The organism is Bacteroidota bacterium, assembly GCA_018266835.1.
Taxonomy (GTDB): domain Bacteria; phylum Bacteroidota; class Ignavibacteria; order Tepidaquicellales; family Tepidaquicellaceae; genus JAFDZO01.
On record JAFDZP010000002.1, the window covers coordinates 599,789 to 830,474 of the forward strand.

191 protein-coding genes and 3 tRNA genes are annotated in these 230,686 nt (G+C 34.7%); 50 read left to right on the forward strand and 144 right to left on the reverse strand.

The annotated features are described in order from the left end of the window. Positions 1-18: 18 nt before the first annotated feature. Together JST55_04450 and JST55_04455 are read right to left on the reverse strand one after the other, a co-directional pair. Complete coding sequence (locus tag JST55_04450) at positions 19-1,005, reverse strand: hypothetical protein (GenBank protein MBS1492732.1); 987 nt, start codon at positions 1,003-1,005, stop codon at positions 19-21. Positions 1,006-1,042: 37 nt separating this feature from the next. Continuing rightward, entirely contained in the window at positions 1,043-2,470 is a 1,428-nt protein-coding gene (locus tag JST55_04455) for a DUF2779 domain-containing protein (protein MBS1492733.1), read from the reverse strand. Positions 2,471-2,705: 235 nt separating this feature from the next. On the opposite strand from JST55_04455, the gene JST55_04460 reads away from it, so the two are divergent. Both JST55_04460 and JST55_04465 read left to right on the forward strand, forming a co-directional pair. Next, entirely contained in the window at positions 2,706-3,245 is a 540-nt protein-coding gene (locus tag JST55_04460) for a hypothetical protein (protein ID MBS1492734.1), read from the forward strand. A 45-nt stretch (positions 3,246-3,290) separates the two neighbouring features. Continuing rightward, a complete protein-coding gene (locus JST55_04465; GenBank protein MBS1492735.1) occupies positions 3,291-6,191 on the forward strand; it encodes a hypothetical protein in 2,901 nt (966 codons plus the stop codon). 94 nt (positions 6,192-6,285) lie between these two features. Here the strand turns inward: JST55_04465 and JST55_04470 are convergent, their stop codons facing one another. From JST55_04470 to JST55_04505, 8 genes are all read right to left on the reverse strand, one after another. Beyond that, positions 6,286-9,333 carry a type I restriction endonuclease subunit R gene (locus JST55_04470; GenBank protein ID MBS1492736.1) on the reverse strand — a complete coding sequence of 1,016 codons (3,048 nt, stop codon included), beginning with the start codon at positions 9,331-9,333 and terminating at the stop codon, positions 6,286-6,288. A gap of 1 nt (position 9,334) precedes the next feature. Beyond that, positions 9,335-10,522, reverse strand: a complete 1,188-nt coding sequence (locus JST55_04475; GenBank protein ID MBS1492737.1) for a hypothetical protein — start codon at positions 10,520-10,522, stop codon at positions 9,335-9,337. Positions 10,523-10,535: 13 nt separating this feature from the next. Then, positions 10,536-11,759 (reverse strand): restriction endonuclease subunit S, encoded by a 1,224-nt coding sequence (locus tag JST55_04480; protein ID MBS1492738.1) that lies wholly within the window; start codon positions 11,757-11,759, stop codon positions 10,536-10,538. Next, positions 11,756-13,996: an SAM-dependent DNA methyltransferase gene (locus JST55_04485; GenBank protein ID MBS1492739.1), complete on the reverse strand. Its 2,241-nt coding sequence runs from the start codon at positions 13,994-13,996 to the stop codon at positions 11,756-11,758. The genes JST55_04480 and JST55_04485 overlap by 4 nt, the downstream gene beginning before the upstream one ends. Before the next feature lie 152 nt (positions 13,997-14,148). Further along, complete coding sequence (locus JST55_04490) at positions 14,149-14,466, reverse strand: DUF2958 domain-containing protein (GenBank protein MBS1492740.1); 318 nt, start codon at positions 14,464-14,466, stop codon at positions 14,149-14,151. 72 nt (positions 14,467-14,538) lie between these two features. Beyond that, a complete protein-coding gene (locus tag JST55_04495; GenBank protein MBS1492741.1) occupies positions 14,539-14,997 on the reverse strand; it encodes a hypothetical protein in 459 nt (152 codons plus the stop codon). A gap of 24 nt (positions 14,998-15,021) precedes the next feature. Beyond that, positions 15,022-15,684, reverse strand: a complete 663-nt coding sequence (locus JST55_04500) for a host-nuclease inhibitor Gam family protein (protein MBS1492742.1) — start codon at positions 15,682-15,684, stop codon at positions 15,022-15,024. 364 nt (positions 15,685-16,048) lie between these two features. Next, on the reverse strand, positions 16,049-16,525 hold the full coding sequence (locus tag JST55_04505) for a hypothetical protein (protein MBS1492743.1): 477 nt from the start codon (positions 16,523-16,525) through the stop codon (positions 16,049-16,051). 737 nt (positions 16,526-17,262) lie between these two features. Here JST55_04505 and JST55_04510 point away from each other — a divergent pair. The 4 genes from JST55_04510 to JST55_04525 all read left to right on the forward strand — a co-directional run bounded on the left by JST55_04510 (position 17,263) and on the right by JST55_04525 (position 21,936). Then, positions 17,263-17,336, forward strand: a tRNA-Pro gene (locus JST55_04510). Between the two features lie 37 nt (positions 17,337-17,373). Continuing rightward, entirely contained in the window at positions 17,374-18,081 is a 708-nt protein-coding gene (gene radC, locus JST55_04515; GenBank protein MBS1492744.1) for a DNA repair protein RadC, read from the forward strand. 125 nt (positions 18,082-18,206) lie between these two features. Then, on the forward strand, positions 18,207-21,425 hold the full coding sequence (locus tag JST55_04520; GenBank protein ID MBS1492745.1) for a PD40 domain-containing protein: 3,219 nt from the start codon (positions 18,207-18,209) through the stop codon (positions 21,423-21,425). A 73-nt stretch (positions 21,426-21,498) separates the two neighbouring features. Then, positions 21,499-21,936 (forward strand): hypothetical protein, encoded by a 438-nt coding sequence (locus tag JST55_04525; GenBank protein ID MBS1492746.1) that lies wholly within the window; start codon positions 21,499-21,501, stop codon positions 21,934-21,936. A gap of 53 nt (positions 21,937-21,989) precedes the next feature. On the opposite strand, the gene JST55_04530 is transcribed toward JST55_04525, so the two are convergent. The 3 genes from JST55_04530 to JST55_04540 all read right to left on the reverse strand — a co-directional run bounded on the left by JST55_04530 (position 21,990) and on the right by JST55_04540 (position 26,486). Beyond that, the gene (locus tag JST55_04530) at positions 21,990-23,039 is read right to left on the reverse strand and encodes a 2-oxoacid:ferredoxin oxidoreductase subunit beta (protein MBS1492747.1); all 1,050 of its coding nucleotides are present in this window, start codon (positions 23,037-23,039) and stop codon (positions 21,990-21,992) included. Between the two features lie 2 nt (positions 23,040-23,041). Further along, a complete protein-coding gene (locus JST55_04535) occupies positions 23,042-24,907 on the reverse strand; it encodes a 2-oxoacid:acceptor oxidoreductase subunit alpha (protein ID MBS1492748.1) in 1,866 nt (621 codons plus the stop codon). A 238-nt stretch (positions 24,908-25,145) separates the two neighbouring features. Further along, positions 25,146-26,486 carry a DNA polymerase IV gene (locus JST55_04540; GenBank protein MBS1492749.1) on the reverse strand — a complete coding sequence of 447 codons (1,341 nt, stop codon included), beginning with the start codon at positions 26,484-26,486 and terminating at the stop codon, positions 25,146-25,148. 61 nt (positions 26,487-26,547) lie between these two features. On the opposite strand from JST55_04540, the gene JST55_04545 reads away from it, so the two are divergent. Together JST55_04545 and JST55_04550 are read left to right on the forward strand one after the other, a co-directional pair. Next, complete coding sequence (locus JST55_04545) at positions 26,548-26,811, forward strand: hypothetical protein (protein MBS1492750.1); 264 nt, start codon at positions 26,548-26,550, stop codon at positions 26,809-26,811. A 58-nt stretch (positions 26,812-26,869) separates the two neighbouring features. Continuing rightward, positions 26,870-27,106, forward strand: a complete 237-nt coding sequence (locus JST55_04550) for a hypothetical protein (GenBank protein MBS1492751.1) — start codon at positions 26,870-26,872, stop codon at positions 27,104-27,106. A gap of 168 nt (positions 27,107-27,274) precedes the next feature. Here the strand turns inward: JST55_04550 and JST55_04555 are convergent, their stop codons facing one another. The 9 genes from JST55_04555 to JST55_04595 form a co-directional block, all read right to left on the reverse strand. Then, on the reverse strand, positions 27,275-27,805 hold the full coding sequence (locus JST55_04555; protein MBS1492752.1) for a 50S ribosomal protein L9: 531 nt from the start codon (positions 27,803-27,805) through the stop codon (positions 27,275-27,277). Positions 27,806-27,883: 78 nt separating this feature from the next. Next, the gene (gene ssb / locus JST55_04560; GenBank protein ID MBS1492753.1) at positions 27,884-28,327 is read right to left on the reverse strand and encodes a single-stranded DNA-binding protein; all 444 of its coding nucleotides are present in this window, start codon (positions 28,325-28,327) and stop codon (positions 27,884-27,886) included. Between the two features lie 51 nt (positions 28,328-28,378). Then, complete coding sequence (gene rpsF, locus JST55_04565) at positions 28,379-28,813, reverse strand: 30S ribosomal protein S6 (GenBank protein MBS1492754.1); 435 nt, start codon at positions 28,811-28,813, stop codon at positions 28,379-28,381. Positions 28,814-29,036: 223 nt separating this feature from the next. Next, complete coding sequence (locus JST55_04570; protein ID MBS1492755.1) at positions 29,037-29,615, reverse strand: YdeI/OmpD-associated family protein; 579 nt, start codon at positions 29,613-29,615, stop codon at positions 29,037-29,039. A gap of 47 nt (positions 29,616-29,662) precedes the next feature. Then, positions 29,663-29,745: transfer RNA gene (locus JST55_04575), tRNA-Leu, on the reverse strand. A 750-nt stretch (positions 29,746-30,495) separates the two neighbouring features. After that, a complete protein-coding gene (locus JST55_04580) occupies positions 30,496-31,587 on the reverse strand; it encodes a calcium:proton antiporter (GenBank protein MBS1492756.1) in 1,092 nt (363 codons plus the stop codon). A gap of 92 nt (positions 31,588-31,679) precedes the next feature. Continuing rightward, positions 31,680-32,633 (reverse strand): J domain-containing protein, encoded by a 954-nt coding sequence (locus tag JST55_04585; protein ID MBS1492757.1) that lies wholly within the window; start codon positions 32,631-32,633, stop codon positions 31,680-31,682. A gap of 185 nt (positions 32,634-32,818) precedes the next feature. Next, the gene (locus tag JST55_04590; protein ID MBS1492758.1) at positions 32,819-35,527 is read right to left on the reverse strand and encodes a T9SS type A sorting domain-containing protein; all 2,709 of its coding nucleotides are present in this window, start codon (positions 35,525-35,527) and stop codon (positions 32,819-32,821) included. Between the two features lie 76 nt (positions 35,528-35,603). Further along, the gene (locus tag JST55_04595) at positions 35,604-36,473 is read right to left on the reverse strand and encodes a TrmB family transcriptional regulator (protein ID MBS1492759.1); all 870 of its coding nucleotides are present in this window, start codon (positions 36,471-36,473) and stop codon (positions 35,604-35,606) included. Positions 36,474-36,703: 230 nt separating this feature from the next. Between JST55_04595 and JST55_04600 the strand changes: the two genes are divergently transcribed. From JST55_04600 to JST55_04615, 4 genes are all read left to right on the forward strand, one after another. Continuing rightward, positions 36,704-37,381, forward strand: a complete 678-nt coding sequence (locus JST55_04600) for a twin-arginine translocation signal domain-containing protein (GenBank protein ID MBS1492760.1) — start codon at positions 36,704-36,706, stop codon at positions 37,379-37,381. Positions 37,382-37,583: 202 nt separating this feature from the next. Beyond that, on the forward strand, positions 37,584-38,285 hold the full coding sequence (locus JST55_04605) for a hypothetical protein (GenBank protein MBS1492761.1): 702 nt from the start codon (positions 37,584-37,586) through the stop codon (positions 38,283-38,285). A 119-nt stretch (positions 38,286-38,404) separates the two neighbouring features. Then, positions 38,405-40,981, forward strand: coding sequence for a PAS domain S-box protein (locus JST55_04610; protein MBS1492762.1), 2,577 nt, complete (start codon positions 38,405-38,407; stop codon positions 40,979-40,981). A gap of 35 nt (positions 40,982-41,016) precedes the next feature. Then, a complete protein-coding gene (locus JST55_04615) occupies positions 41,017-41,280 on the forward strand; it encodes a hypothetical protein (protein MBS1492763.1) in 264 nt (87 codons plus the stop codon). A gap of 1 nt (position 41,281) precedes the next feature. On the opposite strand, the gene JST55_04620 is transcribed toward JST55_04615, so the two are convergent. Together JST55_04620 and JST55_04625 are read right to left on the reverse strand one after the other, a co-directional pair. Beyond that, entirely contained in the window at positions 41,282-42,025 is a 744-nt protein-coding gene (locus JST55_04620; protein MBS1492764.1) for a response regulator transcription factor, read from the reverse strand. Continuing rightward, complete coding sequence (locus JST55_04625; protein MBS1492765.1) at positions 42,025-43,074, reverse strand: sensor histidine kinase; 1,050 nt, start codon at positions 43,072-43,074, stop codon at positions 42,025-42,027. The genes JST55_04620 and JST55_04625 overlap by 1 nt, the downstream gene beginning before the upstream one ends. A 157-nt stretch (positions 43,075-43,231) precedes the next feature. Between JST55_04625 and JST55_04630 the strand changes: the two genes are divergently transcribed. The 3 genes from JST55_04630 to JST55_04640 are packed head-to-tail and all read left to right on the forward strand — an operon-like array spanning position 43,232 to position 44,420. Then, entirely contained in the window at positions 43,232-43,597 is a 366-nt protein-coding gene (locus JST55_04630; GenBank protein MBS1492766.1) for a VOC family protein, read from the forward strand. A gap of 5 nt (positions 43,598-43,602) precedes the next feature. Next, positions 43,603-44,013 (forward strand): DUF1761 domain-containing protein, encoded by a 411-nt coding sequence (locus tag JST55_04635; GenBank protein ID MBS1492767.1) that lies wholly within the window; start codon positions 43,603-43,605, stop codon positions 44,011-44,013. A 50-nt stretch (positions 44,014-44,063) separates the two neighbouring features. Further along, the gene (locus JST55_04640) at positions 44,064-44,420 is read left to right on the forward strand and encodes a hypothetical protein (protein MBS1492768.1); all 357 of its coding nucleotides are present in this window, start codon (positions 44,064-44,066) and stop codon (positions 44,418-44,420) included. 17 nt (positions 44,421-44,437) lie between these two features. On the opposite strand, the gene JST55_04645 is transcribed toward JST55_04640, so the two are convergent. The 6 genes from JST55_04645 to JST55_04670 form a co-directional block, all read right to left on the reverse strand. Further along, on the reverse strand, positions 44,438-46,585 hold the full coding sequence (locus JST55_04645; protein MBS1492769.1) for a T9SS type A sorting domain-containing protein: 2,148 nt from the start codon (positions 46,583-46,585) through the stop codon (positions 44,438-44,440). 8 nt (positions 46,586-46,593) lie between these two features. Next, positions 46,594-48,135, reverse strand: coding sequence for a tetratricopeptide repeat protein (locus tag JST55_04650; GenBank protein MBS1492770.1), 1,542 nt, complete (start codon positions 48,133-48,135; stop codon positions 46,594-46,596). Between the two features lie 87 nt (positions 48,136-48,222). Beyond that, the gene (locus JST55_04655; GenBank protein MBS1492771.1) at positions 48,223-48,657 is read right to left on the reverse strand and encodes a universal stress protein; all 435 of its coding nucleotides are present in this window, start codon (positions 48,655-48,657) and stop codon (positions 48,223-48,225) included. 8 nt (positions 48,658-48,665) lie between these two features. Continuing rightward, positions 48,666-49,040 carry a fluoride efflux transporter CrcB gene (gene crcB, locus JST55_04660; GenBank protein MBS1492772.1) on the reverse strand — a complete coding sequence of 125 codons (375 nt, stop codon included), beginning with the start codon at positions 49,038-49,040 and terminating at the stop codon, positions 48,666-48,668. Positions 49,041-49,044: 4 nt separating this feature from the next. Next, complete coding sequence (locus tag JST55_04665; GenBank protein MBS1492773.1) at positions 49,045-51,069, reverse strand: tetratricopeptide repeat protein; 2,025 nt, start codon at positions 51,067-51,069, stop codon at positions 49,045-49,047. A gap of 6 nt (positions 51,070-51,075) precedes the next feature. Continuing rightward, complete coding sequence (locus tag JST55_04670) at positions 51,076-51,666, reverse strand: MarC family protein (GenBank protein ID MBS1492774.1); 591 nt, start codon at positions 51,664-51,666, stop codon at positions 51,076-51,078. Between the two features lie 76 nt (positions 51,667-51,742). Here JST55_04670 and JST55_04675 point away from each other — a divergent pair, with 76 nt between their 5' ends. Further along, positions 51,743-52,597, forward strand: coding sequence for a C40 family peptidase (locus tag JST55_04675; GenBank protein ID MBS1492775.1), 855 nt, complete (start codon positions 51,743-51,745; stop codon positions 52,595-52,597). Positions 52,598-52,604: 7 nt separating this feature from the next. On the opposite strand, the gene JST55_04680 is transcribed toward JST55_04675, so the two are convergent. Next, positions 52,605-53,450 (reverse strand): GNAT family N-acetyltransferase, encoded by an 846-nt coding sequence (locus JST55_04680; protein MBS1492776.1) that lies wholly within the window; start codon positions 53,448-53,450, stop codon positions 52,605-52,607. A 62-nt stretch (positions 53,451-53,512) separates the two neighbouring features. Here JST55_04680 and JST55_04685 point away from each other — a divergent pair, with 62 nt between their 5' ends. Next, a complete protein-coding gene (locus tag JST55_04685; protein ID MBS1492777.1) occupies positions 53,513-55,306 on the forward strand; it encodes an ABC transporter ATP-binding protein in 1,794 nt (597 codons plus the stop codon). 61 nt (positions 55,307-55,367) lie between these two features. Here the strand turns inward: JST55_04685 and JST55_04690 are convergent, their stop codons facing one another. Together JST55_04690 and JST55_04695 are read right to left on the reverse strand one after the other, a co-directional pair. Next, on the reverse strand, positions 55,368-55,961 hold the full coding sequence (locus JST55_04690; GenBank protein MBS1492778.1) for a thioredoxin family protein: 594 nt from the start codon (positions 55,959-55,961) through the stop codon (positions 55,368-55,370). Next, complete coding sequence (locus JST55_04695) at positions 55,958-57,673, reverse strand: multicopper oxidase domain-containing protein (protein MBS1492779.1); 1,716 nt, start codon at positions 57,671-57,673, stop codon at positions 55,958-55,960. Before JST55_04695 ends, JST55_04690 begins: the two co-directional genes overlap by 4 nt. 171 nt (positions 57,674-57,844) lie before the next feature. On the opposite strand from JST55_04695, the gene JST55_04700 reads away from it, so the two are divergent. From JST55_04700 to JST55_04720, 5 genes are all read left to right on the forward strand, one after another. Next, positions 57,845-58,330 carry a hypothetical protein gene (locus tag JST55_04700; protein ID MBS1492780.1) on the forward strand — a complete coding sequence of 162 codons (486 nt, stop codon included), beginning with the start codon at positions 57,845-57,847 and terminating at the stop codon, positions 58,328-58,330. A 15-nt stretch (positions 58,331-58,345) separates the two neighbouring features. Next, positions 58,346-58,846: a DnaJ domain-containing protein gene (locus JST55_04705; GenBank protein MBS1492781.1), complete on the forward strand. Its 501-nt coding sequence runs from the start codon at positions 58,346-58,348 to the stop codon at positions 58,844-58,846. A gap of 9 nt (positions 58,847-58,855) precedes the next feature. Next, positions 58,856-59,230 carry a DoxX family protein gene (locus JST55_04710; protein MBS1492782.1) on the forward strand — a complete coding sequence of 125 codons (375 nt, stop codon included), beginning with the start codon at positions 58,856-58,858 and terminating at the stop codon, positions 59,228-59,230. An 82-nt stretch (positions 59,231-59,312) separates the two neighbouring features. After that, entirely contained in the window at positions 59,313-60,836 is a 1,524-nt protein-coding gene (locus JST55_04715; protein MBS1492783.1) for a T9SS type A sorting domain-containing protein, read from the forward strand. A gap of 152 nt (positions 60,837-60,988) precedes the next feature. After that, complete coding sequence (locus JST55_04720) at positions 60,989-61,159, forward strand: hypothetical protein (protein MBS1492784.1); 171 nt, start codon at positions 60,989-60,991, stop codon at positions 61,157-61,159. A 112-nt stretch (positions 61,160-61,271) separates the two neighbouring features. Here JST55_04720 and JST55_04725 read toward each other — a convergent pair whose 3' ends face one another. The 4 genes from JST55_04725 to JST55_04740 all read right to left on the reverse strand — a co-directional run bounded on the left by JST55_04725 (position 61,272) and on the right by JST55_04740 (position 64,847). Beyond that, positions 61,272-61,796, reverse strand: a complete 525-nt coding sequence (locus JST55_04725; protein ID MBS1492785.1) for a putative metal-dependent hydrolase — start codon at positions 61,794-61,796, stop codon at positions 61,272-61,274. 169 nt (positions 61,797-61,965) lie between these two features. Further along, a complete protein-coding gene (locus JST55_04730; GenBank protein ID MBS1492786.1) occupies positions 61,966-63,336 on the reverse strand; it encodes an Nramp family divalent metal transporter in 1,371 nt (456 codons plus the stop codon). 24 nt (positions 63,337-63,360) lie between these two features. Further along, complete coding sequence (locus tag JST55_04735) at positions 63,361-64,182, reverse strand: transporter (protein MBS1492787.1); 822 nt, start codon at positions 64,180-64,182, stop codon at positions 63,361-63,363. Positions 64,183-64,196: 14 nt separating this feature from the next. After that, positions 64,197-64,847, reverse strand: coding sequence for a metal-dependent transcriptional regulator (locus tag JST55_04740; GenBank protein MBS1492788.1), 651 nt, complete (start codon positions 64,845-64,847; stop codon positions 64,197-64,199). A 162-nt stretch (positions 64,848-65,009) separates the two neighbouring features. Here JST55_04740 and JST55_04745 point away from each other — a divergent pair, with 162 nt between their 5' ends. After that, the gene (locus tag JST55_04745; protein MBS1492789.1) at positions 65,010-67,136 is read left to right on the forward strand and encodes a T9SS type A sorting domain-containing protein; all 2,127 of its coding nucleotides are present in this window, start codon (positions 65,010-65,012) and stop codon (positions 67,134-67,136) included. A gap of 104 nt (positions 67,137-67,240) precedes the next feature. After that, on the forward strand, positions 67,241-67,615 hold the full coding sequence (locus JST55_04750; GenBank protein ID MBS1492790.1) for a response regulator: 375 nt from the start codon (positions 67,241-67,243) through the stop codon (positions 67,613-67,615). 2 nt (positions 67,616-67,617) lie between these two features. Here JST55_04750 and JST55_04755 read toward each other — a convergent pair whose 3' ends face one another. The 9 genes from JST55_04755 to JST55_04795 form a co-directional block, all read right to left on the reverse strand. Continuing rightward, positions 67,618-68,106, reverse strand: coding sequence for a glutathione peroxidase (locus JST55_04755; GenBank protein ID MBS1492791.1), 489 nt, complete (start codon positions 68,104-68,106; stop codon positions 67,618-67,620). Between the two features lie 193 nt (positions 68,107-68,299). Further along, the gene (locus tag JST55_04760) at positions 68,300-69,799 is read right to left on the reverse strand and encodes a dicarboxylate/amino acid:cation symporter (GenBank protein MBS1492792.1); all 1,500 of its coding nucleotides are present in this window, start codon (positions 69,797-69,799) and stop codon (positions 68,300-68,302) included. Between the two features lie 6 nt (positions 69,800-69,805). Further along, on the reverse strand, positions 69,806-71,317 hold the full coding sequence (locus tag JST55_04765; GenBank protein MBS1492793.1) for a dicarboxylate/amino acid:cation symporter: 1,512 nt from the start codon (positions 71,315-71,317) through the stop codon (positions 69,806-69,808). 4 nt (positions 71,318-71,321) lie between these two features. Beyond that, entirely contained in the window at positions 71,322-73,760 is a 2,439-nt protein-coding gene (locus JST55_04770) for an HAD-IC family P-type ATPase (protein ID MBS1492794.1), read from the reverse strand. A gap of 29 nt (positions 73,761-73,789) precedes the next feature. Beyond that, on the reverse strand, positions 73,790-75,403 hold the full coding sequence (locus JST55_04775) for a CTP synthase (protein ID MBS1492795.1): 1,614 nt from the start codon (positions 75,401-75,403) through the stop codon (positions 73,790-73,792). Between the two features lie 7 nt (positions 75,404-75,410). Beyond that, positions 75,411-76,145, reverse strand: a complete 735-nt coding sequence (gene kdsB / locus JST55_04780) for a 3-deoxy-manno-octulosonate cytidylyltransferase (GenBank protein ID MBS1492796.1) — start codon at positions 76,143-76,145, stop codon at positions 75,411-75,413. Beyond that, on the reverse strand, positions 76,146-76,436 hold the full coding sequence (gene gatC, locus JST55_04785; protein MBS1492797.1) for an Asp-tRNA(Asn)/Glu-tRNA(Gln) amidotransferase subunit GatC: 291 nt from the start codon (positions 76,434-76,436) through the stop codon (positions 76,146-76,148). Between the two features lie 2 nt (positions 76,437-76,438). After that, positions 76,439-77,122, reverse strand: coding sequence for a 1-acyl-sn-glycerol-3-phosphate acyltransferase (locus JST55_04790; protein ID MBS1492798.1), 684 nt, complete (start codon positions 77,120-77,122; stop codon positions 76,439-76,441). 96 nt (positions 77,123-77,218) lie between these two features. Beyond that, a complete protein-coding gene (locus JST55_04795; protein MBS1492799.1) occupies positions 77,219-79,630 on the reverse strand; it encodes a T9SS type A sorting domain-containing protein in 2,412 nt (803 codons plus the stop codon). A 133-nt stretch (positions 79,631-79,763) separates the two neighbouring features. On the opposite strand from JST55_04795, the gene recG reads away from it, so the two are divergent. The 3 genes from recG (at position 79,764) to JST55_04810 (ending at position 82,764) form a co-directional block, all read left to right on the forward strand. Beyond that, positions 79,764-81,899 carry an ATP-dependent DNA helicase RecG gene (gene recG / locus JST55_04800; GenBank protein MBS1492800.1) on the forward strand — a complete coding sequence of 712 codons (2,136 nt, stop codon included), beginning with the start codon at positions 79,764-79,766 and terminating at the stop codon, positions 81,897-81,899. A gap of 106 nt (positions 81,900-82,005) precedes the next feature. After that, positions 82,006-82,386 carry a hypothetical protein gene (locus tag JST55_04805; protein MBS1492801.1) on the forward strand — a complete coding sequence of 127 codons (381 nt, stop codon included), beginning with the start codon at positions 82,006-82,008 and terminating at the stop codon, positions 82,384-82,386. A 24-nt stretch (positions 82,387-82,410) separates the two neighbouring features. Next, the gene (locus JST55_04810; GenBank protein MBS1492802.1) at positions 82,411-82,764 is read left to right on the forward strand and encodes a VOC family protein; all 354 of its coding nucleotides are present in this window, start codon (positions 82,411-82,413) and stop codon (positions 82,762-82,764) included. A gap of 100 nt (positions 82,765-82,864) precedes the next feature. Here the strand turns inward: JST55_04810 and mdh are convergent, their stop codons facing one another. The 46 genes from mdh to JST55_05040 form a co-directional block, all read right to left on the reverse strand. Then, positions 82,865-83,800, reverse strand: coding sequence for a malate dehydrogenase (mdh, locus tag JST55_04815; protein ID MBS1492803.1), 936 nt, complete (start codon positions 83,798-83,800; stop codon positions 82,865-82,867). Positions 83,801-83,908: 108 nt separating this feature from the next. Then, the gene (rpmA, locus tag JST55_04820) at positions 83,909-84,172 is read right to left on the reverse strand and encodes a 50S ribosomal protein L27 (protein MBS1492804.1); all 264 of its coding nucleotides are present in this window, start codon (positions 84,170-84,172) and stop codon (positions 83,909-83,911) included. A gap of 45 nt (positions 84,173-84,217) precedes the next feature. After that, complete coding sequence (gene rplU, locus JST55_04825) at positions 84,218-84,526, reverse strand: 50S ribosomal protein L21 (GenBank protein ID MBS1492805.1); 309 nt, start codon at positions 84,524-84,526, stop codon at positions 84,218-84,220. A 675-nt stretch (positions 84,527-85,201) separates the two neighbouring features. Further along, positions 85,202-86,296, reverse strand: coding sequence for a UDP-N-acetylglucosamine 2-epimerase (non-hydrolyzing) (gene wecB / locus JST55_04830; protein MBS1492806.1), 1,095 nt, complete (start codon positions 86,294-86,296; stop codon positions 85,202-85,204). Positions 86,297-86,383: 87 nt separating this feature from the next. Beyond that, the gene (locus tag JST55_04835) at positions 86,384-88,066 is read right to left on the reverse strand and encodes a hypothetical protein (protein ID MBS1492807.1); all 1,683 of its coding nucleotides are present in this window, start codon (positions 88,064-88,066) and stop codon (positions 86,384-86,386) included. A gap of 44 nt (positions 88,067-88,110) precedes the next feature. Beyond that, positions 88,111-89,220, reverse strand: a complete 1,110-nt coding sequence (locus tag JST55_04840) for a sugar transferase (protein ID MBS1492808.1) — start codon at positions 89,218-89,220, stop codon at positions 88,111-88,113. Between the two features lie 219 nt (positions 89,221-89,439). After that, positions 89,440-90,537 carry a DUF354 domain-containing protein gene (locus tag JST55_04845; GenBank protein MBS1492809.1) on the reverse strand — a complete coding sequence of 366 codons (1,098 nt, stop codon included), beginning with the start codon at positions 90,535-90,537 and terminating at the stop codon, positions 89,440-89,442. Positions 90,538-90,541: 4 nt separating this feature from the next. After that, positions 90,542-92,587 (reverse strand): hypothetical protein, encoded by a 2,046-nt coding sequence (locus JST55_04850; GenBank protein MBS1492810.1) that lies wholly within the window; start codon positions 92,585-92,587, stop codon positions 90,542-90,544. Positions 92,588-92,593: 6 nt separating this feature from the next. Next, complete coding sequence (locus tag JST55_04855) at positions 92,594-93,784, reverse strand: hypothetical protein (protein MBS1492811.1); 1,191 nt, start codon at positions 93,782-93,784, stop codon at positions 92,594-92,596. A gap of 30 nt (positions 93,785-93,814) precedes the next feature. After that, positions 93,815-94,723, reverse strand: coding sequence for a hypothetical protein (locus tag JST55_04860; protein MBS1492812.1), 909 nt, complete (start codon positions 94,721-94,723; stop codon positions 93,815-93,817). 1 nt (position 94,724) lies between these two features. Continuing rightward, complete coding sequence (locus JST55_04865) at positions 94,725-96,152, reverse strand: MBOAT family protein (GenBank protein MBS1492813.1); 1,428 nt, start codon at positions 96,150-96,152, stop codon at positions 94,725-94,727. A 56-nt stretch (positions 96,153-96,208) separates the two neighbouring features. Beyond that, complete coding sequence (locus JST55_04870; protein MBS1492814.1) at positions 96,209-98,332, reverse strand: bi-domain-containing oxidoreductase; 2,124 nt, start codon at positions 98,330-98,332, stop codon at positions 96,209-96,211. A gap of 15 nt (positions 98,333-98,347) precedes the next feature. Further along, the gene (gene asnB, locus JST55_04875) at positions 98,348-100,270 is read right to left on the reverse strand and encodes an asparagine synthase (glutamine-hydrolyzing) (protein ID MBS1492815.1); all 1,923 of its coding nucleotides are present in this window, start codon (positions 100,268-100,270) and stop codon (positions 98,348-98,350) included. 38 nt (positions 100,271-100,308) lie between these two features. Then, positions 100,309-102,546, reverse strand: coding sequence for a glycosyltransferase family 4 protein (locus JST55_04880; protein ID MBS1492816.1), 2,238 nt, complete (start codon positions 102,544-102,546; stop codon positions 100,309-100,311). Continuing rightward, positions 102,539-104,410 carry an asparagine synthase (glutamine-hydrolyzing) gene (asnB, locus tag JST55_04885; GenBank protein ID MBS1492817.1) on the reverse strand — a complete coding sequence of 624 codons (1,872 nt, stop codon included), beginning with the start codon at positions 104,408-104,410 and terminating at the stop codon, positions 102,539-102,541. Before asnB (JST55_04885) ends, JST55_04880 begins: the two co-directional genes overlap by 8 nt. Beyond that, positions 104,410-105,009, reverse strand: a complete 600-nt coding sequence (locus JST55_04890; GenBank protein ID MBS1492818.1) for an acyltransferase — start codon at positions 105,007-105,009, stop codon at positions 104,410-104,412. Before JST55_04890 ends, asnB (JST55_04885) begins: the two co-directional genes overlap by 1 nt. A gap of 6 nt (positions 105,010-105,015) precedes the next feature. Beyond that, positions 105,016-106,164 (reverse strand): UDP-N-acetylglucosamine 2-epimerase (non-hydrolyzing), encoded by a 1,149-nt coding sequence (gene wecB / locus JST55_04895; GenBank protein MBS1492819.1) that lies wholly within the window; start codon positions 106,162-106,164, stop codon positions 105,016-105,018. Positions 106,165-106,173: 9 nt separating this feature from the next. Then, complete coding sequence (locus JST55_04900) at positions 106,174-107,292, reverse strand: NAD-dependent epimerase/dehydratase family protein (GenBank protein MBS1492820.1); 1,119 nt, start codon at positions 107,290-107,292, stop codon at positions 106,174-106,176. Between the two features lie 78 nt (positions 107,293-107,370). Then, positions 107,371-108,552, reverse strand: coding sequence for a glycosyltransferase (locus JST55_04905; protein ID MBS1492821.1), 1,182 nt, complete (start codon positions 108,550-108,552; stop codon positions 107,371-107,373). Positions 108,553-108,570: 18 nt separating this feature from the next. Further along, on the reverse strand, positions 108,571-109,851 hold the full coding sequence (locus JST55_04910) for a hypothetical protein (protein MBS1492822.1): 1,281 nt from the start codon (positions 109,849-109,851) through the stop codon (positions 108,571-108,573). Then, positions 109,841-111,124: an O-antigen ligase family protein gene (locus JST55_04915; GenBank protein ID MBS1492823.1), complete on the reverse strand. Its 1,284-nt coding sequence runs from the start codon at positions 111,122-111,124 to the stop codon at positions 109,841-109,843. The genes JST55_04910 and JST55_04915 overlap by 11 nt, the downstream gene beginning before the upstream one ends. Positions 111,125-111,131: 7 nt before the next feature. Then, the gene (locus tag JST55_04920) at positions 111,132-112,451 is read right to left on the reverse strand and encodes a hypothetical protein (GenBank protein ID MBS1492824.1); all 1,320 of its coding nucleotides are present in this window, start codon (positions 112,449-112,451) and stop codon (positions 111,132-111,134) included. Then, a complete protein-coding gene (locus JST55_04925; protein MBS1492825.1) occupies positions 112,441-113,751 on the reverse strand; it encodes an oligosaccharide flippase family protein in 1,311 nt (436 codons plus the stop codon). The genes JST55_04920 and JST55_04925 overlap by 11 nt, the downstream gene beginning before the upstream one ends. Before the next feature lie 25 nt (positions 113,752-113,776). Then, on the reverse strand, positions 113,777-114,850 hold the full coding sequence (locus JST55_04930; protein ID MBS1492826.1) for a CBS domain-containing protein: 1,074 nt from the start codon (positions 114,848-114,850) through the stop codon (positions 113,777-113,779). A gap of 8 nt (positions 114,851-114,858) precedes the next feature. Next, entirely contained in the window at positions 114,859-116,013 is a 1,155-nt protein-coding gene (neuC, locus tag JST55_04935) for a UDP-N-acetylglucosamine 2-epimerase (hydrolyzing) (GenBank protein MBS1492827.1), read from the reverse strand. Then, on the reverse strand, positions 116,010-117,014 hold the full coding sequence (gene neuB / locus JST55_04940; GenBank protein ID MBS1492828.1) for an N-acetylneuraminate synthase: 1,005 nt from the start codon (positions 117,012-117,014) through the stop codon (positions 116,010-116,012). The genes neuC and neuB overlap by 4 nt, the downstream gene beginning before the upstream one ends. After that, positions 117,011-117,646: an HAD family hydrolase gene (locus JST55_04945; protein ID MBS1492829.1), complete on the reverse strand. Its 636-nt coding sequence runs from the start codon at positions 117,644-117,646 to the stop codon at positions 117,011-117,013. Before JST55_04945 ends, neuB begins: the two co-directional genes overlap by 4 nt. Beyond that, complete coding sequence (locus JST55_04950) at positions 117,643-118,629, reverse strand: ATP-grasp domain-containing protein (GenBank protein MBS1492830.1); 987 nt, start codon at positions 118,627-118,629, stop codon at positions 117,643-117,645. Before JST55_04950 ends, JST55_04945 begins: the two co-directional genes overlap by 4 nt. A 7-nt stretch (positions 118,630-118,636) precedes the next feature. Next, positions 118,637-119,866, reverse strand: a complete 1,230-nt coding sequence (locus JST55_04955) for an N-acetyl sugar amidotransferase (protein ID MBS1492831.1) — start codon at positions 119,864-119,866, stop codon at positions 118,637-118,639. An 11-nt stretch (positions 119,867-119,877) separates the two neighbouring features. Further along, positions 119,878-120,558 carry an imidazole glycerol phosphate synthase subunit HisH gene (gene hisH, locus JST55_04960; protein MBS1492832.1) on the reverse strand — a complete coding sequence of 227 codons (681 nt, stop codon included), beginning with the start codon at positions 120,556-120,558 and terminating at the stop codon, positions 119,878-119,880. After that, entirely contained in the window at positions 120,555-121,406 is an 852-nt protein-coding gene (gene hisF / locus JST55_04965) for an imidazole glycerol phosphate synthase subunit HisF (GenBank protein MBS1492833.1), read from the reverse strand. Before hisF ends, hisH begins: the two co-directional genes overlap by 4 nt. Positions 121,407-121,412: 6 nt before the next feature. Beyond that, entirely contained in the window at positions 121,413-122,117 is a 705-nt protein-coding gene (locus tag JST55_04970; protein ID MBS1492834.1) for an acylneuraminate cytidylyltransferase family protein, read from the reverse strand. A gap of 31 nt (positions 122,118-122,148) precedes the next feature. Then, positions 122,149-123,303, reverse strand: a complete 1,155-nt coding sequence (locus JST55_04975) for a LegC family aminotransferase (protein MBS1492835.1) — start codon at positions 123,301-123,303, stop codon at positions 122,149-122,151. A 33-nt stretch (positions 123,304-123,336) separates the two neighbouring features. Then, a complete protein-coding gene (locus JST55_04980; protein MBS1492836.1) occupies positions 123,337-124,308 on the reverse strand; it encodes an NAD(P)-dependent oxidoreductase in 972 nt (323 codons plus the stop codon). Further along, the gene (locus tag JST55_04985; GenBank protein MBS1492837.1) at positions 124,308-126,551 is read right to left on the reverse strand and encodes a polysaccharide biosynthesis tyrosine autokinase; all 2,244 of its coding nucleotides are present in this window, start codon (positions 126,549-126,551) and stop codon (positions 124,308-124,310) included. Before JST55_04985 ends, JST55_04980 begins: the two co-directional genes overlap by 1 nt. Positions 126,552-126,869: 318 nt before the next feature. Then, entirely contained in the window at positions 126,870-127,403 is a 534-nt protein-coding gene (locus JST55_04990; GenBank protein ID MBS1492838.1) for an SLBB domain-containing protein, read from the reverse strand. Between the two features lie 114 nt (positions 127,404-127,517). Beyond that, positions 127,518-128,714 (reverse strand): L-2-hydroxyglutarate oxidase, encoded by a 1,197-nt coding sequence (gene lhgO / locus JST55_04995; GenBank protein ID MBS1492839.1) that lies wholly within the window; start codon positions 128,712-128,714, stop codon positions 127,518-127,520. A 3-nt stretch (positions 128,715-128,717) separates the two neighbouring features. Then, the gene (locus JST55_05000; GenBank protein MBS1492840.1) at positions 128,718-129,746 is read right to left on the reverse strand and encodes a Gfo/Idh/MocA family oxidoreductase; all 1,029 of its coding nucleotides are present in this window, start codon (positions 129,744-129,746) and stop codon (positions 128,718-128,720) included. Positions 129,747-129,754: 8 nt separating this feature from the next. Next, positions 129,755-131,062 carry a nucleotide sugar dehydrogenase gene (locus JST55_05005; protein ID MBS1492841.1) on the reverse strand — a complete coding sequence of 436 codons (1,308 nt, stop codon included), beginning with the start codon at positions 131,060-131,062 and terminating at the stop codon, positions 129,755-129,757. A 28-nt stretch (positions 131,063-131,090) separates the two neighbouring features. Further along, a complete protein-coding gene (locus tag JST55_05010; GenBank protein ID MBS1492842.1) occupies positions 131,091-132,014 on the reverse strand; it encodes an SDR family oxidoreductase in 924 nt (307 codons plus the stop codon). 137 nt (positions 132,015-132,151) lie between these two features. Further along, complete coding sequence (locus JST55_05015; protein MBS1492843.1) at positions 132,152-132,733, reverse strand: N-acetyltransferase; 582 nt, start codon at positions 132,731-132,733, stop codon at positions 132,152-132,154. Between the two features lie 22 nt (positions 132,734-132,755). Continuing rightward, complete coding sequence (locus JST55_05020; GenBank protein ID MBS1492844.1) at positions 132,756-133,922, reverse strand: DegT/DnrJ/EryC1/StrS family aminotransferase; 1,167 nt, start codon at positions 133,920-133,922, stop codon at positions 132,756-132,758. Continuing rightward, the gene (locus JST55_05025) at positions 133,922-134,446 is read right to left on the reverse strand and encodes a UpxY family transcription antiterminator (protein MBS1492845.1); all 525 of its coding nucleotides are present in this window, start codon (positions 134,444-134,446) and stop codon (positions 133,922-133,924) included. The genes JST55_05020 and JST55_05025 overlap by 1 nt, the downstream gene beginning before the upstream one ends. A 459-nt stretch (positions 134,447-134,905) precedes the next feature. Beyond that, positions 134,906-136,564, reverse strand: coding sequence for a T9SS type A sorting domain-containing protein (locus JST55_05030; protein ID MBS1492846.1), 1,659 nt, complete (start codon positions 136,562-136,564; stop codon positions 134,906-134,908). 87 nt (positions 136,565-136,651) lie between these two features. Further along, positions 136,652-139,420: a TonB-dependent receptor gene (locus JST55_05035; protein MBS1492847.1), complete on the reverse strand. Its 2,769-nt coding sequence runs from the start codon at positions 139,418-139,420 to the stop codon at positions 136,652-136,654. A 191-nt stretch (positions 139,421-139,611) separates the two neighbouring features. Next, positions 139,612-140,925 (reverse strand): hypothetical protein, encoded by a 1,314-nt coding sequence (locus JST55_05040; GenBank protein ID MBS1492848.1) that lies wholly within the window; start codon positions 140,923-140,925, stop codon positions 139,612-139,614. A gap of 363 nt (positions 140,926-141,288) precedes the next feature. Here JST55_05040 and JST55_05045 point away from each other — a divergent pair, with 363 nt between their 5' ends. Then, positions 141,289-142,746: a hypothetical protein gene (locus JST55_05045; protein MBS1492849.1), complete on the forward strand. Its 1,458-nt coding sequence runs from the start codon at positions 141,289-141,291 to the stop codon at positions 142,744-142,746. A 111-nt stretch (positions 142,747-142,857) separates the two neighbouring features. Here the strand turns inward: JST55_05045 and JST55_05050 are convergent, their stop codons facing one another. Continuing rightward, positions 142,858-145,671 carry a T9SS type A sorting domain-containing protein gene (locus JST55_05050; GenBank protein MBS1492850.1) on the reverse strand — a complete coding sequence of 938 codons (2,814 nt, stop codon included), beginning with the start codon at positions 145,669-145,671 and terminating at the stop codon, positions 142,858-142,860. Positions 145,672-145,675: 4 nt separating this feature from the next. Next, a complete protein-coding gene (locus JST55_05055) occupies positions 145,676-145,879 on the reverse strand; it encodes a hypothetical protein (protein ID MBS1492851.1) in 204 nt (67 codons plus the stop codon). A gap of 205 nt (positions 145,880-146,084) precedes the next feature. On the opposite strand from JST55_05055, the gene JST55_05060 reads away from it, so the two are divergent. Both JST55_05060 and JST55_05065 read left to right on the forward strand, forming a co-directional pair. Then, on the forward strand, positions 146,085-147,551 hold the full coding sequence (locus JST55_05060) for a hypothetical protein (protein MBS1492852.1): 1,467 nt from the start codon (positions 146,085-146,087) through the stop codon (positions 147,549-147,551). A gap of 86 nt (positions 147,552-147,637) precedes the next feature. After that, positions 147,638-148,708 (forward strand): beta-lactamase family protein, encoded by a 1,071-nt coding sequence (locus tag JST55_05065; protein MBS1492853.1) that lies wholly within the window; start codon positions 147,638-147,640, stop codon positions 148,706-148,708. A 52-nt stretch (positions 148,709-148,760) separates the two neighbouring features. On the opposite strand, the gene JST55_05070 is transcribed toward JST55_05065, so the two are convergent. The 17 genes from JST55_05070 to JST55_05150 form a co-directional block, all read right to left on the reverse strand. After that, the gene (locus tag JST55_05070; GenBank protein MBS1492854.1) at positions 148,761-149,204 is read right to left on the reverse strand and encodes a DUF1572 family protein; all 444 of its coding nucleotides are present in this window, start codon (positions 149,202-149,204) and stop codon (positions 148,761-148,763) included. Positions 149,205-149,288: 84 nt separating this feature from the next. Further along, positions 149,289-150,530 (reverse strand): T9SS type A sorting domain-containing protein, encoded by a 1,242-nt coding sequence (locus JST55_05075; protein ID MBS1492855.1) that lies wholly within the window; start codon positions 150,528-150,530, stop codon positions 149,289-149,291. Between the two features lie 171 nt (positions 150,531-150,701). Continuing rightward, entirely contained in the window at positions 150,702-151,865 is a 1,164-nt protein-coding gene (gene dnaJ / locus JST55_05080; protein ID MBS1492856.1) for a molecular chaperone DnaJ, read from the reverse strand. Between the two features lie 89 nt (positions 151,866-151,954). Then, the gene (locus tag JST55_05085; protein MBS1492857.1) at positions 151,955-152,503 is read right to left on the reverse strand and encodes a nucleotide exchange factor GrpE; all 549 of its coding nucleotides are present in this window, start codon (positions 152,501-152,503) and stop codon (positions 151,955-151,957) included. Between the two features lie 43 nt (positions 152,504-152,546). Next, on the reverse strand, positions 152,547-153,584 hold the full coding sequence (hrcA, locus tag JST55_05090) for a heat-inducible transcription repressor HrcA (protein ID MBS1492858.1): 1,038 nt from the start codon (positions 153,582-153,584) through the stop codon (positions 152,547-152,549). A gap of 128 nt (positions 153,585-153,712) precedes the next feature. Next, positions 153,713-154,552 carry an acyltransferase gene (locus tag JST55_05095; GenBank protein ID MBS1492859.1) on the reverse strand — a complete coding sequence of 280 codons (840 nt, stop codon included), beginning with the start codon at positions 154,550-154,552 and terminating at the stop codon, positions 153,713-153,715. Positions 154,553-154,559: 7 nt separating this feature from the next. Next, positions 154,560-155,420: a glycosyltransferase family 2 protein gene (locus tag JST55_05100; GenBank protein ID MBS1492860.1), complete on the reverse strand. Its 861-nt coding sequence runs from the start codon at positions 155,418-155,420 to the stop codon at positions 154,560-154,562. Continuing rightward, positions 155,404-156,357, reverse strand: coding sequence for a hypothetical protein (locus JST55_05105; GenBank protein ID MBS1492861.1), 954 nt, complete (start codon positions 156,355-156,357; stop codon positions 155,404-155,406). Before JST55_05105 ends, JST55_05100 begins: the two co-directional genes overlap by 17 nt. Then, positions 156,358-158,799 (reverse strand): M1 family metallopeptidase, encoded by a 2,442-nt coding sequence (locus JST55_05110; protein ID MBS1492862.1) that lies wholly within the window; start codon positions 158,797-158,799, stop codon positions 156,358-156,360. It lies immediately after the preceding gene. Between the two features lie 34 nt (positions 158,800-158,833). Next, on the reverse strand, positions 158,834-159,331 hold the full coding sequence (locus tag JST55_05115; protein MBS1492863.1) for a DsrE family protein: 498 nt from the start codon (positions 159,329-159,331) through the stop codon (positions 158,834-158,836). A 1-nt stretch (position 159,332) separates the two neighbouring features. After that, positions 159,333-160,967 carry an L-aspartate oxidase gene (nadB, locus tag JST55_05120; GenBank protein MBS1492864.1) on the reverse strand — a complete coding sequence of 545 codons (1,635 nt, stop codon included), beginning with the start codon at positions 160,965-160,967 and terminating at the stop codon, positions 159,333-159,335. Positions 160,968-161,217: 250 nt separating this feature from the next. Beyond that, entirely contained in the window at positions 161,218-161,652 is a 435-nt protein-coding gene (locus JST55_05125; GenBank protein ID MBS1492865.1) for a hypothetical protein, read from the reverse strand. Positions 161,653-161,693: 41 nt separating this feature from the next. Continuing rightward, a complete protein-coding gene (locus tag JST55_05130; protein ID MBS1492866.1) occupies positions 161,694-162,854 on the reverse strand; it encodes a pyridoxal phosphate-dependent aminotransferase in 1,161 nt (386 codons plus the stop codon). 41 nt (positions 162,855-162,895) lie between these two features. Further along, positions 162,896-163,234, reverse strand: coding sequence for a four helix bundle protein (locus JST55_05135; protein MBS1492867.1), 339 nt, complete (start codon positions 163,232-163,234; stop codon positions 162,896-162,898). A gap of 68 nt (positions 163,235-163,302) precedes the next feature. Further along, entirely contained in the window at positions 163,303-164,010 is a 708-nt protein-coding gene (locus JST55_05140; protein ID MBS1492868.1) for an ABC transporter ATP-binding protein, read from the reverse strand. Continuing rightward, on the reverse strand, positions 164,003-164,743 hold the full coding sequence (locus JST55_05145) for an ABC transporter ATP-binding protein (GenBank protein ID MBS1492869.1): 741 nt from the start codon (positions 164,741-164,743) through the stop codon (positions 164,003-164,005). Before JST55_05145 ends, JST55_05140 begins: the two co-directional genes overlap by 8 nt. Positions 164,744-164,932: 189 nt before the next feature. Further along, the gene (locus JST55_05150; GenBank protein MBS1492870.1) at positions 164,933-165,958 is read right to left on the reverse strand and encodes a branched-chain amino acid ABC transporter permease; all 1,026 of its coding nucleotides are present in this window, start codon (positions 165,956-165,958) and stop codon (positions 164,933-164,935) included. Positions 165,959-166,106: 148 nt separating this feature from the next. Here JST55_05150 and JST55_05155 point away from each other — a divergent pair, with 148 nt between their 5' ends. Continuing rightward, entirely contained in the window at positions 166,107-167,144 is a 1,038-nt protein-coding gene (locus tag JST55_05155) for a pesticidal protein Cry7Aa (GenBank protein ID MBS1492871.1), read from the forward strand. 15 nt (positions 167,145-167,159) lie between these two features. Here the strand turns inward: JST55_05155 and JST55_05160 are convergent, their stop codons facing one another. Further along, the gene (locus JST55_05160) at positions 167,160-168,674 is read right to left on the reverse strand and encodes a hypothetical protein (protein ID MBS1492872.1); all 1,515 of its coding nucleotides are present in this window, start codon (positions 168,672-168,674) and stop codon (positions 167,160-167,162) included. 220 nt (positions 168,675-168,894) lie between these two features. Here JST55_05160 and JST55_05165 point away from each other — a divergent pair, with 220 nt between their 5' ends. Next, complete coding sequence (locus JST55_05165) at positions 168,895-170,223, forward strand: hypothetical protein (protein MBS1492873.1); 1,329 nt, start codon at positions 168,895-168,897, stop codon at positions 170,221-170,223. A gap of 39 nt (positions 170,224-170,262) precedes the next feature. On the opposite strand, the gene JST55_05170 is transcribed toward JST55_05165, so the two are convergent. Further along, positions 170,263-170,339: transfer RNA gene (locus tag JST55_05170), tRNA-Val, on the reverse strand. A gap of 270 nt (positions 170,340-170,609) precedes the next feature. Between JST55_05170 and JST55_05175 the strand changes: the two genes are divergently transcribed. Beyond that, positions 170,610-171,155: a DinB family protein gene (locus tag JST55_05175; GenBank protein ID MBS1492874.1), complete on the forward strand. Its 546-nt coding sequence runs from the start codon at positions 170,610-170,612 to the stop codon at positions 171,153-171,155. Between the two features lie 753 nt (positions 171,156-171,908). Here the strand turns inward: JST55_05175 and JST55_05180 are convergent. Both JST55_05180 and JST55_05185 read right to left on the reverse strand, forming a co-directional pair. Then, on the reverse strand, positions 171,909-173,408 hold the full coding sequence (locus JST55_05180) for a hypothetical protein (protein ID MBS1492875.1): 1,500 nt from the start codon (positions 173,406-173,408) through the stop codon (positions 171,909-171,911). Beyond that, complete coding sequence (locus JST55_05185) at positions 173,395-174,813, reverse strand: toll/interleukin-1 receptor domain-containing protein (GenBank protein ID MBS1492876.1); 1,419 nt, start codon at positions 174,811-174,813, stop codon at positions 173,395-173,397. The genes JST55_05180 and JST55_05185 overlap by 14 nt, the downstream gene beginning before the upstream one ends. Positions 174,814-175,443: 630 nt before the next feature. Here JST55_05185 and JST55_05190 point away from each other — a divergent pair. Beyond that, the gene (locus JST55_05190) at positions 175,444-176,304 is read left to right on the forward strand and encodes a hypothetical protein (GenBank protein ID MBS1492877.1); all 861 of its coding nucleotides are present in this window, start codon (positions 175,444-175,446) and stop codon (positions 176,302-176,304) included. Positions 176,305-176,337: 33 nt separating this feature from the next. On the opposite strand, the gene JST55_05195 is transcribed toward JST55_05190, so the two are convergent. Beyond that, complete coding sequence (locus JST55_05195; protein ID MBS1492878.1) at positions 176,338-177,609, reverse strand: hypothetical protein; 1,272 nt, start codon at positions 177,607-177,609, stop codon at positions 176,338-176,340. 404 nt (positions 177,610-178,013) lie between these two features. Between JST55_05195 and JST55_05200 the strand changes: the two genes are divergently transcribed. After that, the gene (locus JST55_05200) at positions 178,014-178,214 is read left to right on the forward strand and encodes a hypothetical protein (GenBank protein ID MBS1492879.1); all 201 of its coding nucleotides are present in this window, start codon (positions 178,014-178,016) and stop codon (positions 178,212-178,214) included. Between the two features lie 112 nt (positions 178,215-178,326). Here the strand turns inward: JST55_05200 and JST55_05205 are convergent, their stop codons facing one another. Continuing rightward, positions 178,327-179,376: a TdeIII family type II restriction endonuclease gene (locus JST55_05205; GenBank protein MBS1492880.1), complete on the reverse strand. Its 1,050-nt coding sequence runs from the start codon at positions 179,374-179,376 to the stop codon at positions 178,327-178,329. 1 nt (position 179,377) lies between these two features. Next, on the reverse strand, positions 179,378-180,952 hold the full coding sequence (locus JST55_05210) for a site-specific DNA-methyltransferase (GenBank protein ID MBS1492881.1): 1,575 nt from the start codon (positions 180,950-180,952) through the stop codon (positions 179,378-179,380). A gap of 436 nt (positions 180,953-181,388) precedes the next feature. Here JST55_05210 and JST55_05215 point away from each other — a divergent pair, with 436 nt between their 5' ends. The 4 genes from JST55_05215 (at position 181,389) to JST55_05230 (ending at position 186,519) form a co-directional block, all read left to right on the forward strand. Further along, positions 181,389-182,417 carry a hypothetical protein gene (locus JST55_05215; protein MBS1492882.1) on the forward strand — a complete coding sequence of 343 codons (1,029 nt, stop codon included), beginning with the start codon at positions 181,389-181,391 and terminating at the stop codon, positions 182,415-182,417. A gap of 110 nt (positions 182,418-182,527) precedes the next feature. After that, on the forward strand, positions 182,528-183,172 hold the full coding sequence (upp, locus tag JST55_05220; GenBank protein MBS1492883.1) for a uracil phosphoribosyltransferase: 645 nt from the start codon (positions 182,528-182,530) through the stop codon (positions 183,170-183,172). 37 nt (positions 183,173-183,209) lie between these two features. Beyond that, on the forward strand, positions 183,210-185,426 hold the full coding sequence (locus JST55_05225; GenBank protein MBS1492884.1) for a bifunctional (p)ppGpp synthetase/guanosine-3',5'-bis(diphosphate) 3'-pyrophosphohydrolase: 2,217 nt from the start codon (positions 183,210-183,212) through the stop codon (positions 185,424-185,426). A 25-nt stretch (positions 185,427-185,451) separates the two neighbouring features. Beyond that, complete coding sequence (locus tag JST55_05230) at positions 185,452-186,519, forward strand: PD40 domain-containing protein (GenBank protein ID MBS1492885.1); 1,068 nt, start codon at positions 185,452-185,454, stop codon at positions 186,517-186,519. A 1-nt stretch (position 186,520) separates the two neighbouring features. Here JST55_05230 and acpS read toward each other — a convergent pair whose 3' ends face one another. From acpS to JST55_05250, 4 genes are read right to left on the reverse strand one after another with little or no spacing between them, the layout of a single operon-like run. Beyond that, on the reverse strand, positions 186,521-186,886 hold the full coding sequence (acpS, locus tag JST55_05235; protein ID MBS1492886.1) for a holo-ACP synthase: 366 nt from the start codon (positions 186,884-186,886) through the stop codon (positions 186,521-186,523). After that, complete coding sequence (locus JST55_05240) at positions 186,883-187,569, reverse strand: TIGR02253 family HAD-type hydrolase (GenBank protein ID MBS1492887.1); 687 nt, start codon at positions 187,567-187,569, stop codon at positions 186,883-186,885. The genes acpS and JST55_05240 overlap by 4 nt, the downstream gene beginning before the upstream one ends. 18 nt (positions 187,570-187,587) lie before the next feature. After that, complete coding sequence (locus JST55_05245; GenBank protein MBS1492888.1) at positions 187,588-188,031, reverse strand: transcriptional repressor; 444 nt, start codon at positions 188,029-188,031, stop codon at positions 187,588-187,590. 5 nt (positions 188,032-188,036) lie between these two features. After that, positions 188,037-188,906, reverse strand: a complete 870-nt coding sequence (locus JST55_05250; GenBank protein MBS1492889.1) for a 3-hydroxybutyryl-CoA dehydrogenase — start codon at positions 188,904-188,906, stop codon at positions 188,037-188,039. Positions 188,907-188,999: 93 nt separating this feature from the next. Here JST55_05250 and JST55_05255 point away from each other — a divergent pair, with 93 nt between their 5' ends. Next, positions 189,000-189,506: a hypothetical protein gene (locus JST55_05255; protein MBS1492890.1), complete on the forward strand. Its 507-nt coding sequence runs from the start codon at positions 189,000-189,002 to the stop codon at positions 189,504-189,506. Here JST55_05255 and JST55_05260 read toward each other — a convergent pair. Next, positions 189,497-190,774, reverse strand: a complete 1,278-nt coding sequence (locus JST55_05260; protein ID MBS1492891.1) for a bifunctional folylpolyglutamate synthase/dihydrofolate synthase — start codon at positions 190,772-190,774, stop codon at positions 189,497-189,499. The genes JST55_05255 and JST55_05260 overlap by 10 nt on opposite strands. 108 nt (positions 190,775-190,882) lie before the next feature. Here JST55_05260 and JST55_05265 point away from each other — a divergent pair, with 108 nt between their 5' ends. From JST55_05265 to JST55_05275, 3 genes are all read left to right on the forward strand, one after another. Further along, a complete protein-coding gene (locus JST55_05265; GenBank protein ID MBS1492892.1) occupies positions 190,883-191,605 on the forward strand; it encodes an endonuclease III in 723 nt (240 codons plus the stop codon). A gap of 3 nt (positions 191,606-191,608) precedes the next feature. Beyond that, complete coding sequence (locus JST55_05270) at positions 191,609-192,673, forward strand: glycosyltransferase family 9 protein (protein ID MBS1492893.1); 1,065 nt, start codon at positions 191,609-191,611, stop codon at positions 192,671-192,673. 72 nt (positions 192,674-192,745) lie between these two features. Beyond that, the gene (locus JST55_05275; protein ID MBS1492894.1) at positions 192,746-194,116 is read left to right on the forward strand and encodes a POT family MFS transporter; all 1,371 of its coding nucleotides are present in this window, start codon (positions 192,746-192,748) and stop codon (positions 194,114-194,116) included. A gap of 85 nt (positions 194,117-194,201) precedes the next feature. Here the strand turns inward: JST55_05275 and JST55_05280 are convergent, their stop codons facing one another. Next, the gene (locus JST55_05280) at positions 194,202-195,515 is read right to left on the reverse strand and encodes a T9SS type A sorting domain-containing protein (protein ID MBS1492895.1); all 1,314 of its coding nucleotides are present in this window, start codon (positions 195,513-195,515) and stop codon (positions 194,202-194,204) included. A 196-nt stretch (positions 195,516-195,711) separates the two neighbouring features. Here JST55_05280 and JST55_05285 point away from each other — a divergent pair, with 196 nt between their 5' ends. Both JST55_05285 and JST55_05290 read left to right on the forward strand, forming a co-directional pair. Continuing rightward, positions 195,712-196,647: a ribose-phosphate pyrophosphokinase gene (locus tag JST55_05285; GenBank protein ID MBS1492896.1), complete on the forward strand. Its 936-nt coding sequence runs from the start codon at positions 195,712-195,714 to the stop codon at positions 196,645-196,647. A gap of 201 nt (positions 196,648-196,848) precedes the next feature. After that, positions 196,849-198,192, forward strand: coding sequence for a 2-oxo acid dehydrogenase subunit E2 (locus tag JST55_05290; GenBank protein MBS1492897.1), 1,344 nt, complete (start codon positions 196,849-196,851; stop codon positions 198,190-198,192). Positions 198,193-198,259: 67 nt separating this feature from the next. Here JST55_05290 and JST55_05295 read toward each other — a convergent pair whose 3' ends face one another. The 3 genes from JST55_05295 to JST55_05305 form a co-directional block, all read right to left on the reverse strand. Continuing rightward, on the reverse strand, positions 198,260-198,961 hold the full coding sequence (locus tag JST55_05295) for a hypothetical protein (GenBank protein MBS1492898.1): 702 nt from the start codon (positions 198,959-198,961) through the stop codon (positions 198,260-198,262). A gap of 178 nt (positions 198,962-199,139) precedes the next feature. After that, on the reverse strand, positions 199,140-199,655 hold the full coding sequence (locus JST55_05300; protein ID MBS1492899.1) for a hypothetical protein: 516 nt from the start codon (positions 199,653-199,655) through the stop codon (positions 199,140-199,142). Continuing rightward, positions 199,652-200,104: a GNAT family N-acetyltransferase gene (locus JST55_05305; protein ID MBS1492900.1), complete on the reverse strand. Its 453-nt coding sequence runs from the start codon at positions 200,102-200,104 to the stop codon at positions 199,652-199,654. Before JST55_05305 ends, JST55_05300 begins: the two co-directional genes overlap by 4 nt. 640 nt (positions 200,105-200,744) lie before the next feature. Between JST55_05305 and JST55_05310 the strand changes: the two genes are divergently transcribed. Next, a complete protein-coding gene (locus tag JST55_05310; protein MBS1492901.1) occupies positions 200,745-202,520 on the forward strand; it encodes a S8 family serine peptidase in 1,776 nt (591 codons plus the stop codon). Positions 202,521-202,524: 4 nt separating this feature from the next. On the opposite strand, the gene JST55_05315 is transcribed toward JST55_05310, so the two are convergent. From JST55_05315 to rplM, 7 genes are all read right to left on the reverse strand, one after another. After that, the gene (locus tag JST55_05315) at positions 202,525-203,799 is read right to left on the reverse strand and encodes a hypothetical protein (protein MBS1492902.1); all 1,275 of its coding nucleotides are present in this window, start codon (positions 203,797-203,799) and stop codon (positions 202,525-202,527) included. A gap of 125 nt (positions 203,800-203,924) precedes the next feature. Further along, complete coding sequence (gene frr, locus JST55_05320; protein MBS1492903.1) at positions 203,925-204,482, reverse strand: ribosome recycling factor; 558 nt, start codon at positions 204,480-204,482, stop codon at positions 203,925-203,927. Between the two features lie 39 nt (positions 204,483-204,521). Beyond that, positions 204,522-205,181: a UMP kinase gene (locus JST55_05325; GenBank protein ID MBS1492904.1), complete on the reverse strand. Its 660-nt coding sequence runs from the start codon at positions 205,179-205,181 to the stop codon at positions 204,522-204,524. Between the two features lie 277 nt (positions 205,182-205,458). Next, positions 205,459-206,313: a translation elongation factor Ts gene (gene tsf, locus JST55_05330; protein ID MBS1492905.1), complete on the reverse strand. Its 855-nt coding sequence runs from the start codon at positions 206,311-206,313 to the stop codon at positions 205,459-205,461. Positions 206,314-206,350: 37 nt separating this feature from the next. Further along, positions 206,351-207,088 (reverse strand): 30S ribosomal protein S2, encoded by a 738-nt coding sequence (gene rpsB, locus JST55_05335; GenBank protein ID MBS1492906.1) that lies wholly within the window; start codon positions 207,086-207,088, stop codon positions 206,351-206,353. A 266-nt stretch (positions 207,089-207,354) separates the two neighbouring features. Then, on the reverse strand, positions 207,355-207,747 hold the full coding sequence (gene rpsI / locus JST55_05340; GenBank protein ID MBS1492907.1) for a 30S ribosomal protein S9: 393 nt from the start codon (positions 207,745-207,747) through the stop codon (positions 207,355-207,357). 19 nt (positions 207,748-207,766) lie between these two features. Next, positions 207,767-208,222: a 50S ribosomal protein L13 gene (gene rplM / locus JST55_05345; protein ID MBS1492908.1), complete on the reverse strand. Its 456-nt coding sequence runs from the start codon at positions 208,220-208,222 to the stop codon at positions 207,767-207,769. 344 nt (positions 208,223-208,566) lie between these two features. Here rplM and JST55_05350 point away from each other — a divergent pair, with 344 nt between their 5' ends. Further along, positions 208,567-210,180, forward strand: coding sequence for a PAS domain-containing protein (locus JST55_05350; protein MBS1492909.1), 1,614 nt, complete (start codon positions 208,567-208,569; stop codon positions 210,178-210,180). A 126-nt stretch (positions 210,181-210,306) separates the two neighbouring features. Here the strand turns inward: JST55_05350 and JST55_05355 are convergent, their stop codons facing one another. The 4 genes from JST55_05355 to JST55_05370 all read right to left on the reverse strand — a co-directional run bounded on the left by JST55_05355 (position 210,307) and on the right by JST55_05370 (position 215,677). Next, positions 210,307-212,721, reverse strand: a complete 2,415-nt coding sequence (locus tag JST55_05355; GenBank protein ID MBS1492910.1) for a hypothetical protein — start codon at positions 212,719-212,721, stop codon at positions 210,307-210,309. Between the two features lie 222 nt (positions 212,722-212,943). Then, positions 212,944-213,303 carry a hypothetical protein gene (locus JST55_05360; GenBank protein MBS1492911.1) on the reverse strand — a complete coding sequence of 120 codons (360 nt, stop codon included), beginning with the start codon at positions 213,301-213,303 and terminating at the stop codon, positions 212,944-212,946. Further along, a complete protein-coding gene (mnmE, locus tag JST55_05365) occupies positions 213,300-214,673 on the reverse strand; it encodes a tRNA uridine-5-carboxymethylaminomethyl(34) synthesis GTPase MnmE (protein ID MBS1492912.1) in 1,374 nt (457 codons plus the stop codon). Before mnmE ends, JST55_05360 begins: the two co-directional genes overlap by 4 nt. A gap of 8 nt (positions 214,674-214,681) precedes the next feature. Further along, complete coding sequence (locus tag JST55_05370) at positions 214,682-215,677, reverse strand: iron ABC transporter permease (protein ID MBS1492913.1); 996 nt, start codon at positions 215,675-215,677, stop codon at positions 214,682-214,684. Between the two features lie 83 nt (positions 215,678-215,760). On the opposite strand from JST55_05370, the gene JST55_05375 reads away from it, so the two are divergent. Beyond that, positions 215,761-216,966, forward strand: a complete 1,206-nt coding sequence (locus JST55_05375) for a HAMP domain-containing histidine kinase (GenBank protein MBS1492914.1) — start codon at positions 215,761-215,763, stop codon at positions 216,964-216,966. 113 nt (positions 216,967-217,079) lie between these two features. Continuing rightward, a complete protein-coding gene (locus JST55_05380; GenBank protein MBS1492915.1) occupies positions 217,080-219,320 on the forward strand; it encodes a glycosyltransferase family 39 protein in 2,241 nt (746 codons plus the stop codon). Between the two features lie 6 nt (positions 219,321-219,326). Here the strand turns inward: JST55_05380 and JST55_05385 are convergent, their stop codons facing one another. The 4 genes from JST55_05385 to JST55_05400 form a co-directional block, all read right to left on the reverse strand. Then, on the reverse strand, positions 219,327-221,024 hold the full coding sequence (locus JST55_05385) for a T9SS type A sorting domain-containing protein (GenBank protein MBS1492916.1): 1,698 nt from the start codon (positions 221,022-221,024) through the stop codon (positions 219,327-219,329). Positions 221,025-221,030: 6 nt separating this feature from the next. Beyond that, positions 221,031-222,692 carry a T9SS type A sorting domain-containing protein gene (locus JST55_05390; protein ID MBS1492917.1) on the reverse strand — a complete coding sequence of 554 codons (1,662 nt, stop codon included), beginning with the start codon at positions 222,690-222,692 and terminating at the stop codon, positions 221,031-221,033. A 318-nt stretch (positions 222,693-223,010) separates the two neighbouring features. Further along, entirely contained in the window at positions 223,011-225,557 is a 2,547-nt protein-coding gene (locus tag JST55_05395; GenBank protein MBS1492918.1) for a T9SS type A sorting domain-containing protein, read from the reverse strand. A gap of 11 nt (positions 225,558-225,568) precedes the next feature. Continuing rightward, a complete protein-coding gene (locus JST55_05400; protein MBS1492919.1) occupies positions 225,569-225,742 on the reverse strand; it encodes a T9SS type A sorting domain-containing protein in 174 nt (57 codons plus the stop codon). A 236-nt stretch (positions 225,743-225,978) separates the two neighbouring features. Here JST55_05400 and JST55_05405 point away from each other — a divergent pair, with 236 nt between their 5' ends. Beyond that, positions 225,979-227,397, forward strand: a complete 1,419-nt coding sequence (locus tag JST55_05405) for a hypothetical protein (protein MBS1492920.1) — start codon at positions 225,979-225,981, stop codon at positions 227,395-227,397. A 38-nt stretch (positions 227,398-227,435) separates the two neighbouring features. Here JST55_05405 and JST55_05410 read toward each other — a convergent pair whose 3' ends face one another. Further along, positions 227,436-230,108 (reverse strand): leucine--tRNA ligase, encoded by a 2,673-nt coding sequence (locus tag JST55_05410; GenBank protein MBS1492921.1) that lies wholly within the window; start codon positions 230,106-230,108, stop codon positions 227,436-227,438. 28 nt (positions 230,109-230,136) lie between these two features. Continuing rightward, entirely contained in the window at positions 230,137-230,589 is a 453-nt protein-coding gene (locus JST55_05415) for an HIT family protein (protein MBS1492922.1), read from the reverse strand. Positions 230,590-230,686: the final 97 nt, after the last annotated feature.

Here is a 230,686-nt window from a genome sequence, read left to right on the forward strand (position 1 = left end):
GATTACTTTGAAGGATTTTTAAGAAGATTGGATATCCAAAATTTGACACAATTTAGAGGAGAAATTAATAAACCACCTCTTTCTTTTATTTGAAGCATTTCTACCTGATGCATCACCAATTTGTTTGTTAGTCATTTCTTTTTTATATTTATCTACGAAATGTTCTGCAACCAGAACGTAATACCCATTATCATCGTTAAATTCAATTTTTTTCTCATTACGTAACGTATCAAAAAAAAGAGCCAGACTATTAAAGTTATGGTTCCACACCAGAGGTGCAACACTGGATCTATCCATATTTAAATTTTCAACGGAAGCTTTTATTTTACTATCTTTAACAAAAAAGTGTTGAAGTAATTGCTCATCGTCATCATAAAGAACATAATTTATTTTCCTGAATTCATTAAACAGTTTTATTAGCAATTCTATTGTATCACTCCAAACAATCTTAGGTGTTAATATTTCAGGTAAAAATTCAAATGGATTTTTGCTTTTGCCAGAATCATTTGTTGGTGTGTTTTTTACATCATGCTTTAATTCAATTTCATCGGGGTCTCCCCATCCTAATTCAATATTATGTTTAACATAATAATTATTAGATATTCTGTGACCTACTAATTTATCTATACTGTCATTTAATAAATCTAATATTGAAAAATAATATTGTTCAAATTTATCAATTGGGTATTCTTTTATATTATAGCGAAGAATGAAGTTGTAATATTCTTCATGATGAGAACTTATCAGCTCGAAGTTTATCTTTTTCGGTTCAATTTTAAAAATAAACTTTAGATAGTCCGGGCATAATTTTTTTAACTCTGAAATGTTTATCGGTTTTATTTTTTCAAGTCTGGAAGCTGACTTGGGAGATTTTTTGTCGTACAAATATTTTAACTCATTGAGTAATACAATTTTTTTAAAAGCATTGTATTCTGACACAGGAATTTTAATTCCCGCATGAGTCTTTAACTCGGTTATGTTCTTCAGTGGTTTCCTTAATGCCATGAATGATACTTTTATGATTTATTGCTTAACCTTAATCTCAGGTCGTTAAGTTTGCTTTATCAAATTCTTCATACAAAACTTCTAAAATTTTTACCATAGCAAAAGTATCAAGCTTACAATATTCCAATAGGTTTTTCCTAAATTCAATATATTGTTCAGTAGGTAAACCATCTTTGATAAATTTTAGAAAAGAATTACTTGCAGCGGTGCCATTATTTACTGCAAGATTTTGATAACTCATGGTAGGCACCATTGCCGGTAAAACATCTTTGATAGAGTATGAACCCTTCATAGCGGGTTTATAGAAATGCTTACCTCTGAAAGGAATAACCAAATCTACAAGTCTTGATATTAAGCCATCTATATTTTGTTTGAATGAAGGGAAATCTTTGGCTATTTCATTTAATCGAGTTTTTTCAAAAGCCAGATTGTAAACGACAATACTCCCGGATGTTCCTAATTCTAGAATCAATTTTGTTATAAAATCTTCTCGGGGGTCATTTCTATGTTCGCTTAAGAATTCAGAATGTTGTGTTTCTGAATTCTTAGAGCTTTGTATATGTAAAGAATATTGAAAAGTAATTTGCTGGTGTGGTTTGGTTTTATCGAACAATGGAATTGCAGACTTTATTGACTCGAAATCTAAAAAGTATAATGGGTAAACCAAACCACTTAAAAAACTTCTTATCTCTTCTTTGTTAATATAATCACGATTTAATTTTGCTGAGTTAACATGTATTTTTTGTGTCGCAGTTAATCCGTCTTCAGGGACATCTTTTGCTTTTATAATTCCTCTCGAGTAAAAACTAATTTTTTTCTCTTCAGTTAATCTTGAAATATCGAAAACTGAATCTTCAGGGATGCCCGACCAGCAATGAGATTTGTAATCACATTTATGTGGCTCCTCACAATGTCTTCCAATTGTTCGTGTTGGACAAGTTGTTGAATTAAGAGAATTTTTAAACTTTATAATTTCTGATGCGACGAAATCCTGTTGTCCACATATGTCTGCTAATGCTGATTCAGCTACGAATAATTCTCTTAAATCAATTTCACCATTCCTAGAATATTGGTTATTCAAGCGAATCATTGAAAAGTCATTTAATTTCAGACCTGACTTCATAATTACATAATATTGATATGATGCATCAACTTTGTGTTCGTCTTTTATTTTTGTTGTACTTTTAACTTCGTATGCATTCCACCCATTTTCTGTATAATCAAGAATGTCAATAACAGTTAAGCACTCATCATAAAGAAATGCAGCTTCAAAGATTGTTTTCCTTTCTGAAATTAATCTTTGAGTAACCAGAATTCCTTGCTCAATATTCCCATGATTAAAATTTGTATGTACTCCGTCCGGAAAAAGCCTTTGTGCATATTCACCAACAATTTTCCCTGTTTCAAACAATTCCTTTGTAGCTTCACTAATTGGAGCTTTCAATTCAGGATTGTTCTTATCCAAGTAAAGCATCTTGACACAATGCGACCCTCTTGTAAAACTTGTTTTGCTTAAGATGTAATCAGAATTTGGCATGAGTTCACAATAGAAAAATAAGTTAATGATTTCAATTCAAATTTATCCTACTTCTAAGTTGAATTAACAGAGCATATTATTTAAATTATAAATTAATAATCAATTTCTTAGAAAATAGTAATGTAGTTAGATGAATCATTGGAAAGAGCCGTATCCCGATAAAATGGAAAATTTAATCTTGGATTGTGAATCTGTATTAGAATCACTACTGTTAAAAATAAATCATAAAGATTGCAAAACTTTAGGAGAGTTATTTATTAAAGATAAAAACAGCAACAAAATACTTATAAGAAAAGATGAGATAAAAAGACTTGGTTATACTTTTAATAATCGATTAACTAAATCAGATAAAAATCTTAATGAAATTAAAGGAATTTATATGTTCGGTAGTATTGACGAAGTTGATAAAATTGAGCCTATTTACATAGGCATTTCAGGTACAATTTTGAGAAGAATTAGACAACACTGTTGGGGTAAGTATCACTCCGAAGCAACTTTAGCATATTTGATGACTTCAAGTGATTTAAACCATCAAGGTAGAAGAGACCAACTTTCATATAGTGAATTGGAATTACGACAAGTAGTTATAAGAAACTTTAAAGTTGCTTTTTTTCCTTTACAAGATGATTATTCGTTGTATTTTATGGAAGTTTACATTGCTGGAAGGCTTAAAATTAAATGGAATAGTTTTAGAACACATTGAAGTAAAAGATAAATTCAAAATATTTATTAAAACATACTAAATAGAATGTTAGATTATACCAATTATAATAGAGGTTCGGAATGGAGAAAGTGGGACTTACATTTACACACTCCAGGAACAAATAAAAATGATCAATTTGAAGGTGAAACTTTGGATGAAAAGTGGAAACTATTTATTCAGACTATCAATACATCTCCAATAGAAATTGCTGTAGTTGGTATTACGGATTATTTTAGTGTTTCAAATTATTTTAAATTTAAAGAATATTTACTAAATGGAGCTATAACTAAAAAGATTGAGTTAATTTTACCTAACATTGAATTAAGAGTACTACCAGTTACAGGATCCTCTACCCCTATAAACCTTCATTGTATTTTTAATTCTGAAATTGATAAGGAAATTGAAACAAGATTTTTAGCAAAATTAAAGTTTACTAACGGAAGTAGTAGTTATTCAGCAACCGAATCAGAATTGGAACGATTGGGTCGTGACCATGAAAACAACACAGGACTTGATAAAATTTCTGCATACAAAAAGGGAGTTGAGCAATATGTGATTACTATGGAAACTCTTTTTGATGTATTTAAAAATGATAAAATGCTTCGTGATAACACAATCATTGTTGTTTCTAATAAAAGTAATGATGGTGCATCAGGTATTATTAAGCATGAAGATTTTTTTATAAATGTAAATGCATCTCAATTAGACGCAACACGCCGAAGTTTGTATCAAGCTTCCGATGCTATATTTTCTTCAAATGAAAATGATAGGATTTATTTTTTAGGAAAAGGAGTTGATGATGTTAGTACTGTAATTAGGAAATGTGGTACATTAAAGCCGTGTTTTCATGGATGTGATGCGCATTCGAACGACAAAGTATTTCAACCTGATTTTAATAGGTTTTGTTGGATAAAAGCTGATCCAACCTTTGAAGGACTTAAACAGACACTTTATGAACCTGGAGATAGGGTTAGAATTCAGTCAATGCAACCAGATTCAAAAATGGATAGGTTTGTTATTTCCCAACTTGAATTTCTTGACAGTGGGAATTTATTTGGGAATCAAAAGATTTTTCTAAATGAAAATCTTAATGCAATTATTGGAGGTAAATCATCCGGAAAATCTCTACTATTATTTTCTACTGCAAAAAGTATTGATCCAGATCAAGTAGAAAAAACATCAAAAAGGTTAAATTTTGATGGGTATACTTTCAATTCTAATTTTAATTTCAAGGTTATATGGAAAAATGGTGATACTGATTTATTGAATGATTTAAAAGGAGCCAAAGAACACAAAATAATATACATTCCACAACTTTACATTAATTATTTAGTTGAAAAAAACAACAAGAAAGAGTTAAATGATTTGGTTCAAAATATTCTTCAACAAGACCCAACGTTTAAGAAATTTTATGATCAATCAACTCTATTGATTAGGAATATTACTTCACAAATAGATTTACTTTTAAATGAATACTTGGCTATGAGAAATAATGGGAAAGAACTCGTTTTGAAAATAAAGGAATCAGGTAAATCTGAAACTATAAGAAATGGGATTGCAAAACTTGAATCTGATATTTCAGACGGACAGAAAGCTGCTAAGCTTAGTTCAGAAGATATAATTGATTACAATAAATTATTAGCAGAAAAAAATACTAATGATTCAAATTTAAAAAAATTATATTTAGAACAGAATGTTGCAAACAGATTATTAGAAGAGTTAATTTCTACTAGGATTAATTTACTTGGAGATAGTACTCAGAATGACAAGATTAAATTGAAAGGAAAACTTAATAAAACTTTAGATGATTTAATAGAAATACCTGATTACATGTTAAAATTAAAAGCGAACATTGAAATTGATTACGATAAAATGATTGATAACTTAAGAAATGAAATTTTAAAATTACGGTTTGATGAAAAAATACTAATAGTCGAGGAAAAGATTAAAGTTAATTTAAGAAATCTGGAACCTTACTTTAGAAAAATTGAAGACCAAAAAGAATTAGTAAAGCTTACTAATAAATTGGAAGCTGAAAAAAAGAAACTCGATGATATTGTTATATTAGAAAACCTTTACCAAAAATTACTTATAGAATATGCACAAATGAGGAGTAAAATTACAGAATTATTGATTAATAGATTTAGTGAGTACAAGAGAATAGTGGAAAAAATTAATGATACCAAAAGTAATATAGGTTCCGATATTGAGTTAAGTTGTGAGCTAATTTATAAATTAGAAAAATTCAATTTTTATGAACAAGTTAATAAAACTACAATTGGAAGCGAACACTTATTAAATGATTTTATAAACGGTGAGTATGTAAAATATGATTCAATAATTGACTTATTTAGTAAACCACTTAGATTTAATAACTCAATGCTAAGCGATAATAATGAAGTAAATATTACAATGAAAGTTAATGTTACTTTTGAAGATATATTGAAAGGATTAGTAAAAGATAATTTTGAAATTGAATATTCCGTAAAGTACCAAGGCGATAATTTGTTGCACATGTCTCCAGGTAAAAAAGGAACAGTTTTGTTAATCCTTTTTTTACAAATGAGTTCTTCTGAATATCCAATATTGATTGATCAACCAGAAGATAATTTAGATAACAGAACTATTTATGATTTGCTTTGCAAAATGATTAAGGACAAGAAAAAGGATAGGCAAATAATAATTGTTTCTCATAATGCAAATTTGGTTGTAGCTACAGATGCAGAAAATATTATTGTGGCGAATCAAGAAGGACAAGAATCGATGTTAGAACAAGGTAAATACCGATTTGAATATGTAAATGGTGCCTTAGAACATTCGTTTAAAGTAACAAATGATACTATACCTCTTCTATTTAAGCAAGGAATACGGGAGCACGTATGTGATATACTTGAAGGTGGGAATGAAGCATTTAAACAAAGGGAAAAAAAATACTCTATAAAATAAAATTGCTTAAAGAATTTTTTATACATGACTTGCCGATGAACAATTACTCAGAATTGAGTTTAGTCGTGTTAAGATGAGTGCCTATTTAAATTCATCATATTCTTTTTACTCTTGATAAGTCTTTCATTAATAAATTAAACATCTGTCCTGCAAGGAATGATTTAAACTCTGGGTTGTCATTGTATTCTTTGAACACCTCAAAGTTACTGTCAATGTGATTCATCATTTTCTCTTTTAATATCTCTGTAAATGTGATTTCAGCATTTTGCAAGTCATTCCTTTCTAAGGATGCATGAATATTTTCCATAGCAGATTTATCTTCTTTAACATCCTGCATAAGTTCCACTGTCATTTTCCGTACTTTGTCTTCGTTTGTAAAGTTCGTACCAAATCTATCATTGAATTCTTTGACAATTTTGGAAAGGTAGTCAAGTTCAGGCTCTGCAACACCACCTTTCATTTCTGAAGAAGGCATAAGTTCTTTTCCTGGATCAAGTGGAATAAAAGATGTTCCATGATTTATGTATTTCAAACTATCTAAATCAATTGTATCTGTAATTCCTTTTGTTAAATCTTCACCTTCCTGTCTCGGTATTTTATTTTGTAAATGATTAAGAAAAATATATAATCGCTCCAGATAAGGATTTGTAAATGGAACAATTTGCGCTAGAAAAACATACAGGCGGACATATGATTTGCATTTTGTTCTGAAATCTTCTTGAGTTTTTTCGTCTAATGTGGTGAAAAAAATATTTGCAACAGCATCTAAAATAATATGTAGTTGGTCAATAGCAACGCCCTTAATTATCTTATCTGAAAATTCTTGCACTTGTGAAACAGTATAAATTTGAAAATTATCTAAAGCATTCTGCAAATCAAATAATTTATTAGGATCAGTTGCTTCACCTAAGACTGTTGTTTCGTAGTATGGTTCAAACGCTTGCTTTATTTCATCAGTTGTATTAGCAAAATCTAAAACAAATGTTTCAGACTTCCCTTGTATAGTTCTGTTAAGTCTTGATAGTGTTTGAACTGCACTAACCCCGCCTAATTTCTTATCAACATACATTGTATGCAAAAGCGGTTGATCAAAACCAGTTTGGTATTTATTTGCTACTATTAAAAATCGGTTTTCATTTTTTTTGAACTCTTCAGGTATGTGTGCACTCGAAAAACCATTCATGCTTTGTTCTGTTTGTCCATCAATTTCACCTGAGAAAGCTACAATAGCTTTAAACGGTAAGCCATTATCGTTTAAGAATTCATCAAAAGCTTTTTTGTATTTTATAGCATTTCTTCTACTACTTGATACAACCATTGCTTTCGCTAGTCCATTAATTTTATGTTGTGAAATAACTGAATCTAAAAAGTGAGTAATCATTATTGCAGATTTTTTTGCAATATTTAGTTCGTGACTTTCTACATACACTCTTAATTTCTTTTGTGCTTTTTTCTTATCATACTTTGGGTCTTGCTCAATTTTCTTTAATAGTGAAAAATGACTGCTGTAAGTTGTATAATATTTCAACACATCTAAAATAAACACTTCTTCTATAGCTTGCTTCATCGAATATAAATGGAAAGCTCTGAATTTATCTTTACCATCAGCGTGATATTTCGTTCCGAATAACTCCAGTGTTTTCGATTTTGGAGTTGCTGTAAAAGCAAAGTAACTTGCATTACTTAACATCTTACGGCTCTTTAATATTTCAACAATCATATCTTCAGTGGTAAATTCATCGTGATTATCTTTTTCAACTACTTCAAATTCATCTTTATCGACTTCAATTTTTTCAAACTCTTTAGATAGCGTTGCATTTAGTTTTCCCGCAGTGTTGCCACTTTGACTGCTATGCGCTTCATCTATAATTATTGCAAAATTAGTTCCGGGTAATTCTCCAATTTCATTAACTACATAAGGAAATTTTTGAATTGTTGTGATAATGATTTTCTTTCCGTTTTCAAGAGCTTCCTTTAAATGTTTTGAACCTTTATCTATTGGTTCAACTATACCGGATACCTGTTCAAACTGTTTTATATTGCGTTGTATTTGAGTATCAAGAACAATTCGGTCAGTAACCACAATAACGGAATCGAAAATTATTTTCTTGTTGGATTTATCATATAAACTGACTAGCTGATGTGATAACCAGCTTATTGAATTACTCTTTCCTGAACCTGCTGAATGTTGAATTAGATAACGCTTACCTGCCCCATGTTCTTTAGCATCTGATAATAAATTTCGAACTGCATCTAGTTGATGATATCGAGGGAATATCAATTTCTTTTTTTTCCCTTTCTTAATTTTTCCATCTGCTAAAACCTTCTCTGATTCTTCTTCAATTAGCTGAACATAGTTTTGTATAATGTTGGTGATACTATCCTTAGTTAATATTTCTTTCCAAAGATAATCTGTCTTTATTCCTGAATCATTAGCTGGATTTCCCGCACCATTTCTGTTACCTTTGTTGAATGGGAGAAAGTAAGAATCATTTCCTCTTAAATGTGTGCACATCCAAACTTGTTCTGTATCGACTGCAAAGTGAACCAAACATCTTGCCAGCCTGAATAATTCTTCTTTGGGGTCTCGGGTAGTCTTATATTGGATTATTGCATGCTTAACGTTTTGCTTAGTCAGTTCATTTTTAAGTTCAAATGTAATTACAGGTAAACCATTTATGAACACAATTAAATCCAATGACTTTTCATTTTTTGAACTATAATGAACTTGGCGTGTTACTGAGAAAATATTTTTTGAGTATAATTCAGTATCTTTTTTGTTAAGTGCTGATACAGGTTTATCATAAAACAATATTAACTTGATACCCGTTTTACCATCAGTTATCTCTGTTCGAAGTAAGTTCACTATTCCGCCAAGACATTTATCATTAACAACAGTTTCGTCTTTTATTTTACGATTAATAAGTCTCTTAATATTTTGTTCATAATTTTCCTTATGTTCAAGTTTCAGTTTTTCAACTTCTCTTGGTTGAGTATTTTCTAAAAACTTAAAAAACAATTCTTCATCAATACAGTCTACTCGGTTGTATTGTTCGAAGTGCCGTTCTATAAATCCATTCACCAAACACAAATGTTGTGTGATATGAGATTCCAAACCTTTTTCCGACGTATCTGTTGGCATATTAAAAAATTATTAAGTTTGTGTTAGATAAAGATGGAATAGTAAATTCTATTGGTTCTCGTTCCGGCAAGTTGAAAGTGAAATTTGCAGGGATATCATTTTGTATGTTAATTATACTATTACCTTTTCCATTAAAAAATGCATGCACTTTTTTTAATAATTTAACTTTCCAATCAAAAGTATTTCCAGTTAAGTTGTTTTCGCCATAGATCTTCCTGAAATTATTATCTCTTTCTTTTTCTAAAAGATTATAATATTCGTTAAATCGTGAAATTATAGCTTCGGAAAATCGTTCGCGATTTAACAGTTCTATTGGGTTAACTTTAAGATATTCACCTAATGTTAATGTTATCTCATCATTCAAAGAGTTGGAATTAAATGTATCAACATACTGATTTCTGAAATAAGAAAATTTTACCAACATAATTTCATAAAGAATATTTTCAAACTCATTTTCTCCGTTTAACTCAAAAACTTCTGAGGCAATTTCTCTTTTATTTTCGTCAACATAACATGTTCTAAATTTATGAACTTTTCCATCATATAAATTTACGTTCGCTATTGAAGCTTCGCTATCCATTTTAGTTATTGTTAAAAAAGTTGTAATGAATAGTAATGGTTCTTCAAGTTCATCAAACTTTTTTAAATCTGTTATTCTAGGAAATGCGTACATCACCGATTTATCAGATATTCCCCTTCTTACAAGCTCATCAGATAATTTTTTCAATGCTTCATGTTGATCATGGTCTGAATTATCATTAAACTTAAATTCTATATTGGGATTTGGAATTTTTTTAGAATTATAAAACTTACTACCTGTTATTGTATTCCAATCACTATGTTTACCACTTTTGAATTGAATAAATATTGCTCTACTCTCGTTTCTTCTTACAGGAATTGAAATTTTTGTGTCCCACCCGCCTCCAAGATTTTCTTCAGTAGGTGTAAGACGATACAGCTTAGTTTTTCTTCCTCTGAATAAATTTATATTTAATTTTGGTAAATCGAAAATCAGTGACAATCTATTTGGATACCAAAAACTGAAAGCCGAATTAAACATAGTGGCAATTTCACTTGCAATATTTGTTTCAAGCGTTGATTCATTCAGACTTACCGGTTCTGTTCTTACTCGTTTTATTTTAACTCTTTTTTTAGCTTTTGTTTTAGTAATTTTTTTAACTTGTGCCATTAGGTTTCCACATTTAAATTATTTTTCCTGTTACTACCTCATTTATTATTGCTTCACGATATTCTTCCATAAGTTCAACTTCTCTTTCGGCTTTATCTATCGCAATATTCAAAGTATGAGTTTCAGATTTGATTTGCTTAACAATTTCTTGCTGTTCTTGTAGAGGTGGGAATGGGAGTTTTAATATTTTAATATTTTCGACTGATAATCCAGGTTGGGCCGCAGCCATTGAATATTGATTTAGATTCATTGTTCTAAGTGTTTCCCCAAGCCAAAAAAAATCTAATTCAACTTTTGGATAAACTACAACAGCATGTTCAGAAGCCCAAAATTTATTATAAGCGTAATTAATGTTACCACATAATGCACCTTGCCTTCCTATCAAAACAAAATCGCCATCATTTGTAAATTTATTCGTATAGCCTCTTAATCCATTTCCACCATATACAGGAAAATCCCCAGTTTCATTTATTAATTCTGCTGTTATGGTTTCACCACTTTTCAAATTTACAATTGTTTTTAATCTTCTAATTTCCCAATGTTCAGGAATATCACCTAACCATGAAACTCCCGAAGATTTCAGTTTTACATTCTTATCAATCCCTTTGGTTACTGCATTTGTAGTTATATTTTGTCTTTGCTCTTTTAGTAGTTCAATGAAGCGTTGTTTAGTTTCGATAAAATGCTGAATTTTTGCCGAATTTTCTTTTATGTATTTCACAATTTTATCCTGCTCATCTTTAGGTGGAACAAAAGAAAAAATTCTGAAAAAATCGTCAGAGTACAATCTTAAGCGACTATCAATAATTCCCGTTGAACTTTTTTTAAATTCTCCTTTAAAAAGAGCAGTCGAAAATAAATAACCGAAATATTCAGGATTATAATTTTCTTTTAGTCTGAATACACAATAAGCAGGGCTAGTAATACCTTTGAAACGTGAAACACCTAAACTTCCATTCCAAGCGAGCATTATATTTATGACTAAATCTCCAACATCTACAATTTTATAACCAACCAATGTTCTTGCATTGGTAATCTCTACATCATCATCAAATCCTTCTTTTCTTAATGTTACACCTGTGTAATGGGAAACAGACAATAAATCTTCTCTTCCGGTCATACTTCTCTCATCTACTTCATAAAAAAGGTTTTTTATCCGAATTACTTTCCAATGGTTTGGAATTTCAGGCATCCAATCAATAGTTGGAGAATTATATTTAGCTTCTTTTACTTTCATCCTACAATTTCTTTGAGGAGATTTTCAGTTTCATGTTCTATAGCAAGCAAATCAGCTGCAATTTCTTCTTTACTTCTTTGTGGAATAAATTTAAAAAAGTATTTATTAAAATTTATTTCGTAACCTATTTTAGTTTCGCTATTATTCCACCAGGCATCACTTGCAAATGGAAGAACTTCCTGTTCAAAGAATTTTTGGATATCTTCATTAAGGGGAATGTTTTCATAATCTTTCAATTCAGGGTCACTTTCATATTCAATACTCCCATCTTTATTTATTTTCTTAATAACAGCTTCGGCATTTGCATCTCTCCACGATACTGCATTAAGAATATCTTTTACATCTTTACCAGCTAGCTTTATATTTTTTCTTTTTATTTCTTTGTTAAAAAGTTCACTAAAGAGATTAAAGTCTTTGTAAATATTATCACCGAAAATTCCCTGAAGTTTTTTTGATTGATTTAAAAGATTAAAATCTCGGTGCCAAGAAGATATATCCAGAAGTTGATTTGCTATCTTCATTTTCTTTTTAGGTAATGAAGAAATAGAAATTTCTGTTTCACTCTCCTCTTGCTTTTCTTCTTCATTGTCCTGAATGAAATAATTTAAAAGCCATTGTTCAATTTTACTCGTAAACTTTTTATCATAAACATCATCACCAAATTCTTTGTATAATTCTTCACGTAGTACGGAGTTATTAGAAACAAACCTGAGAGGAGCTAAATTTTTCAATGTAAACTGAACATTTAAACGTAGTGGTCTGTGTACAATAATTTTAGAATAACCAAACTCGTTGTTATCAAATATTTTGCTGTACTCAGTTTCTTTAAACTCCAAATAAAGTCTGGTGATATCGTTAATGTTTTTTTCAGTCAGTTCATTACGTTTACTTCCTAATGGTTTTTTCATTTTCCCGAAAAAATCTTTCCCGTTTGCATTAATAAGTTGTATCTTTCCTTTGCGTTGCTTTGGTTTTCGGTTTGTGATAATAAATATGTAAGTAGGAATACCCGTATTGTAAAAAATATCGTTCGGTAAACTAATAATTGCTTCTAATAAATCGTTCTCAATAATGTGTCTTCTTATTTCACTTTCTCCCTGCCCAGCATCTCCGGTAAATAATGCAGAGCCATTATGAATTGATGCAATACGACTTCCTTGCTCTGTATTTTTCATTTTACTAAGCATGTGCATAACGAACATTAACTGCCCATCATTTATTCTTGTTGTAACTGGTGTCGCGATATTATTTTTTTTAATCTGAAAACGTGAATCAATTACTTTACCTTTATCACCAACACCAAGTGCCTTTTTATCATCTGCCCAGCTAGTTCCGTAAGGTGGATTAGTTAGCATAAAATCAAACCGTAATTCATTAGGGAAACCATACTGGCTTAGTGTACTCCCATATACAATCTTATCAGGGTCTTCATTTTTAAGCAACATATCAGATTTTGAAATAGCATAAATGGTGGGAGTATTTTCTTGACCATAAACATGTATTGTGGCTTTTGATTTTATTTCCCCTTCTTCATCAGTGATGTATTTCTTGGATTCGGTTAGCATAGCTCCCGAACCTGCACACGGATCGTAAATTAGGAATGTTCCTTTTTTGATCTGTTCTTTAATTGGTAAGAATAAAACATGAGTCATCAATTCAATTATTTCACGAGGTGTAAAGTGACGCCCGGCTTCTGCATTTGTTGCTTCATTGAATCTTCGCAATAAATCTTCAAAAACATAACCCATAGCTAGAGGCGGAAGATGTTGAGGACGTAAATCAATTTTAGGTGATACAAATTTTTCTATTACAGAAAATAATTTATTGGCATCAGCTAAAGTTTCAATTTCTGTACGGAACTTAAACTTAGAAATGATATCCTGCACATTAAAAGAAAACCCATTAAGATAATTTTCAAAATTACTTTTAAGATTCTTAGGGTCATCTAATAACGACTTCAAAGTATAAGATGAAGTATTGTAAAAAGCATGTCCGGTACCATTTTTATTGTTTGTTAATAAAGCCGAAAGGTCTTCTAATTTATCTTTATACTTTTCATATGTGTTTAAAACTTTTTCTTTGGTTGGTTCTAATACAGCATCTAAACGCCTTATAACAGTCATAGGAAGGATTACATCTTTATATTTACTCGGTTCATATGTGTTAATTAAAACCTGATCTGCGACTGAATATATAAAATTGATTAAAGGTTGAAGCGATTGTGTATTTAAACTCATCTAAAAGATATTCTTGAATTCGAAAATTTTTGCCTGTCCGCAAATATAATAATACAATCGCTTAAAATATTTGTATAAATTTGTCAACATATTTCGAGGTAGTTGAATTTTCAAATCCGAGAAAGAATTTCTGGTTACAAAAAAAGCAATGATTACTCATCGCTTTTTAATTTAGACCACAATACTTTCGCATTCACTTCTTCAAAATGTAAATCTCTTTCAATTCCTAATCCGAACTTTCCTTTATAGTCCGCCAAATCGGATTTTGAAAAACTTCCTATTTCCCATTCAAAGATATGACAAATGCCCCAGCAATAATTTGTGTCTTCCGGGTCTTGATTTAATAAATACCATGTTCCTGCTCCTGTAGGATTAAAGAACTTTGCAACAACAATTTGTGATTCGAGATCATTTCCTTTCGGGTATTGTTCTTGTGCTTTCGCTTCTATTTCTTTAGTAAACAGTTTCATTAAATTTGGTTTGAATGAAAAGAGAGAATCATCCGAAAACAATTCTCTCTTTGTAAATAATTTAATTTATTTTTAAGCTCTGACTCTTCTTAAAAACAGAGTAACTCCAAGCTTATTGATATCGATATCCACTCCGAGTTCTTCTCTTAATTTAACCGCATCTGACATAGCTTGTAGCATCACAGGGTAGTCAGTGCTCATTGTCTCATTATCATTGTAAGGATTCTCTGAGTGTGGAGCTTGTTGTTTTGTCTCTGGCTTCAGTATGCTTATTTCGTAATCCACAATGTTTGCCTTACCGCTCTTTGTAATCTTTTTTGTAATTGTGATTTCATCCTGCTGTCCGACATGATTTTGTTTAAAATGATCTACAACTTTCTCAGGTGCAAAGAATGAATATTCAGTGCCACCCGATATAACATTGTACAACCACCATGCACCATAAGAACTTTGCCCTGTGGCAGGGTCTGTCTGAAGCAGTTTAAATGTGCGTGGAATGTTAATGTCTAATTCAAATTTTGGTTTACTCATTTTTTTTGTTTAAAGTTTTTAAAATTAGTTTTGTTCTGAAAGCTTGTAATAGAACTTTGGCTCCTGGCTTTTGACGATGACACCTTTAGGAATTTCATTTGATTTGTTAATGAAGTTCTTAATTGCTTGTATGTCAGGTTCATAACTTTCAGGATGATGTTTTAAGAAATCCGGATTAGCATCTCTGAAGAATAATTCTTCATCTGTGATTTCCAATTTCTTAGGAAGCTTGCGAAGTCCTATAACTCCGTTTGGAAGTGAAAGAGATTTGAGGTTATTTGACTTCAGATAATATTTTAAGCGGTTGCTTAAATATGAAACAGATGAACTAATATTCCTTTCCCTGCCTTCAAGCCATTTTTCAGTTCTTGTAATAGTCTCTGTGGCTATTTGCTGGTACTTTAAAAGCTCTTCCTCTTTCTTCCTGATAACATAAAGATATGTATCAAGTTGAACTTCAGGGGAAGCTTCCTTTAGGTTATCAGTTAAAAAGCTTTCATCCAGATTCATGCTGTTTATAATTTCTTCCAGTGTTTCTTTATCGGATAAAGACTTAATTAATGAATTAGCTTCTTCAATTGAATGAATATTCGATTCATCGAAGGAAGTTAAAACTTCCGCTGAACTATCTTTTCCTGACATAAGGTCTCCATTTAAATTTGGCGAGCTTTGTGAAAAGTGATTCAATGCATTCACGACAAACAACTTTTGCTACGTGTTTAATAAGGATTAGATAATAATTCATTTGAATTCTCCTTTTAGGTTTATTATTGTTTTTGATTACAATAATATTATACCAGTAAAAGTAGAATGAATATGAATTGTTAGATTGACGAGTTTATTTGGAAGGTGCGACTTTTGAGATGTGCTCTCTTAAAATAATATCGACAACCTTAGTCATGGGTTGTTTTTTGCTTTGTGCTATAACGTATAGAATAGGAATTAAATCCTCTGAAATTTTTGGTGAGTACAAAGTCCTCCTTTTAAATTGTTCAGAATTATTTTCTTATTCATATTATACCACAAAGCAAATTGAAGAATTATTGATTTCTTAGAATGAGGCAATTTCACCCTTTGTTTCCATTTTCCAATCTCCATATTTATCTTCCCAAAAATAGTATACAGAATTAACTGAGAACTTTTTATCACCCATTCTTGCCTTTGGTGATGAAGGTAAATTAGCATATCTATAAGTTCCAACGGTTCCTTTAACGTTGATAATCATGCGTACTTCTTTAACTTCTCCTTCCGGTTTTTTGGCTTCCTTTTTTTCTACTATACTTATCTCTTCTATATTTGCTTTGCTCTCTACATAATCAGAAAGCCCTGTTCCTATGTAAGGTTGGTCTGTTGTTTTATCCATAAGAAAAGATTCCGCTCCCTGACTTGCCCATACTTTTCTAACTAACTCTTCAACTTTGTCTTTTGGTGGACTTCCTCCACAACCATAAAAAACCAAAGTGAAGATAAACAATAAAAGTAAAACTGATGAAGATCTGAATTTAATTTTTGTAAGGTTTTTTTTCATAATGAGTTTAGGTTTTATATTAGCAAAAAGGACGCAACTTTAATACATCCCTCCGCAAGGTACTGGTATACCTATAAGCAAGAATAGTAAAAAAGTGCGTCCTTTATGGACGCAGCTGTTTTTACCATGCTCCTGCTTATTTTACATCTACCAGTTTTTGCGGAAGAACATAGTTTTAGCTACGTAAAAATATTATATGTGATTTATTACTTAATCTATAAACTAAATTTTTTTGTTTCGGAAAAAATAATGAAAAATTTTATTAAATATACAACATTTAAAAATGAACATTCACTCAATATATTGTCACATCTTATCAACTACTTATTCACGATTAGCTTATATAATATACCAATCCATCCCATTCTACACACCCTCCTACCCCCCCCTCATATATCCATGTTATCCATGTTATCCATTAGTAAGTCGTTATCTGCTCGAAGCAATGAAAGTAGTTAGCATTTCCTGCTTTCAATCATTACATTACATGTGCTTTTCAAAATTTTTCTTGTCGATTTATTTTCATCTAGGGAAAATACTTCTTTCAATAAAATTATACCACAATTCATTCATCCAAAATGATTTATTATTCTATTGAAATATCGGATTTCGATAAGTAGTTTTGATGAATTCTATTTAGATAATTTGGTACTCCATTTGGTACCAAATCGTTTTTTTGGAAGCAATTTTAGAAAATTAGGGCAAAAAAAACCTTAATTTTAGCTCAGAATTCAATTCGGGATGTAGATCAGTTGGCTAGATCGCATGCATGGGGTGCATGAGGCCGGTGGTTCGAGTCCACTCATCCCGACAAAATTCCCTCACCCTCGGGCAAATAACCTAAGCCTATGTCCCATACTAATTTTACAGTTAAAGATTTACCACCGGATGACAGACCCCGCGAACGTCTTGAACGCGAAGGTAAAGATAAACTCTCTGATATTGAACTCTTTGCGCTTATTCTCGGCAGTGGATTTAAAGGTACTTCTGTAATGGAAACTGCTAAGGAAATTAAGAAAAGATTTCATTCACTTGCTGATTTTAAAGAAGCTTCACTTCAGGATTTCAAAGCTATCAAAGGTCTCGGAAAAGCAAAGGCATCGCAGTTAGTTGCCTGTGCTGAAATATCCCGCCGAATTGCACGAGATGAAGCAAAGAAACGGACAGAAATAAAAAATCAGACTGCTGTAACCAATTCCTCAATAGCAGCAGAAATTGTAAGGAATCAGATTGAAGATTTTAATATTGAAAACTTCCTCATACTATCTTTCAATTCCAGAAATAAGTTAACAGGTGCTGAAATTTCAACAATAGGTACTCTAACCTCGTCACTAGTACATCCAAGGGAAACCTTCAAAGCTGCAATAAGAAATCACGCAGCAAAAATTATCATCGCTCACAATCATCCTTCGGGAGAAATTGACCCCTCAGATGATGACTTAAAAATTACTAAAAGACTGGTTGAAGCAGGCAAGCTTCTGGGTATAGAAGTGCTGGACCACCTGATTGTAACGCAGGATGATTTCTTCAGTTTTAAAGACGAAGGTTTATTATAAAAAATACGTCTAAGTAGTAGAACTAAAATACACTTGAAATTGTTGGAGTTATTGAATTAATTTAACAAAAATAAAGGAGCAGGTATTGGTTTTACTTACTAGTTTATAATTTCTAAATTCACCATATGAAGAAGCTTAATTTAATTTTTGTAATTTCCTCCCTCTTTTTCCTAACCTTCATTTCCAGCGCTTATTCTCAGTTCGGACAGAATAAAGTTCAGTATAAAGAGTTTAAATGGAGTTATATCCAGACGAAACACTTCGATGTTTATTTTTCGCAGGGAGGAAAATATATAGGAGAGTTTGCTGCAGTTGTTGCAGAATCCTCACTTGCCTCATTAACCAAAAACCTTGATTATCATATCTCTAACAGAGTACCTCTTGTGATATTCAATTCTCACAATGAATTCCAGCAGAATAATATTCTCGATGAATACCTTCCTGAAGGTGTCGGTGGTGTTACGGAATTATTCAAGAACAGAGCCTTAATTCCTTTTGAAGGCGACTATGAAAAATTCAGACACGTTATTCACCATGAATTGCTCCACGCATTTATGAATGATATGTTCTACGGGGGCTCAATTCAAAATATAATCTCAAGAAACATCACACTTAATTTTCCTTTATGGTTTAACGAAGGAATGGCTGAAGTTCAGAGTCTCTATGGCTTAGATAAAAAAACAGATATGTACATGCGGGATGCTGTAATAAATAATTACGTTCCCCCATTAGAACAAATAGGTGGATATTTTTCATATAGAGGCGGCCAAAGCTTTTTTGCATTCCTGGCTGATGTATACGGTGAAGAAAAAATAGGCGAGCTGATGAACAACATAAAAACGTTCGGTGATGTTGATGCGGGCTTTCATGAAACATATAAATTAGGCATTCCGGAATTATCTGATAAATGGCTTAAGTATCTTAAAAAAATGTACTGGCCGGATATTGATACAAGAGAAGAAACTGATGACTTTGCAAAAAGAATAACAGACCACAGAAAATCTGGCGGATTTTATAATGTATCACCTGTACTTTCTCCGCAGGGAGATAAGTTTGCTTTCATTTCAAACCGGGATGATAACTTTGATATTTTTATAGCTGATGCAGAAACAGGAAGAATAATCGATAAAGTGGTTAAGGGTGAAACTTCAGTAAATTTTGAAGAGCTTCACATTCTTACACCCGGATTAACATGGTCTCCTGACGGAAGAAAAATTGCAGTCAGCGTAAAAGCCGGTTCCAAGGATGCAATTTTTATTATAGATGTTAATAGCGGCGATAAAGATGAATTACCTATTCAGCTTGATGGTATATTTTATGTAAACTGGTCACCGGTAAACAAAGACCTCATTGCATTTATTGGAAACAACAGCAAGCAGTCAGATATTTATTTGTACAATCTGAAAACAAATCAGATGACTGCATTGACTAATGATGTTTTCAGCGACGGAACACCTACGTGGAGCAAAGACGGACAGGAAATTTATTTTAACTCCGATAGAGGAAGCTATATTGATGCTGCAACCATTCCCGCTGATTTCAAAATGTCTAATTACGATTTTGACAGAAGTGATTTATATAAAATAAATATCAACTCAAAAGAAATTACAAGAGAATCTGATTCAAAAGATTATACTGAAAGTTACGTAATGTTCAGCCCCGATGGCAAAAGAAAATTATTTGTATCCGATAAAAACGGAATAAGTAATCTTTACATTCAGGAAGCTGATTCATCAGGTAATATGATTGACAGGCCGATAACGAATTCATTAAATCCAATCGACCAGATTTCGCTTTCAAGAGACGGCAAAAAACTATTGTTTGTAGCTTTAAATCAGGGCGGATATGATATATTCTCAATTGATAATCCTCTTGAAAAATCTTTAAGCGTAAAAGAACTTCCGCTCACAGATTACATGATTAAAAGAAAAGAATGGAGAGCTAAGTTTGGTAATGACTTCACCGATAACAATGTAAACTATCAGACAAAAACTGCAGATAGTAATCTTGCCCAGAAAAAAGATACAATCGTAATAGATAACAAAGGTGATCTTGAATTAAGAGCTGACACATTAAAATTGTACGGAGATGATATAAGTTTAAATCTCGTATCGAAAAAAGATTCAACTTACAGAAATACACAAGCAGCGATGGATTCTGTTTACAGATTCAATAAAAACTTCAATGTAGCTGATAACGTGAATGAAGACGGCTCTTATAAAATTAAAAATTATAAGATTAACTTTACTCCTGACTTAGTTTACGGTAATGCGAACTATTCAAGCTTCTACGGAGTGCAAGGCGTCGCAACCATAGCATTGAGTGACATGATGGGTAATCACAGAATTTATATACAGACATCGATGGTAGTTGATTTAAAAAACAGTGACTACGCAGTAGCATATTATTATCTCCCCAAAAGAATTGATTACGGAGTAGAGCTTTTCCATACTGCCAGATTTATTCTGTATACATTTAATACTAACGCCGGATACACTATTGATTCACTTTTCAGATACAGAACATTCGGCGGAGATGTCAGCGCTTCTTATCCGTTTAATAAATTCAAACGCATCCAGGGAAGTCTGACTGTCATGGGTGTATCAAGAGAAAATCTTGATAACGACAATGCGTTTTCTCAAAGCAAAACTCTGATCATTCCATCGGTAAGTTTTGTTCACGATAATACAACTTTCGGATACACAGCTCCGATTAAGGGAACAAGATATAATTTAACTGCAATGGCTTCTCCCAAGCTTGGTAATGATGGATTAGGCTTTACTTCGTTGGTTGGTGATTTCAGGACCTATTATAAGCTTGCAGATGAATATACATTTGTAATGAGATTTGCCGGAGGTTACAGTATGGGTCCGAATCCTCAGAGATTTTATATCGGCGGAACGGATAACTGGTTAAACCGAGAATTTGAAAACAATACAATACCTATTAACACAATAGAAGAGTATGCATTCTCAACACCGGGCTTGCCGCTAAGAGGTTTCAACTATGATGCAAAGGCCGGCTCTAAATATGCTCTTGCAAATCTTGAGTTAAGATTTCCACTGCTTAGATATTTTATTCTCGGTGCATTACCAATAGGTTTTGCTAATATTGAAGGTGCAATGTTTGTTGATGCCGGAACTGCTTGGAGCGATAATAACGCTTTACAATTATTCGAGAAAGTTGACGGCACTACTGTCATGAAAGATTTATTAATGGGTACAGGTGTCGGCGCAAGAGCAATTATGTTTGGTATTCCACTTAAATTTGATGTGGCGTGGAGTTATAATTTAAGAAAATTTTCACCGCCTAAATATTATCTCTCACTCGGAGTAGATTTCTAAAATGGACATTTTATTCCGTCCCGATAAATTATCACGATACTTGTGATAATTTATCGGGACGGATTTTTTATTTATGGTATTAATAATAAATCTTGCAGTTACAGCTCTTCTGGCCGGTTTAACCTGGTATATACAAATTGTACATTACCCGCTTTTTATCTTCTTAGATAGAAAATCTTTTCTTGAGTATCATATCTACCATCTTAAAAAAAATACCTATATGGTTTTTGTTCCTATGCTTGTAGAAGGTACTTTCGCTATTCTCTTTACGTTTGATTATCCTCTTCCTGTTAACGGGTTAATTCCGTTTCTTTGCCTTTGTATTTCAACTGCAATTTGGCTTGTAACTTTTGCTAAGCTTGTTCCGCTTCAGGATTCGTTAACTATTGATGGCTGGAATGAAGAAGTAATTGAACAACTGGTAAAGATAAATTGGGTAAGAACTATCGGATGGAGTGTTAAAACTTTGCTCTTAATGTATTGCATCGCAAAGCTGGTTTTTCTGGCTTAATAGAATAAAACAAAACGGGCATAATGAATTATCATTACACCCGCACAAAAAAATTAATATCCTCCCTTAATTTCCCAGGTAGAATTTCCCTTTAGCAAATCATTAATATCTCCGTGACCGCTTTTTTCGTAAACATGTTTAAATTGTTCTTCAATTGTTTCTTCATAAGTGCTGCGTGACATTTCAAGGAACACACCTACAGGCATCGGAAGCTCAGGATGCTCTGCAAAACTACTTAATATAAAAGCAAGCTCTCTGGATGTTTCATCGTGAACAAGTAAATCATTCACTGAGTGAACTCCGTCATTTAAATCTACTACAACAGGTTTAAAGCCGTCAAGCTTAATTCCCTTATCTTTATTCTTTCCATATATCAACGGCTTTCCATGCTGAAGATATACAACGTTATCTTCTTTCGTTTCTTTTTCAGTGTAAAGGAAGAAAGCACCGTCATTATAAATATTACAGTTCTGTAAAATTTCTAAAAATGAAGTACCGTGATGCTTAGCCGCTCTTGCGATCATTTCCTGTAAGTGTTTCGGATCTCTATCCATTGAGCGCGCTATGAAAGTACCATTTGCTCCGAGTGCTAAGTTAGTCGGATTGAACGGATATTCAGGCGATCCAACCGGACTGGATTTTGTGATTTTATTTCTTTCTGATGTCGGTGAGTATTGTCCTTTTGTTAATCCGTAAATTCTGTTGTTGAACATCAAAAGATTCACATCGATATTCCTTCTGAGTAAATGCATAAAATGATTTCCCCCAATGCTCATAAGGTCACCATCCCCTGCTGTTATCCATACGGATAAATCAGGATTGGAAATTTTCACCCCTGATGCAATTGCAGTTGCTCTTCCATGAATTGTATGAAATCCGTAAGTGTTCATATAATATGGAAATCTGCTTGAGCATCCTATACCCGCGATGAATACAAGTTTTTCTTTTGTTATTCCCAGTGAAGGAAGTGTTCTCTGCACCTGCGCAAGAATGGAGTAATCTCCGCATCCCGGACACCATCTTATATCCTGGTCAGATGCGAAATCTTTTGCAGTATAAATTATTTTGTCGGTAAGATCTGTATTTGCCTGTGTAGTTTCCATTTTTAGTCTTTTAAAATTTCTTCAATCTTGGCTTCAATTTCTTTTGCTTTGAAAGGAGAGCCTTTTACTTTATTTAAACCGATCGCATCGATCAAAAATTCACTTCTTATAATTTTTGAAAGCTGTCCTAAATTCATTTCAGGAATGAGAACTTTATCAAATGATTTCAAAACTTCCTCTGTATTCTTTGGCATTGGATTTAAATATCTCAGATGCGCATGTGATACATTGTTTCCTTTCGCTTTCTGATTTTCTATCGCTGCTGTAATAGAACCGTATGTGCTTCCCCATCCTAATACTAAAAGCTTTCCTGATTTCTCGCCTTCAACTTCAAGCAGCGGAATATCGTTCTCAATATTTTTTACTTTCTGAGCTCTGAGCTTTACCATCAGTTCATGATTCTCAGGCTCGTAGTTTACGTTACCTGTAATGTTCTGTTTTTCAAGTCCGCCGATTCTATGCTCAAGTCCCGGAGTTCCCGGTTTTACCCATGGGCGCGCAAGATTTTCATCTCGGGAGTAAGGCGCAAATCCTTCTGGATCAGTTGTGAACTTCACATCAATATTCTTAAGGTCTTCATATTTTTTAATAAGCCACGGCTCGGAACCATTTGCAAGATATCCGTCTGATAAAACGATAATCGGAGTCATAAATTTAATTGCAAGTCTCACTGCTTCATAAGCAATATCAAAACAATCTGCCGGAGTGCATGCAGCGATAACAGGTATAGGGCACTCTCCGTTTCTTCCGTAAACTGCCTGCAATAAATCTGCCTGCTCTGTTTTTGTAGGAAGACCTGTTGATGGTCCGCCTCTTTGAATATCAATTATAACCAATGGAAGTTCAGTCATAACTGCAAGTCCCATTGCTTCAGTCTTCAGTGCCATTCCGGGACCGCTGGTAGTAGTAACACCAATGGAGCCTGCAAATGATGCGCCTATTGCAGATGTGATAGCTGCAATTTCATCTTCAGCCTGGAATGTTATTATTCCGTATTTTTTATGTTTTGCTAAGTTATGTAAAATATCAGATGCTGGTGTAATAGGATAACTTCCTAAGAATAATTTTAATCCTGTATTATGCGATGCACATATAAGACCCATTGAAAGCGCTTCATTACCCATGATATTTCTGTAAAGTCCCTGTGTAAAGTGATGCGCAGGTTTTACAACGTATCTTTCACCGAACATTTCCGCAGTCTCACCGAAGTTATATCCTGCGTTCAGTGCGCGGGTGTTTGCTTCAACAAGGTCAGGACTCTTTGCAAATTTTTCTTTTATCCATTTCAGTGTTATATCCATCGGCCTGTCATATAACCAGTACATCAAACCAAGCGCATAAAAGTTTTTACATTTGTTTGCAGTCTTGGTGCCTAATGGTAAGTCTTTTAAAATTTCTAATGTGGATTTTGTAATGTTGACTTTATAAACATAATAACCATCAAGTGAATCATCTTCCAATGGATTTGATGCATACCCTGCAAGATCAAGATTCTTCTTTTCAAATGAATCAAGATTAACTATAATCATTCCGCCTTTTTTTAAATCCTTAAGATTTACTTTTAAAGCGGCAGGGTTCATTGCAATCAATACATCTGCTTCATCGCCCGGTGTGAAAATATCTTTATTGGAGAATTGTAACTGGAATCCGCTGACTCCATATGTTGTTCCGATTGGCGCGCGGATTTCTGCGGGGAAATCCGGCAGAGTGCCTAAGTCATTTCCGAAAATTGCAGTTGTATCGGTGAACTGACTACCCGTTATCTGCATCCCGTCACCTGAATCGCCTGCAAATCTTACTGTTACTGAATCAACTTCTTTTCTTGTCTTGGCAGCCCTGTGTGTTTGCTCTAATATTTCTTCTGACATCTGAATACCTTATAATTTTTAGTGTACCTTAAAAGTAAAGATAATATTTCAAAATTATAATGCAATAGTGAAGTGTAATTTGAATATTACGAGCATTAAAAGTATATGAATCAGTCTGCTCATTGTACCATTATTGTCACATTTTCATCATTGGAAATTTTTAAGTCTTGTTTTTACAATAGTGCGATTTTTATTTTTTTAAATTTGATGGGTTTTTGATGGATTTCTGCAAAATAATTTAGCTCAAACCAAGTCTAATAATTTTTTCTCCATATTTCATTTTCAAAATATCCATTTCTTTAAACGGTAAATTTTTTTCTTGACTAAACAAATTTAGATTTCTTTCTCCCGTATCTTTGTGTAAATCGGTACAATTAACACCCGTCATTTTAAGTTTTAAAAATCGACCCGGAGCAAATTGAAAATTTTTCAGTATTTCAAATGAAGCCAAGAATATTTCTTCATCATCATTTGTGTAAAATGGTAATTTATATTCTCCAGCACCTGACATAGGTAATTTATATTCTTCAGCAAATGACATTAGATTTTCATATCTCATATAAAGAAAAATACGACCTGTAACTAAATTTTTATATCTTAATTTTCTTGCAACATATTCACACATTGACCTTAATTCTTTTAAAATTTCAGCTTTGTCATTGATACCTTTGTGTAATGTATTATGATGCCCTATCATTTTTTCACTATTTTCAGGTTTTACAAATATCCCACTTGTATCTAAACCTTTAGCACATTTTTGCAAAACAATTCCATTTATACCAAACTCTTTTCTGATCCTATGTGAATTACAATTTGCTAAGTCTCCTAATGTAATAATGTTCATTCCTAAAAATCTCCTATACATTCTATGGGCAATTCCCCAAAGCTTATCACAGGGCAAGGGATAAATTAATTTTTCTTTATCCGAAGGTCTAACGACTGATAAGCCGTTCGGCTTATTGAATTTGGTAGCCATTTTTGCATATGACTTGTTATAGGATAAACCGATTGAAACAGTTAATTTTTGTCTTTTATATATTTCTTCCTTCAGTTTTATCGCAAATTTTTCAGCTTCATTAATATCTCTAAAAATTTGTGAACCATCCCAAAAACATTCATCAATACTATATTGCTCCATACAGTCTTCTGGAAAGTACTTTTTAACAACATCTTGAATATCAAAAATTATCGATTCATATTTAACTCCATCGCACGGAAGTGAAATTAATTTTGGACAAATCATTTTTGCTTGAACAACGCTCATACCTGTATCGACACCTCGTTTTCTTGCTTCATAATTGCAGGTCATAACAATTCCACCAGCTCCCTCTCCCCAACCTCCTACAGAAATAGGCTGGCCTTTAAATTTTGGATTATCTCTTTCTTCAACTTGTGCGAAGAAACAATCTATGTCCATGTGAAAAAATATTTTTCGAGTATTGTCTCTTAAGTTTAAATCTAAGTCTTTGATGTGAGGCATAGAATAAAGAGGCATTAATCTTACTCTACGAAATGTTTGTAAAAACTTATCAGAATTTCTGTCTATCCAAAATTGTGAACTTGCTAATCTTAATCCCATTTTATATTTTTACCTTAAATTATAATGGCAGTATAAAATAAGCAATATTAAAGATTTGGGATTGACAGAAAAATACAATACTCCATTTGAAAAAGTAGAGGTAATAAACCACATGGCAAATGGAAAGATTAATATAAAGAGAATTAAATGGAAAAATACAGTGTACAAAGTTACAGAAGTTATATCAGAATTCTTGATAAGAGAGGGAGATAATCCTTCAATGAATTATACATTAAAAACAGACCAAGATGTAATTTTACAATTAAAATTTGATAAAATAAATATGACTTGGGAGTTAATAAAATGGGATTATGACTCAACTTAGACATATTAAAAAATATTTTTTTTATATAAGTTTCTTCAATTTATTTGCTTAAATTTTTATGGAAAAATTACCTATAAAATTTAAAAGTTTGTTCTGGGATGTTAATTTTGATGATATAAATTGGGAGAATCATTCTGTTTACATTGCGGTTCGGATTCTTAATTTAGGTGATTGGGACGATGTACTTTGGTTGCGAGAAAGAATGTCTAAAGATGAAATCGTTGAATTATGTAATACAAACCCGGAAATAAATAGAAAAACAAAAAATTATTGGAATACAAGACTTGGTGATTAACATCACAACGAAATTAAAGTAATCAAAGTAAATTTAATTGTAAATTGTATTTAATAAATTAACCCTACTAATAGGGAAAAACATTTTTACCTCTTGACACAAACGAAAAAAGTCCTGCTCAAATTAATGAACAGGACTTTCTTTTATAAAGAAATCTAAATTTAAATCTTATGCTGTTGCTTCTTCTGTTGTTTCAGCAGGAGCTTCAGTGTTTGTTTCTTCAGCTTTTACTTCTTCAACTTCATCATCTCCGCCTTCTTTGCCAACGTGAACTTTTACTTTAGCGATAACATCTTTCATTAATCTGATATCAACTTCATGGTCGCCCAGTGTTTTGATAGGCTCAGTTAAATGAATTTTTCTTCTGTCAAGTTCAGCAAAGCCTAACTTTGTAAGTTCGTCAGCAATCATCTGTGATGTTACTGAACCGAATACTTTGTTATCTTCACCTGTTCTTACAGTGATATTAATTTTATGCTTTTCAATTTCACCTGCAAGTGTTTTTGCATCGTTGATGAGCTTAAGCATTTTTCTGCTTTGCTGTCTTTTTGTTTCATCATAATGTTTAATATTTGATGAAGTAGCAGCAGTAGCAATTCCGTTCGGAATAAGGAAGTTTCTGGCATAACCATCTTTCACTTCCATCACCTGACCTGCATCGCCAAGTAAATCGTAATCTTTTTTAAGTATGATTTTCATATCGAAACCTTAACTATTATAAATTGAAAAAGGGTGAAGAAAAAATTTCACCCTTTTTAATATTGTTTGAATAAAATTTTAGTGCTTAAGTAAGTCTGAATCTTCAGGTGAAAGTAAAGAGTCGAATGATTCATCTGTGAAAGTTGAGATTTCTTCTCCGCCTTCAGCAGCATTTCCTTTTTTGTTAAGGAACTGAATTCTTCTTGCTTTAATTTCAACGATGGTTCTGTTTGAACCGTCTTCAGTCTTGAAAGTTCTGCTTTGTAATTCACCGTCAACCAACACAGCATTTCCTTTTTTGAGTCTGTCTCTGCAGCTCTCTGCTAATCTATTCCAAGCAACAATACCAACGTAGCACACATCTTCTTTCCACTCATCGCTCTTGTCTCTGAATCTTCTATTGCTGGCAATAGAGAAATTTACGACAGGAGTACCTGTAGTGGTTTGTCTGAAAATAGGATCTTTTGTTAAGTTTCCTGCAATTACAACGGAATTTAATTCGGGCATCTTGAAATCAGCCATAGTTTACCTCTAATTTAATTTTGATTATTAAATGATTTTTTAAAAAAAATTTTATGCGGTTTGCTCTTCTGCAACTTCAGTTCCCTGAGCTTCAGCTTCGGCTAATTTCTTAGCTTCTTCTTCTTTTGCTGATTCAAGCGCTGCCTGATGAATAGCTCTCTTTTTCAAGTAGTCAGCTTTTTCAGATAATGTTTTCTTATCTAACGTTACAGTCAGATATCTCATTATGTTGTCATCCAGCTTATAAGCTCTTTCCAACTTTGCAATTACTGTCGGGTCTGCTGCAAATTCAAAGCAAATGTAATAACCGTTCAATTTGCCTTTTATTGCATATGCAAGCTTTCTTCTGCCGATCTTATCGGTCAGTTTTATTTCCGCTTCATTTTTTTTAAGGAGGGCATCGTATTTAGCGATGATTTCCTCGATTGCTGCATCTTCAAAATTTCCGTCAACAATGATGTAGGTTTCGTAGTGTTTTTTGCTCAACTGTGCTTTTTTCTAATGGTTAAATTTTCGTAAAAATTACAAAAATACAAATATATATTTGTGTCGTTTTAAAATCAAGTTAAAAGGTTCCACACTTTTGGGTTATACTCCTAAATGAGGAACTATACTTCCCTCTCGTTCCAATGCTCCGGCGTCGGAATGATTTATGATACCGCCCCCTCAGTCACCCTCCTTGTAAAGGAGGGGGAAGCAGTTTTTCCTTCTAATGTATCTTTTTATTGTCTTTCATCATTTCCAGCAGTATTTTCATCCGTTTTTCTCTCGTTTCGGGCTTTTTTGCTGTCTGAAGCCGCCAGCCGATTGCATACAGATTTACTCTGTTGAGAGTCTTAAAAAAATCATATGCCTTTTTGTCTTTCTTCAGCTCTTTTAAGAAATCATCCGGGACTTCCATGTTCTTCGGCGAATCGTATGCATGTTCCCATCTACCTTCTTTTTTTGCCTTCTCAACTTCTTTCAATCCTTGCGGCTGCATGCGCTTTTCTTTTATCAGTCTTGCAACATGCTCTTTATTTCTTGCAGACCACATGCTTTTTGCGCGCCTTGGAGTGAATTTCTGAATCCATGACTTATCGTCATAAGTTTTTTTCAGACCGTCAATCCAGCCGAAGCAAAGCGCTTCATCAAGAGCTTCAGCGTATGTAACCGTTTTTTTATTTGAGTCTTTTTTATAGATCAGGAGCCAGATGCCCTGCGGCGAAGCATGATTTTTTAAAAGCCAATCATGCCACTTCTGAGCAGATGAAAATGATTTTATGGGAGCAGGTTTTACATTATCCATTGGAATCCGTTCAAATATTCAAATAACTCAGGCTCTAAACAACTGTGTGCGGGAAGGGGGATTTGAACCCCCACGGAGAACCTCCGCCACCCCCTCAAGATGGTGCGTCTACCAATTTCGCCATTCCCGCTTGGTGGAATATGAAAGTTAGCCATTTTATCAATCGTTTTCAATCCGAAATTATGTGCTTTCATCTTGATTATTTTACCACTAAAACACAAAAGCTCAAAATAACACCAAATCCAAATCTGTTAATTATTAATTGATAATTTTTAACTGATAAAAAGTCGGGAAAAAGTCGGAAAATAGTCGGGTTTCGAATTTGGACCTGACAGGTTTTTAATCCTGTCAGGTCTGCAAGACTCTTAGGTAAATTCAACTTCAAACCACCCCCTCAGTCCCCCCTCCTTGTAAAAGGGGGGGAAGTCGAGCGCAATAAAGTCGGATTTAGTCGGATTCTCATTTTAATTACGAGTTTCAAATTACAAATTACGAGTAATTATCACTATTTCACAACTTCTCCATTTCACTATTTGAAAAAAGTCGGGAAAAAGTCGGGTTTTATTCTGTAGCCCAAAATTACATTATACTTTCTACTTGCTGCTTTTTACTAATTAAAAAAGTCGGGAAATAGTCGGGTTTTCAAAAATCAGTATTGTAAAAACAATCTCGCCAATTTTATTTTTCAAATTTTGACGGGTTTTTGACGAATTTCTGCAAAATAAGAAAAACTTTATTTCACCTTACAAACCTTACAAACCTTACAAACCTTACAAACCTTTGACACCACTCAAATATAAATAGAATAAAATTTTATCCAAAGCTATTCTTCCCTATTAGTAGGTATAAGAAGAAATTGTGGAAATAAAACGTGGAAATTCTATATAAAAATCAAAACAAGATACGTCACAAATAGTACGAAGTGTACAAATCCCTGTAAGGCATTTGTCTCTCCTGTTTTTGTTGTTATCATGCTTACAAAAATTGAAGTGACTATTAGTGCGGATTGTGTTGTAGTAAGTCCGAGAATCATTTCCCTGTGAGTGAGCATGCACACAATTAAAATCGCAGGAATGGTAAGAGCAATTGTGGAAATAGTGGAGCCGAGAGAAATGTTTATCGTCCGCTGCATGTCGTTTTTAAGAGCTGCACGGATAGCGGTTAAACCTTCCGGAGATACAATTACGACTGCAATTATAATAGCACCAAACTCAGACGGCAGATGATTTATATCAGATAGATTATCAACTGCTATGGAAAGATAATGGGCAAGTACGGATACAAGTGTAATAGTAGAAACTAAAAGAAGGATGTGATACTTTTTACTGCGGAGCTGTTTTTTAAATTCATGCCCGGGATTTATAAGCTTGTCATCGGAAGTATATGAAAAAAAGTAACTGTGCTCTTTAGTCTGAAGCCTCAAGAAGAAAAAATATACAATAAGAAATGTTGAAACTATAAAAATAAAATAATGCTGCATGTGCTCAGGTTTGATCAGATTGGGGAAGAAAAAACCCAGGCTGAACATCATTATTATAAGTGTTACATATGAATTTGTACTTTTGAAATTATATTTCTGCTCACGGAATTTCAATCCTCCGAGGAATAAAGAAATGCCTACGAGTCCATTTACAAGAATCATCAGAGTGGAAAAAACCGTATCACGCGCAAGAGTGGGGTCAGGGTCTCCGTGGAATATCATAGCTAGAACCATGATGATTTCAACCGCTACTGCAGAGAGAGTGAGAATAAGAGTTCCGTACGGTTCACCGAACAAATGCGCCAGTGCTTCAGCATGATGCACCACTCCTATAGCAGCATAAAGAATAACTGAAATTACTAAGAGGAAAAAAATTATAGAGGCAGGTATTGAATTTAAAACACCCGCTTCAAAATCCACAAATATAAAAATCACAAGCAACGCAACTAATGCTACTACAGTGGATAACTCGTTCTTAATAAAATTCAGCAAATTATTATTGTTATTTTTATTTATTCAGGATTTATTCGTCAATTCTTAACCTACTTTCTACTCAATACCCAATACTCACTACTCATTACTCACTACTTTCTCAATCCTGCAAGCTCTTTAAAAAGCTTGGTTTCTTTTTCTGTAAGATTTTTTAACACCTGTAAATTTACTTTAACATATAAATCGCCGTGCTGATTTTCTTTTCCGTAAATCGGCATTCCCATCCCGGGTAATCTTAATGATTTTCCATTATCTGTTTCAGGAGCAATATTTACTTTAATCGTTCCTTTAAAAGTTTTCACTTCAGCTTTTCCGCCAAGCTCTGCAGTTATTATATCTACAGGCAAATCGGTGTATAAGTCAGCGCCTTTTCTTTCGTATCTTTTATCAGGCTCAACAACTATCGAGAGCAGCAAGTCACCATGCGCTCCGCCGCCGGAACCAGCATAACCTTTTCCTGTAAGTTTTAGTAAATGCCCGTCAGGCACTCCCGGTTTTATTTTTAATTTTATTGATTGACCGTCTATTGTAAATAATTTTTCAACTCCGTGATATGCTTCTTCTAACGTGATGGATAAAGATGCGCGCATATCTTCTCCGCGCATTGCAGATGTTCTCCTTCCTCTTCTGGCTCCGCCGCCTTGTGAGAATCCCCCCCCGCCAAACATTGTTTCAAAGAAGTCTGAAAAACCGCCGCCGCCAGCACCGCCGAAATCAAATCCGCCGAAGTCCTGATTGCTGTATGTCCGCTGACCTCCGCCGCCCTGATTCTGATAACGCGCCCAGTCAAAATCCTGCGCCTGACCTCCTGACTGCTGATAGTATTTCCAGTTCTCTCCAAGCTCATCGTATTTTTTTCTTTTAGCTGCGTCGCCTAATACTTCGTTCGCTTCATTTATCTCTTTGAATTTTTCTTCAGCCTGTTTATTGCCTGCGTTTTTATCGGGATGAAATTTTACAGCAAGCTTTCTGTATGCTTTTTTTATCTCGTCCTGTGTTGCAGTCTTTTCTACTCCAAGGACTTTATAATAATCTTTATACTCCATGTATTATAAAAAATCGTTTATATATTAATATATTTATAAAAATACAAAAATATTACATCTGTTTTTAAGATATAAAAATTCTCCAAAAAAATAAAAACGGCAGGCTCTCTCAACGAACCTGCCGCTTTTTATCAAAGAAGGAAAAAGAAAAACATTATTTTACAAATTTCTTATTTCACTATTTTTTATTTCAATAACATCAGCTTCTTTGTATCTCTGAACTCACCGGCTTCCAGAGTATAGAAATAAACTCCGCTCGATAAGGCCGATGCATTGAAGTCCATATTATAATTTCCTGCATTCTGAAAACTATTCTGAAGGACAGCCATTAAACGTCCGGTGATATCGTAAATGTTCAGTTTAACGAGACTGCCCTTCGGAATTGAGTAAGATATTTTTGTTGCCGGGTTAAAAGGATTAGGATAATTTTGCTTCAGTTCAAATCCCATCGGAACTGCTCCTCCGTTATTTGATATTGCTGAAACAAATGGAAGCATTAAAATATTTAATGAGTCCGACGTACCTCCATTATAAACATACTGGAATGTTCTGTTCTGATATCCTAATCTGCTTGCATGAATTTCATACGTTCCGTTAATAATATTTTTCATATCATAATCACCGTTAGAAATAGAAGATGAAAAACTCTTGAACACTCCGCCTAGCTTTGCATACACTACTGCATAATCCACAACACTTGTATCAGCAACTACGCTTCGGAAAACACCTCCGGCAATTAATCCCGTTGTTGCTCCATTGTTTATGCGGAATACATTTATATTGATATTATTTACCGAGCCGTTCGGCACAACCGTAATTGCATTTTCCCAGTCAATTGTCGATGGATAATAAGTCGGAACGAAATCAAGATTAGAATTCGGATACGCTGCTATGTAACATGTATCGGGCGGAAGATTTGCAATGTCATATTGTCCGTTCGCCTGAATAAATCCTGAGCCGAGAACAATAACTTCATTAGTTGCTCTGTTAAGCTTCAATGCCATCACTCTTCCGTTTGCAACTAATTGCTGATTATCAGTGTACTTCACTGTTCCGCTTAAGAACGTTCCTGAGTTGTCAGTATGTAATATCATTCCATTATCACCGACTGCAAAAGCAGAGCTTGGTGTCGGGAAGTATAAATCATAAATATTTGAAGATGTGCTTGATGGTATCTGGAACCAGCTTAATCCTGCATCTGTAGTTTTTATAATTCTGCCTGTAACTCCCGTTGCAAATCCAATTGCCGGGCTTAATAATCTAACGCTCGTCAGCCCTAAATTAGAGCCCGGAAAAACTTCAGACCAGGTTTCTCCCATATCAGTTGAACGTATTGTTGTTCCGAAATTTTCCGTCACTGCAATTGCAAGATTACCATTGATAGCAATTCCGCTGAAGTTTCCTGTTACAGGATTTGTTTTCTGCACCCAGTTCGTTCCGCCGTTTGTTGTCTTCATTAAAGTACCCTGTAAACCGACTGCAAATCCGGTAGCAGCATTTACAAATTCAATATCTCTGAAGTCCCATGTTGTTCCCGTCGGCTGACCAACCCATGTTGTTCCCTGGTCAGTAGTTTTTGAAATTTTCCCCTGCGCACCTGCTGCATAACCTGTATTGGCATCTATAAAATAAAACTCATGATAAAGTGAGAATAATGTTGGCTGTGTAGAAATCCAGTTTACTCCGCCGTTTGTTGTCTTCCAGATGTTATTTGATTCTCCGCCTATGAATCCTGTATTTCCGTTTATAAAAAATACACCTTCGGATTGATTTGAAGGAGCAGGATGAGTAAGATTAACCCAGTTGATTCCGCCGTTTGTAGTTTTTACTACTGTTCCGTATCCAACAGCATAACCTGTATTTGCATCAGGGAAATGAACTGAGTTAAGCATCGTTGCTGTAGCTGAGTTTTTTAATGTGTTCCAGTTAGTTCCGCCGTTTGTTGTTCTGAACATTTCTCCGTTTAATCCTGCTGCGAAACCAACATTCGCGTTACCATTTGGAAAATTTATACAATATAAATAAGTGTCGAGCATAAATAACTGTTTCAGCCATGTTGTACCAGCATCAGTTGTTTTATAAATGAAAGCTTTATCGTAACTGAAGTCATCTCCTGCAGCAAGATAGCCAGTGGTGGAATTTACAAACTGAATATTTTCTATATGCGGATAATTTGTTGAATCAATCTGGCTTGTAATCCATGAGGCACCGCCGTCAATTGTTTTTGAAACACCATTAAGATGATTCGCTGCAAATCCTGTTGTTGCATTTATAAAATACATGTCAAGTATTGCATAACCACCGGGAATTTCTGTAGATGTCCAGGTTGTGCCGCCATCAGTTGTCTTTACAACTTTTGCAAGATTACCACCTGCATAGCCTGTGTTTTCATTTATAAAATGCATTGCAAATAAAAAAACAGGTGTAGTAGTGTTTTGCGGAGTCCATGTTACTCCTGCGTCAGTTGTTTTTATCATAGTGCCGCTCTCACCGCTTGCATATCCTGTATTAGTATTTAAGAATTGCACATTATATAACCATGAAGTACCTGCCCCTGTTGAAAGCGCCTGCCAGCTGCTTCCGCCATCGATAGTTTTAATTATTACTCCGTTTTTGCCTGAAGCGTATCCGATGTTAGCATCAACAAAGTCGAGAGAATATAATAATGTTGTGATACCTGTGTTTAATGTTATCCACGATGCCCCATTGTTCGTGGTTTTGATAATAGTACCGGCGTTTCCGCAGGCAAAACCTGTATTTGCATTTACCATCTTTAAGGAAGTGAGGGTGTTTCCGTTAATAGATGGATTTTGCCATGACCAGCCCGTTTGAGCAAAAGAACTCTTCATCAATATCAGGAGGATAAGAGGAAGTAAAGATAGAGTTTTTTTCATTGTGAACATTGTTGTTTAAAATCTTTTAGTTTAAAAATTTTTTTATCGTTTCGGGGATTTGGTGAATTAATTTCTTCTATTTGCTTTTAGAAGTTTTGCCTGAAATTTCTTTTTTAAAATCTTTTATAGTAAGTGAAGTATTCCAGTATGATTCAAATACCTGCACCATGTTAAGAGCGTAATCTTTATTCTTAACAATTATATCTGCTTCATTGTGTTTCGGAATTGTCTTATCGTTTATATTCATAAAAACTGTTTCGCGGTCGAATATCGTCATATTCGGAACGCGCAGCTTACTCAGCTTTACCTGCTCTCCATACGATTCGTATGCAGAGGTAACTTTTATCAAATCTTCCATCGTGCCTGTAGTCCATGTCTCGCCTTTTTTAACTTTAAATTCAGAGTCAGTTTCATAAATGGATTTTATTACACCGCCTTTTGCAAAGAACTCTTTTGCAGTATCGTCAAGCTCATCTGATACCTGAAGTTCAAGCTTAATCATGAAAAGTATTTCATGCTTTGCCTGCTTGAAGAGCTCCATAAATTTTGATACTCTGTGCTGATTGTAACCGCGGATAAGCTCAATATTAACTATTTTGCTTTTTTCACTTTCCAGGGTTTTGTGAAGCGGTTTTAGTTTGGCGAAGGTGTCTTTAAGATTATCAATTTCTTCCTGTTTCGTCTTGATAATCTTTCGCTCAAGTTTGTCCATGATGATATCGGGGTCTATCATCTCGTATTTCAAAACAGAATTTGTCTCGATTTCGTTGCAGTATCCTTTTTCAACAAATGATTTAAGGAACGCATAAACTTCAGTTCTTCTTACTCCGGCTTCATCTGCAACTTCAGATGCGCTCATAAGATTCCCCTTTAGCAGTGCAATAAAAACCTTTGATTCATACTCTGTAAATCCCAGCTTTTTGAGCTGCTGAATTATTTCATTCATTTTGTAAAAATTTTGTATTAGGTATCACCTACTACGAAATTATCAAGTTTGAATATTAAAGTCAAGTCGATTTTTTAAAAAAATTAACTTTTATAGATTAACTGCAATTATAACCGGGTTTTCACATAATTTCTTCATTATTTGTAAATCAGACGTATCAGCTTTTATTTGCAATTAAAATTCATTCTCCTTACCTTGCAGATATTTCAAATTATTTTGGGGGAAATATCATGGCACAAAACAATTCTACAGCCAACAGGCGTCAATTTTTAGGAACACTGGCTGCATCAGCAGCAGCGCTTGGAGTGGCTTCAATTTCAAATCCACTAAATGCACTCGCAAACTCTTCAAGTAGATCAGGATTACAGGATGTTGATGCGTGGCTCGATAAAATAAAGGGTTCGCATAAACAGGTTTTTGATGCGCCTGAACCCCGCAACGGACTGCCGTTTGCATGGGCGAAAGTTTTTATGATGACAAACAATCAGACAGGAACTCCCGATAGCGATTTAACCGCCGTCGTTGTTTTACGTCATGACGCTATTCCGCTTGCAATGGAAGATAAGCTCTGGACTAAATATAATTTCGGAGAATTTTTTGATGTAAAAGATTTCGAAGGAAAAAATATACTGACAAGAAACATGTTCTGGAAACCAAAAGAGGGAGAACTTCCTCTTCCCGGAATGTCTATAGATGAGCTTCAGAAAAGCGGAGCATTATTTTGTGTATGTGATATGGCTTTGACGGTGAACAGTATGAGGATAGGAGGAAAAATGAATATGAATCCCGAAGATATAAAAAAGGAATGGGTTGCAGGACTTCTGCCCGATATTCAGGTAGTTCCTTCAGGTGTATGGGCAGTGAACAGAGCGCAGGAGCGCGGATGTTCATACTGCTTTGCAGGATAAATGACTTTTTCATCCGGCAGTAAATCTGAAATGAGAACTGCCGGAAATTTTTAATTTTAATAAAACCTTCTCTTCTTACACCACTGAATTTTAAAAAAATCCATCTCATTTTTTAAATAAAAAATCATCGCACAACCCCTGATATCTTTATTTGCAATTAAGCGTGAATCTTATTAATTTCCCAAAATTTAAAAAACAACTTATGAAAAATATATTTTATTACACATTATTTTTATTTGTTTTCAGTTCAGGGATTTTTGCGCAGATGCAGCCAATCAATATGCCTGAAGTTTATGATAACTCCATATCACTGCCGGGAAGCGCAGAGCAAGGATTTAATATGTTCACTGATAATACATTCACGACTTTAAAATCCCCTTATCAGGAAAAAATTACTTTTGTAAAAGATTACGAGAAAAAAATAGATGATTATATGAAACAGACTACTGAAGAAGGCAGAGGTTTGGTAGCAAGTAATGATCCGCTTATGAGAGATACGAGTCAGGAATATCTGAACAGACAGATTGTAAATCTCAATCTGGAAATGCTTGATATAGTAACAAAAGAGCTTAATGATATAGGGTTGGCGCAAATTGAATTCAACGAACAAATAGCACCTCTAACCGACAATAAAGAAAAACTAAAACGACTTAATACATACATATCCGGAAAGTATGCAGATATAACTAATAAATACGCCGGTTTACTAAGAGAAAAACTTGTTCAGATATACGCATTGTATCAGGAGATAAATTTTGGGTCTGGAATCAGAAATCCGCTTACAAGATTAACAACAATATCTTCCCTGTTTGCTACGGTTGATGTATATGTGAACCGCAGAAACGAAGCCGCGCGACTTACTGCAGAGCGTCTTGCGAAAGATTATATTGCTTATAAAAACTGAAAACAGGGGGTTTTTAAGCTTTTTAGTAAATTTATAAAAGGCATATAATTTGCATATTATTTAAACGGGCATGGTATATATAATTATTTCTAAAAGACAAATTAACCATTTTTTATTTAGTGAATGTAAAAGATACACAGGAAAGCATTGTAAAAGCCCCCATCCGCTCAACTTCTTCGGGATTTTATGATCATGTCGAATTTCAGAAACAAGCCAATGAACAGATTGAAGCGCTTAAAAAAAGCGAGGCAAAGTTCAGAGGCATTGTAGAGCTTGCCAAAGAAGGTATAATCGAACTCGATTTTATCTGCAATATTCTTTACTGCAATTCAAGCTTCTGTTCAATGACTCAGTACACTGAAAGTGAATTGTGCAGAAAAAATCTCAATGATATTATAATTCTTGATGACGGTGAAAAATTCAAAGAATATTTTCTAAAATACAAAACAACCGACCCCAAAAAATCCGATATAAAATTAAGGACGAAGTCCGGAACACTGATATGGGTCTCTTATGATGTCAGCATAATTAGAGATGATTCAAATGAAATAAAGGGAGCCTATGTAATCTTCACTGACATCTCTCAGAGGAAGGAAAACGAATTTGAATTAATCCGCACTAAAGAATTTTACGAAAACATTCTCAACAGCATTCCTTCCGATATAGTAGCTTTCGATAAAGACCAGAATTATAAATTTATAAATCCTGTAGCCGTAAAAAATGCAGAGACGAGGAACTGGCTCATAGATAAAAATGATTATGACTACGCCAGATATAAAAACATGAGCACAAAAAATGCTGATGCCCGAAGAAAACTATTCAATGATGTAGTAAGCGGTAAAAAAGAACTGGCATTCGAGGAAAACCTGAGCAAACCGGGAAAAGATGAATGGGTATTAAGAAGAATGACTCCGATATTCGATGAAGAGGGGAATTTAAAAATGGTTATCGGCTACGGACTGGATATAACGAATATAAAGAAAGCCCAGATGCAGCTGCTGCAGAATGAAGTTCTGCTGAAAGGTGTAAATGATACTTCTCACATAATGCTTTCACAGGAGAATTATGAAAACGCAATTGATAACGTGCTGAAAGTATTAATGGAAGCAACCGGCGCAGACAGAATAAACATTTGGGAGAACGGTGTAACAGACTACGGCTGGATATGCATGAGTCAGAGATATTCAAGATTTAAAGATGTTGAAGATATGATAGTGAATGACCCGGAGCTCCAGAATTTAGCTTATCAAAAAGTCGGTTTTGAAAGATGGTATGAAGAACTCTGTGAAGGAAGAGTCTTGAAAGGATGTATTAATAATTTCCCTGAGAATGAAAGAGCGGTGCTTGAACAATTTAAAATTAAATCAACGCTGATTGTTCCGATATTTTCCGAAAATCAGTTATGGGGAATGATTGGATTCGATGACTGCACAAACGGACGCGAGTGGACTAAGTACGAAGAAAATATTTTAAGCAACGTTGCAATTTCTATTGGCAGTTACATAACTAAAAAAAGAATTGAGCAGGATTTAATAGAAGCAAAACAAAACGCCGAAGATGCGACTTTAGCAAAGAGCAGATTCCTTTCAACGATGAGCCATGAAATAAGAACACCTATGAATGCAGTAATAGGATATACTTATCTTCTGATGCAGGAAAATCCGAAGCAGTATCAGCTGGATTATCTTAAGCCTCTGCAGTTCTCAGCTAACCATCTGCTTGCATTGATTAACGATATTCTTGACTTCTCAAAAATTGAAGCAGGAAAAATTGAGTTTGAATTTATTGAGTTTGATCTGCGCGAGACGATTGACGGTATAATGAAAATTTTCGCATTGAAGGCAGCAGAGAAAAAAATAAATCTTGATTTGATTTTACCGAATAATCTACCGGATATAATAATCGGAGACATTGTTCGTGTAAATCAGATACTCACAAATCTTGTAAGCAATGCTGTGAAATTTACTGAGCAGGGAGGAGTAACCATTGAACTTGAGAACAGAAATGAAACGAAGGATAAAATTGAGATTTTATTCAAAGTAAAAGATACAGGTATCGGAATACCCGAAGATAAACTCAATCATATTTTTGACAGCTTTACTCAGGCAAATTCTTCTACAACGAGAAAATACGGCGGAACAGGTTTAGGATTAGCCATATCAAAAAAATTAATAGAACTCTTAGGAGGAGATATTGAAGTAAAAAGTGTTTCAGGTGAAGGAACTACATTCAGTTTTAAAATAGAGTTCGGAAAAAGCAAGAGCCTTAAGATTAAAAAATATTACGGAGACAGTAAAGATGAGATATTTGAATCGATGAAGGGAGTAAAGATTTTAATTGTAGAAGATAATCCGGTGAATGCAGTCCTTGCGGAAAAATTCTTAAAGAAATGGAATATTGAAACTGAAACTGCAGAGAACGGAATGGTTGCAGTGGAAAGAGTTCAGGAGAAAGAATTTGATTTAATACTACTGGACCTGCAGATGCCGGAAATGAACGGTTATGAAGCAGCGTTGACTATTAGAAGTCTCAATGGAAGTTATTATAAGAATGTTCCTATTGTAGCTCTATCCGCTGAAGTGACTGCTGAAGTAAAAAAGGAAGTTCATTTGTACGGAATGAACGATTCATTAACAAAACCGTTCAATCCGTCGGAGTTGTATCATTCAATAAAAAACCTGTTAAAAAAATTTTAAATTACGTATTTTAGAACTAAACCAATTATCCCCATATGAGCGGTGCATTTTACGTAATAATGACATTGGCCGTTGCAATCATCGGCATAATAGGATTTGTCATTGTTCAGTCCAATCACAAAAAACAGCAAAAATTTTTGTTCGACCAGATAAAGGTCCGTCTTCTTGAAGTAAGAACACGGGAAGAATTTGAAGACCTGTATTTTCAGATGGTGAACAAAGAAATAAAAGAGCTTACCAAAGAACAGCACGATGAACTTTATGAAATAAAAAAAGTTCTCGATAAAAATTTAATTTAATTTATCCTTTAAACCACTTCCTGAAATCAGAAGCATTTTCTTTGCTGACTATTACTTCATCCTTCGCAGGATTGATGGTTAAAACTATTTTGCCCGAATCGGATTTAAATTTCTCAATGAAATTCCGGTTAACAATATATTGACGGTTTGCTCTGAAAAATAATTCGGGATTTAAGTCCGGTATTATTTCTGATAAATTATTATCAACAATATATTTATTGTTCATTGAATCACGGATGAAAGTAATTTTGAATTCAGTATAAAAACATGAAACAGATTCAGTTTTAAGAGCTATGTAGTCAGTTCCTTTTTTTACTATAAATCTTTTTTTATATTCTTTTTCCTCTTTTGATTGATTGAATGAGTTAATTCTTCTCTGAAGAAAAACATATTCCATATCCTTAACCTTTTGCAGCGCTTTTTTAAGTCTTTCCTTTGTATAAGGTTTTAGCAAGTAATCTATAGAGTTATATTCAAAGGATTTCAGAACGTAGTCATCATAAGCAGTTGTAAATATTACGGGAAAGTCAGGCTGAATTATTTTAAATAATTCAAACGAACTTTCATCGGAGAGCTGTACATCCACAAAAGCAAGTTCAGGTGATTTGTTTTCAGCAAACCATCTGACACTTTCCTTTACGCTTTTTAATTTTGCTAAAATTTTAATATCAGAATTTATTTCCAGCAGCATGCTTTCAAGTTTATCCGCTGCAGGAGATTCATCTTCAATTATAATTGTTTTCATTAATAATTTAATTTTAACATAGGGAGAAGAAGGACAAAGTTTCCGTTATCTGAATTATAATTTATCTCTCTTCCGGTAATAATCTTATATCTCTCTGCAAGATTTTTTAGACCGATTTTCGAAGACTCTCTCACCGATTTTTTCATAATAATTTTATTGGAAATTACCAGGTTGTCATTATTTAATTCAATATCAAGTTGAAGAGGATTTTCCTCCGATACTTCATTATGCTTAACTGCATTTTCTACAGCTATCATAATAGATACAGGAGGAATAAGATATTGAGAGTAATCACTTTCAGTAAGTTTTATTCCAAGATTAAGATTCGCAGAATATCTTAAGCTCAGCAAAGAAAAATATCTGTTCAGGAATAGTATTTCATCTTCAAGGAGAACAAGTTTGTTATCTTTATTTCTCAGTATGTATCTGTAAACATCGGCAAGATTTTCAACATACTGCTTGGCAATAGGCGGAGATACATCAATAAGATGCGTTAAGTTGTTCAAAGAATTGAACATAAAATGCGGGTCAATCTGGTTCTTCAATGCCTCTAGTTCAGCCTGTATCTTTGAACGCTCAAGCTGCTCTTCTTTAAGCATGCCTGTCTCACGCGCTTTAATGAGAAAAAATGTTTCGTAAATATGAGTAATAAAAAAAACACAAATAACACATATAAGAATATTAAAATGTATTTTTTGCCATACTATACTTTCCCCCAGTATTAATGCATACCAGACTGAAATAAATAAAATTAAAACTGCAGATGTATATATAATATTCGATGTAACCAGATAAAACACTTTTTTAAAAGGATTGTTCAGCCAGTCAACTTTATCCTGTAGGAATATTAATATCCATCTGTTACCAAACCATATAAAAAAAGCCGAGGCAATAAAATACAGGTAAGAGAAAATCAAAAATGAAATATCAGAAGTTGAGTTTTGTATAAGCCCGGTTGCATTTGGTATAACAGCTCCAAAAAATATGGAACCAACAGACATAATAAATCCGTCTTTTATAATAATTTTTTCTGAAAATTTTCCGGTCATGAACAAAGATAAAGAGAAAATCGGATTAAGAGAATAGATTTATTCCGTTTCAGTATGTTTTTTTTCCGCTTGAGTAAAAATGTGATAACTTTAAAAACTGTTAAGCGTATTTTTAAACAATTAATAAAATTCTTTTTTTAAATTTAATAAGTATAAAATGGCAAGAGTATTACATTTTGAAATTCCCTCAGACAATCCTGAAAAATTAATTAATTTTTATTCAGACGTTTTTGGATGGAAATTTAACCGCTGGGGAGAGGAACAATACTGGCTGGCAGAAACAGGTCCTGCCGATGCTCCGGGAATAAACGGTGCAATAATAAAAAAGAATGGTCCTGATCACCCTCTTGTAAATACGCTTGGAGTGGATAACATAGACGAAACTATAAAAGCCGTGCAGGATTTTGGATGCGAAATTGTTGTCCCTAAAATGGCCGTTCCCGGAGTAGGATATTTAATGTATTTCAAAGATCCGGATAATAACATAACCGGTGCAATGCAGATGGACTCAAACGCAAAATAAAAAGAATGGAAAATTCATTTCAATCACTTAACTGGCTTGCAGTTATTGCTGTTACATTACTATCGTTTCTTATTGGAAGCATTTGGTATTCTCCGGTTCTTTTTGGGAAACTCTGGCAAAGAGAAGCGGATATAACTGACGAAAAAATGAAAACCGGAAATATGGGAATCATTTTTGGAGGAGCATTCGTTTTAATATTTATATCAATGTTCAATCTTGCTATGTTTCTTGGTCCGAAATCCGATTTGTCATTCGGAATGATTGCAGGATTTCTTACAGGATTTGGCTGGATTGCTACTTCTATAGGAGTTCTGTATTTATTTGAACGCAGATCTGTAAAACTTTTTTTTATTAATGCAGGATATCATATTATTTGCTTTACCGCATCGGGAGCAATATTAGGAGCCTGGAAATAAAATATTTTAAAATGAAAAGAATACTACTATTTCTAATTTTTTTAATTTGTATGTCAAATTTACAAGCGCAAGACACTGATAAAAAAGAAATAAAAGACGGAGAGATGAAAAAATATTATTTCGTTTTTCTTAAGTCTGGTCCCAATAAAGATAACAGCGACACTGCAAAGATGAGTAAGTATCAGGAAGGACATATGAACAACATAAGAAGGATGGCTGATATGGGTAAGCTCCATATAGCAGGTCCGTTCTTAGATAACACCGAACTTCGCGGGATTTTTATAATGGATGTAAAAGATGAAAATGAAATAAAAGAATTACTGGCTAACGATGTTTATATTCAGGAAGGATATTTAGTTGCGGAAATTCATCCATGGTATTCCATGAAAGGCGCAAGCTTGAAGTGAAATTAAAGGTGATTGTATTATTTTACAATCACCATTTTTATAGTTTCAAATTCCGTTTCAGTTTTTATCTGACAGAAATAAACTCCGCTTGGCAGATTTTTCTCAGAAAAATTTACTTCGTGTTCTCCGTAAGTTTCCACTTTATTTACTAATTTTGAAATTTCTTTCCCCGTAATATCATAAACAATTAATTCAATATACTGTGTTTTGTTTAGTGTATAAACAATTTTAGTTGACGGGTTAAACGGATTAGGATAATTTTGTTGTAACTTTATTGACGAAGGAACCTTGGTGCTTAATCCGCTTACGGATACTGTTCCGTCATAATTATTTGTTTTTAGAATCACACCTGAATTTAAAGCCAGCCATCCTGTTGCTCCTACAAACGACATCCTGCCTACACTATAAGAATACGAAGGTGATTTTGTCCAATTAATACCACCGTTAGTAGTTTTGTAATAGTATGCATAAATATCAATTGCCATTCCGTTTAATGAATCCAGAAAATTCATTGTAACAAAATATCTTCCATTGAGTTCATCAAAGTAATATTTATTCCATGTGTTTCCGCCATCTGTGGTTTTTAAAACTCTTATTTTATTAAAAACACCTGAATCTCCACCTACCCAACCGGTTTTTTCATTAAGAAAAAACATTGAACCGCTTTTTATACCTGTTGCAGTATATTGTGTTGCCCAGGTAACTCCATTATCGGAAGAATAATGAATTTTAGTTGTTGATCCTGAAGATTCTCCGGTTTCAAGTATCCAACCTTTATTACCCTTAAAAATAATTCTATAAAGTGATTGTCCGAAAACAGGAGAATTAATACTATCCCAGGTATTGCCTGCATTAGTAGTCCTTAAACAAATACTTGACATATTTCCGACTCCAACCGCCCAACTTGTGTTATCATTTTGAAAACAAAAATCGCTTACAGTTGTATATTTGGGACCGTCAAATACATGTTGCCAGCTGAATCCATCATCCGTGGATTTCAGAATAATTGTTTTAGGAGTAAGTCCTAATATAAAATCACGCATACCTCCCTGCAAGATATAATTCGAACCTTTATACATAGCATCATAATAATTCAATGTATCTCTTGCTCTGATATTCCAGTTGTTTCCACCGTTCGTTGTTGTTAATATAAAACCTCTGGCGCCAATAGCACCAGAATTAACATTGTAAAAACTCACGGGACCCAAATAGTATGAAAATCCACTTTTAACATTATTCCAGTTACTACCTGAGTTAGTTGTATATAAAACATTTCCTGAATCCCCTGCAATAACACCTCTGGTCAAATCTAAAAATTGACCTGAAGTTAATCCTGCTTCTGTATAGTAAATTCTTGTCCAGTTTACTGCGCCATTGGAAGTCCGATATACTCCGCGTAAATCAGAAGAATTGCTTATTGCGTAACCTGTAAGGTCGTTTACAAAACTTAGTGAAACAAACGAGTATGGGTTTGATGAAGCTAATGTCCAACTATCGCCGGAATTTGTAGTAGTAAATGTGTTCCCAAGATTATCTGAACAATATCCTGTAGCGGCGCTTCCAAAATTGAATGAAGTGATGTTTCCCGTTGTAGCAGCAGTAAAGAGTGTCCAGTTAGTTCCGCTGTTTGTTGTTTTAAAAATTTTACCGGCCCTTCCATAGCACCAGCCTGTACTACTGTTTATAAATCTGAATCCTTCCATAACATCAAAAGAATTTAATAAGCCCCAATTAGTACCGCCATTAGTGGTCTTGTAAACACCTGCAAAGTTTCCAGATATAAATCCTGTTAAGGAATTAATAAAGTGAACTGATTTCAGATTTAATGTTGTGCCGGAAGAAAATTGAGTCCAATTATTTCCTCCATTGGAAGATTTGGCGAGAAAGCCTCCGTTTCCGCAGGCATAAAAATTGTTATTATCAGAAAATTGAATTTTTTGAAAGGAAGTTCCGCCTAAAACAAAATTTATTAAACTCCAATTTACTCCGCCGTTAGTACTTTTTAAAACACCATTTCCATCTCCGACAGCATAAATAGTATTATTATCAAGTGCAGATACATGATTTATTTTAAATCCAAACGGCTGCGGATTTTGCCACATCCACTGAGCAAAAATATTATTACAACAAATTAATAATACGGCGATAACAATTTTTGATTTCATAAAAAAATTTACTGGTTATAAATGTTATCAATCACCGGCTGAAGTGAATTCTGATAAGCCGGATTCGTTCTTATTGCTTCCTGAAAATCACTTATTGCATCTTCTCTTCTTCCCATATCAAGATATGTGAATCCCCTGTTCTGAAATGCGAAAGCGTAGTTAGGGTCTATCGATACAGCTCTTGTAAAATCTTTAATTGCTTTTTTAAATTCTCCCTGCGAGCGATATGCCATTCCTCTGTTGTTTAATGCATATGCATAGTCCGGAATAATTTCCATAGCTCTGTTGTAATCATCAATAGCTAAATCATATTTCTGCATATCATTGAATACTACTCCTCTCTGAACAAATAAAGCAGCATTTTTCGGGTCCATATTCAAAGCTGTTGTATAATCGTTTAAGGCGTTATCATATTCTCTGGTTGAATAATATAAGTTTGCTCTGTTAACATAAAAATCTTTTAATGTAGAGTTGAGCTCTATTGCTTTATTAAAATTATTCAGAGCCTCAGTATTGTTCCCTGCTTTTGCATCAACTAAACCAAGTCCGTTATATGCTTGGGCGTAGCTTCCGTTCATATCTTTTGCCTTGGCAAAATCCTGTCTGGCGTTATCATAATTTCCTGCATCATAATAAGCAATTCCTCTTCCGTAATAAGCATCATAAAGAGAAGTGTTTAACTCCAGAGCTTTTGTAAAATCTGCAATAGCTTTATCTGAATTCTTAAAATAGTTGTTTACATTTCCGCTTTTTAAAAATGCCTGAGCGCTGTAAGGTCCAAGTGATTTTGCATTATCATAATCAGTCCATGCATTGCCGAAATCGCCGACTGAAACGTGCGCATCACCCAGCGCCATTCTGTAATCGAAGTTCGTAGGGTTTAACTCCACTGCTTTGATTAAGTCTCCTATTTCTTTATCGTACTCTTTGTTGTAATGATAAATTTTACTGCGATTATAATATGCATCGAAGTTGTTGGGGTCAAAATAAATCGCTTTGAAAAAATTACCCAATGCTAAATCATTATTTCCCTCACCGTAATATAATTTACCGAGAGAATTATATGCATATGAGTTATTTGGCTGAATTGATATTGAGTTTTCATAAGCAGCAATTGCTCCTGCTCTGTCGCCCATCGCCTCATAAGTAATTCCTTTATTAAAGAATGCATAATCATAACCGGGATTATACTGAGTTGCGAGATTAAAATTATCAAGCGCTGCCTGATAGTTTTTTGTATCGTACAAAACCATACCCTTTGTATTGTAAGCTTCGGGTAAAGTAGGGTCAATTCTCAGTGCATTATCAGCATCAAGCAAAGCTTGTGTTTTATTATTCAGAAGATAATAAGTATATGCGCGCAGATTTAAAGCGCTGGCATAACTTGGCTGCTGAGCTAATGCCTGATTGAAATAATCGAGAGCAGTTGAATATGAACCGCTGTACAAAGCAGTTTTTCCGTAATCATATAAATCATTTGCCGTCTGGCTTTGTGCAAGGTTTATGAAAATTCCCCATAGAAATAAAATCTTTACAATATTTTTGAGCATAACTCTTTTTAGTTTATATTTCACAACAAAATTATGGAAAATAAGTTTAAAAATAAGTGGAGAAAAATGAGAGATGGATGGTGAATATTAAGCTAATGGCACAACCATAACAGGAATTTTAGAATGTCGGATAATTTCTTCCGAAATACTTCCGATAATAAGTCTCTTCCAGCCCGCAGTTCTGTGAGTTCCTGTTACAATTAAGTCAGCTCCCCAGCGTTCTGCTGTTTTAATAATTTCTTTAACAGGCTTGCCAACGGGAGTAAATTGTTTTATGCTTAAATCGTGAAAATATAAATCACGGAAGCCTTGCATAAATTTATCGGACTCTTTTTCAAGAATAATTAATGCATCGGCAGGAGAAATTCCTGCATCTATGTTGCCCACAGTCTGAGATTCATCAATCACATGTATCAAACCAATTTCAGCGTTATTAATTCTTGCGAGCTCAACACCTTTTTTAACAGCTTCTATTGAATAAGCGCTGTCATCTACTGAAATTAAAATTTTATTGAAACCCATGATATTTTTTAAATCTTTTTTATTAAATACATTCCGAAGAATGTTGCTGCAAGACCTAATGCAAAACTTAAGATTGTATAACTCACAAAATACATATAATCGCCTTCTTTTATCAGAGCATAATTTTCATAGGAGAAAGTAGAGAATGTTGTAAATCCTCCGCATATACCTGTTGCAAGGAACAATCTGTATTCTAATGTAAACCAGTCAAACTTCTCAGGCAGTGTTAAAAAAATTCCAATAAGAAAGCAGCCGACAACATTTACAACAAAAGTTGAGTAAGGAAAAGGATTATGAATCCAGCCCGTAAAAGATTTACTTACTAAATACCTAAGCGCGCTGCCGATACCTCCGCCCAGGAAAACAAGTAACAGTTCCTTCATTAAATTAATTTTTCATTAGAGAATCTATCTTAGCTTTTGCAAACTGATTATCAGGGTATAATCTCAGAATCTGCTGATACATTTCCAATGCTTTCGCCTTCTCACCGGTTTTCAGATAAATTTCAGAGGCTCCGCTGAGAGCATTTACATTATTGGGGTCGCTTTTAATTGCTTCATTAAAATACTGAAGTGCTTTTTTATCATCTTTTAGTTCTACATAACACATTCCTATATTATTCTGATATCCTGATTTAAGGGAGGGATTTAATTCAATCAACTCCTCTAGATCCTTTATAGATTCTTTATATTTTTTAGAAGAATAATTATCAAAGGAGCTCTTTTCTTTCAACTGTACTATCTGCATCACTTTCTGATTTGGCGTTTGCATGCCGGGTACATTTGGATTTTGTCCAGGTGTGTTGTTCTGGATTTCATTGGGATTCATTTTTAACGCTATAAGCATAGACTGCGATTGTTTATAATCTGGAATAATTTTTTGGAGTCTTTCCAGCATGTTTATCGCATCGTTCTTCTGATTTTTCATCTGATAAATCTGCGCAAGCTGGAAGTAACCATCCGGAGCAAGTGAATCTATGGAAATGCCTTTTTTAATTTCTATCTCTGCAGAATCCAGATTATTGTGTAACATATGTATTAATCCAAGATTATGGTGGGCAAGAAGTGAGTTATCTCTTATCTGTATAGCGCGTCTGTATCTCATCGCAGCTTCATCGTAGTTTTTATTGTTGGCATAAATATTTCCTGCATTTACAAGAAGAACGTTTCCGTCAATACCATCAGCTGTTGAATACAATATATCATTTGTTTTCCACTCGGCATTTCTTTTTATGGTAAGATATGAATATGGAAGTATGATTAATAAACAAACCACTGCTATTGCTGATTTGTTCTTATCATTCATATATTTTATTAAAATTACTCCGATAAGTAAAGACAAACAAAATGAAGTCATATATAAAAATCTTTCTGCCATAAAATTCATAGTGGGAATGAGATTCATAACAGGCAGAAGAGTTACCAGAAAAAATAATATTACAAACGAAACTTTACTCTCCCTTTTATATAATAAGAAAGCTCCGGCAAGCATACCTAGTATGAATACTAAAGAAAGCAGTGCCTTTAAATCCAACGTAGTTGAATCCGGCAGAAATCCGTTATAATGATACAATAGATTTACGGGATAAAGTAGAAGTTTAAAATATAACGGTATTGTTTTTATCATAGTAAAAAATACTGTTGCAGTATCTTTACCTATGAAATACATATAGTTTGGTCTATCCGGAGTATCTTTCAGTGCCAGATATCTTATAATAAAATAAAAAATCGTAACACCGGCAAAAATTAAATATGTTCTTAAATTTGTTTTGAGATATTGTAACGGTTTTTTCAGATATACAAAATCATAAAGCAAAATTATAACAGGCATGGTGACAATCATTTCTTTGGAAAGCAATCCCAGAAAATAAAACACAACAGAAAGAATCAGAAACTTTGAAGTCTTATTCTCTGAATTTGAAAACTTGATGTAATACAAAAATGAAGCGAAGAAAAACAGAGTTACTATGGAATCCGTTCTGCCGCTTACCCAGCTAACCGCTTCTGTATGAATAGGATGAACTGCAAAGATTAGAGTTATTACCAGAGCAATAAAATTACCATACTTCGATTTTGCAAATAAAATTGTAAAAATTTTAAACAACAGCAGACAGGCAATTAAGTGTATTATTACATTTGTTATATGAAATCCTTTAGGAGATAAGCCATACAAAGCATAATCAATTGCATAGGTTGCGGAAACTATTGGACGGTAATACTTTCCTATTACTTTTGCAAAGCCATCTTCACCCGTGAGGTATTTAGGAATACTGGAAAGACTGGTGATGGACTGGTTATTCTGCACAACACTTTCATCATCAAAGACAAAATCGTTCTGAAATGTATTATAAAAAACAATGAGTGTAACTATTGCAATAATAATGTAACCAAGTGAAGTTTTTATATTAAACATTGAGTTTTATTTTTTTAAAATTATTTCCATTAATCCTACCCTTATCATCATTATAGCTATGGCAGCTAAAAATAATGACGCAACTTTAGCAAATGCTTTTGAACCTGCCTGTCCCAGAACTCTGGTAGTAGTGTCAGCATAATATAATGCCATAAAAGTAATAAGTATATTTACAATTAATGAAGTAATGGTATAATAAAATCCATAGGAATTATTGCTAATCATTATAGTTGTCAGTACTCCGGGACCGGCGATAAGCGGCACTCCCAGTGGAACTATACCAACATCTGACGGTTTAATATCACGTACACGCGATGAATAGAATAATAAATCGTTTATTGAAATAATAAGGAGAATAAGTCCTCCGGCTATTCTGAAATCATTAACTGTTATACCAAGAAAATTAAAAATTGCGTTACCTATAAATAAAAATGCCAGGCAAATAATGAGAGCAGCTAAACTTGCCTGAAGAGTGAGTTTCTTTTTTTCTTCTGTGTTAATTTTATCGGTCAGTCCCAGATACATCGGAATAATTCCAAGCGCATCAAATGCAACGAACATCGGGATAAACGAAAGAAGAAAGGTATCGAAAGTCATTTTATTTTTCAGATAACTTTATCAATTTACGATTAAAAGAAATATTTAACAATTTAAAACAACAATAAGATAATTTATGAGATATTTAAAAAGCCTGATTTTAATTTTTTTATTATGTGTTTCCCTCAATTTATTTGCTCAGAATAAATATGCCGTCTCAATAAATTATACTCCTGTTTTAAATACTTCAGATTTTGAATCCGTTTTCGGCGGAAAATCCGGCAAAAAAGTTAAGCTCGATAATCAGGGACTGATAAGAGAAATGGAATTTGTAGCAATGCCTAATACGGTATTTGAAATTACAGAAACAATCCCCAAAACAGATTATAATATTTTCAAAGTGTATACTAATGATTACCAGTATAAAGGTGATTTTTATATCGATAGCAGATTTGTTAGAGTAATGGATTCAAGGCAGGAAGACAGATGGAAAATTATTCCCACCAAAGAAGAGATTATAAAAAATATGAATGCCCTTGAAGGATATCCTTACATGTGGGGAGGAAATGCTGCAGACGGAGTCTCTGAAATGCTGACTTACTATAAGCCTGCAGGAGAAATAGATGACGCGACTAAGACTAACTGGATAATGAAAGGCGTTGACTGCTCGGGATTGATATATCAGTCTACGGGAGGCGCAACACCGCGCAATACTTCAACACTTTGCACTTATGGCAAAGGAATTGAAATTGAAAATTTATCTGCTGAAGAAATCGCAAAAAAATTACAGCCATTAGATATAATTGTATGGAGCGGTCACGTTGTAATAGTTCTGGACGATAAAACAACAATAGAAAGCACACCGGCTGCCGGCGTGCATAAGTCTGATTTAGTATCCAGAATAAAATCAGTTATGAATGAAAGAACTCCCGTAAACGACTGGACTTCCACATCAGGTAAAAGATTTGTTGTAAGGAGATGGGCAGAGTAGACTAATCTTACCCCAGCTCAAAACTTGTAACTCCGAATACTTTCTCAATAGGAATTCCCGGATTTCCGTTCATGTACATTCTTGCAGTTTCAAAGACATACTTCATGTTGTATTTTTCCTGAATTGCCATTCCTTCTTTATTGGTTTCGGGGATATCAAGATACACTTCCTTGCCGTCTGCAAATTCTATTAAAGATAAAAATAATTTTTCTGCAATGAATTTTTCTTCAGCAAAGATGGGGCCGATTTTATATCCCTTAAAACACTTTCTTATCACTCCGTAACCTGAAACTAAACTGTTATTAGTTATTGCTAAACCGTATGATTCAGGCATAACTACCCACTCTTTTAAAAATGCGCTTCTATCTGCCTTAAAAATATTTTTATCAAAGTGAACTAAGTCATACATAGAAATATTTTTCAGCTCCATGCATTCCGTCTGCAGTTTTCCTTTCATACCAATACCTTCGTATCTCATCTGGTTGTGAGCAAAAACAAATCCTGCTTTTTTATAATTTTCCTGCTGCGCCACCACTCCGTCAATTCCTAAGCAAAGTCCGTTCACGTATTCAATAACGTGATTATACATCTTTATTCCATAGTCCTGCTTTCTGTATTCTTCTTTTACAATATAAAATCCGCCGAATGCAAACTTATCTTCATATTTTACTCCCGAAACGCATGCAATCGGTTCACCGTTTAATTCTCCTATAAAATAACCGTTAGGGTCTGCAGCAAAAAATGGTTTTTTGTCATGTAATCCCGGATTCCAGCCCTCTTTTTGGGCTAAACCTATCATAAAATCTAAACCATTTTCATCTGCATTACGTATTATGTAATTATTGTTGGTCATTCTTTAAATTTTTATTTATTTATATTTGTTCACTAAAGAAAGCATTCTCATCCACTAATTCAATGAAAATTTTATATTCTTATTTAAAAAATTACAGAGGTATTGTATTACTTGCGCTATTTCTTGCAGCAGTTAATCAGGTCTTCTCACTTCTTGACCCGTATATATTCAGATTAATCATCGACGGTTATGCAACAAAGTTTGAGCAGTATGATTTAGAGCATTTTATAAAAGGTGTTTCATGGCTGTTGTTCCTTGCAATTACAGTTGCCTTTATTTCAAGAGTCGCTAAAAACTTTCAGGATTATTATATAAATAATATCACTCAAAGACTTGGGGCAAAGATTTATTCCGATGGACTAAGACACTCGCTTGAACTTCCCTATCAGGTTTTTGAAGACCAGCGAAGCGGTGAAACTCTCGGCATACTTCAGAAAGTGAGGCTCGATACTGAAAAACTTATCAGCGCAGGAATAAATATTTTATTCACGTCACTTGTAGGATTGGTATTTGTTATTGTTTACTCACTATCTGTACACTGGATAATCGTTCCCCTTTATGCACTGCTTGGACCATTAATCGGAATTGTAAGCTCACGTCTAAGCAAAAAAATTAAAGTCGTTCAAAAAGATATTGTAGCGCAAACAACTGCACTTGCAGGTTCAACTACTGAATCTTTGAGAAATATTGAGCTTGTAAAAAGTCTTGGTCTTGCCAATCAGGAAATAACCAGACTGAACAACACCACTGATCAGATTTTACAGTTAGAATTAAAAAAAGTAAAGTATATCCGCAAAATCAGTTTCTTACAGGGAACAATGGTAAATCTGTTGAGAAATATGATTCTGATAATTATGCTTTATCTTATTTTTGACAGACAGATTACTTTCGGACAATTCTTCTCATTATTCATTTATTCGTTCTTTATTTTCGGACCGCTGCAAATGATGGGTGACGTAATTAATATTTACAGGGAAGCAGAGGTATCGCTGAATAATTTTGAAAAAATTATGAACATGCCTATTGAAGAAAAACCGAAGAGTCCCGTAGTTATCGATAGCATTAAAACGCTTGAGTTTGAAAATGTTACATTTAAACATCTGACAGCTAAGGGTAATGCGATTTCTGATATTTCGTTCAAGACTGAGCTTGGCAAAACAATTGCCTTCGTAGGACCTTCAGGCGCAGGTAAAACCACTCTGGTAAAACTTCTTGTGGGACTTTATAAACCGCAGGTTGGAAGAATTTTATATAACGGGGAACCTGAAAGTGTAGTTGATTTAGACAATTTAAGAAATCAAATCGGATTCGTTACACAGGATACACAATTATTCTCTGGTACAATTAAAGAGAATCTTTTATTCGTAAATCCCAATGCTACCGACGAAATGATTTACGATGTGTTAAAGAAAGCCGCATGCGACAACTTACTTGCAAGAGCGGATAACGGCATTGATACAGTCATCGGCGAAGGCGGTGTGAAAGTTTCGGGCGGTGAAAAACAAAGACTTTCCATTGCAAGAGCTTTATTAAGAAGACCGACAGTGATGGTGTTCGATGAAGCAACTTCAGCTCTTGACTCATTAACAGAGGAAGAAATCAGCAGGACAATAAGAGATATTTCTTCGAGCGACAAGCATTTAACTATAATGATTGCGCACAGATTATCAACTGTGCTGCACGCCGATACAATTTATGTTCTTGAAAAAGGACAGATTGTCGAATCAGGCAAGCACGCAGATTTGATTGAAGAAAAAGGATTGTATTACGCCATGTGGAGACAGCAAATCGGTGAAAGAAAAAGAGATAACGATGGTGTGAACTTATTGAAGCCTAAAGAAGAAGTTAAAAATTAAAACAAAAATTAATTTAAAGTTAGAACCTGATCCCGCTATAGCGGGATCAGGTTTTTTGCTTTTAATTTTTATAAATAATCGAACATCCGATTGATTTCGTTTCCTTCACTTTCACTTCCTCACCTTTTAATAATTCATCGACAGCGTTTTCAACAAATTTATTTTTTACTTCTTCCGGATGAGCTGCGTTGTCATCAATCGCTCCGTTATATTTTATTATCCATTCATTGTTTTCTTTCCAGATAACAAATGCATGCGGAGTTTTCTTAGCGCCGAAATTTCTGGCTGCTATCTGATCTGCGTCCGATAAATAAGAAAAATTGTAATTACCCTCTTTTGCAGTCTTCACCATTTCCATAAAGCTGTTCTCTTCAAACTGCAAGGTGTCTGAGGAATTGATTGCAATAAGCGGAACATTTAACGGCCTATATTTCAAATTCATTTCATTCATTCTCTGGGGATATAGCTTTGCAAATGGACAGCCATTGCTTGTGAATACAACTATAAATCCTTTTGAATCCGGAAAATCTTTAAGTGATAGCATCTTGCCATCAACGTTTTTCAGAGTAAAATCACCAATGCTCGTTCCTGTATCACCTGAGAAACCCGTCAGAAATAGAAAGCAAATGCATAGAACTGTTAAAACGATTTTCATTTTTTTATAAATCTTAATGTTTGTGTTTCAAAAGTTTTATCCAATGTAACCTGCGCAAAATAAATTCCGACAGGCAGTCCGCTTATATCAATTCCGTTTTGAATATCAGGTCTGGGCAGCATATACATAGTTTTACCTAGAGTGTTTGTAATTCGAACGTAATAAACTCCTGAACTCGCTCCTGTATTATTCAGAAATAATTTATTGAATGCTGGATTTGGATATACACTGAATAACGGATGCTGCTGAACAGTAGTTGTTCCTTCAACTATTCCTACAGAAGAGTTCTTTACAACAAACTGCCCCATCATTCCGTCATCTTCATGTAATGCTATATGACAGTGGTACATAAACGGATGGAGTGAGTCGGCATAATCTTCAAACTTTGCTATGAACCTTATCGTCTCATTTGATTTTACCAAAAGGACATCTTTCCATCCGCCCTCGGCAGCCGGAGGAGCAACACCATTTCTTGTGAGAATATGAAATTCAACATCATGAATATGAAATGGATGAGCAAAACCTGAAGTGCTTGTTATCTGCCATATCTCAGTGTTATTCAGCGGCACGTTGTAGTTATTATAGTTTATATCGAAAAGCTTATGATTTATTACGAATCCTACACCCGGAACTCCTGCTATAGTTGTATCAGATATTGTAAGAGCACGAGTAATATTGGCAGAGCCTTCATTCGGAAAAACATTCGTTGTTAATGTTGTTGGAATTGAAGTTATTGGATTTGAAGTCTGAGCAACCACATTCAATCTCAAAATATTAAAATCTTTCCTTGCAAGAAAATTATAGAAAGGTGTACCCGGAGGGAACACATCTCCACCCGGAATATTTTGCGCTAGCACAGAATTATAAGCCATCAAATTTACATTTTGTCCGGATTGTCCTGTGAAATCTACAAGTATTTCTATTCTCTCTCCTGCAGAAAGCAGATATCTGTTAAGTGCAACAGGAGCATTGAGTAATCCACCGTCGCTTGTTATCACATAAAAATTTCTATTATCACTAAAACCAAGATTGTATGAACGCTCCGTTGCTCCGTTTAAAATACGGAATCTCACTACCTGTGCAGGAGCATTGGTTTGCGGTCTTATTGTTCCGTTCACAATCATTGTATCTCCATAGGGAGCAACTTCAATCTGATTAGATGAAGTAAATCTTCTGTCAGTTAAAACTAATGGGATATCATCAATTCCGTATTTTCTTGGAAGAGGTAAAGCGCTTTCAATATTATCGCGTACAATTATAAGTCCCCCAAGTCCGCTGCTTATTTGTTCTTCAGTTGTCATGTGCAGATGCGGATGGTACCAGAAAAGTCCCGCATTATTCGTTACCTGCCAGTAAGGCTGCCATATCGTTGAGGGAGGAATAACCTGATGCGGTCCTCCGTCCATAACCGCAGGCAGGTGCATTCCGTGCCAGTGCATTGTAGTAGAATCCTGAAGTTTATTAGTCAAGTTTATATGCACAACATCACCTTTATTCCAAATCATTGTAGGTCCCCACCAGTTACCGTTTATACCCGCAGTTACAGTCTGGTTGCCGGGAATCATCTGCTTTATTGTATCCTTTGCAACGAGATTAAATGTTGTACCGCTTAAAGTATCAGGAATGAAAAGAGTGTTGTATTGCGCATTTGCTCCTGTAGAAAATGCGAGAAGAAGCATTGAAAAAAATGCAATGCGGGGGATTTTAGACATAATTGTGATTTTTTTTGTTCAATGAAATATTAGACGCCTATTTTTGATAAAACTTGCGTTCACCTTGTTTTTATTCAGTACTTTTATTCAGTACATTAAAGGATTGATGAAGACTTGAAAAATTACCTGCTTCTTAGTAAGTTTTAATGAAAATAAAATTATAATATTAAATTGATTAAAAATTATTTTGATGCAGAGAAATTCGAAAGTTTATTTTTCGTTGCAGTAGGTATTATTGCAGTTTTAATTTCCATATGGTTTTGGATTAAATTAAAAGATTCTTTTTATTCAGGAATGGCAATTCCTCTGGTGCTTTTAGCACTAATTCAAATTACTGTTGGGATGAATGTTTATTTCAGGTCACCTAAAGATATAGTCCGCGTAGAAAGTTATCTGACAAATGATAAAAGTAAAATTACTGATACGGAAATTCCCCGCATGAACACTGTAATGAAAAACTTTGTTATATACAGATATATTGAAATACTATTATTAATAGCAGGGCTGGTATTATTTTTTATGTTTAGTCAAAATATTTTTATAAAAGGAATCGGAGCAGGATTGGCAGTTCAGTCATCTTTAATGCTTATGCTGGATTTTTTTGCTGAGAAAAGAGGTGCTGAATATCTTTCGTATCTTAATAATCTAAAACTTTAATTTGTTTTACTTGATTTGCTGAACTACTATCAAATATTAGAAATACCTCAAACAGCTTCAGTTACTGAAATTAAAGCTGCGTTCAGAAGGTTATCTTTTAAATATCATCCAGATTTAAATAATGATACGGATGCTGAAGAAAATTTTAAGAGAGTAAATGAAGCAAATCAGATCTTAACAGACCCCCTGCTGAGAAAAGTATATGATGAACGGTTAAAAATTTCAGGGATGAATTATACTTATCATATTCCAACATATAAAAATAAATCATACCAGAAACGAAAAAGTCCTCTACGAAGTGTAAGTTATGTTTTATTGTTATGCGTAACGGTATTTCTCATTATTCAGGCAGCATCTTCTTTATCTTCAGTAAATACTCTCAATGAATACAAATCAAACCTTTCAAAAAAAGCAAATGAGTATTATTTAAACTCGCAGGAAAAAAACAAGCAGATAGAAATTATTGTCCGCCGTACAAACAGCTTAGTGGATATGTTCAGAAACATTCCGAAATAATTTCTATCTATGAAAAAATTCTTTATATACTTAATGGCAGTATTTTATATCTGCGCAGGAATAAACCATTTCTGGCATCCGGCAGATTATATAAAAATAATGCCACCGTATTTATCTTATCAGTCAGAGTTAGTTTTTATAAGCGGAGTGTTTGAAATCCTATGTGGCATACTTTTAATTCTACCCAAAACAAGAAGAATAGGAGCATGGCTTACAATTCTACTTCTTATTGCAGTCTTCCCTGCAAATATTCAGATGACAATTAATTATTATAATGAACACAATCCTGACTTATGGATTTCAATAATCCGTTTACCCATTCAGTTAATTCTTTTATGGTGGGCATGGCTATATACAAAAACTCCTTTGTCTAAAGTGTCATAAACGACTAAGTAAATGAAACGAATCTCAGATTTTTTTTCCGTATTTTTAAATTCACCAAAAATTAATTAAACAGAGAAACACTATGAGAAAGTTTTTTCCCTTATTCATTTTAATTTTTATGTTTGCTGCTTTGGCAAAAGCGCAGACACCGCAGGTAGAGGCACCGATTCCGACTGGATTGGCTTCAGCTATGCACCCTGATTTTGCAGGTGACGTACTTGTTGCAAATGTAAATCCAATAGGACCGATGTCAGGAGTAAGAGCAGCAGACGGAAATTTATATGCAGCCATCAATGATACATTGCTTACATCCAATCTTGGATTAATCCTAATGAAATCTACAAACAACGGAAGCAACTGGTCTTTATTCGGTTCAGGAATTACTGCAAGAGCAAAATATACACAGGTAAAACTTGTGAGAGCGGGAGATTCATTGTATTGCTTTTTCAGTTTATCAGGAACCATTGCAAGATGGAATCCGATGAACGGACTCGTAACAGTTCTTTCACTTGCACCATTAAAGAATTTTGATGTCGCAGTTTCATCTACAAACAGCATGTACGTTTTTTATCAAACAAACGGCGATACTTTAAGAAGAATTGCAACGATTGACGGAGGTTACTCATGGACAGGTGCAGGGCTTATCTCTAACTCTGGAGGCTCACCGCAAATGACGTTTTCAACTTTAGGCGATACTTTAATTTTCAATTATCGCGGACCGGTAAGAGCGGATTTTCCTGAGAAATCAATATGGCGTTCTGGTCTTTACAGACAAAGCGGACCGGGAACTCTTGGCTTTATATCTTTATCGTTTACAGACATCATTCTTGATACTACGGTAGCTCACAATGAATTGAAAACAGTAAAACGCGGATTAAATGTCTGGACTGTTTTCACTGAAGGCAGTGCGGGAAATATAAATTTAAAATGTCTCACCAGTACAAACGGCGGCACAATTTACGGCTCGGCATTTTCTGTAGCTTCAAGTCCGACCAGAGATGAGTATTGGTTTGATCTTGCTGCATCTACCGGAATAACTTTCCCGGGTGTTGACTTGATTTATTATTCAGATAGTCTGCAGGCAGGAGTTCCTACAAATACATCAGATAAAATGTTTTATTCTTATTCAGGCAGTGATAATCCTTCATCTTTTTCAGCAGCACTGCAGTTTAATGATGTCCCACCAATTTCTTCTGCAAGTAACAGCAAACCATCGTTGGTTGAGCTTCCTGCAGGTGATTTTGGCGCTTTATTTTTAGGATATACTCCTGGTGGGAATAAAGTTTACTGGGATAGATTTTCTGCAATTACAAATGTTACAAATAACGGAAATTCAATTGCAGATAAATTTGAACTGAAGCAAAATTATCCTAATCCGTTTAACCCAACAACAAAGATTTCATTTAGTATTCCTAAGAGTTCATTTGTAAGCTTAAAAGTATATGATATAATGGGAAAAGAAGTTGCAAAACTTGTATCAGGAAATGTTGAAAGCGGAAATTATTCAGTTCAGTTTGACGGTAAGAACTTATCAAGCGGAGTTTATTTTTATAAACTTGAAACAGAGAATTTCAGTGAAGTAAAAAAGATGAGTCTTATAAAGTAATTATAAATTTTTCACAGTAAATTTGTAATAGGTGCAACCCGTTTTCTTTTTGAAGAGAACGGGTTTTTTATTTATAGGTCATTCTTATTGCTTAGTTCGGTAACATTGAATAACGTATTCTATAGATTAACCAAATTATAAAGCCTGCCCAAATGGATTCTAAAATGAAATGCCCTAAATGCGAAAGAGACGAGATCTTCAAGCATGATGTCAACGAGTCGGATTCAATATTTTATTGCCAATACCAGAAATGCAAATACATCTGGAAAAATTTTAAGTCAACCTTGCAGCAAGGTGAGTACAGAGTAAATTCTTCGCTTTAATAGAATTCTCGTTCCTGAGCCCCAGCTTGGGAATGTTCTTAGTTCAAAAACAAAACCCGTTTTCTTTTTAAAGAGAACGGGTTTTTTGTTTTGCAAACTTATAAATAAAAAATCAAAAACTATTTTTTGCCTGCTTAATATGAGCCAGATGATGTTTGCCATGCCATGAGTACATATGCAAAGCTTCTTTAAGCGAGAAAACCTTTTTATATTCTGAATGAATGTAACTTCTCTCAAAATCTTTTTTATCCAATGCCTTTAATAATAATGACCACCTTTTATGAACTGCCTCTACTAATGTGAGAGATATCTCCGGCGGAAGTTTTGCATCCGGAAGCTCTGCCCATCTGTCTTCATAATATGGCTTAATTGTTGGTTTATCCTCTGTTAAAGTCAGTTTAAATCTTATAAAAGCATTCATATGGCTATCAGGAATATGATGCACTACCTGCCTTATAGTCCAGCCGTCAGGACGGTACGGAGTTTCAAGCTGAGCATCAGTCAATCCTTCGACTTCCTTTCTTAAAAGAGAAGGAAGGCTTTCAATATCTTCAATGTAAGTGCTTATTTGTTCGAGGGAATAACTTGTGAGGGGTGAAAATTCCCCAATTGGGAATTTTAGCTTTTGTATATCCAATTTTGTTTGATTTTAGTTCAGAATCGCAAAAGTTTCGCGAAAATTTTTTATGCGAATATAAATTTTTATTTAATCATTTATTTATTTCTATATTATGTAAAGTTGATTTTATCTCTATATAAAATCAATAATATATTTGAACGAAATCTCAATCTTTTTCAACAAAATTTTAACTCATCCATTCTATCATGGTTTCATATAAAAGATACACATTAAGACTCAAAATTATTACGCTTATTAGCCATGCTATTATTTTCACGTAAGGCTTGTTTACAAACGGTCCCATTTTCTTTTTATCACCTGTGAACATTACCAGCGGCACGACTGCAAAACTCAGCTGCATAGATAAAATCACCTGACTTAATATCAGCAGACTTGTAGTCCCCTTCTCTCCATATAATATCGTAACAATAAGCGCCGGCACAATTGCTATCAACCTTGTTATCAGCCTTCTCAGCCATGGCTTCAATCTTATATTTAAAAAACCTTCCATTACTATCTGTCCTGCAAGAGTTCCTGTTATAGTTGAGTTCTGTCCTGAAGCAAGCAGAGCTATTGCGAAGAACGTACTCGCAAGTCCTGCACCGAGCAGCGGAGTTAATAACTGATACGCATCGGTAATATCTGCTACATCATGATGTCCCGTTGTATGAAAGCTCGCAGCCGATACAATTAAAATTGCAGCGTTTATAAAAAACGCAAGCAGCAATGAAACAGTCGAATCAATCGTCGCAAACTTCACAGCCATTTTTTTCCCGGGAACATTTTTTTCAAAATTTCTTGTCTGAACTATACTTGAGTGCAGATACAAATTATGCGGCATTACCGTTGCCCCTAAAATTCCGATTGCTATATAAAGCATATCCGGATTGAAAACAATTTTTGTAGTCGGAAGCAAACCCGCAAGCATGGGGAAAATATCAGGCTTTGATACAATTATTTCATACCCGAAACAAAAAAGTATAATTATTATTAATGCGCCTACAATACTTTCAATGTAACGGAATCCTTTATACTGAAAGAATAAAATCAGAAGAACATCGGCTGCAGTGAGCATAACTCCGATTGTAAGAGGAATTCCAAAAAGCAAATTCAAAGCAATTGCCGAGCCTATAACTTCCGCAAGGTCACATGCAGCAATTGCAACTTCACACAGTATCCATAGAACAAATGCAGCAGGTTTTGAATAATGGTCTCTGCATGCCTGAGCTAAGTCCCTGCCTGTTACAATACCCAGCTTCAAAGCAAGGTGCTGCAAAAAAATTGCAAAAAGATTTGATATTAAAATTACGGAAAGAAGAGTGTAGCCAAACTGCGCGCCGCCTGCAATATCAGTTGCCCAGTTGCCGGGATCCATATAGCCGACGGCTACCATTAATCCGGGACCTGCAAACGCAAGCAGCTTTTTCCAGAACGAACCTTTTCCGGGAACGCTAATAGTCCCGAATACTTCAGGAAGAGAATGGGTTATCCTCTCTCTTCTCCATCCGGTTTCTTTACGAACCTCTAATGTATTTTCAATATCTACGTCCTTGCCCATTTACAAAATTGTTTATTTATTTTTTTAATTTAATACGATTGATATTCCTGAACCAATAAAGAAGTTATTTGATTCTTCAGATAATCCCAATCCTCCGTAAACATCAATCACAATATTTTTTTTCACTAAATATGTAAGTCCTGCATCTAAATTTTGGTCAGAGACACCGCCGGACTTGGGAATGTTTCCAAAAATCTCCGCAAATGAACCAAGCTTAGGTGTAATTGAATAACCTAAAGATGCAGAATATGAGAAATCTTTATCTTCAAGGTCATCGCTCCACGCAACTCCGAGATTATATCCAACACTTAATTTATTATTTATTTCATTTGTAAATGCCAGAGTAAGCTCAGGAACAAAATATTTAACCTGTTTATCCTCATCTCCGATTTTAGGCAGTTTGACAGTTCCAATCACTCCAAAATCCGGGATGATTCCTTCTCCTTTTGATATAAATACTTTGGCTCCAATAGTTGGTGGGTTTAGGCTTAATGAACCGCTATTTCCGAATTCTACATTATTATCGCTGCTAAGAGTCTGGCGGTCAAAATCAAAACCCAATCTTAATTCGACATTTTTCAAAAGCCCATATCTAAAAAGAGTTGTAGGAGCGGTAAGAGTTTTAATTCTTAAATTTAAATTGTAGGAAGTATCTAAACCATAAACAGAAATATTATCAAATTTATGTAAAGAATATTCTATACCCGTCTCAATTTGAAATTTACCTTTATCTAAAGTATTCGGTGAATCCGTTTTATCAGGTCTGTCAGATTCTATATCCTGCGCAAATAAAATTACAGGTGTTAAAAAAAACAATGCTAAGAATAATAATTTTATTGGGGTCATTTATTTTTTAATGTTTATTGTGATACAAAAATACAATTAGAAAGTTTTTCACTAAGAAAAAGTTTTAAAGTTTTATTCTGAATCTGAATTGAGTTATCGAAGTTTATTTTTTCAAGGACTTTTATTTTATCGTTAAGCTTAAGTCCTATCTTAGATAAGTAAGCAAGTATTTCAGAATTTTCATCTGAAACTCTTTTCACAGTATAAGATATACCCGGCTCTGCCTTTGATAACTGAAAATCATTACATACATCTATGTTTCCGTTTATATCGGGTATAGGTTCTCCATGAGGATCGAACTTAGGAAAATTCATAAACTGCTCAAGGTTTTTTATGAGCTCATCAGAGGAAGAATGTTCAAGCCGTTCGGCTTCCGCATGGACTTTATCCCACGGGTATTTTAAATGTTTTACTAAAAAAACTTCCCAAAGCCTGTGTTTGCGGATCAAGTTAACGGCAATTTTTTCACCTTTGCCCGTAAGTTCAAACCCCTTATATGGTGTATTAGAAATATAACCTGATTTTGAAAGCTTTGATATCATTTCACTTACTGCCGCTGAGCTGATATTCAGTTTTTCTGCAAGCAGCGAAGTTGTAACTTTGCCCGTAACAGCTTTGATTGAATAAATATTTTTTAAATAATCCTCTATGCTTTTATTTTCCATTATTTAAATAATCTTACAAATAAAATTAAGCATACCTAACTTTAAATTCAAGGATAATTTATTTTGAGAAAAGTATGTCACATTTATAACAAAAAATCAAATCTTCTGACTGATTTTTAGTTCGATTTTTGATAGTTTTGTGACTATCTTATTTAATATCGTATGGTGAGAACATTTTTATTATTAATCAGCATTTTATGTGCTGTTGGCGATGCATATTCTCAGTACAAGATTAAAGAAACTTTCGAAACGGCAGTTTATCCCCCTACAGGATGGACAGAAAATGATGCAAGTGATATCATTTCAAGAAGCACGAGCGCAAGCGGATTTGGTTTTGGTACGGGAAGCATCAAAGCGGATTTTTTTAACGTTACAAGCGGCACTTCTACTCTAACTACTCAAAGCTTCAGTAACTTATCAGGCAACGACACTCTGGTGTTCGATTACGCCTATGCACCTTACACAGGCTATAGCCCGGATTCTTTATATATCAGAATTTCAACTGATAACGGCGCAACTTTCAATGTTACCTTAGGTGCGTATTTATTAAGTAATATTGCAACAGCCACTGCAACGGATTTTGAATTTACTCCGGGTGCGGGCCAATGGGCGACCATTAAATTAAAACTGGATGCAGCTGTTACAGGCAATACATCGCTGGTTCAATTCGGTTTTGTATCTAATTACGGCAATTCATTATTTATAGATAATATTACTTTAGGCAATACTCCTACTGTGGATATTCAGGCGCTCTCAATTGAAAACAGAGGCACTCAATATTTTACATCAAGCAATATTTCTCCTTACGGAAAATACAGAAACAACGGAACTACACTTGCAACAGTAAATGTAACGCGGACAATTTCACCCGGCGGATATTCCAGCACTTTATCAATGACTCATGTTACACCGGGAGAAATAAGAACCGGAATATTTGACCCGTTCTCTTTCAGTCCCGGAAATACTTACACTGTAAGAGATTCAGTTTATTTTAGCGGAGACGGCGATGCATCAAATGATACTTTATCAGGAACATTCATTCCAAAAGTTGCTAACACAGTTTTATTGTACTGGAATGATGCGGCAAGTAAAGATTCGCTTGTAACACATCTCAATGCAGGAGGATATTCAGGGGTTTATGATGTTATTTCAATGAGCGAATATGCAGGTTCATTACTCGCATGGAGGTCAGTGTTTGCATTATTCGGAACAGGCACAAGCTGGAACGATGCGATAAGGGATTCACTTAAATCATTCCTTGATAATTCAGTAGCTGAAAGCCAGAAGACACTTGCAGTATTCGGCAATGATTTGGCATTGGTAAATGACCCGATTTACAACAACTCGGCAAGCATATCAGATACAACATTCTTAAGACAATATTTACATGCTCAGTATATAGGTGATAACTGGCTGACCTCTGTTCCATTGGCAGCATCAGTTTTAAAAGGAACCGGCAGTTTACTTCCGATTGCATCTTCAGTTATAACTGATGCTTCACCTGATTTCGTTAAACCCGTAAATAACGGCGTGGCTGGATTAGTACCATTCACTGAAGACGGCAACGGCGATACGGCAACAACTGTTATTTACGACGGCACTACATATAACTCTTTGTTCTGTACAAATCTTTATTCTAAATTTTCTACGAATACCAATATGGTATTCACAACAATATCACAATGGGTATTCGATAGCAGCGGAGTCCTTCCGGTAGAACTTGCAAATTTCTCCTATGATGTTGAGCAGAACAATGTTAATCTAAAATGGATGACGGTCTCTGAAAATAATAACTCAGGTTTTGATATTGAAAGAAAACTTGGGAATAGCTCATGGCAGAGAATCAGCTTTGTAAGAGGTAATTCAACTTCTAATACTCAGCATTCTTATTCCTATACGGACAATATTACCAATGCAGGTGTTTATAATTACAGACTGAAGCAGATAGATTTTAACGGAAATTATAAATATTACAATCTGAATTCAGAAGTAAATATAGGTGCTCCGAAAAAATTTACTTTGAAGCAGAATTATCCGAATCCTTTTAATCCTTCGACGAATATTGAATACGAACTTCCCGATAATGCAAAAGTAATGATAAATATTTATGATGTAACAGGAAGACTTGCAGGTACGCTTGTAAATGATGTACAAAACGCGGGATATTACAAAGTACAGTTTGATGCAGGCAAAATGAATCTTGCAAGCGGACTTTATATTTATCAGATAGTAACAGAAAGCCCGGGCGCAAGAAATGTTAAAAGCTTAAAAATGCTGCTTATAAAATAATAGGGTAATATTCATAAATTATATAATTGTTCTTAAAAATTAAAAGCCTTAGTTTTCGTGACTAAGGCTTTTTTTATTTATTTCAATATCCCGAAAAACAAATTTTGAAAATTTTATTAGTAGAAGATCAGTTCATTAACCAGAAGTTAATGAAAAATGTTTTAGAAAAGGGCGGCTACGAAGTAACTGCAGCAAGCGACGGCGAAACTGCTTTAAAATTATTAGGCGAAACTAAATTCGATATTATTTTGATGGATATTCAGATGCCCGAGCTTAACGGATATGAAGTAGCAAAACGTTTCAGGGAAATGGAAAAAGAAAGCGGCACTCACACACCTATTTTAGCAATGACTGCAAATTCATTGGCAGGCGACAGGGAGAAATCTCTGGATTCCGGAATGGATGATTATATAGCAAAGCCCCTGAACATGGTTGAAATCAACGCACGAATAGAGGCTTTGATCAAAGGTAATAAATAAAATTATTTAGCAAGCTCAGTATTAATAGCCGAAACCAACTCTTCAGAATCCGGCGTTACTTTACTTTTATATCTTCCTACAATATTTCCGTTTTTATCAATTAAAAATTTCTCGAAATTCCATGCAACATCACCTGAAAAAGGAGCGTTGTTTATTAATCTGTTATACAAAGGATTTCTGTCGTCTCCAAGAACTTTTATCTTATCAAAAAGAGGAAATGTAACATTAAACTTTGAAGAACAAAATTGCCTTATCTCCTCATTGGTACCCGGTTCCTGCTCACCGAAATCATTGCACGGAAATCCTAAAATTACAAAGCCCTTATCTTTATTTGTTTCGTAGAGCTTTTCAAGTGCATCGTATTGTTTTGTATAGCCGCAGTGAGATGCAACGTTGACAATTAAGAGAACCTTGCCCTGATAATCAGAAAGCTTCACGTCCTTGCCGTCCATATCTTTTACAGAAATATCGTAGATGTTTTTGTTTTCCATTTTTGCTTGATTTACAGATTGAGATGATTGTGTTGTTGTCTGAGTTGATTTTGTTTTGTCATTGCCTGCGCTGTTTGTCTGCGCCTTGCAAGAGCAAAATACAATTAAGACTGATAATAAAAAAGAAAATTTCATAGTAAGATTTTAATTGGATGAATTATATTTTAAAACATATCGGATTTTTAAAAGTTCATTAATTTTCCTTGAGCAGCTTGGGGATTCCCTTAAACTCTCCTTCCGACTTCGCTACAACAACGCAGCAAACGGAATCGGCAACAACGTTAGTAACTGCGCGCGACATATTAAGCAGCCGGTCTATTCCTAAAATTAATGCAACTCCTTCTATCGGAAGCCCTGCTGCTTTAAGCACAACAACCAGCATTATAAGTCCCGCGCCTGCTACCGGAGCAGTAGCCGCTCCCGTAATAAGCGAAGCAACAAATATCGTAAGCATCATAGGTATTGATAGCTCAAAACCATACACCTGCGCAATGAAGATTGCTGATATTGCCTGGTAAAGCGCAGTGCCGTCTTTGTTTATTGTTGTTCCAAGAGGAAGAATGAAGGATACAATTTTGTTAGGGATTTTCAAAACGTTCTCGCACACATCAAGATTTATCGGCATCGTAGCCGATGAAGAGCTTGTTGTAAAAGCAACTGCCATAACCTGTCTCTGAGTTTTGAAGAAATCAATTACGTTCGCTCCGGAAAATAATTTTAACAGAACAGGATAAATTACAAAAGTTGAAATCAACAGCGCAACTATTACTGTAAAGAAATAATAAATGAGTGTTTGTAGAATTGAAAATCCGAACTCAGATACTGTGGAAGATATCAAAGCAAAGACTGCAATCGGAGCAAATTTTATAACTGCCTCAACCATTTTTATCATTGCCTGAGAAATGCCGTCGAAAAAATCAATTACCTTTTTTGATTTATCTTTTGGTATGAATGACAGAAATAATCCTGTAAGAATTGCAAATAAAACTATTTGAAGAAAATCTCCTTCTACTAATCCCTTGAAAGGATTTTTCGGAACAATCTCAACAAAAAAATTTATTAAATCAAACTTGTAATTAGTTGTGCTCACCGCTTCATCTTTGAATGCATCAAGCAGCCTTGCTTTTGCATCGGGAGTTATGTGCGAACCAGGATTTACCAATACTGCCAAAACCATTGATGAAGTTATCGTTAGAACAGCTGTCAGCAAATAAAATCCTAACGTCTTCCCTCCTATGGATAGCACATTTTTCAAATCATGAAGTGAAGCCGCGCCGACAATCAATGATGCAAGTACAAGCGGTACTGCAATCATATTTAGCAAGCGGATAAAAATCTCTCCGATTGGTTTTATATCGGACGCAATTGAGGATTCCCTCTCTAATGATTTTATATTTTCAAAAAAAGCAGAGTTATTATCGGGATATGTTATCTTTAATTTTAACTGTGTAAGTTTTTCAGATTTTTTGTAGGTATCAAAAAATCTTATTATAGATAGCTGCGATTGCCCATTGAAAGATTTCAATACAGAATCTTTCTGCAAAAAAGAAACATCACTCCAGTCTTTAATAGTGTTTACACCCGTCAGAGAAATTATTTTTAATTCATTGGTTTTAACTCCGAATAAATATCCGAAGATAATTCCAAGTATTAATCCTATTAAAATCTGTATGTGAAGTTTAGGCAGCTTCATTAATTATTATGCTTCCTTAAGATTAAGCTTTCCAAGCTCGCCTTCGCTGCTTGCAATTACAACGCATGCAAGAGAGTCAGCTAAAACATTCGGAATAGTTCTGCACATATCAAGCAATCTATCTACACCAATAATCAGAGCAATTCCTTCTTCAGGAATTCCGACTGAACGCAGAACAATAATAAGCATAATAAGTCCCACTCCCGGAACAGGTGCAGTACCAACTGCCGCTAAAGAAGCAGTCAACACTATTGTAAGCTGCTGGGAGAGATTCAAATCAAAACCATATACTTGCGCAATGAACATTGCCGCAACTGCCTGATAAAGAGCAGTGCCGTCCATGTTTACAGTTGTTCCAAGCGGTAAAACAAAACTCGCAATTCTGTTCGGCACACCAAGCCGTTTCTCACAGACATCCATTGTAACGGGAAGTGTTGCAGCAGAAGAGCTTGTTGAAAATGCAACTGCAAGCACCTGCTTCTGCACAACAAAAAAATCTTTTATTTTTATCTTTGTAAATATTTTCAGGAGTAACGGATACTCAACAAATGTAAGTACTGCAAGTCCTGCAATCACTGTAAGTGAATACCACAACAAAGTTTTTATTATACTGAAACCAAACTCAGCTACAGTTGCAGCTATCAAAGTAAACACAGCGTAAGGAGCGAGGTACATAACTTTTTCAACAAGCAAAATCATAGCTTCACTTATTCCTTCAAAGAAGGAAATCACCGCTGTTGATCTGTCTTTTGGTATCTGTGTTAAAAATATTCCTGTAAGAATTGCGAAGAAAACTATCTGTAAAAAATCGCCATCAGCTATTGCCTTGAAAGGATTTTTAGGAACAATGTTCACTAAAAAATCTACAATATTAAGCGAGATGTTCTGTTCTATTTTTGTTTTTGCATCATCCTGATACGTATCAAGCAGCCGCTGCTTAGCATCGGGCGACATCATATGTCCCGGCTGAATTATATTGGCAAAAGTTAATCCTATTGCAATAGCCATAACTGCAGTCAGCGCATAAAAGCCTAATGTCTTCCCGCCGATTTTTGCAATGTGTTTTATATCAGAAAGCGATGCAGCACCGACAATCAATGATGCCAATACAAGAGGAACTGCAATCATGTTCAGGAGCCGGATAAAAATATCTCCGGCAGGCTTGAGCATTACCCCAATAGTTCTTACTTTACTTAGCTCAGTAATTGCTTCAAAAATTTGAGAATCTGTTTCGGACTTAACTACTTTGATTTTTAAATCTTTTTTAAGCGAAGGGTCTTTAATGCCATTGTAGAATTTCAGAATGACAAGCTGGTCATCATTATCGAAGGATTTTATTACGGAATCTTTTTTTAGGAACTGAAAGGATGTCCAGTCATTAACTTCAGTAGTTCCTGATTTGGATTTTATCTCAACCCGCTTCTGATCGATGTGAAAATACGAACCGAATAAAACTCCGAGGATTAAGCCGATTACTATCTGAGTATGCAGCTTAATTTTGAATTTCCGTTTTGCCATGAAACTATTTTTTGATTCCGAAAATAATATACTTTCTTATTTTTTGCAGAAGGAACAATAGTACAGAACTTACAAGACCTATTATTAAAATCGGAGGTAAATATTTCAGCTCAAGAAATTTTATTTCATAAAAATCGGTGATTGTTTTTATAACGACATTATCAAACTGGACAAATGAAAAGAACATAAAGAGCGCAATTAGTACAGCTCCATACATTATATAAAGAAATCTATTAGGTTCATCGCGAGTAAGTACAATACAAAGAAAATTTGTAATAGCAGTAATAATAATTATTACAATCATAACCATTTTAATCTGCTCATCATCTTCAAGTCCGTACAGATTTTGCATTATAAATTTACCCAGATATCCAACGCATACAATAACCAGTGAAGAAAGGATTACGAATGAAAATAAATCCGTTAAAAAGAATTTAGTTTTTTCAGTATTTACGTTTTTAAGTGTTATAAGAAATGAAGGAAGACCAATTGCAAAAATATTTAACAGAGCAATCCGTCTTGGTGTAATCGGGAATGAAAGCCCGAATACAAGGGACAAAAGAACTAAAAATATTACAAGCATATTCTTGGTGAGGAATAGCTTTGCAACTGAGCTTACGGAGTTTACAATTTTATTACCTTCAAGGAAAATATCAGGGAGCAAAGAAAATTTATTTTTAAGAAGAACTATATCGGCAATCTCTTTTGTAATTTTACTTCCCTCTTCCATTGCAATACCCATGTCTGATTCTTTAATAGCGGGCAGGTCGTTTACTCCGTCACCTATCATTGCAGTATAGATTTTCTTTTTCTTCAGCGCTTTGATGATATGTAATTTGTGCTCGGGTTTAAGTCTTGCAAAGATAGCTTTCTCCAGGACAATTTTGGTAAACTCTTCTTCGTCTGTATATTTCTCAAGCTCAGCACCTGTTATTAATTTATCGTCAGATATATCCCATCCTATTTCACGCGCAACTGCCTGCACTGATTCTGGTGCATCGCCTGAAAGAATTTTGAAAGTAATGCCATTCTTGAGGAACAAATTAATTGCATCCATTACATCGGTTCTTATCTGATCAGATATAGAAACAATTGCGTAAGGAGTAATTTCAATAATGTTTAAATCTGATTTTATCTCATCGAGATTCTTTATGTTATGAATTTCTCCGAACAAAAGATTGCGGTATATCTTTAAATTTTTCTCGGCAAAAGCATCACTAAAGAATTTCTTATTATCTGTACTTAGTTTCTCGCTGAGAATATCAAAACCACCGAGTACAAAAACTCTGTTGTTTCCGTTTAGTTCTACTTCAAGAAAACTTTTTTTTGTTTCCGAGCTAAAAGGAATTTCATCAACAAACTTTGCTTCGGGATAGCTGAAGAAAACATCGATAGCTCTAAGCGTAGCGTTTTTATCGGATGAATGTAAAGCGTAAGTCCCAAGTAATTTTTTAATCTCTTCTTCGTCTGAACCTTCAGCAAGTGTAATTCTGTTCACGGAAAGTTTATTCTGTGTGAGCGTTCCTGTTTTATCCATGCAGACAATCTGCACATTGGAGAACGATTCAATTGCATTAAGCTTTTGAATGATTGCGCCTATTTTACTAATGCGGTAAACTCCGAGAGCAAACGAAACAGATGCGAGAAGGACAAGTCCCTGCGGAACGAGCGACATTACAATTGTAGAAATTCTTCTTATGAAATCAATATCTTCAGAGACCATTCTATCCCAATGAATAGATAACTCAATTGCGACTAGCACCAATGCAATTGCGAATAAAACCTGAACTATTATATTTATTTGTTTTTGAAGAGGAGTAAGTACAAACTTAAACTTCTTAGCCATTCCGGTTATACTCATTGCATAACTTTCATCACCGACTTTTTCAGCTCTGTAAATTCCGTTACCTGCTATACAAAAGCTGCCTGATAAGACTTCATCGTCTTCTTTTTTGTTAATAGGAAGGGATTCTCCTGTGAGAAGTGATTCATCTATTTCGATGTGATTTGATTCAACCATCTTACCGTCAACAATTACCTGGTCACCACGTTCCATTAATATCAAATCATCTTTTACAACGTTTTCCTGCTGAATAACTTCATTCTTTCCGTCACGAATTACCGTAACATCTTTTACAAGAAGAAGATTTACTTTATCAAGAGCACGCTTTGCTTTTATTTCCTGAATGATTGCGATGAGAAGATTAAGAATTGCGGCAGTAGAAACGCCGACAGTATCTTTTATAAGTTCGATGTTTCCGGTACGTATATAATAGATAAACAGAAAAACCACTACGGAAAATATAATTAAATTGAAAACCGAAAAAATGTTTTCAATAAATATTTCACTTACGGTTTTAGTTTTTTGTCTGGAGGATTTATTGACAAGACCTTTTGTTATTCTATCCTGAACTTCTGCATTCGTTAATCCGGTATAATTCAAATTTCCAGGGTTTAGTTAATTCAATGATTTCATTTATGATTTATGCATGCTTTTACAAACTCTCTGAATATTGGATGAGGAATAACAACACGTGATTTTAATTCAGGGTGAAACTGGCATCCGATAAAAAACGGATGTACTTTATGAGATAGCTCAATCATCTCGACAAGCTTGCCGTCAGGGGAAACACCGGAGAAAATCAATCCTTTCTCAGCCAGGACACTTTTAAATTCATTGTTAACTTCATATCTGTGTCTATGTCTTTCGTTGATGAATTCTTTACCGTAAACTTTATTTGCAAGTGTGTTTTTTTCAATGATACACGGATAAGAACCTAAACGCATAGAGCCGCCTTTTTGAGTAACGGTCTTTTGGTTTTCCATGATATCAATAACGTTGTATTTCACTTTTTTGAACTCAGCCGAGTTAGCATTTTTCAATCCTGCAACATTGCGTGCAAACTCAACAACTGCGCATTGAAGTCCCAGACAAATTCCGAAAAAAGGAATTTTATTCTCACGTACATATTGAATCGTTTTTATCTTTCCTTCAATTCCCCTGTCACCGAAGCCCGGGCACACAAGCAGACCTTTAACTCCATCAAAAATATTTTTTGTATTCTTCGGATTTTTTTCAATCTCCTCTGCATCTATCCATTTCAGGTTTACTTTTACTTCATTGTAAGCGCCTGCATGAATGAATGATTCAAGAATACTTTTGTATGCATCAGGCACCTGATTATATTTTCCGCAGATACCAATAGTGACTTCTTTCTGGGGAGTAATAATTTTATCGACAACTTTTTTCCATTCAGTAAGATTCGGCTTTCCGCATTTCAGTTTTAATTTTTTAATTACAACTTCATCAAGTTTTTCACCTTTTAAATTTAACGGAACTTCATAAATTGATTTTGCATCCAATGCCTGTAAAACCGAATCTGTATCAATGTTACAGAATAATCCAATCTTTGCTTTTACTTCTTTAGATATTGCCTGCTCGCTGCGGCACAGAAGAATATCAGGCTGTACTCCGATTTCAAGTAAAGTTTTTACCGAGTGCTGAGTAGGTTTTGTTTTTATTTCCCCCGCTGAACGGATGTAAGGAATCAATGTAAGATGAATACACAGCGAATTATTTTTCCCGCGCTCATGCATGAACTGACGCATAGCTTCGAGGAATGGCAATGATTCAATATCACCAACAGTGCCACCGATTTCAGTAATAACTACATCATACTCACCTGACTTCGAAGTTAATGCAAATCTTCTTTTAATTTCATCCGTTATGTGGGGAATAACCTGAACTGTCGCGCCAAGATAATCGCCTCGTCTTTCCTTTGTAATTACTTCATTATAAACCTGCCCTGTTGTAGTGTTATTTGTCTTGTGCATATTTTCATCCAGGAATCTTTCATAGTGGCCGAGATCTAAATCAGTTTCTGCGCCGTCTTCGGTAACAAAAACTTCTCCGTGCTGTAACGGAGACATAGTGCCGGGGTCAACATTTATATATGGATCAAATTTTTGAATCGTAACTCTTAGTCCGCGTGACTTTAATAAAAGTCCGAGTGATGCTGATGCAATGCCTTTGCCGAGTGACGATACAACTCCGCCTGTGAGGAATATATATTTTGGTTGTTTCAAATGATTATTAATTTGTGTAACTATTTATAAAATTTTGTAAATCCGAGGGAGTATCGATAGAGAGCGATTCTCTATCGGTAATTACTACTTTTATTTTTTCACCGTTATCCAGAAATCTTAGCTGTTCAAGCTTCTCAAGTTTTTCAAGCTTAGACGGCTTTAGATTCTTAAGATTCATCAGAAATTTTCTTGTGTAAACATATAAGCCGATGTGTTTATAAAAATCGTATATCTTTACGTTGTTGATGTGGTCCCTGTCAAACGGAATATTATTCCTTGAGAAATACAATGCGAATTTATTTTTATCGAAGACTACTTTTACTTTGTTCTCATCCTTTAAATCATAGCCGTTCTCAATTCTTATTGCCAGTGTTGAAATATTTATCTTCTTATCTTTTAATAACGGTTTAATTGCTTTATCGATATCTTTTGGATTTATTCCGGGCTCGTCACCCTGCACGTTTACAACTATATCACAGTTTATTTTTTTTACAGCTTCGCAAATCCTGTCAGTCCCTGATTCATGCTCCTTTGAAGTCATCACAACTTTTCCGCCGAAGTTCTTCACCGCATTAAAAATCCTCTCGTCATCTGTTGCTACCAAAACCTTATAAACTAATTTAGATTCCATAACCCGCTCATAAACGTGCTGAATCATCGGCTTGCCATGGATATTTACTAGCGGCTTACCGGGGAATCGTGTTGAATCATATCTTGCAGGAATGACTGCGAGAATCTTCATTTATTTTTCTATAACTTTCGGGACTTTGAAAAATTTCTGTGTCTTTGCAGGAGCATTTTTTAGTGCTTCTTCAGTTGTAAGCCATACTTTTACTTCATCTTCACGCATCACGTTCTCAGTCTCGTTAATATTTTCAAGCGGTTCAACATCATTTAAATCAAGTTCGTTCAGCTGTTCTATATAACCAAGTACCTGATTCATATCTTTCTGAAGCTTTACTTTCTCTTCATCTGAAAATTTCAGCTTTGCAAGCTGTGCTATCTTTTCTACTTCCGGAATTGTAACTGACATAATTATTGGTTTGGTAAATTGCTTTGTATTGTTGCTTTTATTTCCTGTAAAAATCCTTTGTCTTTTTTGTATTCAATCGGCTTATTGAAAATTACTTTTACATTTCCGCCGTTGATGTGAAGCTTTCCTTTCGATAAGATCTTATATGAATCTATTATTGTCCCTGTAATAATTTTCGCATCTGAACCTTCTGCAAGAATAAACGTTCCTCTTTTAAACTCGCCGAGCTCCCCGTCCTCGCTTCTTGTTCCTTCGGGAAAAATTACTAAACATATTCCATGTGCTAATCTTCTTGCTGCTTCTTTTAAAGTTCTCATTGCAGCTCTCGGATCATCTCTGTCAATCGGAATATAACCTGATAAATACATAGCCCATCCGAAAATCGGAACCTGCGTTAAAGATTTTTTATATATAAATCTTATATTTGCAGGAGCTGCCTGCATCAGAATAGGAATATCAAACATACTCTGATGGTTTGTAATAAAAATATAGCTTTCCTTCTTATCAATGAACTCTTTTCCTACAACTGTTAATTTTACCCCGGCAATTGCCAATGTAATTTTTGAAAAAGCGCGGGTCAGCACATAAGTAATTTTCCCTCTGTAATCAAAAGGATAAGAAACAATTGTTAAAGCGGCAATAGTAAGGCCGAAAAATGCAATAAGGAAAACTTTTAAGTAGGACATTTTGTAAAAATACCTAATAAGTGAAAAACTTAAAAGAGAAAAGGCGGCTTCGAAAGATTCAAAACCGCCTTTTCAAAAGAACTATTTAACTCATAATTATTTTATTAACAGCATTTTCTTTGTCTCTGCAAATCCTTCAGATTCAATCTTATAATAATAAACTCCCGATGCTAAAGAAGCTGCATTGAAGCTTACTTCATATGAACCTACTGTCTGATTATTATTTACCAGATCAGCTACAACTTTACCTGTCATATCATAAACTTTCAGACTTACAAATCCACTCTTCGCAATCGCATACTGAATTTTTGTTGATGGATTGAAAGGGTTCGGATAATTTTGTTTCAGATTATATTTTGCAGCAACTTCACTTATTTGGTTTACACCAACAAGTGTGCTGTAATTTGTAAGTTTAATATCATCAACATACCATCCGTCTGCAACAGTTCCTCCGTCAGCTGTCAATCTGAATCTGATTTTCAGATTAGAAGACCCGCCTGCATAAGCTGTTATATCCAATGAAACCTGTGTCCATGTAGATAACGTTCCGTTATATGAAGCAGCAGTCTGCCAGGTTGTTCCGTTATCACTGGAAACTTCAACATTACAATAATCATAACCTGCTTCGGTGGCATATCTGTGCCAGAAGTTTAAGAACACCACAGGATATGATGCAATATTAATTGAAGTAGCCAAGGTCATGGAATTATCAGCATTGTTCTGATAATTACCTGTCGGACTATCTGTAAACGAATGCGTTGGTGTATGTGATTGCAATGTTGTCTGCGCCCATGTTCCGTTTGTAGTCCATTTTGAAAATGTCTGCTCAGCGCTATCTGCAAATGTTACGGTACCTGTACCAAGGTTCACAAATACATTTTTTGAATATACTGTAGTATCATTTTGTTTAATTTTAACTGTTGTAGGAATAGCGTAATTGTTCGGCGCTCCCGCTGAAACTGTAAAATTAAATGTAACACTATCTGCAGTGAAAGATGGTATCGAAGCTCGGGTAATAGATGTAGTAGGAATAGTTATATAGCTGCTTGGCGAAGTAAATTCAACCTTCACATTGCTTGCTGCAGCAAGACCTTTATTCTTGAAATTTATCTTTATATTTCCGGCTTCGCCTTGTGTATATGGAGTACTTTTATTTAATGTTGTTGAGTTTGCTAAAACATAAGCACCGGCAATTAAGGACATGTATTTATCTGATTCCAGCATACCTTGAGCTAAAGGAATGATTTCTGCCTGTGTAGGCCAGAAACCTGTTAGTCCTGTTTCAGGAGTGACTGCTATAACAGGCGCATTAGCATGAGCTGAATCATTATAGTACCAGTCATCTGCTCCTCCTCTTACCTTATATCCTACTGTCTGAGAAGCAAAACCTGTTGTGTAATTATTTGTTGCCTTCATATCGGCAAGATACTCATTGAATTTAGCATCGTCAGGTGTCGGTGAAGGGTCACTCCATGCCCATGGTTTAATTAGATAATTTCCGTAAGTGTGCGCTCCGAAAACAGTTTTGAAATTTCTTGAATTAAAGAACGCAAGAACATTTTGTGTTTCTTTTTCCGAGAACGGATACTTACCTCTGTAAGTACCGCTTCCACCGTTACATGAATCGGTGCTTGAACCGGCATTTGTTGAATTCCAGTATTGATATATTCCGTAATTTCTGTTCGGGTCAACCGGTCCGCAATTTCCGGATGAAACGTGTCTGTTAGCTCTCCACATTCCTCCGCCGTTCGGATTAGTTGTCTGATTATAAACATAGCCATCAACATTATATATCGGTAAGAAATAAAGTTCTCTGGTATTTAATATGTATGTAGCAATAGGGTCTATATTATAATTTTCAAGGAGCCAGTACATATAGTAAATCAAGTGCTGCATACTTTCCGGTTCACGCGCATGAATTACTGCATGATAAAATACTTCCGGTTTGCCCTGAACAACATTTGGATTGTTGGACATTCTTACTACCCATTGATTTCTGTTTTCATAGGTAGTACCAATTGAGAACTTTGCGGAAATTAAATTTGGATACTGAATTCTCATCGAATCCAGTTTGTTTACCATTTCATTGTAATTCAAAAATCCACCAAACGTACCATAAATTGAATGACTTACAGCAAAGTCCCTTTCGGATTGCACTAATGAAGCCTGAATCTGTGATTCAGTCATCTTAGGTTGATTATTGTAATATTCCATCCAGTCAGGAACTAATATTTCATAGGAGACTCCGGATAATTTCAACATATTTATTTCAGTTGCTGATAACCAGGCATCCCTATATTCTCCAACTTTACCTGTTGAGTGATCTAAAAACAGACCTGCATTTTGCATTCTATCGAAGTCAGCCGGTGTTCGGGCAAAAATTCTAATGTGAGAATATTTTTCCTGAACTTCAATCTGGTTTTCCGAAAATACTTTCGTTGATGCAAAGTAAGATAAAGCAAGTACTATAATAACTAGTAAATTTATAAAAAAATTTTTGCTTTTCATTTTAATTTTAGAAGGATTGTAAGTTTTTTATTTTGGTGAAGAATTAAGTTAGCGAATGTGTTATTTTTAATCAATCTATATATTTCATACAAATCTGACGTATAATTGCAGATTTTAACAACATTTATATCTTGTGGATATTAAATTTTTAAAAGGTGTCGGCGAAAAAAGAGCGGAAGCTTTTGAGAAGATCGGGATAACTAAAATCGAAGATTTCTTAAGCTTTATTCCGCGCGACTATATTGAAAAGATTGATATAAAAGATGTCTTCAAACACACAGGTAAAACTGTTCTGGTGAGCGGAGAAATTATTGATGTAAGACTTCCAAGAAAAAGCAGCCAGCCATTAACTGTACATTTAAAAGATATGACTGGCGCAACGGAAATCCCTATTTTCGGAGCTAGTGAATTCAGAAATAAGCAGTTCAGAATGAATGACAGATTCGTATTTGTTGGCAAAGTAAGTGATAAGTTTTTCTTCGGCAATAATAAGCTTGAGTACCGTGACCATCTGAAATTTGACCCGTATGATAAATACTTTAACGATTTTCTGAAGTTCAGATATATACCTGTTTACGAACTTTCAGGAGTGCTGAAGAAAACATTTATAAAACCTCTGCTTCTCTCTAAAATTGTTTTTAATGCTTTCAGAGAATTACTCAATCAGAATTTTAATTTAGTGGATGAAACGCTTCCGCCTGATATCTTAAAAGAGAATAATCTTGTATCCAAAAAAGATGCAATTCTCAGAATTAACTTCCCGCATAATATTGAGCAGGTTGAAATCGCAAGACAGAGGTTAGCATTTGAAGAAATATTTTTCCTTGAAATAGTTCTCGCTTTAAGAAAGAATAACCTTCACAACACAACAAAGGGAATAAAATTTGAAAAAGATTTTCATCCGGTTATTGAAGAGGTGAAAAAAGTATTAAGCTTCGAACTTACAGGCGCGCAGAAGAGAGTAATAAATGAGATTTACAAAGATATGAACTCAGAAAGAGTGATGAACAGACTTTTACAGGGAGACGTGGGCAGCGGAAAAACAATCGTGGCATTAATTGCGATAATGATTGCCGTCGATAACGGATTTCAGACAGCATTTATGTGCCCGACTGAAATATTGGCTGAACAGCATTATAAAACCATAACTGATTTTCTTACAAAAATTAACGAAGCACGCGAAGGAACAGATAAAGAAAAAATAAATGTCTCTATTTTAATCGGCGGACAAAAGAAAAAACTCAGAGGAGAAATTTTAGAGGATATTAAATCAGGAAAATCAAACATTGTTATAGGAACTCATGCGTTGTTCCAAGATAAAGTGGAGTTTAAAAATCTTGGATTTGTAGTAATTGATGAACAGCATAAGTTCGGAGTTATTCAGCGGGCAAGACTGAAACAAAAAGGAGAAAATCCCGATACACTCGTTATGACGGCGACACCAATTCCGAGAACTCTATCATTAACTTATTATGGGGATTTAGATGTTTCCGTAATTGATGAGTTACCTAAAGGAAGAATTCCTATTAAGACTGCCATCCGGTATGATGACGATAAACTGAAAGTTTTTGAATTTGTAAAAGAACAGATAAAAGAAGGAAGGCAGATCTATATAATTTATCCTATTATAGATGAATCTGAAAAGCTTGATTTAAAATCGGCAGAGGAAAATTTTAAGCTGCTGAAGGAAAGATATTTTACAGAGTACAGAGTAGATATGATTCACGGCAGAATGTTATGGTATGAAAAAGAAGAAGTAATGGAAAGATTTAAGAATAAGCAGAGCGATATACTGGTAGCTACGACTGTAATCGAAGTCGGTATAGATATTCCTAATGCATCGGTTATGATAATCGAAGAAGCGCAGAGGTTCGGATTATCGCAATTGCATCAATTGAGAGGAAGAGTAGGCAGAGGCGGGGAGCAATCTTATTGCATTCTGATTGCCCGTACAGAAAACAACAGTGATAACGAAGATTATATTAAGCGATTAAAAATAATGGAAGAGACAACGGACGGATTTAAAATCGCCGAAGCTGATATGGAAATCCGCGGACCTGGAGAGTTTTTCGGAATAAGACAGTCAGGGGTTTTAAACTTCTCATCTATGGATTTAAACAAAGATAAAGATATAGTCGTAAAAGCAAAGGACATTGCATTCAAAATTATAGAAGAAGACCCGCAGCTAAGAAAACCGGAACATGAAGTGATAAGAAATGCATTTGTAAACAACTACGAAGACGCTATTTATTTAATGAGTGTAGCATAATCAATTAACAATCCGCCATGGCGGAATAACAATTAGCGGTAGTAATGCGCAACTCATAATTCATAACTCATAACTCATAATTCATAATTCATAATTCATAACTAAAATGAAGAATTATCTTAAGGACGCTATTCCTACTCTCCCCTGCAAAAATATAAAAGATACAATTGAATATTATGAAAGCAAGTTGGGATTTGAAAAAAGCTGGTCACACGAAGATTTATACGGAGCAACATTCAATGGAAATGTGGAGATTCATTTACTCAAAAGAGACAAAGAATGGACTTCATCATATATTTATTTACCCGCTTCAAACGTTGATGAGTTATATGAGTTTTTGAAAGAGAATAATGTTGAAGTAATCACACCTCCGGTTGACAGATTTTACGGATTAAGAGAGTGCATTATAAAAGATCTTAATGGTCACTATTTAACTTTCTCCCATGAAATTATAGGCAGAGAGCCGAATGTTCCTAAAGAAAATTAGTTCTATAAACCTAACTCAATAATCATGAAAGATTATCTTAAAGGCGCAGCGCCTGCAATGCCCTGCAAAGACGTTACCGCTACAATTGAATTTTACAAAGAGAAATTAGGATTTGACAAAACATGGATACATCAGGATTTTTACGGTGGAGCATACAACGGCTCAGTTGAATTCCACTTCTTCAAAGCCCAGGGAGAATTTACTCCTTCCTACGTTTATACATTTGCAGATAACGTAGATGAGATATATGAATTCCTTAAAGGCAACGGCGTAGATATTCCAAATCCTCCTGCTGACCAGCCTTACAATATGCGTGACTTTATGGCAAAAGATAACAACGGCAACATGATTTCATTCGGGCAGGAGATTAAGAAGTAGTTTAAAGCAAAAGGCGCAGTCACCTGCGCCTTTCTTTTTTATTATTGGATTTTATATCTTCATTTCTCAATACTCAATACACACTACTCTATACTATCAATTACTTCTTTTCCATATTATCCAATACATCCATTACTTCTTTCACTGACTTCGCAGAGTCATGAAGTAATTTCATTTCAGCATCGTTCAGTTTCAGTTCAATGATTTTCTCAATACCGTTTGAACCAAGAATTGTAGGTACGCCTAAATAAATATCTTTCAATCCGTACTCGCCTGTTAACCATGCGCAAACAGGGAAAACTCTTCTTTGATTTCTAACGATTGCTTCAGCCATCTGTGCTGCTGCAGCACCGGGAGCATACCATGCAGATGTGCCGAGTAATTTTACTATTTCGCCGCCGCCGACCTTTGTTCTTTCAAGAATAGCATTAAGTTTATCTTCAGCAATAAGTTCTGTTACAGGAATACCGCTTACAGTTGTATATCTTGGAAGAGGAACCATTGTATCGCCGTGTCCTCCCATTAACATACCTTGTATGTCTTTAGGATTAACATTCAGTTCAGTTGCTAAGAAAGCTTTGTATCTTGCTGTATCTAAAATTCCTGCCATACCAAAAACTTTTGTTGATGGTAAGTTTGCATTTAAGTATGTGCAGTATGTCATTACGTCCAAAGGATTTGCAACAACTATAATCGATGTGTTCGGTGAATATTTTACAACGTTCTGTGTAACTGATTTTACTATATTAGCATTGGTAGCAATCAAATCATCTCTGCTCATTCCGGGTTTACGCGGAAGTCCTGATGTAATAACAACTACATCTGAGTTTGCAGTTCTTTCATAATCGTTGGTTACGCCTGTAATTCTTGTATCGTAATTATTTACAGGAGCAGTCTGCCACATATCTAATGCCTTGCCCTCGGCAAAATTTTCTTTAATATCGAGAAGGATAACTTCGTTGCATAGCTCTCTGTGAGCGATAACATCTGCGCATGTTGCGCCAACGTTTCCGGCGCCGATAACAGAAATTTTCATACTATATATAGGTTAAATTATTTGATTAATGTGATTGGTATAAAGCAAAAAAGGTTACTCTGCAAGACAGAATAACCTTTTGTAAAAATATAATCTTAGTAATAAATATTACTTTGCAGCTTCTGCCGGAATAACGTGAATGGTTTTCTTGCCTTTCTTGTCTGTGAATTTAACAAGACCGTCTTTCATAGCAAAAATTGTATAATCTCTGCCTAAGCCTGTGTTAAGTCCGGGAAGGAATTTTGTTCCTCTTTGTCTTATTAATATATTACCTGCAACGACTACTTCGCTGCCAAACTTTTTTACGCCTAATCTCTGGGCGTTTGAGTCTCTACCGTTCTTAGAACTTCCGAGTCCTTTTTTGTGAGCCATTACTTATTCTCCTGTAAAAAATTAGATTAAAAATTCAGCTTTATATTAAGCTATTTTGTCGATCGAAATCTGTGTGTACTGCTGTCTGTGTCCTCTTAAAACTTTGTAACCTTTTCTTCTTTTCTTTTTGAAGACGATTACTTTTTCATCTTTAACGTGAGCAAGAACTGTAGCTTCAACTGATTTGTTAAGCTTCGGTGCTCCGATATCAAATGTGCTGTCATCTGCTGAGAACATTATTACGTTATCAAGCGTTACTTTTGCGCCGATTTCATCATTGAAACGCGGGACATACAATTTTTGCCCTTCAGAAACTCTGTACTGGCTGCCTTTAATATTTACTATTGCGAACATAATTAATGATTTTATGAGAATTGTAAAGATAGCAATTTTAGAGGATAAATAAAAGAGATTTTTCAATTCTGAATTCAGAATTACGAATGATGAATTTAAAAAGTCGTATTATTGTCGCATTCTGCAATTTCGGTTCATTTTTGAACAATTTTATCTTCCTCTCGTTTGAGGCGGAACTTGTCCCGCCAAAGGAGGGAGCTTCGCAACGTAAAAAGTCGCATTATTGTCGCATTCTGCAATTTTAGCCTATTTACGTATAATCAGCTTTAAGTAAATTTTTTGAAATGACGGATTTTTGACGGATTTTCCCAATTTCAGATTTTATATGTAAGATTTCAGATTTGTAAAAGTCTATAATCCCCTCTTTGTGATGCTTTAGCTTCGCTACGTAAAGTTACATTATTGTTGCATTTTTTGTTTTTAACAGGATTTCTGAGCGAAGCTCAGTCCTGTCTTTAGCGGGATTGACGGATTCTTTGATTCCAGTCTATTTTTATCATTTCATTAATACTCATGGATTTTCTAAAAGTAACATTATTGTCACATTTTTATTTTAAAAATCAAAAGACCTGATTCCGCATAAGCGTTACCAGGTCTGCTTTATAAATATACTAAATTATTATTTTATTTAAAAATTTCTCCCACCTATTAGCAGGCAGAATCCCCCGCGGCGGATTATTTATTCTTATATATAGTGAGCAATTGCTTGACAATCCTCGGCGATGTTTTTCCGTCCCAGAATTTTGGAATTCCGCCCTTCTTCCATTTACCGGAAAACAGCTTTTGAAAATAAGGTTTGAATTTATACGTATCAATTCCTGCAAGAATGTTCGTGCCTTCAGTTACTGTTTCGGGACGTTCTGTATTTTTTCTCAGAGTAACGCAGGGGATTTTCATAACTGTTGTCTCTTCCTGTATTCCGCCTGAATCTGTTATCACTGCAAAAGAATTTTTCACAAGATAAATAAACTCTAGATAGCTGAGCGGATCGGTAATAATAAACTTATCAGATAACTTTATCTGCTTAAGATTTTTCTGTGTTCTCGGATGAACAGGGAAAACTATCTTGTAGTCTTTGGAAGTTTCTTCAAGAGTCTTCAAAAGCATCTTTAAATTATCTGCATCGTCAACATTAGAAGGTCTGTGCAAAGTCACGACTAAATATTTCTTTGGCTTTAATTTATACTCGTCAAAAAAAACAGGCTTCTTTAATTTGCTTAAATTTGCTTTAAGAGTATCTATCATCGTATTGCCGACAAAGAATAATTTCTTATCGCTGTGTCCTTCTTTTCTTAAATTTTTATTGGCAAGCTCAGATGTTGTAAAAAAATAATCTGCAATTGAATCCGTTACCAGTCTGTTTATTTCTTCAGGCATTTCCATATCACGTGAGCGTATTCCGCCTTCTACGTGAGCAACATCTATATTTAATTTTTTTGCGGAGATACTGCATGCCATTGTGGAATTTACATCACCAACAACCAGCACTATATCAGGTCTGTTTGCCATCAGTTCTTTTTCAAACTTCACCATAATATTCGCCGTCTGCTCTGCGTGGGAGCCGGACCCGACTCCTAAATTAACGTCGGGCTCGGGAATATTAAGCTGTTTAAAAAAACTGTGTGATAGTTTCTCGTCGTAATGCTGTCCTGTATGAACTAAACGGAATGTAATTTTTTTGCCAAGCTTTTGAATTCTTTTAATCTCGTGAATAATCGGAGCTATCTTCATGAAGTTCGGGCGGGCTCCTGCTACTAAAGTTACTTTCAAATTTTAATTAGTAATAAGTTAGAAAATTATAAGTGTGTACCTTATCCGGGAATTTAATTTTAATACAATGTTAAAATCTTCAGTTGATTAATAATCAAATCTGAAGGTTGCAAAGAAATAATTATTGCTGTACTTCTTAGTCTGAAAAATATTATCTATATCGTTGTAAACATATTTGAATTCAAAAAAGAACTGCTTCAGCGGTTCAATTTTTAAATTAGCAGTTAAAATATTTCTGTTAATTCTGTTGCCGTCAAGAAATCTTGTTGAGTTAGGATAATTATCCCCTATACCGTTATTAATATTTCCGCCATAGTTAATCACAACTGTCCCCGTGGAATCATAAACAATTCCTTCACCCGAGCGCTGGAACTGGTATTGCAAATCAACCTTAACTCTTTGAGAAACATTGTAAGCCAGCTTCAATGCTACTTCATCTGAGTTAGGTCCCAGCTTTGCGCCGAGAGGCATAGCCCAGTTAGTGTAAGTTGTTTTGAGTGAGCGGTGTGTGTAAACAAACGGGTCAAGATGCGTGTACTCAAGTGCGCCGGTTAAGTTAGGAATATTAAAAGCGTTGTTCCATATCGTGCCAAGCTGCCATCCGAATTTTGTATCGGCAGGAATATATCCCCCGGGATTTGTAATTGCGCCAAGGCTTAACTCATCCACAAGTAATGTTCCCTGAACTGCAACATTCTTTGCAGGTTGAACTTCCATATCAATTCCAAACATATTATTGTTAGGATTTGAATTCACGACATCATTGTAATCAACAGAAATTAAAAAGCTTACAGGATTTAAATTTGAAAAACTGAATGACTGCGATGCCGTTACAAGCGCTTCCCAGAATCCTATTCTGAACTTAGGAGAAAAATTTACATCAAGTCTGTGAGTAGCAATATTTTTATTTTGTATATCATGACCAAGTGAATCGCCCTTCAAACCTCCATAGGTAAATGAGTAACGCAAAGCTTTATACTGAAGCTTAAGATTTATGAAATCAAACGGAACAGTATTATTTGATAAATATAATTTATCGATGTAGCCGAACCCCTGATACATTGCTTCACGTCCTATTGTTAAAGATAACCAGTTGCTTTGTGTCTGATAACGCAAGTATCCCTCGAATGAATCGAAGTAACCTTCAGTCGGGAATTTTCTGCTTGCTGCAAGGCGCGGGTCAGTAAGTTTTCCGAAGGCAACGGCTCTGTCGTCTCCTGACATCTTGCTGCCGTTTGAAGCACGTAAATAAAATCCTACTGAGTTAAAAAGTGTTCCGCGAAATCTGAGACCAAGCTCACCAAGACTTAAAGAATTACTTCCGATTGTATCTCCCGATGAACGTCTGTAAGAGTAGCTCCACATTCCATCGACAAAAAACGAAGCATTGGAATCCAGATATTTATACAAATATTTCTGTTTATCATTTGAAAACATTTTCTTGCTATCCAAGCCTTCCAGAAATTCAGATGTCTTTACATTATTTACTTTTCCTAAATCATATTCAAACTCATTTAAATATTCGGCAAGAATTTTTTTATCTACTGATGTTAAAGAACTTTTATTGTCATTTATAGTAACAAGAAATTTTCCGATCTCACCGCGTGATATGGGAATAACAGAGGAGTTATAATCAATTACCTGGGCTATCTGCATTCTCTTTAAAAAATCATAAACCGGATGAGAAGGTGAAACCATTTCTACCTGTGAAAATAATGCTGCGGGCAATAAAAAAATTATTGCAATAAAAAAATGTAATCTAAATTTCATTGGAAAAAGTTTGGTTGGGAGTTGGGTATATATTAAAAGTGAGGTTATGCGCTTCTGGCTCTTTTAAATATTATGTTGTGAAAAGCTTTAAAGAAATATTTAATATCAGTTAATATAGGAGACTTCTCATAGGAATCCAGATATCTTTTTTCAGATTCGATAATCTCATCAAGTGTATGCGGCATATCTGCATAGTATGGCGGAACGAGTCCCGGTTTGTAGCGCCCTCTTTTTTCTTTTAGCTCTTCATCGTATAAATTAAAATAGTGAAGACTCAAAGGTCTTACACCAACAAGCTTAAGTTCGCCTTTAAGCATGTTGTAAATCATAGGAAATTCATCCAGCCATATTTTTCTGAACAGTCTGCCTGCAGTTGTGATTCGGAAATCATTTTCAAACTTACCGCCCTTTTTCAGTTTGTGTTTATTATAAATATATTCCTGAAGATACTCAGCATAAGGATGCATTGTGCGGAACTTATAAACACGGATAATTTTTCCGTTCTTACCTACTCTTCTCATTTTAATAAGCGGGCCGTAGCTTGGCTTCATATCATAAGAAGGGTCTTTCACTTTTCTTGTTACAAAGAAAAGATGATTGTTTATTTCTTTATACTCGATAATTTCAAAACCGCACGATACAAGTCTGCCCAGAGTTTCTGCAACAGAAAGCACTCTGTTTCTTCCCTTAGTAAGCGCAAAATAAATTCTCTTTGTTACTGACCATTTAGGAAAAACTCTTTTTAATATGTAATCGCAAGTATAGTATGGATACGAAATTATTTTAGGAAATTTTTTGAGAATTCTATGTTTACGTTCATAAGCAGTTTCAACAAAACTGATAAATTTTCCGCCCGGTTCAAGTTTTTCGTTTACCTTTTCAAAAAATTTATTCAGATGCCTTACATCATTTATTCTCTGAAGATTTACAATATATGGCTGTGACGGAGAAAGATATTCAAGCTGAGTTCTTTCCTTTGCTGTATGGATATTAGAGACATCGAATCTTGAAATGTGCTTATTAATATATTTCAGAACATCTCTATCAGGCTTGTATGTGATTTCCGGTTTGACATGCTTTACGAATTGCAGGTCAGTTGATTCAATGGTGGGAGCCGCCGTAAGTTCGATATCTGACTTAGAAATATTTAACATTTAAGGGGCGATTAATAAAAAATTTTGTATCATGAACAAAATTCACGATTAAATCGAATTCAATATACTTTAAAATTTAGTAAAAAACAAATAAAAGAAAGCCTGTTTGTTTACACAAAAATTTAGATTTTTAGGTAGTTTTATCTCGTAAATTTTAAAAAAATAGTGCTTTAAAATCTAAAAAAATGTTTAATTTTCCGCTTTTGTATCTTCGTTTTTCTAAAACTTTTTAATTATTTCCTTATCTGATTTCCATTTTTCGGCGCTTTCCGGGAATTTTTCATATAACCATAACTGCAAAGCTGTCAGGTCAACAGTCTTATCCAGCATGTTTTTTCTTCTCTCCTGCCATTCCTTTTTCAAATCAGGAATACTCATCAGTTCTTCAACTTTTGTAAACAATTTTTCCCTGTCTTGCGTTTTTATTCCGAATCCAAGCTTATAGTTAAGTTCCATATCGTTCAGATAACCAATTTTTCCGACGAAATCATTAAAGCGGATATATGGAACACCGAGCATTCCGGCTTCGCAGGACATTGTCTGCGAGTCGCCAATAAACAAACTTGCTCCGGATAGTATATGTGTAATTTCAACGGGATTAATTTTCAGTCTGTACTTTTCAAACTCTTCAAGTACGGGGCGCTCAGAGTTTATAATTACTCTCCCTTTTTTCTCAAGTATTGAAATCAGTCTGCGGCAGTCATCGTTAGTAATTCCGGTTTTGCCTACATCATGCGTTGCAGTCAAAGATACAAGACGTATTATAAAATAAGTCTCGTTTTCTAATCCGTATTTTTTAAGTATCTCTGTGTTTGGTTTGAACTGATTGGGATGCAGATAAGCAGAAGCCTTGAATCCTTCAAATCCTATTTTCTTGTAATTATATTTTTCAAAATCTGTAATGGCAGGAGCTAAAATATATGAGCACGCTTTTGCCAGGATAAACGATTCCGGCACTGCACTAAGGTCATCATCCTGAAATAAAATGGAAGGCACACCTTTTATTCTTCCGACTATTGCAAGCAAGTCGTCAGTAACAAATAAATCGTATTTTTTGCCTCGTGTAATTTTTAAAAGACGAAGAATTGTGCGTATGAGATTTATTCCTGCTCCCATGTAAGTTGGTAGATTTTTCATCTTCCTTCCTTGCGGGAAAATGTTCGTGTACTTCCACCCTTCTTTTTTTACAAGGTCTTCCAGAACATCTTTTGTGGTAATCGCAATTTCAACATCGTGTCCGTGCTTAATGAGTTCATTTACAGTGTTTCTGTACAGATGATACTTAGAAGGATGAACAAAAAAGAAAAGAAATCTCAAGGGGTTATACTAAATTTTTATACAGCTTTGGAATTTTATTAACAGTCTTAATCGTATTTTCAAAATCAACATTTACAATATCAAAGTACCACTTCATTGTATCGTAACGGGGGAAGTTTTCTGTTTCAATTAATCTCATGCCTTCTTCACGTGAAATCATTCCTTCACGTATCTGATTGCTTCTGAATGTATCGAACTCCGAAAATCCTGCCACAGTGTAATAAACATAATTATAAAACGCGGCTGTTCCGTCACCTATTCTCCATGAAGATTTCGTGTCAGTTGCAAGCTCCCAGTCATATTCATTTATCAAAGTATCTTCGATAAGTTTTTCATTCCATTGAGTGTAATCAAATAAATGATAATAATCTTTTTTCGGAGCAATGTATCTGACAAAGAATGAACCGAAAGTATCCGGGATAGAAGAATTTAAATAAGAAGGATTAGTTACAAAATTTTTTCCGATGTGAGTAAACAATTTTAATCCATTCAGAATACTTAAAGAATAAATTCTCTTTTTTTCAAAATCGAAATCAATGCCGCTGAAGCCGACTTTAAAATCAGTGTTCTCCAGAGCATTAATTCCCCAGATATTTAAATCAATTCCGGTGTGTTTTTTTACCTCATTGCAGTGATAGAAAAAATATTTATCACCTGCCATAAAGAGCGGGATCATTCCAAGGTCAGGCTGCTTTAGCCATGCTTCAATATTTTTTCTTATGTTATCACGCTTAACTTTTATATCTGCGGAGACAAGAATATTTTCTACTCCAAGCTGACCGCATATTCTTGCAATGTTCCTGCGCGCTAAATCGGTTACCATTCCCCAGTCATAAGTGAATGCAATCGGATTTAAACCAAGCTCTTTTTTAATAACATGCAACGCATACGATGAATCTCTTCCTCCGCTGAACGGAACAATGCAATCCTGCTTTCCGTCTTTTCTTCTGTAAGGAGCGACTAAATTTTCAAGAGCGCTTAACGGCTTCGGTTGATTTACCGGCTTATAATTATTGCAAATATTACAGACACCGTTTGAATCATATTTTATAAATGGAAACGTTTCAGGCAGTAAACACTTAGTACATCTTTTTAATTTTTTAATCGAATCTAAATTGAACTCAAGCAGCGCTTTAAGCTTCGCTTCTTCCGATGCGCTTATATTAGGAGCAATGTATGGCTTAGTTCCTTCCGGCTTGTAATCTATTTTAAAATTTTTCTTAACATCAAAGTTTATATTTTTGCTTTCATACGGCTCATGAGTTTTTATATATTCGCATTCGAGAGTCTTTATATTATAAAGCTGACCTGTAAACGGCTGCACCTGTTTTATAGTATGATCACCAAGTGTAGTTCTAATATAGTTTATTTGCATCAGTTCCTGAAGAAAATATTCTTCCGAAGCAAAAACCATAATATCATTTCGTGCATTATTAATTACATAAAGCGAACCGCAGTTAGTTACTAACGATAAACAATTTTTATCATTGAATAAAAATGCGATTGATGCAGCGCCTTTAATTAAATTAAAAGTCTGTACAAATGAATCAGCAAGTGTATGTCCATCGCTAATAAATTTTCTGAGTAAAGAAAGCAGAACTTCAGTATCAACTTCAAACTCTCTGTTTAAATCAGTGAACGTTTCCCATAAATCCTCAACGTTTGTTATTATTCCGTTATGAATACCGACTATACCGTCTTTAATTACAGGCTGGTTATTAAAATCGAGAAGCTGCGTTCCGTTTGTGACTAATCGCGAGTGACCGATTAATGCGAAAGGATTTTTTACAAGAGAGCTTAAACCTTTTTCATTTACTCCTGTTGACTCATAAAAAAACTTGTCGAACTTTCCGTCATCAATTAATTTAGAAACAGTCTCTGCACCCTTTATAACTGAAATTTTTTCTGCTTCCGAATTATAAATAGAAAATCCCGCAGATTCTTTTCCGCGAGATTCAGAAAAAAGTGCAAGCTCTTCAGTTAACTTTTTTACAAACTTATAATCGTAATCAGAATTTTCTTTTACAATTAATCCGAATATTCCGCACATATTTTATTAAGAATAAATATTTTTATTTTCGTACTGTAATCTTGTTAAGGCAAGAAACATCCATGCCTGCGACCACCTCATGTATGGTATTTTTATTGAGTAATTTTTCAGCTTCCTGTAGTAAAATCTTCCGTCATTTTTATCCTGCATGTTTTCTATTGTCCACTCTGCAATTTTATTTGCAAAGGGCAGATACTCACTATCGTAATCTTTCAGCATAGAGAAAGTAATTATTCCCTGTGACTGATTGTGTATTTCTACCGGATAAACTTTCGGAAGTCTCCAGAGTGACTGGCCGTTCTCAAAGAATTGCTCCTTTTTATAATACTCTAATCCTTTAGCAATTGAATTTTTATATTCATCGTTTTCCAATCCGGCGTATTTACAAATTTCAGAAATACATTCCACATTATATCCCTGATGAAAATCCGTCTGAGGAAGTTCTTTCCCTGTCTTTAAATCAAGCTCGTAATTCCAGAGTCCGTTCGGGAGCTGATAGCTTACAACAAAATCTACAATTCGTTTTGCTTTATTTTTTAATTCTTCGTTTCCGTCGAGATGATAAATCTTTGATAACACTTCTCCCCCGAGCAAAGTTGCATTGTAACATGCATCCTTCATGACAGGAGTATAACTTATGCAGAATCCTCTTTCGTTTTCTATTGAAGGCAGATCTTTTAAAAGAAAATCAGTGATGCCTATTAAAACTTCTTTTGCCTTTTCATTCTTGGTAGTAAGGTAATACTGAAAAATCCCTTTGGCTACAAAAGATGTTGCAACGATGTTCGGTACATACGGCTTTACATATTTAACAGGATTTGCCCACCCAAAATTATATCCCCAGCAATAACCTGAGTATCCTTTTGAATAATTTTCAATTAACCACTTAAATAGCATCTCCATCGTCTCTCTAGCTTTTTCATCCTTAGTAATTTCATATTGCAATGAGTAAGCATACAATAGAAGTCCGTGGCTTTTAGGATTAATACCTTTTTTAATACCAAGCAGCGGACGGATATTAACGGGATTTCTTTTCTGAACCTGTATTGCAATTGCAGGAATCCACTTTCCCATTTTATCCATAGGAATAAATGAGTTCAGCGTATCATAAGGATCGTAACCTTTAAAATTTTCTTTCTCTATAAAAGAACGGACTTTATCTACTGAGTTATCTATTGTATCGTTACTAAAATTCAAAGACGCAAATTAAAATAGTAAATATCATTTTCAGTTGATAACAGTTTTCACTCTGTTTGCCAGCATTTGCGTAAACATTTCCGAACCCTGCGCATTTAAATGAATATGATCTTTGAATAATTCTTTTTTATGGAAGTAATTTTCATCAGAGGAATAATCCCAGAACTCAACGTTCATTTCACCTGCAATTCTTGATGCAATTTTAATTGTCTCAGAGGAGCTTTTTTGGTAATAAGGAGAAACTACCACTACTAATTTTACAGAAGAAGACTTCAGTGTTGAAATAAAATTTTTATATGCGTTGACCTTAATAGAATCTATATTCTCCTGCTGAACGATTGTTACTTCAATATCATTCGGCATTGAACCGATAAGAGGAACATATCCCTTATTTTGCGTAGAAGGATTACTTTTATTTCCTAAAATCATGCTTATAAATTTTGAATTATAAGGATATGTTTTGGAAACCAATTTTATTTTTTCATATGGAGAAATAAGGTCTATTGTGCTTTCAAGCTCTTGTTTGTGTTCGGCATAGTAAGGTAATAAAACACTAAGCTTTTCATAGCTGCTCTGGGAATAAATGAAATCGCGGTCAGTTATATCCAGTATAATACATTTGGGAGTATATCTTTTTAAAACACATTTCAAAACAGCATCATTAAATAAAATACCCTGTCCGTCTGCTCCTGTATTGAAGGCAGTTTTACCCAAAGTTTTTTCCATTATAGATGGAACATAGTGATGACTGCATCTTGAAGAGCCCATCATTAACACTTCATCTTTTGAGCTATTAATAGTATAAGTTATGCTGTAATCCGGTCCTGAAGTTTCTGAAAAATAAAAATGATTCATTACCTTGCCTATCAGAAAATCGATTGCAAGGAAAATCAATATCAGTGCTATAAGCCGTGTAAAAAAAAGTAAATACTTATTCATTTTAAAATTGGAAGTAAATGAATTGGCCGCCATCAAACACGCCGAAAATTATAATTAAAAATATAAGCATTAAATAAATACTGTATCTGACTACAACGTTTTCGTTGTTCATAAATTTAAACTTCGCTCCGGAATATTCCTGTCTGAATTCAATAATAAGCAGTATCAATATACCCATTAATGAATATGTTATATTTGTAGCGTCAATAAATAGCGGTCCGTGTAATTTAAGAATACTGGAAAGAATGTAGAATCCGTCATGAACATTGTTTGCTCTGAAGAAAATCCAGGAGATAGATACAAAGGCAAATGTAATTAATATGCTTAATAAATTTCTTAGAGAATGAAATTTATTTCCGAAAATAGCATTGGCAATTTTTGTTCTGATGTTTTTAGTAGCGAGTAAGAACACGAGGTAAAGCCCGTTAAGACCGCCCCAGATTAAATATGTCCAGTTTGCTCCGTGCCACAATCCGCTGATAAGAAATACGATAAACAAATTAAAGTATAATCTTGGAATAGCTACCCTGTTGCCGCCTAACGGAATATAGAAATAATCTTTAAACCATGTCGATAATGAAATATGCCACCTTCCCCAGAACTCATGAATCGAACGGGAGAAATATGGTCTGTTAAAATTTGTCATCAGATCAAATCCCATCACACGCGCTGAACCAATTGCAATATCTGAGTAACCTGAGAAGTCGCAATAAATCTGAAACGCAAAGAATATTGTTGCTAATATAAAAGTTAATCCTGAATGATTTTCAACATTAGTATAAACTGCATTTACATATATAGAGAGTCTATCGGCAATAACAATTTTTTTGAAGAATCCCCAAAGCATTAACCTTAATCCGCTGACAACTCTTTTAATTTCAAACTCATGCTTTTCATAGAATTGATGCAGAAGGTTTTGCGGTCTTTCAATAGGTCCTGCAACTAACTGAGGATAGAACATAACATACAAAGCATAAATCCCAAAGTGACGTTCCGCTTTTTGTTTGCCTCTGTAAACCTCAATTGTATAACTCATTGCCTGGAACGTATGAAATGAAAGTCCTATAGGAAGTAAAATTGTTAAGAATGGCAGACTGTTTTTTAAATGGACCGTCCCCATAGCAATCGTGAGGTTCTCATTTAAAAAATTATAATATTTAAAAAATGCAAGGACACCTATATTGGCAATAAGACTATAAATCAAATACAGTTTTTTCTTCGGACGCGGTGTTTTTTCCAGATATATACCCGCAAAATAATCTATGACTATGGTGAACGCCAGAATAAGAATATAAACGGGATAAAAGAACATATAGAAATAACAGCTTGCTGCCAGCAATAAGAACCACCTGAACTTATGCGGCAATATAAAGTAAGCTGCAGTTACTATTATAAAGAAAAAAACAAACGGAAATGAATTAAAAATCATTCTTAGATATTATTCAATAAGAGAAAGTCGATCAAAAAAGTTGACCGGATTAAAAGTTAGATTATGCTTTTTTTAGTTTTAATGGAATCTATTACATCAAAAGTTGCTTTTGTTGAATCATAAATTTCCTCGAATGAAATAGGAGTCGGTTTTCCTTTTTCTACGGCTTCTATAAATTCTTTTATTTCCTGTGCGTGTCCTTTATCCTGCTTGCCGGATTTATTGCTCTTAACTTCTTTACCGTACGTTTTCACTTCTCTGAAATCATCAACAATCATAACTTTGTTTGCATAAAATACTTCAATGTTTTCTTTTGGTAACGAATTCGCTCCATTCGAGAAATAACATATAGAGCCAATTGAGCCGTTCAAAAATCCCATATTAATTGTAAGCGTATCCATTAAGTAAGGATTGTTTTCCATACTTATTGCATTTATAAAATTTATTTTAGAACCCGAAAGATACATCACCAAATCTATAAAGTGGCAAACCTCACCGATAATTCTTCCGCCGCCGATTTCTTTATCCTGCACCCAATGGTCTTTCGGCATATTGCCTGCATTGATTCGGTAATTAATTGCCTTCGGAATTCCTTTATCCATCGTGCTCATTATTTTCTGAATAGCAGGTGAAAATCTTCTGTTATATCCAACCATCAGATGAAGATTATTTTTTGCTTTATATAACTCAGCTATTCTTTCCAGCTCTTCACGGTTCATGCATAACGGTTTTTCAACAAAAACATTCTTATTATTTTTTAATCCGTCTACTACATTTGCTGCATGTAAATTGTGACGTGTCGCTATAAATATTGTATTAATCTTATCATCTGAAAATATTTTATCAGCTTCGCCTGTAGAGTATTGAAAGCCATATTTATCTGCAATACCTTTTGCTGTATTGCCGCGCGCTGTTGCAACTCCAACCATATCAGCATGTAACTTTACATTCGGAAGAAGGTAATTCTGCGCAAAAGAACCAGCGCCTACAAATCCGATTTTTGTTTTCGTTCCTTTATGTTCTCCTTTGCTTTGTTTGGTTTCACTTCCGTTAATTACTTCATCTTCATACTTTAAAAGAATTCCTACAAACGGTTCACTCTTTGAAAGAATCATATCATAAGCTTTCTTGGCGTCTTCAAATTCAAATACATGTGTGATAAGAGGTTCAAGCACTAATTTTTTTCTATCTACGAGTTCTATATAAGATTCCATATTACGGTTCTCCGTCCATCTCACGTATTCATAAGGGTAATCAATTCCTTTTTCTTCATAAGCTCTGTCATACCTTCCGGGACCATAAGAGCATGACATTCTTAAATCCAGCTCTTTCTTAAAATAATTTACTCTGTCAAAACCTGTCGGGACTGCGCCGACAATTATAATTTTTGCTTTCCTTCTGGCGACTGCACCGGCAAACTCCACGGGGTCAAGTGAACTTGTACCTGCCGTTATAATGACACCATCTGCACCGAACCCTTTTGTTGATTCTTTTATTATTCCTTCAAGGTCATCGCGATTACGCAGGTATGATTTACCAATACCGATTTTATTTGCAAGGTCAACCTGGCTTTGACTTATATCTACACCTAAAGCTTTTATTCCCGATGCTTCCAGTATCTGCATCGTCAACTGCCCTATTAATCCCAAACCAATTACAACTGCTGTCTCACCGAAAGTAAGTTCTGCCTGTCTTATTCCCTGAATTGCAATTGAAGCTATCGTTGTAATCGCACCGAATTTTAAATCTACTGTCTTAGGTATTTTTACACAAAGATTTTTATATACAGAAACTATATCAGCGTGATAGGCGCCTTCACCTCCGCATGCAACATAATCCCCCACTTTAAAATCATATACATCATCTGCTACTGCAAGTACTTCTCCAGCGCAGCTGTATCCTAACGGTGAAGGAGCTTCAAGTTTACTCATTACAACATTGTATGTTTCGCTGAAGCCGCTGGATTTAATCATTTCAATTACCTGCTGTACTTCTTTTTTTCTTGATTTTGCTTTGGCAATTAATCCCATGCGCGCATCTGAAACCGTTTTGCCCTCAGTGCCTGCGCTTATCAATGAATAGTGATTTCTGACTAATATCTGTCCGCTTCCCAGTGCAGGAACCGGAACATCCATTACTTCCATATGCCCTGATTTCAATTGTTGTGTAAGTTGCTCCATGTAATAATTATAGTCCTATTTTATTTTAAAATTTTGTTGAGTGTTATCGAAAAAAGTCCTAAACCAGATTTCATTAGTCAATAATCTCCATATCAGCTGCGAGTTATCCTGAATACCTTTTTTATTATTTTCTATTAATTGAGAAACATATTTGGGATTATAAATCCCGCGCTTCTTCATAGATTCCTCTGATAAAATATCTCCTACCATTTCTGCAAGAGGACCTTTCAGCCATGCTCTCATTGGCGCGCTGAACGGGGCTTTAGGTCTGTGAATAATTTCGTTCGTAAGATAATTTTCGGAAACTTTTTTCAATAAATATTTCTGAATATTTTTTTGTATCCTCATTTCAGGAGGAAGAGTAAACATAAACTCAATTATTCTGTGGTCTGTAAGCGGAGGTCTTCCTTCCACACTGGCTGCCATTGCAGCTTTATCCGAGTAAGTCAAATTGTGGTCAGGTAAATAAACACGGGTATCATTCAGGCACATCTTTGTAAGATATGACATGTCGTTATCATTAAATAATTCTTTTTCTCTCTTATAAAAAAATGTATCGGGTAGATTATAAGGACAATTGGTAAAATATTCATTGAAATTTTTATCTGTAAGCGCAACATTCCCCGATGAAATATACCTATCCAATCTTGACATATTAGAATAATTAAAAAATTCCTTAGCCCATCTTATATATTTAAAATTTTTCTTTGCCGAAGATTGAGGAATTTTAGAAACTGTATATCTAAACATGGAATCTACAAAACCTGGGACATATTTTTGATAATGGTCTAAAGCCAGGCAAGCAAGATACGAACGATAACCTCCAAAAATTTCATCGCCGCCCATTCCATTTAATAATACAACTATACCGTGATCACGCGCTGCTTGTGAAATAAGATATGTATTGATTGCAGAAGGGTCCGCAATTGGTTCATCAAGATGCCATATCATTTTAGGCAATAAATCAATTACATCGGGCTCGATTAAAATTTCAATATGTTCAAACTTTAATTTTTTTGCTACCTGCTGTGCGTAGTAACTGTCATCAACATTTCCCTGAAGTTTTAAATCATCCTGATTAAATTTTATTGTAAAAGATTTTATTTCTTTTCTTGTATTCTTCACCATCAAGGCGGCTATTATAGAGGAGTCAAGTCCGCCGCTCAATAACAATCCTACGGGTACATCTGCAACCATCTGATATTCGGTGGCGCTGAGCAATAATTCTTCCAGCTGCTCTGCAGCATGTTCTTCTTTTATTGAATTATTTTCCGACGGATTAATTTTCCAGTACTCCTGAATATCAAGCTTTCCGTACTGAAAAGTAAAACAATGTCCGGGTAATAACTTGGAAACATTTTTAAACCCTGTTTTGGGTGATATCTGAAAGTGTATTGGAGTATAAATTGCATCGTAATCTACTTCCACCGGTAAAAAACCTGAAGCAAGAATAGATTTTATTTCAGAGCCGAAGATAAACGCATCACCCGAGTGAGAATAATAGAATGGTTTTATGCCTGCTCTATCCCGGGCGCCAAATAACTTTTTACTGACGGAATCATAGATTGTAAAAGCAAACATTCCGTTTAACTTATCGAGAGATTTAACTCCCCACTCTTCATATGCTTTGAGAATTACTTCAGTATCCGAATGGGATTTAAATCTGTATCCAAGAGAAGCAAGTTCATTTCGGATTTCTTTATAGTTATAAATTTCCCCGTTAAAAGTTATCCATAGCGTTCCGTTATCGTTTGCCATTGGCTGATGACCTGCGGGACTTAAATCAATTATAGATAATCTTCTATGACCGAATCCTGTATTGGAATCCTGAAACCATTTCATTCCGGAATCGTCGGGGCCGCGATGCTCAATTATAGATGTAATTTTCTGTAAGACAATTTCATCTCCCCAGTTTATTATTCCGGTTATTCCGCACATATTACAAAAATATTTTTATTAATCTTCTTAATTAAAATTTAATTTACTACCGATGTAAATATTTTTTCAATTCTTCTTGCTACATTTGAAGATAGGAAATGATTTCTTGAATACTCGTAGTTATTTAATGCAATTTTTTTCATTAGTTCAGTATCAGAAAATAAATTATCTGCAAACTGATAGAAACATTTCGGATCTTTGCTGTCGGTAAAATAACCGTTTTCACCGTTTACAAAAAAGTCTTTCAATCCGCCCACCTCTCTTGTAATGACTGGAAGCCCGAAAGCCATAGCTTCGCAGACTGTAACAGGCATACCCTCAGTATATGATGGAAGGAAAAAAATGTGTGATGTTACAAACTCATGTATCTTTTCATTCCCGGTCAAATGTCCTGTAATATTTATATTTTTTATCTTATGGTCATCTATATATTTGATAACTTTAGCTTCTTCGAGTCCGTCTCCTGCGATTGTAAGTTTTATATTTCTGTATTTCTTCTGGAGCAGTACAAATGTATCTATTGTTTCATAAATACCCTTTGCTACCTCTATTCTTGAAAGAAATAATATTTTTGGTGTTACAATATTTGAAAATTTTTGTTCAATATTTGTTGTATTGAAATTTTTAACTAATTCTGAATCTACTAAAGTCGTTTCAATATATACTGGCTTATCGTATCCCCATTCTATTAATTTATCTTTGAACTCCGAAGATAATACTATGGAGCATTTAGCTTTGAAAAAGATTTTCTTAAAAGTCTCTATGAAAGTATTCTCAAGTTTATTCTGAAATGTCTTTTTCCAGCCTCTGTAAAAAACAACTACATCGATTTTATAAAATGAGGCTGCAAGAATAAAGAGGCAGTCTCTTATTACTGAAATATCATCAAGCGAAGTAGAGGTTTGAATCAATGAGTACTTTCTCTTTCTTATAATTCTTATGAAATTAAAAATATCTAAAACCGATTGTCCTAAATCTTTAAAGTAAGGCTGCCTGTAAGGATAATTTCTAGCTCCTCTTACAAAATAATCTACAGGCATTTGAAACTCTTTTTTTATAGAATAATAGTAGTTTGAAATTCCGCCTCTTGCATTTTCTCCCGGGACCAGGATAAGAATTTTCTTTTGGTCTTTAAATTCTGCAGTTTCCGGTACGCCGTGTTTCTTATTATTTTTTTCTAATACTTCATCAAAAATTTTTTCTATTCTTAAAGCTACTTTATCCGATAGGAATTTTTCTGCTGCATAATTAAAATTATTTTGTGAGATTTTTCTGAGTAAAGCTTTATCTTTTAACAATTTTTCAATGAATCCCGCAAATACTTCCGGATCTTTGCTGTTAGTAAAATATCCGTTCACATCATTCTCAAAAAAATCTACCAGCCCGCCAACTTTTCTGGTGACAACGGGCAAGCCAAATGCCATAGCTTCAAGTACCGTATTCGGCATACCCTCAGAGTATGAAGGGAAAAGATAAATATGGCTGTTTTTAAAACACCGAATTTTTTCTTCTCCTGAAACATGTCCCAAAAGACTTACACCTTTTATTCCCTGCGACTTAATGTAATTTCCAACGTTATCAGTTTCTCTGCCGTCTCCTGCAATTGTTAATTTTGCGTTTGGATAGCTTTCTTTTAAAAGAGAGTACGCATCAAGGGTTTCATATATCCCCTTAGCAGCTTCAATCCGTGCAAGGAATAAAATATTAATATTCTCCGCTCCGTTATATTTAGATTCAATTTCATCTTTATTTAAATCCTTTACTAACTCCTTATTTACTAAAGTAGTCTCTAAATAAATTTTCTTTTTATATCCCCATTGAATTAGTTTTTTCCTGAAGTCAGATGATAGTTCAATAATTGCATCAGCTTTAAAATAAACAATTTTAAATAATCCTAAATATTTTTTCTCAAGTTTTTGAGCAAAGCTCTGGTCCCATCCTCTGAAAAACACAATAACTTTCATTTTATAGCGCTTAGCAAGAACTATAAACATAAAATCCCGGATTAACGATACGTCATCAAATGCAGTTGTAGTCTGCAATAAAGAAAATTCTTTTTTTCTTATTTTTTTATAAAATCTCCATAAATCTTTAAATGGCTGAATAGCATCTTTTAAAATAGATTCTCTGAAGGGATATGTTCGGGAACCTCTTAAAAAATACTCAACTTCATGCTTAAACTCTTTTTTAATTGAGTAATAATAGTTAGTGATGCCTCCTCTTGCATTTTCACCCGGAACAAGTATTAATATTTTATCTTTGCTACTTTCAGTCATTCTTTCTGTTACAAATCTCCTGCAAAACAATCAGCATCCAAATTATATTACTATTATCTTTTTTACCAAGGGAATTCTCTGTTATGAAATTTTTAATTGCGGATTCATTCAGACCGAAATCATTCTTGTACAATTTTTCCAATCTCTCTTTCATTTCAGGTTCTTTGAACCATTCAACTAGGGGTACTCTGAATCCTTTCTTCGAAGCTTTCAATAAAGATGGAGGCAGCAGCTTTTTCCCGATTGTATTTCTTAATATACTTTTTCTCTCAAGTCTTTCCATCTTAACACTTTTATCTATTCCAACCGAAAATTCAACAAGCCTGTGATCTATAAAAGGAACACGTGCTTCAAGTGAGTGCGCCATAGACATTCTGTCTACTTTTACAAGATAATCTTCAGGAAGAAAAAGTTTAAAATTTAAAAACATTAATTTATAAAAATCTCCTTTATAGCTGCAGTGTGAAAGCAAATCGTTTGTATAGTCCTCAATAGAATAAATATCGTTTCTGTTTTTGAATAAATTTTTTACCGAACTGATTTCATTAGTGGGCATACGCTCTATCATACTTGAAGCAAAATCAAGGTTTGCAGTCCTGAATAATCTTTCATATCTGTTTATTCTGTACCGCATTGTCCCTCTGGTAGATTTCGAAACCAAACCTAAAGCACCCGGTACAACTTCTCGGACGAAACCCGGTACTTTTTTATAATAAGAGGAAAGCTTAACTCCCTGAAAAGAAGGGTAACCTGAAAGTACTTCATCACCTCCGTCACCGGTAAGAACCATCTTGACATATTTTCGTGCAAACTGCGATACAATTCCTGTCGGGATTGCAGAAGAATCTCCGAACGGTTCATCATAATGATACAAAACCTTATTTAAAGATTCATCAAATGATTCCGGAATTACGTTATAAACATGATGATTAGTATTAAATTTATCCGCGACATCCTGTGCGAGATCTTTTTCATCAAATGCAGATTGTTCGTATCCTATCGTAAATGTTTCTACCGGATATTTTGAAATTTCTGACATCATTGCAACGATACTGGCGGAATCAAGTCCCCCGCTGAGCAGCGCTCCGAAAGGAACATCACTTCTCATTCTTATATCAATGGAATTTTTCAGCAGTGATTCAAACTCTTCATAAATGGCTGGTTTGTTTTTAGCCATGCTCCTTTCATCAATTTCAGGCAGGTCCCAGTATTTATGTTCCTTTACGTCATTATCTTTTATTATAAGATAATGTCCCGGCATTAACTTTTTAATATTTTTAAAAAATGTAAACGGGGCAGGAATGAATTTCAGGAAGAAATATAACTCAACTAACGATAAATCTTTTTCATCCGGAACTCCAAAAGCAAACAGGCTTTTTATTTCAGAACCAAATATAAATGTATTATTAAAGACGGAATAGTGTATAGGTTTTTCACCTAATCTATCCCTTGAAACAAATAAATATTTTTCTTTGTCATCCCATATGGCAAACCCCCAGCAGCCGTTTAATTTCGATTGGCAGGCTGTTCCCCATTGCTGATAGGCATGAATTATTACCTCAGTATCGGAAGTTGTCCGGAATTTATGTCCTAAAGATCTTAATTCTTCTTTTAGTTCTATATAATTATAAATCTCTCCGTTAAAAACTAAAGCAATAGTCTTATCATCACTGAACATCGGCTGGTCACCGGTGGATAAATCTATTATAGATAGTCTTCTGTGACCCAGCGCTAAATTTTTATCAATAAAAAATCCTTCTCCGTCAGGTCCGCGATGAGCAATAACATCAGTCATTCTCTTTGCAATTTCCTTTGAAGCAAATTTTTCTTTATCAAAATTTATATATCCTGCTATTCCGCACATTATATCTTCATACCGATTTCGTTATACAACTTTTCTATTTCTTCAAAAGTGTATTTTGAGTTTACCAGTTTCAAATGTTCCTTTAATTCTTCCCGTGAGAATCTGCATTTTATTGTTTTCGAAGGACTGCCGACATTTATAGAATAAGGAGGAACGGATTTTGTTACCATTGAACCTGCCCCGATAACTGAACCCTCACACGCTTTCACACCTTTTAAAATCATTGCTCTTGCTCCAACCCAAACATCATTTTCAAAAATCACCGGAATATTTTTCCCTCCGGTATGAACAAATCTCATTGGTTTACCCACAACACTTATATTATGATCACCTCCCATTACCATTACTTCAGGACCAAACATCACATTGTCACCAATTTTTACAGGAACAATTGCTGCAATCACAGACTTATCCCCTATAAATACATTATCACCGACTTCAATTTTGCGATGGTCTGAAAATGTACAGTTAGAACCAAACTTAAAATTTTTCCCATGACTTTTAAGTGAATACCGTGTTAAATAAAATTTTAACGGCCATAAGAAATTTGGTATCGCTCTGAGTACCCAGCTTAATTTTGTAGGATTAATATTAATCAAAATAATTTAAATAATATTTTTTTTCCAAACGGTTGTATTTATGTAATCAGTATATGAAATAATAATACGCACAACTTTATCGGAAACGTTATCCATTGAATAATCTTTCACATGATGGAATTTAGTTTTTTGATTTTCTTCGTACTCAAGCTGCTTCAACCCGTTTATTACCAAGTCCGGATTCATTCCCACCATCATTACAGCTGACTCTTCCATACCTTCCGGTCTTTCATGCGCTTCTCTGATATTCAAAGCAGGAAATTTAAGTATTGATGACTCTTCCGTTATTGTTCCGCTGTCTGAAAGTACTGCTTTTGAATTCTTCTGAAGCTTAACATAATCAGTAAACGAAAACGGCTTAAGAAATTGTATAAGAGGATTAAATTCAAGCTTACCTTCTTCAATTCTTTTTCTTGTTCTCGGATGTGTGGATAAAATTACAGGCATCTTATATAATTCAGCAATCTCATTTAAAATTTTAACAAGATTTGAAAAATTTCTGTCTGAGCTTATATTTTCTTCCCGGTGAGAAGAAACTACAAAATAATTTTTTGGTGTTAGTGAAAGATGTTTTAATATTTCGGAGTTTTCAATTTTGTCTGAAAAATAATTCAGCACCTCATACATAGGACTTCCTGTTTTTATTATTCTATCGGCAGGCAATCCTTCCCTCAACAAATATTCTCTTGCAATATCGCTGTATGTCAAATTTATATCGCTGATGTGGTCAACAATTTTCCTGTTTGTTTCTTCAGGCACTCTCTGGTCGAAACACCTGTTGCCGGCTTCCATATGAAAAATAGGAATTTTTCTTTTCTTAGCATTAAGACAGCAAAGACAGCTGTTAGTATCTCCCAGAACCAGAAAGGCATCGGGTTTTTCTTTTTCTAAAACTTCATCTATGTTAACTATAGTGTTGCCAATTGTCGTTGAAGCATTATTGCTCGACGCATTAAGAAAATGGTCAGGCTTTCTAAGCTCCATATCATCGAAAAAAATCTGGTTGAGCTCATAATCATAATTTTGCCCCGTATGGACGAGTATATGCTCAATCGCAGGAGAACTATCCAGCTTGTTTAAAACTCTTGCCAGCCTTATAATTTCAGGTCTGGTACCTACAACTGTCATTACTTTTAATTTTTTATGCTCAGACATTATAATTTATTAAACGTTTTCAAAATAAGTGTCGGGATTTGCTTCGTCATAAAATTCATTTATCCAGAAGACAGTAAAAAGCTCATCACTCCCTACATTTTTAATATTATGCGTGTACCATATAGGCATATCTACATACGAAGGTTCATCTCCGTTCAGATGAAAAGTATAAACTTTATCGGTATTAATTTTTCTGAATTCAATTACAGCTTTACCTTTTATAACTGCAAATCTTTCGACTTTTCTTGTATGAAAATGATTTCCTCTTACTATATCTGGTTTAGTAGTTGAAAAAGAAATCTGTCCGCCTGAGTGTAATTTCACAAGTTCAATAAATACACCTCTATTGTCTTCGTTTCTTTTTAGTTTATACGGGAAAAAACTCTCAGGATTTATATAGCTTCTGAAAGTATTGAACAGGTCAATGGAAAACTTATCATCTAAAGCAGGTATAATACCTTTATCGCAATACAAGCTTTGAAAGTTCATAAGCTTGGCAAGTATTTCAGTCACAAGAAAACTATCAGTAGCTTTTATAACATGCTTTGGCTCATTTGTTTTATTAATTATACAATCTATGATTTCCTTGCAAAGGTCATCAACATAAATCAGATTAAGTTTTTTATCAACAAGAATCTCCGGCATTCCCCCGCTGCAAAGCAGATCAGAAAAAGTTGCAACTACGGAATTGTATTTTGGCTTTCCGAACGGACCGAACACATTTGATATAATCAGTCCGGAAAAAACAGAACCTGTTTCTTTAGACCAATCGGTAAATAATTCCCGGGCTTTTCTTTTTGAGTTACCGTAAGCATTATCTTCTTCCTCCTGAGTAGAAGAAGCAAAAATAAGATGCGTAGGATTTTTTTTATTCCTTAGAGCTGTAATTAAATCAGTTGCAAGCCTTAGATTTGTTTCTAAAATCTCATTCGGATTCGAGCTTCTGTTCAACCCTGCTAAGTGAACTACTACGTCACACTCAGCAACCCATTTATTTAAAGCATCCGGCTCATCGAAAAATTCTTTTTCAAACGGAATTAATTGAAATCTATCTTTTGACAGACTAATTCTGTTATATAAATTGGAGCCGATAAATCCGTTTTGCCCGGTGATACCGATTTTTACCATATTAGTAATTTGTTATTAAAAAATTTCAGCAGGAATTTTTCCGCTTTGATAAAAAACCTTTAATTATTATTTGCTCTTCTAATTAACAGCATTTGCAGTGAGAAACTTCAGGAGTTTTGCAGATTGAACTTTATAGTTAAATACATTTTTAGCAGCCTTCTTTCCATTCATGCCCATTTCTTTATATCTATCGTAATCAGAAAGAATCTTCTCAATTGCAGATGCTAAAGCAGCACTGTCATCAGGAGGAATAATCAACGCCTCTTTTTCGTTTTCTAAAACTTTACTCACATCACTAATATCTGTAACAACAACCGGAGTACCGCTTGCCAGATATTCTCCCAATTTTGTCGGAAATCCAAAATCAGCTTGAGGTGATGAAGGCCTTGCAAGAACTGCCATAACTGAGTTTTGAAGAAAAGTTACAATCTCATCTCCGCTAAGATAACTCGTGACTTCAATTTTTGATTCAAGCTTATGTTCAGAAATCAGTTTATCCATCTCTGTTTTATAATCTGAAAAATATGAACCTGCTAACTTTAATCTGATACCAGGATAATTTTTTGAAACAACGGAAAGTGCATTTATTAAATCAGAGACTCCGTCTTTATGCTGATTTATAGAACCACAGTATGCAATGTAACCGTTAGTTATATTCTTGTTGATTTCATTATCAAATGTTGAAAACCGTTCGTAATCAACAGTCATACTAATAATTTCTACGTTTTTATTGAACTGACTTACATATGAAAACAATGCTGAAGAGATAACGTAGCACATATCATATTTTGCTATGTGCTTTTCATAAATTTTTACTTCCAGAGGATCATTTGTATAAACTTTGACATCTTCAGTCAACTCCAGCACAGTAGTATACTTTTTTATTTTGGATATCAACAGAACAATATTATCAACAAACCAGAATTTTCTTTTTGACTGATAATTTATAACAATATCATTTTTTCCGGCAAAAAGAGTTAACCATAAAATCAAATTTATTGTACCTATGTAAAGCGCTGCTATGTTATTGAATTTTCCTTCACGTTGAGACTTAACTGTAAAAAAACTAAGATTTGAATATTCCAAATATTCTGTCTTTAGTTTCAGAGACTTGCTTGGAACCAGACCCCATATTTTTACATGTTTTGTAATTAATCCCAGACCTTTAGCTAACGAGCTTAACCTGTTTACACCTGCATCAGCTTTTAAGTTAAAATCCTGTAATGTTATAAATATTATTTTTCGATCGGAAAGGCTCATTAATCTTTAACTATTGAATCAAGCTTGCTCAAGATTTTCAACAAGCTTACCTTGCGATCTTAATAAAGGAACTCGTCTTCGGATTGGTTCTTTAGCCCAGAAAGTATGATTATCAAATCTTACCAAGAACATAAAGCATAAAGCCATAAAGAACGGTTTTTGGAAAAGACCTTGAGAGTAGCCAAGTACCAGCATTCCCGCTAATATAGCAAATGGAAAGAGTGTATTAAATTTATGTTTTCTGCAGTAAGCTCTGTACGATAAAAACATCATCAAAAAATAATATGAAAATCCGACTAATCCAAACTCAGCCAATAACAGTGTCGTTCCGTTATTACCTGTATTTTCTTCATCACTAACCTGAAAAAATCTTCCTATACCAAAAATTGGAGAAGAAAAAAAGTTGTTCAGATTAATTTGACCACTGACAATCCTGGAGTAAACTTTCTCCGTACCGGCTTTTTTGGAATCCGAATACATTTTATTTACCTTTTCCTCCATGAAATCCAGTCTTGAATATAGATTAAGGAAGATAAAAATAAGTAACGGCATTAGTATAAAAGAATAAATGCTTCTATATGAAATAAGAATGTAGATACAAATAAAAATAAAGAAAGCAAGGTAAGCGGTAGTAGATTGAGTTGTCAGAATAGCAATAAGGAAAATAATATTTTTCTTATTGAAGAATTTTTTATTTCTTACAATGTTAAAAGTCAGAGCGATGAATAAAAAAACAGAGAATCCGCCCGGTTCCCAAAATGGTCCCGAATTTCTCGGTATCTCAACCTTCCATCCAAGCTCCATAGTATAGATAATAAAATGCTGACGATTAGGTTGAAAAATTGTAATTTTATCAAACCAGGGAGTAATGTTTGCAAAAATATAATCTGCTAAGCCGGGATTTGCAAAAATCAATCCTGTTACAATTAAGCTGATAACCGAGAAGAAATATATTTGATTTACAATGTACCTGTCGATCTGGCTTCCTATAATTTTTACAGTGAAATAAGCAAAATAAATTCGCATGAAATATGCGACAATGATGCTCAATATAAATTTATCATAGGCCAGAACATGAAGCCCGAATAAAGCAAGGAAGACAAGATTGTAAGAAACGATAACACGATCAAATCTTTTCCCCTTCCCAATGAAAATTAACATTGATAAGAAAAAGCCGACAATTAAATACTCATTACCGAACAATATGGGCATGGAAGACACACCCATTAAAAGATATAACAGAAAATGGTTTAAAAAAGAATTCTCAGTTTTTTTCTGTAGTAAGAGATTATTCTGCATCTAGAGCTAAACTTGTTTTTGATTTCAAAATATTATTTCTCATTCTTGAATTACTATTCAGAATATTTTTGTATTCAAAGTTTAAATGAGGTTTAAAATTAATCAAGTACATGAATGAAAGTCCGATAAAAAAAGGTTTTTGGAAAATTCCTTGGGAATAGCCAAGTATTAAAATAGAAATAATTATTACAAAAGGATACTTATTGTTAAAATTCAAAGCCTTACAGTAATTTTTGTAAGAAGCATACATGCAAATCATATAATAACTGAATCCCACAATTCCAAACTCTGCAAGAAGCAGAGTTGTTCCGTTGTTCCCGGTGTTTTCTTCATCTTCAATTTGAAAGAACCTGCCGATACCAAATATAGGAGAGGAAAGGAAATTACTGAAATTAATATTTCCGCTTACAATTCGTGAGTTTACTCTTTCTTTATAAGCAATTTGTGATTCAGAGTACATTTTTTCTACTTTACCTTCCATAAAATCCAGTTTTGAGTAGAGGTTAAAAAACACAATAACTAAAATTGGAAGTACTACTGCAGAATATATTAACTTGTAGCGAATAACAATAAATAAAATTACAAATACGAATAAAGCCAGATATGCTGAAGTTGACTGCGTTGTAATAATTGACAGAAAAAAAATAATATTCTTTAAATTTACAATTTTCTTGTGGCGCGCTATATTAAAAAAAAGTGCTACAAAAAGAAAAATCGCAAACCCTCCCGGTTCCCAGAAGGGTCCGGAGTTTCGTGGTATATCCAGCTTCCAACCCAACTCCATTGTATAAATTATAAAATGCTGTCTATTAGGATGGAAATAAGTAAGTCTATCAAAAAAAGGAGTGATTTCCGAATTTACAAAATCAATTAACTGAGGGAATAAATAAAATAAAAAAGTAATGATGAGACTTATAATAGCAAAAAAATAAATCTGATTTATAATGTATCTGTCTGAATTTTTCCCGACAATTTTTATTATAAAATATGCCAGAAATATCCTCAGGAAATACGCTATAAAAATTGAATATATAAACTGATTATAAACAAATATGTGTACGAAGAACAAACCAAGGAAGGCCAAAGAATAACTTATAATAAACGAGTCTATCTTTAAACCCTTCAGAAAAAAAATTACGAGAGCTAAAAAAAAACTTATAATTAAAAAAGGATTCCCGATCAAAATAGGAATTGAAGAAATTCCCATCAGCAAGAAAATCATGAAGTGATTTAGAAATGCTGATTCCCTGGGAGCAGAATATAAATTGAACATTTATTTACTAAGGCAATTTAATATTCTCAAGTTTTTTAGCTGTCCCGCTCTGTATAAGATTATCCATCATTTCAGCACCGGGTAAATCTATCACAAAAATTTCACAGTTAAAATACAATGCCTCTATAAGCGCAGTAGTATAAACGCCAATTACTTTTTTCCCGTCTGAGAGATGGGAATAAAGATTTTCATTTATACCTATAGTAGTAAAATTTTTAAACCCGGAAAGTTCTTCATATTTTTTAATACCTGATATAAATGTGTATTCATTCGGATGAGGCTTATAAAAAAAATTATACTTTGGATTATCTTTTACTAAACCAAAAATATTGTCTAAAATTCGTTCTGTCAATGTATCCTGTGAAAGTATTAAAACTTTATTAGGAATTTTAGCAACACCCTTGTATTTTTCCGCTTCTGTTTTCAGAGTATAATTTTCAATATACTCGATGTTATCTGAAGAAAGCGGCAGCTTGCATCCGCCCAGCCATGACTCCGACCACGCTAAAAATTTATCCGGAAAATAATCTAATTTATTTTCCGGTGAAGCCGGATAATGATAAATGATATCTTTCGAAGAAACAAATCCGTGCTGAATATCAATCACCTGAATTTTTCTTTTCTTACATTCACTTATAAGCGCAGCTTTATCACAGAAGTTAACAATGTAAATTTGTTTCGGTTTTTTTATTTCAAGCAGCTGCGAATAAAAACCGGACAGTATAAAAAAATTAATTAACTGGTTTTTGATAAGGCTTAACAAATTTAAAGTCAGGTTTAAATTAGTTTTAAGCTCTTTCCCCAGTTTATTAATTGAATCAAGTTCTTCCTGTGTAAATTCTAATTTAAAAGATTTTGATTTATAACCGACTGTAAGAAAAAAATAATCTAAATGTTTTGTGTTTTTAGTTTTTACTGAAAGTCTGTCAAAAAAATATGAAGACTGATAAACTGTATATTCTGAATTAGATTTTTTAAGCTGTAGTTTAATCGAGGCAGTGAAAGGGTCTATATACTCATTATTTATTTTTTGCTTTCGTGAACTTTCAAAAAGCAGTGTATCTATCTGCTGCTTATCTTTTAACGGATTATAAAAAAAAAAATTCTTCAGCCTCGAAGCTTTATTCAAAATTTTACTGAATAAACCGCTATTTAGAACAGAACCCTTTCCTTTCTGCTCAATATTTGAATTTATTGCGTTAATGTATATCAGATATCTTACAACCTGATAAATTTTTACTCCCTTTAGCTCCCAGTTGAGAAGATCGTGCTTAGCTTCAAGCTCAAGCATTTTATCTGTAATCTTTCCAATGGTATCAAATTTCATTTTTCTTTTTTAAAGAAAGTAATTTCTTTTTGAAATCAAAACCCTTTGTTACTTTATAGCAGACTGCTAAAGAAAAAATCAGATATAGAAACTGGGCAATTACCAAACCAACCGAAACTCCATCAATAGGAGACATTATTGAAGCAAAAAATTGCATCAAAAACCAGAATGCAGCAAGCTTAAAAATTAAAAGTATGGTAAGCCACTTAAACTCTTTTAAAGTGTTAAGAACATTTATACCAACACCTGCAGAATCTAAAACTCCGGCAATCAATGCCATCTGACATGCAAAAATCCCGGGAATATAATTCTGAAAATATTTTTCTATAAAAAACGGGATAGTGAACCAGCCTATTAACACTGCAGGAAAACCTATTAATAGCATTGCAAAGGCAGACTTCCATACCCACTTCCATAACTTTTTTGCATCGTTAAACTTTCCAAGATTGTATGACATCTGCGGATAAATGTACTGCCCTATAGCTGCAGGCAGCATTGCTATGCCGGATAAAATTGCAATAGCAGGCGAATAATATCCTACCACAACAACTCCGCCGATAGTCAGTAAAATTGTTCTGTTGAATGTTTTTGACAGGTCATCAAAATATCCAACGATATAAATTGGCAGTCCTGTTTTTATTAATTCTTTAAAAGAAGATTTAATAAATTTAGGTTTCACCCTGATAGGTCTGACAGCGTAAACAAAAACAGTGGTAAAAATACTTATAAGAACGGTTCTTAAAACTAATCCGTAATAATTCCAAAAATACGGAAGCACAATTGTTACAATTGTAAACCCGCTTATATACAACTGAATCTTAGAAAGTTTTACAAACTCATGATTAGCGCGGTAAGTAACATTCAGATATGTATTATAAAAAGCTGACGCAGTAATTAATCCTATAGAGAGGATACCAAATAAAAGTTTTATATCATTAGATACAAAAAAATAAACATATGCTGATGCAAGCACACATACGGCAAGCAAAATATAATTTAAGTATGTGATAAAAGCATTTGCAGTCTGCGCCAGCTTAACTATGTATTCATTATCACCTTTGCCTATGAAAAACGGAAGTTCCCTGTTCAATCCGCTTAACGCTCCAAGCTGTAAAATTGCAGCATATGACTGAATGAGAGACACGGAATTCCACATGCCAACATCCTCGGGAATAACCCACTTAATAATTATTATTCCGCTTATCAGCTTTACAACACTGAGTATTACCGAAGATGAAGAAAATAACAGCGCAGCTTTATTATTAAAAGTGGCTATTAGTTTTTTAGAACGTTCAATCAAGAGGGAGTAGGCAATAAAAGTTCATTTATGAGATGTGCAGTCTTTCAACAGCTTTTTTGTATTCAGTCCATTCGCCGGTATCTATCCAGGAATTTTCGCTGATAGGATAAACACCAACCTTACCTCCGTTATTTTTAATTGCCTCAATAAAATCTGTCATATCAAAATATTTATCTTCAGGTATAAAATTTATTGTGTCAGGATTAATAACATACATTCCTGTATTTACAAGATAATCATATTCGGGCTTCTCATTAATTTTAGTTAGCTCACCGCCATTTTCAATCTCGCAGATACCGTATGGAATTTTATATTTTTTAAATGATGCAGCAATAGTTAGATCAAATCCTTTGTTCTTATGAAATTCAACAAAGCTTGCATAGTCACAGTCAATTATTATATCACAGTTAGTTATAAATATAGGTTCTGAGAATTTTTTATTTAATAGTTTCATACTCCCTGCCGTTCCCAGCGGTTTATCTTCAACAACATACTCAACATTATACTCAGGAGCTAATTCCTCAAAATAAGATTTAATAATTTTAGCTTTATGATTAAGCGTCAAGTAAAAATTCCTTATATCGTTTTCAATAAAAAATTTATCTATGATAATTTCAATTACTGCTTTTTCTCCTATGGGAATTAACGGTTTCGGAAGAATTCTGGTAAACGGATCTAAACGGGAACCCTTCCCCCCCGCCATAATAACTACAGAATTAGTTAACTTTGTTTTGAAAGATTTATGTTCATGAAGGTCAAATATATTATTCCAGAAAAGTATATCAATTATTCTTTTATCTTTATCAAGTACCGGTATAGCTGATATTCTTAAATCTAATATTACCTTTTTTATTTCTTCTATATCATAATTTTCATATGCAAATGTCGGATTTTTAAAGCACACTTTTTCTGCAGTTAAATCCATATTCCCTTCCGATAGAATCCATCTTCTGATGTCACCGTCAGAAATTGAACCATATAAGCTTTCATTGTCATCGACTACAAATAAAATTCTTTCTCCTGCTTTATCAAGCATTGAGATAGCATCTTTTATTAAAACGTTTCTGTGTATTATAAATTTCTTATTTTCTTCTCTCAAATTCATATTCAAACATTAATATCATAAAACTTCTTTTTAGAAGAAATATTGTTTATATTTTTTTTAATTATTGTCAGCATTTGTTTTGCCGCAGTTCCGTTGCCGTACGGACTTTTATTTGCTGATGAATTTCTTTTTATACTTATTGCTTTTTTTATTCCTGAAACTATATCCGCTGTTCCACACTTAACGCTTATAATACTTTCACTCATTATTCTGCCTTTCTGTCTATCGCCAATATTAATAGTCGGAATTCCCATAAAAGGAACTTCAACAATTCCGCTTGAAGAATTTCCAATGACTAAATCAACATTCTTTAAAGTTGAAAGATATCTTTTCTGTCCGAGATTCGTGAATGCGTAAGCATTATTTCTCTTTGCGACAAATTTATTAACCATCTCAATTATTTCTCTGCCGCCTGTATCGGAATTCGGCATTGTAAAGATTAATTTCATTTGAGGAAATTTTTCTAAAGCTGATAGTACCTTTTCAAATTGTTTCTTTGGAGACTCTTTATCCAATGTAACAGGATGAAATGTTACTAAAGCAGTTTTGCTGTCAAATGTAAGATTTAAATCTTTTTCTAAATCCTTTTTTGAAATTAATTTCAGATTTTTAATATTGTCTAATCCTAAAGCTCCGACATTGTAAACCGATTTTGGATTTTCCCCCAGCTGAATAATTCTTTTTTTATAAATTTCAGTGGCAGCAAAGTGAAGCGACGACATTTTTGTTATTGAGTGTCTGATACCTTCATCAAACGCACCCTCAGTTGTTTCTCCACCTGCAATGTGTGCAATCGGAATATTCATTAAGTATGCACTTGTAGCAAGCGCCATCATTTCGTATCTATCTCCGAGAATAACAAGTAAATCGGGCTTTAATCTGTTAAAAACATCCGATGCCGATATCATTGCAAGTCCCATTGCTTTTACAATTGCAGTATCTGTATCTGCTGAAAGCAGCATTTCAATTTTTTCAGTAACTTTGAATCCGTCTTTTTCAATTTCATTCACAGTCATTCCAAACTCAGGAGATAAGTGCATAGCAGTAGCAATAATCTGCAGTTCAAGATTTTTATCTTTTTTAATAAGAGTCATTAACGGATTTAATAATCCGTACTCTGCTCTTGTACCCGTAGCTATGCAGATTTTGTTTTTCACAATTCTATAAATTCATCTTTAGAAAATTTTCTCTTCGCTTTTTTGCCAACAACTTCATTCCATCTCATAGGATTAATTCCGGAACCCGGTCTCTTCACAATCAAATTCTCATCAGTAAAAACTTCTCCCTCTTCTATATCATGCGCAGCTAAAATACTTTTGCGGGCTATTACTATATTTTTTTCTTCAGATGCTGCAATTTGTTTATCGCCGTCTCCCATTGCTAAATCAACATTACGGATGCATCGAACCATTTCTGCCAGCTCATAGGGTTCTAACGAAGCAAGATGGTCGGGACCTTCCATAGTTTTATCTAGTGTAAAATGTTTTTCCACGACAGTTGCTCCAATAGCCGCTGCAGCAATTGAAACTTCAATCCCTTTTGTATGGTCAGAATATCCGACATTAACATTAAATGTATCTTTCAATGTAAGCATAGCTTTTAAATTAACATCTTCAAGCGGTGTAGGATATTCAGTTGTGCAATGAAGCAGTGTGATTTTTTCTTTATCAGTTCCTGATGCAACAATTAAATTCAAACACTCTTCAACATCATTTAGAGTAGACATGCCTGTTGAAATTATAACATTCATATTCTGTTCGCCGATTCTTTTCAGATATGGATAATTTGTAATTTCTCCGGAAGGAATTTTCATATAAGGCATATTAAAGCTAAGCAAAAGCTCTAAGGATTTCATATCGAACGGAGTGGATAAAAACATAATATTGTTTTTTTCACAGTACTCTTTAAGCTCTTTGTATGCTTCCAGCGGTAAATGAATTTTTTTCGCCATCGCTATCTGCGAACCTGCTTCACCTGTATTGGTAATCTGATATTCTGCCTTCGTTGCATATTCAGTCATAACAAGTTCAGGAACTGCTGTCTGAAATTTCACTGCATCTGCCCCTGCTTTAACTGCTTCATTAATTAGTTTGTAAGCAAGCTTAATATTCCCGTTGTGATTTACTCCTGCCTCTGCTATTATAAAGGTTCTCTTCATTGTTCTGCTATATCAAGGATTTCGTATAATTTTTTGTACTCTGTATTAAATAAAAACTTGATCCCAAGTTTTTCACAAACTCCGTCTTTTTCAATCGAATCACCTATATAAATCATTTCTTCCGGCTTTATGTTGAAATCATTCAGTACCGTTTCAAATATCTTTAAATCAGGCTTTCTCATCGGGGGATTGAACTCATCAGAAATATAAATCTTATCGACTACAGATAAAAGATTCAAAACCTGAATTTTGTTTTTCTGGATTGTAACTCCTCCATTTGTAATCAGAATAATTTTGTAACCTTTGTTTCTGATTTTTTGCAGAACAGGTTTTACCCACTCAAAAGTCTTCAGGGTAAAATCAGGCTTATGATTTCTGTAAAAAGGAAGAATCTTATCTTTTACAAAATCATCCCATGTATTTGGTAGTTCATATCCGCTGTTAACTACTGCCTTATCAAACAATCTGTCAAAATCTTTTACATCAAATAGCTTCTGCATTTCTGCAAAAACTTTTTCTTTATCAAATCCGAATTTATATTCTACCGATTTTGCAATCGATTCAAAAAGAATTTTTTCATAATCCCATTGAGAATATAAAGTGTCATCTAAATCAAACCCTATAACTTTCAAATCAGATCCAGTAATTTATCAGTGTAAACTGCATTATCGTACCTTAAAACGTAAAAACCGGTTTTATATCTTATGCCGTTTATCTTTTCAAATGGAGTATTTTCAACATAATTTTTTATATGCTGAATCATATTTGCCCCTGCAGTATGTGATAAAGGATATCCGCCGCCGAATCGTGGATTTATTTCTCCGAGGTAAACCTTATCCTTTTCAATCATAACCTGTATATTTACCATTCCCTCAATTTTCAATTCACTTACAACTTTCTTGATCACATCTGCAACTTCGGGAATATTTACTGTCACTCCTTTTTCAACTTCTCCGCCTCTCGTACTGATTCTTTTTCTCTGACAATACTCTACTACATTTCCCTGACCGTCACCATAAACATCAACTGTAATTTCTTCAGAAAAATTTATATACTGCTGAACAATATATGAATCCGAATCTAATTTTTTAGTATCAGCTATGGATTTTACCTCATCAGGCGAAGCAAAATAAATTCCTTTAGAAGCAGAACCTGCCGAAGGCTTAAGAATTAATTTTTCGTGATTAGTGTCAGCAGCTTTTAAAAGATAATCTTTCAACAGCCATGTTTCGGGCTGTAATATATCTGTGTCTCTGAATCTTAAAAAGGTTTGATACTTATCGTTGGATAACTTAACAACTTCGTAGTCAGGTACACAGACATGAACTCCAATCTCATTAAATTTTTTCTTGTGTTTTGCAAACAATGGAAGCTCGGGATCAATTAACGGAAGTACAATCTGAGGCTTCTCTTTTTTACAAATTTCTAAAACATCATCTAAATATTTTTCATCTATTTTAAGCGGCACTTCATGAACTCTATCCAGAATATAGGCTGCCGGAGAAGTTTTAAATGCATCTGCGCCGATGAATTCATAACCTGAAAATTCTTTTTTAAAAAAACTTATCAGTTCAAATCTTCTTCCGGGAGATGTAAATAAAATTTTCTTTGTCAAAACTTTATTAATCGTCTAAACCTGTTTTGTTAACAGTGTGTCTTAGTTTCCAGTTACCGTCAGAATCTTTTCCCCATAAATGCGGTGAGCGGAATTTATCTGCAAGTTCAAAAAATCTTTCTTCAGTCATTCCAATATGCTCCATAATTTCTTTGAAATATCTGTCCGGGAACTCACCGTCAAATTTTCTTACCAGAGCAAGACCTTCTTCTCTTGTTAGATGCTTGTTTCTGATTTCCTGCGATGCATCATAGGTAGTTCTGCCTATTCCGAATTTAATAAACGTTGTATAATAATGTAAATCGTCAATCTTATCATCTATGCTGTTATATTTTGAATATGTTCCTTGTGTTCTGAAAGGGCGCGCTTTAAATCCTGTATGCTCTACTGCATGATAATAAACTTCCTGTGGCACCCATTTCAGATAGTATCCAAGATAATGAACTTCTATTTTTGATTTTTCAAGCTGGTCATGATCTGCCGGTAAAAACGTCATAAGGTCTGCAAGCTTCACATCATATTTTTCCATTAACTCTTCAATCGATACTCCTGCAAGATACATATCTTTTAAATGAGTCATGCTGAAGTAAGATTTATCTCTTAAAGATGTTGCATCGTCGGCAATAGGGTTTCCGTACTCAGCTTCATTCTCACCGTAAAAAATAAGAGGTATATCATAATTGATTGCAATTTTAGGTGCGAGATTTTTTTGTCCTAATATAAACGTCTGAAAAGGATGGAATAAATTTTCTATTGATAACCTTGTAAGCAGTTTCATAATCCTTCCGTTCTGCTTGAACATAAGATTATCAAAACCGCCAACCTCTACCCAATTTTTCCAGTTCTGATATCCGTAATCTGTATATAAAATCGGAGGCCATGTTATAGTTAAAGGATTCATTCCGTATTTATACTTTAGCATCCATGATTGATACGCACTGTCTTTTCCTCCGCTGCCGGGAACAATACAATCATACTTTCCGTCATTTCTTCTGTGCTTATCAAGAAGCTTTAATAATTCCTGTTCTCTTTTTTCCCAATCTATAGTTTCCTTACCTTCATTAACTTTGCAAGCATCGCATATTCCGTCTTCGCCAATATTCAAAGTTGTTTTCTTACTTTGTATTGTGTGCTTAAATTCAGGAGTTGAAGCCGGACGCTGATTTGACATAACGCACTTCTTACAGAACTTCACTTCTTCAGGTAATCCATAATAAGCTTCTAATTTCTTACTCATTAAATTATAATTTAAATTTTTTCTTTATGATTCTTAATTTCAGAACTCCAGTTCTGATAAATTTTTATTCCTTCCGTTCCGCTTTTTTCAGGATGAAACTGAAACGCGGTGATGTTTCCTTTTTTCACTCCGGAGCAATATTCAATTCCTTCGTAATTAGTCAGTGTCAGAATATCCTTTTCATTTTTTGGTTTCACGTAATAGGAATGAACAAAATACATAAACTCTTTTGATGAAGTGTCTTTCAGAATAGAATCACTCCAATGATTTTCATTTTTAGGTTCATATATGTGGTTCCATCCAATCTGAGGAACCTTCATAGTTTTTCCATCAGAAGTTGTATTTGGAAACTTTACAACATTTCCTTCAACTAAATCTAATCCTTTATAATATCCAAACTCTTCGCTTTCCGTAAATAATAACTGTAATCCTAGACATATACCAAGGAATGGTTTTCCTGACGAAACAAAATCTTTTATTGGTGAAACTAAATCGAGCCTGTTTAAATTATCCATACAATTACCAAAGGCACCGACACCGGGTAATATTGCAGCATCGGAATTCATTATAACATTTTTATCTTTTGTAATAATTGAATTCAAACCAACATACTTGCATGCATGGTCAACACTGAACATGTTCCCCATTTCATAATCTATAATTGCTACCTGAAATTTTTTATCTTCACTCATTGTGTGTACCTGCAGTCTATTCCGTTATCACTTAGATATTTTTTTATATCCTGAATTTCTGCTTTGTCAATTTTTCCGAATGTCTTACCGCTGTTTATAAATGTTACATTTCCTTCGGCGGAAAATTCATTAACTGATTTATTTTTGGCAGCATAATTATAATGAAGCATTGATGCAACTGAAACTGCATCTGCATGTCCTTCTTGAATTACTTCTTTGAAATGTTCTAATTTCCCGGGACCGCCGTGAGCAATCACAGGGATTTTCACATTATCAGAAATTTTTCTGGTTAGCTCCACATCAAATCCTTCGCCCGTACCTTCTTTGTCGACAGATGTAACTATCAATTCGCCCGCACCAAGTTCTTCTGCTCGCTGCGCCCATTCAAACGCATCAACCCCTGTGTATTCACGTGCGTTATCAGTGTAGCACAAATATTTTCCGTCGTTCTGTTTTATTGCTTCTATTGCAATAACAATTGTAGAAGAACCGAACGCTTCGGATGCCTGCTTTATTATTTCAGGATTTTTTATTGCAGCTGTATTCAACGAAACTTTATCTGCGCCGTATCTTAATACTTCAGTTATATCTTCTATGGTTCTTAATCCGCCGCCGACTGTTAAAGGAATAAATATTTCCTTCGCTGTTCTTGTAATAATATCTTTCAGGCTATTCCTGTCATACAAACTTGCAACAACATCCATATACAATAATTCATCTGCGCCGCTTTCGTTATAATATGATGCAAAATCTTCAGGTTTACCCATAACTCGCAAACCTTCAAGGTGAATTCCTTTTACTAAGTTCGGACCTTTTATATCAAGTCTTGCTATTATTCTATGGTTCACTTAAGGCTAAACTAATTTTTGTTTATAATATAACTCGGCAATTTTCAAATCTACAGGTTCATCAATATCAACGGAAGAATAGTAAGGCATGATGTAACTTAAAGTCTTAGGAGTCTGAAAGGTTTTATATTTCTCAAAATTTTTTATATCAATTAAATATATAGCGCCGTTTATAAAGTATGTAATAGGTATATCCTGTCTTCTTTTCTCACTCTTCACATCAAATAGATTTTCAATAAATCCCTTTTGATTAATCTTTCTGGATAAATATGGACTTTTAATGTTTTCTGTTACAGATATTAATGAAAGAGCTTCCTTGTTTGCTACAAACTTTTTGATTGAATTATCAATCTGTTCTGATTTTCTGAATGGTGATGTGGGCTGCAGAAGTAGCAAAGTATTATAATCATTGCCGCTCTTTTTCAGATAATCTATAAAATGCAGAATTACATCTGTGCTTGTAGCTTTATCTGATGCTAAATTTTTGGGTCTTTTAAAAGGGACTTCAACAGGAAATTTCTTGACTGAATTTATTATCTCGTCTGAATCTGTTGATAAGAAAATTTTATCAATATATTTTGATTTCAGCGCGCTCTCAACCGTCCAGTGTATTAATGGCTTTCCGCAGAAATTTATAATATTCTTTCTCGGAATACCTTTTGAGCCTCCGCGGGCAGTTATTAACGCAGCTATTTTTTTGTTTTTGTACAGAGAGTACGGAAATGAATTCTATGAAGATGAACTATTTATTCTTTAGTGCTTGTATTACTGTATCGATGTTTTCGTCAGTCAGATTTACGCTGCAAGGGATATTAAGAGTTTCTTCCAGCATTTTGTAAGCATGTTCTATTTTATAAGAATAATTATTCTTGTAAGGTTTTTGTTCGTGATTTAAGAACCAAACGGGACGTGTCTGAATTTTCTGTTGCCCTAATTTTTCCATCAATTGTTCTCTGTCCATTCCATATACATTTTTGTCAATTCGCATTGCGTACATCCACAAATTATTATCAGCATGCGAAGGTGTGCAGTTAATTTTTAATCCTTCAATTTTGTCAATTTCGGATTTATACTTATTATAGTTTTTCTTTTTTATTTTTAAATATTCGGGAAGAACTTCCATCTGAGCAACTCCGATTGCAGCCAATACATTTGGTAATCTGTAATTATATCCTACTTCATGATGTACATACCTTACTTCATCATCTTTTGCCTGAGTTGTAAGATATTTCGCTTTCTCAGCTTTCTGTGAATCATTAGTAACTATCATTCCACCGCCGCCCGTTGTAATAATCTTATTTCCGTTGAAAGAAAAACAGCCCATTTCACCGATGGTTCCTGTGAATTTATTTTTATTCTTTCCTTCTAAGTAATATGTCCCTAAACTTTCGGTTGCATCTTCGATAACTGCAATATTTCTTTCTTTGCATAACAAAACCAATTCATCCAGCATAATTGCGCTTCCGAAAACATGGACGGGAATAATTGCAGAAATTCTTTTACCTGAAATATTATTGTATGTGTATCCGTTTTTATAGCTTGTCTGAGTTTTTATAAATTCAATTGTCTTCTCAATATCAATGTTGTAGAAATCATCACTGTCCATAAAAACCGGCTCGGCAAAAGCATACCTCACTGCATTTATGGGAGCTATGAAAGTTAATGTCGGCACAATTACTTCATCTCCCGGTTCAACACCACAAAGTAAGAGTGAAATGTGAATCGCTTCAGTACCGTTAACACATGCTATTGCAAATTCTGATTTCGTGAAGTCCCTTACCGTCTCTTCAAAAAGATTTACATATTTTCCTGCTGTTGAAACCCATTCGGTATCAAGACATTCTTTTACGTACTTCCATTCATTGCCTTTAATGGAAGGAACTGATAATGGTATCATTAATAGATTAGATTGATTGAGTTAATTTGTGTATCAGGTGTTCTGGTAAGCTTTTGAATACGGGTCTGCTAAAACTTTATTTTTTATTATAGAATTAACTTCTATGACTCCGTCTTTAAGGTGTTTTGTTATTTGAAATCCGAGTGTATTTTTTATCTTTGAAAAATCCACTCTGTAGTCTCTAGGGTCTTCATCTTTCTGAACGTATTTTACAATTGTTTCAGGAATAACATTTATTATTTCATCGGCAATCATTTTCTTCTGATAGTTTTCATCTGTATCGCCTACTCCGAAAACATTCTGATTTACAAGTGAAGCATCACTTTCAATTACGAGTATCACTGCTCTTGCAAGATCTTCAACATGGCAGTACGGTCTCCAGAATTGTTCTCCGAAAATTACTAACTCTTTTCCTGATGCAGCATCGCGTGTAAATTCATTCACTGTCAAATCAAATCTCATTCTTGTTGATAATCCGTAAACAGTAGCAAACCTTAACGCCGTTGCCACGAATCCGTCACGCAATTTAGATTCAAGAAGATATTTTTCAAATTTCACTTTCAATTCAGCATACAATGAAACAGGATTCAATGCTGACTCTTCAGTTACAAAACTGTCACCTTCCATCTTTCCGTAATTACTGCAAGTCGACGCAAAAACAAATCTTTTAACATTGCTGAGAGTATTGCATTTATCAAACAGAAGCTTTGAACCTTCCCAGTTAATAGAGCGTGCCTCATCTGCATACTTAGAGCATGCAGGATCACCCACGATTGCAGCTAAATGAGCTACAGCATCTGCTTCTTTTAATACTTCATCAAGTATTTTCTCATCACGTATATCGCCGTGAACAAAATTGAATTTTTTATTATTATAGAATGAAAGCATGGAGTCTCCTCCAAAGCTTAAATTGTCAAGCCCAATTACGTCATACCCCTTATCTAATAAGAGTCTTGTTAGTGTAGAACCTATGTATCCGGCGCAGCCGGTAACTAATATTTTCATTATGCTTTAGGGTCCTGTTTTTGGTAATAGTAATAATAATTATAATAATAACCGTAGGCTGTCTTGAAGTTAAAGTTATTCAGAACTGCTCCAAGTAAATTATGCGGATTTATAGAGCTCAATCTTACATAACTCTTCACAAATGCTTCAAACGGAGTTTTATCTGCCTGGGCAACAAGTATTGTTCCATCAGTCATATTAAATAAAATTTCTGCATCAGTAACCGTAATAAACGGCGGCGAGTCAAGGACAATTATATCAAATTTTTCTTTCATCAATGCTAAGAAATTTTTCATCTGCACAGAACCTAAAAGTTCTGAAGGATTCGGAGGAATTGTTCCGCTTGTAATGAAAGACATATTGTCTAACTGAGTCTTTCTTACTATTTCTTCGAAAGCAACATTTTTAAACAAGTAATCACTTAAGCCGGGGTATCTATCTACACCTAATGCAGAGTGAACTCTCGGTTTTCTTAAGTCACAGTCAACAAGTAATACTTTTTTACCTGCCTGAGCAAATGTACCGGCTAAGTTAAGAGCTACAATTGTTTTACCCTCTGAAGGAATGGAGCTGGTTATTAAAATTGTTTTAATGGGTTCAGATTCCAGCTTGGAAAATTCTACACGCGTTCTCAGTGCTTTGAATGATTCCGCTATCGGAGATTTCGGTTTTATAGCTACAATAAATTCCGAGCCGGCAATTGACTTATCTGTCATTCCTTCAATGTTCGGAATCCATGAAAGCACACTCATGCCTTTGTTTTCAATCTGTTCAGGAGTCTTGATTGTTTTATCTAAGAAGTTTCTTGTGAACGCAAAAGCTAAACCAAGTGCTAAACCAACAATAACACCTGATAAAAGTATTATTCCTTTTTTTGGTTTTACAGGACCGAAATCATCAACACCAGGATCAAGAAGGAATGCATTCGCAATTCTTGCTCTTTCGTTAATTGTTGCTTCCTGATATTTTTCTTCCAGTATTAAATATAATTTTTCAGCGGAAGTTGCTTCTCTTTCAAGTTTTGCAAGTTCAATGCTTTCTGAAGGAAGTTTAGCAAAGTCACCTTCATATTTACTTAAGAAAATTTTCAAAGAAGCAGCTTTTGATCTTAGAGCCTGATTCTGAATAGCTGCATCTAAAAGTTTGGATGATAGTTCTTTCTTTTCTTCAGGAGTATTTGCCAGAACACCGGCTGAAAGCTGTTTAACTTTATCGTTTAAATTCTTTCTAAGCTCTGCAATCTTTATATTAGCTTCGTTTGTCAGTTTTTCCTTTACAGCAGGATCTTTAATTGTAGAATTTTCCAGATCGCGCTTTACTTCATACTCTGCAATTTGTCTTTGAAATTCTTCAACATATGATTTTGAAACCACACCTTGCACGTAATCATACATGGTAGGGTCTATTTTGCTATACTCATTTTTCAATGTAGCAAGTCCGTTATCGGAAGCTTTTAATTCTATTTCCGCAGCATTTTTCTGTGCATCATATTGTGATATTGTAGCTACTAAATTCTGAGCCTGAGCATCTAATATCAATAAGCCGGTTCTTTTTTGGAAATCTTCAAGCTTCGCTTCTGCAGAATTTAAATCATTGAACTTTTTTTCCTTTTCCTGTGCAAGAAACTGTTTTACCGCAGTAATATCTTGTCTGGAAAGATCTTTCAGATAGCTTACATAAATATCAGTATAAGTCAAGGTTATCAGCTGGGCTTCCCTGAAAGAAGGACTTTCAACACTTAGCTCTACAGCATCCAAACCTTTCTTTTGAGAGATGCTTACTAATCCTATCAAAGACTTTCTTAATCCTTCCGGAGAAATGTAAGAAATTTTTCCGTCTTTAGATTTACTTACCAGGAACGCAAAATCTTTATAGTCCGTATTGTTTTTGAGCGAATCAATTATTGCAGTCGCCGCAACATCTCTGATATAAAAACTTTTCAGTACTTCAATCTGATTTAAAATATACCTTTCAGTTCTGTAATCGCCAAGCTCCGCAAAAGGGTCAGCAAGAATACTTCCCTTGGGGTTATCAATTTTTAAGACTGTAGTAGAGCGATAAATATTTTTTGCGAAATACAGATAGGTAAAAGTACAGGCAAGCGCAACAATGAATATGATTAAGATAGGAAGGAAGTTCGCTCTGATTACATTAATATAGAACTTGAAATCAGCTCCTTGCTCATTAGAAATAGAATCTAATAGTTCCCTATTAATTTCAGAGTTAGTGTTTTTTTTGTCCATAAACAGATATTACATTAAAAATACAAAATAAAATAAATTAAATAAAATTTTCTAAATAATAATAGACCAGCACAATTGTGAGTCCCATTATTACTATATAAAACAATAAGGTTCTAAACCAATGTTTGGCTAATTTATAGGTGAAATACTTTCCGCGCCATTGACAAATTCTACAGAAATATGTGCGGAAGAAAAATATTTTCGCTAATTTATCAGCAAAGCCTCTTGAGCGATACTTTTTTAATGACCCTACTTCTCCGCAATTTTTACATCTGGCAAATTCCGGGTTACTCCGACTTAATACTTTAAAATTCATTCTTAATTATTTCTTGAAATTGTTAAAACTAAAATCCCAAGTGAAATTAGTACAGAGGCAATCGACAGAATAAATGAAAGATTGTCTCTGAAAAAATATCTTGGCCCCCCGGGCACTAATACAATATCGCCTGAAGTTAAAACTGGATTTGGTTTAGACTGTGTAGAAATCTGTTCACCCCAAAGATAATCATTATAGTTTAAATTAATAATCTGATCACTGCTTATTCGTAATGTATCATTTTTAGGTCTTATAATTCTAACATTTTCAAGTTTAGAATCCGGGATAGGTCCTCCCCCTAAAGTTAATAAATCTAAAAAAGTCGTGCCTTTCGGTATCAGGTATTTACCGGGATTTTTTACATATCCCCAGAGATTTACTTCTATATTAACTTTTTCTTTATCTGCGTAGTTATAATAATTTGCGCCCGATATTCTCAACTCTTCGGAACCAATTTTTTCTTTGCCATCCTGAGCCAATAAATTGCCCGAAATGCATAGGAATAGAAACGATAATAAGTAAAATTTTAATTTCATTGAATTATAATTTGGGAAATATCCTGCTAAGATACAAAAAATAGAAAAACAGGAATTTAAAGGATTTCGAATTTAAAAGAAATATAAAAAACTTAATTAATACTATTGAATTCTTTAAAAATGTTGTATTACTCTATCTTTAATATAATCACCTATTGATAACGAAGATGTTGCTGCCGGTGAAGGCGCATTACAAACATTAAGCATCCGTTCGTTTTCTATAATCAAAAAATCGTCAATCAATTTTCCATCTTTGCTGCATGCCTGGGCTCGCACACCTGCTCCGCCTGCCTCTAAATCATCTTCTGTAATTTCCGGTATCAGCTGCTGAAGAGCGTGAGTAAAAGCTGATTTTGAAAACGAACGGTACATCTCACCCATTCCAGTTCTCCAGTATTTTACTGCAACTTTTAAAAATCCGGGATAAGTTAATGAAGAGAAAAGCTCTCCTAAATTTATTTGTGACTTTGTGTAGCCCTCTTTTGCAAATGCGAAAACTGCATTAGGACCTGCTTCAATTCCGCCTTCAATCATTCTGGTAAAGTGAACTCCTAAAAATGGGAATGCAGGATCGGGCACCGGGTAGATAAGATTCTTAACAAGATACTGTTTCTCTTTTTTAATCTTGTAATACTCACCTCTGAAAGGAATTATTTTAAAATTTGTCTCTGAGGAAGCAAATGAAGCAAGCTTATCGGAATACAATCCTCCGCACGATACAACATAGTTTGATTCATATTCATGTTTATCAGTTGTTACAATATTCTTAGCGTTTACTTTTTTTATATTCACAACTTTTTCGTTAAACTTTGCATCGCCGCCTTTAGCTTTTATCAGTTCCAGTAGTTTTTTCGATACCTGCTTATAATCTACAATTCCGGTTTGCGGTACTTGTATTCCTTTAATGCAGGTTACGTGAGGCTCTATCTCGTTTACTTCTTCTTTTGTTAAATACTTTAAATTTTTAAGTCCGTTCTCATTTCCCCGTATAAAAATATTATCAAGCGCCGGCAGTTCTTTTTCATTTAATGCTACAATTACCTTTCCGCAAAGTTCATACTTTATTCCGTTAGCATCACAAAACTTTAATAGCTGGTTATATCCGTTAATACAATTAGATGCTTTTAAGCTTCCCGGCTTATAATAAATACCTGAGTGAATTACTCCGCTATTATTTCCGGTCTGATGCATTGCAACATCATTTTCTTTTTCAAGAATCAGAAGCTTAATATTTGGCTTAGCTAAAAGAATTTTATACGCTGATGCAAGTCCTACTATCCCTGCACCTATAACTATTACATCGTAGTTCAAAAGTTATTCATTTTTATCTTTCAGAGAATAAATTCTTTCAATAATATCAACCACTTTTAATCCTTCAAGTGCATTTGTTGTTATTGTATTCCTTCCTTTTATAACATCTATTACATTTTCGAAAATATAATGATGATTAGCTGCAGAACCTTTATAGTCTCCGTAATCATTTGCAGGATTTACAGGACCTAACTTCGGCAATGTATAATTTTTAATATTACAATACTCGACTTCATTCATATACTGTCCTCCAATCTTCACACCTCCGTTACTTCCGATTACAGTAATACTGCTTTCCATATTGGTGTTCCAAACTGAAGTTGAATAATTAATGCATCCCATTCCTCCATTAATAAAATCAAAACTTACCATACCAGAGTCTTCGAAATCTGTCAGACCTGCGTGATTAAAATTATTGAATTTTGCCTGAATATTTTTTATATCTCCGAACAACCAGTACATAATATCTATGAAGTGAGAAAACTGGGTAAACAAAGTACCACCGTCAAGCTCTTTAGTACCTTTCCAGTTTCCTTTTTTGTAGTAACGTTCGTCTCTGTTCCAGTAACAATTTAACTGAACCATATAAGTATCACCAAGAATTTTGTTTTCAACTACTTCTTTTATCCATTGTGAAGGAGGAGAATATCTATTTTGCATTACGCAAAATACATGTCTTGATGCCTGTAAAGCCTTGAAAATAATTTTCTCGCAGTCAGCAACAGTCAGAGCCATTGGCTTTTCGCAAACAACGTGCTTTCCGCTTTCCAATGCTTTAAGTGAATGCTCTGCGTGCAGCCCGTTAGGAGTTGCAACGCAAAGCACGTCAAACTTTATATTGGAATTCAGCATATCATCAATTGAAGAAAAGAATGGAACGTTGTAATTTTCAAGCCCCAGTTTTTCCTTCGGAAGAATATCGCACATTGCAGCAAGCTCGGACTCATCATTTCTGTTTATCATTTCAGCATGTCTCTTGCCTATATGGCCCGAACCGACTACTGCAAATTTTACCTTCTCGTTACGCTGCATTTAAATTATTAAGCTTTGTAAAGTTTTTTACCTTTGAATTTCTTGAATGCATTTCTTGAATCAACAATAATCTTCGCATTCTTAAATATCATTTCATGATCGTAATAACTATGGTCGGTTGATACAAGTATCAGATCATATTTTTTTATAGCTGCAGGTGTTAACTTCACAGATTTTTTCTTGTATTTATATTCTCTTGTTTCCGGGGTTGTTTTGCAATACTCGTCATTGTAATCTACGATTGCGCCGTCATGTTCAAGTAATTCGATTAATTTTAATGATGGTGATTCTCTTAAATCATCAATGTCTTTTTTATAAGCTAATCCTAAAAGAAGAATTTTAGAACCTTTTAAACATTTTTTGTTATCATTAAGAGCATGATATACTTTTTCTACAACATAATGAGGCATATATGTATTTACTTCACCTGCAAGTTCAATGAACTTGGTTGAAATTTCATATTCCCTTGCTTTCCAGGTTAAGTAGAAAGGATCGATCGGAATACAGTGTCCGCCTAATCCGGGACCGGGATAGAATGGTGTGTAACCAAACGGCTTTGTAGAAGCTGCCTCGATTACTTCCCATACATCGATATTCATTTTATCAAAAACAACCTTCAGCTCATTTACCATTGCAATGTTAATCGATCTGAAAATATTTTCAAGAAGCTTTGTAGCTTCTGCAGCTCTTGTTGAAGATACAGTAACCACTTTGTGAATAACTTTTTCATAAACCATCTTACCAAGCTCTGTACATAACGGAGTTAATCCCCCAAGTACCTTTGGAATAGTTGCAGTTGTATATTTTGCATTGTTCGGGTCTTCCCTTTCAGGTGAGAAACATAAATGATAATCTTTTCCTGCTTTCAAACCTGACTTATTGAAAATACCTACGAGAACTTCATCCGTTGTTCCGGGATAAGTTGTGCTCTCAAGAGAAACGATATGACCTTTTCTCAGGTACTTTACAATTGTTTCACCGGTGTTTGTGATATAGCTTAAGTCCGGCTCTCTGTTTGCATTTAACGGAGTAGGAACACAAATAATAATCACATCAACATTTTTCAGCTTTGAAAAATCTGTTGTAGCATCAAGCATTTTTCTATCAACAGAATCTTTAATATGTTCTGTGGGAATATGCTTTATATAGGATTCCTTGTCCTTTAATATTTTTTTGACTTTAAAATCGTCTAAGTCTAAACCGAGGACTTTTATGTTGTTCTTGCAAAATTCCAGCGCTAAGGGCAGCCCTACGTACCCTAAACCGATTATCCCTACTGTAAAATTATTCGATTTGATTTTCTCTTTGAGGTTCACTTTATACCTTCCTTTATGTTTGTGTGTTTTATTTAAAGCTTTCTATTGTAATTCTTAAACCTTCTTTGAAATTCACAAGAGGTTTGTAATGCAGATTTGTTTCAGCAAGATTTATATCGGCAAATGAATGCTTAATATCTCCTGCTCTTGGTTCTTTGTAAATAGGTTTTACATCTTTACCCAAAATCTCATTTATATCTGTAACAAGCTCGTTAAGTGTTATTCTTCCGTGGCATGCGCAGTTCATGGCAATCCCCGATTCGCAGTCAGTTGTTGCTGCAAGAATGTTCCCTTCAATAACGTTTCTTACAAATGTAAAATCTCTGCTCTGTTCTCCATCACCAAAAATTACAGGAGATTCACCTGCCATTATTGCTTTTATAAATCTTGGAATAACTGCTGAGTATTGTGAGTTCGGGTCTTGTCTCGGTCCGAATACATTGAAATATCTTAGCGCGACAGTTTTAAGTCCGTATATTCTCGTGAATACATTACAGTATTTTTCACCTGATAATTTTGAAACTGCATATGGTGATAACGGATTAGGAATCATTGATTCATCTTTCGGCAGTTTAGGATTATCTCCGTAAACTGATGATGAAGATGCGAACACAATCTTCTGTACATTATTTTTTCTTGCTGCTTCTAAAATATTCAAAGTACCTGTAACATTTACTTCGTTAGATGTTATCGGGTCATTGATTGAGCGCGGAACAGAAGGTAATGCTGCCTGATGCAGAATTACATCTATACCCTGAACTGCATCTTTTACTATGTGATAACTTCTTATATCACCTTCAATCAGTTCAATATCGTTTCCGTAAGATGTTAAATTCTCTCTTTTTCCTGTAGAAAAATTATCAAGTACTCTCACTTCATAGTTTCTTTTAAGCAGTTCACCGACAATATTTGAACCGATAAATCCTGCACCACCTGTTACTAAAAATTTCATACTGGGATTGTGTTAAAAGTTTTAAACAAGGCTCCGCCAATTACCTCCCATTTTCTTTTCAAAAAAATATAAGGTATCAGCGGGGAAATTCTTTTAAACCATAATACTGTAAATAAAAATTATTGTACTACTTCCTGCTACAACTCAGATACTATTCCGTTCTCAAACTTGTACTTCTTGTTTGACTGCTCGCAAAACGCTTCACCATTATCATCAAAATTTAATCTCTTTCCTGCTTCACTTACCCACCCGATAATCCTTGCCGGATTGCCGACAACCAGCGCATAATCCGGAACATCTTTTGTAACAACACTTCCTGCTCCGACTAAGCAATGCCTGCCAATAGTATTCCCGCAGACAATTGTCGAATTAGCACCGAGTGATGCGCCTTCTTTCACTAATGTTTTAATATAAAATGCTGCACCGACTTGCGGATACTTACACTTAGGGTCTAAAATATTTGTAAACACCATTGATGGTCCGCAGAAAACATAATCTTCAAGAGTTACACCTTCGTAAATAGAAACATTATTCTGAACTTTTACAAAATCCCCTATAGAAACATTATTACCGACATTTACATTTTGCCCGAACACGCATTTTTTTCCAATCTTTGAACCGGTTTGTATATGAGAAAAATGCCATACCTTCGTGCCTTCGCCAATTTCTACACCGTCATCTACAACTGCATATTCATTTACATAATAATTTTTATCCATGAAGAATCTGTTAGGGCTTTTCTTATTTATTTAAAAATTCAGTAATTTTATCAGCAACAAATGTAATCTGCTCAGTAGTAAGCTCAGGATAAATAGGTATTGCCAGTGATGTATCTGCACAAAACTCTGCCATAGGGAAATCACCTTTCTTATGATTCAGGAATTGAAAACACTCCTGAAGATGGAATGGAATCGGATAATAAATTTCGTTTCCTATTTCATTTTCTGATAAGAATTTCTTCAGTTCATCTCTCTTTTCAATTCTGATGATATACTGATTGTAAATATGATAATGCTCTCCTGCAGTTTTTTTGTAAACCGCTGCCGGCAATAAAATTTTATTTTTTGCGTTGAACGAAGTAACGCCTTCTCTCTCTGCAATTCCTCTTTCAAGAAAAAGTTTTGTATAAAGCTCAGCATTCTCCTGCCTTCTCTTAGTCCACGAATCCAAATAAGGTAATTTTACATTAAGCACAGCTGATTGAATTTCATCTATTCTGAAGTTTGCTCCGATGAATTTGTGATGATATTTCGGCTGCCCGCCATGAACTCTTAAGATTTTCATTCTTTCGTATAAGAAGTCATCGTTTGTAGTTACAAGTCCAGCATCACCGAACCCGCCAAGATTTTTACTTGGGAAGAAAGAGAAACATCCTATGTGCCCGATTGAACCGACTTTTCTTCCGTCTTTGTATTCTGTTCCGATTGCCTGCGCGCCGTCTTCAATCACTGTAAGATTATGCTTCTTTGCTATTTCCATTATAGGGTCCATATCTGCAGATTGTCCATAAAGATGAACAGGAATAATTGCTTTTGTCTTAGGAGTGATTGCTGCTTCTATTTTTGCAGGATCAATGTTGAATGTTACCGGGTCGCTATCAACTAATACGGGTTTTGCATTAAGTCTGCTTACAACACCTGCTGTAGCAAAGAATGAATATGTAGGAATTATAACTTCGTCGTCAGGTTTTATATCGATTGCCATTAAGGCAAGAAGGAGTGCATCAGTTCCCGATGAAACACCGAGAGAATATTTACAGTCAAGATATTTTGCGCATGAAGCTTCAAGCTTATCAACTTCAGGTCCGAGAATAAAGTATTGGGATTCTGCGCATTTTATGAGCGCTGCATCAACGTCTTTTTTTATTGTTGCATATTGGGCTTTAAGGTCTAATAATGGTACTTTCATTAGTTATATGTATTAATTTTTTTAAGATGGCTTATTTCATCAGCAAACAGTTCTATCGATAACGAAGCAGATAGCTCGGTTATATTTATTAGCAATTTGTAATGTCCCCTGGTTTCACTTACTATTCCCTGTAATCCTGAAAGCGGTCCGCTTGTAATCAAAACTTCATCACCTTTCTGGAAGGTCTTGTTTTCAACGTTTACTCTCTCAGCAAGATTTAGTGAAATTTTAATTAAATCGATTTCTTTTGCTGAAACTATAGCCGGGCGTTTCTGATACATCACATACTTCAGTGCGCCCACCGTATTCGATATTGCGCTGATTCTTTCATCCGGATTTGCGTGAACAAACAGATATCCTGAAAATAACGGCTTGTGAATTCTTTTCTTCCTGTCAGACCAGACTCGTATCGTTTCAATTTCCGGCAGAAATGCCTCTATTTTTTTATCTTCAATTTGCTTAAATACCTTTTTTTCAAATAAGGGTCTCGTCTGAATTACGTACCATTTTTTATCATTATCCATAGGCAAAAATGCTAGCCGTAATATATTTAGATTATCTGAAGTGCATTTGAAAAATAAAAAATGCCTCTGGGATTAATTTTAAAAAAGAGTTTGGAATAGGAATCTTTTTTGGGAATAACAGCGGATAGCAGGCAAGAAAAAAGGGATAAATTTAATTCTCTTTGAACTGCTTGGGTATTAAATTTCTTTATGAATTTTATAATTTTTTTTAAAACTATAAAAGCTTCCAAACCATAAACAGATGTTTCAAAATAATCCTTAAAATAGCGATTTATTGAGCATTTTTCAATCCTTTATTTTGTCGGAGACCCATACCAAAATGCCACATTATAGCAAAAATTTAGCCTATTTCTGTAAACTTTGCTCTATGCCCTTATTTTGCATAAATAAAAAAATCCACCCTTGCCCTAACTCAAAGGTGGATTATTGATCAATAAGGAAAAAAGTACTAACCCAATATTATTTTACTAACATCATTTTCTTTGTTTCACTGAAATTATCTGTCTTCAATGTGTAGAAGTAAACGCCTGATGTTAAGTTCGCTGCATTAAAGTCGGCGCTGTAAGTACCGTTACCCAGTGTTTCGTTTACAAGCACTGAAACTTCTTTTCCTGTCATATCATAAACTTTTAAGGATACAAACCCTGATTTCACTACTGAAAAACTAATCTTCGTTGTCGGGTTGAAAGGATTCGGATAGTTCTGTGATAATTTATAAGCTGCAGGAACTTCTGATGAAATTGTTTTTATACCGATAACAAAATTCTGCGGGTCCCAGTTAGCCCATCCTGCTGTCCAGTCAGTTGTTCCGTCGAATGCGCCTACGTACGTAGTAGGTGTGAAAAATGAATTTGCAAGATTCGGATATGTAAAGTTCCCACCGGATAATGCAGCTGAACCTCCTGTAGGTCTGAAGTCAGGTGTTCCGCCATAGAATCCATAAGGATTTGCTAAACCTACATCTGTATTGTTTGTATAAGTTCTGTTGTTGTAGCCTGATGTCTGAACAAAAGTTACTGCACTTCCCATTACACCGCTTCCTCCGGCTGTATCAGCTATCACAGGACATCCTGCAATAATATTGCTTCTGAATTTTGATGTATCATTTTTCATGGCAGTCTGTACTCCTGTACCATCAAACAATGGTCCTTTCGGCCAGCCCATTATGATTGTATTATAAATGGAAGTCAAGTTGTTTCTTCTTAAGTGCGCACCGACTCCGAACAATGGATTTATTACTGTACTTAAAGTTTTCTTAGGACCAATCATAGTAACATTTGAATATGTAACCTGTGTTCTTGGAGAATTATAATTATTCGGCGAGTTTGCATTGTTATCACACTCAAACCCGTTTGATTTGCTCTGGTCAGCTATTGAACTGTCGCTTACAGCCAGCAAGAACTGACAATATCCTCTGTAGCCGTTATCTGTATCCCAGCAGTCATCAAGAGTTTTATAAGCAATCATGTGTTTAAGATTTACAGTACCGCCAAAACATTCAACTGCGTCATCACCTGCATAACTTATTTGGATGTAATCGATTGTTGTTCCTGAACCGACTCCGCCAAGAGTCAGTCCGTTAATTTCGTTTCCTGATACACCTGTTAAGTTGATGCCGCCGAATTCAAATCTGCAATATTTTAAAGTACCTGAGTTATCTGCATCGTTTCTTGGCTGTCCGCCATAATATGCTGGTGTCACTTCAGGCGGAAGACCTTCGATTAGATTGCTGTCTGCTCCGCTTACAGTATTAATTCCTGCTCTTCCTAAAATAATAAGTCCGCCCCAGTCACCCGTTGCTCTTTGTCCTGCAGGTTTATTTGAAGTAAAAATTATCGGCTGACTTACAGTTCCAACTGCATTTATCTGCGCGCCTCTTTGAATTATTAATGTTCCCTTTGTATTGAAATCACCTCTGATAATTGTGCCTGCGGGAATTGTCAGTGTTGTGTTTTTTTCCATATAGACAAAACCTTTAAGCAAATAAACTTTATTTGCAGAAAGTGTAATGCTGCTGTTGTAATGCCCGTCAACTAAAGTTGTTGAATCTACAGGCAATGCATAAGATAAGCTTTGTAAAGATAAAATAAGTAATAAGGTCAGAAATAATTTTTTCATTTTCAGAATTAATTTTAAAATTTATTTATCAAAAATCGTCATTCAATGTTTCGATGCTGTTACGTGCATGTTAATTAATTTTAAACTTTAAAATTTATATGATAAAGTTAATGATTGTGAGTTACCGGAGTTCACTCTCTTCACAACTTTATCTTCATCATTCACTCTCTGAATTAAAAGGTCATCCTTATTCAGCAAATCTTTGAAGGCAAGCTTAAGCTCAAATTTCTTAAAGAGTCTCTGTGTTACTGTAAGGTCAACCAAGTCTTTTCCTTTTTCTTTTATATCGTTAAATCCGTTGAGGCCAACTTCTGCAATTCTGTCTCCGAATTTATTATACATAAGATTTACACTGGTGCCCAGATCATAATTGTCATAGAACAATCCTACATTAACTGTATAAGGTGACTGCCCCTGCAAGGTTCTTTCCTGGCTTGTTGCAGTGGAGCCAAGCCCTGCTAAATTTACTTTTGAATCTATAAGTGATAAATTTACATTCATCGAAACGTAATTTAAAAGCTTGTGAATAAATCCTAAATTTTTCCTTACTTCAAACTCGACTCCATAATTTCTTGCCCCGTCAGTAGCATTCTGAAATGTTTTTATTCTGTTAGTTGAAGTGGAAAGAAATACTTCTTCTATGGGACTGTTCATGTGCTTATAAAACAAGCTCACTGCCATTATCTCGCCTGCTTGCGGGAACATCTCCAATCTTAAATCATAATTCTGATTCAGGCTTCTGTCCAAATCAGTTGAATTGCCTACTGTAGTAATTCCGGAAACAAAATCTGTATAGGAGAACGGAGCAATTTCTCTGAGCTCAGGACGCGAAACGGTTTGCGTTGCAGATGCTCTTAAGTTTGTAGTTTCATTAATGCTGTAAGATAAATTTATAGAAGGAAGGAAGTCATTGTTTTTATTTGATACAGAAATCGGCTGTGAAATTCTTCCGAGCGTAAATAAATTCTGCTGATCTGATTCAAATCTTAATCCTGTAATAATGCGCAATTTTTTCAGGGGTAATTCATACATTAAATATCCTGCATAAAGATTTTCAGTTGCAGAATAATTATCCGATTCTCTTGTCAGCTCAGAATAATAATAACCCGTGGGAGAAATATTTTCCGCTTTGAAAATTGTATCTATGCCTTCATAGTTTAATAAAAAAGATGCACCGCTGCTTAGAGCAGGAGCGAAATTTCTTGCATTAAAAAATCTTGTTGTGCCATTTGCAAGCGTTCCGAATTTTAATCGTGAATCAATTGACTTACCGATTTTTATAGGAAGCTCGAAATCTAAATTTATACCTCTTGCAATATCATATAGCTTAGAAAAAAATCTGCCTCCTGCAGGTGAGCTTGGAACGTTAGTAAGAATAGGTGCAAAAAAATCATCCGTAGTGCCAATGTCTCTCTGATATGTCATAGTTTTTATATCCGGCTGATTTCTTTTTGATTCTGAATAAGATGCGGTCCAGTTAAATTCCAGTCTTCCCAGGTCATGGAGATAGTGACTTCCGATTAACTGTGAAGAGAACAAATATCTTTCAGTGAAAGCTGTTGTATATAAATGGCGTTCGACGTTTTCTGGTATATAAAGCCCGCTATAGTATTCCGTTTGGTTTTCCGAGCTCTGGCTGTAAGTATTTTTTGAACTGATTTTATGATTTGTGCCAAGTTTATAGTTAAGATTCAAAATACCGCCGTCTAAAACTGTATATTCGGAAGAACGTCCTCCATAACTGCTGAGCGTTGTATTGTCTGTATTGTAATCATCTTTATCGATTGTCTTATTTGAAAATGAATTCTTGTATGTAAATGCCGCTAAATATCCCAAAGGATTGTTCAAAAATTTCATATTGTTTCCAATAGAAAATTGAAACCCTGCATTCAATGGCGCACTTGTTGTATTTTGAGTCCAGTTATTTCTCAATGATCTTCCAAATGACTGCAGTTCATCGGGAGTAAAATTCTGGCGGCTCATTGTCTGTACAGGAAAACTCGATGGTATACTTCTTCCGCCGTCATCGCTTCCCATATTAAAGAATAAAAATTTTGACTGCCCTGCATCGTAATTGTAAAAATCTTTTCCGGTTGTTTGGGAAGTGATTGAAGAGTTTACATTAAAACCATATGTAAAAGATTCAGGAAACTCCTTTGTGGTAATCTGCACAAGCCCGCCTGTGTAATTTCCCGGCTGGTCTGCAGTGAATGATTTTGAAATAATTATATTCTCGATGAGATTCGAGGGGAAGATATCAAACGAAAATGCCTTTTTGTCGGGTTCAGTGCTTGGGATCAACACGCCATTCAAAGTAGTATTATTATATCTGTCCGATGTACCTCTTACATAAACAAATTTATCTTTTACAATTGATACACCGATAACTCTTTTCAAAACATCTGATGCAGCTGCATCGGGAGCGCGTTTTATCTGCTGCTCACTGATACCATCTGAAATTTTATTTGAGTTTTTCTGCTGCTGCAATAAAGTGTTTTCATTTGCCATTGATGTAGTTGCTTCAACAACAATCTCTTCAGTTGAAACTCCCTCGGCATTCATAGTAGCATCAAGCTTAGTCACTTCTCCTTTTTTTACAACCACTCCTTTCACACTGTAAGTTTTATACCCTACATAAGAAAACTCTACTGTATAAGTACCGGCTTTTGAAAGCTGTACTGTATAGCTTCCGTCTAAATCTGTTTCCGCGCCTGATTTATCCTCCGTAACTTTTACAATTGCTCCTATAAGCGGCTGCGAGTTTGAAGCATCTAACACTTTACCTTTGATTTCCTGTGAAAATAATTTCGGGGTTATTAGAATTAAGAATGCTAAAGCAAATAAAATTTTTGACATTTTTTCAGATGATATTTAGTTTGTCTATAAAACTACCTTTCACCTGTCAAATGATTATTACCTTAATGTTAAGATTGTAAACGGAATGTTACGGAATTGTAAAGTAAGTTTATGAATTGTTAATTTTAGAACATCCCCTCCATTTTTTTGAAGGAGGGGATGCTGTAATAGGAGAAAAACCCGGCTGTTTTTTATTGAATGGTAAATGTTTTGACCGTTGCTTCCTGCCCTGCTGCTAATGTACCGGTAAAGTTTGTTGATGAACCATTCAGAATTACTCTAGCATTAAAATTTTTTGTTGCACCGGAATAATGAACAACTTTTACCGTATATGAACCCGCTGGCATTGTGCTTCTTAAACTATAAATATTTTCTATTGCATCACCAAGCGTTTGCTGCCAGTCTCTGTCCAGTGAAAAATCAGCAGTTGTTCTCGCTCCGTAATAAATATGAATATTGTTCGGACCATACAGATGTAAATCTAAATCAGTTGCTGCACTTGATGAATTGTTCCAGGTTAAAGTTGCCTGCAATACTCCTGAACCGTATGGCACTGTGGGAGTGGGCCATGCGCCTGAGCCTGTCGGTCTTCCAAGTACCCACGTACCTCCTGCAGGTAAAGTAAACGGTACATACGTAACAGCATCGTAAGTTGACCAGCCGATAAAATTCAGCGGATCAGAAACAGTTACTGTTGCAGGAACTGTATAAGTATAAACACGTGAATCTGAACCCTGGCAGATAGTCCTTGAAATCCAGAACTCAATTGTCCCCTGAGGAACTATTGCTTTTGTTTTTCCATTTGGGCAACCGAGAAATATAGGTCCCGAATAAACCTTACCTATATATCCTCCGACAAACTGAGCAAGCTGCTCAGGCTTTTCAAGCGCTGCGCTTTTAACTGTAAGAATGTAATTCGTCCAAGTATCTTCACGGTCAAAAACACATCCTCCCTGACGCGTATCTGACATTGCGTCTGTTACATTTTTTCTGGTAAGAACAAAGTATCCTAAGCGAAGAACATCAACGGCAACTCTTTTCCTTGCGGTATCTATTGCTGATACAGGGATAATTTTCCATGTCTGAGTATCGGGAGAGTAGTACATAACTTCAAGATTTTGCGGTGAAGATTGACTTGATGCCGGAAAGTAAATTGTAACAGGACCGCCGAAATTAAATGCTTCAGGACCTGCTTTTAAATATTTACCGATAACGCTGTTGCCCGTAATAGCAGGTATTCCTGTTTCAATCGATGTAGAAGTATTTAGTGAAAATGTAACGGTGCCGTCTCCACCTGTTGAAAGATTCGGAACATCGCCTTTATCAACTACCAATGAAAAATCATCATAATCAAGGCTTGCCTGCGAACTTGATGTGTAAGATGCAGTTGCTCCTTCTCCGCCTGTTGTAGGGGGAGTAACAGGGTCTTCGGTTTTTTCACATCCGAAAAAAAATACGGAATAAAATATTGCCAGTGTAACTGTAATAATGTATGCTTTTTTCATACAACCTCCTTAAGTTTTAAAATATTGTTGAATGATTCAGGACAATACCCTCTTCGCTTCAGTTAAAAATAATTTTGCGCAAGAGGGCATATATCCGCCTCTGTGAGTGAGGAAATTGATGAATTACTCTTCCCCCTGATTGAATATATTGGAATAGTAAAAATATTTTGATTGGTTCTTCTCACAGAGTTTTTTTAAATCTCCTCAAAACTATTGATAAGATGAAACTCAAGCAAAGAGAAATATTGAAATTTGTCACACAAAGTTTTATCAACAGAATAATTCCAATTGGATTTTTATTCCGTTTTTGATATTTTTTCTATAATTAAGATGTTAATTGTCCCACAAATTCAACTCAACAAAATGCCTGAATCAGAATCCAAATCTCCCAATTCATTTCAATCAGGAAACTTAATTCAGCTGTTAAAATCGTTTTCAAAAGAAGAAATGCGAGAGTTTGGCAAGTTTGTAAACTCACCGTTTCACAATAACAGAAGTGAAGTTATTCTTTTTTTTGATGAGGTGATGAAATTTTATCCGGGTTTTAATCAATCAGAGCTTTCAAAAGAAAATATATATTATTCATTGTATTTAAATAAAAAATATAAAGATGATGTGATGAGGCGGCTTTCAAGCAATCTGTTTAAGCTTGCAGAGGAATTCTGTGCTTATAATAATTTCAGAAAGGACACTTGGAGTTATGAAAAAAATCTGCTTGAATCATATTCGGCAAGAAACATCGATAAGCTTTTCTGGAAGCAGCATTCAAAGACGGAAACATACCTTGAAGAACAAACCCTTCGTGACTCGGAATACTATAGTAAACTCAGTGTTATAAACGAAATAGAAATGAAGTATATATTAAAGGATGACCCGACTTATAAAAAATCGGGTTATGAAAAAGAAATGAACAATTTATGGAAATATACGCTTTCCGCTTTGCTGCGTCTTCATGGATTTGCCGAATACGAAAAATATTTTTTTAATAAGAAATATGAAATTAAATTCGAGAAAGAACTTTTAAAAATTGCTGAGGAATCCGGTTATATGAATTCAGCGGCAATTGAAATTTATTATCTTATTTTAAAACTATACGGTGAAGATAAAAACGATGAAGTTTTTTTCAGACTAATGAATTTAATAGAGGAAAATTTTTTCAAGTTCGAAAAGTCTGAGTGTTTCAGCTTTTACGTTCATCTGATAAATTACTGCAACATAAATAAGCTTGCCAATGATAAAGAATATATCAGAATAAAATTTGAAATCGTAAAGAAAATGGTTGAGCGGGATTTAGTTGTTCAGAACGGAGTAATTGACCCCGGATGGTTCAGGGGGATTTTCTCAATGGCTTTCAATGCAGGTGAAATAAAATTTGCTGAAGATTTTATTGAGAAGCATAAAGAGCTGGTGACCGGCAGAGATAAAGAAAATATTGTAAAACATGTTTATGCTAATCTTGCTATATATAAAAAAGATTATAACAGTGCCCTTGAATATCTATCAACTTCAAGCTATCAGCACCTTAACGATAAATGGACGGTCAAACAAATGTATCTGACAATCTACTATGAAATGAATGATTTCGAACAATTCTCATATACTGCTGATAGTATAAAGCATTTAATAAAAGACGAAGGTTCATGGAATGAAAATCTTATTGTGCCGATCAGAAACTTTATTAACATTCTTACAAAGCTCTTCAGGATAAAGATAAATGAGAAAAAAATTCCTCTGGATGAAATCCGGAAAGAAGTGATGGATTCAAAAATAATTTCCCGAAAATGGCTTTTAGAGAAAATTGATGAGCTTGAAAGCAGATAAAAACAAATCCTCATCCCGTGTGGTGAGATGAGGATTTATTGCAGCCGGCTGTACAGCAGGTTTTTAAGTACAGCTGACGGAATAAATATTTATTACTTCCCCCTTTAAAACTTACTTAACCAATGTCATTTTCTTAGTTGCATTATATTCACCGGCTTCAATTCGATAGAAATAAATCCCGCTTGCAAAATTGCTTCCGTTAAATTCTACTGTATAATATCCGGCAGCTCTCTGCTCATTAACAAGTTCACTAGCGAGTTTTCCCGTTATATCGTAAACAGAGAGCTTTACATTCGAGCTGCGCGGAAGCTCGAAGTTAATTTTTGTTGCCGGATTAAAAGGATTAGGATAATTCTGAGATAAATTAAATTTCTTCGGCACTTCAATTTCAACTTCATTTGATAATTCATAATATTTGTAATTACCGTTGAAGTCTATTTGTTTTAATCTGTACTGGTATTTTCCCGAAGCAGCAATCTTATCTTCGTAAGAATAATTATGTGTTTCGTTTGAAGTTCCGTTACCGTTTACAAAAGAAATTTTCTTCCACTCATTGCTGCCCGAAGTTTTTCTTTCTACATCAAATCCGGAATTGTTCTGTTCGTTAACTGTTGACCATTCTAACTTTACATTGCTTCCGTTTACTTGTGAAGTGAAGGAAGATAATTCTACGGGAAGCAGAGAAGCGTCAGGTCCTAATGCAAGAGTAAGGTTAGAACTAAAAATGGGACCTGAGTTTATCAACTGAAAAGATGAATTGAAAAATCTGTATTGAAACTCCTGAGCTGATTCGCTTGTTCCTTTGATGCCCACAAGCATCGGATATATTGTATTATTATTATATTTAGAAACGAATGAGCTTCCTGTCTGGTCATAATTGTAAACAAAATCTATTTTAGAATTTTGTACCGGGTTTGAAGTGTATTGTAAAATTGTCTGAAAACTAACATAATCATTTGCATCTACAGAAGCATTATAACTTGGAACTTTGCTGAATGTAATAATTATCTCGTTTGAAGTAACTTTAATGCAAAGACTTCTTCCTGTAACATCAGCATCGCCAAAGTTAAAATCTTTCCACAATGGAAGTATTGCATTCAGCATATTATTTTGTGAAAGTCCATCTGTTGGAGGTTCAATGTTTACTCCCAACTGAGGGTCAAATGTTCCAAATGAAATTATTCCGTTAGTCCCAATGTAAATTGTTTGATAATTATTCCCGAAGAATCTAACCGCATTATTGCCTGTGAGAATATTTGTAAATCTGAACAATCCGTCGTCAAGATTACCGGCAATCAAAGATCCCAGCAATGAGCCGTTCAATATAATGTATGTGCTTCCTGTTGTATCTCTCCAATTATAAGTCGGTTTATTTGGAGACAAATTTGCTCCGGAAGTTGAGTTTGCAAAATAATATAGGTTACTGCCTGAGCTCATATTATTACCATAGTTTGGATTCTGAAATATGAAATCTCTGTATGGTGTAAAGAGACTATTATTTAACAGGCTCGAAACTTTTACTCTCCAGTAATATCTTGTTGAGTTTTGTAAGTTAGCCGGAGGAACCGGACTTGAAGTTAAACCAGGAGCTATAATTGTATAAACTATATTGGAAAAATTTGTATCGCTCGCAACCTGCAATGTATAAGTAAATGCATTTGGCACTGTTGTCCATTGCAGCACGGGAACATAAGGAATTACAGTTCCGGCTTCCGGTGAGGAAAGCGTTGGGGCAGTCATCGGTGTTCTTATCCATTCAGCGGACGAATATCCTGATGTAAAAATTATTTTTTTACCATATACTCTGAAGTAGTATAACTGGTCAGTGCTAAGACCTGTGCTTTGATAAGAAGTTACGTCTGCATTTACGGAGTCTATAATGCTCCAGTTGTTGCCGTCTGAACTACGTTCAATTATAAATTTTTCTTCATCAGATGAATTGTCAGTCCAGCTTAAATTTATTTGTGAAGTTGAGACAGGTACTAATGCAAGGTTCGATGGAGCATTTAAGTTAAATCCTCCGGATGTTGATTTATAAACATTTTGTGAAACTGCGTAAATTGTATTCGGACTAATGTAGGAAACTGCAGCAATATTACTACTGCCGGGAGGAGTTTGATTTATCCACGAAGTACCGTTATCTGTGGTTAAAGCAATACCACTAGCCCCGCTCAGCCATCCGATAGATGAATTAATAAAATTTGTTTTATCGTAACGGTAATTAAAAGGACCCGCAACAGAAGTCCAGTTTGTTCCTCCATTAGTTGTTCTAAGAAAAACGCCGGGATTTCCACCAACGGCTCTTCCTGTATTTGCATCCGAAAAATTTATCGAATAAAGGTCCTGTGTCGTTACCGGAGTTTGTGCAGTCCAGTTAACTCCACCGTTAGTTGTTTTAAAAATTCCCCCGTTATATCCGGCAGCCCATCCGGTATTTGCATTTATGAAACTAATGGCATTAAGTGTATGATTATATTGGTTATTGATCATTGTCCAGTTATTCCCGCTGTCAGTAGTCCTCCAAATACCGTTGCTGTTACTTACTACCCAGCCGGTAGAAGAATTAATAAAAGACATATCACAATAGTTACCAGCATCAGTAAGGGCTTTAGTCCAGTTATTGCCGCCGTTTGTAGTTTTCCAGAGATAGAAGCTGCCGGCAAATCCTGTATTAGCATCGATGAAATGAATATTAGTAATTACATTACTTTCAGGGTTTGGTAAGTTTATCCAGTTAATCCCACCGTTTGTAGTTTTAGCTATACCGCTGCCGCATATCCATCCGGTATTATCGTTAATGAAAGAAACATCATCTAAAAAAGTGCCTGTAGGATTATTTTGCTGCACCCATTGAGCCGAAGCCTGGTTAATACAGCAGACAAGAATAAGAAGAATTAAAGCTGATTTAAATTTTTTCGCGCTCATTTTTTTATTTTATTAAGTTTTTATAATTTTCAATTAAGGTGTTGACCTTCTTTTCAAGCAGAGGATATTTGGAAATTCCCGGTTCATTTTTTCTTATAATTATTTCTATCTCTGCAGCAGCATTTATAAGTATTACCATTTCGGAATTTAATTTATCAATGATTGTTTTTAAGACTCTTAATGTTTCTAATGCCTGATTTGCGCTCATTTTATTCTGAAGGTTGTTTTGTTAAAGTTGATTCAAAATTATGTTCAAAAAGTCTCACGCTCAAATAGAATTTTCTCAAAAGTCTCATAAAAGTTTTCTTGAAAATGTGCTTAAAACCTCATTTTTAAAGTAAAAAACAAGTTTTACGTTTTTACTTAGTCTTAGAAATCCTATATTAGTCTCAATATTTCAGAGGGCAATATTAATGCAGGACAGCAAACTTATAGAGATTTTGAAGGTCTTTTCACCAAAAGAATGGAAGGATTTTGAAAAATTTGTAAACTCACCGTATTTTTCGACAGGACGCGACGTAAGCGGTTTGTATTCTGTACTCAAAAAACACCATCCCGAATTTAATTCTGATAATCTAGATAAAGAAAAAGTTTTTGCAACGCTATATCCATCCGAACAGTACAATGAAAAGAAATTAAAGAATATAACATCGGATTTAACGGGGATGGCTGAGCAGTTTCTGGTAAGTGAAAGACTTTCTGCAGATGATAAACTATTTGATGAAACTCTAGCAAAGGTATATAAAGATAAAAAGAATGATAAACTTTTTTTGAAGACATTAAACTCGTTAGAAAAAAAACTATCCGGCGAAAAATTTAAGAGCGATTCAGGGTTTAAGGAAAATGAAATACTGGAAAGACTTTTTGAAGAGTATTATATCGGTAATCATAAGTTTGATAAGTCAGTTCCTAAACGTGTAAAATATACTGAGTATGTTACGCTCACATTCCTTGTAACTTTTTTACGTAAACAGCGGGATAAAATTATAATAAAGGATTATTATAATCTTGATATGACTAGCCCTCTGCTGGAAAGTGTATACGAGAGTATTGACTTTGAAAAAATGCTTAGGCTGCTGAAAGAAAAAAAATCCGAATGGCTGTGGCTTGTCGAGTTCTATTATTATATTCTAAAATCATTGCAGAATGTTGATGACAATTCAATGTTCGAAAAATTACAAAATTTATTTTATCAGAGCACAGAAAAATTTGACAGGAAAGAAAAATATTTCATATTTAATGATTTTATTGCCTGGATACACACTAAGGATTATAAATTTGATACTATATCTTCACAGGATGAATTTGATGTTTTCAAAAAAATGCTGGAACACGATGCATACTCTCCTTCCGAAAATGAATTTATGAGTGTATTATTATACCGCAACATTATGAATATGGCTGTTAGTCTGGGTGAGTTTGAATGGTTTGAAATTTTCATTTCAAAATATACTGAAAAACTGAAACCGGAATTCAGATATAATATGCAAAATCTTGCAAAGGCAAATTTATATTTTGAAAAAGGAAAATTTGAAGACGCACTCGGATGCTTAAGCAAAATCTCATACGACGTATTTATGTACAAAGTGGATATAAAAAACTTAATGCTGAGAATTTATTATGAACTGGATTTATATGAATCTGCATTTTCAATGATAAGTGCTTTCAAAAATTTTCTTACTGCAACAGATGAAATATCTGACATTTTTAAAACACAGCAGATGAACTTCATAAATTTTTATAATAAGCTTTTGAAAATGAAAGCAGATAATAAATCAACGGATGCGGGATTTATTTCCAAGGAAATAGAAAGAAAAGATTCAATTGCATCGAAGAGCTGGCTAATAGAAAAAGCGAAGGAGTTAAATAAAAAGAAGTAAGTTTTTTTTATTTTTTTTCTTATTCATAATTTTGTTAAGTTTAACAACTCCCCCTGCCTTAAATTTTCATAATTTAAATACTCCGGATGAAAACAAAAATATTTCTACTTCTTTTTTTCTTTTCCGCTTCATGTTTTTCACAAACATATCTTGATAAAGAATTTGATAGAATAACCGATTCGGTTTTATCTGTAAATCCTTTAATACCGGGTATGCTTGTATCATACGTTTGCGGTGATTTCAAATGGGAAAAAGCAAAAGGTTATGCAGACATTGATAAGAAAATCCCTATGAGACTTGATAACACTTACAGAATAGGCAGCGTCACAAAAACATTTACCATTTCTGTTCTGCTTCAGCTTGTTGATGAAGGAAAAGTATCTTTAGATGATAATATTTCGAGATTTTTCCCTGATATTCCCAATGGTGAAAATATTACAGTGAAAATGCTAGCAAATATGCGCTCGGGACTTTATAATTACTCTGAATCACAGCAGTTTGACGACACTTTAACTAACAGACCATCTAAAGTTTGGAGTGATGACGAACTGATACAGTTAGCTTTAAAATATCCGCCTTATTTTCCGCCTGACTCAAATTTTCACTATTCTAATACAAATACAATTCTCATAGGAAAAATTATAGAAAAGGTCACAGGAAATAAATGGCAGGACGAAATTAAAAAAAGAATCTTTGAACCCTTAGAATTAAAAAACACATGGACTGCAAACGGTCGGGATATGATCGGAGACTACTCTCACGGATATATGCAGATGGATTCAACTTCATCAAAACTTACCGATGTGACTTCTTACTACGATGTTTCATGGGCAAGTGCTGCCGGAGATATTATATCCGATATAAATGATATAAAAATTTATCTGAGAGCTCTGGGAACGGGGAAATTTTATTCGGAAAAAATGAGAGAGGCGAGAAAAGAATGGGCCATCACACATGGAAATTTAAAATATGGATTAGGAATGTTTTCTGTCTCGGGATTTCTGGGGCATAACGGAGGCATTCCCGGATTTACAAATTTTTCCGGATACAACCCTGAAAGCGACTGCTCTATTATCGTTGTGTATAACACTCAAAGACCCGGAGCAGATATGCCGGATGAATTAGCTAAAAGATTATTACAAGTAGCAGGATATTAATAAGATTTTAAAATGAAACCCTTCTGAAAATTATTCGGAAGGGTTTTTATTTTTAAATTTCCAGTCTTCGCAAATAATTTATTTGCCCCAAATGATAGTTGAGATGAGTGAGCAAATGAAGAAGCATGTGATCATGCTTTACAATCCTTTCATGTTTTTCCAGCGGATAATTTTTTTCAAAAATGTCCTCAGGTAAACTGCGAAGCGTACTCATAACAATTGCCGTAGTTTTTTCTAAATCTGAGAGAATTTTTTCTCTTGGAATATTACTTGATGAAAATTCTTTATCTCGCTCTCTTATATATCCTGAGTTTCCCAATGTTGCTCCGATGAAATGATTCAGATTTCCGTTAAGATGTAAAAATAAATTCCCTGTGCTGTTTTTTACATCACCCTTTATTTTCCATAAGTCTTCTTCATTCTTAAAAGCCACCAATTCATCTTTCAGTTTGTTTAAATCTCTTTCAAAAAATTCCACTAAAACTTCTTTAAGCATGTTTTATGTTTTAAGTTTATCAAAAATAAAAAGTAAACGTAAAACAAAAAAGGGGCTTCCACCCCTTTCAATTTTTAAATTAAATTATTTTATTAAAATCATTTTCTTTGTATCAATAAAACTTCTAGTTTCTATTCTATAATAGTATATACCACTGCAAAGATTTCCCCCATTAAATTCAGTTTCATACACTCCTGCTAATTGATTTTCGTTAACCAATATTTCTACTTCCTTCCCTGTTATATCCGATACCGTTAATTTTACAAAATCTGATTTTGTAATTTCATATCTGATTTTCGTTGACGGATTAAATGGATTCGGATAGTTCTGATGCAGAATAAACGATGACGGAATTTCAGATGAAATATTCTGCACTCCAATTATATCCGTGTAACTTCTACGCCAAACTGATTTGCCATATGTACCTGCAAAGATATAATTATTAGTTGTGAACAATTTGAATATTGGTGGTGTGTAGTTACCAAATCCTGTATTTTTCTTTATCCATGTTGTACCGTGATTAGTGCTCAGATAAATCCCTCCGTTTGTTCCTGCAAATAAATTTTCGCCGCTTACACAAAAGTTATATATTATTTTACTTCCCATGCCTGCAGTATCGTTGCTCCAGCTTATTCCATTGTTTGTGGTGTGAAATAATCCGCCCGCACCGGGATAACTTGAAGCAGCATAGAGATGTCCTCCGAGAGTTGCCATACAATCAATAACCTTATATGTCAATCCGATTGAAGTAAAATTATTCCCGTTATTGGTTGAAAGATAAACTCCATTGCCGCAGCCTGCATAAAGATAGTTTCCATTAACTGCCAGAGAGGTAACTGCACCATGATTTGTGAAACCTGTCGGTATCCAGGTATAGCCGTTATTTGCAGAACGGAAAATACCCACTGTATCAATTATGGAAGCTGCAAAAATATTGTTTCCTATAATTGTAAATTCTTCGACATTACGATTATTAATAGATGAAATAGTCCAGTTAGCGCCGCTGTTTTCACTGACCCAGGCACCGTAATCCGTTCCCGCTAAAAAATAACTCCCATACTGAATTATTGAATTCACGCATCTGTTATTCATCACGGTCTGAGTCCAGTTAGTACCGTTGTTTGTTGAACTGTAAATACCTGTGCCGACTCCGTTGAACCCTGAACCCATAAGAATTACAGTTCCGTTAGTTGCAAAAGATAATATACTTTGACTAGTGCTGATTCCGTTTGATATCTGTTCCCATTGTGCAGGTGATTGAGAAGTAAAAATAAGCAAGGAAATGAAATTGAACAGGGCAAAGAGAATAGGAATGAACTTCTTCATACATTTATGCCGCCTTTCCCCAAGCGCTCTATAAATAACTTATGTTATACTCATATGTAATGTAATTCAGAAATTCAGTATGCAATAATTGAATTATTTAACAGTAACAATTTTTCAAAACAAAAAAGGGGCTTTCGCCCCTTTCAATTATATAAATCAAAATATTTATTTTTACTCTGAGAAAACTTTCTTAAAAAAACCTTTCTCAGATTTTTTCTTTCCATTCGGTTTAAAGTTTTCTGATTTTGCAAGTTCCCTTAAAATATCTTTTTCTTTACCTGATAGTTTTGTCGGTATATGTACATTCACTCTTACAAGCTGGTCGCCTCTTCTGTCTGAGTGCAGTCTCTGAATTCCTTTGCCGGACATTTTCAAAATACTTCCGGGCTGAGTGCCTGCATCTATTTTTAACTTAGCTTTTCCTTTTAATGTCGGCACAATAACATCTGCGCCTATTGCAGCATCTATTATACTCAGCTCGAGCTCGTAATAAATATCATCTTCTTCTCTTACAAAAATTGAATGTGCTTCTTCTTCAAGATGTATGAACAAATCACCTGCCGGACCGCCGCGCAAACCTGCATTGCCCTGTCCTTCAAGCGGAATATAATTTCCTTCGCTTACTCCCGATGGAATATTTACTTTTATTTCAGCTTCTGTTTTTACTCTTCCTTCACCGTGGCAATCTCCGCATCTTTCTTTAACTACTCTTCCTTCGCCGTTACAAACGTTACACATTGTTACATTTACAAATTGCCCGAATATCGAACGAGACACCTGTCTTACTTCACCTGTTCCGTTACAGTGAGTACACTTCGCATATCCACTCTCACCTTTTGCTCCCGAGCCTTTACATGTATCACAAGTTTTAAACTTTTTAACTTTAATTGTCTTTTCAACTCCGTCGGCAATTTCTTCAAGAGTAAGCTTAAGATTTATTTTTAAATCACTTCCTCTGCTTCCGCTGCCTTGTCTTCTTCTGCCCTGATTTCTTCCTCCGCCGAAAAATTCATCGAATATACTTCCACCGCCGCCGCCGCCGAATATATCACCGAAGTGCGAGAAGATATCGTTCATATCGGTGAAGCCTGAAAATCCTCCCGGACCTCCGCTTACTCCCTGATGCCCGAACTGGTCATATCTTTGTCTCTTTGTCGGATCTGATAAAACTTCGTATGCCTCGGCGCATTCCTTAAACATCTCCTCTGCTTCATGGTTTCCGGGATTTCTATCAGGATGATATTTCATCGCAAGCTTTCTATATGAGCTTTTTATTTCATCACCTGTTGCTGTTCGCTCAACCGATAATATTTCGTAGTAATCTCTTTTTGTCATTTTAAAAATTTTTGATTTCCTCAGTTAATCCTTTAATGTAATCACCATTAAGATATATCAAGAAATCAATTAACTAAATTTATTTTTATTTATGCGGATACTAAAACTTTTGCATGCTTTATAACTTTATCTTTAAGCATATATCCTTTTTCTACAACTTCAACTACTGTGTTTGGGGCGACTTCCTTCGGCACCTGCATTAATGCATCTGAAGTATTTACATCAAACGCTTTTCCCATCACATCAATTTCTTTCAGTCCTTCATTTTCAAGAACGTTTGAAAATTTCTGATACACAAGTTCAAGTCCCTGTTTCAAAGTGTCTAAATCTTTTGTCTCTCCTTTGTTTACGGAGTGCAATGACCTGTCCAGGTCATTATAAACAGGAATAAGTTCCTTAATAATTTTCTCTGCTGAATATTTTACGAACTCAGTTACTTCAGTGTCTTTTCTTTTTTTGTAATTTTCAAACTCAGCAACTTTTCTCAGGAGCAGATCTCGCAGCTCAGCGTTTTCCTGTTTCAGCTTTTCAATTTCGGTAAGTTCAACAGTTTCTTTTCCGTTTTCTGCTGCTGTTTCATTTACATTTTCTTCTGTGGTTTCTACAGGGTTATTTTCTTTTTTATTTTTATCTTTCATTATAGCTTTATAAATATTTCCTTTTTTAAAATTTTTAAACAAATTACATCACCATTTCCGTAATAAGTTTTGAAGTGTATTCAAGCAAAGTTATCATCTTTGCGTAGTTCATTCTCTTTGGTCCTATAACACCTATTTTTCCTTTTACATCTCCAAGCGAATAAGCAGTAGCTAATACGCTTAAGTCCTTCAGTTTATCATCCGCATTCTCATCACCGATTTTTATCGATACGTTCTGATTCAGCAAATCCGAGTTCTGAAAAATATGAACAACAAAATTTCTGTCTTCAGTCAGATTAATAATGCTCTTAACATTTTTCATATCGATAAATTCCGGCTGAGAAATTATCTCGCTTGTACCGCCTAAATAAATCTTCCCGCCCTTTTCCTCATCGTAAAACTTATCGATTGTATTTATGAAAAGCTGAATCAACTCGGGACTCTCTGACTTTAAATCACCAATCCTCTGTGAGAATGTTTCCTTAATCTCTTTCAATGTCAGTCCTGCAAGTCTTTCATTCAGTAAAGAAGAAATTCTATCAAGCTTTGATTTTAAAATTTCGGAGTCAAGTTCAAGGATGAGCGTCTTTACAATTCCTGAACGGATGTTCAGCACTGCAAGAATTTTTGTAGAAGATAAACTAACCAGCTCAAGCTTTGCAAATATTCCCGTAGTTAATAGCGGTTCGCTTACAACTGCAAGCATGTGCGAAATTTTTCCGAGAATTTTAGAAGTCTCCGAAAAAATCTCTTCGGGCTCGCTGACAGTATTTTTTAATTCGTTAATCTGATTTTTAATTGACCTTATCTCAGCATCCTGCAAAATTTCTTTTCCCATCAATGTATCAATATAGTATCTGTAAGCTTTATCGGTAGGGACTCTTCCCGCAGATGTGTGCGGAGTTCTGAGCAGTTCCATCTCTTCCAAGTCGCTCATAACATTTCTTATTGTTGCCGGCGAGAGATTCAAATCACTTTGCTTTGAAATATTACGCGAGCCAACAGGCACTGCATTGAAAATAAAATTCTCCACAACGCATCGTAATATTTCTTTTTCCCTGTCTGTTAAATTTGCTATCATAAATCGTTTACAAAAATAAGAAATTTGCCTTACAATATAAATGCCAAATAAAATTCAATTTTATATGAATTTAGTTTGGCACTCTGTTACTCCCAGTGATAAATATAACGTAAAATCTGAATAAAAGTTCAGCTTTTATTCAGTTTGGAAAGGTTCTTTATTGTTTTATCAATATCTTCATCGATAAAATGTCGGGCATTTCTGCGTGCTCTCTGCACTTCATTTTCACTAATTTCAGCATAAATCACATCCTCATCAAAAATTTTTGCAACTGTCAGAATATTTCCGGAAGGGTCTACAATTTCGCTGCCACCCCAGAAATTTACCCCGTCTTCAAATCCAACTCTGTTACAGAAAAGTAAATATGAAGAAAGAATTCTTGCATAAGTTTTATGGTGGTCAGAATTGATATCGTAATTTTTGAATTTATCTGTATCAACTGCAAGTCTTGTCGGCGAGCATGCAATTCCTATCAAAATTTTTGCCCCTGCCATTGCCATCGTGTAAGGAACTGACATGTGCCACAAATCTTCACAAACCATAACCCCGAGCTTTCCGAATTTGGATTCAATCGGAGTACATTCAGTCCCCATTGAAAAATATCTGTACTCTTCAAATATTCCGTAAGTCGGGGGATAAATTTTTCTGTGCACTCCTTTTATTTCTCCGTCTTCTAATAGAATTGCAGAATTATACACAGCAAAATTTTCTGCTTCTTCTACAAATCCGCAAATGATTGAAATCTTTTTGCTGAGCTTTAGTAAATCCTTCAGCTTGTCACTCTTGTAAGGATTGAATGCAATATCATAGTTAATATCCTTCAGCGAGTATCCCGTTAAAGATAGCTCCGGAAAAATAATCATATCCGCTTTTTCAGCGATTGCCTTATTGCAGCAATCGATGTGTCTCTCAATATTTTTATTTAAATCTCCGAGTACTGAATTTATTTGTGCTATGGCTGCTTTCATAATAAATCTATTTTCTGAATGGAAGAGAAAGTTTTAATCCGATGCTAAGCAAAGGGATTAATAAAAAATTATTATAATGCTTTTTAAAATAAGTAACACAGTCATCGTTCCAGATTCTCAGCATATTTTTCCTATCTCTATAAATACTTGCGCCTTTTAGATGAAATATTTTCGAGTCAGGATAAAAATAAATCTTATACCCCGCATCAACAATGCTTTTACAAAGGTCAACATCATTAAAGAACATTTTATATCTCTCATCAAATCCGTTTACTTTATCCATAACATTTTTTTTAATCATCAATGCTGCTGCCATCGGCTGCTCAACTTCATCAATCTCATTATGATTAAAATAATTCATCTTCCACCTTGCAAAAATCCTGCTCATTGGAAATAATCTAGAAAGCAGAATCAGCTCGCAAAACATATCCCAGTATCGGGGAAAAGTCCTGCATGAGGGCTGTATAGTCAAATCTTCGTTCAGCAGCTGCGGAGCAATCGCTCCCATTGTACCCGATGTTGCAAGCTGTTCAATTAATTTTATCAGAGAATTCTCTGTAACTTTCGTATCGGGATTTAGCAGTAAAATAAAATCTCCCTGCGCAATTTTTATTCCCTGATTATTCGCTAATGTAAATCCTTTGTTATTGTCGTTCAGAATTACTTTTATAAAATCCGTTTGAACTGCATAGTTCTTTAAAATATTTCTTGTCTTATCTTTAGAATCGTTATCAATAACGATTATCTCAATAGGAATATCGTTATTATATTTTATAATTGAATTTATGCACGCTTCAATTTCACTCTCTGCATTCCATGTTACAATAATAATCGAAAGTAAAATTCTATTTTCAGATTGTGCTTGCAATAGGCGGAAGTTTAGATATAAATTTTTTCAGGTCCTGATACTCATCTTCGGCAAGATTTTTTTGAAGAAATGCATTATCATCGCTCCAGAATTTTGCAGCTGTGCTGTTCTCACCCGCTGCAGAATATGCTAAAATTATTTCAGCAACTTTCTTATACAAAAGATACTCAGAGCTTTTTATCTTCTCCCCTTTATTAACCCTGTCTTTTACTTTATTATATTCATCAAGCGCTGCCGATGCCTTATCTAAAAAATACTTTTTAAACTCTTTATTACATTGGTTTAGCTTGCCGTCGTTGTATTTGAATATTTCCGATGTGTAATAAATTGCGGAGGACTCAGGCAAAATTCCGAAAAAAGAATCCGAAACAAGTATTTCTTTATTCCCGTCACTGTTCACATCTTTTACCTCAGGATTTCCTGTATCAAAGTACTTTACAAGGTTTACTTTATCTTTTTCATAATTAAAAACATACATCCCTCTGGAGTTCACAACGTCGTTCCCTCCCATATTCGTCTTTACAATTATCTGTTTCGATTTATCTTTTTCAAGATTCATAATCCAGTACTCATCTGAAAAATCCACAGTATCGGTTGAGATTTTTCTATACGAATTACTCACACTATCCTTTACAAAAACTTCCATCATGTCAAATTTATAAAACTGGTGCGCAGTCTTATTCAGCGTATCATTTGCAACACTGAATACAATGTATTCATCCTTTCCGTTATTATCTAAATCAGCTTCTTCTATTTTATAAACAACTCTTGGAGAAGCATACTGAACTTTAAAATTTTTGTCCTTCTCTCCTGTGCCTGCAGCAGAAAGAGTGCTGTTATTATTATTTGCCGGACTCTCCTGCTTTACTTCTTTCTTCGAACATCCCGCAAGTAATACCGCTCCACTTAAAATTAATATGTTGAAAATACTTTTCAATTATTTTTCCCCGTTTAGTTTTTTTATTGCATCGGATAAATTTTTCTTTATTCTTTCATCGGAAGTATTCTTTTTTATTTCTGTTAAAAAATCTATCATTGATTTGTCTTTCGATTCTCCCAGTAATGCAATCAATTCTGACTTCACAAATCTTGCATTGAAATCTATGTATTTCTTTGCAAGCGATTTCACATCTTCATCTTTTGCAAACGGTCTCAATCCCCTTAACACATCTGCTCTCAATCTGCTTGGTACACTAACTCCAAATCCTATCTCTTTAAAATATGCTTTTATTCTTTCATCACTCTTAACTTTATTTGCTGACTTCAATGCATCTGCAACTGAACCCATTACAACATTTCTGTGTGACTCTCTGTGCATAAACGGCTTAACATATCCGTATAAATCTCCCGGCTCAGCCAATTTTACCAAAGCATCTAAGCCATCTGAAACTATATAATCGTCTTTCTCATCTTTTATTTTTCTGAGCACAAACTTCAAAACTTTTTCATCTTTATAGTTACTGAGCGCTTTTAATATCTCTCTTTTTACTTTCGGATGTGTTTGTATATCATATCCTTTCATTAAAATATCAGCTACTGCAACTCTTTTTAATTTTCCGAGTGCGCTGGCAGCTTCATTTCTTACTCCGTAAAATTTATCATTGGTAAGAACATTGTACAATACATCGGTAATCATTCTGTCAAACGGCTTATCGGGTAATTCACGAATCGCCATAATTCTATCTATCGCATTTTCACTCTGTAAAATCTGATTATATATATCACCAACACTTCTGTCTATCTTTGATTTATCCAGAATATTATTTCCATAATCAAACTCAACAAAATCAGGAGCTGAATTAAAACTGATTTTAAACTGTTCTTCTCTCTGTGAAATATTTATCTTCTCAATTTTATTTTCATCTTCGCTTTTTATTCTTATATCCATCGGAGTTCTGAACACAGGCGTCAGCGAATCTTCCTTCTGTGTCTGCTTTACATTCAGAACAACTAATTTATTGGCTGCATCATATGAGTAATTCACATCGAACTCAGGCTGTCCCGCTTTCCATATCCACTGGTCAAACATCCATTTAAAATCGGATGGCGGCTGATCAAGATTCGGGTCGCTGTTCCATGTTTTATTTATTGCATTAACTAAATCCTGACTCTCTACATTTTTATACCCGTTATCAGTTAAAAAAGTTTTGAGTGAAGGAAAAAATTTATCTCCTAAAATATATCTGAATGTATTAATTATAACAGACCCTTTATCATATATGTTCGTGCCGACACTTCCGTAACCTGCCCATATAGGGTAACGTCCCGTTGTTGCATCAACACGCAGCGCATTATCGCCGTTGCGTAAAATCTGATAATCATACTCATCTCTTCCGTATTTAACTTCACTCCATAAAGCATCGCTGAACGTTGCAAAACTTTCATTAAGCCACATCTCGTTCCAGTTGCGGCAGGTTGTTAAATCTCCCCACCATTGATGTCCGAGCTCATGAGAAATTAATCCCTCAGCAGAATAATCTTTTTCAATCTCCGGCGAATAATATGCGCGTTCATTGAGTACAACTGCGCTTGTGTTTTCCATTCCTCCGTAAATAAAATCAGTAACAGTTATCTGCGAGAACTTTGCCCAGGGATACATCACTCCGTACTTCTCTGAAAATGCTTTCACCATCTCTTTTGTATTTCTGAATGAATACATTCCGTCCGCAAGTCTATCGGGATAAACATACGACTGTATCGGAATATCATTATAAGCGTCTTGTATAATATCGTAGTCGCCGACTCCAAGCATAATTAAATATGTTGAGTGCGGCTTATCCTGCACCCAGTGCGCAGTATATTTATCAGAGCCGGCCGGAGTTTGTGATTCAAGGTAACCGTTAGATAAAGTCTGAAGATTTAAATCAGTCGTTACATACATTTCACTTGTGCACTTATCATTGGGATAATCATAGATGGGAATCCAATACCTGTTATCTTCGCCTTCGCCCTGTGTCCATATTTGTTTTTTATAATTCGGAGTTAGCTCCTGCGGATAAACAAAATATAATCCGCTTTGCGGAACGCAATTATAATCTACAGTATAAATTATAGTATCACTTGGAGTATAAGATTTATCAAGTATAACAGTAATTTTTTTATCATCGTAATCGTACTTTAATCTGTTCCCGTTTCTATCGGTAATAAAATTTATTTTAAAAGCTACTGCATCCACTTCAAACTCGCTGAAGTTATCTGCAAGCGGTACAATTTTCGTTTCAACATTTCCGAGAATCATTTTTTTATCCCAGTCAATATTGATGTTCATTTTTATATGCTGCACGTCATAAGTTCTTACGCGTTCGGGTGCATTTTTTTCCTGCGCAAAACTTGTAGAGAAAATTAACATTAAAAAACAGATAATGAGGGTCTTCTTCATTAATTTATTGAGAGAGATGTTATTAAAAGTATTTTTAAAATCTTATATAGGAATATCCCGATTTTTCCAAATCAATTATTCTTGAGTATGCTCCGGTTTCCAGCATCACAACTCCCGGCAGCAGGTCTTTTGCAGTCCAGCCGTTATTAAGCATTGTTACTCCGCATATTTCAATACTCACTCCGTCATTTATTAATTGCGCCACCAATGTTTTATTCGGATTGCCACCTGACTTCTTAGTGTGTTTTGCGTAAGCTTCGTCATTCAGCAGCCAGTAACCCGCTGCTAAATGAACTACTACAGAAATCTGATAATCACCTTTCTTTAATCCTAACGTTTGATATTTAGCGTTGAGAAGAGAAGGATAATGCAGCCCGGCGCCGACACCATTTTCCCACACATCTGTATTAACTTCCCATACAGATGTAACATTTGTTTTATGGGTAATATCTTTTATCTCAGGATTCTGAGCTTTTACATTTGAAGAAATAAAAAACAAAACTGAGAATAAAACAAAAGAGAGAATTTTCATTTTACTGTTTTATATTTTTAATTTTTTTCTTTATGATTGTATCCTTTAAAAAATTTTTATCGTCTTTCTTAGGATAATCCAGCATGTAATGTAGCCCGCGCGATTCTTTTCTTTTCATAGCAGATTCAACAATTAATGCTGCGCATGTCACAAGATTTCTCAACTCAAGCAAGTCAACACTGACTTTTGTTTTTTTATAAAACTCCCTTATCTCATCCTTCATCATTAAAATTCTTCTGTATGCTCTTTTCAATCTGATTGTATTTCTAACAATCCCTACATAATCGCTCATTATCTCTTTAATTTCTTTTTTGTTATGAGAAATTAAAATCCATTCTTCTGCGTTCACAGTTCCTTTGTCATTCCAGTTCAGTATACTTTCATAAGATTTGGATAAATTATTTTTCTTAGTCTTATCAAAGTTCTTTTTGAAATGTTCGTTAATTGCATTGGAGAAAACAAGTGCTTCCAGTAAAGAATTCGATGCAAGCCTGTTTGCGCCGTGTACTCCCGTCATTGTAACTTCACCGCATGCAAAAAGATTTTCTATATTTGTCTTGCCTGATAAGTCAGTTTTAATTCCTCCGCATGAGTAATGCGCAGCGGGCACGACAGGTATCATTTCTTTTGTAGCATCCACACCAATTTTCAGACAATGCTTGTAAATATTCGGAAAGTGATTTAATATTTCTTTTTTATCAATGTGACGCATATCTAAAAAAACATTCGTATCTCCGCTCTTTTTTAACTCAGCATCAATTGCGCGGGCAACTATATCTCTGGGAGCAAGTGATTTCCGTTTATCATATTTATGCATAAACTCTTTGCCGTCGCGTGTTTTTAAAACTGCTCCTGCTCCTCTTACCGCTTCCGAAATTAAAAACACCTGAGAGTCACTTGTCTCTTTATTCTCGTATAATGCAGTTGGGTGAAACTGTACAAACTCCATATTTGCAATTGTGCAGCCGCCTCTGTATCCCATTGCATATCCGTCTCCGGTTGCGATTGCAGGATTTGTTGTATGCTGATACACCTGCCCCAATCCCCCTGAGCAAAGTATAGTATAAGATGAAACAATTTTCTCTACTTTATTGGAATTTATATTGTATGCATAAATACCATAGCAGATATTTTTTTCTTTGGAATTTTTATCTTTAAGATTTCGGGGAGTGAGCAAATCAATTGCGAAGTAGTACTCGTAAATTTTTATTTTAGGAATAAGAGAAATTTTATGAAGCAGCGCTCGCTCAATTTCTTTTCCGGTTAAATCTCTTGAATGAAGTATTCTGTTTCGAGAGTGACCGCCTTCTTTTCCGAGTGAAATATGCCCGTGATCTTTGCTGAAATTCACTCCCAGTTCAATTAGCTCTTTTATTCTCTGAGGTCCTTCTGTAACAATTTTTTCAACAGCTTTTATATTGCAAAGTCCGGCGCCGCAATCGAGCGTATCTTTTATGTGCAAATCAAATGTATCGTCATCGGCAAAAACAGTTGCAATGCCGCCCTGTGCGTAGTTAGTATTCGACTCTGCTTTTTGCTTCTTGGTAATAATAGTGACCCTACCAAGCTCCGATAATTTTATCGCAAGTGATAGTCCCGCAATACCGCTTCCTACTATAAGAAAATCTGTTTTCAAAAAATCATTTTTATTTTACAAAAGGAACACTGATTAAAATGATGGTTGTAATTGCACAGATATTCCGTGCAATGTCCTACAAACAAATACACTTATAAATTTAAAGTTATTATCTGTGACATCATAGTAATCATAAAAATCTGTGTTTTAAAAGTAATACATTCTTTACTTTTTAAAAGTGATAAAATAAAAAACCCTGAAATCTCTTAAAAAGAAATCAGGGCTTTACAATAATTATATGATGCGAAATTTATTGTTCAAGAACTTTTGCAGGAAACCATCCGCTTGAAAGTGATGTCACAAAAAATTTATCTATCTTTATTCTGCATGGAGCAACAGGTGTGTATGTTTTAAACCATGGCATCTTTTCCAAAAGCATATTTCTTACTTTATCGTCATCTTCATTCGGAAGCATTTCAATTGTTCCTTTACCCTGAAGAAAATCCTGCATTGCATCGTTTTTGCTTATAGATATTGCAATATTTTTATTAAGAAAAATATTTCTGTAAGATTTTCCTGCTGTTTCCAGAAAGCAATAAATTGTCAGTCCGTCGCTTGCGAAATATGCGCCGAGTATCCACGGTGAATACTCTCCGCCTGTGGATGCAATTGAAATTGCGTCGTTAGCTTTGAAGATTTCTAAAATCTTTTCTTTAATTTGGTCAGGGGTTACTGGTTGTTCCATTATTGAATTTTGTTTTTGAGTTTTTTACAAGGGTTATAAGATTACAATACTTCTTTGATTTTTTTAATTGCTGCCTGTATATTTTCAGTTGAATTTGCATAGGAGAATCTCAGATAGCCCTCACCGAATGCGCCGAAAGCCGTACCTGATAAACATGCAACACCTGCATTATATAATAAGTGGTCGCAGAGCTTGCGTGAATCATATCCTGTCTTTGTAATGTTCGGGAATGCATAGAATGCGCCGTCAGGAACTACACATGAAAATCCGGGAATTGAATTCAATCCGTCAACTATCACATCACGTCTCTTTAAAAATTCTGCCTTCATGTGATCTACTGCATCCTGAGGACCTGTATATGCTTCAATACATGCCTTCTGCACCATGTAGTTTGTGCATGAGTTGCTGTTAGTCATTAGTTTTGAAAATAATTCAGCCAGATCTTTTCTCATTACTCCGTAGCCTGCTCTCCATCCCGTCATCGCATATGTCTTTGAAAATCCTTCAAGTATAATTGTACGCTCAAGCATTCCCGGAATTTGTGTAATGCTGAAATGTTCACCGGTAAAAATTAATCTTGAATAAATTTCATCACTAAGAATCATGATGTCCGTATCTTTCACAACGTCGGCAATTTTTCTGATTGTGTCTTCAGTTAATATACCGCCTGTAGGATTTTGCGGAGTATTAATTATAATTAACTTTGTCTTCGGTGTGATTAATTTTTTCAGGTCCTCAACATCGAAAGAAAAATTCTTTGACTCTTCTAATTTAAGCGGAACAGCTTTACCGCCTACAAAATTTATCATGGATTCATAAATCGGAAATCCGGGATTTGGATAAATAACTTCGTCACCTTCATTTACAAGAGCAAGCATTGCATAGAACATTACAGGTTTAGCTCCCGGCATCATTACAACTTCATCGGCATCTCTTTGCACACCGCGTGTGCGTGTGATGTAATCAGCTATGACCTGTCTTAGTTCTACAATTCCGTTTGAAGGAGTATAACCGTGGTCACCTGCTTTAATGGATTTAATTGCGGCATCACATATATTCTGGGGAGTAGGAAAATCGGGCTGGCCGATTTCCAGATGGATAATTTTTTTGCCTTCGGCTTCAAGTTTTTTTGCTTTCGCTAAAACTTCGAATGCTGTTTCTGTCCCAAGCCTGGACATTCTGTCTGCTAATCTAATGTTCATTTAATTTCAAATTTTAAATTTCAGATTTCAAATGTTGTTAATTAAGATTTATTTCTTAGTGTTTTTAAAGTTGAAACAAAAATTGCTATGAGCTCTTTTGTTTCACCTATTAATTCGACTAACTTTTCTTTTTTAAGTAATTCACTTTCTTCAATTAATTCCAACCAATATAAACATTCATCTATTTCTTCTAAAACAATATTAAGTTTCGATATGAATTCAGCTTTTGATCTTCCTCGACAAGCAGAGCGATAATTAGCACCGACCGATGTTGCAGAACGTAAAATTTGATTTCCTATTATATTACCAATTTTAGACCCAGGAAGATTATCAACCAATTTAATAATTCTTAATGCATACTTCTTGGTTCTGATTTTAATTCTTCCTGATTCAAAATTTAATATGAGTTTTTCACATTTGAAATTTGAAATCTAAAATTTGAAATTAATTACTCTCCTAAATATGCCTTTCTAACTTCTTCATTTTTCGCAAGTTCATCGGCTTTACCTTCTAAAATTATTTCACCTGTTTCAAGAACGTATCCATAGTTTGCAATTGATAAAGCTAAGTTTGCGTTCTGCTCAACTAATAAAATTGTAATTCCGGTTGAGTGGTTCAGCGCAACTATTTTTTCAAAAATTGTTTTTACTAATAAAGGTGCAATACCTAACGACGGTTCATCAAGCAATAACACTTTCGGCTTTGACATAAGCGCTCTTGATATTGCAAGCATTTGCTGCTCGCCGCCGCTTAGCGTTCCGCCTAACTGTTTTATTCTTTCTTTTAATCTCGGGAAGAATGAGAACACAAACTCTAAATCATCTTTAATCCCCTGCTTGTCTTTTCTTGTGTATGCGCCCATTAAAAGATTTTCTTCAACTGTTAAGTTGGAAAAAATTAATCTTCCTTCTGGTGACTGGCATATTCCCATCTTCACAATTTTTTCAGGATGAAGATTTGTGATGTTCTCATTGTTATATGTTATCGAACCGCCTGCAACTTTTATTATTCCTGAAATTGCTCTAAGCGTAGAAGTTTTTCCTGCGCCGTTTGAGCCAATCAATGTTACAATTGAGCCTTCAGGTACTTTCAAACTTATGCCGCGGATAGCTTTTATCGCTCCGTAATGTATTTGCAAATCTTTAATCTCAAGCATGGTGCGTATCTCCTAAATATGCTAATATAACCTTCTCGTCATTTCGGATTGCTTCAGGCAGACCGTCTGCAATTTTCTTTCCGTACTCAAGCACAAAAATTCTTTCGCATACACCCATCACAACTTTCATATCGTGTTCAATAAGTAAAATAGAAATATGGAATAAATCTTTTATTTTTTTAATGAGGTTCATTAAATCCACTTTCTCAGTGGGATTCATACCTGCAGCGGGTTCATCAAGCAATAATAATCTTGGAGATGTTGCAAGCGCTCTCACGATTTCAAGTTTTCTCTGGTCACCATATGGAAGTGAAACTGCATATTCATCTTTCATGCTGAGCAGGTCAAACATTTCGAGCAGCTCATCAATTTTTTTATCGATTTCTTTTTCTTCTCTTGAAAATTTTCCTAACTGAAGAATAGATGTAAAATATTTTGACTTAATATTTTTTATAAATGAAACTCTTACGTTATCTTTTACCGATAATGATTTAAACAATCTTATATTCTGAAAAGTCCTGCTGATACCTTTTTCTGATACTTCGTATGGTTTGTATGGGACAATCGATTCGTTATTAAATACAATATCGCCTTCAGTCGGGTCATACACTCCGGTAATCATATTGAACACCGTCGTCTTCCCTGCTCCGTTAGGTCCAATCATTCCGACAAGCTCGTTATCTTCCACTGTCGTTGATACTTTATCAACGCAGGTAAGACCGCCGAAGCGCATTGTTATATTATTTAATTTTAATAAACTCAATCTAATTTCAAATTTATAATTTCAAATTTCAAATGTAAAACATTATTAGTTTTAATGTGTAAAATCCCGCTTTAGCGGGACTCCAGCGTTGGAACGAAAATATTCAATTAATTACATTTTGTATGCGTTGCGACGCTGGAGCATCGCAACGAGAACGATTTATTTTTTCTTTTTCAATTTTATTTTAAATCCGAATAATCCCTGCGGGCGTGTAAGCATCATAATAATTAATAGCAGCGCATAGATAATCATTCTGTACTCGGATACACTTCGTAAAAACTCGGGGAGAATTGTCAAAAGCACTGCGGCAATAATTACGCCAATCATGCTTCCCATTCCGCCTAAGATAACCATTACAACAATTTCGACTGATTTAAGGAAATTAAAATCTTCAGGGTTGAGATATAAATTAAAGTGTCCGTAAAGTACTCCAGCAATGCCTGCAAAAAATGCTCCCGTTACAAATGCCGAGACTTTAAATTTTGTTGTGTTAATTCCCATCGACTCTGCTGCAATTTCATCGTCCTTCACAGATAAAAATCCTCTGCCGTAAGTTGAGTTTATCAGATTGCTTACATAATAAACAATTATAGCTACGAATAAAAACGTCCAGAAGAAATTTGTAAACTTAGGTACTGCATAGAAAACATTAGGAACATCGACTAAATCCTGAACCATATGCGGAGATTTTACTCCGTTACTATATATATAAACTCCTCTGAATCCCTGCGATGCGCCTATTACGTCCATATTCTGAATTACAACTCTGATAATTTCTGCAAAACCTAAAGTTGTGATTGCAAGATAATCGCCTTTTAATCTTAATGAAGGCACGCCGACAATCAAGCCTGCCAATGCAGCGCCTGTACCACCTGCAAGCAATACTATTATAAATGTAATTGATTCACCGAAGACTCCGGTGCCGAATGTACGCTGAAAGAACGGAGCGAAGTAAGTTGAAAGAGCAATGGATAAGTAACCGCCGATTGCCATAAATCCTGCATGACCGAGCGAAAACTGTCCTGTATAACCGTTAATAAGATTTAAACTTGTTGCAAGAATGATGTTTATGCCGATATATATTATAACGGTATAAAAATACGGGTCGATAGAACCGGAAAACAGGTTAATTACGAAAATTACGGCTATGGAGGTAAGAAAAAGTAGTTTACTCTTCACTTGCAATGAGGTTTCAAACGTGAAAAATATGTATTATAGAGGTAATTAAAAAGAATAAAAATAGTATTTATGATTTCAGAAGAAATTTTAAATCTTGTTTGAAGGTTGTGTATTACATATAGTAAAGACTTATTTTAACCTGGAGAACAAGAAATTGATTAGAGTAAAAAAAGAGGGAATAATATTAGAAGCTACAAAAAGAAAATTTGAGAATGATGCAGTTTTAAATCCGGCATGCTACCAGGATGGGAATAAAGTACATATGTTTTACAGGGCAGTTCAGAAGGGAAATAAATCTACAATAGGGTATTGCCTGCTGGAAGGACCGCTGAAAGTGGTACATAGAAATGAACAACCAGTAATAGTAAAAGAGAAAAAATACGAATCGCAGGGAATTGAAGATCCGCGCATAGTTAAAATTGATGATACATTTTATCTTACATATACTGCCTTCGATGGAAAGGCTGCCTGCGGAGCTTATGCAATATCAAAAGATTTAAAACAGTTTGAAAAGAAAGGGCAACTAACCCCCAGATTATCTTATAATGAATTCAGAAAGTTTGCCGGAAAAGATCCTAAAGTTAATCCAAAATATTTTCGATTCTACGAGTTTTATCACATGGCAAAAAATCTGGACAAAAAAATTATTGTATGGGATAAAGATCTCGTATTCTATCCGCGCAAGATTAACAGGAAATTTACTTTTTTGCACAGATTCAGACCGGATATACAGGTTGTTTCAGTGGAAAAATTATCAATGCTTACAAAATCTTTCTGGAGGAAGTACATCGAAAATCTTAAAGGTAATACATTAATGCACTGCACTAAACAGCATGAATTAAGTTATATCGGTTCAGGCTGTCCTCCTATAGAAACAAAAGAAGGATGGCTAATAATTTATCATGGAGTAACGGATGGACCCGAAGGGTTTATCTATAACGCATGCGCAGCATTATTCGATAAAAAAAATATAATGAAGGAAATCGGGAGACTGAAAAAACCTCTTTTCTCTCCCACTGAAGAATGGGAAATTAACGGAGATGTAAGAGATGTTGTTTTTCCAACCGGTACGGCAATTTTTAACGACAGACTTTATATTTATTACGGAGCTGCGGATAAAAGAATTGCATGCGCCTCCGTAAATTTGAAAATTTTGCTGAAAGAATTAAAAAAGAAATCAAATATGTCGTAAGAAGAATCAAAATTATCAAAAGAAATTAACCTTAACACCCAATGCGATTGAACGCGTTATATAAAAGAAATTTCTCGAGTAGTTAAAATCTATATTCATTGCAATTTTAGGCGTAATAAGCGAACGGACGAAAAAAGTAATATCTGCAGGATTATAATCTGCTTCACTGTAATTTTTAGTAACAAAAGATTCACCCCCGGAATTTGTAACTTTCGAAAAATATGCTCTATCAGCCGTAGCCAGAAAACCATAATTTAAATCCAGACCTGCCTGTGTCTGTACTGAAGGTGAATATCCTATAGAGAGCAGCAGACTATTTGCAAACTGATTTTTAGGAGTGTAATATGGATAATAATTCCCTATGTAATATGGGGCAGTGCTTCCCGAGCTGATTATCTCAGCATTTGATTTATCGGAAAAAAATTTATCAATCTTTGACGTACTGAAGAATAATCCGTAGCCGAGTCTGAAATCAAAATCTTTTAATTTTAATCGTGGGGCATACAATGATGAAACAGCTGTAGTAATAGGGTTATCAAATCCGTCAAAAAAATCAGTAGTGAATGTCAGTTTTCCGTTCCAGCTTTCTTTTGTTATGAGACTTAAAGTTGCAGCAGCTGAGTGAACCATAATATTTGTATCGAGGCTGTATAAAGAACCGAAATAAGGTTTTCTTTCACCTGATAAAGTGAGCAGAATATATCGCTCGGCATATTTATCAAATTTTACTCTGCCTGTGAAATCGAACTGATTATCGCCGTACTTTACTACTCCAAATCCGTAATTTATACCTACTCCGACATCTTTAATGAAAGACCGGTTTTCCAGTTGAAATTTATAATTGCTTACATTGCTTTGAGTTCTTCTGGAGTATAACAAAGCGCCAACATTCATTTTTAACTGTACACCTGAGTTTTTATATAATCCCCCTTCAAGTACAGGAGCAAAAAGATCTATCGGCTGACTGTCGCTGATATAAGCTGCAGTAAGCTTTAACCAGGATGATTTTAATATTTGTACTTCTGCATAATTTTCACGAGCCTCTGCATTGCTCGGGTCTTTGCTTAATATTTTTGAAAGAGCTAAAGAAGATTCGGAATACTCTTCATTGTATCTTAAAATTTTTGCCTTATCAAAAAGCGCTTCAATATTATTCGGGTCATGTACAAGATATGTTTCTAAAATCGGAAGGCACTTATCATACTCATTTATATCAAAAAGCATTTTAGCATAATCAAGCTTCATGGGAAAATTCTTCGGCTGGAATTCAAGCGCCTCATCATACAGGTCCATAAACGTACCGTACTTTTTATTTTGATAAGCAACCTGAGCGTATGCGACCGTAATTTTTACTTCTTTAGGATTTGCTCTGTGGAATCGTTCAAGATAGATCTGCGCTTCTTCTAATCTTCCGTTTAGAACAAGTTCATTTGCTTTATCTAAAACGCTTTGAGTAGTCTGAGCATTTAGTTTGCAGCAGAATATTATGGGAAAAATGAACAGTAAAAGAAAAAAGTAAGTTTTTTTCAAATAGAATCTATTGAATTCTAATAATTGGGTGAACCTTTTAAAATATCTTACCGTGCTAAGTTGTTAAGATATTAATATCAGATTATTAACACAATTCAAATTATCTATTTAGCAGAAATTCATGAGCTTACAAAAATGCTCTCCCTGTTAACTTTTTTTGGTAAAGATATTTACTTTTTAAATCGTAAATAAGTTTTTTAGATTTTGTAAACGGAATTTTATGAAAAAAAATTACGATGTGCTGCGGGATTTTATAACGCGCGGTGAATCCAGAATGTCCACTCTGCAAAGGATTGCAGGGGTTTTCGTTACAGGAGCCGGACTGCTGATAATTCTGCCGCTACTATTGAAAGATTATCTCCCCACCGTAATGGGAGTTATATACGAAGCAAATTTTTTAGATGAAAATCTTAAGCTGAAAGCTGTTTTGTATTTGGCGTTATTTATACTTGGATTCATCCCTCTTTACTCTGTGTATCAGGTTATAATTGGTATTGCTCAGTTCTATTTTATAAAGCGAAAAATCGGCAGCTACAATTATCTTAGGTTTTATCTAACGGGAATTACTCTGCCCGATGACGAGTTCTCAGAAAAAGGCGACGGTGAAGAAGGCATCAGCAGCAAGAAGGAAATGGTGAAGGATGAATTTGATAACGAGCAAAATATAAATCTGCTCAATAGGTATCTCGGGCATTTTTCAAAGAGTGATTTGAAATCTTTCCTTTATTATAAAAATCTTACAAGAGATGCTTTAATCCCTCCAAAAAGATTTATCGGAGGAGATAAAGAAGACTACTTTAAGGACTGCAACGATAACGTACACAAAAATAAAGAGAAGATTGATATTCTTCACACGATTTACGGACTTGCCGGTTACTCAGATGTAAACACAACAGATATGGTCTTTGATATCGAAACAGCTGTCGTTAGGCAGACTTTTTATCTGAGGCGTTTAGTGCTCACTTATATTAAGGCATTCCTTATGATGCTGTTTGTTTGTATTGTGCTGGGAATTTTGCATGCGAATATAACTGCTGCATCGGGACATCTTGCAGATATACATTTACTTAAAAATTTTGAAGTAGATATTATTATCAGCTTTTTTGCATGTGCATTCATTGGAGGAATATTTATTGATGCCTCGCTGCTTACAATGATAGATTTCTCCGAAAGGCGTGAAAATATTTTCAAAACACTTTTTACATGGCTGAAAAATAAATTTAAGTTCAATACAATCACAGACCAGAAAACAGATAACTTTGAACACATAATTTTAATTCTGTTCGGAATAGTGATAGTCCTTATGAATTATCTATTGGTTGATTACGAAAATTATTTCAGCGATAGCGGGCATATGCTTTTCAGATTTGATTTTTATAATCCGTTCAAATGGATAATTTCAATTATATCACTAGTTTGGATTATAGTTTTCATTGTTTCAATTTTTGTAAGATGGTTAGCAAAAATAAATCTGCTTAAAAAAACAGATTTAGGCGAAGGTGATTTAAAAAAGAATGTCGATGAAGAAATGGAAAAGATAATGAAGTAAAACAAAAAAGCCCTGATATTGCTATCAAGGCTTTTATTTTGGTGGGCGATTAAGGATTCGAACCTCAGACCCCTTCGGTGTAAGCGAAGTGCTCTAACCAGCTGAGCTAATCGCCCAAAACTTGGGTGAAAATTGAATAAGCAGTAAATTACAAATTTTATGGCTTCTTTTCAATGGATTTCTTAAAACTCCCTTCCATTAGTATTTATTTTTACTTTTGCTATTTTGTTTAATCATCCTTCTGTTTATAAACCATATCAGCAGCTTCTCCGGCGACTTCAACTGCAGCTATCTCCCGCATGCTCCGCAGCACTCGAGCTTTACGATAATTGAAACCTATATAAAATTCCACTGTTACTTTTATTAAGTAAAGGAAAGTTCTTATAATGGATAAAACAATTGAAGGATTCATAAAACGCAGTGAAGCAGTAATAAAAAAAACTGAGGCAGAGTTCGGCTCGTTATCACAAACTCAGCTCAACAAAAAACCCGCTCCCGATAAATGGAGCGCCGCGCAGGTCTTCGACCATCTTATTATATACAACTCCGCATACTTCCCTATCTATGAGGAAGTCGCTTCAGGCAGACACAAAAATTCCCTATGGCAGAGCATAAATCCTTTGAGTCATTTAACAGGTCATTTTCTTTTGAAAGCCCTGCGAAGCAATACGTTCAAAGTAAAGGCGCTTAAAACATTTGAGCCCGGCGCCGGCACATTACCGGCTTCAATCATAAAAGATTTTGTTCAGAACACCAATATACTTTTGAAATACTTCACGCAGATAGATGAGAGAAGAATAGATGTGAATAAAACAATCGTCCACTCCCCCGCCGGAACGGTTTTCACTTACACACTAAAAGATTCTATGGATATAAGCGTCACTCACATGGAAAGACATTTGAAACAGGCAGAGAGAGTTTTGAAGAATTAAGAATGTAGAATTATGAATTACTGCGTTAGCAGTCCCGTCTTTAGCGGGATGAATTATTTCACTCATTCCCAACAGTCTGTCCCGACTTGGCGGGATCCTCGTTGGGAATGTTGTATCGCCGTTGTTGGTCTCCTGACCAACAACCATTTGCTATGTCATCCCGCACTTGATGCGGGATCCAATCAGTCACAACGCTAGGTAGAGACGCAATACTTGCGTCTCTTGTACTTTTGTCTTGATACAAAAGTACCAAAAAATCAATCCGCCTTGGCGGACTAAAAATCATTCCGAAAGTCTGCTCGAAAAGAACTCGCTTCGCTCAGACAGCTTTTCTCGCGACGACTGTTCTCGTGATTTTCTTAACGGAAAATTTATAAGGCCGTTTTTCTAGAATTGTGTTTAACAGTTCCGATTTTCAATCGGAACGTAAGCGGCTTGCACTACTTTCTTCCCCCTCCTTAATCAGGGGGGGGTAGGGGGTGGTTTCTAATCTAATAAAAACGGGGCGTTAGCCCCTCAATATAAATACACCTAGTTTTCATTTCGCTTAAGGCGAACAATTAAAGCTTTTCTATTAGTTCGAATGTAAAATTTTTTTTATTGAATCCTGTAAAGGCAAAATATTATTTTCCACATTTTCAGATTCTATTTCGAAATCGGAAGGAAGGATATTTTTTATTATACTTTTTTCGAAAATACTTTTCTTAATTACATCTTCAGATTTTAAATGTTTAACTTTTTTCATAATTAATTCTAAATATAATATTTAAAAGGAAGAATTTCTAAATTTTCATTTGGCCCTGCCGTCAAAATTTCACCTATTGTGTCTGAGAACTTTAAAGTTACAGGCTGACCGTCACAAAAAATGCAGGCATTGTAATTCAATTTTGTTAAAGAAAGTATATCTTTGCAAACAGTAGAAATGTCCGCATAACCTCTAATTATTTGTACGTTGAGAGGATTTGGTGTTTCCAGACCTAATATTGATTGAATTCTTGGAATGAATCCTTTTGTCCATAAAAAAGCAGATCTTTTATTTTTTATAAGTGCACTGCCTCTCAAAATTGGAAAATCACCATACCTGTAAAGTTTAAAAGTATTTTCACTTTTTATTCGAATTCCTACTAAGTTTACAGTATTTGGTACTGCTTCGCTAAAACCTGACCATTCTTCATCGTTGAAATTGGTTTTTCCATGAATAAATATTTCCGTAGGCAAATATTTGTTCACTTTTTGGAATGATTCAATGGCTCTTTGAAGTAATTCTTTTGCTATTTCTTTGGTTAAATGATATTCTTTAGTTTGAACATTATAATAAGGTCCCACTCTTCCCCTAAAAACCATTCCATCACCTGAATCTAAAAACATTTGTGCTGCACAACAAGCAAACCTTGGATCTCCTTTTGTGTTATCTTGTTTATAAGTTAAACCAATATAGCAAACTTTATCCCGAATATCAGAAAGTTTCCATGGTAAACCTCCAATTTTATAGTATAATGCCGTGCTAATGTTCCAAACGATGGCAGTTTGTTGTTTTAAATATACTTCTAATTTTTTTTCTTTTACATTATTATATTCATGATATGCTATAGTTCTTTCTTTTACTATTTGTGTAATAATTCTATGCTTCAGTAATTTAATTTTTAATTGATTATGAAAGTGATTTTCATAGTCATAAGATTCTCTCCACTTTTTTTGTTCGTAATTATCAAACATACCTTCTTCAATTCTTGCAAAAGAGCTTTTGATACCTACTTTAATAATATTTTTGCCTGTAATATAACTTTTAGGGCGACACACTGAGTATATTTCATCAGGAATTACTATAAACCATACATTAGGTAATTTTTCACCTTCATTAATAAATGATAGTAATTTATCTATATAAAGATCAACAATTTCAGAAACCCTTACATGACTATCATCATATCGGTAAAAAAGATTAAGTAATTTTTCATCTATTATCAGTTCAGGTATTACACTCTGATTTATTTTAACATGAAAAACTTCTTCAAAGCCCGGAAAAAAAGGATATGCAATATCAGGTATAGGATGATAAATTGGCTTATTTATTTTTTTAAGCCAGTTACGCATTCTTATAACTCCCTGATTTGTTCCAATTATACCTACAGAAAAATTATTAACATTATCTTTATCGAATGGTCCAAATACTGTTAAACCATCTCTAGGATCCTCTAAAATTTGATTATATGCAAACTTTAGACGTGGTTCATTGAATTTATAAATTTTCAAATTTCTGGTTTTCCTCCTTTCCATTAGATATTTGACCTTGGTCATAGAATTCTTCCTCTAAATCATTTTCAATATCCTCTTCATAATAATCAATTGGTACTAATCGGCCTTTATTTGGAGGTTCATTATATCCATATTCACATGTAAAACTCATTGGAGTTGTTAGCAATTCTAAATACATATTTTCTTTTAAAGGAATTTTAATAGATTTACCATCATCAGATAATGTCATTAAAAAAGCAAACAATAAGTTTCTCCATGCACTATTATAAAAAGATTTTCCTTTTTTTCTTCTAGCGCTATGAAGTTTGCTTTTGCTATCCCAAATATTTACAGCATCACTCGAAAAGAGTAGATGAGTTTTTAAAAAATAACTTTTAAAAGGGTTTAAAATAGAACTGAAACTTATTCCAAAATGCCAAAAGTGGTCATGATCATATTCACCAATTATATTTCGACGTGTCATTTTACCTAGATATTCAAAACTAATTTTATTTTTTGGGATTTGCCCAGCTATATAATAGTAGCACTTTTTTTTCTGTGACATCATGTATACATTCAATCCTCGACCAATAAGGAATTTATCAAAAGCTTCATTAAATAATCTGACAACAAATCTTTTTATGTCTCCAATTTTAGGAAATTCAGTTCTATCAATTAATTGGTAGAAATCCGAAATATCAACTACGAGTTTTTCTTTATATACCACAGCATAATTAAATTCTGTGGAGTATTTTGGAACTTCATTTAGAAATGTAATAATATATTTATCGTGTCGAATAGCAGGAAAAACATTAATTTCTTTTAAAATAGTTTCTGCTTGTGCGGAATTTGAATATCTATATATAAATAGTTCTTTAGGATGTTCAGAAATTTGTAACCAGTTAGAATAGAATAATTCGGATTTCTCAATTACTCCTGAATTATTTGCGAATCTATTTTTAACCCAATCATTTAATGATAAATTTTTATTTAAAGTTTTTGGTGTAGAATCAATATCAAGTTTTTTAATGATATTTTTTAAACCTGAAGCCCAAGAGATATCAAATCTGAAATGATTATAAACATTAATTCCTATTCTCTCATTAAAAGGTACATCATCCTTTTTTAGAATGTACATAAAATCCTTTATATTATTTTTTCTTTGAATAGATCTCACTTGCTCCCACTCATCTATTACACCTTGTTTTGCAAATGTGTCTTTTGTAAAGATTAATAAATACTTGCAAGATTCATTTTCTAAAACATCTTGAAGAGTTTTCCAATAATCTTGCTCTCCACCAATCAACAAAGTTAAATCACAAATTGCGTCATAACCTTCATTTCTTAATTTAGCACATAACCACAAAGTAAATTCGTTGTCCTCAGGATTTGCATGTCCGATAAATAATTTAGTCCTTGCCAAATCAGTAATGTGTTTTGATTAATTAACCTAATTAAATTAAAAATTAAATGGTCAAATAAAAATTCAAAACAAAACTAAATCAAATTTAGCAACAGATTTGTGTCTTAACCGGTCTTATAAATTTTCCGTTAAGAAAATCACGAGAACAATCGCAAGCGAGAAGTATGTCTGAGCGAAGCGAGTTTACTTAGAGCGCAATTTTCGGAGTGATTTTTAGTCCGCCTTGGCGGATTGATTTTTTTGGTTCTTGGCGCCTGTCCCGCACTTGTTGCGGCGTATCAAGACAAAAAGAACAATAATCTAAATATGAAGTAAATTATATTGTCGGGGCTATCGCCCCTTTTTATTACAAATCGAAACCACCCCCTACCCCCTCCTTGATTAAGGAGGGGGAAGAACACAAACTTTATTGTAGTTGTTAGTCGGAGATACCAACACATGCAGACGAAGCCTTCCATTAAACCCCCTCTAACTCCCCCTTGGTAAGGGGGAGGACATGCTCAACATCACAATTTATTACTCAATAACCATTACACACTACTCAATACTCAATACCCATTACTATATACACACTACTCACTACTCTCTACTAAAAAAAATTTGTAAATTTGATAAATCAACAATATTCCTATGCGCAAAATCTATTTACTGCTTACTGCCGTTATAGTACTGATTAGTATTAATGCATCAAAAACTTTTGCCCAGATAAAAACCGATAAGCCGATAAAATTTTTTACGTTCAGATGGAGCACTGATATACCGACAATAGAACTTTCATACGGGCTCTCCGATATAAAAATTAGCGGCTACAATACCGACTTTGTAAAGCCGGGCATGATAGAGCTGAAGCTTGGCTACGCAAGCGAGTACGACAGCCCTTACTCAACAAAAGTTATCGACTACGATAACGATTATATTTTCCTGAGCAAATCCACCACCGATATTTCTTCAAAGGGAAGCCCGGGCATTAACTCCGATATGTGGCGGTTCGGATTCGGCAACAAAGAAGGCATGGGGCTGAGGCTGGGGAAGTACTCAGTAATGCCATACACATCAAACTCATTTGCCTGGTCAAAATTTACGTTCGATAGAGTTGCCGCTGCAGGCGCGGGCGACTACAGTAAATTTGATGACTTCTCCGATGCGTTTCGGTTCGGCACAGCAACGGAAGCGGGAATAAATTTTCAGGTGACGAAGGGGTTATCGTTAAACCCCAAGTACGAGATATCGGATATCTTTTCGCGGCACTTGTTCGGCCAGCAGTTTGTAAGCTCGCTTATTGAGCTTGGCGGCGCGCACATACTTGATAACTTCATAACAAAAATTATGAGGGATACTCCCATTGCCGGCACAATAGTAAATTTTGTTTTAAGGAATGCCTATGAGTACGGAATTTACGAGCTCAGAAGAGACCACGCCAACTGGCCGTTCTCAGGCGAGGCTCCGTTGAGGATTTCCTCATTCAAAATGGGAATGTCTTTGACATTTTAAAACTGTTTTAAAAACGTTTTGATGTATGTTAATTCAACACTGTCCCCAGAGTTCATAGGTCATTTTATAGCCGTCGGGAGTAGTGACAACTGCGCACGTGCCGAACTCAGTCTTTCTTATCCTCGAGATGCACTCGCGCCAGACTTCCTTCTGCTTATAATATGGTATCCGGTCGAACTCATCTATAATTATATCCGATAAGTTCTTGCCCGTCAGCGAGCGGGGGCGGTCGGCGCTTCGCAGCATGCACGTGTGCTTCTGCCCTTTATATGTGATTATGTAATCTTTCTTATTGGAGAAAAATTTTACGGGGATTCCAAACCTTTCGAAGAACTCATCAAACGTGGGGACAATTATATCGCGCATCATTTCAGTGGTGGGTTCAAGCACCATCATATCGCATTTCTTTCCCTGCGCCATACGGAATTCTATCAGCTTCAGCCATCGCAGGGGTATTGACATCGTCTTGCCGCTTCCGAACCCGCCTACAATTGCCGGGTGCTTTACCTGATTTGGGGCAAGGTATGCAAACTCAATCTGATGCGGCAGAAAGAAATGCTTCTGTGAATCGATTTCAAAGTCAGGGTCATGCTTTTCAAAGTCCTGTACCTGCGGAGAGCTTCGCTTCTCATCCTCTTCGGCGCGCGCCTTTGTGATAAGCTGATGGACTTCAGGCAGCTCGCTGTTCTTTATCAGTTTGTATGTGTAGTTTTCTTCGTGGCCTATGTGCTTTGCTATTTCTTTTATATCTGAACCGAACTTCTTTATCGCCTCAATTAACCGCTCATTGAAAACTTTTTCCTTCCCCAGCTTTATTATGCTTCGTCTTTCATCGAGCGCAATTTTTAACTGCTCATTCCTGGGATCGTTAACATAAGTTTTGACCGTCACTACAGGAATATCTGCCAGCGATGCGAGGTCCTTATATGTGCCATTGCATATGGGGATGGCGTTTTTCAGCTTTAGAGTTTTTGCATGCCACATTTCGGTCTGATGGTCTATGCGTTCGCTTTTATCAAAAACATCTTTGATATCTTTATACTTCTCCAGGTATAATACTTGGCGTACGGTGGTGTAATTTAATCCCGTCAGCTCTACAAGCCGCTGATAATTTCTTCCGCATAGAGGTGCAAAGGTTCTTATAAGCCTGACTTTCCTATCGTGCTCCTCAGCTTTGGTTAGTTCAATTTTTTTAGATGCCCGGGATTTCTTCGCTGCTTTGTTCTGAGTTTTACGAGTAGTTTTGCTTCGCGGTTTTTTACCGGCTTGAGTTGATTTTGATTTATTGTTCTTAGCGGTTTTCATGTTTTATTTTTACAGTCGCAAAATAAAAACGAAACCGATGAAAAAAAATCTAACTGACCTTATTAGTACTAATAGGTAATTTTTTTGAGATTTGTATTGACACGGTTTTTGGAATTAGAGAGTAAAGGTATTTGTATTTCCCCCTCCTGCGAAGGAGGGGGGAGGGGGAGGTTTCTTTCGGATATATTTGATTTGCTTGCTTGCAGACCCCACCCTTCCCCTCCCCTTAGAAAAAGGGGAGGGCTTGAGCTTCTGAGTTTTTTCGTTCTTCCCCCTCCTTAATCAAGGAGGGGGTAGGGGGTGGTTTCGATTTAAAACTAAACTGGGCGTTAGCCCCGAGTAAATTCTCATTCTAAGATAAAACACTGCAAAGACTTTTTATAAATAATTTTATAAATTTATGAATGAGAAAAAAAAGACTTTCAACGATCAAAAAAGAAATTGCCCGAGCAAATCCTAAAAAAACCGGATGGTATGCTGCTATCGAAAAAAATTCAGGAAGTTACAGATTAGGAAGAACCCTCATTAGCTCATATAAAAATGCAAGAGCAGTTTTAAAAGTTGATACATTTAATTTTTATAAAATAGGGGTTGATCCTATTTGATTAAGCTCTGGTGGAATCTCTTTAAATTGCCATTCCCGCAAAGACGGGAATCCAGTTATAAAATAAAAAAGGGGTTAGCCTGATATTTTCAATTTAATATTTAAAATTGAAATTAAGAAATAATATTTTTTAAAATGTTATACCGTTCATAATTATACTTTCCTTCATTGAATACGAATTGATTGAAAATTCTTGTAAGTTTCTTATCAGCTTGGATTTTTTCTATAATAATATTTTCTTTTTCAACTAATTCTAATTCTGAAAATAGATTCCATTTAATTAATCTTTCTTTATATACTTCTAAATTATTTTCTTTATTAGACCTATCATTAAAGAAATTATAGTATTCTTTAAAATCCAATGTAGATATAGTATTAATTAAACTTAAAATAAATTCCATAGTACCTACTTCGCCAGACAATATCGACCACAACTCGTCCGCTAATAAAATTTCGTCAGGAACGAAAAATTTATTCATATTTATAATTGAACTCATAAATTTTGTTTTATCTGCTCCGATTTCTGTAGCACTTGTAGGGTCAAATGGGAAACCTAGATAGAATTTTACATTTTTGCCGGGAAATTTTTTATAAAGTGCTGCTTTACCCTGTAAAATTTTATTTTTTTCAGATTGCATTTGCCCTGAATTCGGACGAACAGTTTTTAATTCGATAGCTATAATTTGAGAATTTTCCTCAAAAAAAACATCTGCTGAAAAATCATCTGAAATATCATTTTCGGTCACCTCGTTAATAAAAATAAGTTTATCTTCTTCTATCAGATTTGGTTTTTCTGCGGTGATACTTAAGTTAGAAATGATCTTATGGATATTATCTTTTTGCTTTTTATCAAGCAATAAATTTCCAAGTTTTTTTGAAGTGTACTCTCTTTTTTCTCCATCAGATAATATGTGTGCAACATTTTCAAAAAAATTTTGACCTAATGTAGTATTCAAGCCATGAAGCCAACTGCTCAAAGTAATAAAAAAAGGAATATCACTTACTTTGCCATTAAGTTTGTCTGCAAAAGCCGCCAAAAATCTAACATGAAAAGGAGCATTTCTATTTTTAGAAGCATCTTCAGGAAAATTTTCAAATCTTGAATAGAGTACTTTTATTACTTCTAAGGAAATTTTTTCAATCTTCTCTTGAGGAAGAGCCATATTAATTCTCCTTTAAATGAAATATTATTTCTGAGTATGCGCCTTTATCTTTTTCAGTTCTATTCAAGACGGGGCGCTTGAATTGATTTACTATTTTCATTCCGGAATTTTCCGCAATAGTAGGATACATATTATACTTATCGTTTGCGACTAAAAATATATCATAATCTTCTGCTAAATATTTTTTGCAATTATTAAGAACAGCAGAAATTCCTTCTACATAACTATCTTGTGCTTTTTTTCCTTTGCCTTTATAAAGCGGACCTATTTCTAATTCGTCATTTCTATCAAACCCAAATAAATCGTAAGCGTATGCATGCTGCTCGTGATAATCAATCAATCCTACATAAGGTGGACTTGAAAATATTCCCTTAATTTTTTGTTCCTGCACTAAGCTTCCGAATTCAGGGTTTTTCTTTTTAAGCTCTTCAAAAATATTAATAGTTCGGCTATCGCCTGTTAAACAGTATTGAAAGGTCTTAGTTTTAATTTTATTAAAATAAGCTAACCTTCCTATAGTATCTTTGCTGTAAGATTCCCACCATTTTAAAATTGAAAATAATGGCTTACAAATTTTACCGTGTTTATGGCAATAATATGTAGTTGTTACAGGTTCTTTTAAAGTAGCTAAATCTGCATGTGTAGTAGCCCTACATGAGCGAATTGTACGGCTTAATATGATACTAATTATTTTTTTAGTGTCAGAATTTTTTATTTTTTTAATCTTGTCAAAAACAAATTCAACTTCGTCTCTTATCTGTTGTGAATACCATTTATCAAGAAAACTATCAGCTTTATCCTGTTTTAATTTGATTTTGAATTCATCTACAAGATTTTCATAAATGGGTAAAAATTCTCTTTCTCTTTTATAAGAATCTTCTTCTTTTATTAAACCTTGTTTAAGATTGTACTTATATTCAGGAACTGGAAAATATTTATTGTTAAATTTGTTAAGCTCTGCTAAAAGTTTTAGCTCAAACTCTTGTACGTGAGAATCAAGTAAGAACTCTTTAAGAGCAATAGTGATTTTATCCAGCTCCTTTTTAACATCTTCCAAATCATACTTAGTTACTTTTCCATTGCTGATAAGAGCATTAAAAGCTGAGACATCTATGCCGATAGCATTTATTCCAAGCTCATTTGATTGCACTAATGTTGTTCCACTACCGCAGAAAGGATCTAGAACTATATCACCTTTTTTGAAATATATTTCTTTTTTAAAGTTATCAACATGATCATCAAGGAAATATTCCACAAGCTGAGGAATAAATTTTCCTTTGTAAGGATGAAGACGGTGGACGTGTTTAGTAGTTTCCGATTCAGTGTATTGATCAAAAGATAAAGCCCAGTTTAAATCATCTCCAAGCTTATCTTTCCAGTCCAGCTCTCTTTTGCCGTTGTAGGATTTATAGTAATTGACTAAATCTTCTTTAACAATTTGAGTAGATCCGTTATCTCCGATTTTCTTTACTCTACCGTATTGGATTAAGTAAGATATATTAGAAGGAGTTACAGTCTTTCCTAAATGTTGAGTTGCCCATTCACTGGCTTCTTTTATTGATAGTAATTCGTTCATTAAGTAAATTCGAGTATGCTTAAATAATTGTGGTATGTAAATATAAAGAAATTATATTTTTATTAATATAACTTAATAGAGTTTTTGGAGATACATTCCCAACGAGGACGTTGGGAATGAGGGAAGAGCACTAGCGTTGTGGATGATTGGATTCCCGCCTTCGCGGGAATGACATGTTGTGTGTTAAACCACCCCTAACCCCTCCTTGGTAAGGAAGGGGACATTGCAAATCCATTCATAATTCATAATTCTCAATTCATAATTGAGGAAAATTGCCTTTAATCTTTCACGGGTAAAAATTATATTTACAAATACATATTTGCGCTAAAAATGCGGCTATCGTGTATATTTTAATGCGAGACTTCAGCACGAAGTTTTTTTACGTTAGTGCCTGAAGTTTTTTTGTAATAGAAACTAATAACAAAAAGGATTTATAATGTCTAAAAGATTTCTTCCTGCAATAATTTTAATAATTTTTATTTCGACGGGACTTATTACCCTGCAAAGCTGTAACAAGAACGGCACTGATAAAAAAGATTCCACAAAATCCTCGGGCAATGACCTGATAAAGGGAGATAAGATCTCTTTGAAAATGCTTCCTAAGAAGGGAGATGTTTTCAGATATTCGATGGTGGCAAAGACGGTTACGAAGGAAAACTCGCCTATGACTGATAAAAAAGACGTAAGCCAGGAGCAGACGATAACTTACTATTACTCGGAAGAGGTAACTGATACGGCTAACGGCGTAACGGCTTTCAAGGTAAAGTACGACAGCATAAATGTTGTATCGGTAATTCCGACATCGAAAGATTCATCGGTGACGATTGTGTATAACTCGAACGTGAAGGACTCAATTTACAAGAAGGCGGATTTTATACAGTATAATTCTATCATCGGCGAGCCGTTCAATGTATCGGTAACTCCTAAGGGAGAGGTGACCGATATTTACGGACTGCAGAAAATCTATGATAAGATGTTCAAGGCGTTTGGGGATACACTGAAGGAAGCTGAGAAGAGCCAGATAAAGGAGAGCTTCGGGAACGATGCGATAAAATCGGTGCTGCAGCAGCAGTTCCAGATATTCCCTGATAATGACGTAGTGAAGGACTCTGCGTGGACGCGTTCATACGATACGCAGCTGCTGGTATTCCCGGGCAGAAACAGTCTGAAGTATAAGATTACCGATGTGAAGACGGAGAACGGCGAGGTGATTCTGACGATAGATGCAGACCTCTCGACTGAATTGCTGAAGGACGAAATGAAGGATAAGACTGTGACGTACAAGGTGGAGAACTCGAGCTTTAACGGAAAGGGCACGATACTATTTAATCTGACGAGGGGATGCGTTGTGAAGAAAGAGACGACGACGAAGATAGATTTGAATTTGAAGATGTCGGGCGGCGGGCAGTCGATCTCGAGCGCGCAGAACGTTTTGACGAGCATGAATGTTTATTTAATGAAATAGCAGCGATGAGAAAAAGTAAGTTTGGTAAGTTCTTTTAATTTTTAATATGGTAATCCCGCTCCGGCGGGATTATTTTTATACGGTAATTTTTTAATTTTAACCCTAGAAAAATGTTAAAAGTAAATGAGGTCAGTCATCCGTTAGTAGCGCATTATTTAACGATATTGCGCGAGAAGACGACGGGGAAAGCGCAGTTCAAGCAATCGCTGGAGAAGATATCGTATGTAATGGCGGTAGAGGTGTTTTCAAAGCTGAACAGCGAAGTAAAGATTGTTGAGACACCGTTAATGAAGGCCAAAGGCAGTAAAATAAAGAATAAAGTAGTGCTTTTACCCATTTTACGCGCCGGCTTAGGCATGACAGAGGGTTTTATGAATTTGTATCCGGAAATTATAGTTTCCCATATCGGGTTATATAGAGATGAAGAGAACCTAAAGCCTGTTAAATACTACTTCAAATTTCCTCAGATAAAAGATAAGGAACATGTGAATGTAATAATTGTTGATCCGATGGTTGCGACTGGTGGAAGTGTCATTTTTACTGTTGAATATTTATTAAGTATGGGAATAAAAAATATATCTATTGTTTCGTTGATAAGCGCACCTGAAGGAATAAATTCTATCGACAAGCGTTTCAGTGCAGCAGAAAAGGAAGGACTTTCATTTTATACATGTAAAATTGATGAAAAGCTAAACAATAAAGGTTATATACTTCCGGGCTTAGGTGATGCAGGTGATAGAATGTTTGGTACATAACAGAATTTACGAGTCAACCGAAAGGAATTAATAAAAAATGTTATCCACTTTATATAAGAAAAAATTAGATGAACTGCTTGCTGTCTGTCATAAAAATATACCTGCAAATAAGGTAAATGACAAACTGATAACTCACGCATTTCAGTTTTCACTTGATGCGCACAAAAATGATAAACGTGCATCGGGCGAACCTTTTTTTTCTCATCCATATGAAGTGGCTACTATCATTGCACGGGAAATAGCATTAGATGATGTCTCAGTTGCCGCAGCATTGTTGCACGATGTTGTTGAAGATACAAAATTTAATTTAAAAGATATTAAACTTGAGTTCGGTGATAAGATTGCTGAAATAGTTGACGGCGCAACGAAGATAGACGGTATTTTTGAAAACTACGAGCTAAAACAGGTAGAATCATATCGTAAAATGCTTCTCTCCATGACATCAGATATTCGTGTGATGCTCATAAAATTTGCCGACAGACTTCATAATCTTCGTACTCTTGAATTTCTTTCCAATCCACGTCAGATGCGAATGGCACAAGAGACGCTGGAAATATTCGCTCCGTTCGCTCACAGATTCGGACTCGCAAACGTAAAAGCAGAACTTGAAGATCTCTCATTCAAATATTTAGACAGACCTGCTTACGATGAACTTGCAAAAAAACTAAACGAAAAGAAAAGAGAACGTGATAAACTCATAAATAGATTTATAGATCCAATAAGGCAAAAACTTGCTACTGAAGGTTATAAATTTGAAATTTATGGAAGAGCAAAACACCTATATAGTATTTACAAAAAGATAAAAGCACGTAACAAAAGTTTTGATGAGCTTTATGATTTATTCGCAGTAAGAATTGTACTTGATACACAGGATAAAAATGACTGTTTCTCTGCTTATGGAATTTGCTCAAGTATTTACATACCCAACCCCGATAGATTTAAGGACTATATTTCTCTCCCAAAGCAAAACGGTTATCAATCCATCCATACAACTTTGGTGAGCAAAGAAGGTAAGATGGTTGAAGTTCAAATAAGAACCAAAGATATGCACGAAGTTGCAGAAAAAGGTGTTGCTGCTCACTGGAAGTATAAAGAGAATACAAATATAAACGATGAGAATCTTGAGAACTGGATGAAATCTGTTAGAGAGTCTCTTGAAAATGCAACTAAAGATGAGTCATCTTCCGCCATCATGGATAGCTTTAAGCTTAATCTTTATCAGGATGAAATTTATTGCTTTACCCCTAAGGGAGAATTGAAAGTCTTACCTGCAGGAGCAACCGCCGTTGATTTTGCTTTCGACATTCATACTGAAGTTGGTTACAAGTGTATAGGAGCAAAAATTAACGGAAAGATAGTTACATTAGATACTAAACTAAGAAGCGGCGATCAGATAGAAATTATCACATCAAAAAGTCAGACTCCCAAAAGAGACTGGGAAAAATTTGTTGTAACACATAAAGCTAAATCGGATATAAGAAAATATTTCAATACTGAAAAAAGAGTTTTAGCAGGTAGAGGAAAAGAAATTTGGGAAAAGAAAATCAAAAAACATAAACTTCATTTCAGCGAAGAATTGTTTTTAAAAGTTATTCATAAACTTAAGCATAAAGAAATTTCTCAGTTTTATTATGAAGTTGCTGCTGATGAAAAGAAAGCTGATGAAGCTATAGAGATATTATCAGATGTAAATAAAATTCAGAACCTTGATAAAAGTCCTCAGCTTAATGAAAAAATTGCAAAATCTAATGACCCCGTTGCTTCATTCGATAAATTTGTAAACGACGCAAGGTCACAGCAGAGTAAAATTTCTATTGGAGATTCTTCACTTGCTGATTTACAATATTCATTTGCAAAATGCTGCCATCCTATTCCCGGAGATGAAGTGATAGGGTTTATTACAAAAACTGAGGGTGTTAAAATTCACAGAAAGAATTGTAAAAATCTTGTTCATCTTTTTTTACAGGATCCCCACAGAGTTGTTGACATAAACTGGAGTGACAGCGGAACCGGAGATTTTACTGCAGGCATTAAAATTATCGGCGAAGACAGGGCAGGCATATTAAACGATATTACCAATACAATCTCGAAAAATTATAAAGTTAATATCAAAAGTGTTAACGTAGTTACAAAAGCATCAATGTTTGAAGGTAATTTCATTTTGCAAATCACAAATCTAAAACAGTTAAACGATATAATAGAAAAAATAATGCAGCAGGAAGGCGTATTTACTGCTTCCCGCTTTGACGAATAAATTCATTAATTAATTTCTTTTATTTATGAAAAAATTTATCCCCTTTTTAATTCTCACCGTAATTTCAATTTATATTTTTACTGGAAGTAAGAACATTAACACTTCAAAAATCTCAGAGGACACATTATACTTCGAAGGAGAAAAACATCTAAAGAATATTAAGCAATTAACATTCGGCGGAGAAAATGCTGAAGCATATTTTTCATTCGACGGTAAAAAACTTTCTTTCCAATCAACACGCGAAGGAAGAGATTGTGACCAGATCTACAAAATGAATATAGACGGCTCTGAACAAACTTTGGTCAGCACGGGTAAAGGCAGAACAACCTGCGCATATTACATGCCCGATAACAAACACATTCTTTTTGCTTCAACACATCTTGTGAGTGATTTATGTCCGCCCAAACCTGATTTAAGAAAAGGATATGTCTGGGCACTTTATGATTCTTATGATATCTTCGTTGCAACAGAACAAGGAGAAATTGTAAAGCAATTAACTAATGAAAAAGCATACGATGCCGAAGCAACAATTTCACCTTTAGGTGACAGAATAGTTTTTACTTCAACACGAAACGGCGATATTGATTTATATAGCATGAACCTGGACGGAACAGATATAAAACAATTAACAGATGAACTTGGATACGATGGCGGAGCATTTTATTCATATGACGGAAAGAAAATTATTTATAGAAGAACAAGATTTGAAAATGATGAGGCAAAAGAAAAATATAAAGAACTTTTAGGTCAGGGATTAATAAGACCGACATTACTTGATATATATGTAATGGATGCTGACGGAAGCAACAAAACAAGAATCACACATAATACATCAGCAAATTTTGCCCCGTACTTTTTTCCTGACGGAAAAAGAATTTTATTCTGCTCCAATATAGAAGACCCCCAGGGAAGAAACTTTGACGTGTATGCAATTAATATTGACGGAACGAATCTAGAAAAAATTACTAACTGTCCCGAGTTTGACGGTTTCCCGATGTTTTCTCCCGACGGGAAAAAATTAGTTTTCTGCTCTAACAGAAATGACAGAATAAAAGGTGAGACAAACGTTTTTATTTGTGACTGGGTAGATTAGTTTACACGTACTCACAAGTAACAGCAGCGCAGGCATAATCTTCTGTATGTGAAATGCTTACATGATAGATTAATTTGGAAAATTCATTCTCTTCTATATGATGAATGTAAGGTTTACCGCGTTTATCATTTAAGATTTCGATATCTTTCCATTTGAAATCTTTTCCAATACCTGTACCCAATGATTTTGAATAAGCTTCTTTCGCAGCGAACCTTCCTGCGAAATGAAGCTCCGGTTTTGAATATGTTTTGCAATAGGCAATTTCTGCATCAGTTAAGATTCTCTGAAAGAATCTGTCGCCATGCTCCTCAATTATTCTCTTAATCCTTTTTACTTCTATAATATCTATACCAACTCCTTTTATCATGCAATTCCGTTTTCGGTTTTTACGATTTTTATAAGTTCCCTTATATCATTTATATCATAATCAGAATCCGGATTTTCCGTATTGAATGTATCTCCGTATCTCGCAAAAACTGTTTTCATGCCCACAACTTTTGCTCCTACCATATCACGCTCAGCCCAGTCACCAATCATAAGACACTCTTTGGCTTCAAGATTTAATTGCTTCAATGCAAGATTGAAAGGTACAGGTGAAGGTTTTCTTTCGCGCGCCTCATCATAAGTAATAATTACATCAAAGATATGATGTAGGTTCAGATATGATAATCTTAACCATGCTTCTTTTGAAGGTGCATCGGAAACGATGGCGAGCTTTATTCCCATTTTGATGAGCTCTATCAGAGTTGAATAAACTCCGGGATATGTTTTTAAGTTCGCTTCCCGCTCTATTCTGTAAGCAACAATTCCTGCAGATAAAATTTTGTAATCAATCTTGCCGAGAAGATCAGTAAGCATCTGGTCAAATACAGTCTGAAATTCTATTCCCTCATCTTTATAAATTGCATCTATTCTTGCCTTTGCTTCTTCAAATGAAAGATTTAATCCGGCATCCTGCATTGCAACTATAGCAGCACGGACTGCACCGTTTTTCATAAGCATGAAATCCATGAGTGTGTTATCTAAATCAAATACTATCGCTTTTATCAAAATATTTTGTAATTAAAATTAATTTTTACTGCACTCTTTGCACACACCAAAAAATTCCAGTGAATGAGAAATATCTTTATAGCCTTTTTTAACCAACATCTTTTCAATTTCTTTTGTAAGGCATTGCTCAACGTTTTCAATCTTCTTACATTTTTTGCAAACTATATGGTGGTGGTGGTGCCTGTCAAAAACAAGTTCGTAACGCTTGAACTCATCTCTGAAATTTACTTCTGAAACAATTTTTAAATCTACAAAAAGATTTACCGTTCTGTAAATAGTGGCGAGGTCAATTTTTTTATTGTGATTATCTTTGTTAATAAGCTCGTGAATTTCAGACATCGTTAACGGATTGTGATTTGATTTTAATACTTTAAGTACGCCTAGTCTTGGCAAAGTTATTCTTTGTGAGTTCTCCAGAAGCACAAGCTTAAATTCATCATATGACATTTTATCAGTTTTCATTATCATTATTTATCGTAAGAATAAAATCCTTTTTTTGTTTTTCTTCCGAGCAAATTAGCATCAACCATTTTTTTCTGAATAAAATTCGGACGGTACTTTGCATCATTAAAGAACGCATCGTAAACAGATTTTGTTACTGAGAAGTTTACATCAATTCCGATTAAATCCATCAGCTCAAATGGTCCCATAGCAAATCCGCCGCAAGTCTTCATTACGCTATCTATAGTTTTCACATCTGATGTGCCTTCACTTAAAATTCTTAAAGCTTCGCCGTAGAAAGGACGGGCAATTCGATTTACAATAAACGCAGGAGTATCTTTTGCAAGCACAGGGACTTTCTTTATTGCTAAAGTTAATTCAGTGGTTGCTTTAATTGCAGAATCAGAAGTAAAGTCTCCTTTCACAATTTCTACGAGCTTCATAATATTAGCAGGATTGAAAAAGTGCATACCAATAACTCTCTCAGGATTCTTTTTTACAATAGTAGAAATTGTTGTAATTGAAAGTGATGATGTATTTGTTGAAAGGATAACATTATCTCTGCAGATAATATCTAAGTCGGTAAACAGTTTTTTCTTCAAGTCCATACTTTCAGGAGCTGCTTCAATTATAAAATCTGCACCGGAAAAAGAATTGAAATCCGAAGTAAGATAGAGTCTGCCGAGAATTTGTTCTTTGGCTTCTAAAGTAATTTTATTTTTCTCAACTCCTTTTTGCAAACCTTTATCTATCGATGCCTTTGCATTTGAGATAATTTCATCGTTTATATCATAGAGGATAGTATTGTATCCGGCAGTTGCTGTGGAAATTGCAATTCCCCTGCCCATCGTGCCGGAGCCGATTACTCCGATTGTTTTTATATCGCTAAAATTCATTATTATATTTTGTTATATAATTTGCGTTTTTCAGAGGAGAAATTAAATTCAAAAAAGATTCTTTTATAGCTATTTTAAGCTTTAAATAGAGTTATGAAATTTATCTGGATAAGCGGGTCAATTAATTCAGGCAAAAGCACAATCGCCGCTGAATTGAATAAGAGAATTAGGAAATCTGTAAACATCGAATGTGATTCATTACGGCATTTTGCAACGCATGAAAATCTTGAAACAATTGGTGATTACATTTCTACAGACGCATTAGACCTTGCAAAGAAATGGATTGAAAGAGGTTATCTGCCGATAGTCACATGGCCAATGTATGGCGAAGGATTAAAGAAGCTGATAAGTTATTCTAAAGAACTTGGCATTGAACCGGTTATAATCAACTTAATTCCTTCCAAAGAAACTGCCAAACAAAACAGAGGAGAAAGAGAACTTACAGAAAAAGAATTTAACCGGATTGAGTATATGTACGAAGTTGAAAATATCGGAAATCCTGAACTGGGATTTTCGATTGACAATTCTAATCAAACTGTTGACGAAACCGTAAAAGAAGTTATGGCACATATTTCAGAAATATCAAAATCCTACTTATAAAATTTATTATACATTTCTAAAAACTCACTCACTAAAAAGAAGGAACCTGTAACTAAAATCATATCCTTTTTATCAGCTAAATTAAGTGCATGAGAGAAGGCATCGTTCAGATTTTGTACAGGAATAAATTTTGATTTATTCTTTACAGATTCAAATAACTTCTGCGGTTCTTCGGCACGCGGATAAAGCGGTCTTGTTAAAATAATTTTTGCATCAAGCTTTGAAAGTATATTCAGGCATTTCTGATAATTTTTATCCTTCATCATTCCAAAAAGTATAATGAGTTTTTTATATTTAAAATATTTCAAATTGGCTTCAATATTTTCAAATGCCTGTTCATTGTGTGATACGTCTGTAACAATTTTTGGAGATTGCTTTATTACATCAAAGCGCCCGTAAAAATTTGAGTTAGCTTTTATGTTGGATAATCCTTTTTGAATTATACTATTTGTAAAATTAATTTTATTTTTTTCGGAAAGAACATTTATCGCTGTCAGTGCAGTTCTTAAATTATTAATTTGATAATCTCCTATTAAAGGAAATTTGAATTTCTGATTTTCAAATTCAAAATCTAATCCCTTTTCACTTCGCTTTATTATATTAATTTCCTTACTCGAAGAATTTATTAGTTTAGATTTGGTCTTCTCAGCTTTCTCCATTATTTCTTTTATAGCTGCACGTTTAAGATTGCCGACAACTACAGGTACATTTTTTTTAATAATTCCTGCTTTTTCATAGGCTATTTTTTCAATTGTGTCTCCTAAAAAATCTACGTGGTCAATTGCTATTGTAGTAATTATTGAAAGCTCTGGCATTAATACATTTGTAGAATCCAATCTTCCGCCAAGCCCGGTTTCAATCACAGCGTAATCAACTTTTTTCTTTGAGAAATATTCAAACACCATTGCTGTCGCGACTTCAAAAAAACTCGGCTCAATTTTTTTTACTAAAGGGTTAATCTTATTTGTAAAATCTATAATGAATTTCTTTGAAGCCCATTCACCGTTTACTAATATTCTTTCTCTGAAATCTGTTATGTGAGGTGATGTATATAATCCGCATCTGAAACCTTTTTCTATTAATATCGAGTTTATTATAGAAGAGACGGAACCTTTTCCGTTTGTTCCTGCAATATGGATTGACTTAAAGTTCTTTTCAGGATTTCCAAGAAAGCTTAACAGCTTTTTTATGTTGTTAAGATTATATTTTATTCCTCTTCTCTCGAGTTTGAAAAGGTAATCGATAGTTTTATTGTAATCAGTAAACAAGATGTAAAATTTTGTGTGTAATTTACTTTAATCATCAAACTAATTAAATGCTAAAGTCCTCTCTATTTAAATATTATGTGAGTATATTTTTAATTAATTTGTTCTTTTATGACTAAAAGAAAGCTGCAAATAATAATTGATGCCTTAGAGAATGAATATCACTCAAAAACAATCGGCTTCAGCAGTAAAAATATTCTTGATGTACTTATTGCAATAAAGCTTTCGCAGAATACAACTGATAAGTCTTCCCATAAAGCTTATACAAACTTACGAAGTGAATACAAAACATGGGAAGAAGTTGCCGATGCTCCGTTAAATAAAATAAAAGAACTAATTAAAGTATGCGGGCTTGCAAATACTAAAGCTCCGCAGATACAAAACATGCTGAAGGAAATGCAGAAGAAATATGGCAGTCTGAATCTGGATTTCTTTTATAAAAAAAGTAACAATGAAATATATGAAGAACTTTTGCAGCATAGCGGTCTTGGAGTAAAAACAATTTCATGCGTTCTTGCTTTTGCAATGGGCAGAAGTGTTTTTCCGGTCGATACTCACGTTCACAGAATTTTAAACAGAACAGGAGTTGTACAAACAACAACGGCAGAAAAAACATTCGAAGCTGCGACGAAGATTATTCCGGATGAAGAGAAAGTTTCGTTTCATACAAACCTTATAAAATTCGGACGCAATTATTGCAGAGCTATAAATCCTTTATGCAATAAATGTTTTATTTATAAAGAATGCGAATGGGCGGAAAAGAAATTTTATAAAGAAGCCAACAAAGAAACAGAAATAAATGAAAACAATTTTATAATAGTAGATCATATTTAGAATTTGATTTTAGATAAAAATAAAATACAGAAGATACTGGTAATAAAATTCGGCGGAATGGGTGACATCCTTCTTACTACTCCTGTGCTGCCAAATCTAAAAGCATATTTCCCTAAGGCTGAGATTTATTTCCTTACCTTGGAGCATTCACGTGACCTTCTGTTTGATAATCCATATATCTCACGTGCGTTCACTTATACTCCCAGTGAAGACGACTCACTTTTTTTAATCCGCACAATAAGAAAACAAAGATACGATTTAGTAATTGACCTCTACTGCAATCCCAGGACTGCAATGATAACTTTTTGCAGCGGAGCTAAGTACCGCTTCGGCTTCCGTTTCAGAGGAAGAAAGTATGCATACAATATAATGACTGACGGAAGAGGCGGTGAAGTCCACAATATTGATTTCAACTTAGATGCATTACGAAAACTAGAGATACCAATTTTCACAAAGGATATGTTTATCCCTGTAAACATTGTTCACAAAGAATTTGCAGAAGAGTTTATAAACAGCAACAACATTAAAGGCAAACCCATCATAGGTATTTCGAAAACCGGCGGCTGGGAATCCAAGAGATATAAAACAGCTGACTACATTATACTATTAAAAGAACTCAATAAAATTTACGATGCTAACTATTTACTGATATGGGGGACAAAGAAAGAACGTGAGGACTGCGAAGCAATCAACAAAGAATTCCCGGATAATACATTTATTATTCCCGACAGTCCTTTAAAATATCTTGCAGCGTTAATTGAGAGATGCGATATAATCATAGGTAACGACTCAGGTCCTTTACATATAGCATGTGCAATGAAAATTCCCGTGCTGGGAATTTATGGACCTACTAATCCCGCTCTGCAAGGACCTTATGGAGATAAAAATCTTACAATTGTAAATGAAAACTTAAATTGTTTATATTGTAGTTTGCTTGATTGTCCGATAGGAAATATTTGCATGACTGAACTTGATAAAGGAAAGATAATTGAAAAGATTAAGATATTGATGCAACGACTTCCTAATTCAGAATTCAGAATGCAGAATTCAGAATTGCCTTCAACTTAGATTTACTTTATTATCAATTAATACCTTAGAAAAAATTATTCATTATTAATTACTAATTATTAATTAAACAAAATGCAGGAAAACACTACCGTTTCCAATAAGATGCCGAAAGGCATTCCCTACATCATCGGTAATGAGCTTGCTGAACGGTTCAGTTATTACGGAATGAAAACAATTCTCGTTGTTTTTATGACTCAATATATTATGAACCACACAGGCCAGAAAGATTTGATGAATGAGACCGATGCCATATCATGGTATCACTGGTTCAGTACGGCAAATTATTTTTTCCCTATCGTCGGCGCATTAGTTTCCGATATTCTCTGGGGAAAATACAAAACTATAATGCTCCTCTCCGTTGTTTATTGTCTAGGTCATTTAGCCCTGGCATTAGATGATACACGCCTGGGATTATCAATAGGTCTTACTTTAATAGCAATCGGTTCCGGCGGAATAAAGCCTTGCGTTTCGGCTCACGTCGGTGACCAGTTTGAAGAAAAAAATAAACACCTGCTGGAAAAAATATTCAGCTTCTTTTATTTAGCTATTAATTTAGGAGCAGCAGCTTCATCGCTTCTGACACCTTTAGTATTAGATAAATACGGTCCTCATCTTGCATTTGGTATTCCCGGATTTTTAATGCTCCTTGCAACCATAGTTTTTTACCGCGGACATAAAGTCTTTATAGCTATTAAGCCGGCAGGTTGGGGTGTTTATAAACGAGATTTATTTAGCCCGCAGGGAAAGAAAGCAATTATCAATCTTTCCATTATGTACATTTTCATAGCAGTCTTTTGGGCACTTTATGATCAGACCGGTTCTTCATGGGTAATTCAGGCAGCAAGTTTAGATAAGACTGTTAACTTGGGTTTTGTAAAATTTGAATTACTTGATTCCCAAATCCAGGCGATTAACCCAATATTAGTCCTGACTCTTATTCCCGTATTCACACTTTATTTATATCCTAAAATCAATAAGTTCTGGACTTTAACTCCACTGAGAAAAATTTCAATAGGTATGTTTATAACAGCTTTCTCTTATGTGCTCATAGCAATTCCACAGGGAATGATTGATGCAGGAGGAAAGCCGGGAGTACTATGGCAAGTCTTTGCTTATGTTATTCTGACAGTGGCAGAGCTGCTGATATCTATAACAGGTTTGGAATTCTCTTACACTCAGGCACCTAACACTATGAAGTCATTTATCATGGGACTCTGGCTTCTTGCAGTAGCGCTTGGTAACTTCTTAGATACTCAGATAAACTATTTTGTTACGAGCTTAAAAGATGCTGCAGGAAATATTACTGCAGCTTACTTCTGGTTCTATGTTGGGCTGATGGCAGTTACCTCAGTAATATTCTTACTTGTAGCCAGAAGATACAAAGAGGAAAATTACATTCAGTCACGTGAAGATGTAATGGACCCGGTATTGGTAGAGAACTGATATAGTATAAAGTATAAAGTATAAAGTATAAAGTAGTAAGTATAAGGACCTGATAAAAGTAATTTTTGTCAGGTCTTTTTTTATTTTATTTGATCAGGATCATTTTCTTTGTTTCAGTAAACCCATCTGTTTCCAATTTATAGAAGTATATTCCGCTGTTTAAATCTCCTCCATCAAAACTTACTTCATATTCTCCTGCAGGAAGATTTTCATTTACTAAGTTTTTAACTTCTCTTCCAAGCGCATCAAATACATTTATCTTTATAAATCCTGATTTTGTTAATGCAAATTTTATATTTGTATTTGGATTGAATGGATTAGGATAATTTTGTGATAAAGAAAATTTATCCGGGATTTTTGATGTAATGTTATTTGCATTCGTTAATCCCCCTGTAATTGATTTTAAAATAATCCCTCCATTTTGATAGCTGCATGCCCAACCTGTCAGTGCATTAACAAACAGCATATTTCCCACTGAAACTAAGGAAGAACTTGCAGTAGATTTTATCCAGTTTTCACCGCCGTTAGTTGTTTTTAAGACGCCTGAAGTATCGCCTGATTTGTATGTACCAATCCATCCTGTATTTTCGTTAATAAAAGAGACAGAAAACAAATTGCGTGAAGTACTTGTATTTTTTCTTATCCAGCTATCTCCTCCATCTGTTGTTTTCAATAATCTTCCCCCTTCACCTGCAGCAAAACCGGTCTGGCTGTTTACAAATTTAATTTGTTTAAGGTTAGAATTTATTAAATTGCTATCTCGCAGCTGCACCACCCAATTTGCTCCGCAGTTTGTTGTCTTAAGTATTCTTCCTAAACGAAGTCCTGTATCATTTCCAAAGAAAGCTAATACCCATCCCGTTAAATTATTTATAAAATGTATACTTGAAAACTGGTACCCGCCAAAACCTGAAACTTGCGGCTGCCAGTTAACACCTCCGTTTGTTGTCCGGGAAAACCCGCCTTCAGTTTGATACATTGAGTATCCCGATAAAGCTGCAAATACCGTATCTTTATTTAAAATATAAATAGAAGAAAATGTAGAGTAACCACCACTATAAATTAAAACATACCAGTTAGCACCGCCATTAGTTGTATTTAAAATTCCTGTAGTTGAAAGAATATAATCATCACCGCCGGCTACCCATCCGGTATTTTCATTTATAAAGTGAATCGATTTATAACAAACTCTTATCGGAGAATACTGACCAATCCAATTTAATCCCCCGTTAGTTGTTTTAGCAACAAATCCGGAATCACCGCAAGCCCATCCGGTATTCTCATTAAGAAAATAAATATTGTTTATAGGATACTGAGTAGTGTATTGAAGGAACCATCCGTTCTGTGCAAACGAATATGATGAGATTAAAACAAACAAAATAAATAAGGTTTTTTTCATAGCAACCTCCTGAATAATTTTAGAATTTAATTAAGAAGAATTAAAGGTAAAAAATCAGACTTTTAAAAAACTTTACATTCTTTCTTAGTTTTGTTTTGTAAAATATTAATTTGTTATTTATTACCTCAAAGTTAATTGAATGTAAAATCTCGTTTCATTAATTTATTGAACTTCTTAAAGCATCATTCCTTAGACAATGTCAAATCTCAAAGTTTTTTCAGGAAGAAATTCCGAATACCTTGCTAAAAAAATAGCGGGCAAACACGGTATTAAACTGGGCGATGTATCAATCAAAACTTTTTCAGACGGTGAACTTTGGGTAAAGTATGAAGAGAACATCAGAGGCGCTGACTTATTTATTATTCAATCTACAAATCCCCCGTTTGATAATTTATTCGAACTTCTCGTTATGATTGACGCTGCACGTAGAGCATCAGCCAGAAGAATCAATGCAGTCATTCCTTACTTCGGCTATGCAAGGCAGGACAGAAAAGACCAGCCCCGCGTTGCTATAACGGCAAAGCTTGTTGCAAATCTTATCACCAATGCCGGAGCCGACAGAGTTATCACAATGGACTTACACGCTCCACAGGTTCAGGGCTTCTTTGATATTCCCGTTGACCATCTTTATTGCTCACAAGTCTTTATGGAAAGCTTCAAGAAAATGAAGATACCGAATCTTGCAATCGCTACTCCGGATGTAGGTGGAATAAAAATGGCAAGAGCTTATGCTAAACGTCTTCATGCTGATTTAATTGTAATTGATAAACGACGCCCGAAACCAAACGTTGCCGAAGTAATGAATATAATCGGAGACGTTGAAGGAAAGAACGTTTTAATAATTGATGACTTAATAGATACAGGCGGTACTTTTGTTAATGCAGTTGAAGCATTAAAAATGAACGGAGCTGTCAATGTTTACGGCGCTTGTACACATCCTGTATTTTCCGGCAATGCAATTGAACGAATTAACAACTCGTCAATCAAAAAATTATATGTATCTGATACGTTACCATTAAAAGAAAAATCATCTAAGATTGAAGTAAAGAGCATTGCTAACTTATTTGCCGAAGCAATTGTAAGAACTAATAAAGACCAGTCAATAACATCTTTATTTGATAACGTAAGCTGACCTAATTTTTAAAACGCGAAGAGCGCAAAGGTTTTCGCAAAGCACGCAAAGAATTGAAATAATTTTTTGCGGTTTTTGCGTATTCTTAGCGGACTTTGCATTTAATTTCCCAAACCTTAGGTACTTTTTAGTAAATTGAAACCCTCTCAAATTATAGGTATTTTACCCTAATATAAATTTTAATTACTTTAATATACTAACATAATGCAAGTTGATATTTTAATGCCGAAAATGGGTGAATCCATTATGGAAGGCACCATTTTAAAGTGGCACAAACAGCCAGGCGATAAAGTTGAGAGAGATGAAACCATATTAGAAATCTCTACAGATAAAGTTGATACGGAAGTACCTTCTCCCGAATCAGGAGTTATCACAGAATTATTATTCAAAGAAGGCGACGTTGTTGAAGTAGGACACATGATTGCCAAAATGGATACCGATGCAAATGCAAAAGCAGGCGCAAGCGCTCCTGCAGCCGAAACAAAACAAGAAGCTCCAAAAGAGACACCTAAAGAAGAAGCAAAACCTGTTGAAGCATCTGAACCCGTTGCACAATCCGGCGGCTCAAGATTCTATTCACCTCTTGTACTGAACATTGCTTCAAAAGAAGGAATCGGAATGACGGAGCTTGAAAAAATTCCGGGTACAGGCGCTGAAGGCAGAGTAACCAAGAAAGATATTTTAGCATACGTTGCAAACAGAGGAAGCAAACCTGCTGAAACCAAGCAAGCCGAAGCTCCTAAAACAGAAGCAAAACCGGTTGAACAGAAACAAGCACCAAAACAGGAAGAAAGAAAAATTGAGCTTCCGAAACCGAAAATCGATTACAACGAAGAAGGATTATCAGTTACAGAGTTCGATAACATCCGTCAGAAAATGGCTGAGCACATGGTTGCTTCAGTCCGTATCTCTCCGCACGTTACAGCAACTGTACTTGTTGACCTTAGCGCTATTGATAAAGCACGTAATGCTATGAGAGATGACTTCAAAACAAAAGAAGGCTTCAATCTCTCTTACATGCCGTTCATCTGCGAAGCAACTGTTAAAGCTTTGAAAGATTTCCCATTGGTAAATTCTATCATTGATGATTCAGGCACACCATACAAAGCAATTACAAGAAACATGATTAACCTTGGTATTGCAGTCGCTATGGATAACGGCGGACTTATAGTTCCTGTTATCAAATCAGCTGACGGCAAGAACATGATTGGTATTGCACGCGACCTTAACGACCTTGCAAAAAGAGCAAGAGTTAAAAAGCTGACACTCGATGAAATACAAGGTGGTACATTCTCCATCACAAACTATGGAGTGTTCGGAAACGATATGGGTACACCTATTATCAATCAGCCGCAAGTTGCAATCATGGGACTTGGAGCCATCAAGAAGAGACCAATTGTTGTTGAAACAGAACAAGGTGACTTCATTCTTCCGAAGAGAAGCGTTTACATTACACTTTCATTCGATCACAGACTTATCGACGGTGCGCTCGGCGGCCAGTTCGTTGTAAGAGTGAAAGAATATCTCGAAAACTATACAATGTAATTTATACTTATTAATAAGTTATGTTTTAAAGGGAGTGTCTGAAAGGACATTCCCTTTTGTATTTGTATTAATTTCCCCATGCATACCAATTTCCCTGAAGATGTTTCCATACTTTTGCTCCTCCATAATTTGTATGCTCTTCTCCATTTGGGGAGTATGTTATTCCGCTGCAATGGTTTAGCCATCCATTTATTGTAAAACATACTGAACCGTCTTTAAATGTTTCTAAGTCAATACAATCAACGGCTGATAATTTTTTTATAAAATCTTCATGGGTGTCTTCATCTATATTTAACTCTTTAATTAAGTCCGAATACAGATGAATAACATCTTTATCATATTCTGAAATATCTTTGGCGTGGTACATGAAAGGTTTATCATTTAATGAGCCGCCTTTGTTATTCCCCTCACTCATCTGGGTTATTTTTTCATAGCGATTAATCTCTTGCATAAAATCATTAAATTTTTTCTCCCTGAGCTTAAAAAAAACATAATCAGCAGCGTCTAACTGATATCCGTAACTTAGACCGAAAAATAGAACGGTTCCTAAAATCCCGCCAAGTACACCTATTCTGAAATATTTTCTTTTCTCTACAAAACAATAAACTACATATGAAACAATTACGACAACCATAACTATTAAATCAACTGCTAATAGAATCGGCCATAATTTAATTCTTATAAAAAAAACTGTTGTCAAAAATGGAATCATCAAATAAAGCAAAATAAGACCAATGACAAAACTGGAAACCACATTTCTTGATTTCATTTCCTATCCCACTTTAATTGAACATCTTTTAATTTATATTTTTTGAATCTCATGTATTAAAATCTAATTTATTGTAAATATCCATTTATTATTCAGACATCCCTATTCCTCTCCTTATAGTGGAAGGGGAAGAATCGTGCGGGAGTGTCCGTAATGACATTCCCTTTTTTTGTTAAGATTAAAAACTCCAATAATACCAATTATCACTTAATTTTGTCCTGTGATAATCTGGTTCGTTATACCATTTTGACGTATTTCTTTCATCGTATATAACACCGTATCTTCCACTTGAGATGCCAAAGGATATACTTACGTCATCATGCACAAAAAAATCATCTATTTTTATTTTCTCCATTCTGGTCCGGAATTTTTCAAAAGTGCTTTGCTGAATATCCAAATTTTTTAATAAGTCCTCAATATAATATACTTGTCTACCCTTTCCTGATGTGTCTGCCTGCTCTTTTTTAAAAGTATAATGTTTATCATTTAACGTATTTCCTGTTTTATTCTTTGTCATTCCATAAATTTTCTTGTAATTTTTTATTTCTGTCACAAATTCATTTAATGATTTTTCGTTCTCTCTAAAAAAGCTAAGATAAAAAGGTTCTCTGATTTTAAAATATAAAAATAAAATTATTGCCAGTGATATTGTAAAAATTACCAGAGTAATATATAATTTATTTCTCTTTTTCATTTCTTCTCCCACTTTAAAGAAATTCCTTCAGCTTCGTATTGCTCTGCGTCAATCATCGAACCCTTGAAAGTCCGCTCTTCTTTAAATCCCATTTTTTTATAAAGCTCCAATGCGGCAATATTATTTTTTAAAACGGCAATTCTTAAATCACCTTCAGCTTTTTCCAATACGTATTCTATTAATATCCTTCCTATTCCTTTTCTGTAATGAGCAGGAGACACATAAAGCCAGTCAATTGTTTTTTTGTTGAAGCCGATAAATCCCGCAACTTCACCTTCAATTTCAGCAACTAAGATTTCTCCTCCAAATAATCCTTCTGCAAAAGCAGCTTTCTCTAATGGAATGAATGCATTTAAATCAACAGTTCCGCTCAGCTCATCTAATCGGGCTTCATCATGAATTTTTGAAATTGCCTGCCAGTCGCTCGTTTTATATTTTCGAATTTTCATGTAGTATAAAGTAGTAAGTATAATGTTGAAAGAAAAAGTCGCATTATTGTCACATTTTATTTTTTTTATGTTGTAAAAACAATCTTTTTAAATTTTTATTTTTCAAAAATCGGGAAATAATCGGATTTTGTTCTCTGACCTGACAGTTCGCCATGGCTAATTAATCCTGTCAGGTCTAGCTATAGTCACATTAATGTAACATTTTTTTGATACCGCCCCCTTAATCCCCCTCCTTGTAAAGGAGGGGAAACTTAATTTCAAAAAAGTCGGGAAATAGTCGGATATTATTATTCCTTATTCTCTATTAATTATTCATTCGTTAAATTAGTCGGAAAATAGTCGGGTTTTATTTTGTCAAGATTTTAAAAACAATTCAGCATAAATTTTTTCTGATTCTTGATGAATTTTTGACGGATTTCTGCAAAATAAAAAGCCATCATTGTACTAACTTTACGAATGTCACATTATGTAACATTTTCATTTTGTTTTAAAACCTGGCAGGATTAAATCCGCCATGGCGGACTGTCAGATTAATTTGCACTCTTAATATACTAAACTCAAAAAAATTTTCAAACAAAGTTTTCCCTATTAGTAGTAATAGGATTTTTTTATTTTTACATAATAAAATCTCTCAAAACGAATGATGAAAAATATTCTGCTGTTCTTCATATCTCTGACTTTTACTGTTTCCATATACTCCCAGGAAAAACCAAATACAAAATACTGGATTTATTTTAAAGATAAGGGCAAATTTACCACGGGAAAAGTAACTCCGGGCAGCGCTGCTTATGAAGCAGGTAAATCTCTTCTGACCGAAAAAGCAATTAAGAGAAGACTTAAAGTTTTATCTGAAGAAAGCCTGATTGACTTCGGTGACCTTCCCTTAGAAGAAAAATACATAAACGGAATAACAAAGTTAAATATAAATCTCGTTGCAAAGTCACGCTGGCTTAACGGAGTTTCTGCATATCTCACTCCTTCACAGGTGAAAAAAATAAAAGAATTAAATTTTGTCTCTGAAGTAACTTCGGTAAGAAAACTTAACAAGCAGGAATTTATAAATCCTATTGACCTCTCTTTTAATGAAGATAATTTTTTTCTGCCTCAGGAAACTCACAAATTAGATTACGGAAAATCACTTAAGCAGTTAGAGCTTGTGAATGTACCTAAGGTACATGATTTAAATATTACGGGCAAAGGTGTCTTCCTCGCAAATATAGATGACGGATTTGAGTGGAGAAGTCACCAGGCACTGAATACACTTTCTGTATTAGGCGAGCACGACTTTGTGAATGACGACGATAACACTTTTAAAGAAGAGCGTAACAAATTTAATGAAGGTTTTTCACAGGGAGACCACGGCACTGCAACGCTTTCATGCATGAGCGCAAGAAAAGACGGTAAGCTTTATGGACCTTCATTTGATGCAGATATTTTACTCGCTAAGACTGAATTCGTTGCAAGCGAAACTCCTATGGAAGAAGATTTCTGGCTGGAAGCTGCAGAGTGGGTTGAGTCACAGGGAGTTGATGTAGTAACAAGCTCTCTTAACTATCGCATCTTTGATGCCCCCTACGATTCCAATACATATAAATATACAGATCTTAACGGTAACAGAGCTATTTGTACAATCGCTGCAGACAGATGCGCATACCTCGGAATAGTTGTTTGCAATTCAATGGGAAATTATTATCAGACAGATGTTCCTTCTATTACAACTCCCGCTGATGCTGATTCAATTATTTCTGTTGGTGCGATAAGTCCTAATGGAAAAATTGCAGGCTTCAGTTCTAACGGACCGACAGCCGACGGAAGAACAAAACCCGACGTAGTTGCTCCCGGTGTTGATGTATGGGTAGCTGTTTCAAAAAACAGTTCAGGTAATGACAGTACATATAAATTCGGAAACGGTACTTCATTCGCTACTCCTATAACTGCAGGTGTTTGCGGACTGATTTTATCAGCGCACCCTGAGTTAACTCCGTTGCAGGTACGGGAAGCATTGAGAAATACAGCGAATAATTCTGCCACGCCGAACAATGTTTACGGCTGGGGATTGATAAATGCTTATGATGCTATTTTATACTGGGGACCTGTGTGGAGTAATGAACCGGAAGTTGAATATAAAAATGGAGGAATGTATATAAGGACTTATTTAGTTTCAAAAGACGTAATAGACACCAGCAAAGTTATTTTTGCCTATAATTTTGAAACGAATAACTTCATAGATTATAATATGAAATTGATTGAGAATTTAAATGATGGTAACTATTCAGGCAGATACGAAGTATTTATTAAAGATATTAATACGAATGATAATTCCGGTAAATATCAATTTATTACCGAAACAACAAATGACAAAATAATTTGGGATAACAGTAATGGAAATCCTCAAATAAGAAAAATAAAAAAGTAGTAGTTCAGTTAATTGTTGATATTACCTTCTTGGCTATACCTAAATTATTTTCAAATACTAATTTGCATTTTTCTCCTATAGAATCGCGCAGATGTTTATTGGAAAGGATATTCCGGAAATTTTTATAAAAGTCTCGTGAGTCTTCAACTAAAATTCCGCAGCCCGATGAAATTAAAATTTCATCTTCATCGGAATTTTTTACTTTATTTGAAAAGAAAACGGGCATGTTAAAAATAGCAGGCTCAAGAATATTGTGAAGTCCCGTCTTATGTCCCCCGCCCACGTAGCTAACATAGGCAATTGAATAAAGCGAATAAAGAATTCCGATTGTGTCGACTATAATAATATTCTGATAATAATAATTTTGTAAATGTGAGTAGCGGATAGTTTTTAAGTTGGGGTAATTTTCAGCAATAAAATTTTCAATAGCTTTTATCTTTGTTTCCTTTGGTTCATGAGGAACGAGGAATGTTAAAAGATTTTCCTCGTAATCACTGATTTTATCGAGAACGGGAAGTATAACATCTTCGTCGTCTTTCCAGCTGCTGCCGATTACAAATATTTTTTTATCTTTGGTAATCTTCTCATCGATAATTTTTTTCGCCTGAATTTTTTTGGATGATTCGTAAACACGTTCGAACTTGGAATCCCCTACTTTTATTATTTCAGTTTTGTAATCTATTAACTTCTCGTTGTAATTTTTCTCGTCATATTCGTCTATAACAAAAATCTTATCGAGTTTTCCATATAAGTGTTTTTTGAAAGATACAGCTACCGGCATTTTCCATGTGATATCTTTTTCATCGTAACGGGCATTTACAAGATAAAGCGAAGTGTTTCTTTTTTTTGCTTCATTTATGATGTTTAACCACAGATCATATCTTATAAAAAATATTTTGGAAGGATTTATTTCATCCAGAAATTTTTTTACAGTGGATTTTGTATCGAAAGGAAGATAACATTTTACAATATTTCCCTGAGGAATTTTTGCATTCTTATATCCCGATGGAGAGAAAAAAGATAAAACTATATTGTAGTTTTTTTTGACAAGCTCTTCAACAAACGGCAGTGCCTGCTGATATTCTCCCAGCGAAGCGCAGTGAATTAAAACTGTTTTTTTATTTTTATCGAGGTGGGAAAGTGATTTTTTTAATTCATCAAATATAAGACTTCTTCCTTTAAAACCTTCACGGACTTTTTCATTGAAGAGCGAATAGATTTTAAAAAAAATCCATACCAGTGGTAAAAGGAGAATATTATATAGGAGGAGCCAAAACATTAACGTAATTTCAGATTTCAGACTTCAATTTTCAAGTGGGATATATTGCCTGTGGGATATTACAGAGAGAATAAACCTCTGATTTTTTGTATTTAAAAAATCAGAGGTGATAAAATAAATTAATATTAAACTTCCATTATTTCTTTTTCTTTATGAACCAATAGCTCATCAATTTCTTTAGTATGCTTATCGGTCAACTTCTGCATTTCTGTCTCTGCATGTTTTCTTTCATCTTCTGAAAAGTGGTCTTCTTTCTCTTTTTTCTTCAGCTCTTCAATTCCGTCTCTTCTTATATTTCTTATTGCTACACGGGATTCCTCTGCAAATTTTTTCACCATCTTCACAATTTCTTTTCTGCGTTCTTCGTTTAAGGCAGGAATTGGTACACGTATAACATTACCGTCATTCGATGGATTCAATCCAAGGTCAGATGTTAAAATAGCTTTTTCAATTAAACCCATTATTGATTTATCCCAAGGCTGAATAGTAATTGTATGGTAATCAGGTGTACTGATATTTCCAACTTGTGAAATAGGAGTAGGTGTGCCGTAGTAATCTACTTTGACCCCGTCGAGAAGATTTGTTGTTGCTTTGCCGGTTCTTATCTTTGCAAATTCATGTCTTGCATGGTCAACCGCCTTCGTCATTTTATCCTGATGGCTTTTTAATATTTCCTTTATCATTATAGTAAATAGTAAAATTTAAAAATTAAAATTTATGAATTACGAAATTAATGTTCCTATGTTTTCACCTGTAACAATTTTTTTCAGATTATCTTTTTTATTCATGTTAAAAACTAATATCGGCAGTTTATTTTCAGAGCATAAAGTTATCGCAGTCATATCCATAACTTTTAGGTTCTGCTCAATAACATTTATGTAAGAAAGTTTTTTGTACATTTTCGCCTTTGCATTTTTTTCAGGGTCGCAGTCATAAACTCCGTCAACTCTTGTTCCCTTGATAATCACATCAGCTTTTATTTCAATAGCTCTTAATGCTGCTGCAGTATCTGTTGTAAAGTAAGGACTTCCTGTTCCTCCGGAAAATATCACAACTCTTTTCTTTTCCATATGGCGGATTGCGCGGCGCTGTATAAACGGTTCGGCAACTTCATCCATTTTTATAGCAGTCATTACACGGGTAAAAATTCCTCTTTTTTCGAGAGCGTTTTGTATAGCAAGCGAGTTAATTATAGTCGCAAGCATTCCCATAGTGTCGCCGGTTACGCGGTCAACTCCCTGCTGCGATGCAGAAAGCCCGCGGTAAATATTGCCCCCGCCTATTACAATACCGACTTCTATTTTTAACTTTACAATTTTTAAAACTTCTTCTGAGAAATGGTCAAGAATTGTGTTATCAATGCCGTAGTTTTTATCTCCCATGAGAGATTCACCGCTTAGCTTGAGTAGAATACGTTTGAATTTAGCAGCCAAAGTATATTTTTATTTGTTTAATATATTCAGATTGTTTCAAATATTCAGTGTAATTGTTCGTTCCTCGTTGTTAGTTGTCCGTTCTGATTCAGCTTTTAGAATCGTGGGTACAATAGCGGAATACCAACTACTTATTACTCACTACTCACTACTTTATACTATGAAAAGGGCATAAAAAAACCTGATCCCGCTTTAGCAGGATCAGGTTCTAATGAGACTTCAGAGATTAACCTCCGAGCTGGAATCTGACCATTTCAACAACGTCAAATTCTTCACCTGAAGATTTTTTATAATCTTTAATCAGGTCCTGCACTGTTCTGCCGGATTCCTTAATAGACTCCTGCTCAAGCAATGTATTATCCTGATAGAATTTTTCTACTTTATTAAGAACGATTCTTTCAGCAATGTTTTCTGCTTTGCCTTCGTTCTTTGCAACTGTCATATAAATATCTTTTTCCTTTTCAATCGTCTCTGCGCTGATTCCGTTTCTATCGATAGAAAGAGGATTCATTGCAACAACCTGCATTGCTACGCTTTTTGCAAGCGCTTCAGCTGCATCTGTTAATTTTCCTTTTACTGCAACCATAGAACCGAGCTTGCTGCCGAAGTGAACATAGTCAGCAACAAATCCGTCAGGAGATTCAACAATTTTAGCTCTTCTTAATTCAGTTTTTTCCGCTACTGCAGATACGATTGAATCAAGAGCTTCTTTTACTGTAAGTCCTGCATTTGATTTTGAGTTAAGGATTGTATCAACATCTTCTGATTTTGCATTCAATGCTGCTTCTGCAGTATCTTCAGCAAACTTCTGGAAGTTATCGCCTTTTGCAACGAAGTCTGTTTCGCAGTTTATTTCAACAATAGCACCGATTTTTTTATCAGCACTGATTTTTGTTTTTATTGCGCCTTCGTTAGCAACTTTATCTGCTCTTTTCATTGCAGTTGCTGCGCCTTTTTTTCTAAGGAGCTCAATTGCTTTTTGAATATCACCGTCGGATTCTACCAATGCTTTTTTACAGTCATTGATACCAGCGCCGGTTTTACCGCGTAAGTCTTTTATTAAATCTAAAGTAATTTCCATTTGAGTTTTTAGTCTTTTCGTTTTTATTTATAAAATATTATGCTTCCATCTTTTCTTTAAGCTCTTCGCTTTCATCCATAGCTTTTGTCTTTGCAAGTTCGTTTCCGTCAATGATTGCATCTGCAATTGCGCGTGTGATTATCTCGATAGATTTTACAGCGTCATCGTTTGCAGGGATCGGGAAATCAACTAAATCAGGGTCGCAGTTTGTATCAACTATTGCGAAGATAGGAATATTTAATTTTCTTGCTTCCTGAATTGCAATGTGTTCTTTCTTAACATCAACTAAGAAAATTGCGCCCGGAAGTTTTGTCATGTTAGCAATACCGTTTAAAACTTTTTCAAGTTTTTCTCTTTCTCTTGCAAGAACAAGTCTTTCTTTCTTAACGAAATTTTCGATTGTTCCGTCCTGTTCCATCTTCTGAATGTTTGTAAGCTTCTTAATGCTTTTTCTTACAGTGTTGAAGTTGGTTAACATTCCGCCAAGCCATCTTTCAGAAACATAAAAAGAATCGCTTCTCTCTGCCTGAGCTTTGATGATAGCTTTTGCTTGTTTTTTTGTACCAACGAATAAGAATTTTTTTCCTTGAGATACAACGTTTGTGATTGCGTTGGTTGCATCTTCAAGAAGTCCTAATGTTTTTTTGAGATCGATAATGTGAATCCCGTTTCTTTCCATGAAGATGTAAGGACGCATTTTCGGATCCCATCTTCTGGTTAAGTGACCAAAGTGTGAGCCTGCTAAAAGCAAATCTTCTACTTGAACTTTTGCCATAATAAGTTTTCTCCTATTAAATAGTTTAAAATTAATTAAACAAAGCGCAACATTATCCGTGAAATTATTGGTTGGTTCAACCAAGGAAGTTTCTATCAGAGCGTGAACTCCGAAGGATTAGGATTGGCTTTTGTTAATCTTCTATTTCCGTCATCTTTTATTAAACATCCCGATAATAATCGGGACACGCGTCTAAGAAAATCAGGAAATATGCTTTTTGTTTTATAAAAAATCTTTTGTAAGAAATTATTCTTATAAGAGAAATATTATCTCTTAGAGAATTGGAATTTCTTTCTTGCTTTCGGCTGTCCGTATTTCTTTCTTTCAACTGCACGCGGGTCTCTTGTAAGCAAGCTGTCAACTTTTAACATCGCTCTGTATTCAGGGTTGATGTTAACAAGCGCTCTTGCAATACCGAGCTTTATTGCGCCTACCTGACCTGTGAAACCGCCGCCGTCAACGTTTACGAGGATATCGTAAGTGCCGAATGTGTTGGTTTTTTTCAAAGGTAATAATATTTCCTGAAAACAATTTTCAGTTGCGAAATATTTTTCACCTTCGCGGTCATTGATTGTGATTTTTCCGTTTCCGTTTCTCAAAATCACTCTTGCGGTTGAAGTTTTTCTTCTGCCTACTGCAATATGTTCTTGTAAAGCCATTTAGTAAATGTGTTTAAAATTATAGACTCAATTCGACAGGATTCTGTGCACCGTGCGGATGCTCTTCACCTACGTAAACTTTTAATTTGTGGATAAGCTTGTTGCCTAATCTTGTTTTAGGTAACATTCTTTTAACAGCATACTCAATAATTCTCTCTGGATGCTTGGCTCTCATTTCTTTATAAGAAGTGATTGTCTGTCCACCCGGATATAATGAGTGTCTTTTGTAATCTTTTAATTCTTCTCTTTTAACGTTGATCTTAACTTTTTCGGCGTTGATAACGATAACCCAGTCACCTGAATCGGAATTCGGAGTGAACTTCGGATTGTATTTACCTCTGATTCTCTTAGCGATTTCAGATGCAGCCCTTCCGAGAATCTTATCTTTTAAATCAACAACATACCAATTGCCGGCATTTTCCTGCGCAGTAGCAAATTTAGTCGTTCTGATAGAATTTTTAATAGCGTCTTTCATTGCAATAACTCTAAAAATTTCGTAATCCTAAAATTACTAATAAAGGCTTAGAAAGTCAATGAACAATGAAGTCAATTTTAACACTTGCACTCTAAAGCTGAATTTATATATATTGTAATTATCAGTATAAATAATTATTTAGAATATTATGAAAAAAAGAATCGAAAAATTGAAACTAAATAAAGACTTTTTTAGTATTTTATTATAACATCTGCATTACGGGTTTTTACGTAGAAAATAATATTATCCTATATCCTGTCCTCATTCCGCTAAATAGGATGAAATTTCGAATAAATTATCCCCCTTATTTATTCAAAAATACATTTATACATTAACTAAGCTGAATGAATAAACTCCTACAAAGACAAGTCCAAAAAGTTTTCGGAACTACAGAAAACTTCCCGCAAAAATACAACGAACTCTTCAACCTCATAAGTGAATCCTACGAAAATAAAGATAATGACAGGAAAATGTTGGAAAGGGTTCTTGAAATGACATCTGAAGAAATGATTAAACTGAATGAGAAAATCAGAGCCGAGGCACGGGATGCATTAAAACTGGTTGATAACCGTCTGAAACATGCTACCAGCGCAGTAAATGTCGGTATCTGGGAGTTTGACTTTGTTAATGATAAAGTAATCTGGGATGAAACAACATTTAAATTGTATGGTCTGGATTATGTTGATAAAATAGATGAGGTAGAAGCATGGAAAAAACATGTTGCTCCGGAACACCAGAAAATGGCAGAGCATGCAATGAAAGATGCAATTTCAGGAAAAAAAGAGTTTGATATTGAATACAAAGTTATATGGCCTGATAACAGCGTTCATTATCTCAGGACTAAAGGAGTCACTCAAAAGGACGAAACAGGAAGAGTCGTAAATATGCTGGGCACGAAATGGGATGTCTCGGAAAAATGGAGAGCGCAGTTAAATATTAAGCGTGAAAAAGAACTTGCCGATTCTGTAATTAACAGCCTGCCGGTAATATTTTTCTTATTTAATAAAGAAGGAAAATTTTTAAGATGGAACAAAAATCTGATGCAGGTTACCGGTTACTCAGAAGAAGAAATGGCTAAAATTCATCCGCTGGATTTTTTTCATGATGACGAAAAAGAAAAAATGCAGAACGAAATAAAGATGGTGCTTACTTACGGTCAAAGCGACTCAGAAGCAAATATACTGACAAAGTCAAAGAAAAGAATTCCGTACTACTTCAACTCCATTACAATTAACTATGAAGGTCAGGAATGTGTTATAGGAACCGGTACAAATATAACTGACCGGAAACGAATGGAAGAAAACCTTAAAGCAAAAAATAAAGATCTGGAAGAATTTGCGCACATAGTTTCACATAATCTGCGTGCGCCGATTGCAAAGATACAGGGGCTCACCTCTCTTGTGAATACAGAAGAAGTCGTAATAAAAGATAATATGGATTTACTTGAATACATTAAGGATGAAGTAACAAATCTTGATAAGATTATAAAGGAAATGAATTCAATTATCAGAGAAAAAGAATATGTTAATTTCAAAACTTCTTATCCCGGAATAAAAACACAAACCAAACAGATAAAAACAATTTTTCTGATTGACGATGACCCGGTAGTAAATATAATTTCAACCAAAATTATTGAGAAAGCAAAATTCGCAGAGAAGATAGAAGTTTATACTAATGCAGGAAATGCTCTTGAAGATTTAGATAAAAAATTTCTAACTGATAAAAAGGAACTGCCCGAAGTTGTATTTCTTGATATTAACATGCCCGGTAAAAACGGATGGGAGTTCCTGGACGAATTTGAAAAATTGTGCGAAGATATAAAGAAAAACTGTAAAGTATTTATGTTGACATCTTCAATTGATCCTAATGATGTAAAAAAATCACAAACATACGAAACTGTGAAGGATTTTATCGTAAAACCATTAACAAAAGAAAAATTAGCAAAGCTGAATATATAAATTTTTTGATGACTTTGGAAATTAAGCTGCTGAAATTTTTTCCGGGGTAAATAAAAAAACCCGCAAATCATATTGACTCGCAGGCTTTTTAAAAATTCAATAAGATTTATTGTATAATCTTATCTTTTATATTGTATCTTCATTAGTGATATCATCTGAATTTTTCTTTTCTTCTTCTGTCTTTTCTTCGTTTAGTTTTTCATCAATCACTATATCTTCTTCGATTGCTTTATTGCTTCTTTCAATTGTTTCAGGCTTGAAATCAATTATTGATTTGCCGGTAATCTTTTCTATAAGGTTTAAGCCGAGTAAATTTTCTAAACTTCCGCCTCCCTGACCATTGCCTGTAATAAGTACATCAGGAATAACCTTAATACTGTGCTTTGCAATTTCTTCTATTACCTTTATCTGACCAAATGTATTGCTTCCCATAGCTTCTACTTCAAGCTGATATGAACGGGCCTTTGCTTTACCTTGTGTCAGAATAACTACTGCTTTTGCATTACCTATTTTTGTAATTGCTTCAGCATCAGCCTCTGCATTAAGCTTAGTAGCTTTTGCCTTACCGCCTGCTTCAATTTCAACCGCTTCAGCATCTCCCGATGCTTTTTTTACAACACTTGCCGCAATGTTTTTGGCGATTTCAATATTTCTTTCCGATTCAATAACTTTCGGCTGCATGTTTGCGTTTGCTTTAGCATTTTCATAATCCTTTCTTTCATTCTCAGCTTCCTTTTGTGTGATGAATGTTTTTTTATGCTGCTCTGCAAGCTGCCTGTCTGAAACAGTTTTTTTAAGTTCAGCAGGAAGAACAACGTCTGCAATCATAGTATCTTTAGATTCTATGTGATAGTTTCTCAGAACATTCTGGATGTGCGCTTTTGCTTTTTCCTGAAGCTCGGCTCTTTCAGTATACAAGTCTAATGCCTTCACCGATTGTGCAGCGTTACGGAAGTGCGATGATATAGCCGGTTCAAGAACCTGCGATATCATATTTTTGACTGAACCTAAATTAGCTACTACCTTAGGAGCATCTGCCATTGCTATATGAATAATAACACTTACATCCATATTAACATCAAATGCATCGGCAGTTCTCAATGTAATGGTATTCAAATTTGAATCAAGATTATGCGCGCTTGTTTCATTATCTGCCCAGTTTAAAAGTATCTGCGTAGTCGGGACACGATCAACTTTACATATTTGAGTATTGATAGCGTGTTTGCCCGGACCAAGCGGGTCAGCCCAGATTCCTTTTTTTCCATTAGGAACAATCTTAGCGTTTACATTGCTGTCGCTGATATCATCAGAATCTTCACCAACGTAACTGGTGATAACGGCGCATTCACCTATATGAACTTCAGTCATAGGAACTTTTTGAACATCAGCAAACCATGGATTGATAGCATAATTACCGGAACGCAGAACAGATATCTGCAAACCTTTTTGTCCGCCTGCAGCAAGGAATGCAGCAGCATCCTGAAAATTATTATGAAGATCAAGCTGAACTTCTTCTGCTGCAATCTTTGACGGGTCCATGATGGATTTACCTTCAAGAATTGTAACAATACCGACTTCATCAGTACCGATAGACACACAGGGGACAGGTTCACTTACGTGAAACAATCTTGTATTAATACGGTATTCACCTGACATTAATTTATCTAACTGACGGCCTTTCTCTCCGCCATTCTGAATAAATTTTTCTCCCATCTGAAAGTTGACATGGTCAGGAACAGTCTTTGCTAATAAGCGTCCGTCAGGTATCATCGCTCCATCCATCGCAGTTATCAAACCTATATGTCCGCCGGGAATTACAGTTACCGGAACAATTTCAACTTTGAATAAATCAGTATTTATTTTATGGTAACCCGGAGGAAGAATATTTACTTGCGGTCCTTTTTGTCCGCCGTTTTTTAAGAAGGCAGCACCATCCTGATAATTATCGCATTCAACAGGCTCGGCAAAAATTCTGCCGATTTTACATGCCTCTCCTGAAACTGCTTCTACTATACCTACTTCATCATTTTTAATAAATACAGCTTTACGAATTTCAATATCAAATAATTCGGGATTAATACGATGCTCACCTGTTTGTAAAATATTTACCTGCGGTCCTTTCTGTCCGTTGTTTCTCAGGAACATTTCTCCATCCTGAAAATCCATGCATTCAACAGGGTCTGCAAAATATTGTCCCGACGGCATTGCGCGACCTGTACGTGCAGTAACTACTCCGATTTCATCTTCGTGAATCTTTATAAACTTACTCTTCTTTATTTTATAAATAGGAGGTAAAAAATGTGTTCCCGGACCGAGAATTCGAGCCTGAATACCGACTTCACCGTGTAAAGCAACAGTACGTCCGTCCGGCATACTTTTACCAACATAACGTCTTTCAAGAGTGATGATTTCATCTCCTTTAGCGATTGTAATAGATTTCCAAATCAGAATAAGGAGGAAAAGTACAATAATTCCTACAACAACGAGTCCTAGCATTTCAAGTGGTCCACCTAAAATAATAGAAAATAATGCGTATAACATTTTTTGATTTTTATCTTTATTAATAACCGTGTAGGGTGGCACGGCATTTAAAACCCTTTAGTATATATTTTGTAAAAAATTTTCGTGAAATATTACGTTTTTTTAATAATATGTCAAGATGTTAAAAAACGTATAAAAAACCAGTACTTGCTAGAAGACCGAATTTTATACATTCTTTTATACGATTAGATTTTTCCGAAGTTCAGTATAGAAGTACTGAGGTTACTTTATTTTCTTGAATGTTTTAGCAAATTGCTCTTTTCTGAATGGGCAGTCGTCCCTTTCTAAATCAAAATTCAGCGCAATTTCGTTTAAAGTATATTGATACTTCGCCTCACCTCTACAGCTCAGAGGAATTTTCCCGGATGAGAATGAAATAAAAATGTCAGTTCCATTTACAGTATAACTCCCTACCATAGCTGGTATAGAATCTTTTTTTGTAAGTAGTTCAAAAGTATTATCCTTTGAAAAATTAATTTCGATAGAACCGTTAGTCCATGTCCCTTCAAGTTTTTTGTAATCGGTTGTCGAAGAGCAGGAGAAGAGGAAAACAGATAATATTAATATAAAAAAATACTTCACTTTCCGATACAGAAATTTGCAAAAATATTATTGAGGATTTCATCGTTTGTTATTTCTCCCGTGATTTCTCCTAGATATTTCATAGCATTACGGAAGTCTACGGAAATAAACTCTCCGCTCATTTTATCGTCGATGGTATGGACTGCATTATTAAGTGATGCTAAAACATTTTCAAGGCAGACTTTATGCCGCAGGTTTGTAAGTACTATCTCTCCCGAGCCGGATGAAATTCCTTTGCCGACTACTTTATCTGTCATTTCTTTTTTCAATTCTTCGATTGATTCATCTTTAAGTAATGAAATTCCTTTTACTTTCGGATTATCTGCTCTATCAATTTTTGTGTAAACAAGTATCGATTTATTTTTATCTATATGGTGCTCATAAAACTTTAAGCTCTCGTTTATTTTTTCCTGTGAGTCCGATTCATCTATTAAATACATAATCAAATCTGCTTCGGAAATTTTTTCATAGCTGCGTTTTATTCCTTCGCTTTCGATTTCATCTTCCGAGAATCTCAGTCCCGCCGTATCAATTAAATTGAACAGTACTCCGTTTATTATTAAACTCTCCTGTATGTAATCACGAGTCGTTCCTTCCACATTACTTACAATTGCTCTGTTTGTTTTTAGAAGATAATTGAATAGAGATGATTTCCCGCTGTTAGGCTGACCTGCAATAACCAGATTAACACCTTCGCGAATTACTTTACCTGATATATACGAAGCAATTATATCTTCAATTCTTTTTATTAACTTCTGAATGTTATTTTTAAGTTCGTCCTTTTTTACAAACTCAAGGTCTTCCTCTGCAAAATCAAGTTCAAGCTCAACCAATGAAGTAAGATTAATTAAATCCTGTCTTGTCTTTTTTACGAAATCAGATAACGAGCCTTCAAGCTGCTTTATAGATGACTCGTGTGCTGAATCTGTTTTTGATTTTATTAAATCGGCAACAGCCTCTGCCTGAGATAAATCAATCTTACCGTTGAGAAAAGCGCGTTTGGTAAATTCACCGGGTTCGGCATGTCTGATTCCTAGTGAAAGAATTGTATTCAATACTTTTTGCGTAACAAAGACTCCGCCGTGCGAGGAAAGCTCAAGTACATCTTCTCCCGTATAAGAAGCAGGATTTATAAAAATCGACAACACTGCCTCATCTATTATCTCATTCTTGTTGAATACATATCCGAAGTGGATTGTGTGAGAATTCAAAGATGCAATATCAAAATTATTTTTGCCTGATTTATCTTTAAAAAATATTGAAGAAATTTTTTCAAATGCCTTCTCACCTGAAACGCGGATAACGGAAATCCCGCCTTCTCCTATGGGAGTTGATATTGCAGCTATGGTATCGTAATTATTTAAATGCATAAATTTTTCTAAACAGTTTTATTTCTCATTATGAGCCATATAAAAACAGGGGCACCGAGGAATGATGTTATTATTCCTACGGGAAGTTCTGCAGGAGCGATTACAACTCTCGCAATTACATCAGATACGGATAAAAAAATTATTCCTAAAAACACCGATGCAGGAATGGAGTAACGGTAATCATTGCCAATCAAAAGTTTTGCTATGTTGGGAATTATCAACCCAACAAAAGAAATTATTCCTGCAATAGAAACTGCGCAGGCTGCAAGCAATGCCGAAAGTAAAATAGAAACTATCTGAATTTTCTTAAGATTTAATCCTAAAGAAATTGCGAGCTCATCTCCGAGGTTCAAAACATTCAATTCCTTCGAATAAAAAAATGCCAGCATAATTCCCACAAATACAGGAACTGAAGTCATGGTAAATTCATTCCATCCCCTCCCCGCAAGTCCGCCGTTGAGCCAGAAAAGAATCTGATTAACACTTTGTCCCGCTAAAATCAGCAGTAAGCCGTTTACAGAAGCGAGCAAAGCGCTAATAGCTATTCCAATCAAGATGATTTTATTTGTAGAGATAAAATTGCTATATTTATTAGTAGAAATTCTGGCAGATACATATATAATTAATGTCGAAATAATCGCAAAAACGAAAGAAACAGGTGTAATGTAATAAAACGGAACGGCGACGGGAAGCAGAAACATTATTATCGCTCCCAATCCTGCGCCTGCGGAAATTCCCAGCAGTCCGGGCTCGGCGAGATTATTTCTGAGCAAGCTTTGCAAAATCATTCCGGAACAGGAAAGAGCAGAGCCAACAATAACTGTATTCAGCAAACGCGGTATTCTGATATCAAAAAGAACTTTTCTTATTGCTTCATCGTTAATTGAATTAAAGTTAAATATCTGAGCTAACGGAATTTTCACTGCGCCTAATGTCAACGACACAAGGCATACAAGAATTGTAAGCAGAAATAAAAATAATATTAATAAAATCTTTCTGTTCAAAAATAAAAAATCGCTTTCACGGATTGGTTAAGGATTGTAATGTTCTGTAATACTCAATATATAAAAATCTACTTAAGGTCTTAATGAATAAATTCGGCTCGTTAAACATAAAAATTGCACTCATTCTCAGCGGCGTACTGATTGCAGTCTTCGTATTATATTTCACTCAGGTTATTGTAAACAGAATTCAGGAACGCGAAAGAGAAATTGCGAGACTTTACGGGCGTGCTTTGGAATACATTGCTAACGATGAAAACTCAGGCGAATACAATTTTATCTTCAACGAAATTATCCAGCAGATTGACTTCCCTATCATTGCTACAAACAGAGATAAGAACCGCATTGAATTTTTTAAGAACATCGATATAGATACCAGCAGGCAATTTACCAGAAGCGATACATTGCATTTATTGAAGCTTGCCGAGGAAATGGCAGACCTGAATCCTCCTATTAAAGTCACGTTCAAAAATACCGTTGTCCTTAATTATGTTCATTACGGGCAGTCAAAACTTGTTAATGATTTAAAAAATCTTCCTTACTTTGAGTTTGCAATCGGAGGAATATTTCTTCTGCTGGGTTATATCGGATTCTCCTATATAAAGAAGCATGAGCAGAGCAATATCTGGGTGGGACTTTCGCGCGAGACGGCGCATCAGCTTGGAACACCTTTAACATCATTAATGGGATGGCTTGAAATGCTGAAGATGGAAGAGAATAAATCTCCCGAACTTGAAGAGGTCACGAAGGAAATTGGAAACGATTTAGAAAAGCTGAATAAAATAGCCGGAAGATTTTCAAAGATAGGCTCGAAGCCGCTGCTTGTTGAAGAAAATGTTTATGAAGTAATAAAAAAAGTTGCAGATTATTTTGAAAAGAGAATACCTACATTGGTTTCTGCAGATGGAATTGTTTCAAAAAAAGTTGTTGTTGAAATAAACGGTTCAAGAGAAGCAAAAGGAAAAATAAATAAAGATTTGTTTGAATGGGTAATAGAAAATCTTTTGAAAAATTCTTTAGACGCTATGGATAAACCGCAGGGCAAAATCACCTTTAACATTGCAGAGAAACACCATGAAACTACAATAGATGTAGCCGATAACGGAAAAGGCATAGATTCAAAATTTAAAAAAGATGTTTTCCGTCCCGGATACTCAACTAAAATGAGAGGCTGGGGACTTGGGCTGAGCTTAGCTAAAAGAATTATAGAAAATTATAACGACGGCAAGCTGACACTTTTAGACAGTACTTCAGGCAAAGGAACTACGTTCAGAATAAAACTGCCAAGATAAATAATTTAAAATAGTACAGAAAAAAGTTTTTGGAGCAAAATACTTCACATACAGTTTCAAATAAAAGTTTAAATAATTTTAAAACTTACTTCAATAAGTTTATTTCAAGCAGCATGCTTTTAATAGTATCGCTGCTAGTAATAAAAATTTTATTTCAGGTAATAATTTTATCTTCGGGATACAGGTGGCTATCTGCAGATGATTACTGCAGAACAATAAAAGCTTATGAGTGGCTGCAGCATCCCGAAATAAGCGCAGGCGTATGGCTCTCACCGCATTTCTGGCTTGTAGGATTTTTTATGATGTTCATAAAAAATTTATTCTGGGCATCGCTTGTTGTAAATTTTATCTTTTCATTTTTCACACTTATTTATTTTTTCAAAGCTGTTGAACTTTCATTTAATAAGTTCATAGCTTACTTCTCTACGCTTATTTTTTGTTTTTTTCCGTTTCAAGTCTGGCTTAGTCTTTCCGGTTTGCCGGAATCTATTTTCTTTTTCTTTGTTACGGCAGGTATTTATTATTTTCTCAAATGGAAGAAGTCAAACGGAGTCAGCTCTTACTTAGTCCTTTCTGCAATAAATTTTGCATTATGCAATTGCTTCAGATATGAAGGCTGGCTGTTTTCATTTACATTTGTATTATTAGTAGCACTGGAGCTTTTCAAAGATAAAAAGATTTCAAAAGAGTTTATTAAGAATATTCTGATTGCAGGTATATCCGGAATTACAATTGTCTGGTGGTTAATCCAAAACTATGTTGACCACAAAGATGTCATGTTCTTCGCAAAAGAGACTACGAAAATTTTTGAACAGTATGACCACTCAAGTTTCTTCCAGAGATTAGTACAATATCCGACATTTATATTATATATAGCTCCGTTCACAACGATATTTGCTTTCAAGAAAATCTACGATACTTTCAGAGGTAAAAATCAGGTTCTCACAAAATATTTCGCTCTATTCAATCTTATTCAGCTTCTGATATTAATAGTACACGGCATGTCCGGAACCGGCGGTACGAACATGATTTCCAGATACATTGTAATGAATGCATTACTCTTTGTTCCGTTTGCTATTCAGCAATGCTATGAGCTGAAAAAATATTTTTCTATTCCTATTCTTGCAGGATTTGTAATTATTAATATCATCTGGAGTTTTTATTATCCGCAACCGTTCAGGGAAGATACCTTTGAAGTCGGCAATTTATTAAAAGGGCAGTTTGAAAAAAATTATGTAAAGCCTGAAGGCAAAGTTTATTTCGAAGAAGTTGACGGATACTTTGATATCTGGGCAATTAAAACATTGTCAAATTCTCCTGATAAATTCGAACTGGGAAATTTGGATACATTGATTGCACAGAATAAGAAAAAAATTGCCGAGTTAAATACAGTTGCAAAAGCCAAGACTAAATTAAAAAAACCTGATAACGATATAAACATTCTTGATGTAAAAACTTACCTGGAAGACAGTAAAATTCAAATTGCCATAGTGCGCAGTGATAACTTCAATGAAAAACTAAAAAAGCTGAGTCTTAAAAATGAAGAGATTGGCGATTATAAAATTTATTATATTACTGACAGGTCAAGCTACCTTAATGATTCTACCTTTTCTATTTTCAAAAAGAAAATTATCTCTTTAAAAGAAAATCCTGACCAGATAAACTTTAATAAAACTCTTGCAGTAAAAAAATTCGAAATTGATAACTCAAACTTCGGATTAAATCCTCAGACAATTACACTTGAGTGGGCTGCAACCGATAGAAATATAATTGATAGTCTGGATTACGCAAATTTTGATTTCGACAGATATAAATCTATTGTAAATATAAAACCGACTGATAAAGATTCAGTAGTATTCACGATTGAAAACCGGATCTTCTCCGATAGAAACATTGAAGATTTAATCGACAACAACACTGTAAGAAATATCGTTGTCTTAAAACCATTTGCAATGCTGCAATACTCAAGCCAGTTTGGCAAACCGCCGTTTGAAAGTGGTGTCTATAGTCTTGAATTGAAGCTAAGAGATACAAAAGCAAATAAAGATATGATTTTGTACAGAGGTGATTCGCTATATAAATATAAAGTAAAAACAGCAGCTGATACATCGAAAACAAAAAATTCCGACTCGCTTAAGATCATAAGAAAAATTACAACGCTTAAGGATAGTATTCCCACAGGATATGATATCGGAACGGTAATTGCAATGTTCCCCAATACTGATTATAACAAGCTTGTTAAAAAATCTTCTTCAGATATTTATCAGGTACTTATGAAAAACGGCTTGCAGGTTTTCTTCTCGCAGAGATATCAGGGAGACCACTTCTTAAACTGGGTATTCAATTATTTCTAAATTATTTTATTTTAATAAAACCATTTTTTTAGATGCTTCAAATCCCTGAGCCGAGGTCATCTTAATAAAATAAATTCCGCTCGGTAAATTTGACGCATCAAATTTTACTTCATACACTCCCTGAGGTTTTTCTTCGTTAACTAGAGTTCTAATCAATTCGCCTCTTGTATCATACACCTGAATTTTTACTTTCCATAACATTTTCACTTCGTATTTTATAGTTGTAACGGGATTGAAAGGATTTGGATAGTTTTGATGTAATAAATAATTAAGCGGAACTTCGGCAGGGGGTTCGTATACCGGCTCTGTCTCTGTTTCGATTGCATAATAAATTTGCCTTACTGTTGAACTCAGCTCTTTTAGTTTTGTAACTGAGTTAACATTGCTGCTTCCTCTTGCAATTAGCTGGCTGATTACAATTTTTTGAGTGTCTCCGGGTTGCACCAATAAATTTTCTGCTCCTGAAGACATTAACATTCTCTTATCACCGGGAGGTGAAACTTCAACATTTCCTGTGAGTGAACCCCCGCAGTTTAATATATGTCCTTTATTTTCTGTCCAACCCGTTGAATCTTCCGGATTTCCTGTGAAAGTAAACTTTGTAACTTGATAAGGAGTATTCAACGGATTCAGCCATGGTGTACCGTCTGCTTTAAAACCTCTAAAATAATTATATGCTTGATGCGGATCACTCGATGGGTCTTGATCGCAAGGATAATAACTTTTACTTATTCGTGTTCCTGTTGTCATTTTAAGTGAATCAAAAGGTGTAGTGTGCTTATTAATTGCCCCTCTTAATAGTGTTTGCCCAACAGCGGGCGGATTAATGCCATATTGTCCTGGAACGCCATATATATTACCATACCCATCTATACTATCCGCATTATAACAATATATCATCTGTAAGGCTGTATCACATCCCACGTAATCATCTTTCGCATATCCTAAATCCGGATCTGAATAAAAACCAAAGTAAGCACCGTTCCATGCGGAATCATTTTTATTAATTACTGTGTATCTTAAAAAATGAAAGTCCTGTAGGGGAGCTTCAGAATATCCCCAAGCAGTTAGATGAACTTCTGCATTTAAAGGTTTTGTACCTCCGCTGAATCCTTCAGATGTTGTATGATTTGAAGCGTCAGCATCGGTGAGGCATACAAAAATTGTCTGGTCGGCATCAGGAACGCCGGGCTTGTCAATTCCTATATCATAAATTCTGTTATTGTTCATATCGTTATAAGGTGCACCGTAAGGGATCATATCTCTCCATAATATAACATCCGGATTATTAGTCTGCGTATCTCCAATCCTTACAGAATAAATCTTAAATCTGGAGTCTGTTTTAAAAACTGGTAGACCGTTTGAATCTCCAACATATCCCGGTGCGTACTCTCCACTGTAAGACGCGTTGCCCATTCGTAGTCGGCCATTTACATTTGCTTCTATTGATAAACCTGAAGTAAAAAGAGCAAATATTCCTGAACCCTTGGGCCATTCAAATCCGGGAGTATTTGTGGTCCTTAAATCCTGATTGAATACTCCCGTATTCCATATCCAGGTCGAAATATTATTAGGTGCGAAACGGACCTGTTGTTTAATAACAGCAGCGATTGATAAATTCTGAACCAGAAAAATCATAAATAAAAACTGCATTGTTATTTTTGAAACACTTTTAAATACTTTATTGTATGAATTTCTTTTCATATGATTTTATTTAATAATTACCATTTTTTTAGAAGATTCAAATCCTTGCGCTGAAGTCATTTTTATAAAATATATTCCGCTTGGTAAATTTGATGCATCAAATTTTACTTCATACACTCCCTGAGGTTTTTCTTCGTTTACTAAAGTTCTAAGCAATTCGCCTCTTGTATCATACAACTGAATTTTTACTTTCCAAAGCATTTTCACTTCGTATTTTATAGTTGTAACCGGATTAAATGGATTGGGATAGTTCTGGTACAATTTAAAATGTGTCGGTAGTTCAGGAGCAGGCTCAACGTAGTAGGATTCAAATCCCTCAATTGCCTGATAATAAATTTTTTTAGTAAGGTTAGTAAGCTCTTTTAATTTTGTAACAGAGTTTAAATTACTGCTGCCTCTTGCTATTAACTGAGCCATGGCAATTTTTTGTGTATCGCCGGGATTTACATTTAAAAAGTCTGAACCCGTAGAAATCATAAATCTTCTTTCGCCCGGGTATGAAAGCTGAAATAATCCTGTAGTTGCTCCTCCACAATTGTATACTCTTCCTTTTCTCTCGGTCCAGCCCGTAGAATCCTCTGGATTTCCGGGATAACAGAATTTAGTAATTTTATAAGGAGTATAGGTTGGGTCCAACCAGGGAGTACCGTCTTTTTTATATCCTCTCATATAATTATAAGCTTGGGATGGAGCACTGGAAGGGTCAGTTTCACATAATGGACCTCCGGATTCAGTATTTACAAAAAAAGTCATTGAAGTTGCATTTAAAGTATCAAGAGGATAAGTATTATTATTTATCGCACTTCTTAAAAGAGTTTGTCCAACTGCCGGAGGATGTAGTCCGTATTGTCCCGGCGCACCTGTACCATCAGTATCATTTCCATTATAACAATATCCCAGCTGAAGTAATGAGTCGCATCCAATATACTCATCCTTTGGATATCCTAAGTCCGGGTCAGTAACGATACTGAAATATGTTTTATTCCAAGAGGCATTATTTTTATTTACAATATCCCATTTGAAAAATTGTACATTACTGACCGGTTCATCATAATAACCCCAGGCAGTGAGATGAACTTCAGCATTTAAAGGTCTTGTCCCCCCGCTGAATCCTTCAGATGTAGTATGGTTAGAAGCATCAGCATCAGTGAGGCAAATAAATATCGTTTGATCAGCATCAGGTACGCCGGGTTTATCTATTCCGATATCATAGATTTTATTATTGTTCAGATCGTTAAAGGGAGCGCCGTAATGTACCATGTCTTTCCACGCGGCAACATCAGGATTTGAATTTTGAGTATCGTAATATTTTACAGAATATAATCTGAAACGACTATCCGTTTTAAATACAGGAATACCGTTAGAATCTCCCACGTATCCGGGAGCATACTCACCGTTATAAGATGCATTAGCCAATCGTAATTCTCCGTTTACATAAGATCCAATGCATAAACCGGATGTAAAAACAGCAAATATTCCTGAACCCTTGGGCCATTCAAATCCCGGATTATTTGTGTATCTCAAATCCTGGTTGAACACACCCGTATTCCATACGCAAGTTGAAATATTATTGGGATTAAAAATAACCTGCCTTTTTATTACAGCAGAATAAGAGATGCAATTTAACAGCAAGAATGAAAACAATACTGAGAGAATTTTTTTTATCAATTTTTTAAAAATGTTTAAATACAGATCCTTTGCCATAAGTTTTAAATTAAAATTTAAATCTCCTGACAGATTAAATTCCTCCTGGGAAAAGGTATTCATCTGTCAGAGAGAATTCGAGATAAATGATTCAAATCTGCTTTGGCTACTTTAGCCCATGCAGGGGGACTGCTCTTTCTTCTGCGATTGAATCATCCTCATTGTAACTAAAATTTTAACGGAGAAGAATATCTCTATACTATTGCAATAGGAGCAGCAATTTTAGCAATGCCGGCGAAGGCACGCCTATATAAAATTAAGATATTCTTTCTCCGGTACTCATTATTTAACCAAAATCATTTTTTTTGTTTGTGTGTAATTTGGTGTTTCTAATCTGTAAAAATAAATTCCACTGGGATAATCAGATGCATTCCATAGATATTGATAATCCCCTCTTGAAAGATTTTCGTTTACAAGCGTGCCGATTTCTTTGCCTGCAACATCATAAATTTTCAAAGATGCAAAGGTGTTTTCAGGAATCTGAAATTTAATTGTTGTTACTGGATTAAAAGGGTTCGGATAATTCTGATAAAGATTGAACGAATTAACAATTACGTTTGCATTATTGCTTACTCCTATAGAAATTTCTCCGCTTTTAAATTTAGTGTTCACATAGTCGCTCATTTGTTTTAATTTCGTAACTGAATTTTTATTGTTGGAACCCCTCGCAATCATCTGCGCCATTACAACAGTCTGCGTATCACCGGGATTGAAAGTGAAGTTATCTCTGCCCATAGACATAATGTATCTTCTATCTCCCGGTGAACTCGGTTCCACATTTCCTGTCGTTATGCCGCCGCAGTTTTTAATTCTGCCGAAATATTCAGTCCAGCCTGTGGCCGTTTCAGGGTCACCTGTATAGCAATATTTTGTCTGATAAGGAGGTACTGATGCAGCATTTAACCAGGGAGTACCATCTTTCTTTATGCCGCGCATATAATTGTAAGATTGTGATGGAGCACTTGAAGGATCTTGTTCACAAAGAGGTTCCCCGGCATCGGTTCCGGCAAAGTAACAAAATGAAGTCATACCAAGAGTATCGTTGGGTCCGGCATTTCTTCTTATAGGAGTTTTCAATAATCTCATTCCTAATGCAGGTGGATGTATTCCGTATTGCCCTATTGAACCTACTCCATCCTGATCTGTTGCATTATAGCAGTATCCAAGATTTCGTGTTGAGTCGCAGCCAATATAATCATCCTTCGGGTAACCTAAATCCGGGTCACAAACGATTGAAGAATAAAATCCTGTCCAGGGCAAATTGTTTTTATTAATAATCTCCCATTTAAAGAAAAGAACATCGTTTAAACTTTGAGTCAGTGAGGAATCCTGATACCCCCAGGCTGTTAGATGAACATCGGCATTCATGGGAGCAGTACCGCCTGAAAAACCTTCCGATGTTGTATGTGTCTGCGGAAAACCGTCTGTAAGTGAAATGAAAACCGTCTGCGTAGCATTTTTTACTCCCGGAATGTCAATGCACGGGTCATACTGTCCGTTGCCATTTACGTCTCTATAAGGCGCGCCGAAAGGAATCATCACCTGCCAGTTAGCGTAATCTACACTATTATAACAATTGTCTCCGGGCTTTACCCTGAATATCTGAAAGTCAGTCCCCGTCTTAGCGATTCCATTCTCTATGTATCCTCCCGTATATTCTCCGTTATATGAAGCGTTAGCCATTCGAAACTCTCCGTTCACAAAGCCGGCTAAAGATAAACCTGTAGAGAATATTGCAAACTTCCCTGAACCCTTTGGCCATTCAAATCCGGGTGTGTTAGTTGTTCTTAAATCCTGATTAAAAACCCCTGTGTTCCATATCCAGGTAGATATGTTATTCGGATTCAGCTGCGCCTGTTGCTTTATAAATGTTCCTCCGTTTCCGTATAATATATTTTTAAGAGTAGTCCCTCCGTTACCAACAGCACAGCCGAGATTACCATTAACTATAATTCCTTTTAAATCCTGAGTTGTATTGGAAGTCATTTGAATGAATGATGTTCCGCCATTTGTAGTTTTTAATATAAGCCCGCCTGCACCGCATACGTAAATTTCAGCGGCTGACTTATAGTTTATATAATTCAAATCGTTTGTAAACCCGGTAAGTACTGTTTGCCAGCTAACACCTGAATTTGTAGTATGAAGCAGCTTTCCTTCGGATGCGGCAATCCAGATATTATTTGAATCAAGCACAACTGCATACTTTAAATTCAAAGATGTACCTGTAGTAACTCTGCGGTATGAATAATTAAATGATGGTACATCTAAAATACTTTTGATAACAACTCCGTTATCTCCAACTATCAATCCTCTTAAATTATCATATACAGTGATAAAATTAAGATTAGATGTTATGCCCGAAGAAGCTGCATTCCAGTTTGAGCCTGCATTTGAAGTTTGGAGCAGTGTTCCGTTATCTCCGACTGCAATTCCCCAGTTGGAGCCGTATGCAACCATTGCATTAATATTGTTAGTTGTCCCCGTTTGCTGTGCAGTAAAGTTAATACCGTTGTTCGTCGATTTGGCAATCAAACCATTTGTTCCGCATATTGTATATGTAGTTCCATTGTGCAGGAAAATCCGTTTGAGTGAGTTTGTATAGCCTGTATTTAATAACGACCAGGCTATTCCGGAATTTGTTGAGATAAGTATTGTTCCATTATCTCCTGTCACATAATACTTAGAAGAACCATTATCAGAAGCCAGGTAATTTAAGTTTGCGTTTGTACCGGAGCTGACTTGCTGCCAGTTATTCCATGTAAGGGGCTGTGCGTTCAATGAAACTGCGAAAAATATCGCAGAGAGGATAAATAACAATTTAGTTTTCATTGCGATTAAATTTATTTTATTAAAATCATTTTTTTTGTTTGTGAAAAATTTTCAGTTGTAAGTTTATAGAAGTATATTCCGCTCGGAAAGCTTGCTGCATTCCACTGATATTTGTATTCTCCTTTTTGAAGAATCTTGTTTTCAAGAACTGCAAGCTCTCTTCCGTTAACATCATATATCTTCAGATTTTTTAGTTAACACAAAATACTTACTTATTTGAATGTAAAACAAAGATTATTTTTCATTGAAATAGCGCAGATTTCCAAATTTAAATTTGCATCTTATAAACTTTTAATTATAAAATTGTCCCTTTTTTGAATATTTTGGACGTTTTCAGTAATTTTTATTACATTTTTCTCTAAGACATATTTTTATAATTTTAATGACTTCTTAACTACTGATAATACTAAATTTATTTTTAATGAAGGAAACAAGATTTCTGGAACTCCTCGAAAACCTTAATGAAAAGGATTTCAAACGTCTGGGTGATTTTCTGCGTTCACCTTTTTTTAATAAAACTCATGCTGTTATTACACTTTATAATTATCTTCAAAAAATTTTCCCTTATTTTGATAAACTGGAAATACCCAAGATGAGTGAAGTCATTTTCGGAAACGCAAAAAGTGAAAGCAAAGTAAGAAGCCTCATAACAGAATTCTGCAAGCTTGTAGAAAAATTTTATACACAGCTCTCACTTGAAAATAATGAGCAGCATTTGCAGAACAGTCTGCTGAAATACTATTCGGAACATAATTTTACAAAAAATTTTGAGATTCTTCAAAAAAAAATAAGTCAAACCCTTCCTGATGAATTCGAAAGAGATGAAAACTTTTATCTGAATAACTCAATGTTTGAACTTTCCAAATTTAATTTCAAACTTGAACGTAATGAAGAGAAACTTCCTGATGATATTCAGACAGTATCTGAAAACATAGATTTGTATTTTGTTAAGACCAAACTTAACATGCTTCATTTTTTATATTACTATAATAAGAGTAATGCAAAAAGTGATACAGACCTTGCTTTCTCAAAAGAAATACTTCATTATATAGAGGTGAATTCAAAGATACTGAAGAAAGAGCATCCGATTATTTATCTTAATTACTTAGTACTGATGACAATATGGAAACCGGAGGAAGAAGAGTTTTATTATGAAATGAAGTCTCTGGTGTTTTCGAATACAGAGAACTTATCACTGGGAAATGCTGAATATTTTATTGGAGCATTGATGAACTACAGTGCGGAAAAATGCAATGAGGGCTCAGCTAAATTTCAGGTGGAAAGATTCGAGATTTACAGGCTTACGGAGAAAAATTTCATTTTTAAAAAACTCCCGTTTGTAAATCACATTGATTTTCAGAATGCCATCTCTGCATCAATTGCAGTAAACAATGTAAAATTTGCCGAGGAATTCTTATTCAATTATAAAAACAAACTCATTCCTGAGTTTAAAAAGAATACTATCGGCTTAGCAAAAGCGCAGATTTTTTTCGCCCAGAAAAATTATGATGACGCTCTGAATACTATAAATAAAATAGATTATCTCAATAGTATCTTTTATCTGAAATCGAAAGTATTGCAATCTAAAATTTATTATATGCAGAAAGAGATGAATGCTCAGTATTACTTGATTGACTCAGTTAAGCACTATCTTAAAAGAAATGAAAACAAAATTGCTAAAACAAGCTATCAGCTATTCTGGAAATATTTTTTGTATCTGCAGAAAATGATTAATCCGAAAAATGCAACGAAGTCAAAGCTGCTTGAATTGAGATTTGATCTGGAGCGGGCTAAAAATGTAGCGAGCAAAGAGTGGTTACTGCAAAATCTTCCTAAATAATATTAAGATGCCCGTTACTTTTGAATAACGGGCTTATTTTATTTCACAACTATATTTACCATTTTATTTTTTACAACTATTATCTTCACAACTTCCTTACCAAGAATATGCTTTATAACATTCGGGTCATCAAGTGCAGTTTGTTCCAAAGTTTTATCACTGAGGTCCGGCTGCATTTCTGCTTTTCCTCTGACCTTTCCGTTCACAGAAAATACTACTGTAACCATATCTGCTTTTGCTAAGCTTTCATCAAATTGCGGCCATTGCTGATAACTCAATGACTCTTTATTACCTAATGCGCTCCAGAGCTCTTCAGCTATATGAGGCGCAAACGGAGATATCAATAAAACAAAAGTATTTAGAATATCTTTGCTGATTTTTTCTGCTTTATATAATTCATTTGTGAAAATCATCATCTGCGCAATTGAAGTATTGAACTTCATATCCATATCGTTTATATCATTCGTAATTTTCTTTATAGTAAAATGAAGAAGCTTATTAAGTCTTTGCTCCGGTTCTTCATCTACTATATTTGCTTTAAGATTTCCTGTCTCTTCATCTATTACTAATCTCCATATTCTTTTCAAAAATCTGTTCATACCTTCAATACCTGTTGTGCTCCATGGCTTTGCAGTTTCCAACGGTCCCATGAACATTTCAAATAATCTCAGCGAGTCCGCGCCGAACTGCGCAATCACGTCATCGGGATTTACAACGTTCCCTCTCGACTTACTCATCTTCTGACCGTCTTCACCAAGTACCATTCCCTGATTAAATAATTTTCTGAACGGCTCATCATGCGCTACATATCCTAAGTCAAATAAAAATTTCTGCCAGAACCTTGCGTACAATAAATGACCAACAGCATGCTCCGAACCGCCGATGTATAAATCCACCGGCATCCAGTATTTTTCTTTTTCCTTATCAACAAAGACATCTGTATTCATCGGGTCAATAAATCTTAAAAAATACCAGCTAGAACCTGCAAGCTGTGGCATTGTGTTTGTCTCTCTCTTCGCAGGTTTGCCTGTTTCTTTATCTGTAATATTTACCCAGTCAGTTATATTTGCAAGCGGTGATTCACCTGTACCTGAGGGTTTATATGATTCCACATCGGGTAGTGTCAGCGGCAAATCATCTTCATTCAGTGCCTTCGATTCAGTATCATTCATATGAACTATCGGGAACGGCTCACCCCAGTATCTCTGACGTGAGAAAAGCCAGTCACGCAATCTATAGTTAACACTTCCTTTACCTAGCTTATTTTCTTCTATCCAGTGAACAATTTTTTTCTTTGCTTCGTCAGTTGTAAGTCCGCTTAAGAAACCTGAATTAAAAGCATATCCGTCACCAGGGAAACAAACGTCACCCTTCTTGGTATCTTCTAAAAACTTATGAAACTCGCTGTCGCTCTTACCTTCTATCATTCCAATTCCGGGACCTGACATAATAATTTCACTGCCGTCTTCTGATTTTATTTTTTTGAAAGCAGCGCTTCCGTATTCAGCAGGAATAACCACAGGAACAATTTCAAGATTAAATTTCTTTGCAAAATCCATATCGCGTTCATCATGTCCGGGCACACTCATTATAGCACCTGTTCCATAGCTAATTAAAACATAATCGGAAATCAGCACAGGAATCTTACTGTTGTTGGCAGGATTTATTGCATACGCTCCTGTAAAAGCACCTGTCTTTTCTTTTGAAAGCTCCTGTCTTTCCAGGTCGGACTTCTTTGCAGCGCTTAATATATATTCATCAACTGTCTTTAAATTTTCCGATGTAGTTATTTCAGAAACTAAAGGATGCTCCGGCGCAAGAACCATATAGGTTGCTCCGAAAATTGTATCAGGTCTTGTTGTAAACACCTCAATATATCTTCCGTCATCAAGGTTATCGCTTTCAATTTTAAATTTTATCATCGCGCCTTCGCTTCTGCCAATCCAGTTGCGCTGAATTTCTTTCAGGTTCGCAGGCCAGTCAAGTTCATCAAGGCTTTTTAATAATCTATCTGCATATTTAGTAATGCGCAGCTTCCACTGACGCATATTTCTTCTTACAACTGTATGACCTTTTTCAATCTGCTCTGCAACTTCATCGTTTGCTAAAACTGTTCCCAGTTCAGGTGACCAGTTCACAGGACCTTCTGATAAATATGCAAGACGCTGAGAATCTAAAAATTCTCTCTTGCCCTGTGCATCAAGTCCTTCAGGAATTTTCAACTCACTTAAAGGCTTTGCCTTATCTGCTTCAGTATCGTAATAAGAATTATATAATTTTAAAAATATCCACTGAGTCCATTTAAAAAATTTCTCATCTGAAGTATTTATCTCTCTGTCCCAGTCATATGAAAGTCCTATTGCATCAAGCTGGCTTCTGAATCTTGCAATAGACTCAGCCGTTCTTATCTTCGGATGTATGCCTGTCTTCAAAGCAAACTGCTCTGTCGGCAAGCCATATGCATCCCATCCCATTGGGTGAAGCACATTATATCCCTGCATTCTTTTGTATCGCGCAACTATATCAGTTGCAGTGTAGCCTTCCGGGTGACCGACATGAAGTCCGTCTCCGCTGGGATAAGGGAACATATCAAGAACGTAAAACTTAGGCTTATCTTTATCAAGCTTATCAAATTCAGGCGTGCGGAAAGTTTTATTTTCTTTCCAGAACTTCTGCCACTTCTTCTCTATTTCAATGTGATTATACTTCAATGGAGTTTTATTGTATTAATTTTAAATTTTAACTTAAGAATAACTTTTGAACTTCTTTTAAATCTTCATCAGATGCCTTGGGTCCCATAGCTGTTGAAAGCGAACCCTGATAGTTTTCGTAGAACTTCGGTTCGCCAGAATTTATTGCTTTGAATTCCTTATCAAGTCCATGCAGCGGATATAATTTTATGTGCGCGTGGTTTACACCCATCCCTTCCATTACTAAAGCGGTTCTCACGACTCCAAGTTTTTCATCAATCATTTTGCCGAGCTTTTTTGCAGTCAAAAAAAACTTAGAATAAATTTCTTCAGGCATTTCGAATGCATACGAATCGTAATGCTCCTTTGGAATTACAAGCGTCATGCCTTTAGTATTAGGGAAGACATCAAGTATTCCGATAAAATCATCGTCTTCATATATTTTATATGAAGGGATTTCACCTGAAACGATTTTGCAAAAAATACAATCGGGATTTTTCATAATTCAATGAAAATAGCGATTTTAGAGGTGTAATTCAGTGGATAAAAAGTGCCTATATTGTTAATCTAACCACAGATTACACAGAGAATTATCACAG

Bases quoted from the DNA above. Each gene is read 5' to 3' on its own strand.
- JST55_04450 (MBS1492732.1), bottom strand. From the start codon at position 1,005: ATGGCATTAAGGAAACCACTGAAGAACATAACCGAGTTAAAGACTCAT.
- JST55_04460 (MBS1492734.1), top strand. From the start codon at position 2,706: ATGGAAAATTTAATCTTGGATTGTGAATCTGTATTAGAATCACTACTG.
- JST55_04465 (MBS1492735.1), top strand. From the start codon at position 3,291: ATGTTAGATTATACCAATTATAATAGAGGTTCGGAATGGAGAAAGTGG.
- JST55_04470 (MBS1492736.1), bottom strand. From the start codon at position 9,333: ATGCCAACAGATACGTCGGAAAAAGGTTTGGAATCTCATATCACACAA.
- JST55_04475 (MBS1492737.1), bottom strand. From the start codon at position 10,522: ATGGCACAAGTTAAAAAAATTACTAAAACAAAAGCTAAAAAAAGAGTT.
- JST55_04480 (MBS1492738.1), bottom strand. From the start codon at position 11,759: ATGAAAGTAAAAGAAGCTAAATATAATTCTCCAACTATTGATTGGATG.
- JST55_04485 (MBS1492739.1), bottom strand. From the start codon at position 13,996: ATGAGTTTAAATACACAATCGCTTCAACCTTTAATCAATTTTATATAT.
- JST55_04490 (MBS1492740.1), bottom strand. From the start codon at position 14,466: ATGAAACTGTTTACTAAAGAAATAGAAGCGAAAGCACAAGAACAATAC.
- JST55_04495 (MBS1492741.1), bottom strand. From the start codon at position 14,997: ATGAGTAAACCAAAATTTGAATTAGACATTAACATTCCACGCACATTT.
- JST55_04505 (MBS1492743.1), bottom strand. From the start codon at position 16,525: ATGAAAAAAAACCTTACAAAAATTAAATTCAGATCTTCATCAGTTTTA.
- radC (MBS1492744.1), top strand. From the start codon at position 17,374: ATGTCCCATACTAATTTTACAGTTAAAGATTTACCACCGGATGACAGA.
- JST55_04520 (MBS1492745.1), top strand. From the start codon at position 18,207: ATGAAGAAGCTTAATTTAATTTTTGTAATTTCCTCCCTCTTTTTCCTA.
- JST55_04525 (MBS1492746.1), top strand. From the start codon at position 21,499: ATGGTATTAATAATAAATCTTGCAGTTACAGCTCTTCTGGCCGGTTTA.
- JST55_04530 (MBS1492747.1), bottom strand. From the start codon at position 23,039: ATGGAAACTACACAGGCAAATACAGATCTTACCGACAAAATAATTTAT.
- JST55_04535 (MBS1492748.1), bottom strand. From the start codon at position 24,907: ATGTCAGAAGAAATATTAGAGCAAACACACAGGGCTGCCAAGACAAGA.
- JST55_04540 (MBS1492749.1), bottom strand. From the start codon at position 26,486: ATGGGATTAAGATTAGCAAGTTCACAATTTTGGATAGACAGAAATTCT.
- JST55_04550 (MBS1492751.1), top strand. From the start codon at position 26,870: ATGGAAAAATTACCTATAAAATTTAAAAGTTTGTTCTGGGATGTTAAT.
- JST55_04555 (MBS1492752.1), bottom strand. From the start codon at position 27,805: ATGAAAATCATACTTAAAAAAGATTACGATTTACTTGGCGATGCAGGT.
- ssb (MBS1492753.1), bottom strand. From the start codon at position 28,327: ATGGCTGATTTCAAGATGCCCGAATTAAATTCCGTTGTAATTGCAGGA.
- JST55_04570 (MBS1492755.1), bottom strand. From the start codon at position 29,615: ATGGATAATGTAAAACCTGCTCCCATAAAATCATTTTCATCTGCTCAG.
- JST55_04585 (MBS1492757.1), bottom strand. From the start codon at position 32,633: ATGGAGTATAAAGATTATTATAAAGTCCTTGGAGTAGAAAAGACTGCA.
- JST55_04590 (MBS1492758.1), bottom strand. From the start codon at position 35,527: ATGAAAAAAACTCTATCTTTACTTCCTCTTATCCTCCTGATATTGATG.
- JST55_04595 (MBS1492759.1), bottom strand. From the start codon at position 36,473: ATGAATGAAATAATTCAGCAGCTCAAAAAGCTGGGATTTACAGAGTAT.
- JST55_04600 (MBS1492760.1), top strand. From the start codon at position 36,704: ATGGCACAAAACAATTCTACAGCCAACAGGCGTCAATTTTTAGGAACA.
- JST55_04605 (MBS1492761.1), top strand. From the start codon at position 37,584: ATGAAAAATATATTTTATTACACATTATTTTTATTTGTTTTCAGTTCA.
- JST55_04615 (MBS1492763.1), top strand. From the start codon at position 41,017: ATGAGCGGTGCATTTTACGTAATAATGACATTGGCCGTTGCAATCATC.
- JST55_04620 (MBS1492764.1), bottom strand. From the start codon at position 42,025: ATGAAAACAATTATAATTGAAGATGAATCTCCTGCAGCGGATAAACTT.
- JST55_04625 (MBS1492765.1), bottom strand. From the start codon at position 43,074: ATGACCGGAAAATTTTCAGAAAAAATTATTATAAAAGACGGATTTATT.
- JST55_04630 (MBS1492766.1), top strand. From the start codon at position 43,232: ATGGCAAGAGTATTACATTTTGAAATTCCCTCAGACAATCCTGAAAAA.
- JST55_04635 (MBS1492767.1), top strand. From the start codon at position 43,603: ATGGAAAATTCATTTCAATCACTTAACTGGCTTGCAGTTATTGCTGTT.
- JST55_04640 (MBS1492768.1), top strand. From the start codon at position 44,064: ATGTCAAATTTACAAGCGCAAGACACTGATAAAAAAGAAATAAAAGAC.
- JST55_04645 (MBS1492769.1), bottom strand. From the start codon at position 46,585: ATGAAATCAAAAATTGTTATCGCCGTATTATTAATTTGTTGTAATAAT.
- JST55_04650 (MBS1492770.1), bottom strand. From the start codon at position 48,135: ATGCTCAAAAATATTGTAAAGATTTTATTTCTATGGGGAATTTTCATA.
- JST55_04655 (MBS1492771.1), bottom strand. From the start codon at position 48,657: ATGGGTTTCAATAAAATTTTAATTTCAGTAGATGACAGCGCTTATTCA.
- crcB (MBS1492772.1), bottom strand. From the start codon at position 49,040: ATGAAGGAACTGTTACTTGTTTTCCTGGGCGGAGGTATCGGCAGCGCG.
- JST55_04665 (MBS1492773.1), bottom strand. From the start codon at position 51,069: ATGTTTAATATAAAAACTTCACTTGGTTACATTATTATTGCAATAGTT.
- JST55_04670 (MBS1492774.1), bottom strand. From the start codon at position 51,666: ATGACTTTCGATACCTTTCTTCTTTCGTTTATCCCGATGTTCGTTGCA.
- JST55_04675 (MBS1492775.1), top strand. From the start codon at position 51,743: ATGAGATATTTAAAAAGCCTGATTTTAATTTTTTTATTATGTGTTTCC.
- JST55_04680 (MBS1492776.1), bottom strand. From the start codon at position 53,450: ATGACCAACAATAATTACATAATACGTAATGCAGATGAAAATGGTTTA.
- JST55_04685 (MBS1492777.1), top strand. From the start codon at position 53,513: ATGAAAATTTTATATTCTTATTTAAAAAATTACAGAGGTATTGTATTA.
- JST55_04690 (MBS1492778.1), bottom strand. From the start codon at position 55,961: ATGAAAATCGTTTTAACAGTTCTATGCATTTGCTTTCTATTTCTGACG.
- JST55_04695 (MBS1492779.1), bottom strand. From the start codon at position 57,673: ATGTCTAAAATCCCCCGCATTGCATTTTTTTCAATGCTTCTTCTCGCA.
- JST55_04710 (MBS1492782.1), top strand. From the start codon at position 58,856: ATGAAAAAATTCTTTATATACTTAATGGCAGTATTTTATATCTGCGCA.
- JST55_04715 (MBS1492783.1), top strand. From the start codon at position 59,313: ATGAGAAAGTTTTTTCCCTTATTCATTTTAATTTTTATGTTTGCTGCT.
- JST55_04720 (MBS1492784.1), top strand. From the start codon at position 60,989: ATGGATTCTAAAATGAAATGCCCTAAATGCGAAAGAGACGAGATCTTC.
- JST55_04730 (MBS1492786.1), bottom strand. From the start codon at position 63,336: ATGGGCAAGGACGTAGATATTGAAAATACATTAGAGGTTCGTAAAGAA.
- JST55_04735 (MBS1492787.1), bottom strand. From the start codon at position 64,182: ATGACCCCAATAAAATTATTATTCTTAGCATTGTTTTTTTTAACACCT.
- JST55_04740 (MBS1492788.1), bottom strand. From the start codon at position 64,847: ATGGAAAATAAAAGCATAGAGGATTATTTAAAAAATATTTATTCAATC.
- JST55_04745 (MBS1492789.1), top strand. From the start codon at position 65,010: ATGGTGAGAACATTTTTATTATTAATCAGCATTTTATGTGCTGTTGGC.
- JST55_04755 (MBS1492791.1), bottom strand. From the start codon at position 68,106: ATGGAAAACAAAAACATCTACGATATTTCTGTAAAAGATATGGACGGC.
- JST55_04760 (MBS1492792.1), bottom strand. From the start codon at position 69,799: ATGAAGCTGCCTAAACTTCACATACAGATTTTAATAGGATTAATACTT.
- JST55_04765 (MBS1492793.1), bottom strand. From the start codon at position 71,317: ATGGCAAAACGGAAATTCAAAATTAAGCTGCATACTCAGATAGTAATC.
- kdsB (MBS1492796.1), bottom strand. From the start codon at position 76,145: ATGAAGATTCTCGCAGTCATTCCTGCAAGATATGATTCAACACGATTC.
- gatC (MBS1492797.1), bottom strand. From the start codon at position 76,436: ATGTCAGTTACAATTCCGGAAGTAGAAAAGATAGCACAGCTTGCAAAG.
- JST55_04790 (MBS1492798.1), bottom strand. From the start codon at position 77,122: ATGTCCTACTTAAAAGTTTTCCTTATTGCATTTTTCGGCCTTACTATT.
- JST55_04795 (MBS1492799.1), bottom strand. From the start codon at position 79,630: ATGAAAAGCAAAAATTTTTTTATAAATTTACTAGTTATTATAGTACTT.
- JST55_04805 (MBS1492801.1), top strand. From the start codon at position 82,006: ATGAAGAATTATCTTAAGGACGCTATTCCTACTCTCCCCTGCAAAAAT.
- JST55_04810 (MBS1492802.1), top strand. From the start codon at position 82,411: ATGAAAGATTATCTTAAAGGCGCAGCGCCTGCAATGCCCTGCAAAGAC.
- mdh (MBS1492803.1), bottom strand. From the start codon at position 83,800: ATGAAAATTTCTGTTATCGGCGCCGGAAACGTTGGCGCAACATGCGCA.
- rpmA (MBS1492804.1), bottom strand. From the start codon at position 84,172: ATGGCTCACAAAAAAGGACTCGGAAGTTCTAAGAACGGTAGAGACTCA.
- rplU (MBS1492805.1), bottom strand. From the start codon at position 84,526: ATGTTCGCAATAGTAAATATTAAAGGCAGCCAGTACAGAGTTTCTGAA.
- JST55_04835 (MBS1492807.1), bottom strand. From the start codon at position 88,066: ATGAAATTTAGATTACATTTTTTTATTGCAATAATTTTTTTATTGCCC.
- JST55_04840 (MBS1492808.1), bottom strand. From the start codon at position 89,220: ATGTTAAATATTTCTAAGTCAGATATCGAACTTACGGCGGCTCCCACC.
- JST55_04850 (MBS1492810.1), bottom strand. From the start codon at position 92,587: ATGTGCGGAATATTCGGATTAATTGTAAAAGAAAATTCTGATTACGAT.
- JST55_04860 (MBS1492812.1), bottom strand. From the start codon at position 94,723: ATGAATAAGTATTTACTTTTTTTTACACGGCTTATAGCACTGATATTG.
- JST55_04865 (MBS1492813.1), bottom strand. From the start codon at position 96,152: ATGATTTTTAATTCATTTCCGTTTGTTTTTTTCTTTATAATAGTAACT.
- JST55_04870 (MBS1492814.1), bottom strand. From the start codon at position 98,332: ATGGAGCAACTTACACAACAATTGAAATCAGGGCATATGGAAGTAATG.
- asnB (MBS1492815.1), bottom strand. From the start codon at position 100,270: ATGTGCGGAATAACCGGAATAATAAACTGGGGAGATGAAATTGTCTTA.
- JST55_04880 (MBS1492816.1), bottom strand. From the start codon at position 102,546: ATGACTGAAAGTAGCAAAGATAAAATATTAATACTTGTTCCGGGTGAA.
- asnB (MBS1492817.1), bottom strand. From the start codon at position 104,410: ATGTGCGGAATAGCAGGATATATAAATTTTGATAAAGAAAAATTTGCT.
- wecB (MBS1492819.1), bottom strand. From the start codon at position 106,164: ATGTCTGAGCATAAAAAATTAAAAGTAATGACAGTTGTAGGTACCAGA.
- JST55_04900 (MBS1492820.1), bottom strand. From the start codon at position 107,292: ATGGTAAAAATCGGTATCACCGGGCAAAACGGATTTATCGGCTCCAAT.
- JST55_04905 (MBS1492821.1), bottom strand. From the start codon at position 108,552: ATGAGCCTTTCCGATCGAAAAATAATATTTATAACATTACAGGATTTT.
- JST55_04910 (MBS1492822.1), bottom strand. From the start codon at position 109,851: ATGCAGAATAATCTCTTACTACAGAAAAAAACTGAGAATTCTTTTTTA.
- JST55_04915 (MBS1492823.1), bottom strand. From the start codon at position 111,124: ATGTTCAATTTATATTCTGCTCCCAGGGAATCAGCATTTCTAAATCAC.
- JST55_04920 (MBS1492824.1), bottom strand. From the start codon at position 112,451: ATGAAATTTGATACCATTGGAAAGATTACAGATAAAATGCTTGAGCTT.
- neuB (MBS1492828.1), bottom strand. From the start codon at position 117,014: ATGAAGAGAACCTTTATAATAGCAGAGGCAGGAGTAAATCACAACGGG.
- JST55_04955 (MBS1492831.1), bottom strand. From the start codon at position 119,866: ATGAGTAAGAAATTAGAAGCTTATTATGGATTACCTGAAGAAGTGAAG.
- hisH (MBS1492832.1), bottom strand. From the start codon at position 120,558: ATGAGTGAAGATAAAAAATTTCAGGTAGCAATTATAGATTATGAAATG.
- JST55_04975 (MBS1492835.1), bottom strand. From the start codon at position 123,303: ATGATACCATTATCAGTTCCTTCCATTAAAGGCAATGAATGGAAGTAC.
- JST55_04980 (MBS1492836.1), bottom strand. From the start codon at position 124,308: ATGAAAATATTAGTTACCGGCTGCGCCGGATACATAGGTTCTACACTA.
- JST55_04985 (MBS1492837.1), bottom strand. From the start codon at position 126,551: ATGGACAAAAAAAACACTAACTCTGAAATTAATAGGGAACTATTAGAT.
- JST55_04990 (MBS1492838.1), bottom strand. From the start codon at position 127,403: ATGAAATTAAAATTTTACTTATTATCGTTTCTATTCCTATGCATTTCG.
- JST55_05000 (MBS1492840.1), bottom strand. From the start codon at position 129,746: ATGCAGCGTAACGAGAAGGTAAAATTTGCAGTAGTCGGTTCGGGCCAT.
- JST55_05010 (MBS1492842.1), bottom strand. From the start codon at position 132,014: ATGAAATTTTTAGTAACAGGTGGTGCAGGATTTATCGGTTCAAATATT.
- JST55_05015 (MBS1492843.1), bottom strand. From the start codon at position 132,733: ATGGATAAAAATTATTATGTAAATGAATATGCAGTTGTAGATGACGGT.
- JST55_05020 (MBS1492844.1), bottom strand. From the start codon at position 133,922: ATGAAAGTACCATTATTAGACCTTAAAGCCCAATATGCAACAATAAAA.
- JST55_05025 (MBS1492845.1), bottom strand. From the start codon at position 134,446: ATGGATAATGATAAAAAATGGTACGTAATTCAGACGAGACCCTTATTT.
- JST55_05030 (MBS1492846.1), bottom strand. From the start codon at position 136,564: ATGAAAAAATTATTTCTGACCTTATTACTTATTTTATCTTTACAAAGC.
- JST55_05035 (MBS1492847.1), bottom strand. From the start codon at position 139,420: ATGTCAAAAATTTTATTTGCTTTAGCATTCTTAATTCTAATAACCCCG.
- JST55_05040 (MBS1492848.1), bottom strand. From the start codon at position 140,925: ATGAAAAAAGCATACATTATTACAGTTACACTGGCAATATTTTATTCC.
- JST55_05045 (MBS1492849.1), top strand. From the start codon at position 141,289: ATGCCTGAATCAGAATCCAAATCTCCCAATTCATTTCAATCAGGAAAC.
- JST55_05050 (MBS1492850.1), bottom strand. From the start codon at position 145,671: ATGAGCGCGAAAAAATTTAAATCAGCTTTAATTCTTCTTATTCTTGTC.
- JST55_05055 (MBS1492851.1), bottom strand. From the start codon at position 145,879: ATGAGCGCAAATCAGGCATTAGAAACATTAAGAGTCTTAAAAACAATC.
- JST55_05060 (MBS1492852.1), top strand. From the start codon at position 146,085: ATGCAGGACAGCAAACTTATAGAGATTTTGAAGGTCTTTTCACCAAAA.
- JST55_05065 (MBS1492853.1), top strand. From the start codon at position 147,638: ATGAAAACAAAAATATTTCTACTTCTTTTTTTCTTTTCCGCTTCATGT.
- JST55_05070 (MBS1492854.1), bottom strand. From the start codon at position 149,204: ATGCTTAAAGAAGTTTTAGTGGAATTTTTTGAAAGAGATTTAAACAAA.
- JST55_05075 (MBS1492855.1), bottom strand. From the start codon at position 150,530: ATGAAGAAGTTCATTCCTATTCTCTTTGCCCTGTTCAATTTCATTTCC.
- dnaJ (MBS1492856.1), bottom strand. From the start codon at position 151,865: ATGACAAAAAGAGATTACTACGAAATATTATCGGTTGAGCGAACAGCA.
- JST55_05085 (MBS1492857.1), bottom strand. From the start codon at position 152,503: ATGAAAGATAAAAATAAAAAAGAAAATAACCCTGTAGAAACCACAGAA.
- hrcA (MBS1492858.1), bottom strand. From the start codon at position 153,584: ATGATAGCAAATTTAACAGACAGGGAAAAAGAAATATTACGATGCGTT.
- JST55_05095 (MBS1492859.1), bottom strand. From the start codon at position 154,552: ATGAAAGCAGCCATAGCACAAATAAATTCAGTACTCGGAGATTTAAAT.
- JST55_05110 (MBS1492862.1), bottom strand. From the start codon at position 158,799: ATGAAGAAGACCCTCATTATCTGTTTTTTAATGTTAATTTTCTCTACA.
- JST55_05115 (MBS1492863.1), bottom strand. From the start codon at position 159,331: ATGAAAATTCTCTCTTTTGTTTTATTCTCAGTTTTGTTTTTTATTTCT.
- JST55_05125 (MBS1492865.1), bottom strand. From the start codon at position 161,652: ATGGAACAACCAGTAACCCCTGACCAAATTAAAGAAAAGATTTTAGAA.
- JST55_05130 (MBS1492866.1), bottom strand. From the start codon at position 162,854: ATGAACATTAGATTAGCAGACAGAATGTCCAGGCTTGGGACAGAAACA.
- JST55_05140 (MBS1492868.1), bottom strand. From the start codon at position 164,010: ATGCTTGAGATTAAAGATTTGCAAATACATTACGGAGCGATAAAAGCT.
- JST55_05145 (MBS1492869.1), bottom strand. From the start codon at position 164,743: ATGCGCTTCGGCGGTCTTACCTGCGTTGATAAAGTATCAACGACAGTG.
- JST55_05165 (MBS1492873.1), top strand. From the start codon at position 168,895: ATGAAAAAAAATTACGATGTGCTGCGGGATTTTATAACGCGCGGTGAA.
- JST55_05175 (MBS1492874.1), top strand. From the start codon at position 170,610: ATGGATAAAACAATTGAAGGATTCATAAAACGCAGTGAAGCAGTAATA.
- JST55_05190 (MBS1492877.1), top strand. From the start codon at position 175,444: ATGCGCAAAATCTATTTACTGCTTACTGCCGTTATAGTACTGATTAGT.
- JST55_05195 (MBS1492878.1), bottom strand. From the start codon at position 177,609: ATGAAAACCGCTAAGAACAATAAATCAAAATCAACTCAAGCCGGTAAA.
- JST55_05200 (MBS1492879.1), top strand. From the start codon at position 178,014: ATGAGAAAAAAAAGACTTTCAACGATCAAAAAAGAAATTGCCCGAGCA.
- JST55_05205 (MBS1492880.1), bottom strand. From the start codon at position 179,376: ATGGCTCTTCCTCAAGAGAAGATTGAAAAAATTTCCTTAGAAGTAATA.
- JST55_05210 (MBS1492881.1), bottom strand. From the start codon at position 180,952: ATGAACGAATTACTATCAATAAAAGAAGCCAGTGAATGGGCAACTCAA.
- JST55_05215 (MBS1492882.1), top strand. From the start codon at position 181,389: ATGTCTAAAAGATTTCTTCCTGCAATAATTTTAATAATTTTTATTTCG.
- upp (MBS1492883.1), top strand. From the start codon at position 182,528: ATGTTAAAAGTAAATGAGGTCAGTCATCCGTTAGTAGCGCATTATTTA.
- JST55_05225 (MBS1492884.1), top strand. From the start codon at position 183,210: ATGTTATCCACTTTATATAAGAAAAAATTAGATGAACTGCTTGCTGTC.
- JST55_05230 (MBS1492885.1), top strand. From the start codon at position 185,452: ATGAAAAAATTTATCCCCTTTTTAATTCTCACCGTAATTTCAATTTAT.
- acpS (MBS1492886.1), bottom strand. From the start codon at position 186,886: ATGATAAAAGGAGTTGGTATAGATATTATAGAAGTAAAAAGGATTAAG.
- JST55_05245 (MBS1492888.1), bottom strand. From the start codon at position 188,031: ATGAAAACTGATAAAATGTCATATGATGAATTTAAGCTTGTGCTTCTG.
- JST55_05250 (MBS1492889.1), bottom strand. From the start codon at position 188,906: ATGAATTTTAGCGATATAAAAACAATCGGAGTAATCGGCTCCGGCACG.
- JST55_05255 (MBS1492890.1), top strand. From the start codon at position 189,000: ATGAAATTTATCTGGATAAGCGGGTCAATTAATTCAGGCAAAAGCACA.
- JST55_05265 (MBS1492892.1), top strand. From the start codon at position 190,883: ATGACTAAAAGAAAGCTGCAAATAATAATTGATGCCTTAGAGAATGAA.
- JST55_05275 (MBS1492894.1), top strand. From the start codon at position 192,746: ATGCAGGAAAACACTACCGTTTCCAATAAGATGCCGAAAGGCATTCCC.
- JST55_05280 (MBS1492895.1), bottom strand. From the start codon at position 195,515: ATGAAAAAAACCTTATTTATTTTGTTTGTTTTAATCTCATCATATTCG.
- JST55_05285 (MBS1492896.1), top strand. From the start codon at position 195,712: ATGTCAAATCTCAAAGTTTTTTCAGGAAGAAATTCCGAATACCTTGCT.
- JST55_05295 (MBS1492898.1), bottom strand. From the start codon at position 198,961: ATGAAATCAAGAAATGTGGTTTCCAGTTTTGTCATTGGTCTTATTTTG.
- JST55_05300 (MBS1492899.1), bottom strand. From the start codon at position 199,655: ATGAAAAAGAGAAATAAATTATATATTACTCTGGTAATTTTTACAATA.
- JST55_05305 (MBS1492900.1), bottom strand. From the start codon at position 200,104: ATGAAAATTCGAAAATATAAAACGAGCGACTGGCAGGCAATTTCAAAA.
- JST55_05310 (MBS1492901.1), top strand. From the start codon at position 200,745: ATGATGAAAAATATTCTGCTGTTCTTCATATCTCTGACTTTTACTGTT.
- JST55_05315 (MBS1492902.1), bottom strand. From the start codon at position 203,799: ATGTTTTGGCTCCTCCTATATAATATTCTCCTTTTACCACTGGTATGG.
- frr (MBS1492903.1), bottom strand. From the start codon at position 204,482: ATGATAAAGGAAATATTAAAAAGCCATCAGGATAAAATGACGAAGGCG.
- JST55_05325 (MBS1492904.1), bottom strand. From the start codon at position 205,181: ATGGGAGATAAAAACTACGGCATTGATAACACAATTCTTGACCATTTC.
- tsf (MBS1492905.1), bottom strand. From the start codon at position 206,313: ATGGAAATTACTTTAGATTTAATAAAAGACTTACGCGGTAAAACCGGC.
- rpsB (MBS1492906.1), bottom strand. From the start codon at position 207,088: ATGGCAAAAGTTCAAGTAGAAGATTTGCTTTTAGCAGGCTCACACTTT.
- rpsI (MBS1492907.1), bottom strand. From the start codon at position 207,747: ATGGCTTTACAAGAACATATTGCAGTAGGCAGAAGAAAAACTTCAACC.
- rplM (MBS1492908.1), bottom strand. From the start codon at position 208,222: ATGAAAGACGCTATTAAAAATTCTATCAGAACGACTAAATTTGCTACT.
- JST55_05350 (MBS1492909.1), top strand. From the start codon at position 208,567: ATGAATAAACTCCTACAAAGACAAGTCCAAAAAGTTTTCGGAACTACA.
- JST55_05355 (MBS1492910.1), bottom strand. From the start codon at position 212,721: ATGTTATACGCATTATTTTCTATTATTTTAGGTGGACCACTTGAAATG.
- mnmE (MBS1492912.1), bottom strand. From the start codon at position 214,673: ATGCATTTAAATAATTACGATACCATAGCTGCAATATCAACTCCCATA.
- JST55_05375 (MBS1492914.1), top strand. From the start codon at position 215,761: ATGAATAAATTCGGCTCGTTAAACATAAAAATTGCACTCATTCTCAGC.
- JST55_05380 (MBS1492915.1), top strand. From the start codon at position 217,080: ATGCTTTTAATAGTATCGCTGCTAGTAATAAAAATTTTATTTCAGGTA.
- JST55_05385 (MBS1492916.1), bottom strand. From the start codon at position 221,024: ATGAAAAGAAATTCATACAATAAAGTATTTAAAAGTGTTTCAAAAATA.
- JST55_05395 (MBS1492918.1), bottom strand. From the start codon at position 225,557: ATGAAAACTAAATTGTTATTTATCCTCTCTGCGATATTTTTCGCAGTT.
- JST55_05405 (MBS1492920.1), top strand. From the start codon at position 225,979: ATGAAGGAAACAAGATTTCTGGAACTCCTCGAAAACCTTAATGAAAAG.
- JST55_05415 (MBS1492922.1), bottom strand. From the start codon at position 230,589: ATGAAAAATCCCGATTGTATTTTTTGCAAAATCGTTTCAGGTGAAATC.